222 protein-coding genes, 2 tRNA genes, 1 other RNA gene, 17 pseudogenes, 1 riboswitch and 1 other annotated feature (2 of these 244 only partly in view) are annotated in these 226,771 nt (G+C 55.1%); of the genes and pseudogenes, 125 read left to right on the top strand and 117 right to left on the bottom strand.

Annotated features, from left to right (window positions below; translation table 11 throughout):
- Nucleotides 1-531: the 3' portion of an amino acid ABC transporter substrate-binding protein gene (locus MMW58_RS03560; protein ID WP_133600984.1), read on the top strand. The gene continues 243 nt to the left of window position 1, outside the view; the window shows 531 of its 774 coding nt (coding positions 244-774); the start codon falls outside the window, past its left edge; it ends in the stop codon at nt 529-531.
- Nucleotides 532-546: 15 nt separating this feature from the next.
- On the opposite strand, the gene MMW58_RS03565 is transcribed toward MMW58_RS03560, so the two are convergent.
- From MMW58_RS03565 to MMW58_RS03590, 6 genes are read right to left on the bottom strand one after another with little or no spacing between them, the layout of a single operon-like run.
- Entirely contained in the window at nt 547-1,557 is a 1,011-nt protein-coding gene (locus MMW58_RS03565; protein WP_241722757.1) for a fimbrial protein, read from the bottom strand.
- Nucleotides 1,557-2,075 (bottom strand): fimbrial protein, encoded by a 519-nt coding sequence (locus tag MMW58_RS03570; RefSeq protein ID WP_159237111.1) that lies wholly within the window; start codon nt 2,073-2,075, stop codon nt 1,557-1,559. Before MMW58_RS03570 ends, MMW58_RS03565 begins: the two co-directional genes overlap by 1 nt.
- Nucleotides 2,066-4,594 carry a fimbria/pilus outer membrane usher protein gene (locus tag MMW58_RS03575; protein ID WP_241722758.1) on the bottom strand — a complete coding sequence of 843 codons (2,529 nt, stop codon included), beginning with the start codon at nt 4,592-4,594 and terminating at the stop codon, nt 2,066-2,068. The genes MMW58_RS03570 and MMW58_RS03575 overlap by 10 nt, the downstream gene beginning before the upstream one ends.
- Nucleotides 4,595-4,614: 20 nt before the next feature.
- On the bottom strand, nt 4,615-5,295 hold the full coding sequence (locus tag MMW58_RS03580) for a fimbrial biogenesis chaperone (RefSeq protein ID WP_241722759.1): 681 nt from the start codon (nt 5,293-5,295) through the stop codon (nt 4,615-4,617).
- A gap of 55 nt (nt 5,296-5,350) precedes the next feature.
- Nucleotides 5,351-5,935: a fimbrial protein gene (locus MMW58_RS03585; RefSeq protein WP_133600942.1), complete on the bottom strand. Its 585-nt coding sequence runs from the start codon at nt 5,933-5,935 to the stop codon at nt 5,351-5,353.
- 53 nt (nt 5,936-5,988) lie between these two features.
- Nucleotides 5,989-6,591, bottom strand: coding sequence for a helix-turn-helix transcriptional regulator (locus tag MMW58_RS03590; protein WP_159237114.1), 603 nt, complete (start codon nt 6,589-6,591; stop codon nt 5,989-5,991).
- Between the two features lie 877 nt (nt 6,592-7,468).
- Between MMW58_RS03590 and MMW58_RS03595 the strand changes: the two genes are divergently transcribed.
- The 6 genes from MMW58_RS03595 to msrA all read left to right on the top strand — a co-directional run bounded on the left by MMW58_RS03595 (nt 7,469) and on the right by msrA (nt 12,650).
- A complete protein-coding gene (locus MMW58_RS03595; protein ID WP_241722760.1) occupies nt 7,469-8,272 on the top strand; it encodes a winged helix-turn-helix domain-containing protein in 804 nt (267 codons plus the stop codon).
- Between the two features lies 1 nt (nt 8,273).
- On the top strand, nt 8,274-8,765 hold the full coding sequence (locus tag MMW58_RS03600) for a hypothetical protein (protein WP_133600945.1): 492 nt from the start codon (nt 8,274-8,276) through the stop codon (nt 8,763-8,765).
- A gap of 281 nt (nt 8,766-9,046) precedes the next feature.
- Nucleotides 9,047-9,346: a hypothetical protein gene (locus tag MMW58_RS03605; protein ID WP_241722761.1), complete on the top strand. Its 300-nt coding sequence runs from the start codon at nt 9,047-9,049 to the stop codon at nt 9,344-9,346.
- Nucleotides 9,347-9,613: 267 nt separating this feature from the next.
- Nucleotides 9,614-10,135 carry a peptide-methionine (R)-S-oxide reductase MsrB gene (gene msrB, locus MMW58_RS03610; RefSeq protein WP_241722762.1) on the top strand — a complete coding sequence of 174 codons (522 nt, stop codon included), beginning with the start codon at nt 9,614-9,616 and terminating at the stop codon, nt 10,133-10,135.
- 30 nt (nt 10,136-10,165) lie between these two features.
- Entirely contained in the window at nt 10,166-11,932 is a 1,767-nt protein-coding gene (locus MMW58_RS03615; RefSeq protein WP_241722763.1) for a cytochrome c biogenesis protein DipZ, read from the top strand.
- A gap of 13 nt (nt 11,933-11,945) precedes the next feature.
- Nucleotides 11,946-12,650, top strand: a complete 705-nt coding sequence (msrA, locus tag MMW58_RS03620) for a peptide-methionine (S)-S-oxide reductase MsrA (protein ID WP_133600986.1) — start codon at nt 11,946-11,948, stop codon at nt 12,648-12,650.
- A gap of 100 nt (nt 12,651-12,750) precedes the next feature.
- Here msrA and MMW58_RS03625 read toward each other — a convergent pair whose 3' ends face one another.
- Nucleotides 12,751-13,476, bottom strand: coding sequence for a response regulator transcription factor (locus tag MMW58_RS03625; protein WP_133600948.1), 726 nt, complete (start codon nt 13,474-13,476; stop codon nt 12,751-12,753).
- Between the two features lie 167 nt (nt 13,477-13,643).
- Between MMW58_RS03625 and MMW58_RS03630 the strand changes: the two genes are divergently transcribed.
- Both MMW58_RS03630 and MMW58_RS03635 read left to right on the top strand, forming a co-directional pair.
- Nucleotides 13,644-13,913 (top strand): hypothetical protein, encoded by a 270-nt coding sequence (locus MMW58_RS03630; RefSeq protein WP_241722764.1) that lies wholly within the window; start codon nt 13,644-13,646, stop codon nt 13,911-13,913.
- A 154-nt stretch (nt 13,914-14,067) separates the two neighbouring features.
- A complete protein-coding gene (locus MMW58_RS03635; RefSeq protein WP_241722765.1) occupies nt 14,068-14,841 on the top strand; it encodes a DUF3750 domain-containing protein in 774 nt (257 codons plus the stop codon).
- Nucleotides 14,842-15,418: 577 nt separating this feature from the next.
- Here the strand turns inward: MMW58_RS03635 and MMW58_RS03645 are convergent.
- From MMW58_RS03645 to MMW58_RS03780, 30 genes and pseudogenes are all read right to left on the bottom strand, one after another.
- Entirely contained in the window at nt 15,419-15,691 is a 273-nt protein-coding gene (locus tag MMW58_RS03645) for a colicin immunity domain-containing protein (protein WP_241722766.1), read from the bottom strand.
- On the bottom strand, nt 15,688-16,005 hold the full coding sequence (locus MMW58_RS03650; RefSeq protein WP_241722767.1) for a hypothetical protein: 318 nt from the start codon (nt 16,003-16,005) through the stop codon (nt 15,688-15,690). Before MMW58_RS03650 ends, MMW58_RS03645 begins: the two co-directional genes overlap by 4 nt.
- Nucleotides 16,006-16,137: 132 nt before the next feature.
- Nucleotides 16,138-16,200, bottom strand: a pseudogene (locus MMW58_RS30255) (hypothetical protein); the annotation flags it as partial.
- Between the two features lie 96 nt (nt 16,201-16,296).
- Nucleotides 16,297-16,563: a colicin immunity domain-containing protein gene (locus MMW58_RS03655; protein ID WP_133600951.1), complete on the bottom strand. Its 267-nt coding sequence runs from the start codon at nt 16,561-16,563 to the stop codon at nt 16,297-16,299.
- Nucleotides 16,560-16,628: pseudogene (locus MMW58_RS30260) on the bottom strand (pyocin); the annotation flags it as partial. The gene MMW58_RS03655 and the pseudogene MMW58_RS30260, both read right to left, overlap by 4 nt.
- On the bottom strand, nt 16,597-16,944 hold the full coding sequence (locus MMW58_RS03660; RefSeq protein ID WP_306463083.1) for a hypothetical protein: 348 nt from the start codon (nt 16,942-16,944) through the stop codon (nt 16,597-16,599). The pseudogene MMW58_RS30260 and the gene MMW58_RS03660, both read right to left, overlap by 32 nt.
- A 627-nt stretch (nt 16,945-17,571) precedes the next feature.
- On the bottom strand, nt 17,572-17,835 hold the full coding sequence (locus MMW58_RS03665; protein WP_075912842.1) for an immunity protein: 264 nt from the start codon (nt 17,833-17,835) through the stop codon (nt 17,572-17,574).
- A gap of 81 nt (nt 17,836-17,916) precedes the next feature.
- A pseudogene (locus MMW58_RS03670) lies at nt 17,917-18,060 on the bottom strand (tail fiber domain-containing protein); the annotation flags it as partial.
- A 599-nt stretch (nt 18,061-18,659) separates the two neighbouring features.
- Nucleotides 18,660-19,525: pseudogene (locus tag MMW58_RS03675) on the bottom strand (integrase arm-type DNA-binding domain-containing protein).
- A 294-nt stretch (nt 19,526-19,819) separates the two neighbouring features.
- A complete protein-coding gene (locus tag MMW58_RS03680; RefSeq protein ID WP_016154458.1) occupies nt 19,820-20,056 on the bottom strand; it encodes a hypothetical protein in 237 nt (78 codons plus the stop codon).
- Nucleotides 20,057-20,067: 11 nt separating this feature from the next.
- A pseudogene (locus tag MMW58_RS03685) lies at nt 20,068-20,913 on the bottom strand (DUF4942 domain-containing protein).
- An 80-nt stretch (nt 20,914-20,993) separates the two neighbouring features.
- Nucleotides 20,994-21,197: a DUF957 domain-containing protein gene (locus tag MMW58_RS03690; RefSeq protein ID WP_009652505.1), complete on the bottom strand. Its 204-nt coding sequence runs from the start codon at nt 21,195-21,197 to the stop codon at nt 20,994-20,996.
- Nucleotides 21,198-21,226: 29 nt separating this feature from the next.
- A complete protein-coding gene (locus MMW58_RS03695) occupies nt 21,227-21,718 on the bottom strand; it encodes a DUF5983 family protein (protein WP_009652438.1) in 492 nt (163 codons plus the stop codon).
- On the bottom strand, nt 21,715-22,092 hold the full coding sequence (locus MMW58_RS03700; protein ID WP_016154457.1) for a TA system toxin CbtA family protein: 378 nt from the start codon (nt 22,090-22,092) through the stop codon (nt 21,715-21,717). Before MMW58_RS03700 ends, MMW58_RS03695 begins: the two co-directional genes overlap by 4 nt.
- A gap of 49 nt (nt 22,093-22,141) precedes the next feature.
- Nucleotides 22,142-22,501, bottom strand: coding sequence for a type IV toxin-antitoxin system YeeU family antitoxin (locus MMW58_RS03705; protein WP_009652436.1), 360 nt, complete (start codon nt 22,499-22,501; stop codon nt 22,142-22,144).
- 23 nt (nt 22,502-22,524) lie between these two features.
- Nucleotides 22,525-22,746 (bottom strand): DUF987 domain-containing protein, encoded by a 222-nt coding sequence (locus tag MMW58_RS03710; RefSeq protein ID WP_009652392.1) that lies wholly within the window; start codon nt 22,744-22,746, stop codon nt 22,525-22,527.
- 13 nt (nt 22,747-22,759) lie between these two features.
- The gene (radC, locus tag MMW58_RS03715; protein ID WP_016154455.1) at nt 22,760-23,242 is read right to left on the bottom strand and encodes a RadC family protein; all 483 of its coding nucleotides are present in this window, start codon (nt 23,240-23,242) and stop codon (nt 22,760-22,762) included.
- Between the two features lie 11 nt (nt 23,243-23,253).
- On the bottom strand, nt 23,254-23,472 hold the full coding sequence (locus tag MMW58_RS03720) for a hypothetical protein (protein WP_009652503.1): 219 nt from the start codon (nt 23,470-23,472) through the stop codon (nt 23,254-23,256).
- A gap of 10 nt (nt 23,473-23,482) precedes the next feature.
- Entirely contained in the window at nt 23,483-23,956 is a 474-nt protein-coding gene (locus tag MMW58_RS03725) for an antirestriction protein (protein WP_009652453.1), read from the bottom strand.
- 16 nt (nt 23,957-23,972) lie between these two features.
- Entirely contained in the window at nt 23,973-24,227 is a 255-nt protein-coding gene (locus MMW58_RS03730; protein ID WP_009652519.1) for a hypothetical protein, read from the bottom strand.
- Nucleotides 24,227-25,045 carry a DUF932 domain-containing protein gene (locus MMW58_RS03735; RefSeq protein WP_009652424.1) on the bottom strand — a complete coding sequence of 273 codons (819 nt, stop codon included), beginning with the start codon at nt 25,043-25,045 and terminating at the stop codon, nt 24,227-24,229. The genes MMW58_RS03730 and MMW58_RS03735 overlap by 1 nt, the downstream gene beginning before the upstream one ends.
- A gap of 103 nt (nt 25,046-25,148) precedes the next feature.
- On the bottom strand, nt 25,149-25,382 hold the full coding sequence (locus MMW58_RS03740; protein WP_009652474.1) for a DUF905 domain-containing protein: 234 nt from the start codon (nt 25,380-25,382) through the stop codon (nt 25,149-25,151).
- 55 nt (nt 25,383-25,437) lie between these two features.
- A complete protein-coding gene (locus MMW58_RS03745) occupies nt 25,438-25,659 on the bottom strand; it encodes a hypothetical protein (protein WP_009652443.1) in 222 nt (73 codons plus the stop codon).
- Nucleotides 25,660-25,741: 82 nt separating this feature from the next.
- Nucleotides 25,742-26,254, bottom strand: coding sequence for a DUF4234 domain-containing protein (locus MMW58_RS03750; protein WP_009652395.1), 513 nt, complete (start codon nt 26,252-26,254; stop codon nt 25,742-25,744).
- 48 nt (nt 26,255-26,302) lie between these two features.
- Nucleotides 26,303-26,773 (bottom strand): hypothetical protein, encoded by a 471-nt coding sequence (locus MMW58_RS03755; RefSeq protein ID WP_009652431.1) that lies wholly within the window; start codon nt 26,771-26,773, stop codon nt 26,303-26,305.
- 46 nt (nt 26,774-26,819) lie between these two features.
- Complete coding sequence (locus tag MMW58_RS03760; protein ID WP_009652410.1) at nt 26,820-27,131, bottom strand: hypothetical protein; 312 nt, start codon at nt 27,129-27,131, stop codon at nt 26,820-26,822.
- 12 nt (nt 27,132-27,143) lie between these two features.
- Nucleotides 27,144-27,410, bottom strand: coding sequence for a hypothetical protein (locus MMW58_RS03765; RefSeq protein WP_009652486.1), 267 nt, complete (start codon nt 27,408-27,410; stop codon nt 27,144-27,146).
- Nucleotides 27,407-28,135, bottom strand: coding sequence for a helix-turn-helix transcriptional regulator (locus tag MMW58_RS03770; protein WP_009652433.1), 729 nt, complete (start codon nt 28,133-28,135; stop codon nt 27,407-27,409). Before MMW58_RS03770 ends, MMW58_RS03765 begins: the two co-directional genes overlap by 4 nt.
- 261 nt (nt 28,136-28,396) lie before the next feature.
- Nucleotides 28,397-28,693: a membrane protein gene (locus MMW58_RS03775; protein ID WP_009652512.1), complete on the bottom strand. Its 297-nt coding sequence runs from the start codon at nt 28,691-28,693 to the stop codon at nt 28,397-28,399.
- A gap of 349 nt (nt 28,694-29,042) precedes the next feature.
- The gene (locus MMW58_RS03780; RefSeq protein WP_016154453.1) at nt 29,043-30,011 is read right to left on the bottom strand and encodes a hypothetical protein; all 969 of its coding nucleotides are present in this window, start codon (nt 30,009-30,011) and stop codon (nt 29,043-29,045) included.
- A gap of 1,606 nt (nt 30,012-31,617) precedes the next feature.
- Between MMW58_RS03780 and MMW58_RS03785 the strand changes: the two genes are divergently transcribed.
- From MMW58_RS03785 to tssB, 8 genes and pseudogenes are all read left to right on the top strand, one after another.
- On the top strand, nt 31,618-31,986 hold the full coding sequence (locus MMW58_RS03785; protein ID WP_009652475.1) for a hypothetical protein: 369 nt from the start codon (nt 31,618-31,620) through the stop codon (nt 31,984-31,986).
- A gap of 171 nt (nt 31,987-32,157) precedes the next feature.
- Nucleotides 32,158-32,727, top strand: coding sequence for an inovirus Gp2 family protein (locus MMW58_RS03790; RefSeq protein WP_016154452.1), 570 nt, complete (start codon nt 32,158-32,160; stop codon nt 32,725-32,727).
- Between the two features lie 152 nt (nt 32,728-32,879).
- Nucleotides 32,880-33,119, top strand: a complete 240-nt coding sequence (locus tag MMW58_RS03795; RefSeq protein ID WP_009652493.1) for a helix-turn-helix transcriptional regulator — start codon at nt 32,880-32,882, stop codon at nt 33,117-33,119.
- 289 nt (nt 33,120-33,408) lie between these two features.
- Nucleotides 33,409-33,828, top strand: a complete 420-nt coding sequence (locus MMW58_RS03800) for a putative zinc ribbon protein (protein ID WP_016154451.1) — start codon at nt 33,409-33,411, stop codon at nt 33,826-33,828.
- Nucleotides 33,816-34,232, top strand: a complete 417-nt coding sequence (locus MMW58_RS03805) for a putative zinc ribbon protein (RefSeq protein WP_009652429.1) — start codon at nt 33,816-33,818, stop codon at nt 34,230-34,232. Before MMW58_RS03800 ends, MMW58_RS03805 begins: the two co-directional genes overlap by 13 nt.
- 75 nt (nt 34,233-34,307) lie before the next feature.
- Complete coding sequence (locus tag MMW58_RS03810; RefSeq protein WP_009652434.1) at nt 34,308-34,874, top strand: YagK/YfjJ domain-containing protein; 567 nt, start codon at nt 34,308-34,310, stop codon at nt 34,872-34,874.
- Nucleotides 34,875-34,950: 76 nt separating this feature from the next.
- Nucleotides 34,951-35,556 carry a DUF2913 family protein gene (locus tag MMW58_RS03815; RefSeq protein ID WP_009652485.1) on the top strand — a complete coding sequence of 202 codons (606 nt, stop codon included), beginning with the start codon at nt 34,951-34,953 and terminating at the stop codon, nt 35,554-35,556.
- A 736-nt stretch (nt 35,557-36,292) separates the two neighbouring features.
- Nucleotides 36,293-36,597: pseudogene (gene tssB / locus MMW58_RS03820) on the top strand (type VI secretion system contractile sheath small subunit); the annotation flags it as partial.
- Here tssB and MMW58_RS03825 read toward each other — a convergent pair.
- Nucleotides 36,595-36,981 (bottom strand): annotated as a pseudogene (locus tag MMW58_RS03825) (transposase); the annotation flags it as partial. The pseudogenes tssB and MMW58_RS03825 sit on opposite strands and share 3 nt — an antisense overlap.
- A gap of 272 nt (nt 36,982-37,253) precedes the next feature.
- On the opposite strand from MMW58_RS03825, the pseudogene MMW58_RS03830 reads away from it, so the two are divergent.
- The 5 genes and pseudogenes from MMW58_RS03830 to MMW58_RS03855 all read left to right on the top strand — a co-directional run.
- Nucleotides 37,254-37,379: pseudogene (locus MMW58_RS03830) on the top strand (hypothetical protein); the annotation flags it as partial.
- Between the two features lie 546 nt (nt 37,380-37,925).
- Nucleotides 37,926-39,140 carry an efflux RND transporter periplasmic adaptor subunit gene (locus tag MMW58_RS03840; protein WP_009652401.1) on the top strand — a complete coding sequence of 405 codons (1,215 nt, stop codon included), beginning with the start codon at nt 37,926-37,928 and terminating at the stop codon, nt 39,138-39,140.
- Nucleotides 39,140-42,313 carry an efflux RND transporter permease subunit gene (locus MMW58_RS03845; protein WP_009652455.1) on the top strand — a complete coding sequence of 1,058 codons (3,174 nt, stop codon included), beginning with the start codon at nt 39,140-39,142 and terminating at the stop codon, nt 42,311-42,313. Before MMW58_RS03840 ends, MMW58_RS03845 begins: the two co-directional genes overlap by 1 nt.
- A gap of 17 nt (nt 42,314-42,330) precedes the next feature.
- Entirely contained in the window at nt 42,331-43,800 is a 1,470-nt protein-coding gene (locus MMW58_RS03850) for an efflux transporter outer membrane subunit (protein WP_009652383.1), read from the top strand.
- A 345-nt stretch (nt 43,801-44,145) separates the two neighbouring features.
- The gene (locus MMW58_RS03855) at nt 44,146-44,337 is read left to right on the top strand and encodes a heavy-metal-associated domain-containing protein (RefSeq protein ID WP_016154448.1); all 192 of its coding nucleotides are present in this window, start codon (nt 44,146-44,148) and stop codon (nt 44,335-44,337) included.
- A 1,619-nt stretch (nt 44,338-45,956) separates the two neighbouring features.
- Here MMW58_RS03855 and MMW58_RS03860 read toward each other — a convergent pair.
- On the bottom strand, nt 45,957-46,742 hold the full coding sequence (locus MMW58_RS03860; protein ID WP_016154445.1) for a MipA/OmpV family protein: 786 nt from the start codon (nt 46,740-46,742) through the stop codon (nt 45,957-45,959).
- 127 nt (nt 46,743-46,869) lie between these two features.
- Between MMW58_RS03860 and MMW58_RS03865 the strand changes: the two genes are divergently transcribed.
- From MMW58_RS03865 to MMW58_RS03880, 4 genes are all read left to right on the top strand, one after another.
- Nucleotides 46,870-47,565 (top strand): response regulator, encoded by a 696-nt coding sequence (locus MMW58_RS03865; RefSeq protein WP_009652481.1) that lies wholly within the window; start codon nt 46,870-46,872, stop codon nt 47,563-47,565.
- Nucleotides 47,562-48,728 carry a sensor histidine kinase gene (locus tag MMW58_RS03870; protein ID WP_009652412.1) on the top strand — a complete coding sequence of 389 codons (1,167 nt, stop codon included), beginning with the start codon at nt 47,562-47,564 and terminating at the stop codon, nt 48,726-48,728. The genes MMW58_RS03865 and MMW58_RS03870 overlap by 4 nt, the downstream gene beginning before the upstream one ends.
- Nucleotides 48,729-48,970: 242 nt before the next feature.
- On the top strand, nt 48,971-49,945 hold the full coding sequence (locus tag MMW58_RS03875; protein WP_223822561.1) for an efflux RND transporter periplasmic adaptor subunit: 975 nt from the start codon (nt 48,971-48,973) through the stop codon (nt 49,943-49,945).
- Nucleotides 49,942-53,001 carry an efflux RND transporter permease subunit gene (locus MMW58_RS03880; protein ID WP_016154444.1) on the top strand — a complete coding sequence of 1,020 codons (3,060 nt, stop codon included), beginning with the start codon at nt 49,942-49,944 and terminating at the stop codon, nt 52,999-53,001. Before MMW58_RS03875 ends, MMW58_RS03880 begins: the two co-directional genes overlap by 4 nt.
- Nucleotides 53,002-53,169: 168 nt before the next feature.
- On the opposite strand, the gene MMW58_RS03885 is transcribed toward MMW58_RS03880, so the two are convergent.
- The 6 genes from MMW58_RS03885 to MMW58_RS03910 form a co-directional block, all read right to left on the bottom strand.
- Complete coding sequence (locus MMW58_RS03885) at nt 53,170-53,430, bottom strand: cation-transporting P-type ATPase (RefSeq protein WP_016154443.1); 261 nt, start codon at nt 53,428-53,430, stop codon at nt 53,170-53,172.
- Between the two features lie 109 nt (nt 53,431-53,539).
- On the bottom strand, nt 53,540-53,914 hold the full coding sequence (gene crcB / locus MMW58_RS03890) for a fluoride efflux transporter CrcB (protein WP_016154442.1): 375 nt from the start codon (nt 53,912-53,914) through the stop codon (nt 53,540-53,542).
- A 34-nt stretch (nt 53,915-53,948) separates the two neighbouring features.
- A complete protein-coding gene (locus MMW58_RS03895; RefSeq protein ID WP_223175621.1) occupies nt 53,949-54,584 on the bottom strand; it encodes a 2,3-bisphosphoglycerate-dependent phosphoglycerate mutase in 636 nt (211 codons plus the stop codon).
- Nucleotides 54,585-54,961: 377 nt separating this feature from the next.
- Nucleotides 54,962-56,248, bottom strand: coding sequence for a phosphopyruvate hydratase (gene eno / locus MMW58_RS03900; RefSeq protein ID WP_009652415.1), 1,287 nt, complete (start codon nt 56,246-56,248; stop codon nt 54,962-54,964).
- A gap of 15 nt (nt 56,249-56,263) precedes the next feature.
- Nucleotides 56,264-56,692, bottom strand: coding sequence for a universal stress protein (locus tag MMW58_RS03905; RefSeq protein WP_009652460.1), 429 nt, complete (start codon nt 56,690-56,692; stop codon nt 56,264-56,266).
- Nucleotides 56,693-56,695: 3 nt separating this feature from the next.
- Complete coding sequence (locus tag MMW58_RS03910; protein WP_009652407.1) at nt 56,696-57,658, bottom strand: DHHA2 domain-containing protein; 963 nt, start codon at nt 57,656-57,658, stop codon at nt 56,696-56,698.
- A 42-nt stretch (nt 57,659-57,700) separates the two neighbouring features.
- A riboswitch (Fluoride riboswitch) is annotated at nt 57,701-57,775 on the bottom strand.
- Nucleotides 57,776-57,891: 116 nt separating this feature from the next.
- Between MMW58_RS03910 and MMW58_RS30265 the strand changes: the two are divergent.
- Nucleotides 57,892-58,035 (top strand): annotated as a pseudogene (locus MMW58_RS30265) (Tn3 family transposase); the annotation flags it as partial.
- Between the two features lie 120 nt (nt 58,036-58,155).
- On the opposite strand, the gene MMW58_RS03915 reads toward MMW58_RS30265, so the two are convergent.
- Entirely contained in the window at nt 58,156-58,368 is a 213-nt protein-coding gene (locus tag MMW58_RS03915; RefSeq protein ID WP_009652456.1) for a YdgH/BhsA/McbA-like domain containing protein, read from the bottom strand.
- Nucleotides 58,369-58,658: 290 nt separating this feature from the next.
- Between MMW58_RS03915 and MMW58_RS03920 the strand changes: the two genes are divergently transcribed.
- Complete coding sequence (locus tag MMW58_RS03920) at nt 58,659-59,009, top strand: DUF3147 family protein (protein ID WP_016154441.1); 351 nt, start codon at nt 58,659-58,661, stop codon at nt 59,007-59,009.
- 284 nt (nt 59,010-59,293) lie between these two features.
- On the opposite strand, the pseudogene MMW58_RS03925 reads toward MMW58_RS03920, so the two are convergent.
- Nucleotides 59,294-59,932: pseudogene (locus MMW58_RS03925) on the bottom strand (transposase family protein); the annotation flags it as partial.
- Between the two features lie 58 nt (nt 59,933-59,990).
- Here MMW58_RS03925 and MMW58_RS03930 point away from each other — a divergent pair.
- Nucleotides 59,991-61,321 (top strand): annotated as a pseudogene (locus MMW58_RS03930) (IS3 family transposase).
- A gap of 437 nt (nt 61,322-61,758) precedes the next feature.
- Nucleotides 61,759-61,968 carry a YdgH/BhsA/McbA-like domain containing protein gene (locus tag MMW58_RS03935; RefSeq protein ID WP_032443218.1) on the top strand — a complete coding sequence of 70 codons (210 nt, stop codon included), beginning with the start codon at nt 61,759-61,761 and terminating at the stop codon, nt 61,966-61,968.
- A gap of 240 nt (nt 61,969-62,208) precedes the next feature.
- Here MMW58_RS03935 and MMW58_RS03940 read toward each other — a convergent pair.
- A pseudogene (locus MMW58_RS03940) lies at nt 62,209-63,405 on the bottom strand (IS3 family transposase).
- 489 nt (nt 63,406-63,894) lie between these two features.
- On the opposite strand from MMW58_RS03940, the gene MMW58_RS03945 reads away from it, so the two are divergent.
- Both MMW58_RS03945 and MMW58_RS03950 read left to right on the top strand, forming a co-directional pair.
- Nucleotides 63,895-64,224 (top strand): NIPSNAP family protein, encoded by a 330-nt coding sequence (locus tag MMW58_RS03945; protein WP_016154439.1) that lies wholly within the window; start codon nt 63,895-63,897, stop codon nt 64,222-64,224.
- Between the two features lie 317 nt (nt 64,225-64,541).
- Nucleotides 64,542-65,564, top strand: coding sequence for an IS110 family RNA-guided transposase (locus MMW58_RS03950; protein ID WP_000156887.1), 1,023 nt, complete (start codon nt 64,542-64,544; stop codon nt 65,562-65,564).
- A 464-nt stretch (nt 65,565-66,028) separates the two neighbouring features.
- Here MMW58_RS03950 and MMW58_RS03955 read toward each other — a convergent pair whose 3' ends face one another.
- Both MMW58_RS03955 and MMW58_RS03960 read right to left on the bottom strand, forming a co-directional pair.
- Nucleotides 66,029-67,165: a nucleotidyltransferase family protein gene (locus MMW58_RS03955; RefSeq protein ID WP_009654824.1), complete on the bottom strand. Its 1,137-nt coding sequence runs from the start codon at nt 67,163-67,165 to the stop codon at nt 66,029-66,031.
- Nucleotides 67,158-67,784 carry a Cap15 family cyclic dinucleotide receptor domain-containing protein gene (locus tag MMW58_RS03960; RefSeq protein ID WP_016154438.1) on the bottom strand — a complete coding sequence of 209 codons (627 nt, stop codon included), beginning with the start codon at nt 67,782-67,784 and terminating at the stop codon, nt 67,158-67,160. Before MMW58_RS03960 ends, MMW58_RS03955 begins: the two co-directional genes overlap by 8 nt.
- A gap of 408 nt (nt 67,785-68,192) precedes the next feature.
- Between MMW58_RS03960 and MMW58_RS03965 the strand changes: the two genes are divergently transcribed.
- The 3 genes from MMW58_RS03965 to MMW58_RS03975 all read left to right on the top strand — a co-directional run bounded on the left by MMW58_RS03965 (nt 68,193) and on the right by MMW58_RS03975 (nt 71,728).
- On the top strand, nt 68,193-68,777 hold the full coding sequence (locus MMW58_RS03965) for an MFS transporter (protein ID WP_009654820.1): 585 nt from the start codon (nt 68,193-68,195) through the stop codon (nt 68,775-68,777).
- Between the two features lie 283 nt (nt 68,778-69,060).
- Nucleotides 69,061-71,199: an AAA family ATPase gene (locus MMW58_RS03970; RefSeq protein ID WP_009654821.1), complete on the top strand. Its 2,139-nt coding sequence runs from the start codon at nt 69,061-69,063 to the stop codon at nt 71,197-71,199.
- A 280-nt stretch (nt 71,200-71,479) separates the two neighbouring features.
- Nucleotides 71,480-71,728, top strand: a complete 249-nt coding sequence (locus tag MMW58_RS03975; protein ID WP_016154436.1) for a hypothetical protein — start codon at nt 71,480-71,482, stop codon at nt 71,726-71,728.
- A gap of 384 nt (nt 71,729-72,112) precedes the next feature.
- Here the strand turns inward: MMW58_RS03975 and MMW58_RS03980 are convergent, their stop codons facing one another.
- Both MMW58_RS03980 and MMW58_RS03985 read right to left on the bottom strand, forming a co-directional pair.
- Nucleotides 72,113-72,475 (bottom strand): ArsR/SmtB family transcription factor, encoded by a 363-nt coding sequence (locus MMW58_RS03980; RefSeq protein ID WP_016154435.1) that lies wholly within the window; start codon nt 72,473-72,475, stop codon nt 72,113-72,115.
- 45 nt (nt 72,476-72,520) lie between these two features.
- A complete protein-coding gene (locus tag MMW58_RS03985) occupies nt 72,521-73,525 on the bottom strand; it encodes a cation diffusion facilitator family transporter (RefSeq protein ID WP_053390103.1) in 1,005 nt (334 codons plus the stop codon).
- 185 nt (nt 73,526-73,710) lie between these two features.
- Here MMW58_RS03985 and MMW58_RS03990 point away from each other — a divergent pair, with 185 nt between their 5' ends.
- Complete coding sequence (locus MMW58_RS03990) at nt 73,711-76,206, top strand: heavy metal translocating P-type ATPase (protein WP_009654818.1); 2,496 nt, start codon at nt 73,711-73,713, stop codon at nt 76,204-76,206.
- Nucleotides 76,207-76,219: 13 nt separating this feature from the next.
- Complete coding sequence (gene cueR, locus MMW58_RS03995; protein WP_016154433.1) at nt 76,220-76,684, top strand: Cu(I)-responsive transcriptional regulator; 465 nt, start codon at nt 76,220-76,222, stop codon at nt 76,682-76,684.
- 89 nt (nt 76,685-76,773) lie between these two features.
- On the opposite strand, the gene MMW58_RS04000 is transcribed toward cueR (MMW58_RS03995), so the two are convergent.
- Nucleotides 76,774-77,226 (bottom strand): Cd(II)/Pb(II)-responsive transcriptional regulator, encoded by a 453-nt coding sequence (locus MMW58_RS04000; RefSeq protein WP_009654812.1) that lies wholly within the window; start codon nt 77,224-77,226, stop codon nt 76,774-76,776.
- An 81-nt stretch (nt 77,227-77,307) separates the two neighbouring features.
- Here MMW58_RS04000 and MMW58_RS04005 point away from each other — a divergent pair, with 81 nt between their 5' ends.
- The 4 genes from MMW58_RS04005 to lpxC all read left to right on the top strand — a co-directional run bounded on the left by MMW58_RS04005 (nt 77,308) and on the right by lpxC (nt 81,813).
- Nucleotides 77,308-79,803, top strand: a complete 2,496-nt coding sequence (locus MMW58_RS04005) for a heavy metal translocating P-type ATPase (RefSeq protein WP_016154432.1) — start codon at nt 77,308-77,310, stop codon at nt 79,801-79,803.
- A gap of 92 nt (nt 79,804-79,895) precedes the next feature.
- A complete protein-coding gene (locus tag MMW58_RS04010) occupies nt 79,896-80,300 on the top strand; it encodes a helix-turn-helix domain-containing protein (RefSeq protein WP_071532327.1) in 405 nt (134 codons plus the stop codon).
- Entirely contained in the window at nt 80,284-80,553 is a 270-nt protein-coding gene (locus tag MMW58_RS04015) for a hypothetical protein (RefSeq protein WP_223175622.1), read from the top strand. Before MMW58_RS04010 ends, MMW58_RS04015 begins: the two co-directional genes overlap by 17 nt.
- 312 nt (nt 80,554-80,865) lie before the next feature.
- Nucleotides 80,866-81,813 (top strand): UDP-3-O-acyl-N-acetylglucosamine deacetylase, encoded by a 948-nt coding sequence (lpxC, locus tag MMW58_RS04020; protein WP_023302364.1) that lies wholly within the window; start codon nt 80,866-80,868, stop codon nt 81,811-81,813.
- 85 nt (nt 81,814-81,898) lie between these two features.
- Here the strand turns inward: lpxC and MMW58_RS30270 are convergent, their stop codons facing one another.
- Both MMW58_RS30270 and MMW58_RS04025 read right to left on the bottom strand, forming a co-directional pair.
- Nucleotides 81,899-82,084, bottom strand: coding sequence for a hypothetical protein (locus MMW58_RS30270; RefSeq protein ID WP_317550526.1), 186 nt, complete (start codon nt 82,082-82,084; stop codon nt 81,899-81,901).
- A complete protein-coding gene (locus tag MMW58_RS04025; RefSeq protein WP_000019450.1) occupies nt 82,066-83,046 on the bottom strand; it encodes an IS5-like element ISKpn26 family transposase in 981 nt (326 codons plus the stop codon). The genes MMW58_RS30270 and MMW58_RS04025 overlap by 19 nt, the downstream gene beginning before the upstream one ends.
- Before the next feature lie 186 nt (nt 83,047-83,232).
- Here MMW58_RS04025 and cueR (MMW58_RS04030) point away from each other — a divergent pair, with 186 nt between their 5' ends.
- The 3 genes and pseudogenes from cueR (MMW58_RS04030) (at nt 83,233) to MMW58_RS04040 (ending at nt 88,314) form a co-directional block, all read left to right on the top strand.
- The gene (cueR, locus tag MMW58_RS04030; protein ID WP_023336667.1) at nt 83,233-83,667 is read left to right on the top strand and encodes a Cu(I)-responsive transcriptional regulator; all 435 of its coding nucleotides are present in this window, start codon (nt 83,233-83,235) and stop codon (nt 83,665-83,667) included.
- Nucleotides 83,668-83,816: 149 nt separating this feature from the next.
- Nucleotides 83,817-87,257, top strand: a complete 3,441-nt coding sequence (locus MMW58_RS04035) for a molybdopterin-dependent oxidoreductase (protein ID WP_023302365.1) — start codon at nt 83,817-83,819, stop codon at nt 87,255-87,257.
- Between the two features lie 322 nt (nt 87,258-87,579).
- A pseudogene (locus MMW58_RS04040) lies at nt 87,580-88,314 on the top strand (IS5 family transposase).
- Here MMW58_RS04040 and def read toward each other — a convergent pair.
- Complete coding sequence (def, locus tag MMW58_RS04045) at nt 88,303-88,755, bottom strand: peptide deformylase (protein WP_016154430.1); 453 nt, start codon at nt 88,753-88,755, stop codon at nt 88,303-88,305. The pseudogene MMW58_RS04040 and the gene def overlap by 12 nt on opposite strands.
- A gap of 176 nt (nt 88,756-88,931) precedes the next feature.
- Nucleotides 88,932-90,299, bottom strand: a complete 1,368-nt coding sequence (locus MMW58_RS04050; protein ID WP_016154429.1) for an OprD family outer membrane porin — start codon at nt 90,297-90,299, stop codon at nt 88,932-88,934.
- A 382-nt stretch (nt 90,300-90,681) separates the two neighbouring features.
- Here MMW58_RS04050 and MMW58_RS04055 point away from each other — a divergent pair, with 382 nt between their 5' ends.
- Nucleotides 90,682-91,038 (top strand): IS4/Tn5 family transposase DNA-binding protein, encoded by a 357-nt coding sequence (locus tag MMW58_RS04055; RefSeq protein WP_016154428.1) that lies wholly within the window; start codon nt 90,682-90,684, stop codon nt 91,036-91,038.
- A 172-nt stretch (nt 91,039-91,210) separates the two neighbouring features.
- On the opposite strand, the gene MMW58_RS04060 is transcribed toward MMW58_RS04055, so the two are convergent.
- From MMW58_RS04060 to MMW58_RS04080, 5 genes and pseudogenes are all read right to left on the bottom strand, one after another.
- Nucleotides 91,211-91,384 (bottom strand): hypothetical protein, encoded by a 174-nt coding sequence (locus tag MMW58_RS04060; RefSeq protein ID WP_016154426.1) that lies wholly within the window; start codon nt 91,382-91,384, stop codon nt 91,211-91,213.
- A 325-nt stretch (nt 91,385-91,709) separates the two neighbouring features.
- Nucleotides 91,710-91,922 (bottom strand): YdgH/BhsA/McbA family protein, encoded by a 213-nt coding sequence (locus MMW58_RS04065; RefSeq protein WP_016154425.1) that lies wholly within the window; start codon nt 91,920-91,922, stop codon nt 91,710-91,712.
- A gap of 426 nt (nt 91,923-92,348) precedes the next feature.
- On the bottom strand, nt 92,349-93,089 hold the full coding sequence (gene istB / locus MMW58_RS04070; protein ID WP_269150626.1) for an IS21-like element helper ATPase IstB: 741 nt from the start codon (nt 93,087-93,089) through the stop codon (nt 92,349-92,351).
- A 13-nt stretch (nt 93,090-93,102) separates the two neighbouring features.
- Nucleotides 93,103-94,646: pseudogene (gene istA / locus MMW58_RS04075) on the bottom strand (IS21 family transposase).
- 267 nt (nt 94,647-94,913) lie between these two features.
- Nucleotides 94,914-95,369 (bottom strand): annotated as a pseudogene (locus MMW58_RS04080) (IS66 family transposase); the annotation flags it as partial.
- Nucleotides 95,370-95,419: 50 nt separating this feature from the next.
- Between MMW58_RS04080 and MMW58_RS04085 the strand changes: the two are divergent.
- Together MMW58_RS04085 and MMW58_RS04090 are read left to right on the top strand one after the other, a co-directional pair.
- Nucleotides 95,420-96,660 (top strand): IS3 family transposase gene (locus MMW58_RS04085; protein WP_162838707.1). Its coding sequence is split into 2 segments (ribosomal slippage): nt 95,420-95,735 and nt 95,735-96,660, totalling 1,242 coding nucleotides; the frame shifts between segments, so codons are not numbered across the junction.
- Nucleotides 95,728-95,844, top strand: a sequence feature (AL1L pseudoknot). It overlaps the preceding gene by 117 nt.
- A gap of 46 nt (nt 96,661-96,706) precedes the next feature.
- Nucleotides 96,707-96,934, top strand: a pseudogene (locus MMW58_RS04090) (transposase domain-containing protein); the annotation flags it as partial.
- Between the two features lie 177 nt (nt 96,935-97,111).
- Here MMW58_RS04090 and MMW58_RS04095 read toward each other — a convergent pair.
- The 4 genes from MMW58_RS04095 to MMW58_RS04110 form a co-directional block, all read right to left on the bottom strand.
- Complete coding sequence (locus MMW58_RS04095) at nt 97,112-99,073, bottom strand: DUF3732 domain-containing protein (RefSeq protein ID WP_016154418.1); 1,962 nt, start codon at nt 99,071-99,073, stop codon at nt 97,112-97,114.
- The gene (locus MMW58_RS04100; RefSeq protein ID WP_016154417.1) at nt 99,070-99,558 is read right to left on the bottom strand and encodes a three component ABC system middle component; all 489 of its coding nucleotides are present in this window, start codon (nt 99,556-99,558) and stop codon (nt 99,070-99,072) included. The genes MMW58_RS04095 and MMW58_RS04100 overlap by 4 nt, the downstream gene beginning before the upstream one ends.
- The gene (locus tag MMW58_RS04105) at nt 99,555-100,778 is read right to left on the bottom strand and encodes an ABC-three component system protein (RefSeq protein ID WP_016154416.1); all 1,224 of its coding nucleotides are present in this window, start codon (nt 100,776-100,778) and stop codon (nt 99,555-99,557) included. The genes MMW58_RS04100 and MMW58_RS04105 overlap by 4 nt, the downstream gene beginning before the upstream one ends.
- Before the next feature lie 567 nt (nt 100,779-101,345).
- Complete coding sequence (locus MMW58_RS04110) at nt 101,346-102,368, bottom strand: IS110 family RNA-guided transposase (RefSeq protein ID WP_016154415.1); 1,023 nt, start codon at nt 102,366-102,368, stop codon at nt 101,346-101,348.
- A gap of 175 nt (nt 102,369-102,543) precedes the next feature.
- On the opposite strand from MMW58_RS04110, the gene MMW58_RS04115 reads away from it, so the two are divergent.
- Nucleotides 102,544-102,726, top strand: a complete 183-nt coding sequence (locus MMW58_RS04115; RefSeq protein WP_223226790.1) for a helix-turn-helix domain-containing protein — start codon at nt 102,544-102,546, stop codon at nt 102,724-102,726.
- A 43-nt stretch (nt 102,727-102,769) separates the two neighbouring features.
- Here the strand turns inward: MMW58_RS04115 and MMW58_RS04120 are convergent, their stop codons facing one another.
- The 3 genes from MMW58_RS04120 to MMW58_RS04130 form a co-directional block, all read right to left on the bottom strand.
- The gene (locus MMW58_RS04120; protein ID WP_016154414.1) at nt 102,770-103,960 is read right to left on the bottom strand and encodes a tyrosine-type recombinase/integrase; all 1,191 of its coding nucleotides are present in this window, start codon (nt 103,958-103,960) and stop codon (nt 102,770-102,772) included.
- Nucleotides 103,961-104,135: 175 nt separating this feature from the next.
- Nucleotides 104,136-104,211, bottom strand: a tRNA-Phe gene (locus MMW58_RS04125).
- A 105-nt stretch (nt 104,212-104,316) separates the two neighbouring features.
- The gene (locus MMW58_RS04130; protein ID WP_241722768.1) at nt 104,317-105,030 is read right to left on the bottom strand and encodes a DUF554 domain-containing protein; all 714 of its coding nucleotides are present in this window, start codon (nt 105,028-105,030) and stop codon (nt 104,317-104,319) included.
- A 431-nt stretch (nt 105,031-105,461) separates the two neighbouring features.
- Between MMW58_RS04130 and MMW58_RS04135 the strand changes: the two genes are divergently transcribed.
- Complete coding sequence (locus MMW58_RS04135; RefSeq protein WP_045857039.1) at nt 105,462-107,600, top strand: ornithine decarboxylase; 2,139 nt, start codon at nt 105,462-105,464, stop codon at nt 107,598-107,600.
- Between the two features lie 71 nt (nt 107,601-107,671).
- Here MMW58_RS04135 and MMW58_RS04140 read toward each other — a convergent pair whose 3' ends face one another.
- The 4 genes from MMW58_RS04140 to mutY form a co-directional block, all read right to left on the bottom strand.
- Complete coding sequence (locus tag MMW58_RS04140; protein ID WP_241722769.1) at nt 107,672-108,925, bottom strand: nucleoside permease; 1,254 nt, start codon at nt 108,923-108,925, stop codon at nt 107,672-107,674.
- Between the two features lie 241 nt (nt 108,926-109,166).
- Nucleotides 109,167-110,249 carry a membrane-bound lytic murein transglycosylase MltC gene (mltC, locus tag MMW58_RS04145; RefSeq protein WP_133600955.1) on the bottom strand — a complete coding sequence of 361 codons (1,083 nt, stop codon included), beginning with the start codon at nt 110,247-110,249 and terminating at the stop codon, nt 109,167-109,169.
- Nucleotides 110,250-110,298: 49 nt separating this feature from the next.
- Nucleotides 110,299-110,574 carry an oxidative damage protection protein gene (locus MMW58_RS04150; RefSeq protein WP_041147215.1) on the bottom strand — a complete coding sequence of 92 codons (276 nt, stop codon included), beginning with the start codon at nt 110,572-110,574 and terminating at the stop codon, nt 110,299-110,301.
- A 28-nt stretch (nt 110,575-110,602) separates the two neighbouring features.
- Entirely contained in the window at nt 110,603-111,661 is a 1,059-nt protein-coding gene (mutY, locus tag MMW58_RS04155; protein WP_241722770.1) for an A/G-specific adenine glycosylase, read from the bottom strand.
- 136 nt (nt 111,662-111,797) lie between these two features.
- On the opposite strand from mutY, the gene trmB reads away from it, so the two are divergent.
- Genes trmB through MMW58_RS04170 form a run of 3 tightly spaced genes read left to right on the top strand, consistent with a single transcriptional unit; the run spans nt 111,798 to nt 113,613 of the window.
- Entirely contained in the window at nt 111,798-112,517 is a 720-nt protein-coding gene (gene trmB, locus MMW58_RS04160; protein WP_041147213.1) for a tRNA (guanosine(46)-N7)-methyltransferase TrmB, read from the top strand.
- Nucleotides 112,517-112,843: a YggL family protein gene (locus MMW58_RS04165; RefSeq protein ID WP_041147212.1), complete on the top strand. Its 327-nt coding sequence runs from the start codon at nt 112,517-112,519 to the stop codon at nt 112,841-112,843. Before trmB ends, MMW58_RS04165 begins: the two co-directional genes overlap by 1 nt.
- A gap of 50 nt (nt 112,844-112,893) precedes the next feature.
- Nucleotides 112,894-113,613, top strand: a complete 720-nt coding sequence (locus tag MMW58_RS04170) for a YggN family protein (RefSeq protein WP_159237122.1) — start codon at nt 112,894-112,896, stop codon at nt 113,611-113,613.
- A 60-nt stretch (nt 113,614-113,673) separates the two neighbouring features.
- On the opposite strand, the gene MMW58_RS04175 is transcribed toward MMW58_RS04170, so the two are convergent.
- From MMW58_RS04175 to MMW58_RS04210, 8 genes are all read right to left on the bottom strand, one after another.
- Complete coding sequence (locus MMW58_RS04175; RefSeq protein WP_041147210.1) at nt 113,674-114,921, bottom strand: sugar ABC transporter permease; 1,248 nt, start codon at nt 114,919-114,921, stop codon at nt 113,674-113,676.
- Between the two features lie 4 nt (nt 114,922-114,925).
- A complete protein-coding gene (locus MMW58_RS04180; RefSeq protein WP_159237123.1) occupies nt 114,926-115,738 on the bottom strand; it encodes an ATP-binding cassette domain-containing protein in 813 nt (270 codons plus the stop codon).
- Between the two features lie 61 nt (nt 115,739-115,799).
- Entirely contained in the window at nt 115,800-116,846 is a 1,047-nt protein-coding gene (locus MMW58_RS04185; protein ID WP_159237124.1) for an ABC transporter substrate-binding protein, read from the bottom strand.
- A 312-nt stretch (nt 116,847-117,158) separates the two neighbouring features.
- Nucleotides 117,159-118,298 carry a radical SAM family heme chaperone HemW gene (hemW, locus tag MMW58_RS04190; protein WP_133600960.1) on the bottom strand — a complete coding sequence of 380 codons (1,140 nt, stop codon included), beginning with the start codon at nt 118,296-118,298 and terminating at the stop codon, nt 117,159-117,161.
- Nucleotides 118,291-118,884: an XTP/dITP diphosphatase gene (locus MMW58_RS04195; RefSeq protein WP_045857059.1), complete on the bottom strand. Its 594-nt coding sequence runs from the start codon at nt 118,882-118,884 to the stop codon at nt 118,291-118,293. The genes hemW and MMW58_RS04195 overlap by 8 nt, the downstream gene beginning before the upstream one ends.
- A gap of 26 nt (nt 118,885-118,910) precedes the next feature.
- A complete protein-coding gene (gene yggU / locus MMW58_RS04200) occupies nt 118,911-119,201 on the bottom strand; it encodes a DUF167 family protein YggU (RefSeq protein ID WP_041147205.1) in 291 nt (96 codons plus the stop codon).
- Entirely contained in the window at nt 119,198-119,764 is a 567-nt protein-coding gene (locus tag MMW58_RS04205; protein WP_041147204.1) for a YggT family protein, read from the bottom strand. The genes yggU and MMW58_RS04205 overlap by 4 nt, the downstream gene beginning before the upstream one ends.
- Nucleotides 119,765-119,781: 17 nt before the next feature.
- Nucleotides 119,782-120,486, bottom strand: a complete 705-nt coding sequence (locus tag MMW58_RS04210) for a YggS family pyridoxal phosphate-dependent enzyme (RefSeq protein WP_133600961.1) — start codon at nt 120,484-120,486, stop codon at nt 119,782-119,784.
- Nucleotides 120,487-120,502: 16 nt separating this feature from the next.
- Between MMW58_RS04210 and MMW58_RS04215 the strand changes: the two genes are divergently transcribed.
- Together MMW58_RS04215 and MMW58_RS04220 are read left to right on the top strand one after the other, a co-directional pair.
- Entirely contained in the window at nt 120,503-121,483 is a 981-nt protein-coding gene (locus MMW58_RS04215) for a type IV pilus twitching motility protein PilT (protein WP_159237127.1), read from the top strand.
- A gap of 346 nt (nt 121,484-121,829) precedes the next feature.
- Nucleotides 121,830-122,483 carry a LuxR C-terminal-related transcriptional regulator gene (locus MMW58_RS04220; protein WP_133600963.1) on the top strand — a complete coding sequence of 218 codons (654 nt, stop codon included), beginning with the start codon at nt 121,830-121,832 and terminating at the stop codon, nt 122,481-122,483.
- 44 nt (nt 122,484-122,527) lie between these two features.
- Here the strand turns inward: MMW58_RS04220 and ruvX are convergent, their stop codons facing one another.
- The 8 genes from ruvX to metK form a co-directional block, all read right to left on the bottom strand.
- On the bottom strand, nt 122,528-122,944 hold the full coding sequence (gene ruvX / locus MMW58_RS04225; protein ID WP_041147200.1) for a Holliday junction resolvase RuvX: 417 nt from the start codon (nt 122,942-122,944) through the stop codon (nt 122,528-122,530).
- Nucleotides 122,944-123,507, bottom strand: coding sequence for a YqgE/AlgH family protein (locus MMW58_RS04230; protein WP_041147199.1), 564 nt, complete (start codon nt 123,505-123,507; stop codon nt 122,944-122,946). The genes ruvX and MMW58_RS04230 overlap by 1 nt, the downstream gene beginning before the upstream one ends.
- 446 nt (nt 123,508-123,953) lie before the next feature.
- Entirely contained in the window at nt 123,954-124,901 is a 948-nt protein-coding gene (gene gshB, locus MMW58_RS04235; RefSeq protein WP_076946673.1) for a glutathione synthase, read from the bottom strand.
- A gap of 20 nt (nt 124,902-124,921) precedes the next feature.
- Nucleotides 124,922-125,653, bottom strand: a complete 732-nt coding sequence (gene rsmE, locus MMW58_RS04240; RefSeq protein WP_133600964.1) for a 16S rRNA (uracil(1498)-N(3))-methyltransferase — start codon at nt 125,651-125,653, stop codon at nt 124,922-124,924.
- Between the two features lie 93 nt (nt 125,654-125,746).
- Entirely contained in the window at nt 125,747-126,454 is a 708-nt protein-coding gene (gene endA / locus MMW58_RS04245) for a deoxyribonuclease I (RefSeq protein WP_241722771.1), read from the bottom strand.
- Between the two features lie 94 nt (nt 126,455-126,548).
- Nucleotides 126,549-127,049 (bottom strand): SprT family zinc-dependent metalloprotease, encoded by a 501-nt coding sequence (locus MMW58_RS04250; protein WP_133600966.1) that lies wholly within the window; start codon nt 127,047-127,049, stop codon nt 126,549-126,551.
- Between the two features lie 78 nt (nt 127,050-127,127).
- Complete coding sequence (locus MMW58_RS04255) at nt 127,128-128,522, bottom strand: sugar porter family MFS transporter (RefSeq protein WP_123708801.1); 1,395 nt, start codon at nt 128,520-128,522, stop codon at nt 127,128-127,130.
- A gap of 392 nt (nt 128,523-128,914) precedes the next feature.
- Nucleotides 128,915-130,069 (bottom strand): methionine adenosyltransferase, encoded by a 1,155-nt coding sequence (gene metK, locus MMW58_RS04260; protein ID WP_045857082.1) that lies wholly within the window; start codon nt 130,067-130,069, stop codon nt 128,915-128,917.
- Nucleotides 130,070-130,586: 517 nt separating this feature from the next.
- On the opposite strand from metK, the pseudogene MMW58_RS30235 reads away from it, so the two are divergent.
- From MMW58_RS30235 to speB, 4 genes and pseudogenes are all read left to right on the top strand, one after another.
- Nucleotides 130,587-130,682 (top strand): annotated as a pseudogene (locus tag MMW58_RS30235) (hypothetical protein); the annotation flags it as partial.
- An 88-nt stretch (nt 130,683-130,770) separates the two neighbouring features.
- Nucleotides 130,771-130,902, top strand: a complete 132-nt coding sequence (yqgB, locus tag MMW58_RS04265; RefSeq protein WP_133600968.1) for an acid stress response protein YqgB — start codon at nt 130,771-130,773, stop codon at nt 130,900-130,902.
- A gap of 8 nt (nt 130,903-130,910) precedes the next feature.
- On the top strand, nt 130,911-132,887 hold the full coding sequence (gene speA / locus MMW58_RS04270) for a biosynthetic arginine decarboxylase (protein WP_133600969.1): 1,977 nt from the start codon (nt 130,911-130,913) through the stop codon (nt 132,885-132,887).
- A gap of 203 nt (nt 132,888-133,090) precedes the next feature.
- Nucleotides 133,091-134,011 carry an agmatinase gene (gene speB, locus MMW58_RS04275; protein ID WP_076946678.1) on the top strand — a complete coding sequence of 307 codons (921 nt, stop codon included), beginning with the start codon at nt 133,091-133,093 and terminating at the stop codon, nt 134,009-134,011.
- Between the two features lie 3 nt (nt 134,012-134,014).
- Here speB and MMW58_RS04280 read toward each other — a convergent pair whose 3' ends face one another.
- Nucleotides 134,015-135,226 (bottom strand): MFS transporter, encoded by a 1,212-nt coding sequence (locus tag MMW58_RS04280; protein WP_241722772.1) that lies wholly within the window; start codon nt 135,224-135,226, stop codon nt 134,015-134,017.
- 428 nt (nt 135,227-135,654) lie between these two features.
- On the opposite strand from MMW58_RS04280, the gene MMW58_RS04285 reads away from it, so the two are divergent.
- The 14 genes from MMW58_RS04285 to MMW58_RS04350 all read left to right on the top strand — a co-directional run bounded on the left by MMW58_RS04285 (nt 135,655) and on the right by MMW58_RS04350 (nt 148,372).
- Nucleotides 135,655-135,978, top strand: coding sequence for a Rieske (2Fe-2S) protein (locus MMW58_RS04285; protein WP_041147189.1), 324 nt, complete (start codon nt 135,655-135,657; stop codon nt 135,976-135,978).
- Nucleotides 135,975-136,283 (top strand): recombinase-like helix-turn-helix domain-containing protein, encoded by a 309-nt coding sequence (locus tag MMW58_RS04290; RefSeq protein WP_045857092.1) that lies wholly within the window; start codon nt 135,975-135,977, stop codon nt 136,281-136,283. The genes MMW58_RS04285 and MMW58_RS04290 overlap by 4 nt, the downstream gene beginning before the upstream one ends.
- Before the next feature lie 10 nt (nt 136,284-136,293).
- On the top strand, nt 136,294-137,316 hold the full coding sequence (locus MMW58_RS04295; RefSeq protein WP_045857094.1) for an aromatic ring-hydroxylating oxygenase subunit alpha: 1,023 nt from the start codon (nt 136,294-136,296) through the stop codon (nt 137,314-137,316).
- Nucleotides 137,316-138,065, top strand: a complete 750-nt coding sequence (locus MMW58_RS04300; protein ID WP_159237131.1) for an SDR family oxidoreductase — start codon at nt 137,316-137,318, stop codon at nt 138,063-138,065. The genes MMW58_RS04295 and MMW58_RS04300 overlap by 1 nt, the downstream gene beginning before the upstream one ends.
- A gap of 14 nt (nt 138,066-138,079) precedes the next feature.
- Nucleotides 138,080-138,868: an IclR family transcriptional regulator gene (locus MMW58_RS04305; RefSeq protein WP_045857098.1), complete on the top strand. Its 789-nt coding sequence runs from the start codon at nt 138,080-138,082 to the stop codon at nt 138,866-138,868.
- A gap of 88 nt (nt 138,869-138,956) precedes the next feature.
- On the top strand, nt 138,957-139,883 hold the full coding sequence (locus tag MMW58_RS04310) for a VOC family protein (protein ID WP_159237132.1): 927 nt from the start codon (nt 138,957-138,959) through the stop codon (nt 139,881-139,883).
- Nucleotides 139,880-141,076 carry an NAD(P)/FAD-dependent oxidoreductase gene (locus tag MMW58_RS04315; RefSeq protein WP_241722773.1) on the top strand — a complete coding sequence of 399 codons (1,197 nt, stop codon included), beginning with the start codon at nt 139,880-139,882 and terminating at the stop codon, nt 141,074-141,076. The genes MMW58_RS04310 and MMW58_RS04315 overlap by 4 nt, the downstream gene beginning before the upstream one ends.
- A 26-nt stretch (nt 141,077-141,102) precedes the next feature.
- Nucleotides 141,103-142,359, top strand: coding sequence for an MFS transporter (locus MMW58_RS04320; RefSeq protein ID WP_045857103.1), 1,257 nt, complete (start codon nt 141,103-141,105; stop codon nt 142,357-142,359).
- Between the two features lie 10 nt (nt 142,360-142,369).
- Nucleotides 142,370-142,900: a cupin domain-containing protein gene (locus MMW58_RS04325; RefSeq protein ID WP_095099295.1), complete on the top strand. Its 531-nt coding sequence runs from the start codon at nt 142,370-142,372 to the stop codon at nt 142,898-142,900.
- Between the two features lie 9 nt (nt 142,901-142,909).
- Nucleotides 142,910-143,680, top strand: a complete 771-nt coding sequence (locus MMW58_RS04330; protein WP_241722774.1) for an alpha/beta fold hydrolase — start codon at nt 142,910-142,912, stop codon at nt 143,678-143,680.
- Complete coding sequence (locus tag MMW58_RS04335) at nt 143,664-144,458, top strand: SDR family oxidoreductase (RefSeq protein ID WP_241722775.1); 795 nt, start codon at nt 143,664-143,666, stop codon at nt 144,456-144,458. Before MMW58_RS04330 ends, MMW58_RS04335 begins: the two co-directional genes overlap by 17 nt.
- A gap of 9 nt (nt 144,459-144,467) precedes the next feature.
- Nucleotides 144,468-145,232 (top strand): aspartate dehydrogenase, encoded by a 765-nt coding sequence (locus MMW58_RS04340; protein ID WP_159237135.1) that lies wholly within the window; start codon nt 144,468-144,470, stop codon nt 145,230-145,232.
- Nucleotides 145,233-145,247: 15 nt separating this feature from the next.
- Nucleotides 145,248-146,717, top strand: a complete 1,470-nt coding sequence (locus tag MMW58_RS04345) for an aldehyde dehydrogenase (protein ID WP_241722776.1) — start codon at nt 145,248-145,250, stop codon at nt 146,715-146,717.
- 14 nt (nt 146,718-146,731) lie between these two features.
- Entirely contained in the window at nt 146,732-148,372 is a 1,641-nt protein-coding gene (locus MMW58_RS04350; RefSeq protein ID WP_241722777.1) for a thiamine pyrophosphate-binding protein, read from the top strand.
- Nucleotides 148,373-148,414: 42 nt separating this feature from the next.
- Here MMW58_RS04350 and loiP read toward each other — a convergent pair whose 3' ends face one another.
- On the bottom strand, nt 148,415-149,173 hold the full coding sequence (loiP, locus tag MMW58_RS04355; protein ID WP_045857115.1) for a metalloprotease LoiP: 759 nt from the start codon (nt 149,171-149,173) through the stop codon (nt 148,415-148,417).
- Between the two features lie 278 nt (nt 149,174-149,451).
- On the opposite strand from loiP, the gene tkt reads away from it, so the two are divergent.
- The 7 genes from tkt (at nt 149,452) to MMW58_RS04390 (ending at nt 157,968) form a co-directional block, all read left to right on the top strand.
- Entirely contained in the window at nt 149,452-151,443 is a 1,992-nt protein-coding gene (tkt, locus tag MMW58_RS04360) for a transketolase (RefSeq protein ID WP_241722778.1), read from the top strand.
- Between the two features lie 326 nt (nt 151,444-151,769).
- Complete coding sequence (gene epd, locus MMW58_RS04365) at nt 151,770-152,789, top strand: erythrose-4-phosphate dehydrogenase (protein WP_041147173.1); 1,020 nt, start codon at nt 151,770-151,772, stop codon at nt 152,787-152,789.
- A gap of 48 nt (nt 152,790-152,837) precedes the next feature.
- Entirely contained in the window at nt 152,838-154,001 is a 1,164-nt protein-coding gene (gene pgk, locus MMW58_RS04370; RefSeq protein WP_041147172.1) for a phosphoglycerate kinase, read from the top strand.
- Nucleotides 154,002-154,203: 202 nt separating this feature from the next.
- Nucleotides 154,204-155,283, top strand: coding sequence for a class II fructose-bisphosphate aldolase (fbaA, locus tag MMW58_RS04375; protein ID WP_041147171.1), 1,080 nt, complete (start codon nt 154,204-154,206; stop codon nt 155,281-155,283).
- Between the two features lie 188 nt (nt 155,284-155,471).
- On the top strand, nt 155,472-156,329 hold the full coding sequence (gene mscS / locus MMW58_RS04380) for a small-conductance mechanosensitive channel MscS (RefSeq protein WP_095099267.1): 858 nt from the start codon (nt 155,472-155,474) through the stop codon (nt 156,327-156,329).
- 155 nt (nt 156,330-156,484) lie between these two features.
- A complete protein-coding gene (gene argO / locus MMW58_RS04385; RefSeq protein WP_045857126.1) occupies nt 156,485-157,126 on the top strand; it encodes an arginine exporter ArgO in 642 nt (213 codons plus the stop codon).
- A gap of 83 nt (nt 157,127-157,209) precedes the next feature.
- Nucleotides 157,210-157,968 carry an oxidative stress defense protein gene (locus tag MMW58_RS04390; RefSeq protein WP_241722779.1) on the top strand — a complete coding sequence of 253 codons (759 nt, stop codon included), beginning with the start codon at nt 157,210-157,212 and terminating at the stop codon, nt 157,966-157,968.
- Between the two features lie 54 nt (nt 157,969-158,022).
- Here MMW58_RS04390 and argP read toward each other — a convergent pair whose 3' ends face one another.
- Nucleotides 158,023-158,916, bottom strand: coding sequence for a DNA-binding transcriptional regulator ArgP (gene argP / locus MMW58_RS04395; RefSeq protein WP_041147167.1), 894 nt, complete (start codon nt 158,914-158,916; stop codon nt 158,023-158,025).
- 167 nt (nt 158,917-159,083) lie between these two features.
- Between argP and rpiA the strand changes: the two genes are divergently transcribed.
- The 3 genes from rpiA (at nt 159,084) to MMW58_RS04410 (ending at nt 161,894) form a co-directional block, all read left to right on the top strand.
- On the top strand, nt 159,084-159,743 hold the full coding sequence (gene rpiA, locus MMW58_RS04400; RefSeq protein WP_045857130.1) for a ribose-5-phosphate isomerase RpiA: 660 nt from the start codon (nt 159,084-159,086) through the stop codon (nt 159,741-159,743).
- A 269-nt stretch (nt 159,744-160,012) separates the two neighbouring features.
- Entirely contained in the window at nt 160,013-161,245 is a 1,233-nt protein-coding gene (serA, locus tag MMW58_RS04405) for a phosphoglycerate dehydrogenase (RefSeq protein WP_241722780.1), read from the top strand.
- Nucleotides 161,246-161,282: 37 nt separating this feature from the next.
- The gene (locus MMW58_RS04410; RefSeq protein ID WP_133600567.1) at nt 161,283-161,894 is read left to right on the top strand and encodes a DUF2238 domain-containing protein; all 612 of its coding nucleotides are present in this window, start codon (nt 161,283-161,285) and stop codon (nt 161,892-161,894) included.
- A gap of 1 nt (nt 161,895) precedes the next feature.
- On the opposite strand, the gene MMW58_RS04415 is transcribed toward MMW58_RS04410, so the two are convergent.
- The 3 genes from MMW58_RS04415 to zapA all read right to left on the bottom strand — a co-directional run bounded on the left by MMW58_RS04415 (nt 161,896) and on the right by zapA (nt 163,175).
- Nucleotides 161,896-162,495 (bottom strand): 5-formyltetrahydrofolate cyclo-ligase, encoded by a 600-nt coding sequence (locus MMW58_RS04415; RefSeq protein WP_241722781.1) that lies wholly within the window; start codon nt 162,493-162,495, stop codon nt 161,896-161,898.
- A gap of 125 nt (nt 162,496-162,620) precedes the next feature.
- Nucleotides 162,621-162,804: non-coding RNA, 6S RNA (gene ssrS / locus MMW58_RS04420), on the bottom strand.
- Nucleotides 162,805-162,845: 41 nt separating this feature from the next.
- Nucleotides 162,846-163,175: a cell division protein ZapA gene (zapA, locus tag MMW58_RS04425; RefSeq protein ID WP_041147162.1), complete on the bottom strand. Its 330-nt coding sequence runs from the start codon at nt 163,173-163,175 to the stop codon at nt 162,846-162,848.
- 166 nt (nt 163,176-163,341) lie between these two features.
- On the opposite strand from zapA, the gene MMW58_RS04430 reads away from it, so the two are divergent.
- The 8 genes from MMW58_RS04430 (at nt 163,342) to MMW58_RS04465 (ending at nt 173,426) form a co-directional block, all read left to right on the top strand.
- Nucleotides 163,342-163,920, top strand: coding sequence for a YecA/YgfB family protein (locus tag MMW58_RS04430; protein WP_123551966.1), 579 nt, complete (start codon nt 163,342-163,344; stop codon nt 163,918-163,920).
- 23 nt (nt 163,921-163,943) lie between these two features.
- Nucleotides 163,944-165,257 carry a Xaa-Pro aminopeptidase gene (gene pepP / locus MMW58_RS04435; protein WP_241722782.1) on the top strand — a complete coding sequence of 438 codons (1,314 nt, stop codon included), beginning with the start codon at nt 163,944-163,946 and terminating at the stop codon, nt 165,255-165,257.
- Nucleotides 165,254-166,432 (top strand): 2-octaprenyl-6-methoxyphenyl hydroxylase, encoded by a 1,179-nt coding sequence (gene ubiH / locus MMW58_RS04440; RefSeq protein ID WP_241722783.1) that lies wholly within the window; start codon nt 165,254-165,256, stop codon nt 166,430-166,432. The genes pepP and ubiH overlap by 4 nt, the downstream gene beginning before the upstream one ends.
- Nucleotides 166,433-166,442: 10 nt before the next feature.
- Nucleotides 166,443-167,645: an FAD-dependent 2-octaprenylphenol hydroxylase gene (ubiI, locus tag MMW58_RS04445; RefSeq protein ID WP_133600562.1), complete on the top strand. Its 1,203-nt coding sequence runs from the start codon at nt 166,443-166,445 to the stop codon at nt 167,643-167,645.
- A gap of 421 nt (nt 167,646-168,066) precedes the next feature.
- Nucleotides 168,067-169,161 (top strand): glycine cleavage system aminomethyltransferase GcvT, encoded by a 1,095-nt coding sequence (gene gcvT, locus MMW58_RS04450; protein ID WP_241722784.1) that lies wholly within the window; start codon nt 168,067-168,069, stop codon nt 169,159-169,161.
- A 23-nt stretch (nt 169,162-169,184) separates the two neighbouring features.
- A complete protein-coding gene (gcvH, locus tag MMW58_RS04455; RefSeq protein ID WP_159236291.1) occupies nt 169,185-169,574 on the top strand; it encodes a glycine cleavage system protein GcvH in 390 nt (129 codons plus the stop codon).
- A 174-nt stretch (nt 169,575-169,748) separates the two neighbouring features.
- Nucleotides 169,749-172,622, top strand: a complete 2,874-nt coding sequence (gcvP, locus tag MMW58_RS04460) for an aminomethyl-transferring glycine dehydrogenase (RefSeq protein ID WP_241722785.1) — start codon at nt 169,749-169,751, stop codon at nt 172,620-172,622.
- 60 nt (nt 172,623-172,682) lie between these two features.
- Nucleotides 172,683-173,426, top strand: coding sequence for an SDR family oxidoreductase (locus tag MMW58_RS04465; protein ID WP_241722786.1), 744 nt, complete (start codon nt 172,683-172,685; stop codon nt 173,424-173,426).
- Between the two features lie 50 nt (nt 173,427-173,476).
- Here MMW58_RS04465 and MMW58_RS04470 read toward each other — a convergent pair whose 3' ends face one another.
- The 6 genes from MMW58_RS04470 to MMW58_RS04495 form a co-directional block, all read right to left on the bottom strand.
- The gene (locus tag MMW58_RS04470; RefSeq protein ID WP_159236288.1) at nt 173,477-173,977 is read right to left on the bottom strand and encodes a protein disulfide oxidoreductase; all 501 of its coding nucleotides are present in this window, start codon (nt 173,975-173,977) and stop codon (nt 173,477-173,479) included.
- A complete protein-coding gene (locus MMW58_RS04475; RefSeq protein WP_241723686.1) occupies nt 173,967-174,578 on the bottom strand; it encodes a DsbA family protein in 612 nt (203 codons plus the stop codon). The genes MMW58_RS04470 and MMW58_RS04475 overlap by 11 nt, the downstream gene beginning before the upstream one ends.
- 2 nt (nt 174,579-174,580) lie before the next feature.
- Nucleotides 174,581-176,590 carry a cytochrome c biogenesis protein CcdA gene (locus tag MMW58_RS04480; protein WP_241722787.1) on the bottom strand — a complete coding sequence of 670 codons (2,010 nt, stop codon included), beginning with the start codon at nt 176,588-176,590 and terminating at the stop codon, nt 174,581-174,583.
- Nucleotides 176,591-176,638: 48 nt separating this feature from the next.
- Complete coding sequence (locus MMW58_RS04485; RefSeq protein WP_133600555.1) at nt 176,639-176,998, bottom strand: copper resistance protein; 360 nt, start codon at nt 176,996-176,998, stop codon at nt 176,639-176,641.
- A gap of 137 nt (nt 176,999-177,135) precedes the next feature.
- Nucleotides 177,136-178,569: a 6-phospho-beta-glucosidase gene (locus MMW58_RS04490; protein WP_241722788.1), complete on the bottom strand. Its 1,434-nt coding sequence runs from the start codon at nt 178,567-178,569 to the stop codon at nt 177,136-177,138.
- A 120-nt stretch (nt 178,570-178,689) separates the two neighbouring features.
- Nucleotides 178,690-179,418, bottom strand: a complete 729-nt coding sequence (locus MMW58_RS04495; RefSeq protein ID WP_045857150.1) for a MurR/RpiR family transcriptional regulator — start codon at nt 179,416-179,418, stop codon at nt 178,690-178,692.
- A gap of 49 nt (nt 179,419-179,467) precedes the next feature.
- Between MMW58_RS04495 and yqfB the strand changes: the two genes are divergently transcribed.
- Nucleotides 179,468-179,779, top strand: a complete 312-nt coding sequence (yqfB, locus tag MMW58_RS04500) for a N(4)-acetylcytidine aminohydrolase (RefSeq protein WP_133600553.1) — start codon at nt 179,468-179,470, stop codon at nt 179,777-179,779.
- Between the two features lie 160 nt (nt 179,780-179,939).
- Nucleotides 179,940-180,599 (top strand): PAQR family membrane homeostasis protein TrhA, encoded by a 660-nt coding sequence (gene trhA, locus MMW58_RS04505; protein WP_133600552.1) that lies wholly within the window; start codon nt 179,940-179,942, stop codon nt 180,597-180,599.
- 106 nt (nt 180,600-180,705) lie between these two features.
- Here the strand turns inward: trhA and ygfZ are convergent, their stop codons facing one another.
- Nucleotides 180,706-181,689 (bottom strand): tRNA-modifying protein YgfZ, encoded by a 984-nt coding sequence (gene ygfZ, locus MMW58_RS04510; protein WP_241722789.1) that lies wholly within the window; start codon nt 181,687-181,689, stop codon nt 180,706-180,708.
- 370 nt (nt 181,690-182,059) lie between these two features.
- Between ygfZ and sdhE the strand changes: the two genes are divergently transcribed.
- Complete coding sequence (sdhE, locus tag MMW58_RS04515; RefSeq protein ID WP_045857153.1) at nt 182,060-182,326, top strand: FAD assembly factor SdhE; 267 nt, start codon at nt 182,060-182,062, stop codon at nt 182,324-182,326.
- The gene (locus MMW58_RS04520) at nt 182,307-182,717 is read left to right on the top strand and encodes a protein YgfX (protein ID WP_133600550.1); all 411 of its coding nucleotides are present in this window, start codon (nt 182,307-182,309) and stop codon (nt 182,715-182,717) included. Before sdhE ends, MMW58_RS04520 begins: the two co-directional genes overlap by 20 nt.
- 30 nt (nt 182,718-182,747) lie before the next feature.
- Here MMW58_RS04520 and fldB read toward each other — a convergent pair whose 3' ends face one another.
- Nucleotides 182,748-183,269 carry a flavodoxin FldB gene (gene fldB / locus MMW58_RS04525; protein ID WP_045857157.1) on the bottom strand — a complete coding sequence of 174 codons (522 nt, stop codon included), beginning with the start codon at nt 183,267-183,269 and terminating at the stop codon, nt 182,748-182,750.
- A 158-nt stretch (nt 183,270-183,427) separates the two neighbouring features.
- Here fldB and xerD point away from each other — a divergent pair, with 158 nt between their 5' ends.
- From xerD to lysS, 5 genes are all read left to right on the top strand, one after another.
- The gene (gene xerD / locus MMW58_RS04530) at nt 183,428-184,324 is read left to right on the top strand and encodes a site-specific tyrosine recombinase XerD (protein ID WP_133600549.1); all 897 of its coding nucleotides are present in this window, start codon (nt 183,428-183,430) and stop codon (nt 184,322-184,324) included.
- Nucleotides 184,325-184,347: 23 nt separating this feature from the next.
- The gene (gene dsbC / locus MMW58_RS04535; RefSeq protein ID WP_045857161.1) at nt 184,348-185,061 is read left to right on the top strand and encodes a bifunctional protein-disulfide isomerase/oxidoreductase DsbC; all 714 of its coding nucleotides are present in this window, start codon (nt 184,348-184,350) and stop codon (nt 185,059-185,061) included.
- A 5-nt stretch (nt 185,062-185,066) separates the two neighbouring features.
- Nucleotides 185,067-186,800, top strand: a complete 1,734-nt coding sequence (gene recJ / locus MMW58_RS04540; RefSeq protein WP_241722790.1) for a single-stranded-DNA-specific exonuclease RecJ — start codon at nt 185,067-185,069, stop codon at nt 186,798-186,800.
- Between the two features lie 122 nt (nt 186,801-186,922).
- Nucleotides 186,923-188,021, top strand: a protein-coding gene (gene prfB, locus MMW58_RS04545; protein ID WP_115191916.1) for a peptide chain release factor 2 whose coding sequence is annotated in 2 segments (ribosomal slippage) — nt 186,923-186,997 and nt 186,999-188,021 — 1,098 coding nt in all. Because the reading frame shifts where the segments join, the coding sequence is not laid out codon by codon here.
- A 9-nt stretch (nt 188,022-188,030) separates the two neighbouring features.
- The gene (gene lysS / locus MMW58_RS04550) at nt 188,031-189,548 is read left to right on the top strand and encodes a lysine--tRNA ligase (RefSeq protein ID WP_041147139.1); all 1,518 of its coding nucleotides are present in this window, start codon (nt 188,031-188,033) and stop codon (nt 189,546-189,548) included.
- A 126-nt stretch (nt 189,549-189,674) separates the two neighbouring features.
- Here the strand turns inward: lysS and idi are convergent, their stop codons facing one another.
- Nucleotides 189,675-190,220: an isopentenyl-diphosphate Delta-isomerase gene (gene idi, locus MMW58_RS04555; RefSeq protein WP_241722791.1), complete on the bottom strand. Its 546-nt coding sequence runs from the start codon at nt 190,218-190,220 to the stop codon at nt 189,675-189,677.
- A 269-nt stretch (nt 190,221-190,489) separates the two neighbouring features.
- On the opposite strand from idi, the gene actS reads away from it, so the two are divergent.
- The 5 genes from actS to MMW58_RS04580 all read left to right on the top strand — a co-directional run bounded on the left by actS (nt 190,490) and on the right by MMW58_RS04580 (nt 193,237).
- Nucleotides 190,490-191,209, top strand: coding sequence for an amidase activator ActS (gene actS / locus MMW58_RS04560; protein WP_241722792.1), 720 nt, complete (start codon nt 190,490-190,492; stop codon nt 191,207-191,209).
- 80 nt (nt 191,210-191,289) lie between these two features.
- A tRNA-Gly gene (locus MMW58_RS04565) sits at nt 191,290-191,363 on the top strand.
- A gap of 588 nt (nt 191,364-191,951) precedes the next feature.
- Nucleotides 191,952-192,410: an STM2901 family protein gene (locus tag MMW58_RS04570; protein WP_041147136.1), complete on the top strand. Its 459-nt coding sequence runs from the start codon at nt 191,952-191,954 to the stop codon at nt 192,408-192,410.
- Nucleotides 192,404-192,733 carry a DUF1493 family protein gene (locus MMW58_RS04575; protein ID WP_133600545.1) on the top strand — a complete coding sequence of 110 codons (330 nt, stop codon included), beginning with the start codon at nt 192,404-192,406 and terminating at the stop codon, nt 192,731-192,733. The genes MMW58_RS04570 and MMW58_RS04575 overlap by 7 nt, the downstream gene beginning before the upstream one ends.
- A gap of 18 nt (nt 192,734-192,751) precedes the next feature.
- Complete coding sequence (locus tag MMW58_RS04580) at nt 192,752-193,237, top strand: Hcp family type VI secretion system effector (RefSeq protein WP_045857176.1); 486 nt, start codon at nt 192,752-192,754, stop codon at nt 193,235-193,237.
- Nucleotides 193,238-193,335: 98 nt separating this feature from the next.
- Here the strand turns inward: MMW58_RS04580 and MMW58_RS04585 are convergent, their stop codons facing one another.
- Nucleotides 193,336-193,668, bottom strand: coding sequence for an NIPSNAP family protein (locus MMW58_RS04585; RefSeq protein ID WP_241722793.1), 333 nt, complete (start codon nt 193,666-193,668; stop codon nt 193,336-193,338).
- A gap of 455 nt (nt 193,669-194,123) precedes the next feature.
- On the opposite strand from MMW58_RS04585, the gene MMW58_RS04590 reads away from it, so the two are divergent.
- A complete protein-coding gene (locus MMW58_RS04590) occupies nt 194,124-194,450 on the top strand; it encodes a DUF1493 family protein (RefSeq protein ID WP_241722794.1) in 327 nt (108 codons plus the stop codon).
- A 301-nt stretch (nt 194,451-194,751) separates the two neighbouring features.
- On the top strand, nt 194,752-195,627 hold the full coding sequence (locus MMW58_RS04595; RefSeq protein WP_241722795.1) for an AraC family transcriptional regulator: 876 nt from the start codon (nt 194,752-194,754) through the stop codon (nt 195,625-195,627).
- A 98-nt stretch (nt 195,628-195,725) separates the two neighbouring features.
- On the opposite strand, the gene MMW58_RS04600 is transcribed toward MMW58_RS04595, so the two are convergent.
- The gene (locus tag MMW58_RS04600) at nt 195,726-196,124 is read right to left on the bottom strand and encodes a VOC family protein (protein WP_241722796.1); all 399 of its coding nucleotides are present in this window, start codon (nt 196,122-196,124) and stop codon (nt 195,726-195,728) included.
- Nucleotides 196,125-196,138: 14 nt separating this feature from the next.
- Here MMW58_RS04600 and MMW58_RS04605 point away from each other — a divergent pair, with 14 nt between their 5' ends.
- The 8 genes from MMW58_RS04605 to MMW58_RS04640 all read left to right on the top strand — a co-directional run bounded on the left by MMW58_RS04605 (nt 196,139) and on the right by MMW58_RS04640 (nt 202,395).
- Entirely contained in the window at nt 196,139-196,918 is a 780-nt protein-coding gene (locus MMW58_RS04605; protein ID WP_241722797.1) for a helix-turn-helix transcriptional regulator, read from the top strand.
- A 360-nt stretch (nt 196,919-197,278) separates the two neighbouring features.
- Complete coding sequence (locus MMW58_RS04610; protein WP_159236279.1) at nt 197,279-198,031, top strand: FadR/GntR family transcriptional regulator; 753 nt, start codon at nt 197,279-197,281, stop codon at nt 198,029-198,031.
- 14 nt (nt 198,032-198,045) lie between these two features.
- Complete coding sequence (gene rpiB, locus MMW58_RS04615; RefSeq protein WP_045857187.1) at nt 198,046-198,492, top strand: ribose 5-phosphate isomerase B; 447 nt, start codon at nt 198,046-198,048, stop codon at nt 198,490-198,492.
- A 21-nt stretch (nt 198,493-198,513) separates the two neighbouring features.
- Nucleotides 198,514-199,422, top strand: coding sequence for an NAD(P)-dependent oxidoreductase (locus tag MMW58_RS04620; protein ID WP_133600541.1), 909 nt, complete (start codon nt 198,514-198,516; stop codon nt 199,420-199,422).
- 14 nt (nt 199,423-199,436) lie between these two features.
- Entirely contained in the window at nt 199,437-200,114 is a 678-nt protein-coding gene (locus tag MMW58_RS04625) for an amino acid ABC transporter permease (protein WP_123708752.1), read from the top strand.
- 12 nt (nt 200,115-200,126) lie between these two features.
- Nucleotides 200,127-200,819 carry an amino acid ABC transporter permease gene (locus MMW58_RS04630; RefSeq protein WP_241722798.1) on the top strand — a complete coding sequence of 231 codons (693 nt, stop codon included), beginning with the start codon at nt 200,127-200,129 and terminating at the stop codon, nt 200,817-200,819.
- Nucleotides 200,820-200,829: 10 nt separating this feature from the next.
- A complete protein-coding gene (locus MMW58_RS04635; protein ID WP_241722799.1) occupies nt 200,830-201,555 on the top strand; it encodes an amino acid ABC transporter ATP-binding protein in 726 nt (241 codons plus the stop codon).
- A gap of 42 nt (nt 201,556-201,597) precedes the next feature.
- A complete protein-coding gene (locus MMW58_RS04640) occupies nt 201,598-202,395 on the top strand; it encodes a transporter substrate-binding domain-containing protein (protein WP_133600539.1) in 798 nt (265 codons plus the stop codon).
- 26 nt (nt 202,396-202,421) lie between these two features.
- Here MMW58_RS04640 and MMW58_RS04645 read toward each other — a convergent pair whose 3' ends face one another.
- The 5 genes from MMW58_RS04645 to leuC form a co-directional block, all read right to left on the bottom strand.
- Nucleotides 202,422-203,402: a LysR substrate-binding domain-containing protein gene (locus tag MMW58_RS04645; RefSeq protein ID WP_159236275.1), complete on the bottom strand. Its 981-nt coding sequence runs from the start codon at nt 203,400-203,402 to the stop codon at nt 202,422-202,424.
- Nucleotides 203,403-203,467: 65 nt separating this feature from the next.
- On the bottom strand, nt 203,468-204,391 hold the full coding sequence (locus tag MMW58_RS04650) for an alpha/beta fold hydrolase (RefSeq protein WP_241722800.1): 924 nt from the start codon (nt 204,389-204,391) through the stop codon (nt 203,468-203,470).
- A gap of 23 nt (nt 204,392-204,414) precedes the next feature.
- On the bottom strand, nt 204,415-205,290 hold the full coding sequence (locus MMW58_RS04655) for a fumarylacetoacetate hydrolase family protein (protein ID WP_241722801.1): 876 nt from the start codon (nt 205,288-205,290) through the stop codon (nt 204,415-204,417).
- Nucleotides 205,291-205,326: 36 nt separating this feature from the next.
- Complete coding sequence (leuD, locus tag MMW58_RS04660; RefSeq protein ID WP_241722802.1) at nt 205,327-205,935, bottom strand: 3-isopropylmalate dehydratase small subunit; 609 nt, start codon at nt 205,933-205,935, stop codon at nt 205,327-205,329.
- A gap of 3 nt (nt 205,936-205,938) precedes the next feature.
- Nucleotides 205,939-207,360, bottom strand: a complete 1,422-nt coding sequence (gene leuC, locus MMW58_RS04665) for a 3-isopropylmalate dehydratase large subunit (RefSeq protein WP_241722803.1) — start codon at nt 207,358-207,360, stop codon at nt 205,939-205,941.
- Nucleotides 207,361-207,824: 464 nt separating this feature from the next.
- Here leuC and MMW58_RS04670 point away from each other — a divergent pair, with 464 nt between their 5' ends.
- Entirely contained in the window at nt 207,825-209,075 is a 1,251-nt protein-coding gene (locus MMW58_RS04670) for an MFS transporter (RefSeq protein WP_241722804.1), read from the top strand.
- Nucleotides 209,076-209,195: 120 nt separating this feature from the next.
- On the opposite strand, the gene MMW58_RS04675 is transcribed toward MMW58_RS04670, so the two are convergent.
- The gene (locus tag MMW58_RS04675) at nt 209,196-210,026 is read right to left on the bottom strand and encodes a LysR family transcriptional regulator (RefSeq protein ID WP_241722805.1); all 831 of its coding nucleotides are present in this window, start codon (nt 210,024-210,026) and stop codon (nt 209,196-209,198) included.
- 96 nt (nt 210,027-210,122) lie between these two features.
- Between MMW58_RS04675 and MMW58_RS04680 the strand changes: the two genes are divergently transcribed.
- The gene (locus MMW58_RS04680; protein ID WP_133600529.1) at nt 210,123-210,857 is read left to right on the top strand and encodes an SDR family oxidoreductase; all 735 of its coding nucleotides are present in this window, start codon (nt 210,123-210,125) and stop codon (nt 210,855-210,857) included.
- A gap of 37 nt (nt 210,858-210,894) precedes the next feature.
- Here the strand turns inward: MMW58_RS04680 and MMW58_RS04685 are convergent, their stop codons facing one another.
- Entirely contained in the window at nt 210,895-211,314 is a 420-nt protein-coding gene (locus MMW58_RS04685; RefSeq protein WP_133600528.1) for a GNAT family N-acetyltransferase, read from the bottom strand.
- Between the two features lie 164 nt (nt 211,315-211,478).
- Here MMW58_RS04685 and MMW58_RS04690 point away from each other — a divergent pair, with 164 nt between their 5' ends.
- A complete protein-coding gene (locus tag MMW58_RS04690; RefSeq protein ID WP_159236269.1) occupies nt 211,479-212,057 on the top strand; it encodes a YceI family protein in 579 nt (192 codons plus the stop codon).
- Between the two features lie 36 nt (nt 212,058-212,093).
- Here the strand turns inward: MMW58_RS04690 and MMW58_RS04695 are convergent, their stop codons facing one another.
- The gene (locus MMW58_RS04695) at nt 212,094-212,672 is read right to left on the bottom strand and encodes a cytochrome b (RefSeq protein WP_241722806.1); all 579 of its coding nucleotides are present in this window, start codon (nt 212,670-212,672) and stop codon (nt 212,094-212,096) included.
- 203 nt (nt 212,673-212,875) lie between these two features.
- Between MMW58_RS04695 and MMW58_RS04700 the strand changes: the two genes are divergently transcribed.
- The 7 genes from MMW58_RS04700 to MMW58_RS04730 all read left to right on the top strand — a co-directional run bounded on the left by MMW58_RS04700 (nt 212,876) and on the right by MMW58_RS04730 (nt 222,669).
- On the top strand, nt 212,876-213,508 hold the full coding sequence (locus MMW58_RS04700) for a response regulator transcription factor (protein ID WP_132512864.1): 633 nt from the start codon (nt 212,876-212,878) through the stop codon (nt 213,506-213,508).
- A complete protein-coding gene (locus MMW58_RS04705) occupies nt 213,505-215,046 on the top strand; it encodes an MASE1 domain-containing sensor histidine kinase (RefSeq protein WP_241722807.1) in 1,542 nt (513 codons plus the stop codon). Before MMW58_RS04700 ends, MMW58_RS04705 begins: the two co-directional genes overlap by 4 nt.
- A gap of 85 nt (nt 215,047-215,131) precedes the next feature.
- Nucleotides 215,132-216,433, top strand: a complete 1,302-nt coding sequence (uhpC, locus tag MMW58_RS04710; protein ID WP_241722808.1) for an MFS transporter family glucose-6-phosphate receptor UhpC — start codon at nt 215,132-215,134, stop codon at nt 216,431-216,433.
- Nucleotides 216,434-216,444: 11 nt separating this feature from the next.
- Nucleotides 216,445-217,476 (top strand): ABC transporter substrate-binding protein, encoded by a 1,032-nt coding sequence (locus MMW58_RS04715; protein WP_241722809.1) that lies wholly within the window; start codon nt 216,445-216,447, stop codon nt 217,474-217,476.
- Nucleotides 217,477-217,536: 60 nt separating this feature from the next.
- Nucleotides 217,537-219,615, top strand: a complete 2,079-nt coding sequence (locus tag MMW58_RS04720; RefSeq protein WP_133600522.1) for an ABC transporter permease — start codon at nt 217,537-217,539, stop codon at nt 219,613-219,615.
- A 4-nt stretch (nt 219,616-219,619) separates the two neighbouring features.
- A complete protein-coding gene (gene fbpC, locus MMW58_RS04725) occupies nt 219,620-220,666 on the top strand; it encodes a ferric ABC transporter ATP-binding protein (protein ID WP_241722810.1) in 1,047 nt (348 codons plus the stop codon).
- A gap of 449 nt (nt 220,667-221,115) precedes the next feature.
- The gene (locus tag MMW58_RS04730; protein ID WP_241722811.1) at nt 221,116-222,669 is read left to right on the top strand and encodes a peptide MFS transporter; all 1,554 of its coding nucleotides are present in this window, start codon (nt 221,116-221,118) and stop codon (nt 222,667-222,669) included.
- 63 nt (nt 222,670-222,732) lie between these two features.
- Here MMW58_RS04730 and MMW58_RS04735 read toward each other — a convergent pair whose 3' ends face one another.
- From MMW58_RS04735 to MMW58_RS04745, 3 genes are all read right to left on the bottom strand, one after another.
- Complete coding sequence (locus tag MMW58_RS04735) at nt 222,733-223,908, bottom strand: TCR/Tet family MFS transporter (protein ID WP_241722812.1); 1,176 nt, start codon at nt 223,906-223,908, stop codon at nt 222,733-222,735.
- A 20-nt stretch (nt 223,909-223,928) separates the two neighbouring features.
- Nucleotides 223,929-224,570 (bottom strand): TetR/AcrR family transcriptional regulator, encoded by a 642-nt coding sequence (locus MMW58_RS04740; RefSeq protein WP_241722813.1) that lies wholly within the window; start codon nt 224,568-224,570, stop codon nt 223,929-223,931.
- A 238-nt stretch (nt 224,571-224,808) separates the two neighbouring features.
- Complete coding sequence (locus tag MMW58_RS04745; protein WP_123708737.1) at nt 224,809-225,588, bottom strand: acetoin reductase; 780 nt, start codon at nt 225,586-225,588, stop codon at nt 224,809-224,811.
- A 275-nt stretch (nt 225,589-225,863) separates the two neighbouring features.
- On the opposite strand from MMW58_RS04745, the gene MMW58_RS04750 reads away from it, so the two are divergent.
- On the top strand, nt 225,864-226,771 hold the 5' end (the start) of the coding sequence (locus MMW58_RS04750; RefSeq protein WP_241722814.1) for a LuxR C-terminal-related transcriptional regulator. The gene runs 1,834 nt beyond the window's last position; only the first 908 of its 2,742 coding nucleotides appear in the window; its start codon is at nt 225,864-225,866; its stop codon lies beyond the right edge, outside the window.

Genomic DNA, 226,771 nt, shown 5'->3' on the forward strand with positions numbered 1-226,771 from the left:
TGGGATGGCCTGGTGGCCGGCCTGGACGCTAAGCGCTACGACGCGGTGATAAACCAGGTATCCATTACGCCCGAGAGAGAGGCGAAGTATGACTTCTCCGATCCCTACATTTCCCCGAAGGCCGTGCTGATCGTCAATGAGAAAAACGCCGATATTCATACCTTTGCCGATTTAAAAGGCAAGAAATCGGCGCATACTCTGACCAGTAACTACGCGCAGATTGCCCGAGAAAATGGCGCGGAGGTGGTGGGCACCGACGGCTTTGACCAGTCCATTGCGCTGGTGTCGCAGGGACGGGCGGATGCGACCATCAACAGCAACCTCTCATTCCTCGATTTCAAAAAGCATAAGCCCGACGCCCCGGTAAAAATTGTGGCCGAACGGGCCGATACCGAGCAGGAAGCGGTATTAATCCGTAAGGGGAATCCGGATCTGCGTCAGGCTATCAATACGGCGCTGGCGGGTATTAAATCCGACGGCACCTGGCAGCGGATCTCCAACGAGTATTTCGCCGCCGACGTGTCGAAATAAGAGGGCGCGGCGGCGTTACTGATAGGAAAAGGTAATGCTCGCGAGGGCGTTGGCGCTGCCCGGCACCAGCTCACCGGTGCGGACGTACTGCGCCTGGAACGGCAGCGACAGGATTTGGCTCGCCGTGGTGGTCTGGATAAAGAACTGGTTTGCGGTGCCCGCTGCGGAGCTGTCCGGCCCCATCATCAGCGGGCCGCTGCCGTTATAAAAGAACTGTACGCCGATGCCGGAGGCGGTGGAGTCGTTGGTCAGGGTTACCACGGAGGAGTCGTTGGTTGGCGTGGTCTGATCCGTCATTACCGCATACAGCGCTACCTGCTCGTCGCAGGTCAGGCTGACGCTAAACGAGCCCGACGGGGAGGTGCTGCCGACGCTGGGCAGCGTACGCATATCCGGCGCGCCGAGATCGATACTGGCGCTTTTGGTGCTCACCGTACAGCCGCTGGCCGTCACCGTTACGGTCGTCGGGTTGATGATCACCTGCGCCGTTTTGACCTCGTTATTATAGGCCGTCAGGATCGCGGCGCTGATGGCAGGGAGCTGGTACACGCCCGACTTCAGCGCGGTGTTGGTTTTAACGTACGTCAATTTTGCCGACCAGCCTAAATCAAAAGCCAGGCCGTTGGTGCCATCGGCGGGATAGCTTTGGGTCACGCCGGTTTGCAGCGGCACGTAGGTTGTGCCGCTAAAATCCTTCAGGCCGAGGATGTAGCCGATGCCGGGGATGCCGGTTTCAAAAACGCTATAGATTACGCCATCAACGTTGACGGATACTCCTGCCGACACGGCGCTGCTGCCGGGTTCGAGGGTCCCTTTGGTGCAGACGAACAGGTATCCACACCAGAACACCTGCTGCACGCTGGCCGTGGCGCTCCACGCTGAGCCGATAATATTTCCCGGCATAACGGAGTCCGCGGGGCCGGTGTAGGTCATCGACTGGGGCGAGAGCGTAATGTCGGATACCCAGTTGAGGGCCAAAACCTTCGCGCTGACGCACAGCCAGCAGGCAAGAAGTAAGAAACGCATTATTGATACTCCGTAGTCCAGGTGGCGATGGCGGAAACGTCTCCGGCGCTGACGGCGGCGCCGTTGGCCGCCAGCCGGGCATAAAATGTCATCTGCACGCGTTCATCTCCCGAGGTGCCGTAGGCCGTCGTTTGGGCCTCCAGCGGAATCAGCTCCCCGTCTTTATCGAGGATTTGCACCGCCACGCCGCTCGCTCCGCCGTCGTCCGTCTTAATCAGCTGCGGGTTGCGTTCATCCGGCGTGCCGCTAAAGCGGATTTTCACTCCGACAAAGGTCGGGCCGCACTCTTCCAGCGTTAGGGTGAAGGCCCGTTTGATATTGCTGACCGCCCCCGGCGCGCGAAACTGCTTTATGCCGATGGCGCCCAGCGGGACGGTTTGTTCTACTGAATCGGCGGAAACCACGCAGGTATTGCCGATCAGGTTTCCGGTAACGGAGACCAGCACGTCATAGCCGAGAGCCGGGGTGACGAGGGCCATAAGCAGGGCGATGCCTGATAGGCGGGCGGCTACTGACATCGTGCCTCCTGTGAATAAAGGCCCGTGCGGGCACTGTAATCCTGCGGGTTCAGGCGATATTTAACGACGCACCTTTTGTCGCTGCCCTGTCCCCAGACGGCGCTGAGCGTGCCTTCCGCCGGCAGGCCGGCGAGATAAAGGCTGCCACCGTCCCCCACGATGCCGCTGGCCTGCTCATCGGCGAGCGTGACGACGGTGCCAAACGGCAGCATCTCGTTGCGGTAGCCGATGGTGAACAGGGCCTTCGCGCCGCGGCGGGTGACGATGGTTGCGCGCACCAGCGCGCCATCGGTCGGCGTTTTGCTGACGATAGCGTTCTCCAGCTCAACGTCGTTTCCGGCGGTAGTGACGTCCAGCGCGACCTGGTTGACGCGATATGGCGTGGCGTAAGGAATGACGGCATAGCCGCGGCTATCGGTTTTGATGCCTTTGTGATTAAGCACCGCCACGCTACCGGCCCCCGGCGCCTTGACCAGGATGTTGGTATTCCCCAGCGGCTGGCTGAGGGTCAGGCCATCTTCATGCAGCACCGCGCCGCCGCTCATGCCGTAGCTGAGGTTACGGGAGTCGCTGGAGTAGCTGTAGCCGAGGCTGTAATCGCCCCGCTGGCCCTCATACTGCAGTGCGGCATCGCCGCCGTACCGCTGCTGCGCGCCGTAGCGCTGATTGACGTTATAGAACAGGCTCTCCTGTCCGGGGACGTAGCCGCTGACGCCCGCGCTACCGGTGGCCCCCGTTGAGTCCGCGCGGGTGGTGGTAAAACGCGCCCTGGTCGCCTGCTGCGGGTTGCCGAACGGCACGGATAGCGACATCGCCACGATGTTATCTTTATGGCTATCGTACAGGCTGGTGCTGCGCTGAACGCTCACGCCGACGGAGACGTTGCGAACCATCGCGTTCCACGCAAACTGGATGCTTTGCGTTCTGTTGGCGGTGCGCCAGTAGGTTTGCCGATCCCACGACAGCGAAAGCGAGCCAAAACTGCCCATTGGCTGCGACAGCAGCAGCTGATTTTTGGCCTTGCGCGACATATGCAGGTTATACAGGTTTTCATAGCTGGTGGTGACGGCGCCGTCTGCCCCGGTGACCTGCTTTGCCGTGCCGCCCGTCATTCCCTTGTAGGCGGTATCGCTGAGGGTATAGAACCCCTGCGTCGAGTAGCGCAGGGAGTAGAAGTTAAAGCGCGTGCCGATATCGTTCAGCAGCTTGCTGTAGCGCAGGCGCACGGAGTCCCCGGCGTAGGGTCGATCGTCGGCCAGCACGCTGCGCGCGTGGGTCACATCGACGGAATACGCGCCAAAGCGCCCGAGATTTTGTCCAATGCCCAGCGCGAGCCCGCTGTAGCGCTCTGCAAGCTGGGCGCCGCCGTAAAAGGTGAGGCCGTACTCCCAGCCGAAAAACAGCTCTCCCTGGGCAAACGTCGGGGTGTTCTGGCTGCCGACGGCGCGAAGCTTCCCGGCGCCGAGGGCGTATTTTATCTGCCCGCTGCGCACCAGGTTCGGCACGCTGGCAAACGGCACGGTATATTGCGTTTTGCTGCCGTCGCTCTCCTCAATCGTCACCTGCAAATCGCCGCCGGAGGAGGTGGGGTAGAGGTCTTTCAGCATGAACTCCCCGGCGGGGACGCTGGTTTGATAAATGGTGTTGCCGTTCTGCTGGACGGTAACGGTCGCGCTGCTGCGGGCGATGCCGCGAACCTCCGGCGCATAGCCGTTCAGGCTGGCAGGCAGCATATTATCATCGGTTTTCAGCGCGAGGCCGCGCAGGCCAACGGGGTCAAAAACCTGAGCGGAGGTGTAGGTTTCCCCTGCGTACGCCTGCGCTCCCAGGGCGGGGATATCCCGCTGCAGCCAGGTCTGGACGTGGCTAAGCGTATTCGCATCTTTGGTCCAGGTCGTGTAATCACGCAGCCGCCAGGCGCCCAGGTTTACGCCGCTGTTCAGGCTAACGAATAGCTGCCGGGCGCGGGTACGCCGATCGCCCCGGTACTCATTGTTGGCGCCGTTAACGACATAGTTCAGCCACGCGGCAGGGATCCCGGCCTCCCAGCTCTCAGGGCTGACGTAGCCACGCGGTAGATTCCGCATATAGCTCTGCGGCAGGCTGAGATTGAGCGTCAGCGTCTTCTGGTCGAAGTCAAAGCTGGCGCCGGGGAACGCGTGATGCAAAAAATAGCATTGCCGGGTCAGCGGCAGCAGCTCTTCCGCGGCCAGGCGGCTATCAATGCCCAGGGCGGCAATTTGCTGCGGCGTGACGCAGGGCTGGGCGTCCTCCTGGGCCGCATTTTTATCAACGCTGAATTTGACGTTTCCGGTGAAGGCGTAATTTTTATTGATATAAACGTTAATGTTGTATTCGCCCGGCGGTAAGGCGCTCCCGGCATTGACCCATGAGAGGTCGGCAATATTTCCACTTTCGCCGTTGAGGAACGCAGAGTTAAATTGCAAATCGTTCTCTGCGGCAGAGACATACCGAACGGCATGGCAGATCATCAGGGCACAGACGATTTTTGCTTTCACGCGATCGCACCTTTCTTATTTTATTTCCGGTTCAACGACAGGCTGACGGCAGGGGTCCATGCGCCGTAATCATTGATGGTCTGATAGCTAAAAGTACCTGCCTGACTGAACGATCCGCCCAGGGTGACGCTTGCTTTTGGCGGGACCATCGTCGGCTGCACCGGCTTGCCATCGACTTTTAGATTGACGGTGGTGAGGTAATAGGGCGTTGGGTTATTGAGCGTAATTTTGCCCGCACGGTAGTCGGCGGTTATTTTTTCCCAGCCCTCGCTGGCGCCGCTTTGCAGCCCCTCCGGACGGTAAAAAACTTTAATGCGGTTGGCCGAGGCAAACTGCAGTGAATTGCTGGCGGCGCTTTTGGACTGCTGCGGAATGGCTTTGACCGTAATCCAGTACAGCGTTTCCCGGTCCTGCGGCAGGGATTTACCGCTAAACATTATTTTCACTACGCTTTCGGTGGCCGGTTTTAAAACATACAGCGGCGGCGTAATGACGAAATCGTTGGAGCGCCGATTGTTCTCATCCTCGACCCATGACTGAATGAGGAATGAGGCGTCGGGATGCGTATTTCTGACCTGCAGCATCGACTGGTTGGTGCTGCCGAGGTAGACCATTCGCGTTGCGCCCAGCCCCACGCCGCCGGCGCAGGCTACGGATGACCACAGCGAGCCGAGCAGAAAAATCCATGTAAATGAGCGCATAGCGTCTCTCTCCTGAAGGTTGAGCCTGGCCCGGCAGCGCGGCCGGGCCAGAGGATTACGAATAGGTGACGGTGTAGGTGGCGACAGCGCTGGCATCGCCAGCCGTGGCGTTGCCCTGCGGGGAGTAGTATTTGGCGCTGAAGTTCAGGGTGTTCGAGCCGCTGCGCAGCTCGACGGGCGCGGCGGACTCGCCCAGCCTCACGACGTTGCCCTGTTCGTCATACAGGCGAATGGCGACGTTTTGCGCCGAAGCGCTGCTGCCGTTTGAGCCGACGGCCAGGCCATCGGCATCGGTGCTATCCGGGGTGCCGGTGAAGGTGACGGCAACCGTAGTCGCCGGGATCGGGTCTTCCTCGGTGCCGGCGGAGGTATCGGCGATTTCGCAATCTTCAAGGGTGATGGTGAAGGCTTTTGCCGTGTTGGCTTCACTGCCCGCCGCGGCCAGCGTGGCGGTACGAACTTCACCCAGGTCGACGTCAATATTGGCGCTGTTGGCGCTGATGGCGCAGGCCGAGGTCACGACGCTACCGCTGAAGTTTACGGTGCCGCCGCTGGCGGTGGCGGCCAGAGAGGAGCCCGCAGGCAGCAGCGCCGCAATGCCTAGCGCCAGCAGAGTTTTGTTATTTAAGTAAGCTTTCATTTTTCTGATTCCATAGTTTTATTATGACGAGATTGACCCTGAAGGCAGCAGCTCTAGCTGGTTAAAAACACCAGTAAATCTGTTTTATTCCTGAGTCCGAGTTTTCTTATTGCTGAGCTTTTTAACGCGCTGACGCGGCGGTATGAAAGCTTCTCTATTTCTGCGATATAACGTATATCCAGTCCATTTCTCAGTTTCTTCAATACCCTCCATTCCCCTGGTGTTAGCGAAAGTGCCATTGATTTCTTTTTGGGCTGAGCGTGGTTTTCCGCTATTTTTAATAAACAGGTTCGCCAGCGATAAAGTGGATCCTGTAGCGAAATATAGGCATCAATATCGCCGTGGACCCACAGTGATGAATTCACCGCTGCGGAATACATGTATATAAGCACCCGCGGATAGCTGGCTTTAATCGTTTTTATATACGCCAGGCAATCCATTCCGGTATGGTGTTTCTCTATCCCGGAGATAAAAATAACGTCAATTTGGGTCATTGCTAAAAGATCGTCAAGGTGCTGGTAATCATTTATCGATGTTGTTATTTGAATGTCAGCATACATTCCTTGCAATAAGGCGGTGATGCCACCGCGTGCGAAGCGATCTCCGCCGATTAACGCAACATTTAAATGCTGCTGTAGTTCAAGCTTATTCGCCATGTTATTCCCTCGATTTATAATAGTAAGGAGGTCAGCCTGTGTGCGTTTGACAGGTATCAACCTGTATTCCTGTATTTTCGAAGCAATTAAGCCTTTCACTTTGTAGAACTACTATACCTCGGGAGATGAGAAGGTAATCTCAATTAATCTTAAGTTATATTAATTGCAGAGCGCGCAGCCGTCCGGTGAGGGCGTTCGCCAATCGATATTGGCTTAACTGCGGACGAACTGTCCTCAATTCCCGGAGGCGGACGGTTTTTTTGTACTGCTTATTATTGCTTTTCCTCAATGCATCAGGCGCGCGTTGAGCCATGTGATGCCTTCTTCTTTTCTTTTCACATCAGCCTGTTGTTGGCGTTTTTTCTACTCCAGGTAAGGCGCCGTAGCGAACGGGCAGGGCGTGAGGAGAGGCCTGCGGGCAGGCATTTGTTCGCAGGTTGAGTGAAGATCAGAAGGACTTAGAGCCTATCCCATTAGGGCTATTTTACTTGCCATTTTGAACCTGGGCAGTGCTCGAAATCCTCACGTACTACGTGTACGCTCCGGTTTCTCCGCGCTGTCCGTGTTCAAACTGGCTTCGCCAATTATGCCTGGTGGGATAGGCTCTTAAGAAAAGATAAGATAAGGACGTTCGCACCCGTCGGGCGGCGGCTGAGAAAAGGATGAATAGCGGGGTTAGCGTTTATTGTACTTCAGTTAACCTGCAGAGCAATGACAGGAAAATAAGATATTTCGCCAGCGGTTGTGATATACAGCACCAAATTTATCGGCCATATTACCCCCTCAGAAAGGAGATGGATCCCTCTCTTCTCATCCATATGGTGATAAGACCCGGGCACTTCCGACATGCTTTCACCGGAGATTTTTCGCCGATTGTATGCACAAGCATTATATTATCAATGAAATGGTTGAGTTTCATCCCGTGGACGGCACGCTGCGCGATCTCAGCAATCCGGATCGCGTGGTGGTACTCAATTCACCGGCGGGGCGCTGCTTATTATTATTAATAGAGCGGGCCGGCACTATTGTGACTCAGCAGGAGTGCATGGATATCGTCTGGCAAAGGCGAGGGATGCTGGTTTCGCCTAATACCTATTATCAGAATATTTCGGTTCTACGCAAAGGGTTGAAAAAAATAGGATTCCAGAACGATCCGATCGTTACAATTCCACGTATTGGATTAACGCTGGCCAGCGAAACGACGATAACGATTAAAGAGGTTCCGCGGCCAGCGTCAGAGGAACATGAATATGAATATGAAACTGCGCGTGCGGATGAAGCGAGCGTTTCGCTGGCTGAACCTACAGCGCAGCCTACAATAGCGGTTTATTCACCGCGGCGTATGCGCTGGTGGGCGAAAGCATTATTGGTGGTTTTATTATTCAGCGGTGCAGGCGTGATTAATCACAGCTTTTCCCGGAGCAATTTTTTTATCGATGATTATTACTTTTTGAGCACGGTGGGAGCGTGCCGGGTTTATTTGGCAAATAGCATCCAGGCGCAGGATGAACGGGCGATGGCGCTGGCCTACGTTGGGCAATTTAAAGATGGCTGCGTCAACTATCCGTGGGTGTATATCGGCAGATACGCCCGGCTGCCTCGCGCCTCCGTCATTCGGTGCGATCGGTCGATGAAGGATCCAAACCGCTGCATTTCTGACTATTTTATTGAGGATCGCTAGCATGGCCCATCATCGTCAGGTGCTTTACCTGTCCTGCTTTTGCCTGCTGCTCGGCAGCGTGCTGGCGGGGTATTTTTTGTGGCGCCGCTATTATGTTGCGCCGTTTTCCTGTCGGGTGAGCTTTGTCCAGCATCATCAGGATACGACCCTCGTTCTGTGGATGAATTACATCGTGGACGGGAAGAGCGGTACGCTCAGCATCAACGGCCACGTGCAGGGGGAGCCGGGCAGAATCATTAACCGTAAAATATCGTTTTTGGTGACGCGCAGGGGCAGCGCCTACTACCTGATATCAGAGCACAATATTAAATTTCCGGACGATAGCGTGCCGGATAGCTGGCTGGAAAAATATGAGCCCCTGTTTTTCGTCTATCCGGCAAAAAACATCTATATGCGCATTCATGAACTGCAGAACGGTAGCTATCTCTTTATTTTGGGCTCGCTGCCGACCTATGTGTGCAGTAGCGCCGTGAGCCCGGCCGCGGAGCGGTAAGCAGCCAGCCGCGGGCCGGGCCTGAGCTTACCCCGCCAGCGCGTCCGTTCACGAACTCATCGTGGGACACGCGCTGTTATCCAAATTGCCGCATTATCGCCGGTCCGATACCGGCGCCGTTTGGAATTAATGTCTGAAAAAGAGATGCTTAATAGGGGGCGAACTGCCGGCAAGGCGAAATAATCCGTCCTCGGCGGCCGTTGAAAATAAAAGATGAGCTATATTGTTGGCACGCTCTTTACGCTACCGGTACTCGCTCCCCTTATATTGGAGATATCCGTATGAAATTATTACCCCTTATCGCCCTGGCTCCCCTGTTACTGCTTCCGGCAGGCGCATTTGCCTCCTCAGAGGCGGCGTGGAAAGAATTTGATAGGGCCATCCAGCGCGCCTGCCTGGCGCAGAGCGACCTGCCGCATAAGAAGGTCGTCGGGCCGCGCATCGATTTTAGTGATGACGTCGGCTACTCGGCGCTTATTATTTCCGGTAAAAGAGTCGATAAAGGCAAGGTGCAAACGGTGAAATCTCTCTGTCTGTATAACCGGCAAAAACAAACGGCCGCTCTTGCTGATATGCCATGAGTTGACGCTCCCCTGAAGGGCCGCCTCTCCTGCGGCGTTTGGGTCGACGCTCTGCCGGCTTCGGCCTGCGAGCGCCAGCCAAATTTAGGCGCAAATATAATTTTTTAATATTCTCTCATCGTATGTTTTTCAAGAAATACAAACAGTAGCGCTCCCGCCTCTCCCTGCCCGGCGAAAGTTATCACAAATTTGTGAACGTTTCGGGAGGATTTGATAAGAACTCCCCCTGTAAGTTGGCATCACTCCTTTTTCACAGAACGCGGGGCGATGATGTTAAACCGACGAAATTTCCTGCTGGGAGGCGGCGCAGTCGCGGCTGGCATCCTGGCGGCAGGGCGCTTCCCCTCTTTGTTTGCCGCGGATGGCACAGCGACCGCCGCCACGGCGGGGGCAAAGTTTGCCATAACCCATAGCCCGCAGGAGTGGCAGAAGCTCCTGACGCCCCGGCAGTATTACATCCTGCGGGAGGCGGGAACCGAGAGACCTTATTCCAGCCCGCTGAACGATGAACACCGGCGCGGCACTTTCGTCTGCGCCGGCTGCCGGCTGCCGCTTTTCTCCTCCGCCGCTAAATTTGACAGCCATACCGGCTGGCCCAGCTTCTGGCGACCGCTGGATGACGCGGTGGCAGAGAGCCGCGATAGCTCATTTGGCATGGTGCGCGACGAAATTCACTGCCGCCGCTGCGGGGGGCATCTGGGCCACCTGTTTAACGACGGCCCCGCGCCGACCGGACTGCGCTATTGCATGAATGGCGATGCGCTGCTGTTTAGACCGGAAAAAATATAGCCCCCACGGTCCACAATAAGGACGCTGATTATGCTGGTTATTTTTCTTGCTTATCTTGGGGGGCTGTTGACTATCGCCAGCCCCTGTATTTTACCCGTGCTGCCGTTTGTTTTCGCCCGTTCGGATCGGTCCTTTATGCGCACCGGTCTGCCGCTGCTGGCGGGAATGGCGATAACTTTTACCCTGTTCGCCACCCTGGCTGCCGTGGGCGGCGGCTGGGTGGTGGCGGCCAACCAGTACGGTCGTGACGCCGCACTGGTGCTGATGGCGCTATTTGGCATAACGCTGCTGTTTCCCCGGCTGGCGGATCGGATCATGCATCCGCTGGTTTCTGCCGGGAACACCCTGTCAAATCGGATTACCGCCGGTAAATCCTCCGGCGCCGGCAGCTCGTTTTTGCTGGGTATTGCCACCGGTTTGCTGTGGGCGCCGTGTGCCGGGCCGATCCTCGGTCTGGTGCTGACCGGCGCAGCGCTGCAGGGGGCGAACATCAACTCCACCCTGCTGCTGCTGGCTTATGCCGCCGGCGCGGCGACTTCGCTGGCGCTGGCGCTGCTGATTGGCGGTAAAGTCTTTGCCACCATGAAGCGCTCGCTGGGGGTTGGGGAGTGGATCCGCCGCGCGCTCGGCGTCGGGATGCTGATGGGCGTAGTGGCGATTGGCTTCGGGCTGGATACCGGCGTGCTGGCGCGGATTTCGACGGCATCAACCGGCGGTATTGAGCGGGCATTGATACAAAAGCTCTCTCCGGACAGCGGCAAAAATGCCGCGACGCCTGCGGCGACTCCCGCCAGCGCGGTAGCCAGTACGGCTGATAACGGTATTGCGTCTTTGCTGAGCGATGAGGGGCTGGCGCCGCCGCTGACCGGCGCCGTGCAGTGGCTGAACTCGCCGCCGCTGACCCCGGAAGCGCTGCGCGGCAAGGTCGTGCTGGTGGACTTCTGGACCTACTCTTGCATCAACTGCCTGCGTTCGCTGCCCTACGTTAAAGCCTGGGCGGAGAAGTACCGCGATCGGGGGCTGGTGGTGATTGGCGTGCACGCGCCGGAATTCGCCTTTGAAAGAGATACCAGCAACGTCGCGAAAGAAGCGAAAAAGCTGGGCGTCACGTATCCGATTGCGATCGATAACGACTACCGCATCTGGCGCGCCTTTAATAACCAGTACTGGCCGGCGCACTACTTTATCGATGCCAGCGGGCATATCCGCTATGAACACTTTGGTGAAGGCGATTATGACCGCTCCGAACGCGTGATTCAGGAGCTGCTGCGTCAGGCGGGGGCGAAAAATGTCGATACCAGCGTCAGTACGGTTTCAGCGACGGGCATCGAACAGGCCGCCAGCGGTCAGAGCAATATTTCTCCGGAAACCTACCTTGGCTATTCGCGCGGAGCCAACTTTGCCTCCGATAAGGTCAGCGAAGATCGGCCTGCTGATTACCATATTGCGGCTCTGCCCCTGGATTCATGGGGGCTGGAGGGGCGCTGGACGATTGGCGACGAGCACATCACGCTGAACGGCGGCACCGGCAGGATTGCCTATCAGTTCCACGCTCGCGACCTGCATCTGGTTCTGGGACCGGGCAAAGACGGCAAACCCGTCCGCTTCAAGGTGTTGGTTGACGGTCAGGCTCCCGGAAACATGCACGGTGTCGACGTGGCCGCCGACGGTAGCGGTACGGTGACGGAGCAGCGTTTGTATCAGCTAGTTCGTGGGTCCGATGGGGTGGCTGAACACACCTTCAGCATTGAGTTTAACGATCCGGACGTCAACGCCTACGCTTTCACATTTGGTTAATACAGGTGGCTATATGAAAAAAATGACCCGTTGTATCCGTGCCTTAGGCGCTTCGGCTCTGGTGGTTGGCGCGCTGGCGTTCCAGAACGTCGCCTGGTCCGAAGCTGAATCCGCGGTAGTTATTCCAGCGCCGCTGCAGGATGAGGCGCCTGCGTCGACGCGCCTGGAAACTGCCGTCCTTGCCGGCGGCTGTTTCTGGGGCGTACAGGGCGTTTTTCAGCACGTTAAGGGCGTCACTAACGTCACTTCCGGTTATGCCGGCGGCAAAGCCCGCACCGCCTATTACGATAGCGTGAGTACCGGTATGACCGGCCATGCCGAGTCGGTGCAGATTACGTTTGATCCGCAGCAGGTGACCTACGGCCAGCTGCTGCAGGTTTTCTTCTCGGTCGCGCATAACCCGACGGAGCTGAACCGCCAGGGGCCGGACTACGGTACGCAGTATCGCTCAGCGATATTCCCGATGAGCGATTCGCAGGAGAGGGTGGCGAAGGCCTATATTGCTCAGCTTAACGGCAGCCATCGTTTCAACGCGCCGCTGGTGACTCAGGTTGAAGAGCGCGCCAGCTTCTATCCGGCGGAGAAATATCATCAGAACTTCCTCAACGACAATCCGGACTATCCGTACATTGTTATCAACGACAAGCCCAAAGTTGAGCAGCTGAAAAAAAACTTCCCGGCGCTGTGGAATAGCGAACCGGTGCTGGTGAAGGGTTAATGACTCGCCGTCAGGGGGCGCGGTTTGCCCTACGGGGCGGCATTTTTTCCGGCCAGCAGCCGGCCGACATCAGGAGACGAGATATTTTACGACCGGCTGCTTATGTGGCGCTTTCGACCGCGGGGGAAAACTTATACCCCTTTCCCCAGACGGTTAGCAGGCGCTCCGGCTCCGCCGGGTTACGTTCAATCTTGATCCGCAGGCGGTTAATGTGCGTATTGACCGTATGCTCGTAGCCTTCATGCTGATAGCCCCAGACCTGGTTGAGCAGGCTCATGCGCGAGAAGACCTTGCCGGGGTTTTTAGCGAAAAAATAGAGCAGATCGAATTCGCGCGGCGTAAGTTCCACCGGTTTGCGGTCCAGATGCACTTCACGCGCGATCGGATCGATGACCAGGCCGGCAAAGCGCAGCACTCCGGCATCCATTCTCATGGCGGAGATCATCGCTTCCTGACGGCGAAACAGGGCCTTGATGCGGGCGACCAGCTCCAGCATCGAAAAGGGTTTTGCCAGATAGTCATCGGCCCCCAGCTCGAGGCCCAGCACGCGGTGTATTTCGCTGGAGCGGGCGCTGATAATAATGATGGGCGTATAGCGGGCCATATTACGCGCCCGACGGCAGATCTCCAGCCCATCGATGCCGGGGAGCATCAGGTCGAGGATCAGGGCATCCCAGCCGCCGTTTTCCAGCAGGGTGACGCCCTTATTACCGTCACCGGCGTGGGTAATGTCATAGCCTTCATCGCGCAGATGAAGGGCGAGAAGGTCGGCAATATCGGCGTCATCTTCGACGACCAGGATTTTTTTTGCGGTTACGCCTGTCATATTAAACCCCCCCGTTTTGCCGTCTATTCCTTCAGCTTACACAACTCCCTCTGCGGCGATCGAAATATCACATTTTATTTAAATTTACGTGAGGCTTTGGGGAACTGGTGTGGCGCATAGTCGGTGACGGTATCGCGGGTATATCGACAATCACTGAGGAAAACAGGATGAAAAAATTAGCTATTCTCGCACTGTCAGCCGTCTGTGCTATGGGTTTCGCGGCGGTGAGCTATGCGGCAGATTCGACGAGCGAAACGTCATCGACCACCATGATGAAAGCCGACCCTCATTCCGGCTCGATGATGAAGGCCGATAATCATTCCGCAACCATGATGATGAAGGCGGATAAACATCCAGGCACCATGATGAAGAAGGAGAAAAAGCACGGAGATGCGATGGCAATGAAAAAAAAGGATGAAGTAAAAAAATCTATGTAGCCAGCAGCGCTGGGGTGGCGTTTCGGTGAAAAGCACCCCGGCAGCGTTTTTTGCGGAAACGTCGCCCTTCCGCGCAGCCCAATTGCCTTGATGCGCAGCGCAATCAGTACAATAATCGCGCATACGGATGTTTCCTCCCTGAATACAGGCTGCCATGATCGTAAAAATCGTTTGTCTGAGTCTTCTTTGCATCATCCTGCTCTCGCTTGGTGCCAGCCTGGCCCAGGCGATGCACCAGCGGGAGCAGCGACCGCAGGAAGGCTGGTGGTCCGCCCGTCGTGACTCAGCGGGGCTGGCGCCCGATCCTCAGCAAAACGCCAGGCTGGCCATTGTGCAGGTCTACGCTGCGCCGACCTGGGGATGGAGAGGCGTGGTGGCGGTACACCCATGGATCATCTATAAACGCGCCGGCGAGACGGAATATAGCCGTTACGAAGTGATTAGCTGGGGAGGAGGGGAAAAGGTGCGTCGCAACCGCAACCCACCGGATGGCTACTGGTTCGGTGCGAAGCCCCGTTTGCTGGTGGAACACCGGGGGCAAGAGGCCGAAGCCATGATTCCGCAGATTGTCGCGGCCATTGCCTCTTATCCCTGGCCGAATACCTACCACGCCTGGCCGGGGCCCAACAGTAACACCTTTATTGCCCATATTGGGCGCGAGGTGCCTGCACTCAAGCTGGATATGCCCGCCAACGCGGTGGGGAAAGATTTTCGCTCGCTGCTGGATCCCATCGGCCTCCCGCCATCCGGACGCGGGGTACAGGTGTCGGTGCTGGGGATTGCCGGCGTTACGCTGGGAGCTGAAGAGGGATTTGAACTCAACCTGTTGGGGCTGAACGTGGGGCTGGATTTCACGCCGCTACGTGTACGTCTGCCGTTTATTGGCGGCCTTGGCGATGACAATTTTCGCAATGACCCTGCTAAATAACGCTAGTGTCCGCTATTGTTTATTTCACCTCTTGCCGGCAAGAAAGAGCAGTATTGGCATTTTTATTGTTATGTCATGACTTAAACATAATCGAACGCAGTTCGATGGAGAGTCCGGCTGCAGAAAAGCAAAAACCCGCCTTTTGGGCGGGTTCTCTGAATAGTGGTGCCCGGACTCGGGAACATTCAGTTATCTATTGAACTGTTTTTAATGGTATTTTTTTTCACAACCGCTTGTCAAGACCCGTTGTTTGACCCGTATTTTTGTTTGAATATCAAAATGCTGGGATAGCAGTGCGGTAAATTAGTCCAGTGAGTTCCTTAGGCTCGATTCTGTCGGATGCCTGTAAATCGTGGTGTGCCCATATGCTCCCCCTATGCTCAAACATCTGCATAAGCGTCAATACGGTCTGGATGTGACGCTTACCACCCTGCGAGCCGTACAGGGCTTTATCGATTCCATTTTTTCCCTGATGGGTGTGCCTCTTCGCTGCCCGGATTATGGCATAACGGCAGATATGAAAAGTGCCAGCCCATAAGGGCTGGCTATCCATTAAGTTACAGGGAAGTATTGAAAATCAGAGAAGATTAAATTTTTCCAGCGTGGTTTTGACCTCACGCCTGAGTGTTGGCTCATCCAGTTCGTAATTTTCACGATCTGAATCAGGATTAAAACAATCAGCAAGGCAGAATATTGTTGATGATGCTTCATCAATTTCTTTACCATCAATAGAAAGCGCTTTTGTATCTCTATCTTCTTTCCACATAAGCATATATGGTTCTGCAAAGTTTGTTGCGTCAATTTTTGATTCTACGAAATATTTAGCGAAATCAATTAGTATTTTACTCATCTTAATATTCCTTTTTCAATATAATTTCTATACTGCGGAGTGTCTTTGTCTAATTGGGCCTCTGTTGCTCCATGCTCTTTTAATGCCGGTTTTATCGCATCCAGATTACGATCAGTTGCCGCCCGCAGGTTGCGTGAATCAAGGTCAATTTGTGCCGGTGTATTACGCCCGCCGTAAGTTTCGCTGAGCTTCTGATGTACTTCTTTAGGGAGAACTATAGCAGCAAAATTTTCAGCCATTTCATCCACTAACTGTTTGCTGAGTCGCGGGTTATCACGCAATAACGCAGCGCGAACGGCCGCAGACGATGGCATATGGTCAGCCTTATATCTGCGCTGACGCGAACGGCCCCTGAAATTACTGTACAGGTCAACCTCCAGGAACTCCACCGGGGGTTTCGCCAGCATCACATAAATCGCTTCAACACCACTTCCGGTCGCATCGGGCTGCCAGTAGATGAAGTCCTGCAGCGGCGGAAGGTCCGCCGCCGGGAACGTGGTGGTGACGATACATCACCCTTTACTCGAAAGCGGGATGATTTATGTACTAAAAAAGAGAGGATTCAGAATTATGAACCCTCTCGACGTTGATTCAAATTTATTTAATTAGAGAAGCTTAAACTTTTCCAGTGTGGCTTTTACTTCTTTTCGTAAACCCTGCTCGTCGAGTTCATAATCTGCTTTATCAGCATCTGGATTAAATAATTCGGCAACCATAAATAGTTCTTCGCCGCAATTCAGAATGTTTTTTTCCTGTTCCTTCACACCATACAATTTTCGCCTTTCAATACATATATTTTCAGAAAATTGCAAAGCAGTAACTTCTGAAGTCAAAAAACTTTTTGCTAACTCAATCATTGCCATTTTGTTCATAAATCACCTGTTTCTAGATATATTCTGCCATTGTCAGCATCTGGGTTTATTTTCCATCCTGATATCGGAACCGCTGTTCCAGGTCCCGTTTGTATAGGCATTTCCCGTATGCAGAAATTCGTACCAGGCGTGCTGACCAGAATTATAAACATGCATTCCCATCAGGCTGTGTTTACCAAGGCGTTCATAATGGTAGAGCTCTGAATACAGGTTGCTGGCTGCCTGAATACCGGCGCTGGCCAGCCGGAATCCGTTCGCGGCTTTTGACACGATCTCGCCGTCGCTGACGAGGCGCTTGCGCAGTGTTGTGAGGGATTTGAGTTCGGTGATGTCGTCGTTTACACCGTTCAGTACCAGGGCGTTTGTCTTCTGTTCAGCCATTATGAGGTCCTTTTTTCGCTGGTCAGTGGGTTAATTTTTTATAAATACTGTATATATATACAGTATTTATTGCACTTTACTCCCGTACAGACATTCTGTCAACAGATGAGAGTCATTCGTATTTGTCATCCGGAGTATGGCGCTTTGCGGCACAGAAGTAGGAAAAGAGGGGGCGATCTCGCCCGATGGTTACCTGGAGATGAAAACTGGAGTTTTCACATGTATTTAAGAGCGTTCTCAGCGTCAATACTCACCCTGGTGCTACTTATAACAGCCTGTTCAAACCATACTCAAAAAACAAAAGTCAGGGTTATGCCCGGAAACGATAAATCAGCGGAAGTTGATGATCTTTTAGGTGACCTACGGTCTCCAACAGTTCCCCCGGAGCATTCAAAAATAGTCGTATATGCAGCACAAATACGGAATGCCATTGTTACCGAAATGTACGAACCCGATGCGTATAAAGGAAAAATCTGCTCTACCCCCTCACCAAAAGATGAGGGGACCTTCTTGACACAGTTTCGGGGCGTAGAATGTGACTTCTTAATGCGACAGAGCCCTTCAGACCCCACGGAGCCAAAAAGAGAGCCAGCAATAAATCTGCTGGCTCAATGTCAAACGGAGAAATTATTTAATGCCGTATTTTTTTTCAGTCACGAATTTTGGCTCTTTCCAGTTTGGACCTTTTTCTGGTAGAGGATTACCAGTTTTTTTCAACTTACCTTCTTTAAACAGTCGTTGGTGGGTTCTCAATAACTCACCATTAGAAATTACATCAAATTTATAATTTACATACATCCGATCGATAGTCGGGTAGGGTGTTCGCAAGGCGAAGTGCAAAAGAACGTCTTCTACGCTCTCGTTTTTATAAATACCTTCAAGGTCCAACATCATTTACCCTCCTCTGCTTTGCGATAAGCTTCATTTGCCTCTGGTGTATACAACGGCTGCTCTTTTTCATTTACCGGCGCCGGCCAGCCGGAATCCGTTGACTGATTTTGACACGATTTCGCCGTCGCTGACGAGGCGCTTGCGCAGTGTTGTGAGGGATTTGAGTTCGGTGATGTCGTCGTTTACGCCGTTCAGTACCAGGGCGTTTGTCTTCTGTTCAGCCATTGTGAGGTCCTTTTTCTGGTTGAGTGTAATAAATACTGTATATACATACAGTATTTATTTACCTTACTTCTCTCCAGCAGCCCTGTCAACAGATGAGACGCATTCGTATTTTTCAGTCGGGGAGTGCCGCTTTGCGGCACAGAAGGTGGGGTGAAAAAGTTAAAGAGGGCGCAGAAGTCAGTCCGCTGAAGCCCGGCGTAGCCGGCAGCTGTTTGATAGGTTCTGTCAATCCCCATCCCCGCCTTGATAAGCCACACCCGCGGATAACGCTTCGGGAGCTGCTGTGCGCGGTCGGAGTGTCAGTCGCAGTCGGGGCATATCTCCGCGTAAGCGGGCCGTAGGGCCGCTTACGAGCGTGTACCCAGAGCTCACCGCAGCACTGCCAGCTCCAGGCGTCTGATCACAGCGTCCGGCTGCCCGCAGATGATGAACGTCTAGTGGATCACAAGACCAGGATAGTCCGACGAGTTTTGATCATTCATCACCCCATGTTCACTGTTTAGTATTAATAGGGTTTAGGTGTGTCCTGAATTACTGATCCACAATAGCCGGGGGTTATTTGATATAACAGCCGGTCCTTGCTTATAAAAAATCTGTTCTCATGGCACCTGATATTGTCGTGCATAAATATAGGGCGCAACATATCCCTCCCGGCTGACTTCCAGATAATCAGACCACCACTGCATCATTTCGATTCTGGCTTCCAGATGTTCTGCCTTATGCACGTAAGCAGCCCGTACGCCGTTGCGCTCTTTGTGACTCATCTGCCCGCTCAATGGAGTCTTTTGACCAGCGCCCGGACTCGTTCAGGGCGCTACAGGCCATGATCCTGAAGCCGTGGCAGCATACTTCGGTTTTGGTGTCATAGCCCATCACGCGCAGCGCCTTGTTGATGGTATTTTCACTCAGCGGCTTGTCCAGTGTATGTGCGCCTGGAAAAACGAACACCGACTCACCGGAAATCACCTGAATCTGTTTCAGCAGGGCAACCGCCTGATGCGACAGAGGCACCAGATGTTCATCTTTCATTTTTGCACCGCGCTCTGAAAATCTCACGCCTTTTACGGCCTCACGCTTTGCAGGCACCGTCCAGATATGGGCCTTCAGGTTGAACTCATCCCAGCGGGCGAGGCGTAGCTCACTGGAACGCAGAAAGGCATGGAGATTGGGTCCTGGCGCCAGGCGGGTTGCTGAGCAGGGAAGAGCAGAGGCTGGACGCCAGCAGCTTACGCGCTGCATCGCGTTTTTCGAGGGCGTTAGCCAGCGTCACCTGCGGATAGGGACCAAAGGCCAGACGGTTTTCCTTACCGCCTAAGCGATAGCGGAAATACCATAACTTAGCGCCGTTGGCGGATATCGTCAGGTACAGGCCTTGTGAATCGGAAGGTTTGTAGGATTTTGCGAGATATTTGGCTGCGCGGATTTTACTGTCATTCAGGGCTATGTGAGGGTCTCCATCGTTCATCGAACTGAACGACCCGTAATCTGACCCAAAATTTTCCGGATACGAAGGGATAAATCAAAACGCATCGGGGAAGGCTTTTAATCTAACGTATTGAATTACATATACATAAAAATTCACAGGGAAGCATAAAAGAAGAATAATGGTGCCTGGACTCGGACTAACGCCGAAGGCGTTGAACGGCGAGCCTGTCGCGCCGGCCCCGCAGGGGTGAGCCGCTGGCGGCGAATAATCGAACGCAGTTCGATGGAGAGTCCGGCCGCAGAAAAGCAAAAACCCGCCTTTTGGGCGGGTTCTTTAAATAGTGGTGCCCGGACTCGGAATGGATTTTGTTTTGTAATTGCATTGATTAGAATGGTTTTTATCTTGTTCCATAAACGTTGAGGCCCCCATTAAGGCCCCCTTCTGCAAAGGGTCAAAATTTGATGGTTGAACAGGAACTTTTACATCCATCTGAATACTATTTGATGGCAAGGTATAGTGATCTACTACGGAATCGCAGTGAGCACCATCCATGTTTGAAAATGATACCATAATTTGGTTCCTTACTGTTTAGTGGGCAACGCCCCTGGATAGTGTTTCGCGATAATGTCGTTCAGCTTATCGACCAGCTCCGATCGCCTGAACGTGATATGGACAGTTCCCTTCTGAAAATACTTAATCACAGACATCTCATCCTCATAACGGGTGCTATGCCTGTTCTCATGGATATGGTCGCTTAACCGGCGCGTGACGTCGGCGCGATTGTCGGGGATGGCCTTCCCATCCAGCAGCATCAGCATGCGCTCAAGGTCCGTTAACCGGTCACGCTGCCAGCCCCAGTTCAGACCAAATCCCCACCGGTCATATTTGACAAGCCCCGTCACGATGATTTTCCCGCCAAACCTACAGGGGCTGTTTGTCTTAAAATTCCAGCTCAGACCTTTAAACACGTTAATCACACCTCGTTCAAACACCTCACCTTTATTCAGATGCAGTTGTTCGAATGTGTTGAGAATATTCTCTTCACTGATAGCCGGAATATCGTCTTTCTCCAGGCTGTTGTACCACTCGTCGCGGACCTGTGCGTCCATGAGCGCCAGCATTCCCGAGCGTTGCATCAGATCCCGCCATATACCACGATCGATATTGCGAGTAATGGCTTTCATGGCCGTATCAGTATCCTCCATCAGCCAGCAGTCGTAGCTGTATTGCCGCATTCCCTATTCATTCGCTTTACCACCGCCGATGCTGCGGGTCAGCGTCGAGATATCGTCAAGTTGTTGTATCAGCGTTTCAATCTGTGCAATCGCGAAATTACGTCCGGTGATGATGCGCTCAATACTGGTAGAACAAATCACATCGGTATGGCCGGTTAACACTTCAGGTTCGGTGAGGGTAAGATCTGACATTTTAATTTCCTTTATATAAAGCAAAGCGCCAGCCGGTAAGGGCTGGGGCTTATAGGTGTGTGGTGAGTATGGTTCGGTGGCTAACAGGTTCTGGTCTGTTGCAGAAGCTGAAGATGGCGGAGATTACGAACATCGTTTCGCGCCTGCTCAATCCAGGGCAACAGCACTGCTGAATCCGTCTTGTCTTCGTCGTTGTCGAAAATAATGCCGGTGTTGCAACTGATGTTGTCCTGCAGCCAGCCAATCAGAATGTTGAGAGCCACTTCGGTGGTTAATTCCGGCATGTAAAAACCTTGTGGTGATTGAGGTGGGGTTACCAGTCAAAGGTTGTAAAACTTGGTAGCACTTCGCCAAAGGCATCCAGATGAACAATGCCAGCGGCGTAGCGACGCATAAGCGTCACTAATAACCGACGGCAGGCTTTTGACAGACCGAGGCGTTTGAGGCGTAAGACCGGAAACGACCACGCGCCCAGGTGGAGCAGATAACCCGAGCCGGTATAACTAATCCATTCAGACTCGCCAAAGTCTTCATGCTGGTGTGAAAGGGTAAACAGCAGAGCATTGTCTTCCGCCGTGATATGTGCAGTGCTGCACTGAATGCCGTTCAGGCGGGCAACGGGCGGAATTGGATCTTCAACAATCAATTTCCCCGGTTCGTCAGCAACGAGAAGCGAATAACCGTTCTGGTTCACCACATTGATCAGGTCGGTCAGTTCAATACCGTCAATGTCTACGACGATCCGGCCCATGTTGAGGGCCAGTACGTTGATGGCATCGGCTTCCACCGTCAGGGACAGCTTCATGGTTGCACCTCACGGTATTTGCCGGTGGTGATGTCGGTAACGGCCCTGTAGCTATGACGGGTCATCAGCCCGGTGGCTTTGCGGGCGCGGAGAATATCGATACTGGTGAGAAGCGGCGACTGAGTTTCCGCGTTAAAACCGCGACGATCAGTGCGTACCAGGTCGTATTTCTCCACGATGAAATTCACCGCGTCGCACAGTGAGATACCGGCATCGATATGCTCTTGGATCACACCATCTTTGCCAAATGGCGTGTCGTTGAGCGTCAGACCGTAGTGACGGTCCAGCAGGTGACTCAGGAGGCGCTGCCAGATCGCCACGGGTGACGGGCGTGGCGAAACCTCCCGTTTCGGAGGAACAGGTTGTGTTTGCATAATGGAAACCTTTACTGGTGAGTTAAACGAAGGAAAACTGCCGGGAGGTTTATTCTGTTGTTGCAGGTGTCGGGTAAATTGCGAGATAGACGTACCCGTGCGAGCCGAGGCTGTCGGCCTCGCATATCAGCCCTTTTGCATACAGCGTGACGCAGTGCTGATGACGGGGATTCAGCTCACCGGAAAGCAGCATCAGCTCCAGTTGCTTCAGCAGTAGCGGGAATGCCTGGTCGAGATGGCGTAAATCCGCGTCGCTGAAGGTGCCGGTGATGCTGGCGCGGTCGTTCAGGTAATGCAGCCGGTTGCCCTCCTGCACCAGACGTGCGCCAAAACAGGGGGTGATATCGCGTTTAAGCCCCCACCAAGGGGCGGCGATATCGTGGTTTACAGGCGGTATTGTATTCGACAATTTTAGCCTTCCTTAAACGTGAATTAATTCAGCGTAACGCTGCGTAATACGACGTACGGGCCGTTGCGGTCCTGACGGTGTTCTGCGAAGACGGCGAGCACGCCGCTGATATCCTGCACTTCCCGACCTGCGTAGTGGCAGATGCTGCCGGACCATGTGTATTTGCCGGCACAGAAGCGAAACAACCGGGACTGCGGATGCTGGCGGTATATCGCCATCGCCTGGCGTTTGCTGATGATTTTCATCGTTATTCTCTCCTTAAAGCCACCCTCTCTCAGCAAACGAGACGATCTCCATGCCGCCCACCACCAGGTGATCAAGCAGTCGGATATCAACCAGCTCCAGCGCCTGCTGAATACGCGTAGTGACCTGACGATCTGCATTGCTGGGTTCGGCAAGGCCTGACGGGTGGCAATGCGCCACAATGACAGCGGCACAGTTATGCTTCAGACCGGCCTTAACCACCTCGCGGGGATGGACCTGCGTATGATTGATGGTGCCGGTGAAGAGCGTTTCGTGGGCTATCAGACGATGCTGGTTATCGAGGAAGAGTACAGTGAATACTTCACGCTCCAGTGAGGCGAGTTGCAGACGCAGCCAGTCACGAACGGCGGTGGTGGAGGTAAAGGAGGCGCCGGGCTCGCGTAACTGGCGTTCCAGCAGGGTCAGCGCACGTCGGATAGTGCGCTGTGCGGCGGGAGATATTCCCCCGCTGTCGGGGGGGCAAGGGGTTATATTCATTGGCTTTTCCTTTATGTTGACCCGTCCGGGATTGATGTGTTGTACAGTTTCACGGCAACGACGAACTCGTCGTGCTGGGATTCAAACCATGACCAGATAGGGAAGAGAGAGGTGCCCGTCAGAAAATGCAGGAAGAGTTCGTCGGTCACAACGTCTCCGTCCTCATCCCTGACCGTTATTTTCCCCAGCGCATCCCACAGGGTATTCAGGTGAGACAGTTCATACGACATGGCGGGATGCTCAGTCGATGATGTGCATGATGGCGCTGCATTCCGGGTGACTGAGCGCGTAATCCCGCAGGCGGTAGTAGTGCTCCGTCATGGCATCGCATTCGGTGCGCATGGCATGGTGGCTGTAAGTCATCAGACAGACGGCAATCCCCGCAGCGTCGGCACTGAGTTCACCGCCGTTGCCGTTCATAGTGTTGAACAGCGACCACGGTTCATTGTTCTCCGCTTCCGGGGCCATAAACGCACCACCGTTGCTGAGCGTATAAAAATTCCAGATACCGCCGTTGTAGTCGGCGCAGAAACGGTCCATCCACGCGAAGACCGTCGGCTCAAGGATTATCCACTGCGGTATGCTGCCGAAGTACTGCGGCCAAAAGCCGATGCGCTGCTCGTCCTGTACGAGGGTGGCGGTCAGCGCTGGCGCAGAACCGGCAGGTTGTGGCGGTAACGGAAGGGTATCGTGAAGGTTAATAATGTCGGTCATGTTAGTTTTTCCTTGTTTATTTATCGGGTTGGGGATGCTGGTTCAGCAGGAGTGACGGGCAGGACTGCGCATAGCCATCTTCATCGCACCGTGAGGGCCAGATGCTGTCAGATACAGACAGTCGGCACAGGCTGAGCTCGCCGGGACGGTAGCAAAGATGTCTGCACCAGGCGCAGAGGTCATCGTCGGAGATGGAACGGCAGCCGGACTGGTTTTGCAGGGAAACGGGCCAGACAGCCGTCAGACGGGTATTTGCAGGAATGTGCTGCATCAGCTCAGTGCCTGCTGCAGTTCTTCGGCCATCACCCAGAGCGCGCGGTTGAGTTTGATATCCCCGTCGATACCGTTAACCGCACGAGTGTGGGTACGTTTACCCTGTGCGGTGCGTCCGCTCAGCCCGCCTTTCAGCAACGATTCCTGAATGCGGTTATAAACGGTCCACAGGTCGTCCTGATGGTCCTCATACCGTCGCGGTGTCAGTATCTGCGCTGCGGTCACCGGCTGATATTCTTCACCAAAGCGGTATGTCAGTGCGGCGTTCGCCAGGGCATGTTGCGCGGGTGCTGGTAGTCGAAGTGACTGCATGGCCTCGCGCTTTTCTTCCACCCGATCAAAGACACCGAGCACTTCATAAGCCCCCTCAATCACTTTCCCGGCCACATCGCCACGATGCGGTACACGAATTTCACCGAACGACTGTCCGCAGACGAGCCCGTTGGTGCAGATGGCTCTGAACAGCCCCGGCAGCATCTGGTATGAGCTGCTACCATCGTGCGAGTTAAGCAAAATGATTTCGGGAACCTGCTGGCCGGTTATCTGACCGGTACGACGCAGGCGCAGCAGATGTTTGGTGTGCTCCCGGCGGTCAGGGTCGCGTACGCGTGACTGGCAGGCGAAGAAGGGTTCAAAGCCTTCGCGTTGAAGATTTTCGAGCAGAGTAATGGTGGGTATGTAAGCGTATTTTTCGCTCCTGGAACCGTGGCGATCTGCACTGAATACGCTGGGAACGACCTGCATCAGTTCTTCGCGGGTTAACGGACGATCGCGACGGATCTGGTTTGTCCGTCCAAAGCGGCTGGCTAGTCTCATGGTAAATTCCTTATTGTTGATTTAACGGCATAAACAAAACAGCCATGCTCCTGTGGGAGCATGGCTTTTTTGTGTGGTCGCTATTGGGTTAAGCTGTGGTGTGTCAGTGTTTGGGGATCCCGTGGCTGAGCAGATAGCGGTTAAGCCATTCCCCGGCACTGGCTTCAAAATTCCAGGCCCGCCAGATTAACGTCCCCTCGCTGTCGCGAATAACCAGCCGAAAGTGCGTACCCTGGTCATCTTCTATAGTGACGTTGTGGTAAAGCGTGACCACGGCTTCAGCCTGTCGGCGGGTGAATTGCCCTGGCGGTAACGACGTATCGTCAGTGACTTGCATATTCAGTTCCTGATGAATGGCATAAAACAAAATGCCCCGCTCAGTGAGCAGGGCATCAGTGGGTTAAGTGTGTGGCAATAAGCTGCAGTATCTGTTCCATGAGCGCTGTGATTAAGGCACCTGCGAGCAGGGTTGCCGCCTGTCTGGCGATGTAAATACTGTCTTCGTCATAGCCTTCTTCGCGGAAGTGGTCTTCCACAAACTGCTGCGCCCGGCTGCTGGCGCACCACGTCAGCACCTGACGCAGGGTGTTGAGCACGATTTTCAGTAATGTCATTGGGTCAAATCTCAGAGGGGGGATCCGGATGAATCTGGGGCACACAGGAATGCCCCGGCCGGATAATAAGAGGAGAGCTGCGTTACTGCGGTGACGGAGACTCCGGCGGCACAGGGGCCTGACCATGAATAATGCGGTGCTTCGCCAGTGCCTGCGGCATATCGTTGATGCAGTATGTAATGTAGAAGACGTTGAGCACCACGGTATAAAACGCATTCATCTTCAGGTCAAACCGGAAGGTGTTCAGCGCATAGTGTCGCAGTGCTGCTCTGGCCTTAAAGGCCCAGACGATGTACATCACGCCGCAGGTGAGCGACAGAATGCCGCTTAAGGCCAACAGTGTATCGCTGCCCGTGTAGTAGCCCGCCAGGTCCGGTGAGGCCATCACGCCGAACTGTCGTCCGAGCCCAAAACAGACGGCGAGCCAGATGATAAACAGATTGCCGCAAACCGGATATCCGGTGGTGTCGCTGATAATCTGCTGTTTTCGGTACAGCCACAGTAACGGCCAGATGCCGCAGGTGGCGACGGTGAGTAGAACAAAATGCAGGGTTGGCGTCGTCAGTCGCTGGCTGAGTGTCGAAATGTCGGTCATATCGTATTGTCCTTGATTGATTTTGCTGTAAACCGGGGATGCGCCGGGTTACCCGGCGGTCAGTGTCGTGCATTCGGGCATATCAGCCAGAACCTTGTGAACGTTTCCAGCCGAAGGGGTAAAGTGCCCCACCTGTTTGTCGTTGACGTAAATCTCAAACGACGTTGCTTTTCTGATGGCATCAATGAACGACAGCCAGGCGTTGTCGCCGTTACGCCAGCCCAGAGAGGACGGCAGGGGGAACGTCTGGTCATCCGTGACGACGGTGATGGCGGTTTTCTCATCCTGTGAATCGGCACCGCTGCCGTCAGGCAGGGTGAGCATGACGTGATGCTGCAGGATATTCTGGTCGTCAGGGTTGCCGGTGCAGTTCAGGTTCATCATCACGTTTTCCGGGCTGGTGATGATGTACTCGGTGACGCCCATACCGAAGCCACTGCTCCACATATTGGGGACCGCCTGTGCCGTGATGGCAAAGGTCAGTAATCCTGCTGACAGGATGGCGTGCATGAATCGCATGGTATTTTTCCTTCTCAGTCAAAAATGTTGTTGGGGGGCAGCCGTGTTACATGAGTTGTTTACCCACGACGATAAGTCCGGCCAGCCAGCCGATATACTGTGGGCCCACAAGCCAGAACAGACGGGCCTTGAGTAATCCGGTCATTCCTTCGCGGGTGTATACCGCATCCGGCATCAGCCATTGTCGAAGAGCAGCACCGACCGTCATACCGGCTCCGGGCCCAAGCGTCATCCAGAACAGATATTCCATTCCCTGACCAAAACTGCGTATCTCGCCGGTACTCCCGAACACGTTAAACAGCACGACCACAAGCGCGATGGCGAAGGCAATCGCGAAATATTTAATGACAAGCGCCATGTTCAGATTTCCTTATTTTCTGCACTGCTGAGCAGCGCTCAGCATGTTGTCCATGAAGCGCGGGGGGACATAACCGTATTGCTGGTTCATTTTCTCCAGCTCCCCGTGCGTATATTTCGTTTTGAGGTCATCCCGGATACATCCGCAGACGGCGGTAGTACCGCCGCCTGATTTGCATCCCCGGATAAACTCGCGTTCATTTTTGTCGCCACAGCCGCTCAGGGTTACGGCAGACAACATCAGGGTGAAGAGCAGCAGAGGGCCTTCGACAGGTTTCACGATTTGACTCCTTTGGGTCTGGATGGATGTTCAGGGTGTTGTTCCCTGAAGGTGTGAATGACATCACTGATAAAGCGAAAGTGGGGCAGTGCGCTGATAAATCCCTCTTCAGTAATGAGCGAACTGATTTCGCTCCGGCGACGGAAGGTTTGCTCTGAGAGTGAGGCCGAGATAATGTCTTCCAGCCGGAACACCCGAAGGCTCCCCCGGCAACAGACGACCAGATACCAGTGCTGATGCCGGTAAATCAGGCGGTAAGGCTCCTGCTCATCGTGACGGACACCGCCGACCAGCAGACTGACCACCCGGTGATGACAAATGGCTTCGGCCAGACGATGAAAACTGTCAGCCTGTGTCCATGCTGGCGGTAAGTCGTGCCAGATAAAGCAGGGTGAGGTGCCCGTTTCATTCATCAGCAGGTGCATCAGTTGCCGGTTCTGCGACGGGATAATGCGTGCGATACCGGTACTGCGGGCAAAGGAAACGGCCCCCGGAGAGTGATCACGCGTGGCGCTCTCACTGAGCCGATACGTGCCGTTCTCCCCGATAATGTCGAGGTGGACCAGCCGTTGATGTAAGTCACGACGCAGGGTGCGTATCGATACACCAAACTCACCGGACAGTGTCTGAAGGGTCAGCGTTTCTCCGGCCATTAACCGGCTGATAATGACCGACAATCTGACGGCCAGCCGGTCGTAGCGGGCCTCTTCATCGGGTCGTTGCATGGACGCTCCGTGTGCGATAAATAGGTTGATATTTCATGCGGTTATTATGCGGGCGGGGAGGGACACGTTATGTCCATCCCCCGTAATGGCGGAAAAGAAAAAGTAAAATTCATCTTTCAGTAAACAGGAGAATTAACAAAGGGTTAGTGCCAGGTAGCTGAAATGACGACAGCATGCTGACACGCCCTGTCATCAGTCGTGCCGTAGCGAGTACGGTCAGCGGCTCAGGCTTTGTGCAGGATGGGCTGACCCTTATTAACGTTACGGTGCACTGAAGATATGCTCGCACTGCGTGCAGCCGTATTCATCAAAGACGGTACCGTCCAGTTGTTCTCCGGCCAGAGAGCCTGCCACCGCACCAGCACAGGCGCCGGACAGAAAACCAATGAGGCCTCCGGCTATCGTACCGACAACCGGAATGACTGAACCTATCAGCGCACCGGTGGAGGCTCCTTCAAGCCCGGCAATGCCTCCGGCTGTTGCGCCAATGACCCCACCCGTCTTTTTACCCACATGGCGCAGTCGTATGTTTTGCGAACCGCAATTCGGACAATGCATTTCTTTCTCCCTTATTACTGGCAATAAATAGCCGCCTTCATGAGCTGGCGGACCGTGTATCAGAGAGACCTGGGTACCGGAACAGAAAGCATAGCTGTGACTTAGCGCGAGAAGCATACGCACGGGTATTTTGTGGGACAGTTGACCCGGGAGAAGGAATAACGACGGTAACAGGGTATCGGGACCCCGTTTGTTCTTACTGGACACATTAACCTCCGTGAGTGAAATAACAAAACGGCAGCACTTCTGCTGCCGTTCTCACACCGGTAATATAGGTCTGAAATTATTTTGAATGTCATTTCTGGTCTGTATTACTGCCTCCGCTCACCTTGTTTTTAGCGCAAAGCCCTCACTCACCACCACAGGTTTTTCGGTAATGGTCATTAATCAGCATTTCCAGCATATCACTGATGCGAACTCCGCTACGTTCTGCCATAAAGTCCAGTCGAGTTTTTGTTTCGTTCTTCAGGTACGTATTGAGTGCTTTTTTATCGGTACGGGACTGACGTAATTTTTGCTGGTTCCAGGCTTTATTCAGGTTCAGAAGGAATAAACGCTTTGTATCCGGTGCATCGTCCCATAAGTCGATCGCCGTGCGCAGGGCTAAATTGCGTTCAGAATGACTCAGGGGGGTAAACCAGGTACTCATTCCTGGCGTTGAAATATTTAATGAGAGCCCGATAGTGGGCGCATTTCTTTCTTCCTGAAGCGATTTGAGGCTGTTCCATGCCCACAGTACCGCGTCTTCTTCATTAGGTAACCATTTCAGCGGAGCTGGTTTGCTGTAAATATTTTTCCACTGGTCTTTCAGCCTGTCCATGACCTGGCGCTTGAGATGATTTACCGGTGGGGTCGGAATAATAATGTTGTCGAAAAAAGAGATGATAATATTAATTCTTTCCTGGTGGCTTGTCGGAGATACACTCAGATTCATTCGCTGATACCAGTTCTTTCCGAACTCTGCATTTGCTGGTTTGTCAATACCAAGTTCGTAGTCTCCGGCCTTGCAAATATACGCCCATAACCAGAATGTTGCCCGTTCATCCTGTTCTAGCCAGTCAAAACTTTCCAGCGGAAGGATGTTTTCATCACGGGCTGTTTCCATATCAGAAAAAAGTCTTGCCCGCTGTTCTGCATTCGGTATGAACTGATTAATCAGTTTGTTGAGTGCCTGTCGACAACTTTCTGCATCCTGGTGAGGAATGTCACGGGTGTTAATTATTTTATTAACACCCAGCCACCCGGCATAAAAAGCACAGACTCTCAGGTCACGGGTTTTTATAAGATGTTGTCTGCCATTGTCGTAATGTACAACCATTGTGGATACCTGTAATCGTAAACTACATAGTAGTGGTTATGGTGGTGATTGTTGTAGCTACACAGTATCACGATGATGGTTTTATCGTCACTTAAAAACACATCTGGTAGTCATCGTGAGGTTTTATTGTTGATTTATACTGGTTTTGACAAGGTTTTACCATGGTTTTAAAGTTGTCATTTTCTTTGTTTATCTCTCAGATGCTTCTCTGTTTACTGGATGAGTATCGTCTCAATAGGTTATCTTGTTCTCCTGCATGCTTTCGTTTTCATCCCCATCATGGTGCCTGGTTCGCTTCAGGGGGCATTTCTGGTATCAGGTCGGGCTGCCATGAGGTATTTCCATTTTGTTGCTCATAATCAGGATTGAGGGCTTCTGCGGGCAGTGATGATACGGGGTTAATTTGATTGAGGTTATTTGATATGACGTGGTGTCTATTTTCATGTTATTGAAAAAAGATAATTCCAGAGTAACTGATGCAGGCGTTTGTTGTAGGTAAGTGCTGTCTGGCGTGGTTATCTTCATAGCTATTGTTATGCCTGGCGTGTTGGATTGGTATTAATATATTAAAGAAGGGGTCTTATCATTTGTAACAGTAATCGATGATGTGTTATCAGTAAGTGGGTTATGCCTGGGAGGTATTATTATCTGAAGGTATTCACTAAGGGGATAGTACTATTGGATGGTATCCATTGAGCAATCATTGCCATCAGGTAAGAAATACACCATTCAATGTAGTCACAACCTGAATGTTTAGCACTCATTAAAAATCTATCATTAAGAAAACAGAATTGAATTGAGTCGATATTACCATTGACTAGTCCTCGTCAGGATAAAAGTGAAGATGATTAACATCAGTAATCTAATAATCATAACGACAGGGTGGTTACTGGTTAACAGTAACGTTTTGGGTGAATGGTCATGCCTGAAAATCAGCAGGTGAGTATCAATGGTTTATTACTGGTCTGCGTATTAGTGATGAGCGTTAAATGCTCAGTCAGTGAACTAACCTGTAGTAAGCCTGTCGGTATTGCTCTGTCTGCCTGATATTGACGCTTACAATACCTGTCAGTTACAGATACTACGGTGACCCGTTATCCCTGAAAGTTTTTTGATATGTGTAAACAAGGCCATTGGTAACGACTGTAAACGGGGCATTATCCGTGTTGGTGATAATAGTCATGATTGTATCGTAAACAGAATAACCCGATTGAGGTGACGTGGAATAGGGTGATTATCCTGGTAATCACCGCAAGCTATTTAATAAGTAATTGAGCGCTGTAGTGTCTTATACCGCCATAGCTTCCTGTGAGCCTGCATAAGCGCATTGAATAACACGATAGTGGAAATCTGTGGTTAGTATGAATATGGCGCTCCTGATGCGTTACAGGGCGTTTTAGCAGTAGTCCCGATAACGATTATTTATCGGGCTTATTGAACGGGGTAATAATATCATGACAGCAATGAGGGACTGGTACAGGGGCTCTTGCCCCGGGTATATACATCCCTCTGGGGTAATATTTGCTTTTCAGGGTAACCACAACCTATTTTGGGTCCAGGTCAATACAAGGGCATCGCAATCTTCAGCTGCTTCTGTAAGCCAGAATTGCAGCGACTTAACAGTTTCGATCTTCGCTACTGGCCTGACATTGCCGGGATCATTCGCTCACTGGGGATGGAAGAGGTGGAGGTAACATTCAGGGATGAAGCGACAGAGGCAATTATCAACGCCCGCAGACCTTCACAGACGGATTTCTTCAGAGCGTTATTCGATAACATCAGTAACCAAAAAACCGGGGATTACTACGCCTTGTCACGGAGTTTTAAACTCTCCGATACAGCACTGGCGACGATTTGTAATATCACCCGTGATTTGCCACCCGATGAACTCGTTGACGCCGCTTATGTCAAGCGTACCCGCCATCGTCTAACGGGAAGACTGTTTTTTCGCAGCCTTCGGGTCACCCGGCATTAGAACCGATTTCTGAGAGGCGATTACCCTTTACGCAATCATTCTGCCAGCCACGATATTTTACTGAAGCCAGCCGTCTCTGAGGGATCGACTGGCGGACTCGCTGAAGGCAATAAGTTTTTTTTAACAGCACCGGTAATGGTTATGAACGATAACCCACCGGAGTCCATTTTAATGAGTTACACATACGACCCTTACTGGCAGCAACGCATCGCTGATACCTTCAGTTGCGCTCTTAACGCTTACACCCGCTTACTGGCCCTGCGTGTTGACCTCCGTCTGCCGGATACGCCAGCGGCCACCGATGCTGCTGTTATCTCCCGCTTCACCGATTCCCTGAAAGCCCGGATTGATGCCCTTCAGACGCGTCAACGTCGCGAGGGCAAACGCGTCTGGCCGACCACGCTGCGTTTTATCTGGGCGCGGGAGTTTGGTGAAATCAAAGGGAAGAAGCATTACCACGCGGTGCTGTTGCTGAACCGCGATACGTGGTGCGGACCGGGAGATTACAAAGACCCGGATTCGCTTGCAGGTATGATTAAACAAGCGTGGTGCAGCGCCCTGAAGGTGGATGCACAGGCGCATGCCGTTCTGGCTCGTTTCCCGGCGAGTCCAGTCTCATGGTTGACACGTGGCGATGGTGCTCAACTGCAACAGGCCCTGTCGCAGGCGGCCTATTTAGCCAAGCTGGAGACCAAAATCACCGGTGACGGTGAGCGTAACTTCGGTTGCAGCCGTGGCTGAGCCAGACATATCTCGATTCATCAGGCCTGATTGTGCGGGCCGGGTAATTTTTTACAACGTTCCCCTATCCTCTGAGGAGAACCGGTAACCCCATGATTCAACCACCACCGGACGTCTCCCGATAGCCATATCCTCAGAGGGAGAAAAATACCATGACCACGTTGAATACGAATATTAATGCCAGCCCTGACACACTGCTTTCAGCTCAGGACCCGCTTATCGACATGACCTTTATCACCACGTTTACCGGGATGACCGACAAATGGTTTTACAAACTGATTGGCGACGGGTTGTTTCCGAAACCCATCAAGCTGGGGCGCAGCTCCCGCTGGCGCAGAAGCGAGGTGGAAGCCTGGATGCAGCAGCGTATTGCTGATTCCCGTGGCGTCTGAGCAGGGAGGATATCTGAATGGAAAAACGACGCCGCACTCAGCCACAGGCCATCCCGGTTCGCTGGACGTGTCCCCGTTGCCGGCGACAGTACTGTGGCGCCAGACCCTGTCCCGTTTGTTTCAGACCCACCGACGCACCTGCACAACCGTAACCTTTCTGTATTCCGGTGCCGACCACCAACCGTACCGACCCGCTAACGCATAACTGAACCGCCATTCACCCTGCCACGCTGCCCGTACCGGGACGGCTGACGCCTGCGTGTCGTCTGGCGGTAAGGAGAGTACCACTATGTATGCAAAATCGTTTATGGCTCTGGACGGCAACGGCCGTCTCACGGGAGCCATAACCGCGCAGACCGCGCCGTATGACCGCTACAGCTGCCATCTGTGTGCCAGTGCCCTGCAGTACCATCCTGAATACGACACCGAACGTCCGTGGTTTGAACATCATGCAGCAAAGCTTTCGGAGAACGGTCGACAGCACTGCCCGTATGTAAAGCCCGGGGTGAGGGAGACCCGCCATATCCGGCAACTGCAGTCTTATGTACCGGAAGCCCGTCCCCTGGTTTTCTACGCAGACTGGCACTGTCACGGCTGCGGCAGTGATTACCACGGTGAGCGCTACTGCCTCACCTGCCGGACGGGCGAGCACAGTGATGTGCGTGCTGATACCAACCGGATAGAGGAAGTGACGGCATGCGCATGCTGAAATGTTATCTGGCCAATGACCGCGAAGGCCACTTCGCGACAGCCGGGGAGGCCGTGAGTGCGCCGGGGCAGATATGGAGCTGCGCGTCCTGCGGCTGTCGACTGGTGCTCCATGCGGGGACATACGGGGAGCCGCCGTGGTTTGAACATGACCAGCAGAGCGTGGCCCGGCATGTGCTGATGGCCTGCGCCCACCTTGACCCGGAAGTGAAAACCGAAGCCCGGCACCGAAAGCTGCGCAGTCTCATCAACGGGCTGGAAGCGACGGTAATGGTGCTCTCCTGGTACTGCGTGTGGTGCGGCGACCATTACCAGGGCGTGAAGCACTGTCCCCGGTGTCTGACTGGTATCTACAGCATCGAAGAAGCGCACTGGCAGAGAAACTACTGCTGCAGTACCAGATAGTTCCCCGTCTTTATGAACCAGATACCGCCGTAGAGGCGGTGTCCTCCCTGATTTAACCTAAAGAGAGTCTGCATTATGAATCATTCTTACATACGGGCGTCTGATGCTGTCAGCGCGGATGCCGTCAGCACGCGTGCATTTCTGCAACAGGCCGTTGACCATTACCCGCGACTGGCGGCATTCAGCTTTACGCTGGCGCTACCGTATCGTGAAGCCATGAGCGAATACCGGTCATTGATTCTGCGTTTTCACTCTGAAGTCTGGCAGCGCACCGGCGAATATTCGCGCCAGCGTCAGCAGGCACGACATCGTTCACTCCCGACGCTGTTACGCTGGATATGGGAGACGGCCAGCGCACCGGAGTGCAAAATGGTGCTGCTGCTCAATCTCGATACGCTGGGTACAGGGCGAAACCTGCAACTGACCGACAGTGCGCCTCCGGGGCTTAACGCCATCATCGCCGACGCATGGCAAAAGGTGACCGGTACCGCCTGCACTGACGGTGTAACGAGTATGACGCAGATCATTATTAACCGCGTCGCTCAGGGAGTCTTCGCAACACCCTTTAACCAGCTTACCGTGCATGTTAAGGCCATGTCAGAGCCAATAGCAACGGCCAGAACGGGGATGATTTGTCCGTGAAAGTAATAGCTTCTCTAATTAATGGGGGAGTTATCCAGGTCTTCCCCGGTGTCTGCAGCGCCGATATAATCCCTGAATGAAAAAAGCTCACGATACCTTACCCCCGGAACAAACCGTCACAGCACTTGCGCATTTCGCCTGGTGCGCCCTTGTCGCCTTACGTACCGCTCAGCAGGATGGTCAGGCATTGTCGCCACTCAGCACGCATGCATTTATACTGCGCTGGTTAACGGTGGCGTATAAGCAAAAACGGTTTCCACGTGCAATCGCATCTGATATTGAGGGATTGCTGACGCTGGGGCGTAACAAAGGCCTTGCCGCCAGCTTATTCAGTCGTCTGGAATATCTGTGGTCTTCGTGCACCGGACCGGTGTCAGCGCAGTCGGATTTGTATCGGCTGACGTACGCAATTGAACAGCTTAAATCGCGGGGCTGGGTCAATGCAGCGGTGAGTGACAGGGACTGGGACAATGAAACGCTTCTGGCCCTGGAATACAGCGATGCGAATGCACTGCTGGTAAGGAAGTCGGCACTGACCTGCGGATTTTCGGATGGAGGGAAACTCGTTGCGCCGGTTGAGTTTCTTGTGAATGGCGACTTGTCAGCCTGTATGGCTGTTTTTGCGGCTCATACACTGTCGGCTGTCATGCTGGAGTCGAATCGGATCGTGTTACAACCTTGAGCAGTAAAACAACCGTTCTCAACCCGCAGCAAAGCTCATCACTGTCCACGTCTGTCTTTCTGTAAACCGAACGGGTGTTGTTCCTGGTCGCGCTAATGCACCGGCGGCTGAGATATTCATATCGCTGGTACAGGTATGAGATATGCGTAAAGTCCGGGCGTTGCAATTCCTTTAATCTGAAAAAAAATAAATAAGCCCGGTTTACGTGAATAATAAGAAATGATGGAAACCTGAAACTGTCGCCAGTTTTTCACATGCTCAGTCACGTCCAGCTTCTCAATTTCTGATAAAAGTACAAAATCAGATATTTCACGTGACTGGTGATATTTTGTACAAATATACACCCTAAGCCAAATTGATCATTTTCTGTACATCCTTATCCCGCGGGGCCTGAAGGGTTATGGTGTAAAATTTTTATAAATCAGAAAGATGATATTTTTTTTGTTAAAAGCCAGGAATGTAAATCTTTGTTACATTTTTTCATTTTCGATCTGGCAGGGAACGTTCCCAAACTCCAGCCATTGGGCCTTATCCGAAATTTTTCATTTCAGACAAATACCCAGAAAATACAGTGTCGACATGCTGGTGGATGGAATGCGCCCGCTTTTTTTGGTTCCGGGATTTTTATTTACGTCGGATGACGCGAACCGGAAAGTTGTTCTGGCTGGGTAATTTTTTCTTATTTATTTTTCACTGGCATTGACCGTTTCTATCACTCCATAGAACAGGGACAGCCATGTCTAATTCTTCCTTTCAGTCCGAAATCCCTAAAGCGCGTATTAATTTAAAACTTGATTTGCATACCGGTGGTGCGAGCAAGAAAACGGAGCTCCCCCTGAAATTGCTCGTGGCGGGCGACTTCAGTAATGGTCAGGAGTCTGCCCCTTGTCTGAGCGCAAAAAAGTTGATTTGAATAAAAATAATTGTGATTCTGTCATTTCTGAATATTCCCCAAAAGTCAATCTTACCGTTAAAAACACGCTTGCTGATGATGGCAGTGAAGACAACATCAGTCTGACCTTCCGGAGCATGAAGGACTACCAGCGTCGGTGAGACATCCGCGTCATACAACTCTTTGAACGCAGCCACTATCTCACGGGTGGTCATCCCTTTGGCGTACAGTGACAGGATTTGGTTATCCATCCCGGTGATCCGGGTCTGGTTTTTCTTCACCAGTTGGGGCTCGAAGGAGCCGTCACGATCGCACGGCGTACGCAGTTCCAGCGGGCCATCGCCGGTGGTAACGGTTTTTGTGAAATAGCCGTTGCGGGAGTTGGCACCCGGTTTAGACTGATGTTTACCGTAGCCGAGGTGATGGAGCATTTCGGCGTTGAGGCGGCGCTCAACGTTGATTTTTTTCAGCAGGCGATCGAACTGGTTGAGATCGTCAGGGGTTTTGAGATTTTTGGTCAGTTCGTTAGCCAGAGCCTACAACTGTTTTTCGTCCATAAAGTAACCTGCTTTTGATGTTGAATTGAACATATCAAAATCAGGCAATTACACAAACTTGTGTACAGGCTCCATACAGCTAACCCGGCCCGTCACATCGTAATGTCAACCCGTAATGCATAACATCATGCAGCGTTCCATTAATGAGTCGGGAATCATATTCAACCTTCTTGAATCGCCACGGGTAATCTAGACACTTCCGAGCCGTTGATGGACTGACCCCACCCCGGTAGACGATCCTGCCCTATAGTAACGAGCGCATGGCAGACATGTCCCCGTTCTGGATGCTAAATGTTCTGAACAGCGCCGAACTGGTACTGGGGCAGTATCAGCGCCTGCAGCACAGCCCGCCAAGTACTGTGGTTCCGACCTTAATGGGGGCCGCCAGCTGTCAGTAAAGGTCAGTGTCTGACCCCGGAGACACGCGGACAGCCAAGCACCTACCAATCATCTGCTGGTCCCGCGCTAGCAAATCAGCCAGTTGCGTAAAGAAATGCGGCATGTTGTGCCGCTGGTTCTGAATGGTCAGGTTGGCAGCGCGATGACGAATGACATGCTGCCGCAGGCGGCTATCCCGGGAGAAGGGGGAAGGTCTGGCGTGAGTCTTCAGCGGTGAGCTCAATTGCTGCATGGGTCACTACCTTCGCCATATCTTGAGCATACTACCGGAGTAGTCCAGCAACAAAGTGGCCGAACTACTTCCATGGAACGTGGTTCTTCCCGATAAATAATCGTCAATACGGCGCTCGTTTAACGCTTACACATTAAATATTAATTAAGCCTGATTGGATGTTTTTCATTTTTTTTAATTGGTGTGCTTGACCTTCCAGTAACATCAACCTTTAGCCTTGTAAGAAATTGCTACAGCGCCGTTTTCGGATGGGCCGGGGCTGCCTGTGGCGTATGAAAGGATCACTGTTATGAAAATGAAAATTGGGGTTCTGATTGTGTCGGCCGCAATCATCGCCACTGCCGGGATTGCGTTTGCCCGGGATAGTGGCGGCAACGATGAGCCGGCCGCAGCGGCCGCACCTATGGCTCCCCAGGTTCCCGTAGCCGAAGTGCTCTCGCGTCAGATAGTCCCTTCGGCAGAGTTTACCGGTTCATTGGCGGCCCCAAAAACCGTAGAGCTACGCCCACGCGTTGGCGGTACCATCGACGCTGTCAGCGTACCTGAAGGCAGCATGGTGCGTCAGGGGCAGCTGCTGTTCCAAATTGATCCTCGTCCATTCCAGGTGGCTCTTGACAGCGCGCAAGCACGACTCAAGCAGGCAGAAGCGCTGGCTATCCAGGCCAATCGCGATTTTGAACGAGTTGGTCGGCTGGTGAACAATGGCGCGGTATCCCGGAAAGATTACGATGACGCCGCTTCTACACGTCATGCTCGTCAGGCTGAGGTGCAGGCTGCAAAGGCCGAGGTTGCGGCGGCGAAACTGGACTTGTCTTATTCGCGCGTGGTGGCACCGATTACCGGCCGCGTGGATCGCATGCTGGTGACTGAGGGAAATCTGGTCAGCGGCGGTGGTACGGGATCTGCGACGCTATTGACAACGATTGTTTCCGTCAATCCGCTATACGCTTACTTTGATATTGACGAAGCGACGTTCCTTAATTCAGTCAGCAAGGCACGTCCTGACGCAGTTAACAAGGTGGAAGAGCGTTTACCCGTGCATGTTGGGCTGGCGACAGAAAAAGGTTTCCCGCATCAGGGAACGCTCGATTTTGTCGGGAATCAGATCGATCGTAGTACCGGTACTGTCAGGGTACGTGCCGTAATCCCTAACGACGATGGGAAACTGACGCCAGGTGCCTTTGCCCGCGTGCAGCTGGCCACCGGTGCGGCACATCAGGCGATTCTGATTGACGATCAGGCGATAGGGAGCGATCAGGGACGCAACTATGTCCTGGTGGTGGGTGCGGATAATAAGGCGCAGTATCGCCCGATTGAGCTGGGCGCGGTGGTTGATGGTTTGCGCGTGGTCAAGAGTGGCCTGAAAGCCGGTGAGAACATTATTATCAAGGGGCTGGTGCGTCCCGGTATGGCGGTGACGCCGCGTTTGACCCCGATGCAGGCTTCTGGCGCGTCGGTTAGCGAGGGGGAAAAAGCCGGCTCCGTTGAAGGGGGAGGCCAATAATGAAATTCCCACACTTCTTCATCCAGCGGCCTATTTTCGCGATTGTGTTATCGGTGTTTATGCTGATAGCTGGCGCTCTGGCTTTCTTTCAGCTTCCGCTGAGTGAATACCCATCGGTAACACCGCCTACCGTGCAGGTTTCGGCAAGCTACCCTGGTGCTAACCCTAAGGTGATTGCTGACACCGTTGCTGCTCCACTGGAACAGGCAATCAACGGGGTGGAAGGCATGTTGTACATGAGTTCCCAGATGTCTGCCGACGGTCGAATGGTCTTGACGATTTCATTCCGGCAGGGAACCGACCCCGATATTGCGCAGATTCAGGTGCAGAACCGGGTTTCTCGGGCCTTGCCGCGCTTGCCGACTGAGGTGCAGCAGATCGGTGTCGTGACGGAGAAAACGTCACCGGATATCCTCATGGTTGTGCATATATTTGCACAGGGCGATCGCTACGATCCGCTTTATGTTTCCAACTATGCCATGTTGAACGTGCGTGATGAGCTATCACGCTTGCCAGGTATTGCCAGCGTCACGCTTGGGGGCGAGGGTGAATACGCGATGCGCGTCTGGCTGGATCCGACCAAAGTCGCTTCCCGCGGTTTGACGGCCAGTGATGTGACCGCAGCAATTCGTGAGCAGAATGTCCAGGTCGCGGCCGGTTCTGTCGGTCAACAGCCGAACAGCTCCTCAGCCTTCGAAGTCAGTATCAATGCCCAGGGGCGTCTGACCACCGTTGAGCAGTTTGGCGATATCGTGATCAAAGCTGGCGCTGACGGGCAGGTTACCCGCCTGCGCGATGTTGCGCGTCTGGAATTGGGATCGGACAACTATTCCCTGCGCAGCCTGCTGGACGATAAAAATGCCGTGGGTATGCACATCGTTATGACGCCAGGCGCCAATGCGCTGGACGTCTCTGCCTCGGTTCGGGCGACGATGGCGAGGCTGCAGGCCAACTTCCCGGAAGGTATCGAATACCGTATCGCTTATGACCCGACAGTGTTTGTCAGCGCCTCGTTGAAATCAGTGGCAATGACGTTGCTGGAGGCGACGGTGTTGGTGGTACTGGTGGTGATGCTGTTCCTGCAAACCTGGCGGGCTTCGATCATCCCTCTGGTCGCGGTACCTATTTCGTTGGTCGGTACTTTCGCCCTCATGTATTTGTTCGGCTTTTCGCTCAACACGCTGTCGTTGTTTGGTCTGGTGTTATCGATTGGTATCGTTGTCGATGATGCCATTGTGGTGGTTGAAAACGTCGAACGGCATATTGCACAGGGCCGTTCTCCGAAAGAAGCGGCAAGAAGGGCCATGGACGAGGTGACTGGCCCTATTTTAGCCATTACTTCCGTTTTGGCTGCTGTGTTTATTCCTTCTGCGTTCCTGTCAGGATTGCAGGGGGAGTTCTATCGCCAGTTCGCGCTGACCATCGCCATTTCGACGATCTTGTCTGCGATCAACTCGTTGACGTTGTCGCCGGCGCTGGCATCGGTTCTGCTTAGACCCCATCAGGATATGGCGCAGGCCGACAGGTTGACGCGCATCATGGATCGCGTATTCGGTGGTTTCTTCCGTCGCTTTAACGCTTTCTTCGATAGATTGTCGAACAACTACGTTGGCGCAGTCCGCCGGGCCGTACGCGGCAGTATCATCGTGCTGGTGCTGTATGCCGGTTTCCTGGGCCTGACACTGTTGGGGTTCCAGCAGGTTCCTAACGGTTTTGTGCCCGCTCAGGACAAATACTATCTGGTTGGGATTGCTCAATTGCCTTCCGGCGCCTCGTTGGATCGCACGGAAGCCGTAGTGAAAGAGATGTCCCGAATTGCGCTGGCGGAACCTGGAGTGGAAAGCGTCGTGGCGTTTCCTGGGTTGTCGGTAAACGGCCCTAACATGCCTAACTCCGCATTGATGTTTACCATGCTGAAACCCTTCAGTGAACGTAAGGATCCTTCGCTGTCTGCCGAGGCTATTGCCGGTAGCCTGATGGGGAAATTTAGCCAGATACCTGACGGTTTTGTCGGGATCTTCCCGCCACCACCGGTACCGGGGCTGGGCAGCATGGGAGGATTTAAACTCCAGATCGAAGACCGGGCAGGGCTTGGCTTTGAAGAGCTGACCCGTGTTCAAGGGATGGTTATGGCGAAGGCCATGCAGGCTCCTGAACTGGCAGGGATGATGGCCAGTTTCCAGACCAACGCACCTCAGTTGCAGGTTGATATCGACCGCGTCAAAGCCAAGTCTCAGGGCGTCGCACTGACCGATATCTTTGATACGTTGCAGGTGAATCTGGGGTCGCTGTATGTAAATGACTTTAACCGCTTCGGTCGTACGTATCGGGTGATCACTCAGGCGGATGCGCAATTCCGTATGCAGCCTGAAGATATCGGGTTGCTTAAAGTGCGTAATGCCGCGGGTGACATGATCCCACTGGGAACGCTGGTGAACATTACCCGTACCTCTGGACCAGACCGTGTTATGCGTTACAACGGTTATCCGTCGGCGGATATTACCGGTGGCGCAGCGCCTGGCTACTCCTCCGGACAGGCAACGGCAGCTATTGAGAAGATCGTTAGTGAAACGCTGCCTGAGGGAATGACATACGAATGGACCGATCTGACTTACCAGGAGAAGCAGACTGGCAACTCGGCGCTGTATATCTTCCCGTTGGCGGTGTTCCTGGCGTTCCTGATCCTGGCCGCACAATACAACAGCTGGTCGCTGCCGTTTGCGGTGCTGTTAATTGCCCCAATGGCATTACTTTCCGCGATCGCCGGGGTTTGGCTATCGAATGGAGATAACAACATCTTCACGCAGATTGGTTTTGTGGTGCTGGTGGGACTGGCGGCGAAAAACGCAATCCTGATCGTCGAGTTCGCTCGCGCCAGAGAGAGTGAAGGCGTCGATCCTCTGGCTGCTGTGCTGGAGGCCGCTCGCCTGCGTCTGCGCCCGATACTGATGACCTCGTTGGCATTTATTGCGGGGGTTGTGCCTTTGGTGATCGCGAGCGGTGCCGGTGCGGAAATGCGTCATGCCATGGGGATTGCCGTGTTTGCCGGGATGCTGGGGGTGACGCTGTTCGGACTCTTGTTGACGCCAGTGTTCTATGTCGTGGTCCGTAAGCTGGTTATTCGCCGGGAAATCAAGCAGGCACAGCGGGCAATCAGTGATTCACGGCCATGACGGGCGGAGAGAGAATAATGAAAGCAGAGTATGAAATGAACCATCGTATTAATAAACTCTCGGTGCTGGCGATGGCGCTGGTATTGGCCGGTTGTACTATGGCGCCGGACTACGAACGGCCTTCTGCACCAACGAGCTCAAGCTATCCTTCGGGAGCGGCTTATGCTCAGGGAACAGTTTCAGCGGCTCAGACTGCCGTGGCTGATATCGGTTGGCGCGATTTCTATCGTGATCCGTTGTTGCAACAATTACTTGAGGTCGCGTTGGCAAACAACCGCGATCTGCGCAAGTCGGTGCTGGATGTTGAGGCCGCGCGGGCTCAGTACCGGATCCGTCGTGCCGATATGTTGCCAACACTGAATGTGGATGCGGGCGCTACCGTGCAGCGTCTGCCCGCAGATGTCAGCCCGAGTGGTACAACGCAGATAACGCGGAGTTATGACGTTAATGGTGCGGTGTCAGCCTGGGAGCTGGATTTGTGGGGACGGGTTCGTAGCCTCAGCGATCGGGCGCTGGCAACGTACCTGGCGTTGGATGAAACACGGATTGCGGCAAGGCTGAGCCTGCTCGCTGAGGTGACAAACGCTTATCTGACGTTGCGTGCGGATCAGGAGTTGCTGCAACTGGCTCACGATACGCTGAGCACGCAAAAGAGGACTTACGCATTGACCCAGGCGCTGTTTGATGCGGGTAATGCAACGCAAATTGATTTGCGGCGCGCAGAGATTGCGTTGCGTACTGCGGAAGTCAGTCAGGCTGCTTATACGAGGGTGGCGGCGCAGGATCGCAATGCACTGGTTTTGCTTTTAGGGCAGCCATTGACGGCCGAACTCTCGGCCAGCCTGGATAAGGCGAATACCTTGCCCGATGACATCATCCCTTCCGCGTTGCCGGCGGGCTTGCCGGCAGAATTGCTGGTGCGTCGTCCGGATGTCCGTGCGGCAGAGCAGCAACTGCGTGCGGCCAATGCCAATATCGGGGCCGCTCGCGCGGCATTTTTCCCGGCAATCAGTTTGACAGGATCGGCTGGTACGGCCAGTTCGAGTCTGGACGGGTTGTTCGAGCCGGGGTCAGCGGCCTGGAGTTTTGTTCCGCAAATCTCGTTGCCTATTTTCCGGGGAGGCGCTCTGCGCGCCAATCTGGACCTAGCCCAGGTACAAAAGCGCATCGAAATTGCGAATTACGAGAAGGCGATTCAGGTTGCCTTCCGCGAAGTGGCTGATGGCCTGGCGGGCAGACAAACCCTGGACGATCAATTCCGTTCAGAACAATTGTTGGTGCAGGCCAGCCAGGCTAACTATGAATTGGCCTCACAGCGCTTCCGGGCCGGTATTGACGATAATCTGGCGGAGCTTGACGCGCAACGAGCGCTGTTCAGTGCACAGCAAACTCTGGTTCAGACCCGACTGGCGCGAATGAGCAATTTGGTCAATTTGTATAAAGCGCTGGGGGGCGGATGGACAGAAAGCTCTCCGGCTAAGCCATAACTCTCCGGGCAGGTTAACGCCACTGTCTGGCGATAAGGTCGGCAATACGTGGGTGGAGGGATAAAACCGCCCGCGTATTGCATTGTCGTAGGGATAAGGGGTTACGGCGCGGCAACCACTTCTTTTACTGCGAGGACTGCTACGTCTTCGTCTTGTTGCCCGACAGCCGGCAGAAAGCACAACTGAACGGTTTACTTGAAATACTTTGGGGCAGTATATATCCCCACCTCAGGTGAAACGCTTAGTCAGAGAATATAAGCACGAAAATTTTTGGCGATAGGGCTTGACCTTACAACGGTGGCAAGTTCTATCATTGAAGTTACTACAACTAAATAGGATATATATATGCAATTACATCTAGAAAATATGACATGCGGCGGATGTGCCCGGACAGTGACTAAAGTGATTCAAAATATTGATCCTGAGGCAAGTATCATAACTGATCCACCGACTCGTAAGATCGAAGTGAAAACTTCTTTATCTACTGAACAAGTTGCTAATGCTTTACGTGAGGCAGGTTTTCCTCCGAGAGAGTAGTTAACTAAAAATGGTTACCTCCCCGCTGTGGTAACCATTTTTTATCATGTATCCTTACGGTTAGAAGTATTTCTGTTATTATTATGCACCATGGTGGGGTGTTTAGATGTCTTGAGTTGTAGTTTTGATTTAATATGTCTATTACTTAACTCACTAATTTTTTCTCTATGTTAAATGTATTGTGTTCAATATTTATGTGTGATTTACTAAATCATCGGTTTTTTCTTTTAAGGCCTCATTAATGTATCATGTGACGTCAAGTATTTGTGGAGGGAGTATTTGGTTTTTTTTAAATATATTAAGAACAGGGTGGTATGCCAAATTTATCATCATAAAAAGTAAGAAGAGCGAAGTATACGTAAACCAAACGCTGTAAGTTTAAGCATGCCATTTTTGTTCCATGCACTTCTTGATAGCTCCGGGTTTTCAGTCATCAGCCGATACCTCTTCCTGTATCAGGTTATTCAGAGATTCATGAGGCCGCTCGTTATTGTATTACCTCAGCCAGCATAATGTAATTCTCCCGTACCTCATTCTGAGTTCTAAATAGATTAAAATCCAGTATTTATGTCCGATAGCGGCGGTTAAACAGTTCTGCTTTGCATTAGTAACCCGCGTCCCCGGTAGGCGTTGATACGATATGCTTCCCGCAGAGAATGCACCGACTGGTATTTCTGTGCCGGCCTTAGAACTTTTGCTTCAGCATCTCCTGAAGCATCTCCTTGTCCACACTCAGGCCAGCCACCTGTTTCTTCAGTAGCTGATTTTCATCCTCCTGCTACCGCATGTGATTCAGTTCTGAATGAGAAATATCGCCTTATTCCTTACGGTATGTAATGGGATTGTCAGGGCATCGTACAATAGCGTGTTCGACAGCGTGATGAACTACTATCCAGAAGAGCTTGACCGTACGTTCGAGATAATTCTCGATAGCGTGGAGGCTCATATAAAGGTCTATGTGTCGGTCAAGAATCTTGATGCCAGTATGGCGGTAGAAGTACTCAATGAAGTAATATCAGCAAATATTATTGCTATCTAAAAATCAAAGAGACTGATATGTTAGTCTTAAAATAATAGTCAGTTAGAGACTCAACGGACGGAACAAACTAGCTGGCAGTTCGTACTATGCCCATACTATTATGGAATGACGATATTCAATTTATGTCAAATTTTTCAAGTATTCATTCGTCAATTCTGGTTAAGCTGGGATTCGGCCCATCTGACATGTGATGTCGTAGTTTTCCTGATATTTTCGTGGTCATTGTTTATGGGGGGGAGAAGAACCTCGGCGCAAAAGACTGTCGGTGCGGTCTTATTTAAGGTGCTAGGGTTTTCTTTCGCTATACATGATTTTATACTAGCGAGAATATAGATAAAGGATTTGGGAATGTAATGAATTTTAATGCTGTCCTCATATGCTATTATCCTGCGCTTATAATCCACTCCACTGAAAGTGTAATAGTACATGCTCCTGCTCGTAATCTTCCGGTGATATATCACTCAGGGCTTGAAGCCATTTCCAAGCCAGTAGATGACTCGCAAAACATCATCTGATATCAACATTCAAATATATGTTTCTGATAGTCCACTTTTCGGAGACTCTGCCAGTTCCTGGCGTGTCAGAATGTCCAGTTGATACCAGCAAAACCGCTGATATTGTCTCGCGCTGACACAACAGGACTGTCACTGGTTTTATCCGCAAGCCAGGCATATGAAGCGCCCAGTAGGGTGCCCCAGTGTTCATTAAACTGATGCTGCCAGCTCAGGGTAGTCTGCGTAGCATAAAATCCTGCGCTACGGTTGTATTCCCGGAAACCGGTTGTGCGGCTCTGGGCAGCATTAACGCCGTACCAGGTGTTAATGTACCGGGCGTCACCAAAAAGTGCCGCGCCCTGCAGGGCAACCGTATCTGTGTCGTTCTGCCAGGGCACGAGCGTCAGCGAGGCCTGGTACTGTACCCCCTGTGAATCCGTCAGCGGCAGAGTTGCACGGATTTCCGGGGTAAACCAGCTGTTCACCTGCCAGCCAACAGCAACCTGCGTGTTCAGTGCACCACGGATGTTTCCCATTCCTTTCAGTTTGTCAGAACCATCGCGCCACGATGAATTTTGATCGGCACGGCCAAAACTGTATCCGAACGCATTTTCAAAATAGAGGCCATTATCCGTCTGCAGGTCATAACCGATACCTTTTGTTGAGTCGAAGAAAAACGCGCCTTTACGGACCTGCAGGGAAGGCATCACTGTCCAGTGCTGCTTATCCGCGCCACTGTAGCGGGGGGCGTTTTCTCCCATTATCCCCACCGTCACTCCATCCTGATTGCCGCTGTCGGCAATAGCGGACCCGCAGGTCGCTGCCAGCAGGATCACTGTACACCCTGTTACAGACGAATACGTTGCCATCATATATCCCTCGTTTTATGTTTATGCATTACGGTAAGCTGTGACCCGCCCGGCCACCCGCAGTGGATTATGACGATGCTTTATCAAGACTCAGCGTGGAAACCATCAAGAAACCATCAAGGCAGAATGAATGAACACAAAACGTATTCTGATTATCGAGGACGACCGGGATGCGGCGAATGTGCTCGAAGCCTATCTTCGCCGTGAAAACTTCGGGGTCATACTGGCCCATGATGGAAAAGCAGGACTTGAAGCCGCCCTTACCCAGCATCCTGCACTTATTCTGCTTGATATCATGCTGCCGGGTATGACCGGAACAGAAATACTCAGCCGGCTGCGCCGCGAATCCGATGTTCCCGTGATAATGGTCACCGCAATGGGCGAGGCCCCGGACCGTATCGGGGCCTTACGCTTCGGTGCGGATGATTATGTCGTCAAACCTTATGATCCGGGTGAGGTCGTGGCCCGGGTGCAGGCGGTGTTACGGCGTGGGGCGGCAGCGCATGCTAGCGCTGAAAATTATCGCCGGGTGGGGGCCGTTGAACTCAACCGGGACACCATGTCAGTCGCTGTTATTCACGATGAAAACCGGGTGCACCTTGAGCTGACCCCCACCGAGTTTTCACTGCTGGACATGATGATGACCCGCCCCCGGAGCGTCTGTTCCCGTCAGACGCTGCTTGAACACTGCCTGCCGGAAAGTGATGCGCTGGAGAGGGTGGTTGATACACACATCTATAACCTACGCCGCAAACTGGAAAAAGCGGGGGTCAGCGGTGTGCTGACCAGCGTGAGAGGGATCGGTTACCGGTATCTGCAGCCATGAAAAAAAGAGAGTCCCGTTCATTATGGCGCTGGATTTGCGTCAGGGTGTTGTCGCTGGCGGCCGGCAGTGTCGTGCTTATCGCCCTGTGCATGTGGCTGCGTTTTGCCCTGCTGGATGCCTGGGTACAGCATCGGATGCCGGAGGCGGTACGACAGGAATTTCTGCATCTGCGGGAAAATCCCGATCTTAATCGCATCCGTTACCATGAAATTATTGATGACTGGTACGGACTGCAGTTCTCAGATCCGTCCATTGCGTCAACAGACTGGCTGACGCTGGGAGGGCTGGTCCTGTTTGTGACACCGCTGATAATTATGCTCGGTTTGCTGGCCGCCCGGCCTCTCGCCCGGCAGTTCGGTCTGCTGACGCGAGCCTCCGCAGCGATAGCGCAGGGGCGTTTTACCACTCGCTCAAAAATGGATGCAAGTGCGCCCTCTGAATTGATGTTGTTTACGCAGAACTTCAATACCATGGCCGAAAGACTTGAACGTTATGACCGGGAATTACGGGCATCTCATGTTGCAGCCGCGCATGAACTGCGCTCTCCACTGACGGCCGCGGTGGGCCGTCTACAGGGAATGATGGACGGCGTATTCCCGGCTGATAAAGCGCAGATGAATATGGTGATGAACCAGCTCCTGAGCCTCAGCCGTCTGATTGATGATTTGCACCTGCTCTCACTGGCTGATGCAGGGCAGCTTACGCTGAATAAACAACGCTTCTCACCCGCCGGATTACTGCAGGAAAAGATTGCCTGGCTACGGCCACAGGCTACCGCCGGGCATTTCGGTTACGACACGGATATCCCTCCGGGAGAATGTTGTGCGGACCCGCTGCGAATCGGACAGGTCTTTACCATTTTAATGGAGAACGCACTGCGTTACGCGACGGAAGGCGGGAAGCAAACGATACAGGGTTCCGTTCAGTCAGGCTACTGGACGTTCTCCTTCCGGGATTACGGCGCGGGCGTCGAACCGGATTTTCTGCCGGTGATGTTTGACCGGTTTACCCGTTCTGATGTTTCCCGTTCCCGTCATTCAGGAGGCAGTGGACTGGGTCTGTCGATTGCCAGAGCCATTTGTGAGTCTCACGGCGGAACGCTGACCGCCAGTATCCCGCAAGAGGGGAACGGACTCCTGTTTCGGGTGAAACTGCCCGTATGAGTTTTCTTTTTCACTTTTCTTGACCAAATCTTGATGGTTCGTCGAACGTATCTGGACACACCTGCGGTTTACTCATGGCAGCATTTTTTCCGGAGGCTGCCATGCCATCATATTCATTCATCCCCCTGATAGCGTCTTTGCTTTTCTGGCGACGGGGCTCAGCCCTGGTTTTCGCCCTCGCCCTGCAACTGACCGGCTGTGATAATGAGCCGGTATCCCGCCATGTCCCACCAAGACCGGTGATGACCACGGAGGTATCTGCCGGCAATCATGGCGGACAGACGCTGATGACCGGTGAAATATTGCCCCATGAAGAGACGATTATCGGCTTCCGTACCGATGGCCGGATGGTGAAACGACTCACGGATGTGGGGCAGTCAGTGGTTGCCGGGCAGGTACTGGCTGAACTGGATGATACCGATTTGCGTAATCAGTACCGCAGTGCTCAGGCGGCAGTACAGGAAGCCGAGGCAAGCGCCAGGCTTGCTGAGATAAACCTGCGACGCATGACGCTGCTTGCCCCGCAGGGTGCGGTTGCCCGGGTTCAGCTTGACGAGGCCCGCACAAACCGCGACACGGCAACAGCAAAACTGCAGAGCGCTCAGGCCGACCTGAGCAGTGCAGCGGACCGTCTGGGGTATGCGCGACTGCTCTCACCGGTTACCGGGGTGGTCACCACCGTCAGCGCCGGTCCGGGACAGGTAGTGACCACCGGACAGGAAATCCTGCGGGTGGCGCAGTCAGGGGCCCGTGATGCGGTCTTCAGCGTACCGGGGGCTCTGGCTGACACCCTGAAACAGCAGCAGACACTCACCCTGCGTATGGCGGATAACCCGTCGGTGTCGGTAACCGGAACGCTGCGTGACATCAGCCCGCAGGCCGACACACAGACCCGGACCTGGCGGGTACGCTATGACCTTGAGAATGCACCCGCGGTAATGGCTATGGGGGCGACGGTCACCGGGTCATTACCCCTGGGCGGCAGTGAAGTGTTTCAGGTACCGGCATCTGCCCTGACGAGGAAAGAACAGAAACCGGCAGTGTTCGTGGTGGACACCGGCAAAAATCGCCTGCGCCTGACACCCGTTGACATTGCGGCCTATATGACCGATTCGGTGCTCATCCGCAAAGGGCTGACAGCCGGTGAACAGGTGGTCACTGCCGGGGTCAGTCAGTTACGTGACGGGGAAAACGTGCTGACGGAGAACCAAAAATGAAAAATGTTATGCACGCTTCCGGCGGTTTTAATCTTTCTGCCTGGGCACTGGCCCACCGACAACTGGTGGCTTTTCTGATGCTGATGGTCACGGTGACAGGCGTCATGAGCTTTCTAAATCTGCCGCGCAGCGAAGATCCGGCGTTTACCATTAAGACCGCCGTGGTGTCGGCACAGTGGCCGGGCGCAACGGTAAAAGATACCGTCAGTTTCGTCACCGACACGCTGGAGAAGAAGCTCCAGGAAATCCCACATCTGGATTATATCGAGAGTTACACGCGTCCGGGCTCGTCGGTGATTTTTGTGAACCTGCGTGATGACACACCGCCGTCAGAGGTTGCGGGTATCTGGTATAGCGTGCGGAAAAAGATGGACGACATCCGGGCATCCCTGCCGGACGGCACCACCACCCCGGCCGTGGATGATGAATTCGATGATACATACGGCACAATTTATGGCTTCACGTCGGACGGCTTCACTCCCCGGCAGTTACGCGATACCGTCGATGATATCCGGACATCTCTGCTGGCTGTTCCGGGAACAGGGAAAGTTACGCTGCTGGGTGACAGCGAACAACAGGTGGTGATTGCTTTTGATCCACTGAAACTGTCGGGAATGGGACTCGATCTTCAGCAGGTGACGGCGGCTCTGCAGGCACAGAATGCCGTCACGCCCGCCGGACGTATCCGGACATCACAGGAAAATATGTCGGTGGAAGTCAGTGGCGCCTTCACATCCGTGGACAGCCTGCGGCAAATTGTGCTGCATACCGGAAACCGTTTTATCCCACTCACCGATTTGGCCACGGTCACACTGCAGCAGGCAGATCCGCCCTCACCGGAGTTTAGGGTTAACGGTAAACCAGCACTCGGGCTGGCGATTTCGATGGCTCGCGGTGGAAATATTGTTGATTTTGGTCGGGCGCTGAACGCGACGATGGACAGGATCCGCACGCATCTTCCTTACGGGATCAGTGTGGAGAAGGTGGCAGACCAGTCGGCCGTAGTCAGTGACGCGGTGGGAGGATTCGTCCAGGTGCTGGTTGAGGCCGTTATTATTGTGCTGGCCGTTTCTTTTGTTTCGCTGGGCAGCCGGGCAGGTCTGGTGGTCGCCGTGGCCATTCCGCTGGTGCTGGCCATGACATTTACCGGGATGGAACTGGCCGGAATAGGGCTACAGCGAATCTCCCTCGGTGCCCTGATCATTGCACTGGGACTGCTGGTTGATGATGCCATGATCACCGTAGAAGCCATGGTGTCGCGGCTTGAGGCTGGCGATGCCCTGAGTGTGGCCGCCACGCAGGTATTTCGTACCACCGCGTTCCCGATGCTGACGGGGACACTGGTGATGATTGCCGGATTTATACCGGTGGGATTTGCGGCATCGAGCGCAGGAGAATACTGCTACTCCCTGTTTGTGGTGGTACTGACAGCGCTGCTGAGCTCATGGCTGGTTGCGGTTCTTTTCTCGCCGCTTACCGGCGTCTGGTTACTGCCGGAACAGCATTCACATCAGTCACATAAGCACAGTTTCTTTCACCGTCATTATACCCGCCTGCTCGACCGGGTGATGCAGCACCGGCGCAAGACACTCGGTTGTGCCCTGGCGATACTGATATTGTCCGGGGGCGGAGCCCTGCTGATGCAGGGTGAGTTTTTCCCAGCGTCCGATCGCCCGGAGCTGCTGGTGAGCCTGACTCTGCCGCAGAATGTCAGCCAGGCACAGACGCACCGCGACGTCCTGAAGTTTGAAGCGAAGTTGCGCGATAATCCTGATATTGACCATTACTCAAGCTACATCGGTTCCGGCGCTGTGCGTTTTTATCTGCCGATGGATGTTCTGCTGCAGAAAGAGAACATTGCCCAGCTGGTCGTAGTGGCGAAAAATGAAGCGGCGAGAAACCGGCTGCAGAAACAGCTTGAGCAGATCCTGTCGAAAGATTTCAGTACGCTCACAACCCGGGTATCCACACTGGAGCTGGGCCCTCCGGTGGGCTGGCCGGTCAGATACCGGGTATCCGGGCCGGATAATACCCGTGTACGTGAACTGGCCACGCAACTGGCAGGGATGATTGCCCGCAATCCCGATACCCGGGGTGTCAATCTGACGTCCGGTGAACCGGAGCGGGTCATCCGTCTGCGGGTGGATCAGACGCAGGCGCGTGCCACCGGCATGACGTCTCAGTCACTGGCAGGAACGCTTGCCACGCTGTTTTCCGGAACCACCGTGACCACCCTGCGCGACCGTAACCGCCAGATTGATGTGGTGCTGCGGGGAAATGAAGCCTCACGACAAAACCCGGCGTTACTGAATGCTCTGATGCTGACATCATCGACCGGGAATAAAGTTCCCCTGGGACAGGTCGCCACGCCAGAATGGACGCTGGATGATCCGGTTATCTGGCGTCGGCAGCGGTTGCCGTTTATCACGGTTCAGTCGGATACCGCGCCCGGCGTTCGTGCAGAGACCGTGTCATCGGCACTCTCTCCGGTGGTTGCCGGTTTCCGGGAGAGTCTCCCGCCGGGTTACAGTGTGGAGGAAGGTGGAGTGGTTGTGGAATCGGAGAAAGGAAACAGCTCAGTGTATGCGGTATTGCCTGTCACGCTGATGGTGATGCTGTTACTGCTGATGATTCAGTTACAACGCTTTTCGTCGATGCTGCTGGCCCTGCTGATGGCACCGTTTGGTTTGCCTGGGATAGTTGTGGCTATGCTGCCTTTTGGCATACCGATGGGGTTTGTGGCGCTGCTGGGGATCATTGCACTGGCCGGGATGATCATCCGTAATGCCGTCATTCTTATTAGCGAAGTGGATGTGGGGATGAAAAATGGTTTCACTGCGGATGAGGCGATCAAAGTCGCCGCGCTGCACCGTTCACGCCCCATCATGCTGACCGCTTCGGCGGCCATTCTCGGGATGCTGCCGATTGCCCGGGATGTTTTCTGGGGACCGATGGCATTTGCCATTATTGGTGGGCTGCTTTCAGCCACACTGGCAACGCTGACACTACTGCCGGCAGCAATAAGTCTAATCTTTCACTGGAAACCGTATCCCTGACGAGTCCTGCCGTATCATCGCCTAGTGCTTCGACTAATGATTGCAACCCGCGGATATGGGGATGACCGTCGCTGCCGGTTGCGACTGCTAGGATCATGGCGCCGGACGCCGCCATGACCTGCTGGATCGTGGTGAACTCAGGAGGGGATTCGGCGTGTGAGACAGCGACTATCTGTGACCTCCGAATGAGGTGAATGGATGGTTCGTCGTTGTCTGAGCGCGCACTGGTTCAGTCGTCTTTCCCAGAACCACTTCAAGTACCAGCGCAATTTCGAGCATCCAGGGGATGGGACCCAGCAGACGTTTGAGGATAGCACGCACCTGGTCCGGAGGCTGTTCACGCACTTCGTTATAGCCACATTGACCCAGCCGGGTCTGCACCTCGGCTTCGGAAAGTCCCTTCACGATATTCTCAGGGAGCATCTCCATACACCCTTCTCCGGAAATACCTGACCCGGCAGGTCAGGTATGTTGTTATGGCGATAAAATGAAAATCTGCCGGAGACATGGCGCGGTTAAGTGTATGGCGCATATGCTTTTACAGCAGTGTCATCACAAAGAAACCAGTGGCAGTCATCAGAAGCGAGCCAGTTACGTGCGTCAGTACGGAAATGACAGCCCATGCATAATTGCCATTCTGAAGTAACACCACCACCTCAGCAGAAAAGGTGGAAAAGGTTGTCATACCGCCACATATGCCGGTGGTAATAAAAAACTTCCAGGCGGGATCAAGGTGAGGCTGCCGGACAAAAAAGGCCAGTGCCATACCGATGATAAATCCGCCAACCAGATTAACCACCAGGGTACCAGGTGGAAGATTGGGGAAAAGTGCATTGAGACGCATGGACAGTATCCAGCGGATCACACAGCCGATCGATCCGCCTATCACCACCGCGAATAATGATTTGTACATACCACCTCGCTGAAATCAGGGCACCATCAGACCGTCATTCAAGGGAATAACGTGCGGTGATGGCCCGTTTTTCATTCATTTCATACAGTACGGGGATTCCCGTCAGGACATGCAGATCGGGAACCTTATTTTCATCAATCTGCTCAATAAACATGGTCAGCGCACGCAGTGTATTAGCATGACTGACCAGCAACATGGTTTCGCCACTGGCGACGCGCAGGACAATGACGTGGTGCCAGTAAGGCAACAACCTTCGTTGCGTCATTTCCAGACTTTCTCCCCCCGGCAAATCCGTCAGGGACACATGACGATAACGTGCCTCACGATGAAGTGAAGCAGGTGCATCCGGCAACGGAGGGGAGATACCACGATAGCTCCTCCGCCAGTGATAAACGATTTTCTGGCCAATCTGTTGAGTGGCTTCATCTTTGTTCATTCCCTGAAGCGCACCGTAATGACGTTCATTTAACCGCCATGATTTGTCCACCGGTAACCACAATTGATTCAGCGCTTCCATTATCAGCCAGAGCGAATGAATTGCCCGGTTCAGAACGGATGTGCAGGCTCCATCTATGATTGTAGTGGCACACTGATTCCGGACCGTTTTATCAGGTTTGCTGCGCGCCGGGTTTCCTCCACTCCTTTCAGCATCAGCGGGACATTTTCCCATCCGGTAAAACGATTTTGCGATTCAACTAACTTTCGCCATGGCGGAGTAAAATAATTTTCCCCATAACAACTACCTGTCTGTCACCCACAACTGAACCGGAAGGACCTGAACCCGTTGAGTTGTTTGTACTGATTACCCGGATTTACCTGGACTCCGGTCAAGGAGGTGACGCATCAGAAGATGGGCACCGCTCCCGATGAACAGCGCGATTACAACGGCACTGGTATCATCCGGCAGTATATTAAAAAAGGCATCAGCGATCAGGAAAACCAGACAGTTTGCCTGGATCCCCGTTGCTGTTACAGTATGAGTATTTTTCCGTTCACAGAACCACCCTACCCCTTCCCGTATCTGAGCATACGGGAAGGGTGACGGAATCAGCGTTTTTTGAAGGCGGCTTTACCGGCGAAGATGGCGGCATCACCTAATTCATCTTCAATACGCATCAGTTGATTGTATTTCTCAATGCGCTCCCCACGGCTGGGTGCACCGGTTTTCAGGTGACCAGCCCGCAGGCCGACGGTCATATCTGCAATGAAGCTGTCCACGGTTTCCCCGCTCCGGTGCGAAATAAAGGTTCCCCAGTTGTTATCCTGACACAACTGGACGGCTTCGATGGTTTCACTCAGGGTGCCTATCTGGTTCAGTTTGATCAATGCGGCATTGGCCAGGTTTTCATCGATACCTCGCTGGATATATTTCACATTGGTCACAAAGATATCATCGCCAACCAGCTCAACTTTATCGCCGAGCGCGCGGTGCAGGAGCTGCCAGCCGGCCCAGTCGTCTTCCGCAAGGCCATCTTCAATCAGGACTATCGGGAAATCCTTCACCAGTTGCTCATAGTAGCGGGTCATTTCGTCGGCGCTGAGCCGGGTATTTTCGGTACGCAGGGTATATTTCCCATCGACGTAGAATTCACTGGAGGCCGGATCCATGCAAATAACGATATCTTCGCCTGGGCGGTATCCCGCCTTGCTAATTGCCTCCACGATAAGCTCCAGCGGCTGACGGTTTGAGGAAACGGCCGGTGCAAAACCGCCTTCATCGCCCACGCCGGCGGATAAACCTTTTTCCAGCAGGACCTGACGCAGGGCCTGGTAGACCTCACTGCCCCAGCGAATAGCTTCGCGTACGGAAGAGGCTCCCCATGGTGCAATCATAAACTCCTGAAAATCAGCGCCCTGCCAGCGGGCATGAACTCCGCCGTTAATGATATTCATACAGGGAACCGGCAGCAGATTCGCGCCGACGCCACCCAGATAGCGGTAGAGCGGGGTAGAGGATAGTTGTGCCGCCAGGCGGGATACTGCCAGCGATACGCCAAGGATCGCATTAGCACCCAGCCGGCCTTTGTTTTCTGTGCCATCAAGGGCAATCAGACAGTTGTCGATTTCTTTCTGGCGGCGTACATCGTAGCCCTGCAGGGCATCGTTAATTTCGGTATTGACGCACTGGACCGCATCCTGAACACCTTTACCGCCAAAACGTGTCTTGTCATCATCGCGATGCTCGATGGCTTCACGGGAGCCGGTGCTGGCACCGGAAGGAACGGAGGCACGGGCCATACTGCCCCCTACAGAAGTCACTTCAACCTCTACGGTCGGGTTACCGCGGGAATCCAGAATTTCTCTTGCGATGATACATTCAATTTCAAAGCTCATAAGTTTGACCTTCTTTTAAGGGGCTGGAATATGTTTAATCAGAACATCAACAGAAAGGTGATTGATGAATTCGAAAGAAAAGGAGGAAAAAACCCCGAACAGGCGGTTTTCATGCCCCAGCATGACCAGATCGATATCTTCATGCTGAACAACGGCCTCAACGTCCCGGAAACGATGGATGCTGACGATGGACCTGACGTTGATATCAATACTGCTGGACTCCACCAGACGGCTAAGCATTGCCTTTGCATCAATAACTTCGCGGGACTGACGGTCTTTGGTTAATGAGTCACTGGTATAATCCAGTTCCCTATAGTCAGCACTGAGATGCCCGACAGTAATACGGGTGCCCATCTCTTTTGCCAGACGTTCTGCCTGCTCAAGCAACAGCAGACCATCGGTTTCATTCTGTACAAGTAACAAGGCATGCCGGTAAATTTGCATAAATCACCTCTTATAAGAAGCGAAGCGGTTGGTCAGCCAGGGGAGGATTTCTTTTTTCCGGCTTGTCATGCCGGGCAGCGATACCTGGCGGGAGCCTGTCAGGCTGCTGTCTGAAAAAAGCAAAACGGAGTTCCGGCTGGTAATGTCTGTCACCATCAGGATCACCATGTCCAGCACGCTGTCCTTGCAGGTTTTATCCATTTCCTGCAGTAGCTCAGGCAACAGGGGAGTAATATCAGCCATGTCGCGGACCTCAATTTGTGACAACAACAGCGGCACATCATGGATCCGGTAATTTTTGGCGTCACGATTGAGTAAAACCGACGCGGATTGCCCGGTTATATCTGTTTTGGCTCGCAGCAGCCCTGTCACAAACTGGTCATAATCGATACCGGCGATTTCCCGCAAAACAGCCACGGATTCCTGATCCTGAGTGGTGGTGGTGGGACCCGTCAGCGCAACGGTATCACTGAGGATCGCCCCCATCAGCAACACAGCCTGAGCGGCAGTCAGCGGCATCGGAATGTCATGCATGAGAATTGAGAGAATTACTGTTCCGCAGCATCCTACCGCCCGCACCCAGACATCCGGTGGATTGCGGGTAACAAGGGTACCAATACGATGATGGTCAATGATGCCGATGACGTTGCTGTCCATCAGCGAAGACGGTCCCTGCTCTGCATCCGTAAAATCAACCAGCCATACGGTTTTATCTGTCAGATCGACGGTGAGTAAATCGGGTTGTGAAACACCCGCAGCGTTGAGGATATAACGGGTTTCCGGGGTGATATCCCCCAGGCGCCAGGGCGTTGCGGGACGACCGGTGTAATTAAGCCAGTCAGCCACAACCAGCGCGCTGCAAATAGCATCGCTGTCAGGATTTCGATGACCGAAGACATAAATCGGATTATCTCTTTGAAAAGAGAGAGATTCTGCGGTAAGCGGTAATGTGGTTTTATTTTGCATAGCTATACCTGACATACATGCCTATAAGAGGACAACTTCATCTGTATATCAGGCGCCATCATCCGGTGTTGAAAAACCGGCGGTTGGGAAAGGTGGAGCACCATCACCTTGTAAATCAATCTTATATGGGCCTTTGCATTAAATCAATATTTATTGTTGGCCCTCGGTTTCGTACACACAAGTACATCCTGTCCCGCCAAAAACGTTTACAATAGTGCGCCGAATGAAGCAATTTATACCTTCTTAATTATATTTATGATGAGTATTATCGCCGACGTATCCTGACTCAGCTTAACCGGAGAGAAGGTCGTAATGCAGTGGCTAGGGCAATCTGTTATGGCCAGCGTGGTGAGATCAGAAAACGTTACAGTGAGGGATTGCGTGTGAGGTCGCCAGCGGAACCAGATGCATCCCACTGGGGGACAGCCAGTCCGGCTATTTGCTCTGCGACCATCTCTTGCGTTAACTGGTCAGGTTCAGGGTAGTACAGTCCCGGGTTACTTATCTAGGACTGCAGTCATGCGGGCAAAGTTGTTCTGGTCAGCACTGGTGATGCGGTAGGACGAAGCACCGGATTCCTTGGCGATAGCGGCAATTTTCGCTTCCGCGTTGCTGAGTGTGTCAGCAGTAACACTGACTGACTGGGCGAAGCCAGAGAAAGAGACTACGGAGAGCATACTGGCAGCAACAAGCAGTTTGATATTTTTCATGGTCATATTCCTTGGGTTATCTGGTCATCTGGTGATACCGGCATCATCGCCGTCTCACCTGTTGATGTGCATTAAAAACCCTGTAGTAAATACAGGGTCAATAAGTTATTTTGTAAATTATTGTTGGCTGTGTTTTTTCGTTTTCATACAACCCAGCTCTTGAAAGAGCCTCACCGTGGCTGACGAGGCATGAGAAAATACGGCCGTAACAGACACCGCGAAACCGGGATTGCGCTGGGGAGATAGGTCGGTGCAGGGCCGTTAACTTACAGGATTAGTGAGGGTTTATGATGTTATGGCTACTGATTAAGTACGCGATCACCGCCGGAATGGTTGTTTTTATCTCTGAAGTTGCCAAGCGTAGTGATCGGCTTGGTGGTCTTGTCGCCGCGCTTCCCCTGGTTACTGTGCTTGTGCTCGTGTGGATGAAGCTGGAAGGACAGAGTCAGCAAAAAATAGCCAATCATGCGTGGTATACATTCTGGTATGTAGTGCCGACACTACCTATGTTTTTACTATTCCCTGTTTTCTGTCAGCGATTTGGCTTTTGGATCACGCTGGGTAGCTGCTGCGTCGTAACCGTCCTTATTTTCTTTTTGTGGGCCAGTGCGTTACGCCGTTTTGGCATAAATCTGATGTGATAATGTACGCTGTTGTGAAGCCAACTGCACTATTGCCGGAGGAAACACCGACTAACTCCGAACCATATCAGGCTTTTTAACAGGATAAGAGAGTTTTCAAGGGGGCCGGCTTCCTGCCGGAAGCGCGGTTCTTTCTGTCAAAGACAAATTCAGATGTTCTGGGGAGGTGCGGATATTACAACTATTATACTCGCTGTCTTTCCTTATTGATAATGTCACCCTGATTTCCCGGTTTTAAATGTCACTTTCTGCTGATTTCTGATGAAGAAAAAAGGGCAGTGAGCTCATTTTTTCAGGCTTGATTTGAAAAGAGAGGGTTCAGCCAGAACCGGATTGATGGCTCTGAGCTGAGCCTGAATCTGTGCCCGCCTTTTAGGCATACTCTGGCTGCGCCTTTCTTTTTCCTGCGGCTTCAAGCTCATCCTGTTTTTCCTTCGCCAGCTTCAGCACCGCGTCAAGCCTTTTGTTATCAACGATGCGCCCCTGACTGATGCAGTCCAGCTTATCGAACATCTGATATTTCAGTGTTCTGTTTCCATGGCGGAATTTGAGCGTACCGTCCGTATAATCAAAAGCGAGGATTTCTTCTCCGACTATGCGTGAGTTTTCGTCAGTGGGATCAACCAGATAAAGGATTTTTTCATACTGAAAAGTCAGTGCTTTTGAGAGCGTCCGAAGCGTCTGCCAGGCGAAAATGTCGTCCAGTTCCAGGTGGCTCTCTAGACCGTGCGGTGAAGGTTTTTCGGGTATTTTGCCAGTCTGGCAAAGCGGTGGTTGAAGTCGCTGATGAACGTTTCGATCCAGGCGTTGGCGGCATCAATGCAGGTGATATTCTCCAGGCACATCTCCTTAACCAGCCGCTCCTGCAGCGTCAGGTTGGCGCGCTTAACGCGGCCCTTGGCCTGAGAGCTGTTGGCACAGATACCCGCCAATAGTGGACACGCGACTAAGTGAGTAAACTCTCAACCAGAGGTAGCTCACATGACTAAATCAGTAACCGTCAGTAAAAAGCCGCGTAAACAGCACACTCCCGAATTCCGCCAGGAAGCTCTGAAGCTTGCTGAACGCATTGGCGTCGCTGCCGCTGCCCGCGAACTCAGTTTGTATGAATCGCAACTCTATGGCTGGCGAAAAAAACAACAGCAACAACTGACATCATCTGCACGCGAAAGCGAACTGGATGCTGAAAATGCCCGGCTTAAACGCCAGCTTGCGGAGCAGGCAGAGGAGCTGGCTATTCTCCAAAAGGCCGCGACATACTTCGCGAAGCTCCTGAAATGAAGTATGTTTTTATCGAAAAATATCAGGCTGAGTTCACCATCAAAGCCATGTGCCGGGTGCTGCGCGTGGCCCGTAGCGGCTGGTATGCCTGGTGCTCCCGGCGTCATCAGATAAACACGCGACAGCAGTTCCGTCTGGCCTGTGATGCCGCGGTTCTCAGAGCATTCACTGATGCAAAACAACGGTATGGTGCGCCACGGCTTGCGGATGAGCTCCCGGCCTACAACATCAAAACGATAGCTGGCAGCCTGCGTCGCCAGGGGCTTCGGGCAAAGGCAGCCCGCAAGTTCAGCCCGGTCAGTTATCGTGAGCATGGCTTGCCTGTGTCTGAGAACCTGCTGAAGCAGGACTTTTACGCCAGCGGCCCGAATCAGAAGTGGTCGGGAGACATCACCTACTTACGCACCGATGAAGGCTGGCTGTATCTGGCAGTGGTGATTGACCTGTGGTCGCGAGCTGTCATCGGCTGGTCAATGGCACCGCGAATGACGGCACAACTGACCTGCGATGCGTTGCAGATGGCGCTGTGGCGGCGTAAACGCCCGAAAAATGTCATTGTTCATACTGACCGTGGCAGCCAGTACTGTTCAGCGGACTATCAGGCGTTGCTGAAGCGGCATAATCTGCGCGGGAGCATGAGCGCGAAAGGCTGCTGTTACGACAATGCGTGTGTGGAAAGCTTCTTCCACTCGCTGAAAGTGGAATGCATCCACGGTGAACGCTTTATCAGCCGGGAAATGATGAGAACAACTGTATTTAATTATATTGAGTGCGATTACAATCGCTGGCGTCGCCACAGTGCCTGTGGTGGGCTCAGTCCTGAACAATTTGAAAACCAGAACCTTGCTTAGGGCCGTGTCCACATTACGTGGGTAGGATCAGTTCACACCAGGAAAACGATTAATGACTGGCGGCAGGATTATAACGAGTGCCGTCCACATTCATCGCTGGATTACCAGACTCCAGCTGAATTTCCAGCAGGCTGGCGAAACGGGAAATATGAAGAAAAACCAACCGACATTACTAATTGAAGGTTATATCTAATCCTGGGGTCAGTCCAGTTTATTTAGACAGTTTTGGCATTTCATGTCACGTGATTTAATGTCTGGGTATTTATTCTTTTGATCAGAGTAAAGCTAGAGTTGTTTGAAGGGAAGGGGATAGGAATGCGTGAGTTCCAGCCTCCAATTACCTGCAAAGACATATTTTGAAACCTATATAAATGGGGTAAGAAAAAATATCTTCAGTGTAAAACGATATAAAAATTGCCATATCTTATTGATTATGAGTGAATTTTATTGTTTAAGAAAAATTTCTCGATAAGTGGATGTTCAAGACAGTCAGCGCTATATAAAAAATACAATAAAAAGTATTGACCCTATAGTAGTTGCAGGGTTTTTAATGCTCATCAACAGGAAACGAGCAGTATGCTCTTATGATGAACATTAACTTTACTAGGGTTATCACTATGAAAAATATCAAACTTCTCGCAGCAGCTGGTTTTCTCTCTGTTGTCTCATTCTCTGGTATGGCGCAGACGGTCAGCGTAACTGCTTCCACTCTTGACAGTGCAGAAGCAAAAATTGCTGCTAAAGCAAAAGAAGCACAAACGTCATACAAAATTCTCTCTGCGTATACTGGTAATCGAGTGCATATGACCGCTAAATTAGGGGATTAATAGATAATCATTTTAGGGTATCTATAGGAATATATACCTTGATAAAATCTGCCACTATATACTAATTTTTAATGCTTGATATGCCACATGTTTTTTCCTTGAATAGACTTTAGCGGACTGCTGATAAAGAGTCCGTATTTTTTTAATGTAATACTAATAGTTAAGTATGGTTTTTTATCCGTGCAAATATTTTAGCTCCACGTCCTCTTTGTGGAGTTGCCCCCGCTAAAACGGACACGGTTAATTTATAGCTAGCAGCGAACTTCTGTATTCCCTTGGTGACTGCATTTTCAGCCCTTTATGGGGATGCCAGTTATTATAGTCTTCCATCCATTCCGTCAGTTTTCACATCACTGTCATGGCATCCGGCAGGTCATTAACATACACGTAGTCACGCTTGAACGTTTTAACGAACGATTCAGCCATCCCATTGCTCTCCGGACTGCGCACTGGCGTCGTACACACGATGAACCTGAGTGAGGTGGCGAACGTTCTTATTGAGTCCGCTATGTAGCAACAGCCATTATCGGTCAGCCACTCAACGGCATGTGGCAGGTAAAGCGTATTGCCAAAGCGCTTTTCCACACTCTCTGTCAGCAGATCCTGCACCATAACGCTGTTTATTCCACCTGTTGTCGCCGACCAGCAGATGGCTTCGCGATCACAGCAGTCAAGGCTGAACACTACCCGCACGACTTCCCGATTCAAGCAGCGGATTTCAACACCAGTGCGTATCCGGCTTGAGTGTCACGACGTTGCCGGTATGACTGTGCTCTGGCTTTCTATGGCCAGATTTTGCCAGCAACAGGTTATTCGCCTGCATGATCCGGTAAATGCGTTTGTGGTTAACCCGCCAGTTTTGTTCCTTCAGCGCACGATTGAGGTGTGCCGTCACGCGACGGTAGCCGTTTGTCGCCCGCTCGCTGCATATCTGGCGGATAAGCGGTAACAGTCGGGCGTCATCATCTTTGCTATAGCGGGCTGGCCGCTGCTGGCGCTTCTTTAGCAGCCGTTCATAAAGATTCGAACGCGATACGCAGAGCACTTCTGCTATTCGGATGAGGAGGTATCGTCCGGTGGCAGCAATGGCATGCGCGATATCAACTTTTTTGCCTAGGCTATCTCAAGCGCGTTCCTATGGATTTCGGCTTCCATCGTCTTGCGGCCCAGCATTTGTTCAAGCTGTTTGACTTTTTTCTCCAGCGCTTGGACCTCGGAGACACTGACGACCTCGTCGCCAGCGACGATCGCAGACTTTCCACCCTCGTTCATGAGCCGTTTCCACTTAAAAAGAAGACTGGGTGTGATGTCATATTGCCGGGCAACGAGTGAGACGGTGTAGCCGGGCTGCATGGCGAGCGCAACAAAACGGGCTTTCTCTTCAGGAGTATAACGACGGCGTTTTTGCTCGCCAGTGATCACTTCGATTCTTTGCACAGGACACTCCTTAAACATAGCTCTATGACTATGTCTTACTGGTGAGGTGTCCGGTTCAAACGGAGGCTATTACCCTTTGATATTTTCACTTTTTTGATTCATTCTCAATGCCGATGCTTGGTTAAATCAGAGAAGCGTTCATCATCAGCTATCAACCGGTGCTTTTACGATTTAAGGGGTTAAGACACCGCTCACTATTCTATTCCGTTAGCCTGACTCTGTGATTTCCCGAACATAGTTCAGTGTTCTGAACAGATAAAACCAGCATATTTCTGTCCGGAGCGTCAGACAAGATTGTCTGATAAAGGGGGAGCTGCTCCTTGCAGATTAGAGCATCTCTATGTTAGCAACGTCCGCTCCTGGCACGCATGAGACATTCAGAGCCATAACTGCTGGGGACAGCCTGGCAGTCCAGTTCTTCTGTTCGGTTTCACGACTACACGTCGCCATAATTCGCTATGATGAGAAAAACAGAATAGGATATCGAAGATGAAAACTGTCGAATTTTTGCTGTACACCCTCAAACCCGGTACTGGAAAAGACTTTCATAGAATAATGAAAGAAGTGAGTGTTCCACTTCACCGTTCAGTGGGAATGGATGTTATTTCTTATGGTATATCAGCACATGACGACGATGCTTACTATCTGATCAGGGCTTATAACAGCCTCTCTCACCTGAAAACTGCCCAGGACACCTTTTATGATAGCGAAGCATGGCGTCATGGTCCCCGGCAGGCCATTATCGATAGAATAAGCATCAGCGTTAAATCGGTACTGACTCTCACTGAGAGTGCCGTTGAGCATTTACGAACCCACTGACCCTATCGCTATACGTCATGGTAAAGCCGGGATAGACACACCAGCAAGACGTTACTGTTATTCAGTACATCAGAGATGAGGCTACCGCCTCACATGCTGAATGCGGGATGTTTGACCGGCATCTATGAGCGAAGAGCGGAAGTTCGCTTTCGGAAAACCTAATCCATGTGCCAGAGGGTCTCTGAAAGAGAATGGGGCGTTTAAGTGGGGTACTTACAAAAAATCAGCCTTAACGAATGGAAGGGACTTCCCCTGATTATGCGCCTGATTAACTCTTGTGCAATCATGGGGTACACATCGTCCCGGAGGAATTCGTTATGACTATCACGACTGTCGGTATCGATCTTGCTAAAAATGTGTTTGCTGTTCACGGTGTTGATCAAAATGGTAGAACTGTTCTGGTTAAGCCTAAAGTATCGCGTGCTGCACTTCCTGAGTTAATTGCAAGTTTGCCTCCCTGTGTTATCGGGATGGAAGCATGCTCCGGGGCTCACTACTGGGCAAGATTGTTTCGGCAGTATGGTCATGAGCCACGTCTGATGGCTGCTAAGTTTGTATCGCCTTATCGTATGGCCGGAAAATCAGGAAAAAATGATGCAGCTGATGCTCAGGCTATCTGTGAAGCTGTTCGTCGTCCGCATATGCGGTTCGTACCAGTGAAAGACGAAAGCCAGCAGGCCATGCAGTGTTTACATCGTACCCGTCAGGGTTTTATCGAAGAGAAAACAGCAACGTATAATCGTCTGCGAGGATTGATATCTGAATTCGGTGTCATCGCGCCACAAAGTGCTGATGCCCTGCGCCACATGGTTTCTGTGCAGAAGAGCTCTTTACCGCTTCAGGTTCAGCAATGTGTTGATGATTTGATGGAACACGTTGATCGCATTGAAGCTAACATCACTGAATATGACCGAATTTTGTCCCACATAGCCAAAACAGATCATCGCAGTCAGCGGCTGATGGAGCTAAAGGGCGTTGGTCCCACAACGGCCTGTGCACTGGTCGCCAGTATCGGTAATGCACATGATTTTAAAAATGGACGTCAACTGGCAGCCTGGCTGGGGCTGACGCCATCACAATACAGCAGCGGGGGAAAGTCGAAACTCGGCAGGATCACAAAAGCCGGTGATTCGTATCTGCGAACGCTTCTGGTTCAGGGGGCTCGTTCAGTGCTTATTGGCGCCGGGAAAAGGACTGACTCATTCAGCCGTTGGGTTTGTATGTTGGTTGAGCGCAGAGGGTACTGGCGGGCTGTTGTGGCCATCGCCGCCAAAAATGCGCGGCTGTGTTGGGCATCACTACATTACGGTGATGATTTCCGGCTGTACTCAGTCAACTAAAGCTCGAAGCTGTATAACCATCTGACCTGCAATTCGTTGATGATAAAGGGTTAGACCCCGTGAGGCCTATCTGGCTATTGTACAGGATATACGTATCCGCTTAACGAACAAGAACCTCACGCGCGTCTTTCATCAGGGCCCGAATCGATGACGATTCATCATGGCCGTTTATAGTACCGCAGTCTCTCCCCTTTATTTTTACTGAAGAGCAGACAGAAACCATAAATACCGGCTTTGACATGCCGGGGAAGTCCTTATAGTACAATAATTTTCGATATCCAAACTGACCCCATTAAGAGTTATCCAGCATGTATGTCTCTTCAATCAACGATTAGTACGGAGACTCATACTAAACTGGAAATAAATCTCATAATAGCGCTTAAGCCGGAATGACTAGCGCTGTCCGGCAAATAGTCGCGGATGATTCAAGATCCACTTAATAAGTGGATCTTGATAGCATCCTGTTAGTAAACCGCTTGTTTTATAAGTAAAATTCCTTTGGCGGGTGTGTAATATTCAGTAGGCTGGCCGGTTATTTCACGCAGCACCTCAGTGACAATACTATTGACCATTCCCGTCAGTTTAAGCAATTCGGCAAAAGTTTCATTCTTGTCAATTATCTTTCTGGTGCCATTTGGAACGTAGAGCAGCATTGCAGCATTAGGGTTCTGTGCAAGATAATTTAGCCATCTGTGAGTCTCTACAAGGACAGCCAGCTCGTAGTATTGGCTATGTCGGAGATTGTTACCATCTGCGTGGTACATCAGCGAGGCAATATCATAACTACTGAGTTCAATTTTAGTACCCTCAGCTTCACTATCCGCTTTTAGTGTCTTAAGAAAACGAATAGACTTACGCAATCCTCCATTACATTGATCGCATTTGTCTTTAATTCGTTTGATGTGGAGGAAAGGTAGGTTGTAGATACGTTGACGTGTGTTTTTATCTATAATAGTGACCCCACGTTGATCTACATCTTTAGTATGTTGGTACTCTTTGGTATCCCACCAGATGCTTGGCACCACATCCACTTCTCTCTGCAAAGACCCTCCCGTTATTCTCAAAGATTTGGCGTTGTTGTCATCAACATCTGCCGCAGGGAAAGTTGCTTTCAGGGCATCCCTAGCGGCATCCCTGAGTTCAAGGATGACATCCCCATCATTTTTGTTCGTAGGGGTGTAGCGGCCAATACCGTCGCTATCATAAATAAGCATCTGAGTGTCTATAATCAGCAGATCCACATCACTGAAACTTTTAATATGAATATCCAGTGGTACAGAGCCTTGGACACGAAACTCCAGATTAAGATCTAATTTCTTTACCAGTTGGTTCTCAATACGCTTGGCAGTTTCAAAAGAAATTTCGGTATAGCGGTTATCAACCGGTTGCATGGCACCTATAACATAGCGGGTTGCAGAATCTTGTTTTCCCCTGGTTTCCCAACTTTCATTTAAATCCAGGAAACCTTCTAGCAAAGCATAGTTTTCCAGTCCATCAATCCTCTGGTTACTGATTGACTCTCTGGCTACGTTTAATTGATCGAATGTCCCTTTACGACGAGACTTCATGCGTTCAATTCGCGCACTAAATGAATTAGACATTGTCGATCCTAGTGATTGTCATTGTTCCGTAAGTAGCCCGGCCTTGACCGTTAAAATAATGGCCTTCAGCAGATTTGAGTCCGTCGTCGAACCTGAACTCTGCGAATCCAACATGTGAAGTCAGGTGTTCTTCACCTGTCTTGGGTTGGTTGCGGTAGTTATAAAGCAGCTGGTAACCAATTCCCTCGTCATGAATGATGGAGGCTGTCACACTATCCGAATGCGATGATTGAGTTTTCAGATGAATTCTGACTTTGTCCCATGACTGGACAATTCTCAGCTCACCTTCCCAGGGTTTACCACCTTCAGATCGGGTATGGCCTTCAACATTCCAGCGGCCTGCAAGATTTGGCACACATAAAAATTTCCCGAGGTAGGTGTTATGCCAGAGATTTTTATCAAACCATGTATACAACCCCATGTAGATCCCACCGGCGCTAATAAGTGAAAAAACTGAGGCAGGTATGTGGCTGTTAATGTGAAAGTTTTTCAGCCATTCGATTAGTGTGAGTGCTAGTAAAATCAGAACGAACGATATAACTGAGGCAACAATGGCAATATATCGGCCGACTTTACTGCGGTTAAAACCGCAAATCACAATGTACTCGTGACTTTTCATGAAATGGCGTCCAAGTGAGATGAAAACTAAAAAAACTATATATAGGTAATTTTACTATATCAAACCCTAGATATGGATGGATTGACAGTTATTTCTCGGTATGGTTATCAGAACGAGTTTTAAGTAGATCTGGAAGAAGATACATCCAGATTTCAGTCAGATACCGCCATCGTCATGTCAGCAGGAACCGGATTGATTTCCTCGTTTCATAGCGGTCAGGCTTGCCTGAAAATGATACCTTCGCAGGGAATGTTGATTGAGCTGGGCGGTGTCATTTTTCTGTTTATAGGCGGATTACTTGCAACCCTTGGCTGGCAGTGGCCGTTTTTGCTTCATCTTTTTGCCTAGGTTCTTCTGGTTATGCAGCTGGCGTTTGTGCCGTAACAATTGTCCTCTGGGACAGAAAACATGAATGAAAACGCCGGAGAAAGCGAATCGGTGAGTGCGACTCGATTAGCGCCTGTGCTTTTTGCAGCCCTGCTGTCCATGATTTGCTTCTTCACCAGCATTATCATCATTCCGCAGGTGTTTAGCTGCATGGCTATTGGGGCAGCAGAAACCGGATACTTTCTGTCGTTTATCTCACTGGTCGCCGTCGGGGCTGCTGCGATGATGCCGCGCCTCATAGCGCGTTTACGTGAGTACGGAAATCTGTACACGGCGTTTAGCTGCTACGCTGCCGGACATTTCATATTTTCATTCGCTGATAATGTAGTGTTCTACATCGCTGGCGGGGTTTTAATGAGTTGTGGGTTTGGTCTGTCGGTGCCGCTTGTGAATCATATGACAGTCGAGCAGAGTCACGCTCGCGTCCGGGGACGTAACCTTGCCTGGCTTTCTATGGCTATATTCTCCGGCCAGTTTTTATCATCATTCATGGAAATCATCCTAGGAGATTCATCAGTCGTCTTCCGGGGGACCGCGACAATTGCGGTGGCGGTAATTGTCGCTCTCATGGTGATACACCGGAAACGTCGCTTTAAAACGGCATAACGTCTGTCAGTATCAGCAACGCCGACATTGCTGAGCCGGCTTAGTCTGGTGCGGGTACTGAGGGTGCAAATGTCCGCTCTTGGCACGAAGCGGACATACATCACAAGCGCCGTACATACGCTCTATAAAACAACTGCTCCGGCGCTGCGGTACCAAGGGCGAATCCCGGAGTGCTTTACTCAAAAATGAAACGGTGCTTATATGTTCTGGCTTCAGCTTAAATAATTAATCGGGCCTGCAATATACGGGGCCTGCTCAGTGTCTTTGCCGTAAAGGATTAGGTATGGAAATTGAAATTAATTGCTGTAATAACATCGATAAAGCAAATATAACTCTGGCAGAAAAAAAACTAAATATTAAATTTGCGCCTAACGGCACCGGAAAAAGCACCATTTCCCGCGCGATTCAGTGTACGGTAAACGGGGATGAACAGGGTCTCAGCGACCTGCTTCCGTTTAGATACCGTGGTTCTAATCCCGATGCAGTACAGCCTAGGGTAACTGGTGTCGATGGCCTGCAAAACGTCATGTGCTTTAATGAAAAATATGTCGATCAATTCACTTTTCAACCAGACGAGTTAGTAAGTAATAGTTTTGACATCTTCATCAAAAGTGAAGCGTATCACGAGACAGAACGCGAAATCGAAGCCATGGTCGTGGCCATACGGCAGCAGTTTGCTGATAACGTCGGGCTTGAAGAATTCATCACGCACCTGGGGGAACTCAGCGCCGCATTTAAGCTGAGTAGTACCGGGATTGCAAAAACGTCTACCGGTATGAAAGGCTTATCCGCTGGCAACAAGCTTCAGCACATTCCCGACGGTTTGGAATCTTATAAGCCGTACATCCAAAGTAAAAGCAGCGTAGAGTGGATCGAGTGGCAGACCCGGGGGTATGAGAAATTCTCCGCGCTATCCGACGGCTGCTGTCCGTTCTGTACTGGCGACTCCCGTGAAAAGGCCGAGCAGATTAGCCGCGTCAGCGCGGAGTATGATAAGGCTGTCATTAAAAACCTGATCGGCCTGATCGGCGTGCTAGATAAACTCGGCGAATATTTTTCAGAGCCTGCCCGTGCCCGCCTCGCTGATATTACAACCCTAAAAAGTGGGCTGGAAAAACAGCACGAAGAATATCTCGTGACAGTGAAGAAGCAGACAGACAGCCTGATAAATATGCTGAATACCCTTAAGACTCTTAACGGCTTTACGTTCAGCGCTTCAACCAACGTCAAGGCTGCACTGGAAGCCTGTCGCCTAGACGTGAAGTTTTTCCCGGAGCTGCAGTCGGATAAAACGGCCCGCACCGTAGCCAGTCTCAATACCTCTTTAGACGACCTGACGACGCAGGCCGGACGCCTGCAGGGTCAAATAAATAAGCAGCGTCAGGGCATGCAGAAGCTGATCCTCAAGCATAAAACCGATATCAATACCTTTCTGGCTTACGCAGGCTATCGTTATCAGGTGGATATCACTGGGGAAGGCGATAAATGTCGGCTGAAACTGCGCCACGAAGACTTTGAAGGCTACGTCAGCGGCGGCAGCCAGCATCTCAGCTACGGTGAACGCAACGCCTTTGCCATTGTTCTGTTTATGTATGAATGCTTAGCCAAGAAGCCAGGCCTGATCATTCTTGACGACCCGATTTCATCGTTTGATAAGAACAAGAAATTTGCCATCCTGGAGATGCTGTTTCGCCGCAATACCGGTGAGTGCCTGAAAAATGAAACGGTACTGATGCTGACTCACGATGTTGAGCCTATTATTGATACACTGAAGTCCGTCAGGAAGCTGTTCAGTAATCTGGTTACGGCCTCACACTTGCACTACAGCGCAGGCTGCATCACCGAGCAGCTCATCGGTGAAAGTGATATCCGCACTTTTGCTCAGATCTGCCAGTCTGTCACTGACTCTGATAGTGAAGACATCATCAAGTTGATCTATCTTCGCCGACATTATGAAATTATGGACGACCTCGGTGATGCCTATCAGGTGCTGTCAAACCTTTTTCATCACCGTGAAACGCCCATCGACACCCGTGAACCCGTTGTGCAGGGAGTGGGACATCCTGAAATGTCCGCAGAAAAAGTTGCCTTCGGCTGCCAGGCAATCGCCGATCGCATTCCCGGCTTTGACTACCAGGCCACTTTCGTTCAGCTCACCGACCCGGATCGTATACGTGCGCTTTATCTGCTCTGCCGTAATGGCTACGAGAAACTGCAGGTGTTCAGGTTGCTTCAGACCGGACTCGAGAACGCAGTAATACGTAAATTCATGAATGAGACCTACCACATTGAAAATGAATTTATCTGTCAGCTGGATCCTGCCCGGTTTGATCTCATTCCTGAATATGTCATCAGGGAGTGCGACGCGCTTATACTTCCTCCTCCACCGGCAAATGACGATGCGCTGGAAGAAATTGCCTGACCTGTCGGAGGCGCGAGTATATTAATGCGCTTCAGTTTTCAGTGCGGCTCCAGTCAGGGCCAATAACCACCAGCAGGCGATTACGGTCTGTTACCCGGACCGTTTTCCCCTACCGCAGCGACCTGATGAGCTTCCGGCCTCGCGGCTGGGCCTGACATTCAGAGTGCTGACTGTACCAAGGCAGCGCCACCTCAAGGGAGCAGGAAGGCGACAGGATACATGATCTTGCACGGTAATCGGATGCATTACGGTAAGCAATTCCATCACATGAAGATAAACAATGAACCATCCTGAAATTCACGTCAAAGACTGGATTGATGTGGGCAATCGTGAGTGTGTGGTGCAACGACTTCTTCCTCCAGTGTCTCCCGTCGGCGTCTGTATTGTTGTTCTGAATAAAACCAAACCGACCACCCGGATCGCTGGTTGGAAAGGTGAAAAGTGGTACTTCATGCCCAGCCATGACTTTGGTGGCTATGCAGATGAGTATGATCCCTGTGTACGTGAACTGAAACGGGGCCGTCGCTGACCCCACGAGGTAATGTAGTGCAACTGCGTTTAGGCCAGACTACACGTCACAACACAAGGGCTGCATTCTGATGTTGACCATAACGCATTGTGATGTAGCAATGTCCGCTTTTGGCACGAAGCAGACAAACTAGATTATCCGTGGCTATTCAATAAGCTTGCAAAGCAAGGTTTCTCCTTCATGAGGTGGCCTGCTCACTTCGCTTTATCTGGTGATAGTGAACCATCAGGTATTTATTACATACAAGGGAAGGGGGCAGGTTTCATTATTAAAAGGTTAATTATTAAGGTTTTAATAAATTAATGATGAAACAACTCACCAAAGTAATGAAAAACTAAGGTGAGTTGGAATTACACAAGCTCTACTTATCAAAATTCATTCGGGTTATTCTTCAGCTATGTGAAATACCATGTCCTGAAGAACATGACTTACATGGTGATCCATTATGCTATAAAATATGTACTTACCCTTTCTCTCTCCGCGAACAAGCCTTGCACTTCGTAACAACCTCAGATGATGACTGACCAGAGATTGTGATAACTGGAGCGACTCAGCAATGTCGCCTACAGAGACCGAACCACGCATACAGTAAAGCAGGATTCGTAGTCTTGACTGGTCCCCCAGTAGATGGAAAATCTCGGAAAGTTGCCCAATGTCGTTTTGCGAGAGCATTGATAGATCTGGCTCCGCGACATGATCTGTCGCGGAACAGTCTTGTATGTTGCCGCAATCTGATGTGCTGGACATTATGATTCTCCCTCCTAAATTGATAGTGCATCACCAGAGGCCTGATTAATGTTTGTGGCCTGGACTAGAATGGTTATGCTTTTTTCCGTGTTCGTGTTCGTGTTCGTGTTCGTGTTCGTTACGCAGTTTTGTCGGTGAAAGGCTGCATGTATTATCGTTTTGATCGTAATTCCAGTCGATTCCCACAGTTGCATGTTCTATTTTGAACTGCTCATAAAGTTCTTGTTTTACAAGCTTCACAACGTCTTTTACGTCCACATCTTCCTTGACTCTTACTTCCAGTGTTGCCATCGTCCGACCTGAGGTTATTTGCCAGACATGAATATGACTTACGGCTGCTAAGCCCTTAACAGAACTGATTAGTCTCTGTTCCACCTTGTCTGGGGAGGCATCTTCAGGCGCTCCTTCTAACAGGATGTGCAGCGATTTTGCTAATAATTTCCAGGCACTACGTAAAACCAGTGCTGCGACAAGAACGGAAAGTATTGGGTCAATCGGTGTCCAGCCCGTGTAGTAAATGACAATAGCGGCGACAATAGCGCCAACAGAACCCAATAGATCACCCATCACATGTAAAATAGCACCTTTGACATTAACATGATCGGTCTCACCACGGGTCATGATCCATAATACCAATATGTTGACCAACAATCCTGCAATGGCAACGATCAGCATTGGGCCTGCCAGTATAATTGGTGGAGCTTGTAACCTTTCCCATGCCTCATATGCAATCCACGCCACAATAGCGAAGAGTGTCAGGGCATTAAAGAATCCCGCGATGACTTCAAATCGCAAATATCCAAAGGTTCGTTTGCTATCAGCAGCTCGACGGCCAAAACGGAATGCCGCATAAGCCAGCGCCAAAGCTACTGCATCTGTAAGCATGTGGCCTGCATCTGCCAGCAATGCTAATGAGCCAGAAAGTATCCCTCCAACAGCTTCGACCACCATAAATGTGAATATCATGAGGAAGGAGATAAGGACTTTACGCTCGTTTGCACTGGTTACTGCTGGAGTATGGTCATGCTCGTGATCATGTGATTGTGACATAGGGCCTCAAGCGGTTGGTTATACATGATGCCTTCAATATAACATATGAATATGTGTTCATGTAAAGGGTTTTTATATCCATTCCTTCCACGGCATCGGCATGTTCAAAATAATGCGCTTGACCTTCCCACGATGGTAAGCCTTAAGGTTGTTCTTTATCTGACCATAACGATGAGAAATACATCATGAGCATTCAAAAAAAACAGCATTCTAATGATGGTGAAACTCAAGTCAGCTTGCCCATTGAGGGAATGACTTGTGCAAGCTGCGTTGGACGAGTTGAAGCCGCTCTGGCTAAGGTTGAAGGCGTACAAAACGTAAGCGTTAACCTTGCAACAGAGCGTGCAGATATCCGCCTAAATGCATTCGTTAATCGTATGGCGTTGGTTGAAGCAGTTGAAAAGGTTGGTTATGAGGTTCCTCAAGCTTCTGTAGAGTTATCAGTTCAGGGCATGACATGTGCATCATGCGTAGGGCGTGTCGAAAAATCGCTCCGAGCGGTTAAAGGTGTAAAAGAAGCCACTGTTAATTTAGCGACTGAAAGAGCTACTGTACGTGGAACCGCAGGAGTTGATGACCTCATAACTGCTATCGAAAAAATCGGTTATGAAGCCAGCCTGGTTGATAACCAAAGCCAGAATAATGATAGTGCCGCAGAAAAAAAAGATGCTGAAAAGGTTGCGTTGAAGAAAGATTTAGTTCTGGCGACCGTACTTGCGTTACCAGTATTTATTCTGGAAATGGGGTCGCATGTGATACCGGGAATGCATCAATGGATAATGGATACCATTGGGCTCCAGGAAAGCTGGTATCTCCAGTTTGTATTAACATTGCTGGTGTTGGCTATTCCGGGGCGGCGCTTTTACCTGAAAGGTATTCCCGCGTTATTAAGACTTGGCCCAGACATGAACTCTCTCGTCTCCGTCGGGACTCTCGCTGCATTCGGTTATTCAATGATTGCGACCTTTGCTCCAGGTCTTTTGCCTCAAGGTACCGTCAATGTGTATTACGAAGCTGCTGCGGTAATCGTCGCTCTTATTCTTTTAGGACGATTTATGGAGGCGCGAGCTAAAGGTCGAACGTCTGAGGCTATCAAGCGTTTGGTTGGATTGCAGGCCAAAGAGGCGCATGTGCTGCGTAACGGCATTGTCATCGATATTCCCATTAGTGATGTAGCCCTTGATGACATTATCGAAGTTCGACCAGGTGAGCGGATACCTGTTGATGGTGAGGTGAGTGAAGGAACAAGTTTTGTCGATGAATCGATGATAACGGGGGAGCCTATCCCCGTCGAGAAAGTTCCCGGAAGCTTAATGGTTGGCGGGACTGTTAACCAGAAAGGAGCATTGAGGTTGCGTGCAACAGCCGTTGGTGGCCAGACGATGTTGTCACAAATAATCAGAATGGTAGAGCAAGCCCAGGGCTCTAAACTACCTATACAAGCCGTGGTCGATAAGGTGACATTATGGTTTGTTCCTGTGGTGATGCTGGCAGCGTTGTTAACTTTCCTTGCCTGGTTAACATTTGGGCCATCACCGGCCCTGTCTTTCGCACTGGTTAATGCCGTGGCTGTATTGATCATTGCCTGCCCATGTGCAATGGGATTGGCTACCCCAACCTCTATCATGGTAGGTACTGGGCGTGGTGCAGAAATGGGGATCTTGTTCCGTAAGGGAGAAGCTCTGCAGTTGCTTAAAGATGCCAGGGTTGTCGCTGTAGACAAAACAGGTACTTTGACTGAAGGGCGCCCAGTAATGACAGACCTGGAGTTGGCCGAAGGGTTTGAGCTTGACTTAGTATTAGCAAAAGTTGCCGCTGTTGAATCACGTTCGGAACATCCTATTGCCCGCGCTATCGTTGAAGCTGCTCTAGGAAAAGAGATATCGCTGCCAGCGTTGACTGAGTTTGATTCAATTACTGGGATGGGCGTCAGGGCTACCGTAGACGGAGAGCGCGTAGAGGTCGGGGCCGATCGATTTATGCGTGAGTTAGGCTTGGATATCGAGTATTTTTCAAAGACTGCGATACGCCTTGGAAACGAAGGAAAATCGCCACTCTATGTTGCTATTGATGGACGTCTGGCTGCCATTATCGCAGTCGCTGACCCTATTAAATCAAGTACGCCGATTGCCATAAATGCATTGCACCAACTGGGGCTCAAAGTCGCAATGATTACCGGTGACAATGCCAATACAGCAAATGCGATTGCGAGACAGCTTGGTATTGATGAAGTGGTTGCCGAAGTGTTGCCAGAAGGGAAAGTTGAAGCAGTTCGTCGGTTGAAGGAGTCTTACGGTAAGGTCGCTTATGTTGGTGATGGCATTAATGATGCCCCAGCTTTAGCCGTGGCAGATATTGGGCTTGCAATTGGTACAGGTACCGATATAGCGGTGGAATCTGCTGATGTTGTCTTAATGTCCGGCAACCTACAGGGTGTGCCTAATGCTATTGGATTGTCTAAGGCAACCATAGGTAACATCAGGCAAAATCTTTTTTGGGCGTTTGGTTATAATGCCGCATTGATCCCTGTAGCAGCAGGCCTGCTGTACCCTGCCTATGGATTGCTGCTTTCACCAATCTTTGCTGCAGGCGCGATGGCGCTATCCAGTGTATTTGTCCTGGGCAACGCACTTCGTTTGCGTCGGTTCCAGCCTCCGCTGGCAGAAGACTCTGAGCACTAAGAAAAGGGGAGCTATGAACATTGGTAAAGCATCGAACGAATCAGGAATCTCCGCAAAGATGATTCGCTATTACGAGCAAATTGGTCTGATTCCTGCTACTGGCCGTACCGAAGCGGGCTACCGTGATTATGCACCCAATGATGTCCATCGTCTGATTTTTATCCGCAGTGCGCGCGATCTTGGTTTTTCTCTTGAAGAGATAGCCGATTTGCTCAAGTTATGGAATGACAAATCTCGCCAGAGCGCCGATGTTAAACGTCTGGCACAAGAGCATATGGATGATTTAGAGCGACGTATGGAAAATATGCGACGAATGGCAGATACACTCAGAGCTCTGATCAAAAGCTGTGCTGGGGATGAGCGAGTTGAATGCCCAATACTCCAGACATTAATGACCGCTGATGCTAAAAGCCATCCCGGTAAGAGAGAAGGGGCAGTGCAACGTCGTTCTCGTGGTAACGAAATGGAAAAAGCCTGACCCCTTATTTTAAGGGCATGATGGCGTAGCACAAAGCTGTATGGGCTTGTGTTACGCCATCAGTCTAATCAACTTATAAGCGCACACCACTAATGCACACCCCCCAAGTGGTCAGTTGGTACGGTTAAAGGAAGATCACCATTCTCTTCATCAGCAGTCAATTTCTGTACTATCCCGCATTCGTCCACGCTCCGGTCTGAGCTGCAATAGTTATTAAGTTCTTTGAGTTGTATTTCCAGGGCTATTAATTCTTTAATACGATGCTGAACATGAGTGAGATGGGCACTGATTATTGCATCAATGGGGCCACAGTCTTTACCGTGATTATTCATTGCCAGTAGCAATGCACGTATTTCCTCATGGGTCATATCAAGAGAGCGGCAGCGTCGGATAAATAATAACTTTTCCAGATGAGTATTGTTGTAACGGCGATAGTTATTTTCAATATCTCTTAATGGAGCCTGAAGTAATCCTTCTTTCTCATAGTACCGAATAGTTTCCACCGGACAATCCGCCTTACGGGCCAATTCACCAATTTTCATGCCTCCCCCCTTATGCGCTTGACCCTCTAGTTAGATTAGGGTCTTTAATCGTCAGTATAGTTAACAGATGAGGCAATGAAAATGAGTGGTGGTGTAAAAAATAGCAAAAACCCTGCAGGAGACGAAGCGGCTAGTTGCTGTGAAACGTTCAATTTAGGGACAGGACTCCGGGTTAAGAATACTGGTGAATCACATAAAGCAAATGATCATGCACATGATCAGCAGGCTCATAATCACAAGAAATGCAGTGATGATCATTCCCATGAAGGTCATAACCATGAAGGCCATAACCATGAAGGCCATAATCATGATGCCCATAGCCATGGCGGCGAAGGGCATTCGCATGATGAGCATAATCATAAGGGATGTAACCATGCTCATGCCGCGCAAGAGCATTCTCATGAAGGCCACGATCACGGCCATGAGGGGGATTGTTGCTCCGCTGCTCCAGAACAATTGAGTAGCCTAGGGGGCTCGCAGGTTGTGGCTGGTGGATTACGGACAGAAATTCGCATTATGCAGATGGATTGTCCTGTTGAAGAAAATCTTATCAAAAAGAAACTGGGTGGAATGAGCGCTGTTAAAGAGCTTGATTTCAACCTGATGCAGCGTGTTTTGACTGTAACCCATACACCGGATTCGCTTGAAGCTATCATGGCTGCAATTCGCTCGTTGGGATTCGCGCCAGAAGTCTCTGATAATACTAGCGGCAAGAAAAATACCCAGGAGAAAAAAAAGCCCTGGTGGCCATTAGCTCTTGCTGGCGTAGCTGCTCTTGCAGCCGAAGTGATGCACTGGGCTGATATGCCTGACTGGCTAGAAGCTGGGTTGGCTTTGATAGCAGTGCTTTCTTGTGGTCTGACAACCTACAAAAAAGGTTGGATTTCGATTCGCAATGGCAACTTGAATATCAATGCACTAATGAGTATTGCCGTTACTGGGGCTTTGGTCCTTGGGCAGTGGCCAGAAGCGGCGATGGTTATGGTGTTATTCACCATTGCCGAGCTGATAGAAGCCAAATCACTTGATAGAGCCAGAAATGCAATAGGTTCCCTGATGAACCTGACTCCTGAAACTGCAATGGTCCAACAAGCTGATGGAACATGGCAGGAAGTTGACGCCAGTAGCGTACAACCGGGCAGTATTGTCAGGGTAAAACCAGGTGAACGAATTGGTCTCGACGGAGAAATCGTCAAAGGCCAAACCACCATTAACCAAGCTCCAATTACAGGTGAAAGTATGCCTGTCGATAAAATTGCGGGCGATGCTGTATTTGCTGGAACAATAAATCAGTCAGGCTCTTTTGAATATAAAGTCACTGCAGCTGCAAATAATACAACCCTTGCTCGCATCATTCATGCCGTTGAGCAGGCGCAAGGCGCCAAAGCAGCTACACAACGTTTTGTTGACCGCTTTTCCCAGATTTATACCCCCGTCGTTATGGGTATTGCTGTTGCGGTTGCTGTATTGCCACCATTGTTTGGGGCAGGAACATGGCAGGAGTGGATCTATAAAGCTTTAGTTATGCTTGTCATTGCGTGTCCATGTGCCCTGGTTATTTCTACGCCAGTAACGATTGTTAGTGGACTTACTGCAGCTGCTCGCAAAGGGATTCTCATTAAAGGCGGTGTTTATCTTGAGCAGGGACGTAAGCTAAAAGCCCTTGCGCTGGATAAAACAGGAACTATTACCTATGGGAAACCAGTACAAACCGACGTAATGGTATTCAATGGGTGGAGCGAGCGTGAAGTTCGTACTACTGCAGCTAGTCTCGCTAGTTACTCTGATCACCCTGTTTCACTGGCAATTGTGAATGCTTCTGCTGATTTGAAAAAGCAGGATGTTGACAGCTTTGAAGCGATTGTTGGGCGAGGTGTGCATGGCGCGATTACAGGTAAGGATTTTTACCTTGGTAACCTGCGTTTGACTGAAGAACACTTTAATTGTCCATCAGAGATTAAAGCAACAGTACAAAGGCTGGAAAGCCAGGGTAAAACAGTTATTTTACTCAATGATGGTAAGCAAGTGCTTGGGTTGTTCGCTGTTGCTGATACTGTTAAAAACAGCAGCCGTGAAGCGATTGAACAACTTCATGAACTTGGCGTTAAAACTATTATGCTGACTGGTGATAACCCACATACAGCTAAAGCAATCGCATCTCAGGTTGGAATCGATGAGGCTCGAGGGAATCAATTGCCAGAAGATAAACATCGTGCAGTTGAAGAGCATTCACGGATTGGAATCACTGGGATGGTTGGTGATGGTATCAATGATGCACCGGCTCTGGCTGCAGCTGATATCGGTTTTGCTATGGGCGCAATGGGTACTGATACGGCGATTGAAACTGCAGATGTAGCCTTAATGGATGATGACCTGCGTAAAATCCCAGCCTTTGTAAAATTATCCCGACAAACGTACAGCTTACTCGTGCAAAATATCAGCCTCGCTCTAGGTATTAAAGCCGTATTCCTTGTACTCACGCTCATGGGAATGGGAACTATGTGGATGGCTGTATTTGCTGATGTTGGTGCCAGTCTTCTGGTTGTGGCAAATGGCCTGAGGTTATTACGAAAATAAAGAGTTGGGTCCCTGAGTTCTTCATGGATGACAGACTCAGAGACCGTATTCTGGTTTGAATATATTCATAGAATATGGTTTGGGGGGAGAGAATGGACACCAGGAAATATTCTGAAAGTGTTGTCAAAGATATTTTGCAGTGGGTTGAAAGTTCATTGAATACAACCTTGCCAGTAGAATTTATTGCTGAGAAGTCTGGGTATTCACGATGGCATTTTCAACGTTTGTTTAAACAGACGACCGGTGTTGCGCTGGGTGAATATGTTCGTGCTCGTCGATTATCATGTGCTGCGATTGATCTGAAATTGACTTCCAGAACAGTCCTAGACATTGCACTTCAGTATGGTTTTAATTCGCAACAAACTTTCACGAGAGCTTTTAAAAACAAGTTTCATCTTCCTCCCGGTCGGTACCGCAAGCAAGGGAATTGGAATTTATCAGCGCTGTGTCCATCTTTACTTTCAGATTATGAGGAGAGATATGCCAATGTTAGTTAATGACCCCGTATTAATTTCTATGATAGAAGATCTGACTGATAAGTATAATAAAATGCAGGATTTTTTAATCGATGATGAACCTTGTATTGATATCGTACGGTCGGTGTATGAGTTGGAGTGTACAGTTAGTGAATTCAAAAAAAGAATTATACTTCAACATATTTCCTATTGCCATTCAGATGAATGTGATGACCCTGACCTGCATGTCGCCTTAATTGACAATATAAAAAACATACTTGACTATCTTGAATAATTTTACAAGAAGGGCATTAGGCTTTCTTAAAACCATTTGTGTTTTGGATGAATAAATATTTTTAATTCACTGATTTCCGTATGGTCTCAACCATAAAGAATATGATGGTAACTAACCCGGGTCAGTCAGTGCGACTCATGCAAGATGCTTGATGTGTATATCGTATAAAATCTTGACCCTATATCAACTTCATGGTTTTTAATGGAACCAAGTCGAGAGTAGCGAGGACGATGAACAGAGCAATAGGGGGAATCATCAATGGAACCTTGTTGCGGACGTTCTGCCTAGTCGCTAGAGCAAACAGAGGTCTCCATGATCAAGCAAAAAACTATCAAGAATATTGTTGAATTAAACGGTATTGGCTTGCATAGCGGTAAAACCGTTAACATGAAAATCATGCCTGCTGGTGCCGATAGTGGCATACGGTTCCGTAGAACAGATGTAACTCCTGTTGTTGATATTCAGCTCCGTGCCGATCAGATTCATGACACTATGCTGGCAACAAGCATTATCAACCCTCAGGGAGTTCGAGTTTCAACAATCGAGCATTTCCTTTCTGCGGTGTCTAGCATGGGGCTTGATAACCTCTTGGTGGAGCTCGATGCTCCAGAACTTCCCATTCTCGATGGGAGTGCCAGAGGATTCATAGACTCAATAATGCACGCTGGTTTGATAGAGCAGTGTGCGCTAAAAAAATATCTTCTGATAAAAAAAACGGTTTCCGTAAAAGATGGCGACAAATGGGCTCTTTTGCATCCAGACTCAAAGTTCTCGATCGATTTTATGATTGATTTTAAGCATCCCTTGATTTCTGCTGAGACTAATAGATTAAATATTGAAGTGTCGAAAGAAAACTATATTAGCGAGATTGCTGATGCCAGAACTTTCGGATTTGTTCGTGATGTAGAACTTCTACAACAAAAAGGTCTTGGGTTAGGGGCAAGTTTGAACAATGCGATAGGGCTTGATGAATATAGCGTTCTGAATCCGGAAGGTCTGCGATTTAATAACGAACTTGTGCGACATAAAACACTGGATGCGATTGGAGACCTCTTTGTATCAGGCCATAATATTATTGGCGCCTACCATGCTTATAAGTCAGGGCATGCATTAAATAATAAGTTGATGCTTGCACTGTTGAATGATGTCGAATCATGGGAATTAGTGAGTGTTGGTGAATATAAAAATGATGCCACTAGAGAAACCATCCTTTCTAAACCCAAAGAAGAGTGTTTTGAGTCATTAAGTATGTGGTCATAAGGGATATGAGTATGTTCGTCACATCTGGTTTTTTACACAGCTTATCTTGATGATTTTTTTCTTGACCTTACCACCACGGGAAGGTCTAGGCTGGATATCGACTAAGGAAGGTGCGAATAAGCAGGTCATTTCTTCCCAAGCTGACTCGCTGATTAAAATTTCGCGGATCTGGGCCGATTTTTTTCCCGCAAACACATCGAATCAGCCTATTTAGGCTATTTTTTCCACCATTTCTGGCGTTATTTCCGGTTTTTACTGAGATCTCTCCCACTGACGTATCATTTGGTCCACCCGAAACAGGTTGGCCAGGGTGAATAACATCGCCAGTTGGTTATCGTTTTTCAGCAGCCCCTTGTATCTGGCTTTCACGAAGCCGAACTGCCGCTTGATGATGCGAAACGGGTGCTCCACCCTGGCACGGATGCTGGCTTTCATGTATTCGATGTTGATGGCCGTTTTGTTCTTGCGCGGATGCTGCTTCAAGGTTTTTACCCTGCCGGGACGCTCGGCGATCAGCCAGTCCACATCCACCTCGGCCAGCTCCTCGCGCTGTGGCGCTCCTTGGTAGCCGGCATCGGCTGAGACAAATTGCTCCTCTCCATGAAGCAGATTACCCAGCTGATTGAGGTCATGCTCGTTGGCCGCGGTGGTGACCAGGCTGTGGGTCAGGCCACTCTTGGCATCGACACCAATGTGGGCCTTCATGCCAAAGTGCCACTGATTGCCTTTCTTGGTCTGATGCATCTCCGGATCGCGTTGCTGCTCTTTGTTCTTGGTAGAGCTGGGTGCCTCAATGATGGTGGCATCCACCAAAGTGCCTTGGGTCATCATGACGCCTGCTTCGGCCAGCCAGCGATTGATGGTCTTGAACAATTGACGGGCCAGTTGATGCTGCTCGAGCAGGTGGCGGAAATTCATGATGGTGGTGCGATCCGGCAGGGCGCTATCCAGGGATAATCGGGCAAACAGGCGCATGGAGGCGATTTCGTACAGGGCATCTTCCATGGCACCGTCGCTCAGGTTGTACCAATGCTGCATGCAGTGAATACGCAGCATGGTCTCCAGCGGATAGGGCCGTCGGCCATTGCCCGCCTTGGGATAAAACGGCTCGATGACAGCGGTCATATTCTGCCATGGCAGAATCTGCTCCATGCGGGAGAGGAAAATCTCTTTTCGGGTCTGACGGCGCTTAGTGCTGAATTCACTATCGGCGAAGGTGAGTTGATGGCTCATGATGTCCCTCTGGGATGCGCTCCGGATGAATATGATGATCTCATATCAGGAACTTGTTCGCACCTTCCCTAAGTCTTGATGAGCCAAACGGTAACCGTATCACTACGTATGCAAGGTAAGAGTGTCAGAAACGACGTCATTTGAAACTGGATCTGATATTAACAGAATACATTTTGGGAGGTAAGGATGAACATTGGTGATGCTGCCCGGTTATCCGGAGTTTCCGCCAAAATGATCCGCTATTACGAAGAGGCGGGATTAATACCGGAAGTTGCAAGAACTGCAGCCGGGTATCGGATGTACAGCGATATTGATGTGTACAAATTGCATTTTATACGTCGATGTCGGGAGTTAGGTTTCTCTCTGGCGCAAACAGGAGAACTTCTCTGTCTTTGGGGTAACCATTCGCGCCAAAGCGCTGATGTGAAAAAATTAGTCGAGTCACACATCCGCGAGTTGACTGTAAAAATTCAAGAATTTCAGCGTATGGCATCAATACTTACAACGCTTTCTGATTGCTGTGCAGGGGATGATAAGCCTGAATGCCCTATTTTGCGTGCACTGTATCTTGCAGATGTTAACGGTTTGCAGGAATCAGATTCTGGCCCTGAAATTACTTAGCCGCTACCCATATATGACAGTAATTTCAACTGAAATTACGCCCACAAAACAAGATGATATTAACATTAATTGGGTTAGTAATTCTTGGGTGAAAAGAAAGCAATGTGGTTTTTAAAATATATTAACTGTTTTTAGTAGTGAGGTTTACAATGTCAGATATTATTCCCGGATATTGCACACTTTGCCGTTCGCGTTGCGGGACGTTGAATGAAGTAGCAAATGACCACCTGATCAAGGTACGGGCCAACCCTGAACATCCTAATGGTAAGGCCATGTGTATGAAGGGCAAAGCGGCACCTGAGCTGGTGGACAGCGCAAATAGAATTCTGTACCCGATGAAGAGAACCCATCCTAAAGGTGCCGAGAACCCGGGCTGGAAACGTATAAGTTGGGAAGAGGCTATGTCAACGATAGCCGGACAACTGGAAAAATTTAAACGAGAGAACGGAGCTGAATCTGTCGCTTTCGGTTTTACGAGCCCAAGCGGTACCCCCCTCAGCGATGCAATTGAATGGTTAGAGCGATTTGTTCGTATCTATGGCAGCCCAAACACCAGCTATGGAACTGAAATATGTAACTGGCATAAAGACGTTGCACATCGATGGACCTTTGGCTGCGGCATCCCTGTTGCTGACTATTCCCATGCCGATCTTATCCTTCTTTGGGGGCATAACCCCGCGAATACTTGGCTTGCCCAGGCTAGTGCGATTGGTACTGGTCGAAATAACGGTGCAAAACTGATCGTCGTGGATCCTCGCCCGACACCTTTAGCGAAAGAAGCAAATGCCTGGCTTGATGTCAATCCTGGAACTGACGGTGCATTAGCTTTGGGGTTAAGCCATCTCCTGGTAGAAAGAAACCTGTTTAATCATGAGTTTGTTCGAAACTGGACTAATGGTCCTTTGTTGGTTCGAAATGATAATGGTTATTTTCTTCGGGAAAAAGATATTAACCCACTTGCCATCAGTAATCGCTATACAGTTTGGGACGAACACAACCAGCAAGTCACATTTATCGATTCCGAGACTCGAACTGAAGAAACGCTGACGCCTACAGCTGCACTTGAGGGTAATGTTGAAGTTGCAATAGCTGATGGTGCAAAAATTTCCTGCCAAACGGCGTTTTCATCTTTTAAAGATATGTTGGCTAATTATGACCCAGAAAACGTAAGCCGTATCACCGGGGTATCTGTTGCATCAATTGAAGCCGCTGCGAGTTTGATTGCCGGGGCCAAGAAAATCGCCTACCACAGTTGGTCTGGAGTGGCACAACACACTAATGCCACCCAAACAGAACGTGCGATTGCGACACTGTATGCTTTAACCGGTTGTTTCGATCAGGAAGGATGTAATCGAATCTATGCCAGCCACCCGGTGAATGTGGTTAATTCACCGACACTGATGCCAAAATCACAATGGGATAAAGCATTAGGTCTTGAAGAAAGGCCTATCGGGCCGCCTTCACAAGGTTGGGTTCATTCTCAGGATATCTGGCATTCAGTATTAGAAGGTACACCCTATAAAATTCGCGGGTTAATTGGCTTTGGTGCCAACATATTACTTTCACAAAGTGATACTTCTCTCGGACAACAGGCGCTTGAGGCACTTGAGTTTTATGCCCATGTAGATTTGTTTGAAACGCCTACATCAAAGTATGCTGATATCCTTCTGCCAGTAAACACTGCCTGGGAGCGCGAAGGCCTAAGAACCGGGTTTGAAAGTAGTGCTGCTGCTCAGGACCACATTCAGTTGAGAAAAAAAATGGTCTCTCCGCGCGGTGAAAGCCGTTCCGACCTTGAGATTGTTTTCGATCTTGCATGCCGGTTAGGAATGAATGAAGCGTTCTTCGACGGCAATATTGAGGCAGCCTGGAATTATCAACTAGAACCATTAGGTTTGACTGTTGAGATGCTCAGAAATAAGCCAGAAGGTTACGATATCCCGCTTGAGCATAAAGTCAGAAAATATGCTTTCAGAGACCCAAATAGTGGATATCTGGCAGGTTTCAATACAGAAACAAAACGTGCAGAGTTTTACTCTGAGATCCTTCATCGCTATGGTTACAATCCTTTACCTGAGTATGTACAGCCGCAAGAATACCAGCGCAACGATCCTGATTATCCACTAATGCTGACATCCGTTAAAAGCGGATTCTTCTGTCATAGCCAACATCGAAGCCTGACTAGCCTACGAAAAAAAGCACCTTATCCAACGGTAGACATTTCGGCAGCTCTGGCTGACGAAGAAGGTATCAAGACGGGGGATTGGGTAGAAATTGAAACGAGAGCAGGTCTTGCTCGATTTAGAGCAAAAGTGGAAGCCAAACTCTCTCATGAAACTGTAATTGCTGAGTTTGGGTGGTGGCAGGCTTGTCCTGATTTTGGCAAACCTTCATACCCGGTTAAAGGTGAGTACAGTAGCAATTACAATAGCTTAATCAGCGGTGATAGCTATGATCCAGTCAGCGGTGCTTTACCTTTGCGTTCATTCCGCTGCCGCATTCGCCGCTTGAATGATTTTGAGCTGATAAGACGCCCCTGGGAAGGTCGTAAAACATTCAAAGTCATTGAACTGAAAAAAGAAGCAGATAATGTTACGACAGTTACCTTCCAATCGAATAGTGAAGGCTACTTACCTGATTATGAACCGGGCCAGCATATCACTGTTAGCTGTTGTCCGATGAGCGATTCTGAAGAGATCGTTACCCGGGCGTATTCGCTGACAGGCCCTGCGTTTGTTCATGACCGTAAAACCTATTCCATTTCTGTCCGTCATCAGAAAGCGACTGATGAGAAAGGTGAATATGTAGAAGGAATAATGTCATCCTACATAAACACGCATTTGCAGATAGGCAAGGATGTTGAACTTACGCCTCCTGGGGGGAATTTCATTGTCCCGCTCAATGCCGTCCAGCCTGTCGTAATATTTGCTGGCGGTATTGGAATTACTCCATTCATTTCCTATCTGGAGTCTATTAACCCCCAAGCGGAAGGTCCGGAAATCTGGCTTTTCTATGCTAATCAAAATAGTAGGCTACATGCGTTTAAGAAAAGAATTGCGGAGCTAAATGCGTCTATTGACAGGCTTAAAGTAATTAATATCTACAACCAGCCCCTCGACTGTGATATTCCAGGATTGGATTATGATAGAGCTGGTTATGTTGGTGCGGGAGATGTCGAGGCATATCTTATTGAGAATAATGCTCGTTATTACATGTGTGGTCCGCAGCCTATGATGGATGCGATATCCCGAGGGCTTCAGGAGAGAGGTGTACCTGCATTTGCTATTTTCTACGAGATATTTCGTTCTCCGACAAAAATAAATAATGATCCCTCATTACGTCATAAAGTAATTTTTGCAAAATCAGGAAGAGAAGAGATCTGGACCACGGATAAAGGTACTCTGCTGAATTTTGGAGAAAAACTTGGGATTAAAATGCCTAGTGGTTGTCGTGTTGGACAATGTGAAAGCTGTTCAACTAAGGTGATTGCCGGGAACGTGCAGCATCTGAATGGTGTGGAACCCTCTGATGAGGGTGCATGTTTGACATGCCAGTGCATTCCTGCCGGTGATATCACTATTGATGCCTGAGATAGGTATTAGCATCCTTTACATCAGGCCATTTTAGTGGTCTGATGTTATTCAATGGATAACGCTATGTTTTAAAGACATTTTTAATTATTTTGCGCCAATCCAACTCAATAACCGATTTAATGAATTATTTCAGTGCGATCTTCATGAATTTTTATCATCCTCCCCCTTACCTTCAAGTTACTGCAAGTCTTAGCCTGTAAGAAATTACTACAGTCACCAGTTTCGGATTGGCCGAGGAGTTTTAGTGAATGAAAGGCTTGCAATGATAAAATTGAAACTTCATTGTTTTTCTGCATCGAGCCTAAAAAAATGACCGGGTATCCCTGAGCACAAAACCAGCCATCCACTCGATACATACAGGAAACGCGTTGATAACCGCGCTGCCATGGATGCCATATTCTTCTTCCTCAGGACTGGTTGTCTGAACGCCACCGGGATATGTTCATCGAGTTCTGCACACCGGCGCTTTAAGGAGTGGCACGATTCAGGCATTTTTGAGCGCTTCTGGCAGAACGGTTTGCTTGCCTGCGAGCATCTGGACAGCATTGACTGGTCCTGGTTGTCGATGGACGGTTGTATGACCAAATCGCCGCTGTCAGGAACAAAAAACAGGTCGCAATCCTAAGGACAAAGGGAAACAAGGTGTAAAGCGCAGCCTGCTGACGGACGCCAGGGGGCTTCCTCTGTCGCTGGTCGTCGCAGCAGCGAACACGCACGACATCAAATTGGTTGCGGATACGCTCGATGCCCTTCAGGCGGGGCATCCGGGGGGAAACTCAGGCTCTGTCTGGACAAAGGTTACGAAGCTGGATGGCTGAAAACGTATCTGCAGAGTCGCCGTTACGAGCCACATATTCAGTCCCGTAAAGAGGAGTCTGACGCCAGTAAAAACAGGGACTTCAAAGCCCCTCTCTGGGGCGTTGAGAGGACTCATAGCTGGATGAATCGCTTTCGCCGGGTTCTGACCCGATGGAAAAAGAAGGCCGAAAATTACGAGGCTATGTTGCATTTTGCCTGTGGTCTTATCGTCTGGAATAAAGTCCTATTGAGATAGGCTCTTAGTTAATAGAATCCCGTTCATATGGTCTATCATATGCTGTATACAGATCGAGAGAGTACCACTTGCACTAAAATTTATTGTATTCCCAAAAGCATCAAGAGCGGTGACATTTATTTTCTCTGCACGGTATACAAAACGACTGGTTCCTGGTATAGAAAGACATTTTTCCTCAGTGATATTTTTTTCTTCCTTACTCTCAGCAATTACCGGATTAATTAATACTATTGGTTGCACCAGCGATTCAGGGACATCAATTACAGCAATCCTTTGGTGAACACCAACCTGGGTTGCTGTTAAACCTACACTGGATGTACCGTACATAGTGGTAATCATATCCTTAATAAATTGCCGGGTTATCGGTGAAATATGTTCGACGGGCATTGCAATGATCTTCAATTTGGGATCCGGATACTTTAAAACTGATAATAATGACATGCAAGGCTACTCTTTATTTAAATGGCAGTAAAAACGATATGTTTTAAGTCGGACCTGAGTGGAGAACCGGGACAGAAATAACTACCGGACTGACAGCCAGATATAAATCTTCTGCTGCCTGCGAACGTCATTCCGGTCTGTCCTGCTCAACAGCACAACAGACCGGAAACACTATATCAGAGAAGAGGAAGGGTATAACTGACTGTAACCCGGGTTTCATCCTGGTCACGCTGTCCAGCAGAGCCTTTTCTACTTGTGTCAGGCAGAGCGCTGCGCATTGTGGCATTTTTTACGGAGATGCCAAGTCCGTTAAGTATTCCCTCGGGGATAGTATAACTCAGGGCAATATCCCGTTCCCATTCCCCCTTTCGCCCATTCCCGGTATCAATATTATCGGCGTTCAGATAGAGGATACTTAGATTCAGCCCTTTGAGCCCTGCATCAGCAAAATTATAGGCGTACCGTGCCAGCCAGGTTCGCTCCCCCGCCCTGCTGAATTTTAGCAATTGTGCATCAGTAATTAACCAGGTGCTTGTTCCTTCTCCATCACCACGATTCAGATATGGAAAGTCACTTTTCCCCGTCAGCCACTGATAACCACTGCTCACACTGTGACCTCCAGAAGACCATGTCAACTGACCGCTATAAACATTGTTGTCCACTTCTCCCTTTGTGCGATTATTTCCGTAATAACCAGTACTTACATATCCGGCACTCCGTCCTGCAGCACTTCCGTTCTTTCCGTCTGCATCGCTGATGAATATACGAATATCTGATTTCAGGTTCCCGGAAACGATTTTCAGGTTATGTGCCAGTCCGATATAGTTTTGTCTGTAAAAATTATCCAGCTCACCGTAATAGTATGAGAGAGTCATGTCTTTCATAAGAGTATAGTCACCACCGGCGAAATAAAAACGATTACTGCTCCGTGAAGTGGGACCACTTCCATTGGCTCCGGCAATGGACATTCCGCGCATATCTGTGGAGTTACGTCCTTTTGTATGTGTGAGAACGCCGCCGGTCAGACTCAGATCGTCGATATCTGTTGATGATATTTGTCCTCCCTGATATGTCATGGGCAAAAGGCGGGCATCGTTGTATATAACGACGGGATTTTTGGGCTGAAGCGTTCCATAACGGAGTTCCGTATCAGATATTTTTGCCCTGCCGGTAACCCCCAGGCTACCGAACTGATGAACCGCTCTGCCATCATTGTCTAGCGGAAATACTGTACCGGGTTGCCGACCTGACGCCGGTGAGCCTGCTTTACCTCCTCCGTCAAGTCTGATGCCCAGTAGCCCCAGAGTGCTCAGTCCGAATCCCACTGGCCCTTCAGTATAACCTGAATCGTAATTGAGGATGAACCCCTGTCCCCATTCTTCCTGTTTACTGAACCCGTCCCCACTGCGATTATCTGTATTAATATAGAAATTGCGGAGTGTGAGATTGGCCTTACTGTCTTCAATAAAACCGGCTATCGCATTAGGGACTGTAACTCCTGGCATCAAAGCTACAGCAGATATTACGAGTGTAACTATTCTCATTCAGGTAATTCCTTTAGCTTGCCTGATATCAATATACGCGGTAACACGAAGGGAAAATGGCAGAAAATAATGAGGTATTTGTTTACCGCTGCACTAAGTACGAATCCAGTTCATATCAAAAACCATGAAGTGGCTACAGGGTCAAGACTTTTTTTTTCAGACTGACTGCTTATACCATGGATTGGCCCTATGCACCGTGTTTCTGCTGGTTGTAAGACAGGAGACTTCCGTTTAGACCGGCACTGTTTTCAGGGAGGGAATCAATCTGATGTATCAAGCGAATTGGGTTAATTGTAAGCGTCCAGCGAGACTTGCAACTACCCACAATTATATTAAGGTAATCATTATGATAATCAGCTAAATTACTTTCAGGGATGGTTGAATGATTAATCAGGAACAGACTTCGCTTTCATGGCTCGATGAGGAAATTAATTCTTCTGTCTTTAGCGATCGCCGCCGTGCCAGTCGTTTTAAAAGTCTCATGCAAAAACTCTGGCGGGGGATGGGCAACAGCCTCCCTTTTGCCTGCCAGGATAATGCAGCAACAAAAGCCGCTTACCGGTTCCTTTCCAGTGACAGGATTGATGAGCAGCACCTGCTGCAGGGACATTCCGAGGCTACCAGTCAAAGGATATATGCGCTGCAAGGTGAGAAGATTCTACTGCTTCAGGACACCACAACATTTGGCTACCACCGGGATAACCCTGATGCAGTAGGATTTGCAGGCAATCACACCTAATCAAGATGGGGAATGATGCAGGTGTCAATTGTGGGATCCTGATGCATTCGAGCCTGGCAGTGACGACATCAGGGCTCCCGCTGGGTCTGACCGCGGTGAAGTTCTGGACCCGAAAAAAATTCAAAGGCACTAACGCACTTAAAAGGAAAATTAATCCGACCGTTTTTTTACATCAGATCACTGGCTGACAGTCAAAGACGTGGCTCACGTCTTCATGGTTGACATAGTCTGTCCGGACAGAGATGTCCATATCCGAGCAAGTTTCCGGCAGGAACGAGGTTGCCATAGCTCCGGATGAGAGCATGCCAGTCAGAATCAGTACTGCAGTCACGCTAAATTTTTTCATCTGTATATTCCTCTTCATCAGATATCGCCGTTTCACCTGTTAATGTGTATTAAAAACCCTGTGGTTCATACAGGGTCAACACCCTTACGCTGTTTTTTCTGGTGGGATAAGGACAAAAAAAAAGGCTACCTGGGGGTAACCTGACTAAAACAGTCATCAAGGAAAACGGACAACAGGGATAGGGTTGTCCTGGAGGGTGTGTCCGCATGTGAGGTCGCCGGCGGAACCGGAGGTGACCCCCACTATAGTGGCAGTCAGTCCGGCAGTTCCCTCTGCGACCATCTCACGCGTTTACTGCTCAGGTTCAGGGTAATACCGTCCCGGATTACTTATCAAGTACTGCAGTCACGCGGGCAACGTTTTTCTGGTCTGCACTGGTGATGCGGTAGGACGAAGCACCGGATTCCTGGGCGATAGCGGCAATTTTCGCTTCCGCGTTGTTCAGGGTGTCAGCAGTAACGCTGACGGACTGGGCGAAGCCGGAGAAAGAAACTACGGAGAGCATACCGGCAGCAGCAAGCAGTTTGATGTTTTTCATGGTCATATTCCTTGGGTTATCTGGTCATCTGGTCATCTGGTGATACCGGCGTCATCGCCGTCTCACCTGTTGATGTGTATTAAAAACCCTGTAGTAAATACAGGGTCAACAAGTTATTTTGTAAATTATTGTCGGCTGTGTTTTTGTCGTTTTCATACAACCCAGCTCTTGAAAGAGCCTCACTGTGGCTGACGAGAAATGAGAAAATACGGCCGTAACAGACACCGCGAAACCGGGATTGCGCTGGGGAGATAGGTCGGTGCAGGGCAAGTTAACTTACAGGATTAGTGAGGGTTTATGATGTTACGGCTACTGATTAAGTACGCGTGCGTATTCTGGCGAAGTTGAACGGTTATTCCGGAGGAACGTGAACGCGTTATTCCCTAACGCGCCCTAACTTCTTTTTATTACACCGACCGTTCACTTTCAGTCAACCTGTGCCAGTCGTTTTCTCATCGACTCACCCTTCATTTCCAGCCGGTGGGAGTTATGCATCAGACGATCAAGGATCGCGTCTGCCAGCGTGTTATCGCCAACGCAGCCATACCACTCATCCGTTGGCAGCTGGCTTATCATCACCGTGGCGTTCTTTCCGTATCTGTCATCCATCAGTTCCAGCAGATCGTTACGCTGCGCTGGCAGCAACGGCTCAAGGCCCCAGTCATCCAGGATAAGCAGCTGCGTTTTTGACAGCTGAGCCAGCTGCTTTCGGTAACTACCGTCTGCGCGGCTGTGCGTCAGTTCAACCAGCAACCGGTTCAGTCTCCAGTACTGTACGCTGTAACCCTGCTGGCAGGCGTTGTTGCCAAGGGCGCAGCCCACATAGGTTTTGCCGCAACCGCAGGGGCCGGTTATCAGCAGGTTCTGCCCCCTGACCACCCATTCGTTCTGGCTTAGCTGAGCGATCCGAGAACGTTCCAGGTTTCTCGCTGGCTGGTAGTCGATGTCCTGGACCGAGGCTTCAAGCCTCAGGCGGGCTTTTTGTAGCAGACGTTTCTGTTTACGCTGATCCCTTTCGAGTGATTCGCGCGTGACCAGCAACGCCAGTCTTTCCCTGAAGGAGAGCTCTTCGTAAGTGCCGGGTTGCTCCATCTGTGAGGACAGCGCGGCCGCCATTCCCGTCAGTTTCATTTCTGTCAGCTGTTTCATCAGCGTATGTGGCATTATCGGATCCCTTGTTTCAGTGGAAGTGGCGTGGGCCACGGATGTTTTCATGTTCCTGAGGAAGCTCCCGGGACGGGTGCAGATCTTTGTCCGCCGGAACCAGGTCGCGGTTATTCTTCAGGATCGACTTTATCTGCTTCAGCCGGGTTAACCCCTCTGCATTGGCCAGCCGACAGCTGTTATTGACGCGCTCAGAAGGATATTCACGCGTCAGGCTCAGCAGCCCCAGACACAGGCGATAGGCCTGTTCCGGATGCGCTTTTTCAGCCAGACGCTCGCTGACCCACGTGAAGGTGTCGGAGCCCACACCGGCCGCCCAGCTTTTCAGCCGCTCTGGCGTCCACTGCTGATGATGACGATGGCGCTCCGGCATATGTTCTGCTGCCGTACTGTTGCCCGGATGAAGACGCCGCGGGTGACTGGCGATCATCTGCCCGTCAGACCAGACTTCAAGCAGGTTGTCGAAGGCATGAAGCTCCACCGTTTTACCGACGTGCTGATGGGGGACTGAGTAGTGATGCTGTTCATATTCCACGTGATAATCGATATTCACCTTCGCTTTTTTGATGTGCCGGTAGCGCCACTGCTGCACCGGTAATGGCCTGAGCACAGTTTTGTCCAGCCTTTCGAAGGCCTCACGGCGATTGCCCGGCAGTTTTTTGAAGGGACGTTCGTTGAGCCCGGTTACCAGCGTACGGATACAGTGGTTCAGCTCAGCAAGCGAGAAGAAGACCTGGTGACGGAGCCGGGCCAGGATCCAGCGTTCGACGATCTGAACGCCAACTTCCGCCTTCGGCTTGTCTCTGGGTTTTCTGGGGCGGGCAGGTATCACCGCAACCTGATAATGCTCAGCCAGCTGCTGATAGGAGGGATTCAGTTCGGGATCGTAACGACTGGCTTTGCTAACCCCGCTTTTCAGGTTATCCGGAACCAGGATTTCGGGGACTCCACCGAAGAACTCCAGCATCCTGACGTGGCTGAGAAGCCAGTCTGACAGCGACTGCGTATAGGTAGCCTCCGCGAAGGTGTAGTTTGATGCGCCCAGCACCGCCACGAAGATCTGGGCCTGCCGGCATTCACCCGTCTCAGGTGAGATAACCGACACTGTGGGTCCACAATAGTCGATAAAGCATTTTTCACCGGCAAGATGCTGCTGGCGCATGGAGCGTTTCTGTGACTGGCACCAGGTCTGGTAGCGGCAGCAGAACTGCGAGTAGCTGTACGCCCGAACCGGCATCCTCTGGCAGTATTCCTCCCACAGCAGGTGGCGGGTGACGCCTTTTTACGCAGCTCCATATGGATTTCAGCCCAGTCGGGATCCTCCAGCGCGCCAGGACGACTGTCAGACTCAGGATAAAGCAGACTGGCAAGTAGGGGCTCTGACATTCCTTCCGGAAGTGGCCAGGAGATCCCAGCGGCTTCAAGTCGTTTGAGCATTTTCTGGATGGCACCCGTGCTGACATCTGCGCACTGGCTTATCTGGCGGAAGGACAGGCCGACTTCAAAACGCAGCCTTAAAATTTCATGGATTTTATGCATTGCGATTCTCTTGTTTGGCATATATCACACCCTGGAATAAAAGGGATAGATATAGCATCAAAAATCAATGCGTTAAGAATGATTCTGGCAACGTGAACGGCAATTCCGGTCGGGTGAACACCGATTCTGGCAAAATGAACAGTGATTCTGGTCATGGTGCAAAATCGGGGTATTTTCCGCCGGAATACGCGTTCACGCAAAACCAGAAATAGCGTTCACGTTCCGCCAGAATACGCAACGCGATCACCGCCGGAATGTGTAAGCGTTAAACGAGCGCCGTATTGACGGTTATTTATCGGTAAGAACCACGTTCCATGGCAGCAGTTCCGCCACTTTGTTGCTGGGCCATTCCGGCAGTACGCTCAGGATATGGCGAAGGTAGGCCTCCGGATCGATACCATTGAGCCTGCATGTTCCGATAAGACCATACAGCAGGGCTCCGCGCTCACCGCCGTGGTCGCTGCCGAAGAAGATAAAATTCTTTTTCCCAAGACAGACGGCACGAAGGGCTCGTTCGGCTGTGTTGTTATCAGGCTCTGCCAGGCCATCATCACAGTAGTAGCACAGCGCATCCCACTGGTTCAGGGCATAAGCGAACGCTTCGCCCAGACGGGATTTTTTCGACAGAGTGGCGCTTTTCTCCACTAACCAGTCATGCAGGGATATCAGCAGCGGCTTACTTCGGGACTGCCTGGCTGCCAGCCGCTCAGTTGCAGGGAGGCCCCGTATTGCTTCTTCGATTGAACCGCCCCGGGAATCCTGGAGACTAAACTCTCAGTAAAAGGAGATCCCTGATGAAATCAAAATCAGCTAATCGTTACCCGCCGGAATTACGTGAGCGCGCTGTCAGAATGCTCATTGAGCATCTTGATGAATATGACTCTGAACCGGATGCTATCCGTGCCATATCGTCAAAAATTGGTTGTCATTACGATACCCTGAAAGGCTGGCTACGCCAGCACAGAAATGACTTACGCGGTGGTATCAGCCCCGTCAGGACTGGTGATGGCGAGCTGACCAGTAACGAACGTCAACGTTTAAAAGAGCTGGAGAGGGAAAACCGGGAGTTGCGTCGCAGCAATGATATTCTGCGTCAGGCATCAGCCTATTTTGCTCAGGCGGAGCTCGACCGCCACTGGAAAAAATAATGCCACTGCTCGAACGTCTGAGTGGTGCCCACGGGGTCGGGCCGGTATGCCGCGAGCTGGATATTGCCCCGTCGACATATTACTGGCATCAGCAACGTCAGCAATCGCCGGAAAAACACAGCCTGCGCTCGCAGCGTGATGCGCTTCTGAAGGTGCAGATACAGCGGGTGTACGACGATAACTATGGCGTCTATGGAGCCCGCAAGGTCTGGCGTCAGTTACAGCGGGAGGGCATCGGCGTGGCCAGATGTACAGTGGTACGGTTGATGAAACTGATGGGGCTCGCAGGCGTGCTCCAGGGCAAAAAAGTCCGCACCACAACCAGTCGCAGAGATACCGCAGCACAGGACAGGGTAAACCGCCAGTTCGTAGCGGAATGTCCCAACCAGCTTTGGTGTGCAGATTTTACCTACGTCATCACCTGGCAGGGCTTCGCCTATGTGGCGTTCATTATCGACGTGTTCGCTGGCGTCATCGTGGGCTGGCGGGTCTCATCATCGATGGAAACGTCGTTCGTCCTGGATGCGCTGGAACAGGCACTGTGGTCACGGCGACCTTCGGGCACCATCCATCACAGCGACAAAGGCTCTCAGTATGTCTCGCTGGCCTACACGCAGCGGTTGCAGGATGCAGAGCTGCTGGCTTCCACGGGGAGTACCGGTGACTCGTATGATAACGCGATGGCGGAGAGTATCAACGGTCTGTACAAAGCGGAGGTCATCCACCGTCAGGCCTGGAAGAAGCGCTCAGAAGTGGAACTGGCTACGCTGGCATGGGGGGACTGGTACAACAATCGTCGGTTGCTGGAACGACTTGGTCACATCCCTCCGATAGAGGCAGAAAAAGCGTATTACGCTTCCATCGGGAACAAGGTTCTGGCAGCCTGAACTTCCGAACTTAACTCTCTCCAGGAAAACCGGGGCGGTTCAGTATGAAAACGCCCTCCGGGTGGTTGCGCTGGGGCGCCGTAACTACATGTTCTTCGGCTCTGATGGTGGTGGTGACAGTGCGGCAGTGATGTACAGCCTGATCGGTAGCTGCAAACTTAACGGCATCGAGCCGGAAGCCTGGCTGCGCCATGTGATCAGCGTCATCAACACCTGGCCCGCCAACCGCGTGAAAGAACTGCTGCCCTGGAACGTCACCCTCTCTGTAAACTAATTTTTACCCCACGTCCTTCACGGTGCGCTTACGGTCAGGCGGAGTTAAGGTATTGTAGAAGTGTTGATTTCGGCGGGCTTAGAATGCAAAAACGGACCACCATGGAGGTCCGTTGATATGAATTTGGTGCAAGACTCGCAATCGAACCAAAGATGCGGGGATTTTCAAAACTCGTGCTTAATTTGGTAATTCTGACGGTAAAGGCCAGTCTTCTGGTACCAGGGCAGGGGGCTTGGTCCAGGGAAGCTCGGTTAAAGCATCCTGGAACCACTGGTCGCGAAGATTTGCGTGCTCTGTCACGATAAGCTGGAAGCCTGGGACTTCTTCTTGTGTAAACTTCAGCAGTAACGCAAACAGTCTACGTACTGCTGCTAAGTCAGCATCAGCTTCCGTTTTCTGAACAGTACCATCAGCTTCCTGGTAAATTTTTTCAGAAGGGAAATAAACTTGGGTAGGCTGATCAATTAAAAGAAACTGAGGAATGGGGCAATTGTTCTTTGAAGCAAAGAGATGAAGGGCTAACAAGGCAGACAGGTGATAAGCGAGATGATTTTCGCCACCGCCAGTTCGACTCATTGGTACCGGACGATCTGTACGATCAAAGATAATAGTCATTTGGCTTAGATCAAACCGTGCAGGGAGCCCCTGAAATTCTGCATCAAAAGCCTGGATGTAGCGTGTAATCTGTGACGAAATGTTATTCAGAATAGATATGAGTCTTTCATGGCTGCTATCAGCTCCAAATTTCCTTTGTAGGTCTTCGACTTTGAGCTTTAGACGACGATTTTCTGCTTCATATGTGGCCAGTTCTGAGTTAGGTACAAGGTCTTCAAGGAACAAACTTATACGACCAATTACTCTTGCCGCAGCATTATTGCGTGTGCCTAATTGCTCAATAACTTCGTTTGCCGCGATTGCCGCAGCAAGCTCCACTTCTTTGGCTCTTATCGAACTTACAATGGTCTGAACCTCATCTTCTAGTTCAGTAAGATAAACATCCATTTTAGGGCGTTGGCCAGCCACAATGCTCATTTCAGCGTCGAGAGTTGTTAGTTCGCTCAGGAGTGCTTTAGCAATTGGAGATTCCAGTGCTAAATTTGCTTCACAGAATGGCCATTGCCATTCACCAGTTTCCGGATTTTTCGGTAGAGCCTTGATAGAAGATAATCGGTCTTGCTGCTCTAAAACTTCGTTTTCAAAATTACCTGATTGCTTGGCATACATCCGAGCAGAATCAATTCGGGACTGGGTCTGACGTCTGTCTTGTCGTAAACCAGCAATTTCATTTTCAAGAATGGATATTCTATGTCCATCGTCTTCAGGTAGGGGGGACGGAATCCATTGCATTGCAGAACGCAAAACATCAATTACTTCGTCAGTTCCGATTCTCTCTTTGTCTTGTGTGATGATACCCACGGCTCTGGCTTCAGATAAAAGCCCAGAACCTTTTAGCAGTGATGTATCGATTGTATCGCGAGCTTGTTCAAGACGTTTGGCGTTGATTTTCAGATCTCGTTGTGCTGTTCGGAGTTTGGCCTCAAGTTCATAGCGATCATTTGATGAAATACCTAAAAGAATCGGTAATGTGTCGCGAATAGCTTGTGGCTGAAATGCCTCATTTTGTCGATAAAAAAGTTGATCTTTATTTGCTACAAGGCCCTGCTTTTGGAAAAGGTAATAAAAAGTATGCTTGATGTTTGCTTCAAAGCTTTCTCTGCTGTGCCCAATTGCCACGTCTGTACGGTTCTCGCGGATGCCAAGTAATCGTGACAACAGTGCGACTACAGAATCATCATCGGTGTTAACCGAGAGGTCTTTGAAATTTGGTGCGGTCAGTTCATTTCCTCGTCGCAGCATAACGGTGCCACAGCTTGTGGCTCCTGCATTTGGTGTTGGTTTCGCGATTAGTACTTGTTCCTGTGAAAATTGATAAATGACTGCGAACCATGACACTTTATCGCGAATAATACCTTCTGGTACGTTAAAAGTAGATCGACCCATACAGTATTCAATGATCTCAGAAAGAGCTGATTTACCGGTTGAGGAACGGCCAGTAATGACATTTAAACCATTAACCTTAAATTGCAGGTCCCGACGTTGGCCATCATGGCTGTAGACATGAATCGACTTAATTTTCATGGGCGTATTCCAAAGGTCGTGTACACCGTAACGCGATCTGCAATACGGGCAAATTCTTTTCCTATATAGCGCGCGACACGCTGGCATGAGATTGATTCTTCAGTCCCTATGACCGATTTGCGAACTTTATTAGGTATTGTTTTCAATCGGCCGTCTTGCGTTACGACAAAACATCCTCGTTCCATGAGCACTCCAAAAGCTTCAAGCGTAAATGGCAGCATATTATTGACGCGGTTAGCAAAATTAATGAGTAATTTGGGATTGTTTTCTATAGTTTTCAAAAGGTAGCGGCGAGGATTTTCAGCAAACACTTGGCGAGAATCTTTTTGCAGACATAATGGTAAAACTAAAAGAGCGAGAGAAAATGGCATGCCCTGTGAGTTTTCCTCTTCGTAGCTCTGCATTGCTCTGAATAGTACAACACCACAAAATGCAGGATTGAAAAGATTCCTTATCTCGAATGGACGCTGATCCCATTGCTTCATGCTTGGGCTCCCAACAATTGCCCAATTCTATTTAGGAAGTGGGGATGCCAGAAAATTTTGGGTAGTGGTCTACTGTTCGCAAGGATGTGAAATCCTCCTCGAACTACATAAGGCTCAGTCACTCGTTCTCGGATTCGCAATGAGTGAATATTACCACTTTCAAGATCGGCCCATTGATACAATGCTTTTCCCGCAGTAATAAGTACTTCGTCAGCTGAATTTTCATCTAATTCTTCAAAAACTACGTCTTTATAGCGACTCCATTCATCAACAAGGCGGTCTTCATAATCTTCCATCTCTCCTGTTACCAAAAGGTTTTCACGCGCCCATGAAGAACGCTGCTCAAATGCTCGGTAGTAGTCGAGAATAGCGTTTCGGATACGATTAGAGGAAACCCCTATTTCACGGAGTTGCACAACAAAGAGCCTGGGATCATTCATCGCATCGATTTCTCCAACGGGAATTTTTCCTCTGAACGTAATCGGCAGATTGTCCGATTTGTACTCTTCAGAAAATGCTGCAAGTTTGTCGGAAATCTCATAACCAAAAATCGCCTCTTTACGTTTCCCTGTTAGCAGATCGACTATCGTGTTATTCCACCACCCTTCAAGTCGTTCAAAAATAGCGTCTCGGTTATCGCGTCTAATGATACGCATGTGTTGATTTTTGATAATTGTTGGGAGGTCTTCAATGCGAGGCCCGCCATCAAATATGATTATCCGTGATAAGAAGTCATCTTTTTGCTCATCAGTCAGTTTATTGAACTCATCGGCTATTGCCGTGATCAGTTTTGACTTGCTTCTAGCCAGAGCTGTGTTGGTGAGTTGAGTTATTGATACTGAATTATCGTCTTTTGTTGGCGGTTCGACTAAGAAGTGTTGCAGGAACGAGGAGTTTGAGATAGATCCGGTCGTAAACAAAAAGAAACGAAGATTTGCTTCGGTTTTACCATCACGATTATAGCGGTCAAGCCAGATGCGGACTGACTTCCAAAAATCGGTAGACAGGTCGGTTAGAGTATCCCCATCCCCTTTGTGTTTGAGCGATGCCAGTGTTTTGACACCATCAAAACTAACGAAGTCTAGGTCATCATCTTTTTCGATCAAAACAGATGTATCTTCTGGCCACTGAAGAAGCTTAAGTAGCGCAAAACGAGGCTGATAGATATACCCTAAGCCCTGTTCACCAGCAGCGTATTGATCGCTAGATACTCCGGTCATTTTAAGTCCCTGCGTCGATTGCGCTTTCAGCTGTACGGAAAATGGCTCATGAAAGCAACAAGTTACCATCCAATGTTTGGTGGTACGTATCACATCATCGATATTAGCTTAAAACAATACCACTGTGTTTCCTGCGTGAATAGAAAAAGTAAGTACTTGAGAATGCTAAATGTGAAGTGAATAGCCTTCCGTGCCGAGGTTTATCGTGCTGATGAGGCACTTTGTAACCTGAATGGAAAACGGCGTTCGGTCATGTGAAGGTTTTTGTTGTAAAAACGCTTCTTAATAGGGGGACCTATATGGTCTTCCCCCGTATTGCAAGAACGCAGTGACAATGAAAGTAACAGGTTTGCTTTCGTATATTCGGCCTGTTGATGAAGCTACTGCTTCTGGCCTTGATGAAACATTCGCGCATATCGTCCTTAACGCTTACACGGCCTTGATTAATTCTGGCCAAGCCCCGATCCCAGGTTTTCGATATGCAGGTTTGACCTGTTTTTCATCGTTTCTGCTTTCTACGCAATGCTGGAGTTAACGGTATAAATTACCCTGTTTCAACTTCTTATTTCATGCTACCGAAACCCGGTAAACTTCATTACGAGTGATAATAACCCAGACAATACGAATTAACTTATTTGCCAGGGCGACGACTGCCCTGTTAAATCCTCGTTTCTCCCGGACCAGGTTAACCCATGAGCTAAGTTGATCCGTTTTGCCTGCGGATCTGAACAAAACAGCTCGGGCACCATGTATCAGCATTGATCTGACGTAGCTGTTTCCACATTTGGTGATCCCCAGAAGAACCTGTTGCCCCCCTGTGCTGAATTGTCGTGGAACCAACCCAAGAGCCGCTGAAGCATCCCGACCTCTTTTAAACTGTTTTCCATCACCCATCCAGCTTTTCACTGCCAGACTAACCAGTGGACCAAAACCCGGAATAGAAAGTAGGCGCTGGCATACTGAATCCCCGGCGGCATTTTTTCGCTGTCGGTTGTCATACCATATGAGTTCATCATCCAGAGCCGCCAGCCGCTGATATTGCCGTTGTAACAGTTCACGCATCTGGGGCGTAAATCCATTCTCTGCATCTTCAAGCAACTCGGGTAATTTACGTCGAAGCTCAGTTGCGCCTTTACGCAAAACAATACCATACTCTGCCATTAACCCTCTGATATGGTTGATTAACTGCGTTCTTTCTTCAGAAACAAGTCGTCGCATTTTTAAAAAGGTTTGTTCATCCTGCTGAGATAGCGTTTTTACCGGAACTGGGCGAATTGTTCCGTGCCAGCAGGCTTCGGCAATGGCCTGAGCATCGTTATAGTCGTTTTTCTGGCGACGCTGATAAGCCCTGACGTGCTGAGCGGGTAGCATCACAACATCATGCCCCGTCTTTTGAATTTCTCTGGCCCAGTGATGAGAAGCACCACATGCCTCCATGGCGACAATCATCCTGGACTGTGTCGTAAACCAGCCAATCAACTTTTCACGAGAGAGCTTAATCCTTCCACCAGGCTTCCCTTCCGGTGAAAGGCTGAAAAGATAAAAATTTGTTTTCGCAAGATCAATTCCAATAATGTTCAGCCTTGACATGGTTTCTCACCCTTTCAACGCTGATTGAATTACCACCATCATGACGGTATTGAGAGTCGCCGTGAAGGAGGGGGTAGACCATCTCATCGCTTACGTTGCTGATGAAGACATTACAAACATCGCGGTGTATTAATCAACGGGGATCAGGTCAACCCGCCTCAACAATGGCGAGTCACTGACCGTCAGGAGCCTTGCTGACGAATTTAGCATTTGCGAAAAAACAATACGGCGTGATCTGACCGAACGTCTTGCTTACCTGAACTTGCTCCGACAGGGAAAGCAGTACTGGATCGCTTCACGTTTAAGTCCATACAGCGCGGTAAATATGCCAGAAGGTTATAGAACAAACAAAAAATAAAAGAATTACGTTCCCCGCACCTTCAGGTGCGGGTGAACAACCACTAACTTTTTGTCGATGAACTGAGAAGATTGTCAATATAATCAGCGTACCACTGCATCATTTCTCGTCTTCCATCCAGATACTGTGCATGGTTATATGTGCCGCGAATGCTGTTTTTATCCACGTGAGCGAGCTGCATCTCGATCCAGACTGTATTAAACCCCTGCTCATGCAAAATGGTGCTCATAGTGTGGCGAAAGCCGTGTCCGGTAGCTTTACCATCGTAGCCGATACGTTTGATAACCATGTTGATACTGGCTTCACTCATCGGTTTGTTGATGTTGCAGCGCCCTGGAAACACGAGTTGATACTGACCGGTATAAGTGCGGAGTTCCAGCAGGATCGACAGAACCTGGTCTGACAAAGGCACCAGATGTTTGCGGCGCTTTTTCATCCGGCTTTCGGGGATTGTCCACAATGCATTCTCCAGATCAAACTCTTGCCATTCTGCAGCGCGAAGTTCAATCGTACGAACCCCCGTCAGTAGCAGCAGACTGGTTGCCATACGCGTAATGCAACTGCCATGGTAATTAGCCAGACTGGCAAGGAACGCGGGTAACTCGGATGCCTGTAGGTGAGGGAAGTGCTCGGTCTTTGGTGCGGTCAGAGTACCGGTCAGTTCCGCAGCTGGATTAATCGTCGCACGCCCTGTTGCTATGGCGTAACGGAAGATCTGATTGCAGTACTGCCGGACCTTACGTAATTTTTCCAGCGAACCGCGTTTTTCAATCAGCCGTAAAACTTCCAGCATCTCCAGAGGCAGGATCTCAGCGACAGGGCGTTTGCCCACATACGGGAAAATATCCTTCTCCAGCGCCTCCTGAACGCTTTCTGCGTAGCTTTCCGACCATGAGATACACTTATGCTTATGCCACTCCATGGCGAGTGCCCTGAAGGTATTTACGACGGATATTTTTTTGGCGAGTTTTTCGAGCTGCTTTTTCTCACTCGGATCGCCGCCATCAGCAATCACTTTTCTGGCTTCATCGCGTTTTACACGCGCGTCAGCCAGAGAGATTTCAGGATAAACACCGATAGATAACTTTTTCTCTTTACCGGCGATACGGTATTTCATACGCCAGTAGCGTTTTCCGGTGGTGGTTACCAGGAGAAAAAGGCCACGTTCGTCAGAGAGTTTATAGTCCTTCTCTTTAGGCTTGGCGGTCTCGACCTGCCGGGCTGTCAGTGCCATATGGGGGCCTCAATTTTCATTGAACACAAAGAGCCCCCTGAAAAGCCCCCGGATGCAACTTGATTTAGAGAGAATCGAGTTGAGGTCAGTGGAGTTCGTAATGTTGGAAAGTGGCGTATAGCAGTGATTATACTTGAGTTTTGTGATGTTTGGGAGACGTACATTGAAGTGAAAGTGGTGCCCGGACTCGGAATCGAACCAAGGACACGGGGATTTTCAATCCCCTGCTCTACCGACTGAGCTATCCGGGCAACGGGGCGCATTAAAACCGATTCGCCTCGCTGCGTCAACGAAATTTCATCAAATCAACGCAGGATGGACAATCTATCACCACATTGCATTAAAAGCACGCACCTTCAGGCGAAAAAGAGGCTCCAGGCAGCCGACAGCGGCATGGCCAGCACCAGCGCCGGCAGCATATTGACCACCGCAAACATCTTGATGCCGCAGATGCGCAGCCCGGTCGCCAGCAGCAGCATTCCGCCAACGGCGCTGAAATCAGCCATCATCATCGGGGTCGTCAAAGGCATAATTAATGCCGCGCAGGCCGCCAGGGTGAGCTGAATAGCCAGCATCGGGACGCTTATCGCCGCGACGGCAATGCCGAGAGAACAGGCAAAGATGGTGGCGGTGAAAAAGTCGAGGAACGCTTTGGCAATAAGAATGCTGGCGTCGCCGGTCATGCCTTCGCGCATCGCGCCGAAGACTCCGGTGCCGCTGGCGCAGAACAGCACGATAATCGCGACGTAGCTCTGTACAAAAGAGTCATGGGCGGCAACCCGCCGCTTGCCCTTGGGCGAAAATATCTGCTGGAGCTTGCCGACCAAAGCGTTGGTCCCTTTCTCCATATTGCACACTTCGCCAAGCAGGGCGCCCAGAAGGGTGGCGAGCACCATCACCGGCAGGTTGGCGCATTTAATCACTAATAAAATACCGATGCCCAAAGAGGCGAGGCCAAAAATAGAGGTCATCGCTGTGCGGATGCGCTCCGGCAATCTCTGGCTTAAAAGTGCGCCAATAATGCCGCCTAACAGCACCGCGCCGGCGTTAATAAAAGGTCCTGTAACCACAGTGTGCTCCCGTTAATTATCCCTAATAAGTGCATTATTATGAACCTGTCACGGCGTAAACGCTTGTGGATCCGTAGTGCGACTGCATATGCAATTGATCTTGCCTGGGTATGGCAAAGGTGACATTATTGCGCGAATTTTCTTCTCTTCAACTATGAGGCCGCCGGGATGATCGCATCACCAACGCATTGCCGCCGCGCGCGGATGCGCAAGCCGCCTCATCTTGCTACTCTTAGTCTCGATCCTCTTCCCCTCATGCGGTGAAGGCAGCGTATGCTCACTGCAGGACAACAGTAAAAGCGGACCCGGTCTGCTTTTACTGATGTCGGGCGGTCGGAGCTGGAATCCAGTCGGACCCTGACATTTCGTTGGACAAGGCGTGAACGCCTTGTCTGAGGCCTTTTACTCTCCGGAAACGGGTATTCGCGCTAATGAAATCAATGCACATTGCCGCCAGCTGCGAGCTGGTCCCCCATCTGTCCACCCACCGTCGCGTGGTCGCGCTGGACAGTACCGATTTTACCGATGTGGCGGCAGTCGTCATTACCGCAGCGGACAGCCGCAGCGGCATCCTCTCTCTGCTTAAGCGTAGCGGGTTTAACCTGCCGGTCTATCTGCTAAGCGACAGCGAAATGGCAAAGCCTGACGGCGTCGCGGCGGTGATGACCGGCAAAGAGCAGGAGTGGCTGGAGCTGGAAGCGGCCGCCTGCCGCTATGAAGACAACCTGCTGCCGCCGTTCTTTAATACCCTGACCCAGTACGTCGAGATGGACAACAGCACCTTTGCCTGTCCGGGACATCAGCACGGAGCGTTTTTTAAAAAACACCCCGCGGGCCGTCAGTTCTTTGACTTCTTTGGTGAGAACGTCTTCCGCGCCGATATGTGCAATGCCGACGTCAAGCTGGGTGACCTACTGATCCACGAAGGCTCCGCCAAGCACGCGCAGAAGTTCGCGGCGAAGGTGTTTAACGCCGACAAAACCTATTTCGTCCTTAACGGCACCTCGGCGGCGAACAAGGTGGTCAGCAACGCGCTGCTCACCCGCGGCGACCTGGTGCTGTTCGATCGTAATAACCACAAATCCAACCACCACGGCGCGCTGATTCAGGCCGGGGCCACGCCGGTCTATCTGGAGGCCTCGCGCAACCCGTTCGGCTTTATCGGCGGCATCGATGACCACTGCTTTGATGAAGGCTATCTGCGCAACCTGATCCGTGAAGTGGCGCCGGAAAAGGCCGATGCGCCGCGGCCGTTCCGCCTGGCGGTGATTCAGCTTGGCACCTACGACGGGACCGTCTACAACGCCCGTCAGGTGGTGGATAAAATTGGCAGCCTGTGCGACTACATCCTGTTTGATTCCGCGTGGGTCGGCTACGAGCAGTTTATTCCGATGATGGCCGACTGTTCGCCGCTGCTGCTCGATCTGACGCCGGAAGACCCGGGCATCTTTGTCACCCAGTCGGTGCACAAACAGCAGGCCGGTTTCTCGCAAACGTCACAGATCCACAAAAAGGATAACCACCTGCGCGGCCAGGCGCGATTCTGCCCGCACAAGCGGTTGAATAATGCCTTTATGCTGCACGCGTCAACCAGCCCGTTTTACCCGCTGTTTGCGGCGCTCGACGTGAATGCCAAAATTCATGAAGGCGAAAGCGGCCGCCGGCTGTGGGCAGAGTGCGTGGCGCTGGGTATCGAAGCGCGTAAGGCGATCCTCGCCAGCTGTAAGATGATTCAGCCCTTTGTTCCGCCGACGGTGGCCGGGCGTCCGTGGCAGGATCATCCGACCGAAGCCATCGCCCGCGAGCGGCGCTTCTTCAGCTTTGAGCCGGGCGCCAGCTGGCACGGCTTTGAGGGCTATGCGGGCGATCAGTACTTCGTTGATCCCTGCAAGCTGCTGCTGACCACGCCGGGCATCGACGCGCAAAGCGGCGAATATACCGACTTCGGGATCCCGGCGACGATTCTGGCGCACTACCTGCGCGAGAACGGCATTGTGCCCGAGAAGTGCGATCTGAACTCGATTCTGTTCCTGCTGACCCCGGCCGAGAGCGCTGAAAAAATGGCGCAGCTGGTGGCGATGCTGGCGCAGTTTGAACAGCATATCGAAGCCGATACCCCGCTGGCCGACGTGCTGCCGACCATCTTTAACAAGTATCCGGTGCGCTATCGTGATTACACTATCCGCGAGCTATGCCAGGAGATGCACGATCTGTACGTCAGTTTCGACGTTAAGGACCTGCAAAAAGAGATGTTCCGCAAGCGGAGCTTCCCGCGGGTAGTGATGAATCCGCAGGACGCGAACCGCGAGTTTATCCGCGGTAACGTTGACCTGGTGCGCCTGAGCGAGGCCGAAGGCCGCGTGGCGGCGGAGGGGGCGCTGCCTTATCCGCCGGGGGTGCTGTGCGTGGTGCCGGGCGAGGTGTGGGGCGGGGCGGTGCTGCGCTACTTCCTCGCGCTGGAGGAGGGCGTCAATATGCTGCCCGGCTTCTCGCCGGAGCTGCAGGGCGTCTACAGCGAAACGGATCCTGACGGCATCAAGAGGCTGTACGGCAACGTGCTGAAGGCATAAAAAAACGCCCCGGCGCGAGCGCGGGGCGTGGCGTTTTTTATCCCGGCAGGCGTCGCGCCGCCGGGCTGCTATCAGGCGCTCTGCTGGACGGCGGCAGGCTCTCTGACGTGCTTGTACTTAAACAGCGCGACGAAGGCGAAGGCCAGAACCAGCGAGTATCCGGCGAAGATCAACCATACCGGCTGCCAGTTGGTAATACCGTCGGTGGTATACATCTCCACCACTTTCCCGCTCACCACGCCGCCAAGAATACAGCCGAAGCCGTTGGTCATCATCAGGAACATCCCCTGGGCGCTGGCGCGAATTTCCGGCCTCACCTCTTTCTCGACAAACACCGAACCCGAGATGTTGAAGAAGTCGAAGGCGCAGCCGTAGACAATCATCGACAGAACCAGCAGCACGGTGCCGAACGGCGATGGGTCGCCGTAGGCGAACAGGCCGAAGCGCAGCATCCACGCCACGATACTGATCAGCATAACGTTCTTGATGCCGTAGCGGCTCAGGAAGAACGGGATGGTCAGAATAAACAGGGTTTCGGAGATCTGCGAAATCGACATCATGACCGACGCATGCTCGACGATAAAGCTGCCCGCGAACAGCGGGTTATTGTCGAAGCTGTGCAGGAAGGTATTACCGAACATGTTGGTGATCTGCAGCTCTGCGCCCAACAGCATGGAGAAGATAAAGAAGATCGCCATCCGTTTGTTTTTGAACAGGGCAAATGCGTCCAGGCCCAGCATGGTGCTCCAGCTCTGGTTTTTCTGCTGGTTAGAGACCGGGATATGCGGCAGCGTCAGGGTGAACAGCGCCAGCACGACGGAGAGCGTTGCGCCGATATAAAGCTGCATATGGCTCAGCTCGAAGCCGGCGAAGCTGACGGCCCACATCGCGATGATAAAACCGATGGTTCCCCAGATACGGATAGGCGGGAAATCGGCGACGATATCCATACCGGCGGATTTCAGACGATAGTAGGAAATGGTGTTAATCAGCCCCAGCGTTGGCATATAGGCCAGCGAGTTGAGGAGAATAACCAGGAACATCTCCCCCGGCGTGGTGACCTGAGCCGCCATAAACAGCGTCCCCGCCCCGACCAGATGACAAAGCGCATACACCCACTTGGCGCTGATCCACTTATCCGCCACGATGCCCAGCAGCGTGGGCATAAACACGGCGGCAATACCCAGAGAGCTGTATACGGCACCGATCGACGCTCCGTCAAACTTAAGCGTCACAAACATATAGGAGCCTAGCGTAGTCAGCCAACTACCCCACAGGCAGAACTGCAGAAACGACAATATTTTAAGCTGCAGCTTAAGGTTCATGTTATTTTCCTCACGAGTAAGCGGGGGAGCTGTTGTTATGGTTACATTCAGGACTACGATTTGATGAAATTCTATCAGCAAGCGCCATCATGTTTTGTTACCTTCCGCAAATAAATGCAATCCATATTAATTTGCAGATTAGATTGTGATGCAAATAACGTTTTCGTATGGCGGGCGGTGAAATGGCACGAGACGATCCCGGCTCTCGCGCGTGCCGAGAGCCGGGTAGAGGGCAAAGACCCTATTTGCGGCGGTAGGACTTCTGCGCCGTGTTGACTTTATACAGGTAGCGGCGGGATTCCCCTGAGGGGTGGCGGGTGGTGAGCGTCGTGTAGACGTCCCCCGGCGTCATGCTGTTAATGATATTGGCAGCCTGGACCTTATCGCTGGAGAAGACCCGCAGTACGCTCCCCGCGCCGCCGTTATAGGCGGTGATCACCGCGTAGCGCCGCGAGGTGGGGTTGTCGATACCGGCGAGATAGACGTTGTTCAACATCGCCAGATACGCGGTGCCGGTGTCGATATTATTGGCCGGATCGAACAGGAAGCTGCGGCTCGGCAGGCCCGATCTCCCCTGGGAGCGGAACACGTCTTTCCCGGCGCTGTGCTGGACGACCTGCATCAGGCCCAGCGCGTCGGCATGGCTGACGGCGTAAGGGTTGAAGGAGGATTCGGTCTGCATAATTGCCAGGATCAGCGACTCGTCAATGCCGTACTTCCGCGCCGACTGGCGCACCATACCGATATACTTATGCGCGCGCTTATCGAGGTGGTTCGGCACCAGGCTGATGGTGATGCTGTAAATCATCCGCAGGCCGTTGCTGCGGCTTTTCAGCCGGGTCTGCAGCAGATAGTCGGCGTAACGCGACGCGCGCCACTCCCAGCGAATCGGATCGCCGTGATTATCCACCACCTGGCCGTAGAGGAACGGCTCTTTCGAAATCTGGATATCGTCGGCGTCGGAGTAGAGGTCAATGGAGCCCGGATCGTCGCCCATCAGCAGCGTTTTGATGATGGTCTGACGAAGACGGCCGGTGGGATCGGTACCGGCGATAGTCTCGACGGTAATGGTACCCTCATCAAAGTTGATATGGCTACGGGTCTGATAACCGTCGGTATATTTAACGTAGTCTTTCGGCCCGGCGAGCAGGACTTCGTTATAACCCCAAATATTTTCGACGTTGTGGGCGAACTGGCCCATCAGGATATCGAAACCGTTGGTGTCCTTTACCCACGCTTCGTCATACCCGGCGCCCTTTTTATTCGAGCTGGAACACGAAACGAGCAAAGGCGCAATGAGCGCTAGCGCTAAATATTTTTTCATCATTCCGGGAGCGTGCGTTGTGTTGGTGGTGGTAAAAGCCGTCAGGCCCTTACCGTTTTTCCGGCGGCGTATAGCCTTCGATATGCACATCCTTCCCTTCAAACAGGAACTGAATCATCTCCTGCTCCAGCAGCTTGCGGTGCTCGACGTTCATCATGTTGAGCTTCTGCTCGTTGATCAGCATGGTCTGCTTGTGCTGCCACTGGGCCCAGGCTTCTTTGGAGATCTCGTTATAGATGCGTTTGCCGAGATCGCCCGGGTAGAGCTGGAAATCCTGGCCATCCGCTTCGCGCTGCAGGAAGGTACAAAAAATAGTTCTGCTCATGATTAATCCTCTTTAATTCGCCTGAACGCTATACCAGCGCCCCGGCCTTAAGCTGTTGCAACAGGCGTTCCACGGGAGCCGCCAGGCCGACCGACGGCGGCTGCGCTAAGTTATACCAGAGTGCGCCAGCTTCATCCATGCATGCGCCTGATGAGTGCACTGTAAGCCACATCGGCACAATATCCAGGTGGAAATGGCTGAAAGTGTGGCGAAACGCGGTCAGCTGCGTCAGATTATCGGCCTGAATCTGCCGCTGTGCCAGCCACTCGCGCAGTGCCTCTTCGTCTTCAAACTGCGGAAAACAGAATAATCCGCCCCACAGACCTACCGGCGGGCGTTGGGCGAGAAACACCTCTTCGCCGTGCTGCATCAGCAGAAAATAGCCGCTGCGTTGCGGAATGGTCTGCTTCGGTTTCCTGCCGGGATATTGAGTCCATGAATTATTGGCGTAGGCCTCGCAGCCGTTATTCAGCGGGCACAGCTCGCATTTAGGCTTCGAGCGGGTGCAGACGATCGCCCCGAGATCCATCATCGCCTGGTTAAAACGCTCGACCCCTTTGGCCGGCGTCACCTCTTCGCTAATCCCCCAAAGCTGCTTCTCTACCTCTTTTTTTCCCGGCCAGCCGCTTACCGCATAGCAGCGGGCCAGCACGCGCTTCACGTTGCCGTCGAGAATCGGAAAATGCTTACCCAGAGAGAGCGATAAAATGGCGCCCGCCGTCGAGCGTCCGACGCCGGGCAGGGCGGCCACTTCGTCAAAGGTCTGCGGGAACTCGCCGCCGTGCTGGCTGGCCACCTGCTGCGCCGCCTTATGTAAATTACGCGCCCGGGCGTAGTAGCCAAGGCCGGTCCACAGATGCAGGACTTCGTCCAGCGGGGCGTTGGCCAGATCGATAACCGTTGGGAAACGCGCCATAAAGCGTTCAAAATAAGGGATTACCGTTGCCACCTGCGTTTGTTGCAACATCACCTCGGAGAGCCATACTTTGTAGGGCGTTTTGCCGATTTGCCATGGCAGGGTTTTACGCCCGTATTTGTCGTACCACTCCAGCACCTGGGCTGAAAATTGCGCGGCGAGAAAAGTCAAAGCTGCAGCTCCGGAATTGCGATAACAGGGTGGCAGATTGCAGCACAAGGGCGAGAGGCTGTAAACCCTTGCATCCGTCGGGTAACTTTGGATAATGCCCGTTTTCCGCACACATTCACAAGCAGACCTAACCTTTATGAAAAACGACGTCATATCTCCGGAGTTCGATGAAAACGGCCGCCCTCTGCGCCGCATTCGTAGCTTCGTCCGCCGCCAGGGCCGCCTGACCAAAGGGCAACAGCACGCGTTGGATAATATCTGGCCGGTGATGGGCGTTGAGTTCACCGATGCGCCGCTTGATTTAGCTTCGCTGTTTGGCCGCGAGGCGCCGGTCACCTTAGAGATCGGTTTTGGCATGGGCTCCTCGCTGGTGGCGATGGCTAAGGCGAAACCGGAGCAGAATTTCCTCGGGATTGAAGTACACTCTCCGGGCGTCGGGGCGTGCCTTGCTTCCGCTGAGGAAGAGGGTGTACAAAACCTGCGCGTGATGTGTCACGATGCGGTCGAAGTGCTGCACACCATGATCGCGGATAACTCCCTTAATATGGTGCAGCTCTTTTTCCCGGACCCGTGGCACAAAGCGCGGCATAATAAGCGCCGCATCGTGCAGGCGCCGTTCGCTGAACTGGTTAAAAGCAAGCTCAAGCTCGGCGGCGTCTTCCATATGGCGACCGACTGGGAGCAGTATGCCGAGCATATGCTGGAAGTGATGTCGTCGCTCGACGGCTACCGCAACCGGTCGGAAAGCAACGACTATGTACCGCGCCCGGAATCGCGCCCGGTAACCAAATTTGAACAGCGTGGCCATCGTCTTGGCCACGGCGTATGGGACTTAATGTTCGAGAGGGTGAAATAATGGCAAAGAATCGTAGCCGTCGTCTGCGTAAGAAAATGCATATCGACGAGTTTCAGGAAGTGGGCTTCTCCGTCGCCTGGCGTTTCCCGGACGGGAGCAGCGAAGAGCATATCGACCAGACCGTGAACGACCTGATCAATGAAGTGATCGAGCCGAACAAGCTGGCGTTTGACGGCAGCGGCTACCTCTCCTGGGAAGGTCTGATCTGCCTGCAGGAAATCGGTAAATGCACTGAAGAGCACCAGGCCATTGTCCGCAAGTGGCTGGAAGAGCGTCAGCTTGCCGACGTGCGCACCAGCGAACTTTTTGACATCTGGTGGGACTAAGTTTGACGAGGGTCGGCAGTTGCCGACCCGTTTTGTCTGAAGGGAGCTTTATGATGCGCAAAACGCTGCTGGCGGTGGCGCTGTCCGTCACCGCTTTGACCGCGCATGCGGACTACCAGTGTAGCGTCACGCCGCGCGACGACGTGATCCTCAGCCCGCAGAAGGTGCAGGTGAAAGGGGAGAACGGCGATCTGGTGATTATGCCGGACGGCAGCCTTACCTGGAACGGAAAACAGTATTCCCTGAACGCGGCCCAGCGCGAGCAGGCTCAGGATTATCAGGCCGGCCTGCGCAGCAGCCTGCCGTGGATTGACGACGGCGCCCGCGCGCGGGTTGAAAAAGGCCGCAAGGCGCTGGATAAAATCATCACCGAACAGGTGGGAACCAGCAGCAGCATGCACGGTCGTCTGACCAAGCTGGACGCGCAGCTAAAAACGCAGATGAATCGTATTATTGAACGCCGCAGCGATGGGCTGACCTTCCACTATAAAGCGATCGATCAGGTCCGCGCCGACGGCCAGCAGCTGGTCAATCAGGCGATGGGCGGCATCCTGCAGGACAGCATTAACGAAATGGGCGCGAAGGCGGTTCTCAAGGGCGGCGGTAACCCGCTGCAGGGGATCCTCGGCAGCCTTGGCGGCCTGCAAACGGCGATTCAGGAAGAGTGGAAGAACCAGGAGGCGGATTTCCAGCAGTTTGGCAAAGACGTCTGCAGCCGGGTGGTTTCCCTTGAAGATAGCCGCAAGACGCTGGTGAGTTCACTGAAATAACCTATTCATTGCGCGGCCCGCAACGTCCGGACCGCGCAATACTCTCTTTAATCGTCCCGATTAGGCACGTCCGTGCGATACGCGCGAGCGGCGGGCCAGCGAGTCGATAATCACCGCAATCGCCAGCACGCAGCCGGTAATGATATAGCGCAGCGATGAGGGCAGATTCAGCAGCGTCAGACCGTTCGAAATCGACTGAATAACGATGATCCCCAGCAGCGCGGACCAGGCGCTGCCGCGCCCGCCAAACAGGCTGGTGCCGCCGATCACCGCCGCGGCGATGGCGTTGAGGTTAACGTCGCCGGTACCGGCCTGCTGGCTGGCTGAGGCCAGGCGTGAAGCCGCCAGAATCCCCCCGAACGTCGCCAGCGTCGCGCAGAGCACAAAGGCGCTGACGTAAATGGCCCTGACGTTAATCCCCGAACGACGCGCGGCCTCGCGGTTGCCGCCGACCGCAAACATCGAGCGTCCCCATTTTGTCCGCTTCAGCGCATAGTTGAGCACCATCGCCGCCGCGACAAACAGACCGAAAATCCACGGCACGCCGCGGCCCAGGTTGAGGTAGAAAACGGCGGCCTCAAAAATCACCGTCAGCAGCACCGCGCGCAGCAGCAGGGAGCTGACGGACTCGGCGGAGAGGTTAGCCTGCAGGCGGCGTACGCGAGTTTTCAGGCCAAACGTCAGCAGAGCCAGGCCGGGCAGAAGCGCCATGGTATGGGAGAACCAGCCCGGCATGACCATCAGCTGGCCGAAGCGAACCAGCGGCGAAGCGTAGGGCAGGTTGATGCTGCCGCTGGGGCCGAGAATGTACAGCTGCATCCCGAGCAGCGCCAGCAGGCCGGCGAGCGTCGCCACGAAGCTCGGCATCCCGACGCGGTTATAGAGCAGGGCGTATATCAGGCCGACGGCGATACCGCACAGCAGCGCGACGCCAATAGCCGCGGCGACCGGCCAGCCCGCGTTGACCCACAGGACGCCGACAATCGCCGAGGCCAGGCCGCTCATCGAGCCGACGGAAAGGTCGATTTCGCCCAGCATCAGCACGCAGACGATCCCCAGCGAGATAAAGCCTACGGTAGCGCAGTCAAAAAGCAGGTTAACCAGGTTATTCGGCGCAATAAACACCGGGTTGAGCCAGGTAAACACCAGGGAGATAACGATCAGCCCGGCAATCACCGGGGCGGTGCCGAGATCGCCGGTCTTGATACGGTTGATTTGCGCACGCACCACGCCGAACAGACCATCGTTGTGCTGGACGCGCTCATCGCTGCGATCCAGGGCCGGGCGGGATTCTGTCTTGCTGTTCATAAAATTAAATCACTCCCGAAGAACTTAACTGTGATTTACGTTCAACGCGGCGCGACACGGCGTTTTCCGTTGCGCCGGTAATGGCGGCGACCAGCTCCTGGTTGGTGGCGTCGGGGGTGAAGACCCCCTTATTGCGCCCGAGGCGCAGCACCACGATGCGATCGGCAACCGCCCGCACGTCTTCCATGTTATGGCTGATAATAATGACGCCGAGGCCGCGTTCGCGAACGCGCTCGATCAGGTTGAGCACTTCCGCCGTCTGGGCGACGCCGAGGGCGGCGGTCGGCTCATCCAGCATGATGATTTTTGGATTCATCAGCAGGGAGCGGGCAATGGCGACGGTTTGGCGCTGGCCGCCGGAGAGCGAGGCGATGGGTTCGCGCACCGACGGAATTCGGGCCGCCAGCTCCTGCAGCAGCGTCCACGCCCGCACCTCCATGGCGACCTCATCCAGCTGTAAAGGCGAGATCTCCTGGCCTAAAAACAGGTTGGCCACCACGTCCAGGTTTTCGCACAGGGCTAAATCCTGAAAAACCGTGGCGATGCCGTATTCCAGCGCTTTTCCCGGGCTATCAAGCGTGACGACCCTGCCGTCGAACTCAATGGTGCCGTCGGTGGGCTGATGCACGCCGGCGAGGATTTTGACCAGCGTAGATTTTCCCGCGCCGTTATCGCCCACCAGCGCCACTACTTCACCGGCGTGGACCTCCAGCTCGATATCCGCCAGGGCACACACGGCACCAAAGTGTTTAGAGACGTTGCTGAGCTTCAGGATCGGCTGCCCGGCCGGGGATATTTTCTCTTGTTCTTGCGACATGGAAGAGACCTCAACTATTGCGAAACTACGCCCGCCGTTGGATGACGGGCGCGTGGCAAAATTACTTTTCGATGCCTAACTTCTGGCAGGCTGCGGCGTATTCGCCGGTACAAACCTGAGCGTAGGTCTGGATCTTCTTATCGAAGATTTCCGCTTTAATATTTTTCGCGGTGATCACCGCCGGGGTGAAGAGCTGCGAAGGGGTGTTGTACAGGGTGGTGCTGGCCTGCGGCTTCTTACCCTGAATAAACTCAACGGCTACTTTTGCCGCCGCCGCCGCAACGATCTCAGACGGTTTGGAGATGGTGTTGTACTGGTCGCCGGCAATAATGAGCTGCAGTGCGGCGATGGTGGCATCATTGCCGGTGACCGGCGGTACCGGCTGTACGCCAGCGGCTTTGAAGGCGGCAATCGCCCCGCCGCCGGTGCCGTCGTTGGCGGCAACCACGCCTTTAATTTTGTCGCCAAAGCGGGTTATCTGCCCGGCAGCCCACTCCTGCGCTTTTGGCGGCGCCCATTCCGGCGTATCAAATTCTGCCAGGGTTTTGTAGCCCGACTCCTTCAGGCCGCGGTGGATACCGTCGCGGATCAGCCCCGCCGCCGCGTCGGTAGGGGAGCCGTTGATTTGCAGCACGCCGGCATCCTGCGGCACGCCGATCTCTTTCAGATGGCTGGTTAAGGATTTAGAGATGGCATAGCCAATCCCTTCGTTATCAAACGAGACGTAGAAATCTGCCGGTTTCGCCGGGATGGGGCGATCGTAGGCGATCACTTTGACATCCTGCGCCTGGGCGTTGGCGACCAGCGCAGCGGCGGCGGAAGAGTCCACCGGATCGAGAACGATGATTTTCGCGCCCTGGGCAATCACCGAGTTGAACTGCTGCTGCTGCAGGGTGGCGCTGGCGTTGGCGTTTTGATAAATGACCTTGCAGTCGGCGCACAGTTTGCTCATCTCCGCCTTGAAGCCGGGAAAATCATGCTGCTCGTAGCGCGTCGATGCCTGGTCGGGCATTAAAAAGGCGACCGTGGCGGATTCCGCTGCCTGTGCTGAAGCGGTAATGCCGGCGGATATTGTTGCAAGTGCGATAAAAACTTTACGGTAATTCATTGCCTTACCCTCTTTTTTATATGCTTGAGCCCGCCGGCATGGGCCGACGTCATAAAGACTTTTTTAATAAGAGTTACCAATAATTCACATGTAGGATACTTCGGTTTTACATTTGCTCAACCGATGAAGCAGGATTACCACCGTGCAAAAAAGGAGTCAAGAAATGGAAAAATATCGATGTGTATTTGTGATTGGCTGCAAAGATCTGAATAAAAAAGGAGCAGGCGCTTTGACCGAAGCGCGGAGGGAAAAACAACGGTGAGAAGAGGGGGCGTGCGGGAAAAAACGGGCGGCGAAGGGCCGCCCGGATGCTTAATCTTCGCTCAGGAACAGCTCCAGCAGCGAGTTTAAAAACAGCTTGCCGTGCTCGGTTATCTGCCAGCAGTGTGCGTCCTCAGCCAGGTAGCCCTGGGCGATGGCGGCGGCAATTTGCGGGCGAATCACGTTCTCATCAAGGCCGGTATAGCGGCTGAACTCGGCGCGCGGCGCGGCTTCCAGCAGGCGGAAACGGTTCATAAAGAACTCGAACGGCTTATCCGCCGCCTCGACGTCGTGCTGGCGCTCAAGGTAGCGGCCTTCCATGTAGCCGCGCGGATGGCGCGTTTTTGCCGTACGCAGAATGCGTCCGTCAGGGAACGTCACCTTACCGTGCGCCCCGCAGCCGATGCCGAGGTAGTCGCCAAAGCGCCAGTAGTTAAGATTGTGCTGGCACTGGTAGCCGGGTTTGGCGTAGGCGGAGGTTTCATACTGCTGATAGCCTGCTGCCGTCAGCAGCTGATGCCCCTGTTCAAAAATATCCCACAGCGCATCGTCATCCGGCAGCACCGGCGGACGGGAGCCGAACAGGGTATTTGGCTCAATCGTCAGCTGATACCACGACAGGTGCGGCGGGTTGAGCTCGATGGCCTGGCGCAGATCGTCCAGCGCTTCATCCAGCGACTGGTCCGGCAGGCCGTGCATCAGGTCAAGGTTGAAGCTGCGCAGGCCGAGGCCGGTGGCCAGGTGCGCCGCGCGTTTCGCCTCGTCAGGGCCGTGAATACGTCCCAGGCGCTGCAGCTTTGCCTCGCTAAAGCTTTGCACGCCGATGGAGATCCGGTTGACCCCCGCGCGCTGATACTCAACAAAGCGATCGGCTTCCACGGTGCCGGGATTGGCCTCCATGGTGATCTCGGCGTCGGCGGCCAGCGGCAGGCAGGCGCGAACGCCGTCGAGCAGCGTCTGCATCGCCGGCCCGGAGAGCAGGCTAGGCGTACCGCCACCGATAAAAATAGTCCTGACTTCACGGCCCTGGGCGTAGTGCGCGTCGGCCCGCAGATCGTTGAGCAGGTGCTGCACGTAGTCGTCGTGCGGCACCTCGCCCTTCAATGCGTGCGAGTTAAAATCGCAGTACGGGCACTTCTGCACGCACCACGGGATGTGAATATACAGGCTCAGAGGTGGCAAATTAGCCATTACGTAATGCTTCCAGTAACAGTTTCAGCGCGCGCCCGCGGTGGGATATCGCGCTTTTTTCTTCACGACTCAGCTCCGCCGCGGTTTTACCCTCAGACGGAACAAAGAAAATAGGATCGTAGCCAAAGCCGCCGCTGCCTGCCGCGCTGCGGGCAATCACGCCCGGCCAGCTACCGTGACAAACAATCGGCGTTGGGTCCGCGGCATGGCGCAGGTAGACCAGCACGCAGTGGAACTGCGCCTGGCGCTTATCGTCGGGAACGTCGCCCAGGGCGGCGAGCAGCTTTTCCAGGTTCTGCTGGTCGCTGGCGCCTTCGCCGGAGTAGCGCGCGGAGTAGATCCCCGGCGCGCCGCCGAGCGCATCGACCGCCAGGCCGGAGTCATCGGCAATCGCCGGCAGACCGGTAATCTCTGCGGCATGGCGCGCCTTCAGAATGGCGTTTTCGATAAAGGTCAGCCCGGTTTCTTCGGCGTTATCGACTCCCAGCTCGGTTTGAGCAACGATATTCAGACCAAAATCTTCCAGCAGCGAGGCCAGCTCGCGGACCTTTCCGGCATTGCCGGTGGCGAGAACAACTTTTTGCATGATTAATCCTGTATAGAGCCAGGCTCTTATTCTGTCAGCGCCGCGACCTGAGTCGGGATCTGTTGCGGGTTAATTATTTTTATCTGCTTGTGCCGGCCCAGTTCGCCTTTTTCAAGAAGCACCTGGCTTTTCGCGACGCGAAACTGTTTGGCGAGGAACTTAATCAGATGGGCGTTTGCCTGACCATCAACGGGCGGGGCGGTAATGGCGACTTTGAGCTCGTCGCCATGTAAACCAACGATGCTATCACGGCTGGCCTTGGGCTGAATATACAGCCGCAAAACCAGCCCGTCGGCGCAGGCTTCGACGGCACTCATAGCGCCATCCACAGCCCCGGAAGCAGCACGTTACCGGTTGCCTGAAGCAGTTCGGAAATGCCCATGTTAATCACGTACAGCAGCAGAACCAGCACCATCGGCGAGAAGTCGATCCCGCCCATTGACGGCAGCAGCTTGCGAATAGGGCGCAGCAGCGGGTCGGCGAGCTGCATCAGCACGTATTCAACCGGGCTGCGGCCCTGGCTTACCCAGCTCATAATCGCCATCAGCAGCAGCACCCAGAAAATCAGCAGGCCGATAGTCTTAATCAGGATCAGCAGCGCGGAAATCCAGATGATCGGCTGGAAGGTGACCACCATAAACAGCACGATGGCTTTGATGACGCAGAGAATAAAGGCCAGCAGCATCGAGGCGCTGTCGAGCGGCCCCAGGGCCGGGATAATACGGCGCAGCGGCCCAACGACAGGCTGGGTTGCCTTCACTACAAACTGCGAGAAGGGGTTGTAAAAGTCGCAGCGTGCCCACTGCATCCAGACGCGTAACAACATGATCATGGTGTAGAGTTCAATGACCGTTGAAAGCAGGAAAGTCAACGTCTTCATGGCGTTCCTCAGATTCCTTAATTTTTGCTGTAGTCGCGCGCACCGAAGATTGCGGTACCGATGCGCACCATAGTGCTTCCCGCCGCGATAGCGGCTTCCATATCATCCGACATTCCCAGAGACAGCGTATCGACCGCAGGGTAGTGCGCCTTCAGTCGCGCAAATGCTACCGCCATTTGTTGGGCGACGGCAAACTGCCTTACATACTCTGACTCAGGGGCCGGAATGGCCATTAATCCGCGCAGCTGCAGATGCGGCAGGGCATCGATCTCTGCCGCCAATGCATCCAGCTCCTCAGGTGGGATCCCTGATTTGCTTTGCTCGTCGCTGATATTAATTTGAATCAACACGTTAAGCGGCGGCAGATGCGCCGGACGCTGCTCGCTAAGGCGGGCGGCGATCTTCAGCCGGTCGACGGTGTGGCACCAGTCGAAATGCTCCGCCACCAGACGGCTTTTGTTGGACTGCAGCGGGCCAATAAAGTGCCACTGCAGATGGTGAGCCCCGGCATCCTGAAAATGGCGAATTTTTTCCACGCCTTCCTGAACGTAGTTTTCACCGAAAGCCACCTGACCAGCAGCCACCGCTTCTTCGATCGCGCTCGCAGGTTTGGTTTTACTGACTGCAAGCAACGTAACTTCTTCTGGCGAGCGGCCGCAGCGAGCGGCAGCGCCTGAGATTTTGTCCCGGACCTGTGCCAGGTTATGCGCAATATCGTTCATATTCCGAGGATGAGTTATGGAGCTGGAAGAAATAGTGGCCCTTAGTGTAAAGCATAACGTCTCCGATCTACACCTGTGCAATGCCTCGGCGCCGCGCTGGCGTCGTCAGGGGAGGCTGGAGCCCGCGCCCTTCACGTCGCCGGAGATCGGCAAAATACTCGCGCAGTGGCTCAATGACGATCAGCAGGCGCAGTGGCAGGCCAGCGGACAGGTTGATTTCGCGCTGGCGCTACCCGGCGGGCCGCGCCTTCGCGCCAGCGCATTCGCCCACACGCGCGGGCTGTCGCTGGCGCTGCGCCTGCTGCCGGAAGCCTGCCCGCGGCTTGATGAGCTCTGCGTTCCCGCCGCGATAGCCGAGCTGCTCAATGAAGAGAGCGGGCTGATCCTCGTGACCGGCGCCACCGGCAGCGGTAAATCGACCACCCTCGCGGCGATGGTCGGCTATCTCAATCAGCGCCTCGACGGCCATATCCTGACCCTTGAAGATCCGGTGGAGTTTGTCCATGGCAGCGAGCGCTGCCTGGTCCAGCAGCGTGAAATTGGCCGCCACGCGCCGTCGTTTGCGGCGGCGCTGCGGGTGGCGCTGCGCCAGGACCCGGACGTCATTCTGCTGGGCGAGCTGCGCGACAGCGAGACCATCCGCCTGGCGCTGACGGCGGCGGAGACCGGGCACCTGGTGATGGCCACGCTGCATACCCGCGGCGCGGCGCAGGCGGTTGAGCGCCTGGTTGACGTTTTTCCTGCCCAGGAAAAAGAGCAGGTTCGCGGCCAGCTGGCGGGAAGTTTATGCGCCGTACTGGCACAAAAATTATTACCGGATATATCTGGCGGTAGAGTTGCGCTATTCGAGCTTTTGGTAAATACCCCGGCGGTGGCTAATTTGATCCGTGAGGGTAAAACCCATCAGCTGCCCGGCGTTATGCAGACCGGACAGCAGAGCGGAATGCAGACTTTTACGCAAAGTTTTCAACAGCGTGTCTCCGCAGGTCGCCTGTAGCCGGAGGTTTTATATTCAGTCATCCTGCCAGTTTGTTGTTATCATAATGTTTTATTAATGTTCTTTGATATTGATTTTAAATATAGGCAAGCGTAAATAACTACGTCAAAATAATGAGTGTCTGGAATTGGCTTAGGCATTATCCTCGCAGAAATGGGAAAAAAATAAGATTATCTTTTGACACTTTTAATGAATTCACCTTATGCTGTTTGTGGGGATAGGATGATTCCCATGAAATATTTTTTTAATATGTAAATTTATTTCAGTTTATTAATGAATATGTGATTTTTTGTTTTTAATTCATTTAACCACTATGATGGTGGATGCTTGCTAAGGAGAGTTTTAAGTGATTAATTTATCAGGTAATTGTGCTCATTCTCGTCAGATTATCTTTATTACTCATCCCTCGATTCAGAGTCAGTCTTTTGTCAGCGGACTGGCGGAAACCCTATCGATCGCAGTAACTCTGCATAATATCAATAAGCCGCTGACGCAGCGCTTAGCGAAAGACTGTGTAATATTGTTTGATATTGCCGTGTCGAATAAAAAACTGAACGGCGTGTGGCGAGATATTATTCGATCGCACGCAGAGAGCCCGCGCCTGTTGATTATCAACAGCGCACAAAAGTATGAGCTCTATGAGATGGCGCAGTGGCCCGCGCTCTACGGCGTATTCCGCCATGACGATGACGTCTCGCGTTTAATTGAGGGCGTTAAGGCCGTGCTGAACGGCGAACAGACGGCTGAATTGAGCGTGATGCACCCGGCGATGTACGCTGCGAATCATGCATCGGAGCCGGCGGAAAGCTCGCCGCTGACGGAACGGGAATGTGAGATCTTAAACGAACTGCGCTGCGGTGCGACCAATATGGATATCGCCCGGGCGCTGTTCATTAGCGAGAATACGGTGCGCACTCATCTCTATAACGTCTTTCGCAAGCTGAGCGTGAAGAATCGTACCCAGGCGGTGAGCTGGGCTAACGAGCATCTCCGTCACTAGGTCGTCACGATGATGGCGCCGGCTCGGCGCCATCATGTCGGGGCTTAAAAACCCTGCTCGAAGTAGCTTTCCAGAATAACCACCGCCGAGGCGGAGTCGACGCTGCCTTTATTCAAGGCGCGAAACCCGCCGTGCTCGAAGAGCCCCGCGCGGGCCTCCACCGTGCTCAGACGCTCGTCATGCAGGGTTATCTTGACCCCAAAGCGGCCGTGAATTTTATTGGCGAAGTTGCGCGCGCGCGCGGTTAGCGGCTGCTCGGTGCCGTCCATATTCAGCGGCAGGCCGACGATAACGGCTTCAGGCTGCCACTCTTTCAGCAGCTTTTCGATAACGTTCCAGTCCGGCTTTCCGTCCTGTGCTTTGAGCGCAGGAAGCGGGCGGGCGGTGCCGGTAATGCGTTGCCCAATCGCAACGCCGATGCTTTTGGTGCCAAAATCAAAGCCCAGTAAGGTTCCACTCATTATGCGTGCCCCGCAACGCCGGGCATCGTCACAATATCGATCCCAATCAGTTTTGCCGCTTCACGCCAGCGATCGGCAATCGGCGTTTTAAACAAAATATTCTGATCCGCCGGGGCGGTGAGCCAGGCGTTATCGAGCAGCTCCTGCTCCAGCTGTCCCTTTTCCCAGGAGGCGTAGCCCAGCGCCACCAGAACGTTGCTCGGCTGCTTATCGGTACCGAGAGTTTCCAGTACGTCCCGCGACGTGGTGATCACGGTATTGTCGGAAATACGGATGCTGGAAGAGAAGTCAGAGGGCGGCGAGTGCAGAATAAAGCCGCGATCTTCCGCCAGCGGGCCGCCAAGCATGACCGGCTTATCGAGGCGAATATCGGGATTGCGCGGCTCAGCGACAATTTTCAGCTTCTCGAGGATCCCGTCAATCTGCAGATTTTCCAGCGGTTTGTTGACGATAATACCCATGGCACCGTCATCGTTGTACTCGCAGATATAAACCACGGAGCGGCGGAATATAGGGTCCTGAAGAGCAGGCATGGCAATCAAAAAGTGATGCTGTAAATTCATTGTCAGAGGTTCTGTTCCTGGTGGTTCAAAAAGCAGCACTCAGTATGCGGGCAAAGTGCCGCCCTGTCGATTCAACTTTATCTTTCACGCTACAGGTGCGTTGGCTTCCTCACTCGCCCCGGTCACATAGTAAACTATGCTCCCGGGCGCTCGCTGCGTCGCCGCCTTCCTGTAACCTGAAATCTTTCGTTGAATCAGTTTGGCTGATTATCGGTTCGAAAAGGGCGAAGAGTAAAAAGCGAAAGATAAAGGGTAAAAAGCGAAGAGCAAGGAGCAAAGTGCAAGAGAACAAAAGAACAAAAGAACAAAAGAACAAAAGAACAAAAGAGCAAAAGAGTAAAGGGGCGTTGGCCCCTTTACTCTTAAGCTTTCGTGGAAGCAAGCTGGCCGGTTGCGGATGCAACAAGGACGCTGCGTTTTCAACCGGCTCATCCATAAGCCGCGGATTACTTAGCGAGGCGCTTCTCGATGGCGTCCATCAGCATCCCGGTGATGGAGATCGGGAAGGCGGCCTCAATCTCGCGTACGCAGGTTGGGCTGGTGACGTTAATTTCCGTCAGGCGATCGCCGATGATATCCAGACCGACGAAAATCAGGCCCTTGGCCTTCAGCGTAGGGCCGACGCGGCGCGCAATCTCCCAATCGCTCTCGGTCAGCGGGCGGGCTTCGCCGCGACCGCCGGCGGCCAGGTTGCCGCGCGTCTCTCCGCCCTGCGGAATACGCGCCAGGCACCAGGGAACCGGCTCGCCGTCGACGACCAGCACGCGCTTATCACCGTCCTTGATGGCCGGCAGATAGTTCTGCGCCATGCAGTAGCGGCTGCCCAGATCGGTCAGCGTTTCCGCAATCACCGGCAGGTTAGGATCGCCCTCTTTCACGCGGAAAATAGAGGAACCGCCCATGCCGTCCAGCGGCTTGAGAATAATATCGCCGTGCTTTTCCCAGAAGGCTTTCAGCTGCGCCTTGTTGCGGGTGACCAGCGTTTCTGGCGTCAGGTCGGCAAACCAGGCGGTAAACAGCTTCTCGTTACAGTCGCGCAGGCTTTGCGGCTTGTTGACGATAAGCGTCCCCTTATCTTCCGCGCGCTCCAGAATATAGGTGGCATAAATGAACTCGGTATCGAACGGCGGATCCTTACGCATCAGAATCACGTCGAGATCCGCCAGCGGCAGATCCTGCTCACCGCTGAACTCGTACCACTTATCGTAATTCTGCTCTACGCTCAGCGTGCGCGTACGGGCGCGGGCTTCGCCGTTGATTAAGTACAGGTCGTTCATCTCCATATAATGGAGTTCGTAGCCACGACGCTGGGCTTCCAGCAGCATGGCGAAGCTGGTGTCTTTCTTGATGTTGATGGTTGCGATGGGGTCCATCACGATGCCGAGCTTGATCATTATTATTCTCCGTTAACGCTTCAACCTAAGTCGCCAAAACGCACCTGTAGCGCGGTAATGGCGGTTAGCGCAGTTGTCTCTGTACGCAGAACGCGCGGTCCCAACAGAATATCAGTAAACTGGTAACGAGCGGTCATCGCGATCTCTTCCGCTGACAGCCCCCCTTCAGGGCCAATCAGCAGACGAATGCGCTCGACCGGCAGCGGCAGCGTGTTGATGCTGGCGCTGGCGCGAGGATGCAGGTTCAGCTTCAGGCTATCATCCTGCTCCGCACACCAGGCCTCCAGCTGCATGGCCGGGCGAATCTCTGGCACCACGTTGCGGCCGCTCTGCTCGCAGGCGGCAATGGCGATTTTCTGCCACTGCTGGATCTTTTTCTGCAAGCGTTCGGCATCCAGTTTAACCCCGCAGCGCTCGGAAAACAGTGGCGTAATGAGGCTTACCCCAAGCTCGATCGATTTCTGGATGGTGAATTCCATCTTTTCGCCGCGCGACATGACCTGACCGAGGTGAATATGCAGCGGCGATTCGCGGTCGTCACGCTCGCTGCTGACGATCTCAACCGTCACGTTTTTCTTGCCCGCGTCGACGATTGTGGCTGCAAATACCTGATTACTACCGTCAAAAAGCTGAATGGCCTGGCCTTTACCCATTCGCAGTACGCGGCCAACGTGGTTCGCCGCGTCGTCGGAAAGGGCTATCTGGCTACCGACGATAATCGGCTCAGGGTGGTGGATGCGGGGAGTGCGCATGCTTGATATTCCGTTCTTCGCGCAGGCCCCCGGTTCCCCGCCGCGGCGGGAGAATAGCGGGACCTGCAAATTAACAATTGCCGCTAGTGTAGGTTAGCTCTTTTGCGCCTGGCAAGCCTGCTGGACGTAAGGATTGTGGTTGCCCTGAACTTTAGCGATACGCTCATCGCGTTCGCACTCCCAGCGGGTGACCGGGTAGGTCTTATTCCAGGCGGTAAACAGCTGGGTTTGCTGGCGGGAAAGGGTGAGCTGATAGCTATCGCGCATATAGAAGTAGGTCCGCGCAATCGCGCCGCGCGCGCGCGCCGGCGGCTCGGCGACCTTCTCTTTAAAATCGACCTTCATCGCGCACTGGCCGTACTGGCCCTCGCCGCCGTTCCACTGGCTGTACATATAGTTAGCGCGGTCGCCGTTGACTTCGCCAACCGCCGGCTGCAGGTTGTGCATATCGCTTTCCATCCTGCGGTATACCGGATCTTTGGCGCAGTTTTTACGCCCGCCGTCCTGCCAGCACTGGCGCTGGTGGCCAAACTGCCACGCCGGGACGACGTGCTCCCACTCGACGCGGCCGGCGCGGTTTTCGTTTTTACGCACCTTATAGCCGCAGGATTGTAGATTGATTACGCCTTTTTTACCCTGCCAGTCGATTTTGCAGCCGCAGTAGAAGTCGCCGGGGGCGTCGGCGTTAACCTTCACTCCGGCGGTTTTTGCCTGGGAAAAACTGTGGATCCCTTCGGCCATAGAGTGACCGCTAAAGGCCGCAGTCAAAAGCGCTGCGGCAAAAATATGAGTACGGGACATCGTGAACTCCGTGTCAAAACGAGCCCGCAACGTAGCGAATGCGATTGTCAGATGCAATCAGTCAGATCAGAAAATTTCCAGTTATAGCCGATATTTACGCTTCGGCGACCAGCAGATCGCCGCAGCGAACGCAGCGGTAGGTGGCTTCGCCGCGCGTCACGCGGTTGTGACGGCGAACGGTAAGCTGGTGCTGCTGGCACCGGCAGCGGTAGGGGAAGGTATTCTGCCGCACGGAGTCCAGTTCGAAGCGGTGGGTGCGGCGGGCCGGCACTTCCAGCACGTTTTCCATCATCCATTTCCACTCTTTGCCGTGCGGCGCCACGCGTCCAAAATGCTGCCACACCAGCAGGTGCGCCAGCTCGTGCGGCACGACCTCATCGATAAACGCCTGCTGGTTCTCCAGCAGCAGCACCGGGTTGAGGCGAATTTCATTCTTCTCCAGCCAGGCGGTGCCAGCGGAGGTTCCCCGCTGCTGATAGACCAGCGCGGGTTCCGGATAGCGGCGCTCAAGCTTGAGGTTCGCGAGGGCGAGTTTTTCCCGCAGGCTGCGCATTACGGCCTGCTGCGTAGCGATGGGAATTCGGGGCGTCTTCATAGCGCCAGAGGATAGTGCGGTGAGGAGAGGAGAGCAAGAAGAAGCTTCCTCCCGCGGGGGGAGGAAGCGCGGTGATGGCTAGTCGCGAGCGCCGATTTCACGCAGCGGACGGCCCTTCATCAGGTTACGTTCGATATGTTCCAGCGAAACGTTTTTGGTTTCCGGAATAAGCCACAGGGTCAGGAAGATGAACAGGATGTTCAGGCCGCCATAGACCCAGAAGGTGTTCGCGCTGCCCAGCGAGTTCAGCATGGTCAGGAAGGTCGCACCGACGATCATGTTGGCAATCCAGTTGGTAGCCGTGGAGCAGGTGATGCCGAAATCGCGGCCCTTCAGCGGCTGGATTTCTGAACACAGGACCCAGATCAGCGGGCCGGCGCTCATGGCGAAGCCGACGATAAACATCAGCAGCATCAGCACGGAGAAGTACTGCGCGGTCGTGGAGTGGATGCCGATATGCATCATGCTGCCCAGCACGCCCATGCCGACGGCCATGACGATAAAGCCGAGGATCAGCGTTGGCTTACGGCCCCAGCGGTCAACCAGGCCGATCGCGATAAAGGTCGCCAGCACGTTGGTCAGGCCGACGATGACCGTGCCCCACATCTGCTCGGTGGTGTTGGCGTAGCCCGCCAGCTCAAAAATCTTTGGCGCGTAGTACATGATGACGTTCATCCCGGTGAACTGCTGCATCACCTGCAGCAGAACCCCGAGGAACACCGCGCGGCGGAAGTTGCTGTTCTCTTTAAACAGCTCCCAGCCGGACTGTTTGACCTTCAGGCTTTCACGGATTTCATCGAGCTCACGTTTGGCTTCCGCGCTGGTATCACGCAGGCGCAGCAGCACGCGCTCAGCGTCGACAAAGCGGCGTTTTGCGGCAAACCAGCGCGGGCTGTCCGGCAGGAAGAAGACGCCAATCAGCAGCAGAACGGCCGGGATGATTATGACCCCGAGCATCCAGCGCCATGCGCCGCTGTAGCTAAACGCGGTATCCGACAGATAGGCGCCGAGAATACCGATGGTGATCATCAGCTGATACATCGAGATCATGCTGCCGCGAATTTTCTCCGGCGCAATTTCCGACAGGTACAGCGGGGCGGTGTAGGAAGCGACGCCTACCGCCAGGCCGAGCAGTACGCGGGAGATCAGCAGCACTTCAACGTTCGGCGCGGCGGCGGAGCACAGCGAGCCGGCAACGAACAGGATGGCGCCGATCATCAGGCTTTTCTTACGGCCCAGCTTGAAGGAGAGCCAGCCGCTGCCGACCGCACCGACCGCGGCGCCGAACATCATCGAGCTCACCACCCATTCCTGAGTGTGAGCGGTAATCTGAAACTCGTTGGCAATAAAGGGTAGGGCACCCGCAATGACGCCGATATCAAGGCCAAAAAGCAGGCCAGCCAGTGCGGCGAGGAAACAGACAAAGAACGTCATCGTTTTGTTCGAGCGCCCTTGTTTTTTGTTGTCAGGCATAACGCCCTCCAGTTGAGTTATTGATTCTGTCGCTGCTTAGAGTAGGGGAGTGCGTAGCAAAAAAATGTGATTGCAATCACGGCTGTGTAATCGCTTACACTAAGGTAAAGAAACGTAATCAATAAATATTTATATAAATCAATGTAGTATTTGAGTTTAGTCGACGCGACAAAAAGCACAAATCAGACTTACCTGAAACAGTATGTAACATTGTGACAGATTGCTTCATTAACGCTGAACCTGAGCTAACGAATGGCTGCCAATCTTATGTAATCGCTTTCATTATCTGGTGTTGCAGGAGCCGGTGGCGGCGGAGCACGGAGCGCAGTGGGGGGAAGAGGTAAAGAAAAAGGCCAGCACGAGGCTGGCCTTTGAAACGGTAAAGCGCGCGGTTATTTCAGGCCGGCAGCTTCGCGCAGCAGAGCGGCTTTGTCGGTTTTTTCCCATGGGAAATGTTCGCGACCAAAGTGACCGTATGCCGCGGTTTCTTTGTAGATTGGGTGCAGCAGATCCAGCATCTGGATCAGGCCGTACGGACGCAGGTCGAAGAATTCGCGCACCAGCAGCGTTAGCTGCTCGGTCGCAATTTTTTCGGTGCCGAAGGTTTCAACCATGATAGAGGTCGGTTCAGCCACGCCGATTGCGTAGGAAACCTGAATCTCACAGCGATCGGCCAGGCCTGCGGCAACGATATTTTTCGCCACATAGCGCGCTGCGTAAGCCGCGGAGCGGTCAACTTTAGACGGATCCTTACCGGAGAACGCGCCGCCGCCGTGGCGAGCCATGCCGCCGTAGGTATCAACGATGATTTTACGTCCGGTCAGGCCGCAGTCGCCCATCGGGCCGCCGATAACAAAGCGACCGGTCGGGTTGATAAAGAATTTGGTGGCGCTGCTCAGCCATTCGGTCGGCAGAACCGGCTTGATGATCTCTTCCATCACCGCTTCCTGCAGCGATTTCTGATCGATATCTTCCGCGTGCTGGGTCGACAGGACCACCGCGTCGATGCCGACGATTTTGCCGTCGTCATACTGGAAGGTCACCTGGCTCTTCGCATCCGGACGCAGCCACGGCAGCGTGCCGTTTTTACGCACTTCAGCCTGACGCTGCACCAGACGGTGAGCATAGGTGATCGGCGCCGGCATCAGCACGTCGGTCTCGTTAGTGGCATAGCCAAACATCAGGCCCTGGTCGCCCGCGCCCTGCTCGAGCGGATCGGCACGGTCAACGCCCTGGTTGATGTCCGGAGACTGCTTGCCGATTGCGCTCAGCACGGCGCAGGAGTTGGCATCAAAGCCCATATCGGAATGCACGTAGCCAATTTCACGAACCGTATTACGGGTGATCTCTTCGATATCAACCCATGCGCTGGTGGTGATTTCACCGCCAACCAAAACCATGCCGGTTTTGACGTAGGTCTCACACGCGACGCGGGCTTTCGGATCCTGTTCCAGGATCGCGTCAAGCACGGCATCGGAGATTTGGTCAGCAATTTTGTCTGGATGCCCTTCTGATACGGACTCGGACGTAAAGAGGTGTTTTGCCATGTTTTATTTTACCTGTGGAGTATTCGTATAGCTCATACTGTTGTGTGGATTAGCTTTGGTGGATGATTCTACCAAAGCCTGCAGGTAGTGACACGAGCAGTCTGAGTGTTAATCAGTATAGACGGATTAACTTCTGGACGGCTATTTTAGGTCAAATCTTAATCCCATTTCCAGACTTTTTTGATGCGCATCGCATTTATGCGCAATAGTCGGTGGAAATTTTTCCTGCCAGATGCGGCAACGCGCATATTTTTATTTTGCATTTTAGCCTGCTTCTCGGTATAAAACGCCGCGCACGGCTCATTATGACAGCGCACGAAGAGTACCTCGTGACGCCACTTCCAGCCGGGTTAAGCACTCTGTATTGACAGAATCCCGCAGCGGCCTTTGCGCCTGCTGCCAGATAGATAGCTTTGGCTTGTCGCTGGCCCGTTTCGGGGCAGTGTGGAGGTGATACCAGATAATGAACCCACGTTTTTCACCTGATTCGTCGCGTCGTTCCGTCGCGCGTCACTATCCCGCAATCTGCATCTCTTGCATGCACACCTGCCGATGTTCTACCCATCTCGGCGCTTCTCAGGATTCCAGGGCCGGAAGGTCGTCAGAAAACTGAACAAGGGCTCTCTTGCCGCTATTGCAAGGGTTTTCTCGTGGTTTCTCCGGACTGTCACACTACGTTCGGGTACGTGTTTTATTATCATATGAAGAAGAAACCGGTCGCGCAGCCGCAGCGCCAGCACTATCTGCTGGGGTTTAGGACTGTTCATGGGTTGTTATCGCGTCTTTGGACTGCGATAGTAGTTAACTGTCTTACACTTATGATTAAAAATTGAGGTTCGCTATGTCTGACGACATGTCTATGGTTTCGCCTTCGTCAGCAGGCGAACAGGGTGTACTACGTTCTATGCAGGAGGTGGCGATGAGCTCCCAGGAAGCTAGCAAAATGCTACGTACTTATAATATTGCCTGGTGGGGTAATAACTACTACGACGTCAACGAGCTGGGCCATATCAGCGTTTGCCCGGATCCTGACGTACCGCAAGCGCGCGTCGATCTTGCCGAATTAGTTAAAGCGCGTGAAGCGCAGGGGCAGCGCCTGCCTGCACTGTTTTGCTTCCCGCAGATCCTGCAGCATCGCCTGCGCTCGATTAACGCCGCCTTCAAGCGCGCGCGCGAGTCCTACGGCTATAACGGCGACTATTTCCTGGTCTACCCGATTAAGGTTAACCAGCATCGTCGCGTGATTGAGTCGCTGATCCACTCCGGCGAGCCGCTGGGCCTGGAAGCCGGTTCAAAGGCCGAACTGATGGCGGTGCTGGCGCACGCGGGCATGACCCGCAGCGTGATCGTCTGTAACGGCTATAAAGACCGTGAATATATCCGCCTGGCGCTGGTGGGCGAAAAGATGGGCCACAAGGTCTATCTGGTCATCGAAAAGATGTCGGAAATCGCCATCGTGCTGGAAGAGGCCGCACGCCTGAACGTGGTGCCGCGTCTTGGCGTCCGCGCGCGTTTAGCCTCGCAGGGCTCCGGTAAATGGCAGTCCTCCGGCGGCGAGAAATCCAAGTTCGGCCTCGCGGCGACGCAGGTTCTGCAGCTGGTTGAAATTCTGCGCGCGGCGGGGCATCTGGAAAGCCTGCAGCTGCTGCACTTCCACCTTGGCTCGCAGATGGCCAACATTCGCGATATCGCCACCGGCGTGCGCGAATCCTCGCGCTTTTACGTCGAGCTGCATAAGCTGGGCGTCAATATCCAGTGCTTTGACGTCGGCGGCGGCCTGGGCGTGGACTATGAGGGCACCCGCTCGCAGTCCGACTGCTCGGTGAACTACGGCCTCAACGAGTACGCGAACAACATCATCTGGGCGATCGGCGACGCCTGCGAAGAGAACGGCCTGCCGCACCCGACGGTGATTACCGAATCCGGGCGTGCGGTCACCGCGCACCATACCGTGCTGGTCTCCAACATCATCGGCGTTGAGCGTAACGAATACACCGAGGCGACCCCGCCTGCGGAAGATGCGGCGCGCCCGCTGCAGAGCATGTGGGAAACCTGGCTCGAGATGCACGAGACCGGCAACCGCCGCTCGCTGCGCGAATGGCTACACGATAGCCAGATGGACCTGCACGATATTCATATCGGCTACTCTTCCGGCACCTTCAACCTGCAGGAGCGCGCGTGGGCGGAGCAGCTGTATCTGAACATGTGTCACGAAGTGCAGAAACAGCTCGACCCGAGCAACCGCGCGCACCGGCCAATCATTGACGAGCTGCAGGAGCGGATGGCGGATAAAATTTACGTCAACTTCTCCCTGTTCCAGTCGATGCCGGACGCGTGGGGTATCGATCAGCTGTTCCCGGTGATGCCGCTGGAAGGGCTGAACATGGTGCCTGAGCGCCGCGCGGTGCTGCTGGATATCACCTGCGACTCCGACGGCGCTATCGATCACTACGTCGACGGAGATGGGATCGCCACCACCATGCCGATGCCGGAATACGATCCTGATAACCCGCCGATGCTGGGCTTCTTTATGGTTGGCGCCTACCAGGAGATCCTCGGCAACATGCACAACCTGTTCGGTGATACCGAAGCGGTTGACGTGTTCGTCTTCCCTGACGGCAGCGTTGAAGTTGAGCTCTCCGACGAAGGAGATACCGTGGCGGATATGCTGCAGTACGTGCAGCTGGATCCGAACACGCTGCTGACCCAGTTCCGCGATCAGGTGAAAAACTCCGGTCTCGACGAGGCGCTGCAGCAGCAGTTCCTCGAAGAGTTCGAAGCGGGCCTGTACGGCTACACTTATCTGGAAGACGAGTAACATGCTGCGCGCCCTCTCTTGTGAAGGAGGGGGCATCAGGTCGCACAAACGCGATACCGACTTGAACCCGCAGGCATTAACGGCGATAATTCGCCCAACAAGCAGTCACCCTATTCAAACCCTTCCTCGTCGGGCCTAACGACGCGGAGGGGTTTTTTTATGTGCATTTTTAACACTATCGCCTGTAAAAAGAGGTCACACCCATGAGCACTTTAGGTCATCAATACGATAATTCCCTGGTCTCTAACGCGTTTGGTTTTTTGCGTCTGCCGCTGAACTTCCAGCCGTACGACAGCGACGCCGACTGGGTGATCACCGGCGTTCCTTTTGATGCGGCAACCTCCGGCCGCGCGGGCGGGCGTCACGGTCCTGCCGCGATCCGTCAGGTTTCCACCAACCTTGCCTGGGAAGGCAACCGCTTCCCGTGGAACTTCGACATGCGCGAGCGTCTGAACGTTGTCGACTGCGGCGATCTGGTTTACGCCTTCGGCGACGCGCGCGACATGAGCGAACGTTTGCAGGCCCACGCTGAGAAGCTGCTGGCGGCCGGGAAACGTATGCTCTCCTTCGGCGGCGATCACTTCGTCACCCTGCCGCTGCTGCGCGCGCACGCTAAGCATTTCGGTAAAATGGCGCTGGTGCATTTCGATGCCCATACCGACACCTACGCCAACGGCTGCGAGTTCGATCACGGCACCATGTTCTACACCGCGCCGAACGAAGGCCTGATCGATCCGAACCATTCCGTACAGATCGGTATCCGCACCGAGTTCGACAAAGACAACGGCTTTACCGTGCTGGATGCGGGCCAGGTTAACGATCGCAGCGCTGACGACGTTATCGCTCAGATCAAACAGATCGTTGGCGATATGCCGGTCTATCTGACCTTCGACATTGACTGTCTGGATCCGGCGTTTGCGCCGGGCACCGGTACGCCGGTGATCGGTGGGCTGACCTCGGACCGCGCGATCAAGCTGGTGCGCGGCCTGAAGGATCTGAACATCGTTGGCATGGACGTGGTGGAAGTGGCTCCGGCCTACGATCAGTCCGAGATCACCGCCCTGGCGGCGGCGACCCTGGCGCTGGAAATGCTCTATATCCAGGCGGCGAAAAAGGGCGAATAAGCCCTAAGCGCTCACTGCTGCTGCGCGACGCATGCGCAGCAGCAGCACGCCTCCGGCAAGCAGGGTAACGACCTGTGACGCCACCAGTACCGAAAATCCTGAACTGACCGACCCGACCGACTTCATCACCAGCCCCATCAGCAGCGGGATAAACGCCGCGCAGATATTGCCGATACCGTTAATGATGCCGTAGGCGCTGCCAACCGCCTCCCTCGCCGCGTGATGCTGCACCACCGCCGGTATCGCCGCCCCCTGAAGCCCCCAAAAGATATTGGCCGACAGCATAAACAGCGCCAGCCACGCCGGCTGGTGGCTGAGCATCAGCGCCAGTATCGAGCAGGCCGTCAGAAGACCGCCGCTTATAAACAGCAGCGGAGCCTGCTCGGGGCGCATTTTATCGAGCAGCACGCCGCCAAGAAATTTTGAACCCAGGCTGAGCAGAAAGGGGATCGCCGCCAGAACGCCGGTGGCCTGTAGCGAGAAGTGATGCTCGTCGCGCAGCCACGCCGGCAGCCAGGCGCTGCTGCCCCACAGATAGCTGAGGGTGGCGATCTCGACCAGCAGGATCCAGCCGAGCAGCGGCGTACGCCAGGCCAGCTGAAACGTCTGCTTAAAGCCGGAGCGAGACCTTTGCGCCGCCGCGGCAGGAGCCGGCAGGAAGCGCCAGATCAGCCCGCCGCCGAGCAGCAGGTTCAGCGCGGCCAGGCTGTAGAAAGAGCCTTGCCACCCCTGATGCTCAATTAAAAAAGTGACCAGCGGGAAGCCCACCGCCAGCCCCAGCGAGACCCCGAGCGCGGTAACCGCGTTCGGTTTGCCGATCTCGCCGGCGGCGAAGCTGTCGCTGATAAAGCGCGTTTTAAGTGAAAATAGCGGCCCCTCCGCAATACCTAAAATAACGCGGGCGATCAGCATTCCGAACAGCGAGCCGAGCAGCGGAGAAACGGCGCACACCGCGGCCCAGATAGCGATGCTGATTAATAGCCCCTGCCGATAGTGCAGCCGGTTTTCAATGACCGGCGTTAAGAGTAGCGCCGACAGCCCATAGCCCACGAGAAAGCAGGTCATCAGCATTCCCTGTAACATTCTGTTTTCATTTAGCAGAAAGTGGGCCGCAAATTCGGGGTTAAGTATCATTACTGAGATATTTACCCGGTCAATATAAGAGATGATAATTAACAACAGTAGCGCGATTGTTCCCTGCCATCTTGCGGTCATGATTATTCTTTTCTCCCGGTCATTTATGAATCAAAGGCGCTATTTTTAAATAACGGTGATAGTCACGTATGTAAAATGATTCACAGGTGAAACTCATTGTTTTAAAAGATATTGATTGAAAAGTGTTTCACCAGTGAAACTCGATGTTTAGCCGGATTTATCATTTTTAATGATTGTATGGAAAAGAAGTCAATAGTCTTTTTCGAAAAGTTAAGCGCCTGCTTAATTTATTTTTATGCCCCCTTTTAAATATCACAATTTCATATTGCCGCAATTTTTCGTGATCGATTGCACACTTAGATAATTAAATCACGATCGGTTAACAAATCCTTCACATTGCCGCTTGACGAAAGATTGAACGCTTTTATATTGACCGTATTAAATAAGAAACAGAGTTTCATATATGAAACAAAGCCTGGAGGATCGTGATGAGCTGGATAGGCGTATGTGACGCAGAGCAGGTACAGGAAGATTTCCCTTATAGCGGCAATATCGACGGTAAAGAGATCGGCATTTATCTGATTGATGGCGAGTATTACGCGCTGGAGGACGTGTGTCCCCATGCCTACGCGCTGTTAAGCCAGGGCTTTGTGGAAGACGGCAAGGTTGAATGCCCGCTGCACGAAGCGGTATTCGATGTGAAAACCGGTCAGTGCCTGCACGGTCCGGGCGGTCGTAGCCTCAATCGTTACCCGGTGCGGGTATTCGACAATCAGATCCAGATTACTTTTATCGAGGAGAGCGTGGCATGAGCGAAACCCTGAACTTCAACCCGGCGCTGCCGGAAAGCCGCCAGTTTACGCCGCCCGCCGAGGGCGGAAACGGCAATATCCACCGGCCTGGCGACTACGCCAATCTTATCTGGCAGACCCGCAGCCGCGTTCCGGAGAGCTGGGAGCTGCAGCTTATCGCCACCCTTGAAGGGCTGTTTGAGCAGGGCGCAGAGAGCCTGACGCAGCTGGTGGACGGGCTGAACGACCTCCGGATGCACGACCAGCAGGGCGAACCGTGGAGCGAAGCCAGCTTTGAGGCTTTTTTGCAGGTAAACGGATACTGAGGACACAGCGATGACGACAACGGTACAAAACTATCTCGATAAAGGTTTACGCGGCCTGTGGTATCCGGTGCTGGCAAGCTGGGAGGTGCAGTCCGCGCCGGTGGGCATCACCCGCCTCGGCGAGCAGATCGTTATCTGGCGTAATAAAGACGGCCAGCTGCAGGCGCTGGAAGACCGCTGCCCGCACCGCGGCGCGCGCCTGTCGATGGGCTGGAACCTCGGCGACCGCATCGCCTGCTGGTATCACGGCGTGGAAGTGGCGGGAAACGGCGAAGTGAAAGATGTCCCGGCGGTCGACAAGTGTCCGCTGGTGGGCCAGCAGTGCGTGCGCAGCTATAGCGTTCAGGAAGCGCACGGGGCGATCTTCTTATGGTTTGGCGCCACGGCGAACCAGCAGCCGGAGGAGCTGAGCTTCCCGGAAGAGCTGGCTAACGGCGACAAATACAGCAACTTCCTCTGCACCGCCGCGTGGAAATGCAACTATCAGTACGCGCTGGAAAACGTCATGGACCCGATGCACGGTACCTATCTGCACTCCTCTTCGCACTCGATGGCGGAAGGGGAGCGTAAAGCGGACATGGTGCTGCAGCCGACCAAAACCGGCTTTATCTTTGAGAAGAAGGGGCAGAGCGGCGTCAACTTTGACTGGGTAGAGCTCGGCAATAGCGGCGCCTGCTGGATGCGCCTGTCGATCCCGTATCAGAAACGCTTTGGGCCAGGAGGCCACTTCTTTATCGTCGGCATGGTGGTGCCGGAAGATAACGACAACTGTCGGGTCTTTTTCTGGCGTATCCGCGGTGTGCAGGGCTGGCAGCGCGATATGTGGCGCTTCATGTACCGCAACCGCCTGGAAAAACTGCACTGGGAAGTGCTCGAGCAGGATCGCGTGGTGCTGGAGAGCCTGGCGCCGAACGCCCGCGACCACGAATATCTCTATCAGCACGACGTCGGGCTGTCGCGCCTGCGCCGCATGATGCAAAAAGCGGCCAAAGAGCAGCTGGCGGCGCGCGAAGAACAGCAGGGCGCCGCCTGATGAACGGGCTGCTGAACGGAAAACGTATCGTGGTGACCGGGGCCGCGCGCGGGCTGGGCTATCACTTCGCCAAAGCCTGCGCGGAGCAGGGGGCGAAGGTCGTGATGTGCGACATCCTCGAGGGCCAACTGGCCGAGAGCGCGCATGGGCTCAGTGAACAAGGTTTTGCCATCGAGTCTTACGCTATCGATCTGGCCGATCCGCGCTCAATCGCGCAGGCGTTTAGCGCGATTGGCGAACGAGGTCCTATTGACGGACTGGTGAATAACGCCGCGATGGCCACCGGCGTCGGCGGCAAAAATATGATCGATTACGATCCGGATCTGTGGGATCGGGTGATGTCGGTTAACGTCAAAGGCACCTGGCTGGTGACCCGGGCGGCGGTGCCGCTGCTGCGTGAAGGCAGCGGGATCGTTAACGTGGCGTCGGACACCGCGCTGTGGGGCGCGCCGCGTCTGATGGCCTACGTAGCCAGCAAAGGCGCGGTGATCGCCATGACCCGCTCAATGGCGCGGGAGCTCGGGGAGAAGCGCATTCGCATCAACGCTATCGCCCCGGGGCTGACCCGCGTTGAGGCCACCGAGTACGTTCCGGCTGAACGTCATCAGCTGTATGAGAACGGCCGGGCTCTGAGCGGCGCCCAGCAGCCGGAGGATGTTACCGGCAGCGTGGTGTGGCTGCTCAGCGAGCTGTCGCGGTTTATCACCGGACAGCTGATCCCGGTCAACGGCGGATTTGTTTTTAACTAAAGAGGCGAGGCGGTATGGCAAACGAGCGGGAAGTGAAGTACCTGGTGCCGGGCCTGGAGCGGGGGCTGGAGCTGCTGCTGGCGTTTGGCGAGCAGCATCGCGATCTGACCTTCGCCGAGCTGCATCGGCTGGTGGATATGCCGAAGGCGACCGCCTATCGCGTGGTGCAGACGCTGGAATATATGGGCTTTCTGGAGCGCAATCCGCGCACCAATACCTTTTCGCTCGGGATGAACGTCCTGCGTCTGGGCTTTGAATATATCGCCTCCCTGGATGTGGCGCAGGTCGGTCAGCCGGTGATTGAGCAGCTGCGCGATACCAGCCAGTGCAGCAGCCACCTGGCGATCCGCGACGGGCGGGACATCATCTACATCGCCCGCGTCAGCGCCGCCGGCTCGCGCATTAATCAGGTCAGCATCGGCACCCGGCTGCCGGTCCACTGCACTTCGCTTGGCCGCATGCTGCTGACCGATGTCTCCCGCCGCGAGTTCGAGCTGCTGTTCCCTGACGAGCGGCTGCCGGGCAATACGCCGGGGCAAATTCACGACCGTGAAGCGCTGTGGCAGATGGTGCAGCAGGATAAGGCGCGGGGCTTTGTGATCGGCGAGTCCTTCTACCGTCACGGGATCTCCTCCATCGTTTACCCGGTCTACGATCGCAGCGGACGGGTGGCGGCGGTGGTGAGTATCCTGGTGCCGTCGGATGAGATCCCGCAGGCCGATCGCGAGCGGCTGCAAAACGATGTCAGCATGGCGGCGGACAAAATTTCAGGCTTCCTCGGGCATTTAGCTCAGGCTATTTAAATCAATACGTTAACTGCAGGCGCTTGGCTGCGTCGGGCATGTTTTACGCCCAAATCCGGGCGACCGAACGGTAAAGAGGCAACGAACGATGAGTGTAACCGGAATTGAAAAGCTGGAATTTGGCGTCGACGACCTGACCCATAGCGCCAAATTTATGCGTGATTTTGGCCTGACGAGCGATGCCGGCGGCCGGGGTTTTACCACCCTGAGCGGCGCCCAGGTCATGCTCAACCCGATCAACAGCCCGGATCTGCCGCCCGCTTTTGAGGCGGGCAATACCCTGCGCCGGATGACCTGGGGCGTGGCGGACCGGGCGGCGCTGGAGGCGCTGCGGCCGAAGCTGGCGCAGCAGCCGGCCTTTCGCGAAGTGGACGGCGCCCTCGAGTGCCAGGATCCGAACGGCATGACGCTGCGGGTCCAGGTGAGCCAGCAGACGCCGGTTGAGCTGGACGTTGAGCCGATAAACCAGTGGGGCGACGTGCGGCGGATCGATACGCCGAGCCCGGTTTATGACCGCGCCCAGCCGATCAACATCGGCCACGTGGTGTTCTTCGTGGAGGAGCTGGCGGCGGTAGAGAGCTTTTACCGCGAAGTGCTCGGTTTCCAGGTGTCCGATCGCTATATCAACCGCGCGGTGTTCCTGCGCTGCGGCGTGCGCGGCGGGCATCACAATCTCTTCTTATTACAGCTGCCGACCCGCAGGCGCGGCCTTAACCACGTCGCCTTTACGGTGCGCGATATCCACGAAGTGATCGGCGGCGGGATCGCGATGAACAAAAGCCAGTGGAGCACCTTTATCGGCCCCGGCCGCCACCCGGTCTCTTCGGCCTATTTCTGGTACGTCAACAGCCCGACCGGCGGCGCGTTTGAGTACTACACCAACGACGACTATCTGACGGAAAACTGGCAGCCGCGCGAGCTGGAACACTCCCTGGTTTCCTTTACCGAGTGGGCGGTGGAGGGCGGTATCGACCACGACACCCGCCGCCAGCAGAAAAAGCCGGAGGCGGTATGACGGTGCGGATAGTGATTATCGGCGGCGGCCAGGCCGGCGGCTGGGCGGCAAAAACGCTGCGTGATGAAGGCTTCGACGGCGAGATCTGCATCATCGCCGAGGAGGAGTGGGATTTTTACGAGCGCCCACCGCTGTCGAAGGCGGCGCTGCTGGAGGCCGAACCGGCGCTGCCGCGTCTGTTTAGCGCAGAAGCTCAGCAGGCGCTGAACCTGAAGTGGTACCGCCCGCAGCGGGCGGAGGCCATCGATCGTGAGGCGAGAACCGTGCGCCTGAGCGGCGGCGAGCGGCTGACCTACGACCGCCTGCTGATCGCTACCGGCGGCCGCGCCCGCCTGCCCGGCGAGGCGTGGGCGCAGCATCCCCAGGTCTACACCCTGCGCCACTGGCAGGATGCCCGGCGCCTGAAGCAGCGCCTGGCGGCCAGCACCCGGCTGGCGATCGTCGGCGGCGGCTGGATTGGCCTCGAGATTGCCGCCTCGGCGCGCAAAAGCGGCGTCGAGGTCACGCTCTACGAACAGCAGCCGGCGCTGTGCATGCGCTCGGTAAGCGGCGAGGTGTCGCAGGAGCTGGAATGGCTGCACCGCGATCGGGGGGTCAACGTCCGCACGGGGTGCGGTGCGCTGGGCCTCGAAGATAGCGACGGCCTGCCGGTGATCCGCTGCGACGGCCGATGTCAGACCTTCGATGCGGTGGTGGTGGGGATCGGCGTCGATCTTAATCTGGAGCTGGCGCAGGAGGCGGGCCTGCCCGTCGATCGCGGGATCGTGGTCGATGCCCAGGGACGAACGGCCGATCCGGCTATTTTCGCCGCCGGCGACGTCGCCCGCCATCACCAGTACGGCCTGTGCATTCAGTCGTGGGCCTTTGCCCAGAATCAGGCGGTGGCGACCGCGAAGGCGATGCTCGATCCGCAGGCCGAGGGCTACGACGAAGCGCCGTGGCTGTGGTCGGATCAATACGCGCACAATATTCAGATCCTCGGTATTCCGCAGCCGGGAACCCGGACGGTGGTTCGCCGCGATCCCAAAGGGCCGCTGTTTTTCTCGATCGCTGGCGACGGCCGGCTCAGCCAGCTGGTGGCGTTTAACGATGCGCGCACCGTCAAGCTGGCGAAGCGCTGGATGGCGGCGGGGAGGGATCTTTCCGCCGTGCCGCTCGACGATCTGACCTTTTCGCTGATGTCATTGCGATAACACCCGCGCACCCTTAAGGGGGAGAGATGACCACATTAGAGACCAACACCGCGCCCTCCGTGGCGGGCGGTGAGGGCGTCCACGCGCCTGAAAAAGCGGTTCGCTGGGCCATTCCGCTGTCGTTACTGGCCTGCGTGCTGCTGGCATTCTTCGACAAAATCAGCATTGCGGCGCTGTTTTCCGATAGCCATTTTCAGCAGGCGATGGGCATCGATTTTGATACCACCCGCCTCGGCATCCTGATGAGCGCTTTTTTACTGAGCTACGGCTTCTCCTCGGTTCTGCTCAGCGGGCTGGGCGACCGCATCGCGCCGCTGCGTCTGCTCACCGGCATGATGGTGGTGTGGTGCGTATTAATGGTGATGATGGGATTCACCCACAGCTACAGCGCCATGATCGTGCTGCGCGTGCTGCTCGGCATCGCCGAGGGGCCGCTGTTTCCGCTGGCCTTTGCCATCGTGCGCCACACCTTCCCCCAGCGTCTGCAGGCGCGCGCCACCATGCTGTGGCTGCTCGGGACGCCGGTCGGCGCGGCCATCGGCTTCCCGCTCTCCATCTGGTTGCTCAGCACCTTCGGCTGGCAAAGCACCTTCTTTGCGATGGCGATGCTGACGGCGCCGGTGCTGATTTTTGTCCGTATCGGCCTGCGCGGCATCCAGCTGGAGGGCAAAACGTCCGCAGCCGCCAGCTCGCAGGAAGAGCGGCGTAGCGCCCGCCGGGAGCTGTTTGTCAGTCCGCACTTCTGGATGATCTGCGTCTTCAATATCGCTTTCCTGGCCTATCTGTGGGGCATCAACGGCTGGCTTCCCGGCTACCTGATTAAGGGCAAGGGTATCCACCTGGAGCACGCCGGCTGGCTGTCGTCGATGCCGTTTATCGCCATGCTGCTCGGCGAAATCATCGGGGCGTGGCTTTCAGACCGGGTGGATAAACGCGCGGCCGCCTGCTTTATCTCGCTGGCCGGAGCGGCGGTGGGTCTGGCGGCGGTGATGCACTTCACCACTCCGCTAACGGTTATCGCGGCGATGAGCTTTAGCACCTTCATGTGGGGAACCGGCGCCCCCAATATTTTTGCGCTGCTGGCGAAGGCGACCCATCCCCGGGTCAGCGCCACGGCGGGTGGGATTTTCAACGGGTTGGGAAACTTTGCCGGCGCCCTGTCGCCTGCGGTGATGGGCGCGCTTATCGCCTTCACCCACAGCATGGATTCCGGACTGATCTTTCTGGCGGTGATGGCGGTCGTAGGCTGTCTCCTGTTGCTGCCGCTGCTAAGACGTTACTGAGGAGAAGACGATGACAGATTCAAGCGTAACTGCAAAACAGGGCCTCAAGCCTGAGCACCTGACGATGGAAGAGTGGATTGAGTCGCGTATCGCGCGCTTTGAAGGACGCAAATATGACTGGAACGCGCTGAAGTTCCAGGCCGATTTCGACCCGAAATACCGCCGCGCCCAGATGCGCTACATCGGCACCGGCGCCACCGGCGTCGCCAACGACACCAATACCGTGGCGGCGGAGAACTTCACCTTCTCCACCATGGTGCTGCCGGCTAAGTGCGAAGGGCCGCTGCACCTGCACGATGACGTCGAAGAGGTGTTTTTCATGCTCAAGGGGCAGATAACCCTGATGGTTCAGGACGGCGACAGCTACACCGAAACCGTGCTGCGCGAGCGCGACCTGATCTCCGTCCCGGCGGGGATCTACCGCGGGCTGTTTAACCACGGCGAAGAGGAAGCGCTGATGTGCGTGATGCTCGGCACCCGCAAGCCGAATATCCCGACCTATCCGGAAGATCATCCTCTGTCAAAAGTGAAGCGCGGTTAAGGAGGCGGTATGACGGGTTTTCGTGAACAGGGGAGCGGCACGCCGCTGGTGCTGCTGCACGGTATCAGCTCCGGCGCGGCCTCCTGGCATAAGCAGATGGCGCTGCCCGGCTACCGCGTGCTGGCCTGGGATATGCCCGGTTATGGCGAAAGCCCTATGTTGTCGGCCGAGCGTGCGGATGCCGGCGACTATGCCGAGGCGCTGGCGCAGCTGCTCGACCTCGCCGGCGTTGAGCGGGCGGTGCTGGTGGGCCACTCGCTGGGCGCGCTGGTAGCCAGCGCCTTTGCGGCAAAGTACCCCGGGCGCGTTCTGCGCCTGGTGCTGGCCGATGCCGCGCAGGGCTACGGCCGGGCGGACGCCGCGCAGCGTGAAAAAATCTGGCTGGGCCGCCGGCAGCAGATGGCCGCCGGCGGCGAAGCGATGGCGCAGGGCCGGGCGGCGAAGCTGCTGCACCCCTGTAGCGATGAGGCCAACGTTGCCGTCGTTGCCGCCGGGATGCGCAGGCTGCGCGCCGAGGGCTACCTGGCCGCGGCGTGGATGCTGGCCCATGACGATATTCACCGCTGGCTTGGCGATTTTCGCGGCCGCTTTGAGGCGTGGTGCGGTGAGCAGGACGCCATTACCCAGCCGGAGCTGGTGCACGGCCTGGCGCTGCGCTACCGCATGCCGTACGTCGGCATCCCGCGAGCGGGGCACGCCAGCTATCTCGATAACGATACATTTTTCAATCAACAGCTTTTACGGGTAGGGGAAGAGGTGCGCGATGAATGCACAAATTGAGGGGCGCGTAGCGGTGGTCACCGGCGGGTCGTCAGGAATTGGCTTTGAAACGCTGCGCCTGCTGCTGGGGGAAGGGGCGAAGGTCGCCTTCTGCGGCCGCAATCCGGACCGGCTCGCCAGCGCCCATGCGGCGCTGCAAAACGAATATCCCGGCGCGGACGTCTTCTCTTACCGCTGCGACGTGCTGAAAGAAGACGAGGTGCAGGACTTTGCCGACGCGGTCGCGGCGCGCTTTGGCGGTGCCGACATGCTGATTAATAACGCCGGCCAGGGGTACGTGGCGCACTTCGCCGATACGCCGCGGGAGGCGTGGCTGCACGAGGCGGAGCTCAAGCTGTTCGGGGTGATTAACCCGGTGAAGGCCTTTCAGGCGCAGCTCGAGCGCTCGGATATCGCCTCGATCACCTGCGTGAACTCGCTGCTGGCGCTGCAGCCGGAGGAGCACATGATTGCCACCTCCGCGGCGCGCGCGGCGCTGCTCAACATGACCCTGACGCTGTCGAAGGACCTGGTTGCCAAAGGCATTCGGGTGAACTCCATTCTGCTCGGCATGGTGGAGTCTGGACAGTGGCAGCGGCGCTTTGAAAACCGCACGGACAGGAGCCAGAGCTGGCCCGAGTGGACGGCGGATATCGCCCGCAGGCGCGGTATCCCGATGGCGCGCCTCGGCAGGCCGAACGAGCCGGCGCAGGCGCTGCTGTTCCTCGCCTCGCCGCTGGCGTCGTTTACCACCGGTGCGGCGCTGGATGTCTCCGGCGGCTTTTGCCGTCATCTGTAAGGAGTTGAGATGAAAAAGATCATGCTCATCGGCTATGGCGCAATGGCGCAGGCGGTGATTGAACGGCTGCCGCCGCAGGTTGCCCTGGGCTGGGTGGTGGCGCGCGAGGCGCACCACGCGGCGATCCGCCAGCGCTTCGGCGATGCGGTAGCGGTGCTGGAGGACCCGCAGGCCTGTACGCAAACCCCGGATCTGGTGCTGGAGTGCGCCAGCCAGCAGGCGGTGGCGCAGTTTGGCGAAGCCATTCTCAGGCGCGGCTGGCATCTGGCGGTGATCTCCACCGGCGCGCTGGCGGATAGCGAGCTGGAAAAACGCCTCAACGGCGCCGGAGGCCGGCTAACCCTGCTTTCCGGCGCGGTGGCCGGTATTGACGGCCTGGCGGCAGCGAAAGAGGGCGGTCTTGAGCAGGTGACCTACCGGTCGCGCAAAAGCCCGGCCAGCTGGCGCGGCAGCTATGCGGAAATGCTCATCGACCTCAACGCGGTCAGTGAAGCAAAGATCTTTTTTGAAGGCAGCGCGCGCGAAGCGGCCCGCCTGTTTCCGGCGAACGCCAACGTTGCGGCAACCGTGGCGCTGGGCGGCATCGGGATGGACGATACCCGGGTACAGCTGATGGTCGATCCGATGACCCGGCGCAATACCCACACGCTGCACGTACAGGGCGCGTTTGGCGAGTTCCACCTGGAGCTCAGCGGACTGCCGCTCGCCAGCAACCCAAAAACCTCCACCCTGGCGGCACTGAGCGCGGTTCGCGCCTGCCGCGAACTGGCATAGCGCAAAGAGGCGACGATGGATGAGTTAAAGATTTTTATCGGCGGTCGCTGGCGCTACGGCGGCGGCAACCTGATGCACAGCCTGTTTCCGGCCGACGGCTCGGTCAACGCCACGCTGCATGCGGCAAGCCTTGACGATCTGCACGAGGCGATCGCGCTGGCCGAAAGCGCCTGGCGCCAGCCGGCGTGGCGCAGCATGCTGCCCCATCTACGGGCAAAGATCCTGCATAGGGCGGCGGATATTATCGAATCCCGCCTTGAGGAGCTGACGCGGATGCAGAGCCGCGACAACGGCAAGCCGCTGGCGGAGGCGCGAGGCCTGGTGATGAGCGCCGCGGGCAGCGCCCGCTACTTTGCCGCCGCCTGCGAGCTGCTGGAGGGCGAACTGCCGACCCCGCGGCAGGCGGATCTGCTGACGCTCAGCCGCTACGAGCCGCTGGGCGTGGTGGCGGCGATTACGCCGTGGAACTCGCCGATCGCCAGCGAGATGCAAAAAGTGGCCCCGGCGATCGCCGCCGGTAACGCGGTGATCCTCAAGCCGGCGGAGGCCACGCCGCTGATGGCGCTGGAGCTGGCGCGGATCTTCGAACAGGCCGGCCTGCCGGCGGGCCTGCTCAGCGTCCTGCCGGGGAAAGGATCGGTGATTGGCGACGCCCTGGCCCGCCACCCTCTGGTGCGCAAAATTTCGTTTACCGGCGGCACCAGCACCGGACGTCATCTGGCGCACGTGGCGGCGGAAAAGCTGATCCCGGCGTCGCTGGAGCTCGGCGGCAAATCTCCGACCATCGTGCTGGAAGATGCCGATATCGAGCAGGCGGCGCGCGGCATCTGCTACGGCATCTTTAGCTCCGGCGGCCAGGCCTGCATCGCCGGCTCGCGGCTGTTTGTGCATGAAAAAGTCTATCCGCAGCTGATGGCGCGCCTGCTGGAGCTGACCCGCGGGCTCAGAATCGGCCATCCGTTTAGCGCGGAGACCCACGTCGGACCGCTGATTAATGAAAAGCACCGCGACAGCGTGCTGGAGTACGTCGAGCTGGCGAAACGCGAAGGCGGCCGGGTGCTGTGCGGCGGCGAGATCCCGGCGGATCCGGCGCTGGCGACAGGCAGCTATTTTCAACCGACGATCGTTGAGGGGCTGACCAACGCGGCCCGCGCCTGCCGGGAGGAGATCTTCGGCCCGGTGCTGGTGGCGATGAGCTTCAGCGATGAAGATGCGCTGATCCAGCAGGCCAATGATTCGGTATACGGCCTGGCGGCGGGGATCTGGACGCGGGACAGCGGACGCGCCCTGCGCTTAAGCGATCGCCTGGAAGCCGGAACGGTGTGGATCAACACCTACAAGGTTTTCTCCATTTCGACCCCGTTTGGGGGCTTTAAAGAGAGCGGCCTGGGCCGCGAAAAAGGGATTCAGGGGCTAAAGGCCTGGATGCAACAAAAGAGCATTTATCTGGCGACGGGTAATAGCGTCAACCACTGGTGCGACTAAGAGAAGGGTGTGCAATGAGCGAAATGATAACCGTCGGCGAAGCCATCGCCAGAACGCTGGAGCAGTACAACGTTGAGGCTATTTACGGCGTCATCTCTATTCACAACCTGCCGATCGCCGATGCGGTAGGCCAGCGCGGAAAGATCCGCTTTGTTCCGGCGCGCGGTGAGGCCGGATCGGTCACTATGGCCGACGCCCACGGGCGCTTTTCCGGACTGGGCGTGGCGTTGACCAGCACCGGCGCGGGGGCCGGCAACGCGGTAGGGGCGCTGGTGGAGGCGATGAACGCCTGTACGCCGCTGCTGCACCTCACCGGTCAGGTGGAGAAAACCTGGCTCGATGCCGACACCGGCTTTATTCACGAAACCCGCGACCAGCTGACCTTCCTGAAGGCCAGCTCGAAGCGCGCGTACCGCATCAGCAACGCCAGCCAGGCGCTGGCTATCCTGCATAAGGCGATTCAGGAGGCGCAAACGCCGCCGTGCGGTCCGGTCTCGGTTGAAATCCCGATTGATATTCAGGGCGCGAAAATCCCGGCCTCGCTGGTGACCGCCGCGCTGAAAGCGGCCCCGGCGGCGAAGGCCGATAGCGCCACCGTCGATGCGCTGTGGGCGCAGCTCCGCCAGGCTAAACGACCGCTGCTGTGGCTGGGCGGCGGGGCTATCGGCAGCGCGGCGGCGGTGAAAAAGCTGGCCGATTCCGGGATGACGGTGATCTCCAGCACCCACGGCCGCGGCGTGCTGCCGGACGCGCACCGCGCCAGCCTGCGCGCCTTCCACAATTCGCCGTCCGTTGAAGCGCTGATGGCGCAGTGCGATTTTACCCTGGTGGCGGGCTCGCGCCTGCGCAGCAACGAAACCCGCTCCTGGACCCTCGAGCTGCCGTCGCCAAGGGTGCAGATTGATATCGACCCGGCGGCGGCCAGCCGTAACTATCTGATGGATAACACGCTGATTGCCGACTGTGCCAGCCTGCTGGCGGCGCTGGCGGAAAAAGCGCAGGGGCGTGAATGGGGTAATGTCCAGTGGGATGCGCAGGTCAAAGAGGCGGTCGCGCTGGCGGATAGCGGGCTGCGCGAGCAGTGCGGCGCCTACGCGCAGCTGAACGACGCCATCGCCCAGGCGCTGCCTGACGACGGGATCCTGGTGCGCGATATCACCGTTTCCGGCAGCCTGTGGGGGAGCCGCCTGTTCCGCGCCCACGGCCCGTTAATGAACATCCACTCGCTGGCCGGGGCCATTGGCATGGGCCTGCCGATGGCGATCGGCACGGCGATTGCTAACCCGCAGCGGAAGGTGGTCGGCCTCGTCGGCGACGGCGGGCTGAGCCTGAATCTGGGGGAGCTGGCGACGCTGGCGCAGGAAAAGGCTAACGTCACGCTGATTGTCATGAACGATGGCGGCTACGGCGTGATGCGCGGGATTCAGGATAAGTATTTCGGCGGGCGTCAGTATTACAACGAGCTGCATACTCCGGATTTCACGCTGCTGGCGCAGGCCATCGGCCTGCAGGCGTGGAGCGTTGAGCGGGCGGAGGATTTCCAGTCGGTGATGACCGAAGCGCTGGCGATGCCGGGGCCGTCGGTGGTGGAGGTCAAAATGGGGCAGATTGGCGCGCTGCGTTTTGCCGGGCCGCCGCAGAAAACGCTGTATTAAGCCGTTTTCCCCTCTCTGGCGCTGCAGAGAGGGGAACCGGGATTATTTAATTCCGTCGGCCTTCATGCGATCGCGGATGTGCTGAGCGCGCTCCTGGGATGCCGGGTGATCGTCAAACATTGAGCTCTGACGCCCGGCTTCCAGCTTGGCCAGCTTCTCGAAGCTGGTGGCCAGTCCTGACGGATTAATTCCGCGCTTACGCAGCAGATCGTAGGAGTAGTCGTCCGCTTCGGACTCCTGGCGCTGGGAGAACTGCGAGTTCACCAGCTTTTCGCCAAGATCGCCCAGCTGAGACTGGGACAGGCTGCCGACGATACCGCCCGCCGACGCGGCGGCGGCGCGAACGGCGTTGGTGCCGAGAGCCACCTGCATGCCTTTCTTCACGTGACCCAGCGCAACGTGGCCCATTTCGTGGCCGATAACCGCTTCCACTTCGTTATCGTTCATGATGTCCATCAGGCCGCTGTATACGCGGATGCAGCCGTTGGCCATCGCAAACGCGTTAACGTCTTTGGTTTCATACACTTTGTAGTTAACCGGCTGGCCGTTGATATTGTCTCCCAGCGCGGCGGCGATTTTATTCAGACGCTTGCTGTAGTCGCTGCCGGCGGGCGAAATAGTCGCCTTGCTATCCATCTCTTTACAGGCCTGGTCGCTGAGCGCTTTGACCTGCGCGTCGCTTAGAGAATAAGCCTGAAAAGCCTCGGCGCCGGAGCTGAGGAGGGCGTTGGAGTCCATGTTCTGACATCCGGTAAGCGTTGCTGCGATCCCAAGGGCAAGAATAGTTGAGCGAATTTTCATTTTTTATCTTCCACAATCTTACGATTTTTTGTCTGAAAAAGGCGACGGTAAGCATGTCGCATCCTGCACAAATTATAAAGAGTATTGCGAGTTACGGGCGAGAGGATTCCGGGGCAGCACAACCTGTTCCGGAGATTTCTTAAACCACAAAAGGATGCTCCATGTACATGTTTTGTCGCTTGGGTTACATTGTTGTCACTTTTTTCCGGCGTAGCCCAAAACGCGCTCTCGTCAAGTCGTTAAGGGTATGGCCTTCAACAGTCCGAACTGGAGTCAAAATGTCCTCACGTAAAGAGCTTGCTAACGCTATTCGTGCGCTGAGCATGGACGCGGTACAGAAAGCCAAATCCGGCCACCCGGGTGCCCCGATGGGTATGGCTGACATTGCCGAAGTCCTGTGGCGTGATTTCCTGAATCATAACCCGAACAACCCGGCCTGGGCCGATCGCGACCGTTTCGTGCTCTCCAACGGCCACGGCTCAATGCTGATTTACAGCCTGCTGCATCTCACCGGTTATGATCTGCCGATTGAAGAACTGAAAAACTTCCGTCAGCTGCACTCCAGAACCCCGGGCCACCCGGAAGTCGGCTACACCGCCGGCGTTGAAACCACCACCGGCCCGCTGGGCCAGGGGATTGCCAACGCGGTCGGCATGGCGATTGCTGAAAAAACCCTGGCGGCGCAGTTCAACCGTCCGGGCCACGATATCGTTGACCACTTCACCTACGCCTTCATGGGCGACGGCTGCATGATGGAAGGCATTTCTCACGAAGTGTGCTCCCTGGCCGGTACTCTGAAGCTGGGCAAGCTGGTGGCGTTCTATGACGACAACGGCATCTCCATCGACGGTCACGTTGAAGGCTGGTTCACCGACGATACCGCTAAACGTTTCGAAGCCTACGGCTGGCACGTGGTGCGCGGCGTTGACGGCCACGACGCCGACGCCATCAAGCGCGCGGTGGAAGAAGCGCGCGCGGTGACCGACAAGCCGTCCCTGCTGATGTGCAAAACCATCATCGGCTTCGGTTCGCCGAACAAAGCCGGTACCCACGACTCCCACGGCGCGCCGCTGGGCGACGCGGAAATCGCGCTGACCCGCGAGGCCCTGGGCTGGAAACACCCGGCGTTTGAAATCCCGTCTGACATCTACGCGCAGTGGGATGCCAAAGAAGCCGGTCAGGCGAAAGAAGCGGCGTGGAACGAGAAGTTTGCCGCCTACGCCAGCGCCTTCCCGCAGGAAGCCGCCGAGTATACCCGCCGTATGAAAGGCGAGATGCCGGCCGACTTCGGCGCGAAAGCGAACGAGTTCATTGCGAAGCTGCAGGCTAACCCGGCGAAAATCGCCAGCCGTAAAGCGTCGCAGAATGCGATTGAAGCCTTTGGCCCGCTGCTGCCTGAATTCCTCGGCGGCTCGGCTGATCTGGCGCCGTCGAACCTGACTATCTGGTCCGGTTCGAAAGCCATCAACGAAGACAGCGCCGGGAACTACATCCACTACGGCGTGCGTGAGTTCGGGATGACCGCGATTGCCAACGGTATCTCCCTGCACGGCGGTTTCCTGCCGTACACCTCCACCTTCCTGATGTTCGTGGAATATGCCCGTAACGCGGTGCGTATGGCGGCGCTGATGAAACAGCGTCAGGTGATGGTCTACACCCACGACTCCATCGGTCTGGGCGAAGACGGCCCGACGCACCAGCCGGTCGAGCAGGTGGCTTCCCTGCGCGTGACGCCGAACATGAGCACATGGCGTCCGTGCGACCAGGTGGAATCGGCGATTGCGTGGAAATACGGCGTGGAGCGTCACGACGGCCCGACGGCGCTGATCCTGTCGCGTCAGAACCTGGCGCAGCAGGAGCGTACGGAAGAGCAGCTGGCGAACGTTGCCCGCGGCGGCTACGTGCTGAAAGATTGCGCCGGCCAGCCGGAGCTGATCTTCATCGCCACGGGTTCAGAAGTTGAGCTGGCGGTTGCCGCGTGGGACCAGCTGTCTGCGGAAGGGGTGAAGGCGCGGGTGGTATCCATGCCGTCCACCGACGCGTTCGACAAGCAGGATGCGGCGTACCGTGAATCGGTGCTGCCGAAAGCGGTTTCGGCTCGCGTGGCGGTGGAAGCGGGTATCGCCGACTACTGGTTCAAATACGTGGGGCTGAACGGCGCCATCGTCGGCATGACCAGCTTCGGCGAGTCCGCGCCGGCTGAGCTGCTGTTCGAAGAGTTCGGCTTCACCGTTGAGAACGTGGTCGCTAAGGCGAAAGCGCTGCTGTAGTTCTGAGCAACGCGCTCCGCGACGGCATCAGAAGAATGAGCCGGGCTAACGCCCGGCTTTTTTGTTGCTGTTATTCCCGATGGCCGTCACGAGGCTGCATATTATTCCAGTGAAAATGTGATGTATGTCAGATTACGCGCTTCTCATACTGGACAAGCATTCCTTTTATTCCGCGTTTGGCTTATTCTAGCTGAAGCGTTTCAGTCGTCTAAATGTTCGACAATTAATCAATCAGTCGCAGTTTGCGACGGGTAAGGTTTCCCTCCGGGCGTTGCTGGATTACTCTGTCAGCCACCTCACATCAGGGATAACCTTGCAGGAGACCTATGACCATACGCATTGCGATTAATGGCTTCGGTCGCATAGGACGCAACGTGGTTCGTGCTTTATATGAATCCGGGCGTCGTGCGGAAATTACCGTGGTGGCAATCAACGAGCTGGCGGATGCTGCGGGCATTGCGCACTTATTGAAATATGACACCAGCCATGGGCGCTTTGCCTGGGACGTTCGCCAGGAGCGGGAGCAGCTTTACGTTGGCGATGACGTCATTCGCCTGCTGCACGAAGCTTCAATAGAGGCGCTACCCTGGCAAGAGCTGGCGGTGGATATCGTACTTGATTGTACCGGGGTTTACGGCAGCCGTGAGCATGGCGAAGCCCATCTTCAGGCTGGCGCGAAGAAGGTTATCTTTTCGCATCCCGGCGGTAACGATCTCGATGCCACCGTCGTGTTCGGCGTTAACCATGATGAGCTACGTGCAGAGCACCGTATTGTCTCCAACGCCTCCTGCACCACCAACTGCATTATTCCGGTCATTAAGCTGTTAGATGATGCCTACGGCATTGAGTCAGGGACGGTAACAACGATCCACTCCGCCATGCACGATCAGCAGGTTATAGACGCCTATCATCCGGATTTACGCCGTACGCGTGCGGCCAGTCAGTCAATTATTCCGGTTGATACTAAACTTGCGGCGGGGATCGCACGTATTTTCCCTCAGTTTAACGACCGTTTTGAAGCGATTGCGGTTCGCGTACCGACGATAAATGTGACGGCGATCGACCTGAGCGTGACGGTGAAAAAACCGGTAAAGGCTAGTGAAGTCAACCAGTTGCTGCAAAAAGCAGCGCAGGGAACATTTCATGGTATAGTTGACTATACGGAATTACCGTTAGTCTCGACAGATTTTAACCACGATCCGCACAGCGCCATCGTTGATGGCACCCAGACGCGGGTGAGTGGGGCGCATTTGATCAAAACGTTGGTCTGGTGCGATAACGAATGGGGCTTTGCTAACCGGATGCTCGACACGACGTTAGCGATGGCCGCTCAAGGTTTCAGGTAAAGTGCGTGAGCGCTTGCAAAACTTTATGAATCAACGAGAGGATTCACCATGTCTGTAATTAAGATGACCGATCTGGATCTGGCTGGTAAACGCGTTTTTATCCGTGCCGATCTGAACGTACCAGTTAAAGACGGTAAAGTAACCAGCGACGCGCGTATTCGTGCTTCTCTGCCGACCATTGAGCTGGCTCTGAAGCAGGGCGCTAAAGTGATGGTCACTTCTCACCTGGGTCGTCCGACCGAAGGCGAGTACAACGAAGAATTCTCTCTGCTGCCGGTTGTTAATTACCTGAAAGACAAGCTGTCCAACCCGGTTCGCCTGGTTAAAGATTACCTGGACGGCGTTGAAGTTGCCGCCGGTGAACTGGTTGTTCTGGAAAACGTTCGCTTCAACAAAGGCGAAAAGAAAGACGACGAAGCGCTGTCTAAAAAATACGCCGCGCTGTGCGACGTATTCGTTATGGATGCCTTCGGTACCGCCCACCGTGCCCAGGCTTCTACCCACGGTATCGGTAAATTTGCCGACGTAGCCTGCGCCGGTCCTCTGCTGGCTGAAGAGCTGGACGCGCTGGGTAAAGCGCTGAAAGAGCCGGCTCGCCCGATGGTTGCCATCGTCGGTGGTTCTAAAGTTTCCACTAAGCTGACCGTTCTGGACTCGCTGTCTAAAATCGCTGACCAGCTGATTGTCGGCGGCGGTATCGCCAACACCTTCGTCGCCGCTCAGGGTCACAACGTCGGCAAATCCCTGTACGAAGCTGACCTGGTTGACGAAGCCAAGCGCCTGCTGACGACCTGCGACATCCCGGTTCCGACCGACGTTCGCGTGGCGACTGAATTCTCCGAAACGGCGACCGCAACCCTGAAATCTGTTAACGACATCAAAGATGAAGAGCAGATTCTGGACCTCGGCGACGTTTCCGCGCAGAAGCTGGCTGATATCCTGAAAAACGCCAAAACCATTCTGTGGAACGGCCCGGTCGGCGTGTTTGAGTTCCCGAACTTCCGTAAAGGCACTGAAATCGTGGCTAACGCCATCGCCGACAGCGAAGCGTTCTCCATTGCAGGCGGCGGCGATACCCTGGCTGCAATTGACCTGTTTGGCATCTCGGACAAAATTTCCTACATCTCTACTGGCGGCGGCGCGTTCCTCGAATTCGTGGAAGGCAAAGTACTGCCAGCAGTAGCAATGCTCGAAGAGCGCGCTAAGAAGTAAGTTTGTACAGGCGGGTAACACCGCCTGTTTTTCAAATTCTATTCAATTGTCGCTCTAAATAATTCGCGCTGCCGGAAGGCAGCGACGCGGCGAACCCCGGCGGCTTACGCAAGTGAGCGGCGGCGGTAAGCGAGGAAAGCCAACGCACCGGCAGCACGAATTGTGACGAGCAGAAACGGCCGAAGATACAGGACTACGTAACATGTCTAAAATTTTTGATTTTGTAAAACCTGGCGTGATCACTGGTGATGACGTTCAGAAAGTGTTCCAGGTAGCTAAAGAGAATAACTTCGCACTGCCAGCGGTTAACTGTGTGGGTACTGACTCCATCAACGCCGTTCTGGAAGCAGCTGCAAAAGCTAAATCTCCGGTTATCGTTCAGTTCTCTAACGGCGGCGCGGCGTTCATCGCTGGCAAAGCGGTTAAAACCGACGTTCCTCAGGGTGCGGCAATTCTCGGTGCTATCTCCGGTGCACATCACGTTCACCAGATGGCTGAACACTACGGCGTGCCGGTTATTCTGCATACCGACCACTGCGCGAAGAAACTGCTGCCGTGGATCGACGGCCTGCTGGACGCCGGTGAAAAACACTTCGCCGCTCACGGCAAACCGCTGTTCTCTTCCCACATGATTGACCTGTCCGAAGAGTCCCTGCACGAAAACATCGAGATCTGCTCTAAGTATCTGGCGCGCATGGCCAAAATGGACATGACTCTGGAAATCGAACTGGGCTGCACCGGTGGCGAAGAAGACGGCGTGGACAACAGCCACATGGACGCTTCTGCGCTGTACACCCAGCCGGAAGACGTTGATTACGCGTACACTGAACTGAGCAAGATCAGCCCGCGTTTCACCATCGCTGCTTCCTTCGGTAACGTACACGGCGTGTACAAGCCGGGCAACGTGGTTCTGACCCCGACTATCCTGCGCGACTCTCAGGAATATGTTTCTAAGAAACATAACCTGCCGCACAACAGCCTGAACTTCGTCTTCCACGGCGGTTCCGGTTCTTCTGCTCAGGAAATCAAAGACTCCGTAAGCTACGGCGTGATCAAAATGAACATCGATACCGACACCCAATGGGCAACCTGGGACGGTATCCTGCAGTACTACAAAACTAACGAAGCTTACCTGCAGGGCCAGCTGGGCAACCCGAAAGGCGAAGACCAGCCGAACAAGAAATACTACGATCCGCGCGTATGGCTGCGCGCTGCTCAGACGTCCATGGTGACTCGTCTGGAGCAGGCATTTAAAGAGCTGAACGCGATCGACGTTCTGTAAGAAAATTCTGTTTCTTGCCCTGAAGCCCGCTTAACTGCGGGCTTTTTCGTTTCCAGGCGAAAGGATATACCGGGGGAAACTGTGATCGACTTGGCAAAACAGGCGCTTATTGTTTACCCTTAACCTACCTGCCGTTTTGCAGGCCTGGTTTTTTTATTTCCCGCCCGGGTATTTATAAGGAATGTTAAATGGAAGATTTGAACGTTGCCGATAGCATACACAACGCCAGCTCGTGGCTGGTGCGTAATCAGGAGCTGCTCCTGAGCTATGCCGTCAATATCGTCGCGGCGATCGCGATTATTATCGTCGGGATGATCGTGGCGCGCATGGTGTCGAACACGGTTAATCGTCTGATGCTGGCGCGTAAGATTGATGCCACCGTTGCCGATTTTCTTTCCGCGCTGGTGCGCTACGCCGTTATCGCCTTTACCCTGATTGCCGCCCTGGGCCGCGTCGGCGTGCAGACGGCGTCGGTGATTGCCGTACTCGGTGCCGCCGGTTTAGCCGTTGGTCTGGCGCTGCAGGGCTCGCTGTCTAACCTCGCCGCCGGCGTGCTGCTGGTGATGTTCCGCCCGTTCCGCGCGGGTGAATACGTCGATCTCGGCGGCGTGGCCGGTACCGTGCTGAACGTGCAGATTTTCTCCACCACCATGCGTACGGCCGATGGCAAAATCGTGGTGATCCCGAACGGTAAAATCATCGCCGGTAACATCATTAACTTTTCGCGTGAACCGGTTCGCCGCAACGAATTTATTATTGGCGTTGCCTACGATGCCGATATCGATAAGGTGAAGCAGCTGCTGACCAATATTATCGAATCAGACGATCGTATCCTGAAAGATCGTGAAAGGACCGTACGCCTGAATGAGCTGGGCGCGTCGTCGGTTAACTACGTGATCCGCGTCTGGAGCCAGAGCAGCGATCTGCAAAGCGTTTACTGGGATGTTCTGGAACGCATCAAGCGCGACTTTGATGCCAACGGTATCAGCTTCCCGTACCCGCAGATGGACGTGCACGTGATCCGTCCGCAGGAGCAGGCAGAGTAGTTCAGCGCCCGTAGTCGATAAAGGCCAGCGCCCGCTGGCCTTTAGCAGAACATCGTTATTAGCATCGCTTATTAATGATTAATATTATCAATTTCCTCTAATGATTTGTTCGCGCTATATTCACCTGCATTAACGACCTCATCGGAAAAACCACTATGTTATCGTATTACTTTCAGGGGCTTGCCCTGGGAGCGGCTATGATTTTGCCGCTTGGCCCGCAGAATGCGTTTGTGATGAATCAGGGGATTCGCCGCCAGTATCATCTGATGATCGCGCTGCTATGCGCGATTAGCGATCTGCTGCTGATCTGCGCCGGTATTTTTGGCGGCAGCGCGCTGCTGATGCAGTCGCCGTGGCTGCTGGCGCTGGTCACCTGGGGCGGCGTGGCCTTCCTGCTGTGGTACGGTTTCGGCGCGCTGAAAACGGCTTTTAGCGACAATCTGGAACTGGCGAGCGCGGAGGTGATGAAGCAGGGGCGGTGGAAAATTATTGTCACCATGCTGGCGGTCACCTGGCTGAATCCGCACGTTTACCTCGATACCTTCGTGGTGCTCGGCAGCCTGGGCGGGCAGCTGGCGGTTGAGCCGAAGCGCTGGTTTGCGCTCGGCACCATCAGCGCCTCGTTCCTGTGGTTCTTCGGCCTGGCCCTGCTGGCGGCCTGGCTGGCGCCGCGTTTGCGCACTGCCCGGGCGCAGCGGATCATTAACGTGCTGGTTGGCCTGGTGATGTGGCTGATCGCCGTCCAGCTGGCGAAAGACGGCTTTTTACACGTACAGGCGCTGCTCAACCAGGCTTAGTCCGATGGACTTTTCGCTTATACGCGTTAAGCTTGCTGGCATGCGTCCGTATATGGGCGACCAATGTAGATGGAGAAACGACAGTGAAGTTAAAGCTCATGGCCCTGGCGGCAGCAATCGGATTCAGCTCAATGGCAGCTCAGGCAAATGAATTGCCAAATGGCCCCCACATTGTGACCTCGGGTACCGCCAGCGTTGCTGCGGCGCCCGATATTGCGACCCTGGCAATTGAAGTCAACGTGGCCGCGAAAGACGCCGCATCGGCGAAAAAGCAGGCCGACGATCGCGTTGCGCAATACCTCTCTTTCCTGGAAAAGAACGGCATTGCCAAGAAGGATATCAACTCCGCGAACCTGCGCACCCAGCCTGACTATGATTACCAGAATGGCAAAAGCATCCTGAAAGGCTACCGTGCCGTGCGCACCGTCGAAGTGACGTTGCGCCAGCTGGACAAGCTTAACGGCCTGCTGGACGGCGCGCTGAAGGCCGGCCTGAACGAAGTTCGCTCGGTATCGCTGGGCGTTGCGCAACCGGATGCCTATAAAGATAAGGCGCGTAAGGCGGCGATCGATGACGCCGTGCACCAGGCGCAGGAGCTGGCTGCCGGCTTCCATAGCAAGCTGGGCCCGGTTTATAGCGTTCGCTACCACGTCTCGAACTATCAGCCGAGCCCGATGGTGCGCATGATGAAAGCCGCCGATGCCGCGCCGGTTTCCGCCCAGGAAACCTACGAGCAGGCGACAATTCAGTTTGACGATCAGGTGGATGTGGTCTTTGAGCTGCAGCCAACCCAGCCGGCTCAGCCGGCGGCGCCGGAGAAACCGGCCGCCGCGGCGCAGTAAGCCAGATGCAAAAAAAGCCCCTTCAGCTGAAGGGGCTTTTTTTATGTCCGAGGTTTAGTCCTGGCGCAGCACCTTGTGCCCGTAAGCAATCAGCGCATCGGTGACCCGGCGCATCATCCGGCTTTCCGGCGCGAAGCGATGCCAGTAGAGCATCCGGCGCTGGAACAGGCCCGGCGTCAAATCGATAAGCTCGCCGCTGTTCAGCTCTTTTTCGATCTGCAGATGCGGGATCATACAGCAGGTGGTGCCCTGACGGGCGAGCTGCACAAAGGCTTCCGATGAGTTAACGATATGGCAAGGCACGCTGCCCGGCGGCAGATCGAAGTTCTGCTGCAAGAACGCCTGATGCATGTCGTCGAGATGATCGAAGGCGACTACCGGCGCTTTGAGCAGCGCCGAGCGGGTTACGCCGTTGGGAAAATAGCGTTGCGCAAACTCTTTTGAAGCGACAAACAGGTAGTCCAGCGCCCCGAGCTGATCGACCAGGCAGCTTGGCAGCGCCTGCGGCTGGATACTGACCGCCCCGACCACCTCGCCGCGGCGCAGGCGCTCCTGGGTGCGGGTTTCGTCTTCCACCTGCAGATTCAGGCGAATAGGGGAGTCGGAAAGCACGCTGGAGAGCGCCGGCAGCAGCCAGGTCGCCAGGCTGTCGGCGTTCACCGCCAGCGACAGCAGCAGCGGCGTCGAGCCGGTTTGCTCATCGCCCAGCCACTCCTCTTCCAGCAGCTCAACCTGGCGCAGCAGGGCCAGCAGCTTCTGCCCCTGCTCGGTAGGACGCGGCGGTACGGTACGCACCAGCAGCGGCTGGCCGAACATGTTTTCCAGCTGTTTAATACGCTGAGAGACGGCGGACTGTGTAATGCATAGCTTCTGCGCGGCGCGCTCAAACCCACGTTCTCTTATCACCGCGTCCAGCGCTTGTAGTGTTCTGTAGTCCGGTCGTTTCATTGTTCTGGCGTACCCCCATAACTTTTCATTAACTTGCACTATGACATAAATTTCTTTTTGATGAAGACGAAAATAGTCTGCTCAGATGTGTGATCCCCGTCGCAGGGACAATAACACCCCCGATGTTCTATAATGCGCCTCAGGTATTCACATCTCGGACCATAATCATGACGCAAGATGAACTGAAAAAAGCAGTAGGCTGGGCGGCATTGCAGTATGTTCAGCCGGGCACCATCGTGGGTGTCGGCACCGGCTCCACGGCCGCGCATTTTATTGATGCGCTGGGCACAATGAAAGGGCAGATTGAGGGGGCCGTTTCCAGCTCCGATGCCTCCACCGAAAAGCTGAAGAGCCTGGGTATTCCGGTTTTCGATCTCAATAGCGTCGACCGTTTAGGTATTTACGTGGACGGTGCGGATGAGATCAACGGCCATATGCAGATGATTAAAGGCGGCGGCGCGGCGCTCACCCGCGAGAAGATTATCGCTTCGGTTGCGGACAAGTTTATCTGCATCGCCGACGCCTCCAAGCAGGTCGATATCCTCGGTAAATTCCCGCTGCCGGTAGAAGTTATTCCTATGGCCCGTAGCGCCGTGGCGCGTGAGCTGGTGAAGCTCGGCGGCCGTCCGGAGTACCGTCAGGGCGTGATTACCGATAACGGTAACGTTATCCTCGACGTTTTCGGCCTCGAGATCCTCGACGCGATCGCGCTGGAAAATGCCATTAACGGTATTCCTGGCGTCGTGACGGTGGGGCTGTTCGCCAACCGTGGCGCCGATGTCGCGCTGATCGGCACCGCCGATGGCGTTAAAACCATCGTAAAATAATCCGTTCGGAGGGAGCGAATCGCTCCCTCGCAAATATTTTTTCTCCAGGCTGAATTTGGTGACTTCTGTCACATTTATGCAACTAGCCTGAGTAACAATCTACCTTTCTTTCCCTTTCTGGTTTTTTGTCCTGCTATTTCCCTCTGTGTGATATTTCTTCAGGACGTCGACGCAAACGTTCATATTGCTGCGATAGTTTTTTTTGATATGTTGCTGGGATGAAGTGTCGTTCCACACGACATCAGATAAGACAAAAACAGGACGGGGAAATGGCTAAGGTATCACTGGAAAAAGACAAGATTAAGTTTCTGCTGGTTGAAGGTGTGCATCAAAAGGCGGTGGATAACCTCCGCGCTGCAGGCTATACCAACATTGAATTTCACAAAGGCGCGCTCGATAGCGAAGTGCTGAAAGCATCAATCCGTGATGCCCATTTCATTGGCCTGCGCTCCCGTACTCACCTGACGGAAGAAATTTTCGCTGCCGCAGAAAAGCTGGTCGCCGTTGGCTGCTTCTGCATCGGTACTAACCAGGTCGATCTGGACGCGGCGGCAAAACGCGGTATCCCGGTCTTTAACGCCCCGTTTTCTAACACCCGCTCCGTTGCCGAACTGGTCATTGGCGAGCTGCTGCTGATGCTGCGCGGCGTCCCTGAAGCGAACGCCAAAGCGCACCGCGGCGTGTGGAACAAACTGGCGGTCGGCAGCTTTGAAGCGCGCGGCAAAAAGCTCGGTATTATCGGCTACGGCCATATCGGCACGCAGCTGGGCATTCTGGCCGAATCGCTGGGGATGCACGTCTATTTCTATGATATTGAAAGTAAACTTACGCTTGGTAACGCCACCCAGGTGCAGCATCTCTCCGACCTGCTGAACATGAGCGACGTGGTGAGCCTGCACGTGCCGGAAAATGCCTCCACCAAAAATATGATGGGCGCGGAAGAGCTGGCGCTGATGAAGCCTGGCGCGCTGCTGATCAACGCCTCTCGCGGTACCGTGGTCGATATCCCGGCGCTCTGCGATGCGCTGGCGAGCAAGCACCTGGCGGGCGCGGCCATTGACGTCTTCCCGACCGAACCGGCCACCAACAGCGATCCGTTCACCTCGCCGCTGTGCGAGTTTGACAACGTGATCCTGACGCCGCATATCGGCGGCTCTACCCAGGAAGCGCAGGAAAATATCGGTCTGGAAGTGGCGGGCAAGCTGGCGAAGTACTCCGACAACGGCTCAACCCTTTCCGCGGTTAACTTCCCGGAAGTGTCGCTGCCGCTGCACGGCGGCCGCCGCCTGCTGCATATCCACGAAAACCGTCCCGGCGTGCTGACCGCCATCAACCAGATCTTTGCCGCTCAGAGCATCAACATCGCGGCGCAGTATCTACAAACCACCCCGCAGATGGGCTACGTGGTTATCGATATTGAAGCCGAAGAGGATGTAGCGCAGCAGGCGCTGCAGGCGATGAAGGCGATTCCGGGCACCATCCGCGCGCGTCTGTTGTTCTGATTCACATCGAGGATCCCTGCGGGGATCCCTTTAACCTATGCATAAATCGCTACTGAATACCGGCGTTCTCCTCCTGCTGCTGATCCTTGCATGGACGGGATGGGGGACTCACGATCGCCTGACGTGGCTGATGGAAGTGACTCCGGTCATTATTATCGTTCCGCTGCTGCTGGCGACGCGTTCGCGCTATCCGCTCACCCCGCTTCTGTACACGCTTATCTTCTTTCACGCCATCATTCTGATGGTCGGTGGGATGTATACCTACGCCAAAGTACCGATTGGTTTTGACGTGCAGGCGTGGCTGAACCTAAGCCGCAATCCGTACGATAAGCTCGGCCACTTTTTTCAGGGGCTGGTGCCGGCGCTGGCGGCGCGGGAAATTCTTATTCGCGGCGGCTACGTCCGCGGGCGCAAGATGCTGTCATTTCTGGTCTGCTGCATCGCGCTGGCCATCAGCGCGACCTACGAGCTGATTGAATGGTGGGCGGCGCTGGCGATGGGGCAGGGGGCGGACGATTTCCTCGGCACCCAGGGCGACCCGTGGGACACCCAGTCGGATATGTTCTGCGCGCTGCTGGGGGCCTTGGCGACTCTCTTCCTGCTAGGCGGCCGGCATAACCGGCAGCTGAAGACGCTCGGCTACCAATAACCTACGCCCACTGCCACAGCTTCGAGGGCGTGATCACCGCGGGCAGCGGGATATCCCACTGCTCCGTCGGCAGTAGGTCAACCTGCTGGCAATCGTGGGCGTAGCCGACGGGCTGCAGAGGATACTGGCGCCAGTTTTGCAGCGTCCTGTCGTAAAATCCCCCGCCCATTCCCAGACGCTGGCCGAGCGCATCGAAGGCCACCAGCGGCGTAATCAGCACGTCCAGCTGGGACAGCGGCAGCACGTCGCGCACGTCGAGCTTTGGCTGGTGAATTTTCAGGCGGTTTATCACCAGTTCGCTTTGCGGATGGTAGTGTAAAAACAGCAGGTTTCCCGGGCTGAAAGGGTGGAGCACGGGGAGATAGACGCGTTTTCCCGCCCGCCACAGCTGCTCAATCAGCGGTCCGGTATCCAGCTCGCCGTCGAAGGAAAGAAACAGCGCCACGGTTCGCGCGAGGGTCACCGGCGGATAGGCCATCATGCGGTTCGCACCCAGCGCGGCAAAACTGGCCTGCTGTTCAGGCGTCAGCGCGCGTCGAAGCTGGCGGATGTGCTGGCGAATCTGCTGTCGGATTGAGCGGGTATCAGAAATTTGGGTCATGAAAGATCGCCTGATCTGGCATTATCACGTCACGACGTGAGCCGGTTATGCATGTAGGCGTAGTGTAATACAGAGTAGGTGTAATGCTGAATCTGAAGTGGTGCGAAATGAAGCGCTAAAAGAAGGGAATCTCCGAGATGCCGCCGCAGGCTGTAACCCTTGAACCCTTGGTTCAAGGTGAATGCGTCGTCACAGTTTTAAGGCTTCTCGGACGAACCGAGCATGCTCACCAACCGTGGAGCGCCACATTCTTGTGGTATGAAATATCGGCTCAGGGGACTGGCCCGCTTGCAAACATCTCAGAGAAATTTTGTTCTTGCGATTACTCTAACACAGTTAATTGCAAAGTGTTATTCAAACTTTGGCCCGGTTCTTTCGCTTATGCGACCTTGCTCAAGCAACGCTTGTTCGATGGTCTGCTGAAGCATCCGAATACGCTGTTCCATACTGGAGGCGTAGTCGCGGGTTTTCGCTTTTTCCTGAGTTAACTCATAGCTGATGTTCAACGCGGCGATGAAGACCAGCTGCTCAGTATTTGTGACTCTAGTGCGTTCTTTTAAATCTTGCAACCGCTGATTCAGGTCGTCAGCTGCCTGACTCAAGGCATCCCTTTGTTCAGGCGGGCAATTCACGCGAAGTGAACGGCCAAAAATTTGGAGATCGACGGGTTGTGCAGACATGCCACCTTCCTGCTGATTGACTGCGCGGCCTTCACGCCCATACCCGGGGCTACGAAGGGGCGACACTATAGCTACCCTGATGCGAAGGTACAAGCCCTATTCTGGTTCACCAGGGTCCAAAGTGGTAGCATATCATGAATATTCCTCCCAACGATGACGAATGCGCATGTCTATACAGAACGAAATGCCTGGTTACAACGCCGTAGACCAGTTACTGAACCAACAGGGCGTGGGCTTAACCCCGGCCGAAATGCACGGTTTGATCAGCGGGATCCTGTGCGGCGGTAATAAAGACAGCAGCTGGCAGCCGCTGGTGCACGACCTGACGAACGAAGGTCTCGCATTCGGCCACGAGCTGGCGCAGTCTCTGCGCAACATGCATTCCGCAACCAGCGACTCGCTGGAAGACGATGGCTTTCTGTTCCAGCTCTATCTGCCGGAAGGGGAGAACGTGACCGTGTTTGAACGCGCCGATGCGCTGGCCGGTTGGGTTAACCACTTCCTGCTAGGCCTTGGTGTGACTCAGCCGAAGCTCGATAAGGTCAAAGATGAAACCGGCGAAGCCATCGACGATCTGCGCAACATTGCGCAGCTGGGCTACGACGAAGACGAAGACCAGGAAGAGCTGGAGATGTCGTTAGAAGAGATTATCGAGTACGTACGCGTTGCCGCGCTGCTGTGCCACGAAAACTTCTCGCGCCAGCAGCCAACCGCACCAGAAGTACGCAAGCCGACACTACACTAATTACGATTTGTTGAGGGGGCGTCATGACACAGCAGGAATTTCTTTCTCGTCGCCAGGCGCTGTTAGCGCAGATGCTGCCGGGCAGCGCGGCGCTTATTTTCGCCGCACCGGAAGCGGTACGCAGCGCAGATTCAGAATATCCCTACCGGCAGAACAGCGATTTTTGGTACTTCACCGGCTTCAATGAGCCTGAAGCCTTGCTGGTGCTGATTAAAAGCGACGAAACCCATAACCACAGCGTGCTGTTTAACCGCGTCCGCGATCTGACGGCAGAGATCTGGTTCGGCCGTCGCCTCGGGCAGGACGCCGCGCCCGCGAAGCTCGGCGTCGACCGCGCCCTGGCGTTCAGCGAAATTAACCAGCAGCTGTTCCAGCTGCTGAACGGCCTTGACGCCATCTATTTTGCGCAGGGCGAATATGCCTACGCCGATAAAATCGTCTTCACTGCGCTGGAGAAGCTGCGTAAGGGCTCGCGCCAGAACCTGCAGGCGCCAAATTCCGTCATCGACTGGCGGCCGATAGTGCATGAGATGCGCCTGTTCAAATCGCCAGAAGAGCTTGAGGTGCTGCGCCGCGCCGGAGAGATCTCCGCCCTGGCCCACACCCGGGCGATGGAAAAGTGCCAGCCGGGGATGTTCGAATACCAGCTGGAAGGCGAAATCCTCCACGAATTCAACCGCCACGGCGCCCGCTTCCCTTCCTATAACACCATCGTTGGCGGCGGTGACAACGGCTGCATTCTGCATTACACCGAAAACGAGTGCGAGCTGCGCGATGGCGATCTGGTGCTGATCGATGCCGGCTGCGAATACCGCGGCTATGCGGGCGATATCACGCGCACCTTCCCGGTGAACGGCAAATTTAGCCCGGCCCAGCGCGAGATTTATGACATTGTCCTCGAATCGCTGGAAACCGCGCTGACGCTCTACCGCCCTGGTACCTCTATTCAGGAGGTTAATCACGAAGTTGTGCGGATAATGATCGTTGGCCTGGTGCGCCTCGGCATCCTTAAAGGGGACGTTGAAGAGCTGCTCGCCAGTAATGCGCACCGCCCGTTCTTTATGCACGGCCTGAGCCACTGGCTGGGGCTGGACGTGCATGATGTCGGCCGCTACGACGCCGAGCGTTCGCGGGTTCTCGAGCCGGGCATGGTGCTGACCGTTGAGCCCGGCCTGTACATCGCCACCGATGCCGACGTGCCGTCGCAGTATCGCGGTATTGGTATCCGCATCGAAGACGATATTGTGATAACCGCTGACGGCAATGAAAATCTCACCGCCGGGGTGGTGAAACGCGCGGACGACATCGAAGCGCTGATGGCGGCGCAACGCTCATGAGCGTGCTGATCGTTGGCGGCGGAATGACCGGCGCGACCCTGGCCCTGGCTATCTCCCGGCTGACCGACGGCGCGCTGCCGGTCCATCTGGTGGAAGCGGCGGCGCCGGAATCATCGAAGCATCCAGGATTTGACGCCAGGGCGATTGCGCTGGCGGCAGGCACCTGCCAGCAGCTGGCGCGCGTCGGTATCTGGCAGGAGATCGCCGACTGCGCGACGCCGATCCAGCGCGTACACGTCAGCGACCGCGGCCACGCGGGGTTCGTCACGCTGGACGCTCAGGACTATGGCCTGGCGGCGCTGGGCCAGGTCGTCGAGCTGCACGACATCGGCCAGCGCCTGTTTGCGCAACTGCGCGAGGCGCCGGGTATTAGCCTGCACTGTCCGGCAAAAGTAGAGAACGTCAGCCGCTGGGAGGAGGGCGTCAGCATCACCCTGGACAGCGGCGAAACGATCGACGGCAGGCTGCTGGTGGCAGCGGACGGATCGCGCTCGACCATCGGCGCCCGCTGCGGTATCAGCTGGCAGCAGCAGCCCTACCAACAGCTGGCGATTATTGCCAACGTCAGCACCGCTTTGCCCCACGAGGGTCGCGCCTTTGAGCGGTTTACCGAGCACGGTCCCCTGGCGATGCTGCCGATGTCGCAGGGCCGCTGTTCGCTGGTGTGGTGCCACCCTCACTCCCGCTATGACGACGTCCTGAGCTGGTCGGACGAACGTTTTTGCCAAGAGCTGCAGCAGGCGTTTGGCTGGCGGCTGGGGCGGATTACCCACGCCGGGGCGCGCAGCGTTTATCCGCTGGCGTTAACCACCGCCAGCCGCGCCGTTTCCCATCGCCTGGCGCTGGTCGGCAACGCGGCGCAGACGCTGCATCCCATTGCCGGGCAGGGGTTTAACCTCGGCCTGCGCGATGTGATGAGCCTGGCTGAAATTGTGGCCGAGGCCGGTACCAGCGGGCGCGATCCCGGCGATTACGCCTTGCTTGAGCAGTATCAGGCGCGGAGAGCGGATGATAAGTCCGCGACTATCGGCGTGACCGATGGCCTGGTTCATCTGTTTGCCAACCGTTGGGCGCCGCTGGTTGCGGGGCGCAACCTCGGCCTGATGGCGATGGAATTATTTACTCCGGCGCGCGATGCGCTGGCGCAGCGTACCCTCGGTTGGGTCCCCCGTTAAGGAGTTGAACGTGCAAAGTGTTGATGTTGCCATTGTGGGCGGTGGCATGGTGGGGCTGGCGGTGGCCTGCGGATTGCAGGGCAGCGGGCTGCGCGTCGCCGTTCTTGAGCAGGCTGAGCCACAGCCGCTGAGCGCCGATGCGCGGCCAGCGCTGCGGGTCTCGGCGATTAACGCCGCCAGCGAGAAGCTCCTGAGCAAGCTTGACGTCTGGCCAGCCATTATCGCCCGCCGCGCCAGCTGCTATCACGGAATGGAAGTGTGGGATAAAGACAGCTTTGGCCACATCAGCTTCGATGACCAAAGCCTGGGCTTCAGCCACCTCGGACACATTATTGAAAACGCGGTCGTTCATCACGCGCTGTGGCAAAAGGCGCAGCGCTGCTCTGACGTCACGCTGCTGGCCCCGGCGCAGCTGCAGCAGGTCGCATGGGGGGAGAACGAGGCGTTTCTCAGCCTGCAGGACGGCAGCATGCTCACCGCCCGGCTGGTGGTCGGCGCCGACGGCGCCAACTCGTGGTTGCGCAACAAGGCCGATATTCCGCTGACCTTCTGGGACTATCGCCATCACGCGCTGGTGGCCACCATCCGCACCGCGGAGCCGCATCGGGCCATTGCGCGCCAGGCCTTCCACGGCGACGGTATCCTCGCCTTCCTGCCGCTCAGCGACCCGCACCTGTGCTCGATCGTCTGGTCGCTATCGCCGCAGGAAGCGGAGCAGATGCAGCAGGCGGACGAGGCGACGTTTAATCAGGCGCTGAATATCGCCTTCGATAACCGCCTTGGCCTGTGCCAGATTGAGAGCGAGCGAGAAGTTTTCCCACTGACCGGCCGCTACGCGCGGCAGTTTGCCGCCCATCGTCTGGCGCTGGTTGGCGATGCCGCCCACACCATCCACCCGCTGGCCGGGCAGGGGGTGAACCTGGGCTTTATGGATGCCGCAGAGCTTATCGATGAGCTCAGGCGCCTGCACGCTCAGGGCAAGGATATCGGCCAGCATCTGTACCTCCGCCGCTATGAGCGCAGCCGCAAGCACAGCGCCGCGCTGATGCTGGCGGGAATGCAGGGCTTTCGCGAAATGTTTGCCGGCAGCCATCCGGCGAAGAAGCTGTTGCGCGATATCGGCCTCAAGCTTGCCGATACGCTGCCGGGCGTCAAGCCGCAGCTGATTCGTCAGGCGATGGGGCTAAACGACCTTCCTGGCTGGTTACGTTAAGCTCGTCACACTTCTCTCACCCGGCCTCGCACCGGGTTTTCCCCTCTCATTTGAAATAATCTAATCTCACCCATTTTTTCGCATTAGTTTTATTAATGCCTCTCTTTTTTTGTTAAAGAAAATAGGCCCATTTTTTCGCATAAAATACCATCATGACCTGCTTTGTTCGGCGGTTATGTTAATTTTATGTGGCATTAATCGCTTTTTTCCAGTCAATAATTCTGTAGGGTTTTCGGCGAGTTTTGGTCATAAGCTAATGTGATGTCCTGATTTACCTTATGGTTTAGTGCCGGTTTCGGTGGTAAGTTCAGGCAAAAGATAACGTTTGCGTCGGCGCCAGCGAAGGGCCTCGACGCCGGATTTCGCGGGGCGAAATCGCCGCAAAAAAGTAGCTGGTTCCGTTTTATTCGACGAGGAAAAGATGGCTCAACAGACTCCGTTGTATGAACAACACACGCTGTGCGGTGCTCGCATGGTGGACTTCCATGGCTGGATGATGCCGCTGCATTACGGTTCCCAGATTGATGAACACCACGCGGTGCGCAGCGATGCCGGCATGTTCGACGTCTCGCACATGACCATCGTCGACTTCCACGGGAGCCGGGTGCGCGAGTTCCTGCGCTATCTGCTGGCTAACGATGTGGCGAAGCTCACCGTCCCGGGCAAAGCGCTATACAGCGGAATGCTGACCGCTTCGGCGGGCGTTATCGATGACCTGATTGTCTATTTCCTGACGGAAGACTATTTCCGCCTTGTTGTTAACTCCGCGACGCGCGAAAAAGACCTCGCCTGGATCGGCCAGCAGGCTGAACCCTATGGCCTGGAGATAACCGTGCGCGACGATCTGGCGCTGATCGCCGTCCAGGGCCCGCAGGCGAAAGAGAAGGCCGCCACCCTGTTTAGCGAGCAGCAGCGCCAGGCCGTTACCGGCATGAAGCCGTTCTTTGGCGTGCAGGCGGGGGATTTATTTATCGCCACCACCGGCTATACCGGCGAAGCGGGCTACGAGATTGCGCTGCCGAAAGAGCAGGCCGCCGATTTCTGGCGCAGCCTGCTGGACTCGGGCGTGAAGCCCTGCGGTCTCGGCGCTCGCGATACGCTGCGCCTGGAAGCCGGGATGAATCTGTACGGCCAGGAGATGGACGAAGGCGTCTCCCCGCTGGCGGCGAATATGGGCTGGACCATCGCCTGGGAACCTGCCGATCGCCGCTTTATCGGTCGCGAAGCGCTGGAGCTGCAGCGCGAAAAAGGCACCGAGCAGCTGGTTGGTCTGGTGATGACCGAGAAGGGCGTACTGCGCGGCGGTTTGCCGGTGCGCTTTACCGATGCTGACGGTAATCAGCAAGAGGGCATTATCACCAGCGGGACGTTCTCCCCGACGCTGGGCTACAGTATTGCACTGGCACGCGTGCCGGCGGGCATCGGTGAAACGGCTGTCGTACAAATCCGTAACCGCGAAATGCCGGTAAAAGTGACTAAACCCGTTTTTGTGCGTAACGGCAAAGCCGTTGCGTGATTCCCCCTTTTGGAGATGAATTGATGAGCAACGTACCAGCAGAACTGAAATACAGTAAAGAACATGAGTGGCTGCGCAAAGAGGCTGACGGCACCTATACCGTTGGCATCACCGAACACGCGCAGGAGCTGCTTGGCGATATGGTTTTCGTCGATCTGCCGGAAGTCGGCGCGGCGGTTGAAGCCGGCGATGACTGCGCCGTTGCGGAGTCGGTAAAAGCGGCCTCGGATATTTATGCCCCGATTAGCGGCGAGATCGTGGCGGTGAACGAAGAGCTGAACGACTCCCCGGAGCTGATTAACAGCGAACCGTACGCCGCTGGCTGGATTTTCAAAATCAAAGCCAGCGATGAAGCTCAGGTCGCGGCGCTGCTGGACGCGACGGCCTACGCCGCGCTGTTAGAAGACGAGTAGCTACGTCCATCCTTCACGCGACGGGCGCGTTAGCTTCCCGGCTAACCCGTCCGCTGGCGTCGCTGCCAGCCGCGTGAACGGTTTTGCGTAGAAAGGCCCGGTGAGCATGCGCGCTCAATCGGGCAAACCAGTCAGACAATTACGATTCACTGCACGTTTCAGGAACCATCGCTCATGACTCAGACTTTAGGTCAGCTTGAAAACCGCGGCGCCTTTATTGAACGTCACATCGGTCCGGATGCTCAGCAACAGCAGGAGATGCTGAATACCGTTGGCGCCGATTCGCTTAACGCCCTGATTGGCCAGATTGTGCCGCAGGATATTCAGCTGGCGACGCCGCCGCAGGTCGGCGATGCGACGACGGAGTTCGCCGCCCTCGCGGAGCTGAAGGCAATTGCCGGGCGTAACAAGCGCTTTAAGTCTTACATCGGCATGGGCTACACCGCCGTGCAGCTGCCGCCGGTTATTCAGCGCAATATGCTGGAAAACCCGGGCTGGTATACCGCGTATACCCCTTATCAGCCGGAAGTATCGCAGGGTCGCCTCGAATCGCTGCTCAACTTCCAGCAGGTTACGCTCGATCTGACCGGACTGGATATCGCCTCTGCCTCGCTGCTGGATGAAGCCACCGCCGGCGCGGAAGCGATGGCGATGGCGAAGCGCGTCAGCAAGCTCAAGAACGCGAACCGCTTCTTTGTGGCCGCCGACGTGCACCCGCAAACCCTGGACGTGGTCCGCACCCGCGCGGAAACCTTCGGCTTTGACGTCATCGTCGATGATGCGGACAAAGCGCTCGATCATCAGGACGTTTTCGGCGTGCTGCTGCAGCAGGTCGGTACGACCGGCGAAGTGCACGATTACTCAGGCCTGATTGCCGAGCTTAAAGCGCGCAAGGTCGTGGTGAGCGTGGCGGCCGACTTTATGACCCTGGTGCTGCTGACCGCGCCGGGCAAGCAGGGCGCCGATATCGTCTTCGGTTCCGCCCAGCGTTTCGGCGTGCCGATGGGCTACGGCGGCCCGCACGCGGCCTTCTTCGCGGCAAAAGATGAATTCAAACGCTCCATGCCCGGCCGTATTATCGGCGTATCGAAAGATGCCGCCGGCAACACCGCGCTGCGCATGGCGATGCAGACCCGCGAGCAGCATATCCGCCGCGAGAAAGCGAACTCCAATATTTGTACTTCCCAGGTGCTGCTGGCCAATATCGCCAGCCTGTACGCGGTCTTCCACGGACCCGCTGGCCTGAAGCGCATCGCCAGCCGCATCCATCGCCTGACGGATATTCTCGCCGACGGTCTGCAGAAGAAAGGGCTCAAGCTGCGCCACGCGCACTACTTTGACACCCTGTGCGTCGACGTTGCCGATAAAGCGGCGGTGCTGGCGCGCGCCGAGGCGCTGGAAATTAACCTGCGCAGCGACATTCACAACGCGGTCGGTATCACCCTCGATGAAGCGACCACCCGCGAAGACGTGCTGAACCTGTTCCGCGCGATCCTGGGCGAGGCGCACGGGCTGGATATCGATACCCTGGACAAAGACGTGGCGCTCGATAGCCGTTCGATCCCGGCCAGCATGCTGCGCGACGATGCGATCCTGACCCACCCGGTATTCAATCGCTACCACAGCGAAACCGAGATGATGCGCTACATGCACTCGCTGGAGCGTAAAGATCTGGCGCTGAATCAGGCGATGATCCCGCTGGGATCCTGCACCATGAAGCTCAACGCCGCGGCGGAAATGATCCCGATCACCTGGCCTGAGTTTGCCGAGCTGCACCCGTTCTGCCCGGCAGAGCAGGCGGAAGGTTATCATCAGATGATCGCCCAGCTCTCCGACTGGCTGGTGAAGCTGACCGGCTACGACGCCGTGTGCATGCAGCCGAACTCCGGCGCCCAGGGGGAATATGCGGGCCTGCTGGCTATCCGTCATTACCACGAGAGCCGCAATGAAGGCCATCGCGATATCTGCCTGATCCCAAGCTCGGCACACGGCACCAACCCGGCATCCGCGCAGATGGCAGGGATGCAGGTGGTGGTCGTGGCCTGCGATAAAAACGGCAACATCGATCTCGCCGATCTGCGCCTTAAGGCAGAGCAGGCGGGGGAAAACCTCTCCTGCATCATGGTGACCTACCCGTCGACGCACGGCGTGTATGAAGAGACCATCCGCGAAGTGTGCGAGATTGTGCATCAGTTCGGCGGCCAGGTTTACCTCGACGGCGCGAACATGAATGCGCAGGTGGGGATCACCTCTCCGGGCTTTATCGGCGCGGACGTGTCGCACCTTAACCTGCATAAAACCTTCTGCATTCCGCACGGCGGCGGCGGCCCTGGCATGGGCCCAATCGGCGTGAAGGCGCACCTGGCCCCGTTCGTTCCGGGCCACAGCGTGGTGCAAATTGAAGGCATGCTGACCCGTCAGGGCGCAGTTTCCGCGGCACCGTTCGGCAGCGCCTCTATTTTACCTATCAGCTGGATGTATATCCGCATGATGGGCGCGGAAGGGCTGAAGCAGGCCAGCCAGGTGGCTATCCTCAACGCTAACTACATCGCGACGCGCCTGAAAGAGGCTTTCCCGGTGCTCTATACCGGCCGCGACGGCCGCGTGGCGCACGAATGCATTCTGGATATTCGTCCGCTGAAGGAAGAGACCGGCATCAGCGAGCTGGACATCGCCAAGCGTCTGATCGACTTTGGTTTCCACGCGCCGACGATGTCCTTCCCGGTTGCCGGTACGCTGATGGTTGAGCCGACCGAATCGGAAAGCAAGGTTGAGCTGGACCGCTTTATCGAGGCGATGCTGGCGATCCGCGGCGAAATCGAGCGCGTGAAAGCGGGCGAGTGGCCGCTGGCGGATAACCCGCTGGTGAACGCGCCGCACACCCAGGGCGAGCTGGTTGCTGAGTGGAGCCATCCGTACACCCGCGAGCTGGCGGTGTTCCCGGCAGGCCTGGCGAATAAATACTGGCCGACGGTGAAGCGTCTGGACGATGTTTACGGCGACCGTAACCTGTTCTGCTCCTGCGTACCGATGAGCGAATATCAGTAATTAGCTGATTAGACTATCTTTTAAAGGCGCTGCGGCGCCTTTATTTTTTGGGAGAATGCGATGGCGGTGGCATTGATTAGCGGCGCGAGCCGCGGAATTGGCAGGGCGACGGCGCTGCTGCTGGCGCAGGAAGGCTATACCGTGGCGGTGAATTACCATCACAACGTGAGCGCGGCGACGGAAGTGGTGAATGAAATTATTGCCCGGGGCGGCAAGGCTATCGCGCTGCGCGCGGATATCAGCGACGAAGCGCAGGTGATGGCGATGTTTGCCGGCATCGACCGCCTTGGCGAACCCCTGAGCGCGCTGGTCAATAATGCCGGCATTTTGTTTACGCAGAGTTCTGTTGAAGACCTGACCGCCGAGCGGATTAATCGGGTGCTGAGCACCAACGTCACCGGCTACTTCCTCTGCTGTCGCGAGGCGGTAAAGAGAATGTCTCACAAGCACGGCGGGAAAGGCGGTGCGATTGTGAACGTCTCTTCCGCTGCATCGCGCCTGGGTGCGCCGTTCGAGTATGTCGATTATGCCGCTTCCAAAGGAGCGGTTGATACGCTGACGACGGGGCTGGCGCTTGAGGTGGCGGCGCAAGGGATTCGCGTCAACGGCGTGCGTCCGGGCCTGATTTATACCGAAATGCATGCGTCTGGCGGAGAGCCAGGACGAGTCGATCGCGTGAAGTCGATGCTGCCGATGCAGCGCGGCGGACAGCCGGAAGAGGTCGCCCAGGCGATCGCCTGGCTGTTGAGCGACAAAGCCTCCTACGTCACCGGCAGCTTCCTCGAGCTGGCCGGAGGAAAATAGCCTCCGGCCGGTGCGAAACCCCGGGCGGCGTCCTGCCCGGGTTCACGGAGCTATGACGCCAGCCACAGCCGCAGGCGCATCCCCCAGCCGCTGGTCCAGCCGGTGGTCACGGATTTCACCTCGCCGCGGGAAATCACCACCAGGGTGGGCGTCACCTGCACGTCCCACTGGCCTGAAAGCCGCCCGTCGGGATCGTTAACCGTCGGCAGCGCTATTTTTTTGCGCGCCAGCCACTTCTCCAGCGCCGGGTCATCGCCGGAGCGCAGCGCTACCGTCATCACGTTGCCGCCATCGGCAGCCAGCGCGGCGACGGACGGCGTGGTGTAGCGACAGATGCCGCACCACGTGGCCCAGACGTAGAGCAGCAGCGGGCGCTCCTCGCTCATAGCGCGCAGATCGACCGTCCGGCCGTCAACCGTCTGCAGCGGCGTGCTGGTAAAACTCTGCGGCAGCGCGGGTCGGCGCAGATAATCCATCCCGCCGATAGTCGCCGCCGCGAGCAGCAGCAGAATCATCAGTTCGCGCAGCCAGCGGCGCAGTTTACTGCTCATGGGATTGCGCCAGCTGCTCTTTCACCAGCCCCTCCAGGTCGGCATACGAAATGGCCCCCGCCACCATCTGGTCGCCAACGATGGTGGCCGGGGTCCCCTGAACGTTCAGCACCTGGGACAAAATCAGGTTCATCTTCAACGACTCCATCGTCTTATCATCCATCTGTACGCCATCGGTAGCGGTCTTCTGCCGGGCGGCGAGAATGCTGGCATCATCGTGATACCCCTTTTTCGCCATCAGCCGCTGGTGCAGCGCCCAGAATTTGTCCGGCTGTTGACGCCAGGTTGAAAGCGCGGCTTTGGCGGCGTTGACCGAGCTTTGTCCCTTAAACGGCAGCAGCTTGACGATCAGCAGGACGTCGGGATTATCGTGGACGATTTTTTCCAGCAGCGGATCGAACTGCTTGCAGTAGGGGCAGTTGTAGTCGGTAAACGACACGATGGTCAAACGCGGCTCTTTGGCCCCGATGCGCGGGCTATTGGGATCGTTAAACAGCAGGTTTGCCAGCTGAGCGTCGGAGGATGATTCAGCCTGCGGCGCCGGAGCGGCGGAGGCGAAAGCTGAAATACACAGCAACAGGAGGGCGGTAATCGTTCTCATCATTATTGTCCTTTGGCGGCGGAGAGCGCGGCGAGCAGTGCTTCACGATTTAACAGCGCGGGGAGTATCTGGCCCTGGGCTAAATCCGGTCCGTAAATTTGGTTGAAGGGGACTGCGGCGCTGCCGCGAGCGTTCAGAAAGCGGCTGATGGTTTCCGACGGCCGGCTCCAGTCGCCGCGCAGCGCCACCACGTCGGGCGCGGAGAGCGCGTCCTGCACATCATCCCGCAGCAGCACGTTGTATTTATTCGCTTTGCAGGTCACGCACCAGTCGGCGGTTACGTCGATAAAGACCCGCTTATGGTCAGCAAGGGCGGCGGTAATGGCCTGCTCGCAGAGCGGCTGCCACTTCACCCGATCACGCCGGGGCCCTTGACCGTCCTGCGGAAAAACGAAGGCGACCGCCGCCGCGACGGCCACGGCCAGCACGCCGGCACGCAGCGCCGTACGCCAGCGGTAGCGCCAGGCCGTCGCCATCAGCAGTACGACCGCTAAAATCACCGTCAGCGCGAGCACCGGCGTGCGGCCTGTGTGCACCGTCAGCAGGCTCATCAGCCACAGCGACGAGCCGAGCATCATCAGCCCGAGCGCGACCCGCACGGCGTTCATCCAGCGGCCGGGACGCGGCAGGCGCAGGGCCAGCCCGGGCCAGGCGGCAACCAGCAGCCACGGCAGGCTCATGCCTAATCCCATGGTGAAGAAGATGCCCCACAGCAGAGGCAGCGGCGCGACCAGCGCCACCGAAACCGCGGTGCCGAGAAAAGGCGCGGTGCACGGGGTTGCCAGCAGCGTGGCCAGCGCGCCCTGGGAGAAATGCCCCATCAGGCCGTTGCCGCCGCGGGTGGCGAGGAAGGTGCTGGCGCGAGAGGAGAGGCGGATCTCAAGCAGCCCCAGCAGGCTGGCGCTGAACAGGACCATCACCAGCGCCATGACGCCGATAAACCACGGATTCTGGAACTGGATCCCCCAGCCTAAGGCCTGATTACCGAGGCGCAGCAGCGTCATCATCAGCGCCAGGGCGAGGAAAGAGGTGACGATGCCGCTAACCGACGCGAGGAACTGCCGCCGTACCGCGCCGCGCTGGTGAACGTCGGTTTGCACCAGCGAGCCGAGCTTCATCGCCAGCACCGGCAGAACGCAGGGCATGACGTTGAGGATCAGCCCGCCGGCCAGCGCCATCAGCAGCGCCCACCACCACGACGTAGCGGGAGCCGGGGAGGCTGCGCCGATGACGAGCGCGCTCTCCTGCGCCTGGCCGCCGTCGGCCAGCACCAGAGAGAGGCGCTTATTGCGCAGGTCCGGCGCCGCCTCGCCCCAGCCGTCGGTCACCGGCAGCGTGGCGGTGAGGGTGTCGCCCTTGATGGTAAAGGTGGGCTTAGCGAAATCGACGTCATCCATGCTATCGATAAACAGGGAGGGCTGCTGCCAGCCGGCTTCACGAACGGCGGTCACCGTGAGCCTACCGCTGCTGTAGCCGGCGGAGAGGTGCGTCGTCAGCCCGTCGGGCAGCGGCAGCGTGCCCATCGCGCGGGCGTAATCGTAGCCAAAGTCGCTCCCCGCAGGGGCGGCCATATCCAGCGAAAAGGGATAGTCGGTCAGAATGCAGACGTTGCTGCAGGTGGAGAGCGTCAGCACGCCGCTCAGCGTCGCGGGGATCTGGCCGCGGATCGCCATCGGGAAGCTGACGCTGCCGTGATAGCCCTGGGTCGAAATACCGGCGACCTCAAAACGCTGCGGCACCGGCCAGCGCCAGCTCACCTCCAGCGGCTGATGCCAGGCGATGGCGGGCGCGATCCCGCCTTCACCCGGCGAGCGCCAGTAGGTTTTCCAGCCCTTTTCCAGAGCCACGTCCAGCAGCAGGCGGGTGGCGCCGCTGCCCTCGTTTTGCGCGCGCAGCCTGACGCTGGCGTGCTGATTATCGGCGGCGCGCAGCCAGCCGCTGTCGGCGGCCTGGCTTGCGGGCAGCCATAGCCAAAGCAGGCAGACCAGCAGTCGCCTGAATACCATAAGCATAAATTTTCTCCGTAAATGATTGATTAACCTGAACTGTCAGGGAAATTCTCATTCACGGAAGACGCATAGCCGCAGATGCACCCGTAGCCGGGGAGGGGAGATAACGCGGGGAGGCCACAGCCGCTCGATGCGCGGCGGCACCGCCGCCAGCACCGTCAGCAGGAGGGCGAAAGCGAACAGAGCCCCTTCAAACAGCACCGGCGGTGAGGCCAGCAGCGACTTTGCGCTCAGCTCGCAGGGGGTGACCGGCGCTTCGGCGCTGTCCGAACCCTGCTGGGCGGACTGCGTGACGGCGGCGGCGTTCATGACCAGCGCGTGCAGCCCCGCCATACGCTGCGCGGTGCATACCAGCACCACCAGACAGGCAAGGACTACAAGAAGAATGGCTTTTCGCTGTCGCTTAATCATGATCGCCTCAAATATTCACGTGGCCTATCTTAGCGGGCGAACGCGTTTTGGCAATGTGAAAGCTGTAAAGAAGTGTCCGGGCGGGGGATTCTTCCTCTCCCCGCCGAGGGGAGAGGAGAGGGCAGCAGGGTGAGAAATCAGAGGTTTTCGCCGTTGCTGGCAATCACTTCTTTATACCAGTCGAAGCTCTTTTTACGCGAACGGGACATATCGCCGGTGCCGTCATCGTGCTTATTGACGTAGATAAAGCCGTAGCGCTTGCTGTATTGGCCGGTGGTGAAGGAGACGCAATCGATGCAGCCCCACGGGGTGTAGCCCATCAGCTCGACGCCATCGTAAGTGACCGCTTTGATCATCTCTTCAACGTGGGCGCGCAGGTAGTCGATGCGGTAGTCGTCATTGATGCTGCCGTCTTCTTCGACTTTGTCATAGGCGCCAAAGCCGTTTTCTACGATGAACAGCGGTTTCTGATAGCGTTCGTACAGCTCGCACAGCGCGTAGCGCAGGCCCACCGGGTCAATCTGCCAGCCCCAGTCGGAAGCCTTAACGTGCGGGTTCGGTACGCTGCCTTCAAAGCCGGAAATGGCATCGCCGCTGCCGCCTTCGGCCTTTACGGCGTTGGTCATGTAGTAGCTGAAGCCGAGGTAGTCGCAGGTGCCTTCACGCAGGATCTGCTCGTCACCCTCTTCCATCCTGATGCTAAAGCCGCGTCGCTCCCACTCGTTCAGCACGTAGGTCGGGTAGTAGCCGCGCAGCTGCACGTCGGTGAAAACGTAGCGTTCACGCATCGACTCCTGAGCGAACATCACGTCTTCAGGTTTGCAGGAGAACGGGTAGAGGGCGACCATCGCCAGCATGCAGCCAACCTGCATCTCGGGGTTGATGCGTCGCGCCGCCTTCACCGCCAGCGCGCTGGCCACGAACTGGTGGTGCAGCACCTGGTACATGGTCTCTTCCGGGTTTTCATGCTCGGTATAGACCACGCCTGAGCAGCAGTAGCCGAACAGCGGCGCACGCCAGTTACGCTGGTTGTTGATCTCGTTAAAGGTCATCCAGTACTTCACTTTGTGCTTATAGCGCTCGAAGACCACTTCGGCAAAGCGCACGAAGAAATCGACGACTTTACGGTTCGTCCAGCCGCCGTACTGCTGCACGAGGTGCAGAGGCATTTCAAAGTGGGAGAGGGTGATAACCGGTTCGATGTTGTATTTCAGCAGCTCATCAAACATGTCGTCGTAGAATTTCAGCCCCTCTTCGTTCGGCTGAGCTTCGTCGCCGAGCGGGAAGATGCGGGTCCAGGCGATGGAGGTGCGGAAACATTTGAAGCCCATCTCGGCGAACAGCTTGATGTCTTCTTTGTAGCGGCCGTGGAAATCAATGGCTTCGTGGTTCGGGTAATATTTACCCGGCTCTACCTGGTGGGTAATCTCGCGCGGTACGCCGTGGGCACCGCCGGTCAGCACGTCGCAAATGCTCGGGCCTTTGCCGCCTTTATTCCAGCCGCCTTCCACCTGGTGCGCCGCGACCGCGCCGCCCCATAAAAAATCTTTCGCTAAAGGTATTTTTTTCATTGTTGCTAATCTCGTCTGATGTTTCGTTGTTTTCGAGTCTAGCAAAGGGCATATAAATGTCACGATATAACAATTTCCCGCTGCTGGAATATGTTACATCGAAAAAACAGGGTGTTATTTTCAGGCTATTTTACGGGCTAATTTACGCCCGAGGCTTTCAAGAATATAAATTACCGGGATTTGCGTCGTAATATCGTAGACGCCGCCGATGCGCGTTTGCGGTATGTGCCAGGAGAGGTTGAAATCAGCCAGCTTCGCCAGCCGCGAGTGTTCGTGGCTGGTTATCGACATCACCTTGCAGCGATGGAGGCTGAACTGGCCGGCAAAGCGCAGGATCTCTTCGGTTTCACCGGAAACGGAGAGGACGATCGCCAGCGCGTTGCGGGCCATATCGTTCGTCACCGGGAAATAGGGATCGTCGATATGATTACTGAATTTCCCGACGTTGGAGAAGAACCGTGCGCCATATTTCGCCAGCGCGCCGGAGGTTCCGGCACCGACGAAAATAATACGCTCCGAGGCGAGGATAATATCCACCGCGCGCTCGAGTAAGTCATCAAATTCATCGTTATTGACGCTTTTAAAAAAGCTCATTATTTCGCTGGCGCCGATATTTGCCTGTTGAGGCTGGTTCTGCTCGAGATATAATTTAAAGCGTACGCGAAACTCTGAGTATCCCTCACACTGCAGCTTGCGGCAGAAGCGCAGCACGGTGGTGGTGGAAACGCCGGCGGCTTCCGACAGCTCGCGGATGGTCATATACATCACTTTGTCACGATTCTTAATGACGTAGTGGTAGACCATCATCTCAAGATTATTGAGACTGGCAATAGCGGCGTGGGAGAACATACTCACGGTAATAACTCACAATTCAGAATGACCAGGACGGAATGATATCATGCAGCCGAATGACATAACCTTTTTTCAGCGCTTCCAGGACGATATCCTCAGCGGCCGCAAAACGATCACCATCCGCAACGCCGCGGAGTCGCATTTTAAGGCCGGCGACGTGCTGCGCGTCGGGCGCTATGAAGATGACGGCTATTTTTGCACGATTAGCGTGGTCGCGACCTCGACGGTAACCCTCGCCACGCTGAGCGAACGGCACGCGCAGCAGGAAAATATGACCCTTGCGCAGCTGCGGCAGGTCATCACGGAGATCTACCCGGACGAAGAGCAGTTTTATGTCATTGAATTCAAACTGCTTTGAAAAATAGTGAACGACTGTTAGGTGAAATTTAAATGTAACATTATGATTTTAAAATGCTTACAAATATTCATCGTTTTATTTTAGCTAACAGGTGTTCACTGGAATCATTCTCAGTTACCCTAGGTGGGCGTTGAAAGATTTCACGTTTTTGGAGTCAAATATGGTTCGCAAACCATTAATCACCCAGGGATATTCTCTGGCAGAGGAAATTGCCAACAGCATCAGTCACGGGATCGGGCTGGTGTTCGGTATCGTCGGCCTGGTGCTGCTGCTGGTGCAGGCGGTGAACGCTAACGCCGATGCCATGGCGATTACCAGCTACAGCCTCTACGGCGGCAGCATGATCCTGCTGTTCCTCGCCTCTACGCTCTATCACGCCGTTCCGCATCAGCGGGCTAAGCTATGGCTGAAAAAATTCGACCACTGCGCCATCTATCTGCTGATTGCGGGTACCTATACCCCTTTTCTGCTGGTGGGGCTCAACTCGCCGCTCGCGCGCGGCCTGATGATCGTTATCTGGAGCCTGGCGCTGCTGGGGATCCTATTTAAGCTGACCATCGCGCACCGCTTTAAAGTTCTGTCGCTGGTGACCTATCTGACGATGGGCTGGCTGTCGCTCATCGTGGTCTATCAGCTGGCGATTAAGCTGGCGGCTGGCGGGGTAACGCTGCTGGCGATCGGGGGGATTGTCTATTCGCTGGGGGTTATCTTCTACGTCTGCAAGCGGATACCGTACAACCACGCTATCTGGCACGGCTTCGTGCTCGGCGGCAGCGTTTGTCACTTCCTGGCGATCTATCTATACGTTGGGCAGGTTTAAATAACCGGCGCGCGACGATGGCCTGTCGCGCGGGTTAGCTGGCGTGGATAGCAGCGTCAGCGCCGCCTAAGGGCAGAGCGCTGCGCCATTATCCGCACGCGGAGAGCTACTCTTCTTCCAGCGAGTACGGCAGCGGGGCGATGCTTAACGTGCCGGCATCATCGCGAACGCGGAACACGCTGTCCGCCTCCATGTCGTTATTCATCACCACCTGTACCAGCAGGTGACCATCATCTAGCTGTACGGCGGCCAGCACGGTGCCGGTACGGCGCCAGTTCTCACCCATCTGCAGCTCAAGATCTTCCCCGGCCTGCGGAACGCGGCTGGCTTTCCCGGTCAGAGACCACAGCGCCCGCTTGTTGGCTCCGCGGAATTTTGCCCGTGCGACCATCTCCTGCCCGGTATAGCAGCCTTTTTTAAAGCTGATGCCGCCCAGCGCCTGCAGGTTGGTGGCCTGCGGCAGAAACTGCGCGCTGTTGGCGCTATCGATGACCGGTAAGCCGGCTTCAATATTCAGCGCCAGCCACTGCTGGCTGTTATTCAGCTGGGCATCGCTGCGCAGGGCTTCGGTCACCCGGGCGGCTGTTTCAGCGTCGGTCACCAGCAGGAAGCGCTCTGCCGGATGTTCAAACCACAGCAGGCTGGTCGCGCCGTCGGTTACTACCTGCTTGTCGGCATTTGGCAGCTCGCTGAACAGCGGTGCCAGCGCGGCGCGGGCCTGGAAGCCGGCGACGCCCAGCAGGACGAGTTCATCGTTCGCGGCGATGGTCACCTTAGAGAACACCGCGTATTTTTTCAGTTCGGTCAGCTGCGCGTCGCGCAGGCTGCGGCGCTCAATCCACGCGAAGCCGCCGTCGCGGCGAAACACGCGCAGGTTGCTCCACATTTTGCCCTTGGCGTCACAGTGCGCGGCCAGCAGGTGGCGATCGTCAGCCAGCGCGCTGACGTCAGCGGTGATCTGTCCCTGCAGATATTTCTCCGCATCCTGACCGGCGATTGTCGCCAGCGCCCAGTCGTCGAGGGTCATCAGCGTTAACGGCAGCCGCGCGGAAGAGGAGGGCTGACGTGGAGGAAAAGGTGTAAAAGCCATAGTCATGTCCTGAATAGCTTAACGCAGAGTGAATGACTAATGGTAAAAGAGCTATGGTGCAATGCAAGCGCTTTCGGCAGGCCATTTGTGCCCTAAGGGCGCAGACCGGCGAACGCAGGAAATGGATAAAACCATAATAAATTTATGGTTTTTTGTGGAATGCTGCTCGCGCTTCTCGATAATGCTGTAAAGTAAGTGCCAAAAACGGGTTAAACTAACCTATAGCCTAAATAATTCGAGTTGCAGGAAGGCGGCAAGTGAGCGAGTCCCCAGGAGCTTACTCGGGTAAGTGACTGGGGGGAACGAACGCGGCTAACGCACATGCAACTTGAAGTATGACGGGTATATCCCTTTACGCTGGAAGGATAACATGGACATTACTAACAAAGCCCGCATCCACTGGGCATGCCGCCGGGGTATGCGTGAACTCGACATCTCCATCATGCCGTTTTTCGAGTATGAGTACGATACGCTCAGCGATGAAGACAAGCAGCTGTTCATCCGGTTGTTAGAAAACGACGACCCGGATCTGTTCAACTGGTTGATGAACCACGGCGAACCCTCCGACGCGCAGCTGCAGCGGATGGTAAAATTAATCCAGACTCGGAATCGGGAACGTGGTCCTGTGGCAATCTGATTTACGCATTTCCTGGCGTTCGCAGTGGTTCTCGCTGTTGCTCCACGGCGTCGTGGCGGCCATCGTCCTGCTGATGCCCTGGCCGCTCAGCTACACCCCGTTATGGCTACTGCTGCTCTCTCTGGTGGTGTTTGACTGCGTACGCAGCCAGCGGCGGATCCACGCCTGCCAGGGAGAAATAAAGCTGCTGACCGATTCCCGACTGCGCTGGCAAAAAGCGGAGTGGGAGATCGTCGGCATGCCGTGGGTCATTAACAGCGGGATGCTGCTGCGTCTGCGCCATACGCAAACGCGTCGCAGCCAGCACCTGTGGGTGGCGGCTGATAGCATGGATGCGAAGGAGTGGCGCGATTTGCGTCGGCTGGTGCTGAACAAACCGGCGCAGGACTAAGAGCCTGGAGCGTCAGGCTCTAGCCCAAGCTCAGGCGAACTGTTCGGCCATCTCCCCAAGGATTTGCTCGCACCAGCTCTGGATACGATCGTCGCTTAGGTCATACTGGTTTGTTTCATCGAGCGCGAGGCCAACGAACAGTTGGCCATCGGCGACGATCGGCTTCCGGCTGGTGAACTCATAGCCTTCGGTCGGCCAGTAGCCGATAAACTTCACGCCCCGGGTTGCCAGCCTGTCGTGCAGCATGCCCAGCGCGTCGAGGAACCACTCGCCGTAGCCCAGCTGATCGCCCATGCCGTACAGCGCCACTATCTTATCCTGCAGATCCAGCGTCTCGAGCTGCGGCCAGATAGCCTCCCAGTCTTCCTGAATCTCGCCGAAATCCCAGGTCGGGATGCCGAGGATCAGCACGTCGTAGCCGGTCATCAGCTCAGGGGAGTCATCTTTCAGATTGTGCAAGGTCACTAATTCAGGACCGATAATATCGCGGATTTTCTCCGCAGCCATTTCGGTGTAGCAGGTACTGGAACCGTAAAAAAGGCCTATGTTCATGGCGTAAACATCTCAATTCATGCTGTGACTTTGCGGCTAGTCTACCAGAAAGGTGATGATACCCGTCATACTTCAGGCAGCCCGTTGCCGCCGTTTTTGTCCAGTCGTGCGGCTTATTTGGGTATACTGGGGACGATTTAACGAGCAAAGAGGCCGATGTGGAACAGGATCTGGCACAAATCGAGCAGTTTCTTGATGCCCTGTGGCTGGAGCGCAACCTGGCGGAAAATACGCTGAGCGCCTACCGCAGGGACCTGACGATGGTCGTGGAGTGGCTGCACCACCGCGGGCTGGCGCTTGGCAGCGTCAGCGGGGAGGATCTCCAGTCCCTGCTGGCCGAAAGGCAAACCGGCGGCTACAAGGCCACCAGCACCGCGCGGCTGCTGAGCGCGGTGCGCCGCTTTTTCCAGCATCTGTATCGGGAAAAAATCCGCACCGACGATCCCAGCGCGCTGCTGGCGTCGCCAAAGCTGCCGCAGCGCCTGCCGAAAGATCTCAGCGAAGCGCAGGTGGACCGCCTGCTGCAGGCGCCGCTGGTGGAGCAGCCTCTGGAGCTGCGCGACAAGGCGATGCTGGAGGTGCTGTATGCCACCGGCCTGCGCGTATCGGAGCTAGTGGGGCTGACGATGAGCGATATCAGCCTGCGTCAGGGCGTGCTGCGCGTGGTGGGTAAAGGCAACAAAGAGCGGCTGGTGCCGCTTGGCGAAGAGGCGGTGCTGTGGGTTGAGAACTATCTTGAGTACGGCCGCCCCTGGCTGCTGAACGGTGTCGCCTCCGATGTGCTCTTTCCCAGCCAGCGTGCGCAGCAAATGACCCGGCAGACGTTCTGGCATCGCATTAAGCACTACGCGGTGCTGGCGGGGATCGATAGCGCGAAGCTCTCCCCGCACGTTTTACGCCACGCGTTTGCGACGCATCTACTAAATCATGGCGCCGATCTGCGCGTGGTGCAGATGCTGTTAGGACACAGCGATCTCTCGACGACGCAGATTTACACCCACGTGGCGACCGAGCGTCTGAGACAACTTCATCAACAGCACCACCCGCGGGCGTGAGTGCTGAATAAAAAGGATTGAGTATGAAAAAAGGTTTACTGATGTTCACCCTGCTGGCGGCAACGCTCTCCGGCGCGGCGCACGCCGACAGCGCGACGATTAAGCAGTCGCTGGCCAAGCTGGGCGTGCAGAGCACCGACATTCAGCCTTCGCCGGTTAGCGGTATGAGCACCGTACTGACCGACGGCGGCGTGCTGTACGTGACCGACGACGGTAAGCACGTTATTCAGGGGCCGATGTACGACGTCAGCGGCGCCCAGCCGGTTAACGTCACTAACTCGCTGCTGGTGGGTAAGCTCAACGCGCTGGAAAAAGAGATGATCGTCTACAAGGCGCCGCAGGAAAAGCACGTCATTACCGTCTTTACCGACATCACCTGCGGCTACTGCCACAAGCTGCATGAAGAGATGAGCGACTACAACGCGCTGGGCATCACCGTGCGCTATCTGGCCTTCCCGCGCCAGGGGCTGCAGAGCCAGACCGAGCAGGATATGCAGGCCATCTGGTGCGCCAAAGATCGCAACAAAGCCCTGGATGATGCGATGGGCGGCAAAGGCGTACAGCCGGCCAGCTGCAACGTTGATATCAGCAAGCACTACACGCTCGGCGTGCAGTTCGGCGTCAACGGCACGCCGGCAATGGTATTGAGCAACGGCTACGTGCTGCCGGGCTATCAGGGACCGAAAGAGCTGAAAGCCTTCCTCGATGAGCATCAAAAACAAACCAGCGGTAAATAATTCGCGTGAAACAACAGACACAACTGCGCCGCCGTGAGGCGGTTGATGGTGCGGAGCTTCCCGCCGACCTTTCGCCGCTGCTGCAGCGGCTCTACGCGAGCCGCGGCGTACGCAGCGCGCAGGAACTGGAGCGCGGCGTTAAGGGCATGCTGCCGTGGGCGCAGCTCAACGGCATCGATAGAGCCGTGGAGATGCTCTACGACGCCTTCCAGCAGGATTTGCATATTGTAATCGTCGGCGATTTTGACGCCGATGGCGCTACCAGCACCGCCCTGAGCGTGCTGGCGCTGCGCGCGCTGGGCTACGGCAACGTCTCCTATCTGGTACCGAACCGTTTTGAAGATGGCTATGGTCTGAGCCCGGAAGTGGTCGATCAGGCCCACGCCCGCGGCGCGCAGATGATCATGACCGTCGACAACGGCATCTCTTCGCATAGCGGCGTCGATCGCGCGCACGATCTGGGGATCCCGGTGGTCGTCACCGATCACCACCTGCCGGGCGATACGCTGCCGGCGGCGGAGGCTATCGTCAACCCGAACCTGCGCGACTGCGGCTTCCCGTCAAAATCGCTGGCCGGAGTCGGGGTGGCGTTTTACCTGATGCTGGCGCTGCGCACCTTCCTGCGCGATAAAAACTGGTTCGAAACGCGGGGAATTGCCGCGCCTAACCTCGCGGAGCTGCTGGACCTGGTGGCGCTAGGAACGGTGGCCGACGTGGTGCCGCTGGATGCCAATAACCGCATCCTCACCTGGCAGGGGCTGAGCCGCATTCGGGCGGGCAAGTGCCGCCCGGGAATTAAGGCGTTGCTGGAGATTGCCAACCGCGACCCGCAGAAGCTGGCGGCCAGCGATCTCGGCTTTGCCCTTGGCCCGCGGCTGAACGCGGCGGGAAGGCTGGACGATATGTCGGTCGGCGTGGCGCTGCTGCTGTGCGATAACGCCGGCGAGGCACGGGTGCTGGCCAACGAGCTGAATGCCCTGAACCAGACGCGCAAAGAGATAGAGCAGGGGATGCAGGCGGAAGCGCTCACCCTGTGCCAGCAGCTTGAACGCAGCAGCGAAGCGCTGCCGGGCGGGCTGGCGATGTATCACCCGCAGTGGCATCAGGGCGTGGTCGGCATTCTGGCCTCACGCATTAAAGAGCGTTTTCACCGTCCGGTTATCGCCTTCGCGCCGACGGGAGACGGGCTGTTAAAAGGTTCCGGCCGCTCTATTCAGGGGCTGCACATGCGCGATGCGCTGGAGCGTCTCGACACGCTCAACCCGGGGCTGATCCTCAAGTTTGGCGGCCACGCAATGGCGGCAGGACTGTCGCTGGAAGAGGCTCGCTTCGAGGAGTTCCAGCAGCGCTTCGGCGAGTTGGTGACCGAGTGGCTGGATCCCGCGCTGCTGCAGGGGGAAGTGGTTTCCGATGGTCCGCTGGACGCTGGGGAGATGAGCATGGAGGTGGCGCAGATGCTGCGCGACGCCGGGCCGTGGGGGCAGATGTTCCCTGAGCCGCTGTTCGACGGCCGCTTCCGCCTGCTGCAGCAGCGTCTGGTGGGCGAGCGGCACCTCAAGGTGATGGTCGAGCCGGTTGGCGGCGGCCCGCTGCTGGACGGGATCGCCTTTAACGTCGATACCTCGATGTGGCCGGACAACGGCGTGCGCGAAGTGACCCTCGCCTATAAGCTCGATATCAACGAGTTTCGCGGCAACCGCAGCCTGCAGCTTATCATTGACCATCTTTGGCCGGTGTGACGAAAAAACCGGCAACAAAGAGGCCGCCTGAGGGCTGAAGTGGCTATAAAAGAGAGCGGGGATCCGGTACAATTCCGCTCTTATCACCGCATTTTGACCAATCCATTAAAAGAAAATCGATCATGTTTGAAATAAATCCGGTAAAAAACCGTATTCAGGACCTCACGGAGCGCTCCGACGTTCTCAGGGGGTATCTTTGACTATGATGCCAAGAAAGAGCGTCTGGAAGAAGTAAACGCCGAGCTGGAACAGCCGGACGTGTGGAACGAGCCCGAGCGCGCACAGGCGCTGGGCAAAGAGCGTTCTTCACTGGAAGCCATCGTTGACACCCTCGATCAGATGTCCCAGGGTCTGGAAGACGTTTCCGGCCTGCTGGAGCTGGCCGTTGAAGCCGAAGACGAAGAGACCTTCAACGAAGCCGTCGCCGAGCTGGATGTGCTCGACGAGAAGCTGGCTCAGCTTGAATTCCGCCGCATGTTCTCCGGCGAGTACGACAGCGCCGATTGCTACCTCGATATTCAGGCCGGCTCCGGCGGCACCGAAGCGCAGGACTGGGCCAGCATGCTGACGCGCATGTATCTGCGCTGGGCCGAAGCGCGTGGCTTTAAGACCGAAATTATCGAAGAGTCTGAAGGTGAAGTGGCGGGCATCAAGTCCGTGACCATCAAGATTATCGGCGATTACGCCTACGGCTGGCTGCGTACCGAAACCGGCGTCCACCGCCTGGTGCGTAAGAGCCCGTTCGACTCCGGCGGCCGTCGTCATACCTCCTTCAGCTCCGCGTTCGTTTACCCGGAAGTCGATGACGATATCGACATCGAGATCAACCCGGCGGACCTGCGTATTGACGTTTACCGTGCCTCCGGCGCGGGCGGTCAGCACGTTAACCGTACCGAATCCGCGGTGCGTATTACCCACATTCCAAGCGGGTTAGTGACGCAGTGCCAGAACGACCGTTCGCAGCACAAAAACAAAGACCAGGCCATGAAGCAGATGAAAGCCAAGCTTTATGAACTGGAGATGCAGAAGAAAAATGCCGAGAAACAGGCGATGGAAGATACCAAATCAGACATCGGCTGGGGCAGCCAGATCCGTTCTTACGTGCTGGATGATTCCCGCATTAAAGATCTGCGCACCGGGGTGGAAACCCGCAACACTCAGGCGGTGCTTGATGGCAGCCTGGATCAATTTATCGAAGCAAGTCTGAAAGCAGGGTTATGAGGAACCAACATGTCTGAACAACAAGCACAGGGCGCTGACGCGGCAATTGACCTTAATAATGAACTGAAAAGCCGTCGTGAAAAGCTGGCTGCACTGCGCGAGCAGGGTATCCCGTTCCCGAACGATTTCCGTCGTGACCATACCTCTGACCAACTGCACGCTGACTTCGATGCAAAAGAAAACGAAGAGCTGGAAGCGCTGAACGTTGAAGTCTCCGTGGCTGGCCGCATGATGACCCGTCGTATCATGGGTAAAGCCTCATTCGTCACCCTGCAGGACGTCGGCGGCCGCATTCAGCTGTACGTTGCGCGTGACGATCTGCCGGAAGGCGTCTACAACGAGCAGTTCAAGAAGTGGGACCTCGGCGATATCCTCGCGGCGCGCGGCAAGCTGTTCAAAACCAAAACCGGCGAGCTCTCTATTCACTGCACCGAGCTGCGTCTGCTGACCAAAGCCCTGCGCCCGCTGCCGGACAAGTTCCACGGCCTGCAGGATCAGGAAGCGCGCTATCGCCAGCGCTACCTGGATCTGATCTCCAACGACGAATCCCGCAACACCTTTAAAGTGCGCTCGCAGATCCTGGCCGGCATTCGCCAGTTCATGGTCGGTCGCGGCTTTATGGAAGTTGAAACCCCGATGATGCAGGTGATCCCAGGCGGCGCCTCCGCCCGTCCGTTCATCACCCATCACAACGCGCTGGATCTGGACATGTACCTGCGTATCGCGCCGGAGCTGTACCTCAAGCGTCTGGTTGTCGGTGGCTTCGAGCGCGTGTTCGAGATCAACCGTAACTTCCGTAACGAAGGCATCTCCGTCCGCCACAACCCAGAGTTCACCATGATGGAACTCTATATGGCGTATGCGGACTATAAGGACCTGATCGAGCTGACCGAATCCCTGTTCCGCACCCTGGCGCAGGATATTCTCGGCAACACCGCGGTGCCTTATGGCGATCAGACCTTTGACTTCGGCAAGCCGTTTGAAAAGCTGACCATGCGTGAGGCTATCAAGAAATACCGTCCGGAAACCGAGATGGCGGATCTCGATAACTTCGACTCTGCGAAAGCGATTGCTGCCGCCGTTGGCGTCAAGGTTGAGAAGAGCTGGGGTCTGGGCCGCGTTGTGACCGAGATCTTTGAAGAAGTGGCGGAAGCGCACCTGATTCAGCCGACCTTCATCACCGAGTACCCGGCTGAGGTTTCTCCGCTGGCGCGTCGTAACGACGACAACCCGGAAATCACCGACCGCTTTGAGTTCTTCATCGGCGGACGTGAAATCGGTAACGGCTTCAGCGAGCTGAACGATGCTGAAGATCAGGCGCAGCGCTTCCTCGACCAGGTGAACGCTAAGGCCGCCGGTGACGATGAAGCGATGTTCTACGACGAAGACTACGTGACCGCGCTGGAGCACGGCCTGCCGCCGACCGCTGGCCTGGGCATTGGTATCGACCGTATGGTGATGCTGTTTACCAACAGCCACACCATCCGCGACGTGATCCTGTTCCCGGCGATGCGCCCGGTTAAATAAGACCGACCGCGACCACCGCGAACGATAAAGCCCCGGCCTGCGTGCCGGGGTTTTTTTATGGCTGCCGCCGCGATCCTCTGCGATGGCCGCATGAGGAGGCGCTGGCGTACGGCAGGGCGGCCGTCATCAGCGCAGTGACGCGGCGTATTTCTGCAGCGCCGCGCCCGCATCCGTGGCCTCCAGCACCATCCACGGGCTGAAGGCCCACGGCGTTATTGCCAGCGCGTTGAGCAGGTCCCCCAGCTGGCACCATTGATAGTCCATGACCTCATCGCTATTCGGCCGCAGCGGGCCGGTGACGCGCGCGGCGTATACCGGGCAGACTTCGTTCTCGACGATGCCGTTGGGGGCCACGGCCCGGTAGCGGAACCGCGGGGCGATCGGCGCGATAGCGGTGATTTCAGCGCCGAGCTCAAAGCGGCTGCGCCGCGTGACGGCCTGCTCGAAGGTTTCGCCCTCCTGAGGGTGTCCGCAGACCGAATTAGTCCATACTCCCGGCCAGGCTTTCTTCTCCAGCGAACGCCGGGTGACCAGCAGCTGGCCCCGTTCGTCAAACAGCCAGCAGGAAAACGCGAGGTGCAGTGGGGTATCGAAGGTGTGGGCGGCATACTTTTCCAGCATGCCGGCAGGTTTATCCTGCTCGTCCAGCAAAATGACGTGTTCCCCGGTCATAACGACTCCTGAAAATAATAAATGACCCGGTACAAACCCGCCGGGCCATGTACTCAGGCCGTTAGGGTAGACTATTCGCGGACGAAAGGCATTACCAAAACAAGCCCAGGAGCCAGGAAGGCAGCGGCAGGGCGCGATATTGGCGGCTTTCAGCGGGGCGTTTAATCCTTAAGGATAAGAGGCGTATCGATTGGGGATCCGGCTATGGGCTGGTATGATATTCGTCCATTCTGACGAGGTGAGAGTTTGTGTTGAGTGCAGGACGCCTGATGAGAAAACGCTTTTATATCACGATGATGTTGGTTAGCAGCCTGGTGATTGCCGGATGCTCCAGTTCATCTGATTCTGGTTCCGCCTATACCGTTAAGCGCGGTGATACGCTGTACCGTATTTCCCGCACCACCGGCACCAGCGTTAAAGATTTGGCCCGGCTGAATAATCTTTCGCCGCCCTATACCATCGAAGTGGGACAGCGCCTGAAGCTGAGCAGCGCCTCGGGGACGAGCGGCGGCAAGAGCGCGAAGAAAAGCAGCGCGACCCGCACCGCCGCGGCTAAGCCGCCGGCCGCCCTGCCGCCGGTGTCGTGGCCGCCGGTGGGGCAGCGCTGCTGGCGCTGGCCGACCAGCGGTAAGGTCATCCTGCCTTACTCCTCAAACGATGGCGGCAATAAGGGGATTGATATCGCCGGTACGCGGGGCCAGCCGGTGTATGCGGCCGGAGCGGGGAAGGTGGTGTACGTCGGCAACCAGCTGCGCGGCTACGGTAATCTGATCATGATTAAGCACAGCGATGACTACATCAGCGCCTACGCGCATAACGATAAAATGATGGTCAACAACGGCCAGAACGTGAAGATAGGCCAGCAGATCGCCACGATGGGCAGCACCGATGCCGACTCCGTGCGCCTGCACTTCCAGATACGCTACCGGGCAACGGCCATCGATCCGCAGCGCTATTTGCCGCCGCAGGGCGGTAAGCCTAAGTGCTAACGGGTTATTTTATCAGCAGTTAGCATGGTTCAGTCTTGTCAGACGGTGCGTAAGGTCTATAATGACCCTCGCACCTCTTTGCGGGCGTAGTTCAATGGTAGAACGAGAGCTTCCCAAGCTCTATACGAGGGTTCGATTCCCTTCGCCCGCTCCAGTACTCTCCTCTTGTGACAAAACCTAGATAAAACTCATTTTTCTTTCAACAAGTTACATTAAATAAGTTGTCGCGATCGTTCTACCAATGAACGACGAAGTACCAACGGGGATTATACTGTTAGTTGTCACGGATAGTTACTATGGAAATGAGAATATAACTATCCGGCGGCGGCAGTTCCAACCTCACACCGCGATAGCAGGACGTGAAGGCAAAGCCTGATCCGGGAATTGATTCTCATCACCTTACAGTGAAGCGCATTTTTTGCCGATGTTCCCACATGCCACACGTCAAGATGATGTTACAGGGAATAAACAGGTTTATGGTGGCTTTGGTACTTGCACACCACATGCAAGCTCTCCCAGCAGTTCGGCCCCGCTCCTTCGGGTAGATGATCATCCTGATAAATTTCACTGTCTGACATACCCTGATGTAGTCGCCTAACGGCTCCGCGCGTTGTCTTACCACCAACGGACATTAGGTTTGCTATGCCTAAAAATCAGAAATTTCCCGGAAGAAATCTTTCTCCTCTCTGATTGCGTAGGAGTACGATAAGTAAGCAAACCAATAGGAACTATAAGGTTACTGATGGATACAGTAGAAGAGCTAAACGGAACGTACTTCTATGCGGGAAAATCGAATCTTACCGCCTCTGAACTGTTTTTTATGGTGTTTATTTTCAACACTGCTGATCAGTTCGGGATCAAAGATATTGCCGCCGCTTACGGCCTCTATGCCGGTATAAATGACCAGGCAACACGCACAAAACCGGGTACGGCTATCAAAGGTACATCCAAATTATCCAAAGCGATCCGTAAGACTTTCGCAAAGAGGTTCTTCCCGTGGGGGATAAAACTTCCTACGTGGATAGGTGGTTACACGCCTTGGACTGTAGAGCTTAGGATGGTGAGAAGTATAACAACGTGGGTAGGGCGAACTATTCCCTTAGTTGGCGAGGTTGTATTGTTGGCTGACGTGTCACAGATAGCTTACAACTCAGTTAAGGAATACAACACCATAGCGAGAGGCAACGATAAGTTATGGTAGATAACATTGAACAGCGTGTAATTGCTTTAATCACCAGACACAGCAGTTATTACCCGTTTAGGAAACAGAAGTATGACACATTCACGGCAGAATCAAGCATTCACTTTGATGTGCGATTAGATCAGGACGAAGTAGAAGAATTGAATGAAGATTTTGCAAAAGAGTTTGGCGTAGACATGTCTAATTTCCATCTTGAAGCCTACTACCCCGAAGTTAAGCATTCCTGGAATCCATTCAAGAAGCCTGATCCTGTAGATGTTCCTGATTTCACGATAGACATGTTTATTCAATCGGCTAAAGCCGGGAAATGGTTGTACGACTAATTGCAAGGAGCTTAATAAATGGCTGTACCTGTTCACCTAATTTTAAAAGATGATGGCGGATCGCAGATTATGGGATCTTGTGATGTTCACGGAAGGGATGGAAGTATAGAGCTACGCAGCTTGCAACATGGCGTGGTTATTCCTACAGATCCCCTTACTGGTAAAGTTACTGGTTCCCGTCAACACTGCTCTTTTAATTTCACCAAAGAGATCGATAGTTCATCACCTTACCTGTTTAAAGCCGTTGCAACAGGCCAAACACTTAAAAGTGCTGAATTTCAGTTCTACAGAATAAACTACAATGGACAGGAGGAAATTTACTACACGATCGCTTTGGAAAATGTGAAAGTGGTTAGCCATAGCCCACTGATGCACGACACCCGCAACGTAACTGGTACAGGACACATGGAAGATGTTTCCCTGAGTTATGAGAAAATCACTCATCTCTATAAAGATGGTAATATTCTTCACTCTGACGCGTGGAACGAGAAGAAACAAGCCTAACCACGAGTGTATTTAATCGACAATGGCGAGTAAACGAGCGGATGTCCGCCGCGGCTCAAAATTTGGCGACGCTCAAAATGTCTGGCGAAGACGATGACCTACGATTGTACCCGCAGCCCGCCTACGCTTTCCGGCGGCAGGTTTATCACTGTTTTCAAGCTGGTTTTAATGCTGTGAATGATCTCTTCGCGTGGGCCGTTGCGCCAGTCAGCGCTGGCGTAAAAAGAATCGAGAACCGTAGCCATGCTTTCAGGATTATCAAAGGCGCGCATCAGGTAGTAGCAATCCGGGTCATGTAGCGAGTTGCCAAATGACACGACATCGATCCCGTGTTGTTGGTGTAGGGGAACGCTGATGTCCTGCATGATGGCGTGAAAAGTGGCTCCGGTGCCTTTGCGTAGAATGTACTGCAGTATCTCGACGGTTTTCAAAGTGTTATCTCCGTGTCGCCTCTGAACTTCTCCTGGTTGATAGCAATAAAGTAAACCGGACTGGGCCACGAAGCTACTACTAATCAGACAGTTCAGTCATCCGTAAGCAGAAGCAGCAAGACCCCTCAGACGCACCGGGAAGCTCTCTGGCGAGCTTTCACTTTATCACGCAGTTAAAACTTTGGAGGCTGTTTACCTCTATAAGGAGAAGCCTGCCACCGCTGAAGTTTTTGAACGCAATGCCTGAAAGGGGGGATGGCAAACCCAGGACATTCACTTTCGGCGCGACAATTTTTCCAGTAGTTTTTGTCGTGTAGATTGGGGATTCTGGTGGTGCTAAGTTGCAACCTCAAGACAACAAGAACTTGGTTCCTGAGTTGTCTTCTTTTCTTAACTTATTGTTTTATATGTTTTATAAATCTCTTTAACACCATGGACAGAAAAGAAGATCGCGTATGGTGACAGATAGTGAAGTATTAGCGTTTTTCAGAGGAGAGTTATCTCTTGCAGTAACCTTTACTTTTAAGTCAATCCCAATTGAGTTTGATACGCCGTTACAAGGCTACGCCGAATGGGATGAATTACCTTATGCAATCGAGGATTTCGGGGAAAAATTTAACGTCGATGTATCGGCGATTAATTTTGATGCCTACTACCCGTGGGAAAGAGAATCTGTATACCGCAAATGGTTTAACAAAGAGCCGAACGGGCAAGTATCAAAGCCGCTAGCTGTACGAATGTTCGCAGAGTCAGCTAAAGCCGGACGCTGGTTATACGATTGATTACAAAAAGTTTTAAGAATGGCTGTACCTGTTCACCTAATTTTAAAAGATGATCGCTCAGGCGGTCACCGAACTCAATAATAAAACGGCTCATTGCCAACCGCCTGTTCTGGATCGACATACTCCATTTTTTGACGCATCCCGGCGCCATCATTGATGACGCCGCTCAGTAAGGGCCTGTGTCTGCGGCAGCTAAGGCCGCACCTTGAGACGGGTTTCTTTTGCGGTTTTGTTATTTTGCGCAAGATCGGTCAGGCAAATCAAATCGCCTTTGCGCATATTAAGAGGCACGGAGGAAGCCATGTGCGATAACAAAACCGATAGTTACGCCAGACGTTTTAAACGGGTCTTTGATTATATTGACCGCCATCTCGACGACGCGCTGTTACTGGAAAAACTCAGCGAAGTGGCTCACTTCTCGCCATTTCATTTCCATCGTCAGTTTTGCAGCTATTGTGGGATGCCCCCTGGTCGTTACATCCAGATGATGCGCTTAAAACGCGCCTCTTATCGGCTGGCTTTTAATCCGTTAGAGAAAATCACCGATATCGCGTTCGACGCCGGTTTTCAGCACTCTGAATCATTTAGTCGCGCTTTCAGACAAATGTTCGGTCTATCACCGACGCAATTTCGCCAGCAGCCTCCTTGGGTCGATTGGCATAAGCGCATATCCGAACCCTATAAAGCCAGGAGACAAACGATGCAAGGCCAGGTCAAGATCGTCAATTTTCCCGCGACATCAGTCGCCATGCTGACTCATTATGGGCAGCCGGAGCTCATAAACGAAACTGCCGCCCGCTTTATTGAATGGCGAAAAACCACGGGCTATTCGCCCGTTGCCAGCAGCCAGACGTACGGTCTTGCTCCGGACGATCCGGCTACAACGCCGTCGGATGAATTTGCGTTCCATATTTGCGGAACGGTAACCTCACCGATTGCCGAAGACAATCGCTTCGGGGTGGTTAATAGCGACATCCCCGCGGGTCGATGCGCGGTGCTGCGCCATCAGGGATCGCACGAGGCGTTAACCGGGCTGGCGCAGGCCCTGTATCGCGACTGGCTGCCCGGCAGCGGAGAAGAGCTGCGCGATTTCCCGCTCTTCTTTCACTACCACAACTTTGTGCATGAGGTGGCGGAACATGAATTGCTCACGGATATCTATTTGCCGCTGAAATAAGCCGATCCTGCTTACCGTCGCTGCAGGAGTGAGACTTTCCCGAGCAGCTCTCCCATCTTTCTTTTGACCGGGAGAGCTTCTTATCGGTTACCTTCCTCTTATCCCCGATTAAAGCGCGTTTTCGCCGCTTCCGTTACCGGAGTATAAAGTGAGATCAACGTGCCTTCAGGATCGCAAAACTGCGCCGTCCTGTTTCCCCAGGGTAAATCTTTCGGGGGATGAACCACTTCGACGTGCTCTTTTAAGCGATTAAATTCGGCATCGACATCTTCTACCCTGAACTCCAAAATTACCGAGCGATTAAGTGCGGGCTGGGCGCTGCCCTCTTTAAACAGCGCCACCGTCTCAACGCTACCTATGGCGATAACGGCTACCGGCGTGACGATTTCGGCAAAAACCGGGGCTAACCAGTCGGCCTTGCTGCGGGTCACTAATTCATAAAACTGCACAACGTCTTTGATGTTTTGCGCAATCAGGCGGACAGAGACAAATTTCATAGCGATGCTCCATTATGGCGGCGAATAGCGCGGCCTCTGAAAAATATCTTCACTCAGGTATGCTGACAGCGTGGTGGCAACAGGATGAAAAAATGCGGCGTGCAGACAGGTTGTTCCAGATTCTCCAGATACTCAGGCGTTCGACGCTTCCGGTCACCGCGGCGAAACTGGCCGAAGAGCTTGAAGTCTCAAAGCGAACCATTTATCGGGATATGGCGGATCTCGCCGGGCAAAGGGTGCCGGTAGAAGGGGAGGCGGGGGCTGGCTATATTTTAAGTTCAGACTACAACATGCCTCTTTTGATGTTTACGGCCGAGGAGCTGGAAGCCATCTTTCTTGGCGCGGAACTGGTGCGGAGCTTACCGGATGCGACGCTGGCGAATAACGCCAGCGACGTGCTGGCAAAAATCGCCTCGGTAGTTCCCGCGCGGCTGCTCGGTTGTTTATCTTATTCGGCAGTAGGGATAAAGCCGGATGAGTCTGACAGGTTCAAACCCGATACGCGGAATATACGCATCGCCATTCGGGAAGGAAAAAAGCTGTTGCTGGATTACTGCTCCAGCTCCGGTGACATCACTCAAAGAACCGTTTGGCCGGTGGTGTTGGGCTATGACCAGAACTGCTGTCTCCTTATTAGCTGGTGCGAGCTACGCGGCGGCTTTCGTCACTTCCGGGCTGAGCGCATACGCCAGGTGACGATATTGAATGAAGATATTGGCACCAGCAGGAGTGAGCTCAGGAACCGTTGGGAACGCTGGCGGGATAATGAGATGAGACAGCTCAATGCAGAGTAATGTACAGGCACCCTCGGCTATTCGAGGGTAGGAGGCTTACTCGCTGTCTGAAAAAATCAGGCCGACCTCCGTTTGCAAATATCTCTCATCCTTCCCGATAGGCCCGGGCGAAGGCTCTGCGGAGCCCTTTTCCCGGCTCATCTAAGTCCCGACGCACGCTATCTGCAGCCTCTCCGCTAGCTGTCCGCTTCTCCTCTGCCTGCCGCAATAGGGCCAACGTTCCCTGGCCCGTTCGCCTTTCTCCGCTCATTGCCGGTTACATCACAAAAACAATCGATCAATAAACGATCAATATCACGTTAATATTTCATCAACACATCTACCATTGGTATTACCACTACAGACCACTGGTGAGATCACATGGAAATCAGGCGTGAAAAGACAGAAACCGGCAGCGGCTACGACCGAGTTGTAAAATTTTTGCGGGATCAGCTACTCAACGGCGAACTGAAAGCCGGGGACAGCCTTCTGCCGGAGCGCGAGCTTTCGGCAAGGTTAGGCGTCAGTCGGCCGGTACTGCGCGAGGCGCTGCGGGCGCTCGCCATGGTCGGGGCGGTGGAGATCCGCCACGGCGTTGGTACCGTGATAACCAAACCTGATGTCTCCATTCTCGGTGAATTCTTTACTTTTGTACTTGCCCACCAGCCCAACGTGGTAGATGACGTCATGCAGGCACGAATCGCGATTGAGCGTCAGGCCGTTCGCTTAGCCTGTCGCCGCGCAACGCAAAGTGACTACGATCGCCTGGCCGCCTGTCTTGGTGAAATCATTGAGACCATCCGCACCCCGGAGCTCGGCGCCTTAGCGGATTTCAGGTTTCACGAAAGCATCGTCACCGCATCCGGTTCGCCCACGCTTATCAATATTTACCAGTCCATCAGCATGCTGATGCGCCGTTCACACCTTGACCGCCGCGAGCAGATCATTCAGGTCGAGGGTATTGAAGAGTTTCTCATTAACCATCACCGCGCCATTTTTTCCGCCATCGTCGAACGTGATGAAAATAAAGCCGATGAGTTACTTGGCCGCCACTTCGAGATTGGCTCAGATTTTCGCCGCCGCGCCACCATCCTCAAGGCCAGCAGCGGTTCATCGACCTTCACTACTCCGTAAAAGGAAAACAGCAGATGCAGATTGTGATTGGCAGTGACCACGCAGGATTTCACCTCAAGCAGGAGCTTAAGCAGTGGCTGCATCAGGCCGGATATCAGATTGACGATGTTGGCAGCCACGACCCCGAACCGGTTGATTTTCCGGATATCGCCCTGGCGTTATGCAGCAAGGTGCGCGGCAGCGCGGATCGGCGCGGCATTCTGGTCTGCGGCACCGGCGTCGGGGCGGTTATTGCCGCTAATAAAGTCAAAGGGATCCGCGCGGCGGTCTGCCACGACGTGCACTCCGCGCACCAGTCGGTGGAGCATGACGACGTCAACGTCATGTGCGTGGGGGCGCAAATTGTCGGGCCGTGGCTCGCTCGCGATCTGATTCTTGCCTTCCTCGAAGCGAAGTTTGTGCATGACGACGACTTTGTTCGTCGCGTCGCGAAGCTCGCTCAGCTGGAACAACTTAACTAACCATCAACCTGGAGCATAACGATGAGTAACAGCACTTCCGGCATTGTCGGGTTTATTGGACTTGGCGTCATGGGCCGCGAGATGGCGCGCAATCTGGCACAGGCGGGCTTTACCGTTCGCGCGTTTGATGTTGTCGCAGCGGCAGGCGATGCGCTACGCCCGTACGGCGTGGACGTCGTCAGCGATCTTTCCAGCGCTATCATTGATGCCGATATCGTCATCTCCATGCTGCCAGACACCCCGCAGGTTGAAGAGATAGTGCGCGGCGCCGGCGGACTGCTGAGCAACCCGCCGCGCGGGAAACTGTTTGTTGATATGAGCACTATCGCACCCGCCGCGACGCGCCAGCTAAGCGAATCGCTGGCAACCATTGGCGTCACGATGCTGGATGCGCCGGTTTCCGGTGGCCCGGTCGGCGCAAAAAACGGCAATCTGACGATCATGGTGGGCGGCAGCGCCGAGGGTTTTGCCCAGGCAACGCCTTATTTGCGCGCCATGGGCACCACGCTCAATCACGTTGGCGCATCCGGCGCGGGGCAGACGGTAAAGCTATGTAACCAGCTGATTTGTGGCATCAACATCCAGGCAATTTGCGAAGCGTTAGCGCTGGCGCGCGCCTGGGATATCAATCTTCCGCAGATGCGCGAGGTGCTGATGGGCGGGTCGGCGGCATCCTGGATGCTCGACAAACTGGGTGGCGCAATGATTGAGGGTGACGTCTCCGCAGGATTTCGCATCGACCTGATGATGAAGGATCTGCGTCTTGTGCTGGAGGCCGCGCAGAAGCATCCGGTCCCGCTCCCCGCCACCGCGCTGGTCGCCTCACAGTATCAAAACGCGCAGGCCTATGGCGAAGGTGCCAACGGCAATCAGGCGCTCTTTAAAGTTTATGACCGCCTGACCGGCCAGCAAAACAGCGTAACAAAATAACCGGGGTTGACCTTATGATGCTCGATTTCACAGCAATTCTCGCGCAGTGGCAGCTTCTGTGGAGCGGCGCGCTACTCACCGCCAAACTGGCTTTGGTGACGACGTTAACCGGTTTTCTGATAGGCACGCTGTGCGCAGCGGCGCGTCGTTCGGAGTCGGTTTGGTTGGCGCGCCTGACGGGCGTTTATGTCGAGTCGATTCGCAATACGCCTTTTCTGGTGCAGATCTTCCTGGTCTATTTTGGTCTCTCCAGTCTGGGCTTCTCATTCAGCGCTTTCACGGTTTCAGTCATTGCGCTCACCATCAACGTCGGGGCGTATACGGCGGAGATTATGCGCGCCGGCTTCGAGTCGATTCACAAAGGCCAGTGGGAAGCCGCCGAAACGCTGGGGCTGAACCGCTGGCAGCAATACTGGCACGTGGCGCTGCGCCCGGCGATTGAGCGCGTTTACCCCTCGCTCACCAGCCAGTTTATTTTGCTGATGCTGGCATCGTCGGTGACATCGCAAATTTCCGCGGAAGAGCTCACGGCAACGGCCAATTTTATCCAGTCAGAAACCTATCGCCCCTTTGAAACGTTCTTCATCGTGGCCTGTATTTACATCGCGCTATCGCTGCTGATGCGGGTGATATTCTGGCTATTTGGTCAGGTAATTTTCCCGCGCCGTCGCCGTCTCGGCACGTCGATTTAAGGAGAGCCGTTGATGAATATTTCGCTTAACTTTGCTCATCTGCAGTTTCTGCTTGATGGCGCGCTGTGGACGGTGATTTTGTCGCTCATGGCCTTCGGCGGCGGCGGTCTGGTGGGGTTTCTCATTGCGCTGGGACGCATTGCGCCAGTGAAGCCGCTGCGTCTTCTGGTTAGCGCGTGGGTGCAGCTGATTCAGGGCACGCCGCTGCTGATCATCATGTTTATGGTCTACTTCGGCCTGCCGCAACTCGGCTATTCGATTGCGCCTCTGCTGGCCGCCGGCATCTCTCTCACCATTTATGCCAGCGCCTATCTCGGTGAGATCTGGCGCGGCTGCATACAAGCGGTTCCGCGCGCCCAGTGGGAGGCGGCCGAATGCCTGGCGCTGTCGCGCACTCAGCGCATGTTCAAAGTGATTATGCCGCAGGCAATCAAGCTGGCAACGCCGCCTACCGTGGGATTCTCGGTGCAGATAATCAAAAACACCTCGCTGGCGTCGGTGGTGGGTTTTGTCGAGCTGGCGCGCGCTGGCCAGCTCATCAACAACTCGATTTTTCAGCCCTTCGTTATCTATCTGATCGTTGCCGGCATTTACTTCTGCCTGTGTTTTCCGGTTTCAGCGCTAAGCCGCCGGCTGGAGCGCGGAGCACCGCAGAAGCAGGCAAAGCGCCTGCAGGCCATGGCGGCACGCGTTAACCGAGGATAAGGATAAAGTTATGTCAATCATTACCTTAAGCAACGTACAGAAGAGTTTTGGTCAAAATTCAGTGCTGAAAGACGTCTCGTTTTCCGTGAATCAGGGCCAGGTCGTGGCGCTGATTGGCGCCAGCGGCTCGGGCAAAAGCACGGCGCTGCGCTGTATCGATCGGTTAGAAACCATCAACGGCGGCAGCATCGAAGTGTGCGGCTATAAAGTGGAGGATCCCAAAGTCGACCTGCGTAAGCTACGTCAGGACGTTGGCATTGTCTTTCAGAGCTACAACCTGTTTCCCCATCTCACCATTGAGCAGAACATTACGCTTGGTCCGGTGGCGGTGAAAAAAATGCCGAAGGCGGAAGCCAGAAGGCTGGCGCTCTCCGTTCTGGAGCAGGTCGGGCTCGCGGATAAAGTGGACAGCTACCCTGAGCAGCTCTCCGGCGGGCAGCAGCAGCGAGCTGCTATCGCCCGCTCTCTGGCGATGAAACCAAAAGTGATGCTTTTTGATGAAGTCACGTCGGCGCTGGATCCTAAATTAACCGGCGAAGTGCTGCGCGTGATTGAGCGGCTGGCGGGCAGCGGCATGACGATGATCATGGTGACGCACGAAATGAATTTCGCCCGCAAAATCGCCGATAAAGTGATCTTTATGCATCAGGGAAAAGTGCATGAAAGCGGTAGCGCCGCCATTTTGAAAGCGCCGGAAACCGAGGCCTTAAAGGAGTTTATTGCCAACGATCTGTAATTCACCCGATACCCTGTACCCATCCTCATCAGGAGAATAATAATGAAATACGCAAAATCGATTGCTCTACTCGCCGGCATGGTAACCGCGCTCATCGTCCAGCCGGCCTCGGCAAATGCGCTGGAAGATATCCAACAGCGCGGCGAGCTGCGCGTTGCCACCGATATGTCACTGCCGCCTTCAGGCATGCTCGATGCGGCGATGAAACCGGTCGGCTCCGATGTCGAAACCGCTGAACTGCTGGCGAAGGATTGGGGCTTAAAGCTGAAGTTTATTGAAACGACCGGACCGACGCGTATTCCGAACCTGCAAACCGGTAAGGCAGATATCGTCATTTCAACCCTATCCGTCACGCCGCAGCGTGCGCAGGTGATTGATTTTACCCGCGCCTATGCCGGGCTGCGCTCCGTTATTGCCGCGCCTGCCGCCACCAAAGTCAGCGACTGGGCCGATTTAAAAGGGCACGCCATCACCGTTACGCGCGGCACCACTCAGGACTCAATGCTGAGTCAGGATGCGATGAAAAAGGGCTATAGCATCCAGCGCTATGATGATGACGCAACCTTAGTCACCGCCGCCGTTAGCGGTCAGGCATATGCGGTCGCCACTTCCGCCACGCTGGTTAACCAGATTAAAAAACAGAATCCTAAATTAAGCTTTGAGCCCAAATTAACCCTAACCGTATTTGATTTAGCTATCGGGGTTAAAAAAGGTGAGCCCGAGTTGAAAGAAAAATTAAATGAATGGATTGTCACCAATCTTAAAAATGGAAAACTAAATGCCATTTACGAAAAATACCACGGTGAAGCTATCCCGGCGGAAATAATAAACCGTAAATAGCTTATCGCGTCCCTGCCGGCCCTTCGTTAAACAAGCCGGCTCTCCCCATCCTCAGAGGTTATTTTTTCCCACAGCGCGTCGCCGACGGGAGGATTTTGCTGAAAATAGTCCATCAGGAAATCGATGCATACCTTCAGCTTTGCCGAACCCGAAGTGCGGTTGGAGTAAACCGCCCAGATGTTGGCGCTCTGATGCCACGGCGGGAGGATTTGCACCAGCTCGCCGCTCGCCAGATAGCGCTGAACCTCCCACAGGGAGCGAAGAATAATCCCGTGGCCGTTAAGCGCCCAGCTTAGCACCACGCTGCCGCTGTTGGAGGAGAGCTGGCTGCCGATATGCAGCTGCGTGCTGTCGCGTCCGTTGGTGAGCGGCCAGACGCCGAACTGCGCGCTACGCTCCTGGATAACCAGACACTTGTGCTGCTTGAGATCGCTTATCTGAGCCGGCGTGCCGTGCCCGGCAAGATACTGCGGTGCGGCGCACAGCACCCGTCGATTGAGCGAGAGCCTGCGGGTAATGTAGAGATCTTTAATATCGTCGCCGACGTGGATCTCGAGATCCACCCCCTCTTCAATCAGGTCAACCACCCGGTCGGTCAGCGTGAGCTTAACGTTGAGCGCCGGGTAGCGCTCCGCCAGCGCGGAGAGCGCGTCCGCCATGTGCGTTGAACCGAACCCAAACGAGCAGCTAATGTGGATATTTCCCTCGATGGCGTCGCGCCACGCGGCAAGCCCCGCAACGAACTCGCCCATGCTGTCCAGGACGGAGATCGCGCCGCTCAGCGCCTTGTGCCCGTCGGCGGTGAGCCGGATAGCGCGGGCGCTGCGATGGAACAGGCGCATGCCGAGGCTTTTTTCAAGCAGGCCGATACGCTTGCTAACGTAGGAGGGCGATAGCCCAAGCTCGGCCGCCGCGTTGGCAAAGCTCTCCTTGCGCACCACGGTCAGAAAAACGTTCAGATCTTCAATAAGCGGCCACTGCGCCCGCTGCTTGTCATGAGTGCTCATGTGCGTGCCATCCGGAGAATAAAAAAGGAGGCCCGCTATCGAGCCTCGTGGGTGGCGCGGAGCCTTCAGGAAAGGAAGGGCATGATGACCCGGAGCATCTCTTCCGGGCACTCCTCCTGAGGGCTGTGTCCGCAAGGCATCGGCACGCCGCTCACGTTCAACGCCTTTTCCTGCCACGTTGATGTTACATCATAAAGCTGGCCTACGGTGCCTTTTGCGCCCCACAGGGCCAAAAGCGGGCTGCTGATACGCAGGTGCTTATCGGCCTCATCGTCCGCCAGGTCTATCGTGGCCGCCGCCCGGTAATCTTCGCAAACCGCGCGCAGCGTTTCCGGGTTCTGATAGCAGCGCAGATACTCGGCAAACACCTCCGGCTCCGTGGCGCCTGGCGTTTTCAACTGGCCGTTGATGTGCTTTTGCAGGAAGAAGGCCGGATCGGAGGCCACCAGTTTCTCCGGCAGCGGCGCGGGCTGGATCAGGAAGAACCACCAGAAATAGCGCGTGGCAAACGCCTTATCCGTACGCTCATACATGGTGGCCGTTGGCGCAATATCAATAAAGACGCTGCGCTTAACCTGCTGCGGATAGTCCAGCGCCAGGCGATGCCCGACGCGAGCGCCGCGATCGTGGCCAACGAAGGCGAATCCGTCGTTAAAGCCCAGGCGCGCCATCAGCAAAACGATGTCCTTTGCCATCTCGCGCTTGGAGTAGGCGCGGTGCTCGGGGTCGCTCGGCGGCTTGCTGCTGTCACCGTATCCCCGAATATCGGGCATGATGACGGTAAAGTGCCGGGCAAGCGTGGGGGCAATCTTGCGCCAGGTGACGTGGTTTTGCGGGTGTCCGTGCAGCATCAGCAGCGGCTCACCCTGGCCGCCAACCGCGGCGCGCAGGCGGATGCCGTTGCCCAGCTCAACGTCCAGCAGGCGAAAGCCGGGAATAAAGGCGGACTCGCCTTTATCCTTAATGCCTTCAGCGGTATCTATCATCATCAAGCTCCTTATGTTTTCTCCGCTCATGCCGGTCTCTCAACCGCCTGACGCGCCTCGCTTACCGTATTGCTCAGACGGCCAAGCCCCTCAATCTCCACCTCAATGCGGTCCCCCTGGCGTAAGAATAGCGGGGGAACGCGCTTTTTACCCACGCCGCCAGGCGATCCGGTAATGATCACATCTCCGGGCATCAGGCGGGTAAAAGCGCTGATGTAGCAAATAAGCTGGGCGATCTTATGTACCATATTGCGGGTGTTATCGTTCTGCACCATCTGCCCGTTCAGCCAGGTGTGGATGGCCAGCGCCTGCGGATCGACAATCTCATCCTGGGTGGTTAAGTAGGGGCCAAAAGAGCCGGTCTGCGGCCAGTTTTTACCGGCGGTATACCAGGTATGCTGCCAGTCGCGCACGGAGCCATCCATGTAGCAGCTGTAGCCTCCCACGTACTCCAGCGCCCGTTCGGCGCTCGCGTGAAAGCAGCTTTTACCGATAATCACCGCAAGCTCGCCCTCATAGTCAAACTCGGCGCTGGCCCCCGGTTTGAGCAGCGTGCCGTTGTGCCCGGTCTGCGAATCGGCAAAGCGAATAAACAGCGTGGGTTCGTTGTTCTTTTCGTCAAACTCAAGGCGCTTGTCGGCGTAGTTCATGCCCACGCAGATGATTTTGTTCGGATCTTCGATAACCGGAAGGTAGCTAATCTCCTCCAGCGCGTAGTCCGGCGGCTGCTGTTCGTAGGCGGCGGCCTCGGCCAGCGCTTCGCCGGCCAGCAGGGATTTGATGGTCGGATAACGTGCGCCTATCCGCATCCCCAGGTCGATAACGCCGTTTTCGCTCCAGATGCCGTAGCTTTTATCGCGGCCATTCTTGCCGCCATGATGCATAAAACTGATCAGTTTCATAATGTTCTGCTCACTCCTCAGAGTCGTTCTTTCGTTCTACGCCACAAGCCACGGGTGGGTGGTGAAGTAGCGCTCCTCAAAGTCACGTATCTCCTGCTGATACTGCAACGTGTAGCTAATCGCATCGTGGCCTTGCAGCAGCATCTGTTTTTTCAGTTCATCCACGGCAAAGGAGAAGCCCGTTTCCCCGGCCTGAATGCGCTGCTGCTGCAAATCAACGGTGATGTGATTACCTGCCGGATCGCCTGCCGCCCGGGCCAGCAGGTCGATATCCGCTGCTGAAAGCGTCAGGGTCAGCACGCCGTTGCGCTGGCAGTTGTCGTTAAAAATACCGGCGAAGCTGGTGCCGATAAGCGCCCGAATACCGAGCTGGCGTAGCCCCCAAACCGCGTGTTCGCGGCTGGAGCCGCAGCCAAAGTTAGGGCCAACGATCAGAAACGTCGCGCCGCGCCACTCGGGGCGGTTGAGAATAAAATCGGGGTTGGGCTCGCCGCTGGCTAACCATCGCTGGTCGTAAAAGGCGCCCTTATCCAGCCCGCTGCGATCGATGCCCTTAAGGAACTGCTTGGGCATGATGACGTCGGTATCAATGTTGGCCGCCATCATCGGTGCGGCGATGCCGGTAACGCTGTTGAAAGGTTCCATAGTCTATTGTTCCTGCTGCAAAAACTGGCGCACGTCGACCAGGTGACCGGCTACCGCGGCGGCGGCCACCATTGCCGGACTCATCAGATGGGTTCTTGCCCCCGCGCCCTGGCGACCGGCAAAGTTGCGGTTGGTGCTCGACGCGCAGCGATCGCCCGGCATCAGCACGTCCTCGTTCATCGCAAGGCACATTGAGCATCCGGACTGGCGCCACTCAAAGCCGGCGGCAATAAAGATTTTTGCCAGCCCTTCACGCTCGGCGCGGGCGCGTACCTGGGTTGAGCCCGGGACAATGATTCCCCTGACCCCCGGCGCAATTTTTCTATCGCGCAGCACCTGCGCGACGGCGCGTAGATCTTCTATACGTCCGTTGGTGCAGGAGCCGATAAAGGCGTGGGAGATAGGAATTCCGCTTATCGGCGTGCCGGGCTCAAGCCCCATGTAGGCCAGCGCCTGTTGCATGTCACGCCGCCTGGACGGGTCCTGCTCATCGGCAGGATTGGGAACGCGATCGGTAATGCAGCCGCCCTGGTCGGGGCTGGTCCCCCAGGTGACGCGCGGCGTCAGGTTTGCGCAATCAAGCGCCACTTCTTTATCAAAGACCGCGCCTTCGTCGCTGCGCAGCGTGCGCCAGTGGGCCAGCGCCTGCTGCCACATTTTGCCCTGCGGCACGCGCGGCGCGGGCCTGATGTAGGCAAATACCTTCTCGTCCGGCGCCATAAACGCGCCGCGCGCCCCCGCTTCAACCGCCATATTGCAGACGGTCATGCGCCCTTCGACGCTCAGCGCATCAATCGCTTCGCCGCAAAACTCGATTGCGTAGCCCGTCGCGCCATCGGCGCCGATTTGGGCGATAAGCAGCATGACGATATCTTTTGCCGTCGCGGCAAACGGCAGCTCGCCGTCCACCCGGACGCGCAGCGTTTTCAGCTTTTTATAGGCCAGCGTTTGCGTCGCCAGCATATGCTCAATTTCAGAGGTGCCAATGCCGAAGCCGAATGCGCCAAAAGCGCCGTAGGTCGTGGTGTGGCTGTCACCGGCGGCGATCACCATGCCCGGCAGCACCATTCCCTGTTCATGGGCGACAACGTGTTCGATACCCTGGCGCTCATCCATCACGCCAAAAAGCTCGAGGCCAAAATCCCGGCTGTTCGATTCAAAATAGCGAACCTGGAGCTCACCGCCCGGATCGGTCATCTCGGTGGTGCGTTCGGGGCGCGTCGGGTTAACGTGATCGACGTTAAGTAAAATACTTTTGGGCTGCCAGACCTGGCGCTTCGCTTCGCGTAACCCGCTGAACGCCTGCGGGCTGGTATACTCGTTCAAAATAGAGCGATCGATATAAAGCAGCACATTACCCTGTTGGTCTAATTGTCGAATAATATGTGCGTCGATTATTTTATCGTACAGCGTTTTAGGTTTCATGGTTGGATCACCTTGCTTATATACAGCAATAATAAAAGGCGTTGCTCACGTCAGCAGAATATTAGCAACCACAGAGAAAAAGCTTAAGTAAAAGCATGAAGTACAACCATGAGGCTAAAGGACACGAAACGTGTTTTATGTAATTTAATGATATTAATAACCTTTTTATCTCTGCGTGGTTGGCTTATGGGCTATTTGCAAAAGTGTGATCGCGATAGCTTGAAAAGTGACAAAAAATAATAATGCAAGAGTTAATTTTCAGTCCGCTGCGCACAAGATCATTGGAAATAAATAAGATGCACGATTCATAATTCAATCTATTACGCCTGGTGAGTATCGCGAGATAATAATTAATGTATAAATTCCATGGTTATTTGAATGGACTACCTGATGGTGCGCTAACGCTTTTTGGCAGAACGCGCGCAGCGCAGAAATTATCTAAAGAAATAATGTGAGGAATAAAAATGAAGCCAGCACCGAATAACATCGGACTTAGACATTATTTACCCATACTGCTCACGCTGCCGCTGGCCGGGCTGGCGGAGCTTGCCTCTCTGTACTCTATCCAGGCGCTGCTGCCCAAGCTGGCGGAGGTTTACCATATTCCGCTTAATCAGGTTGGCCTGATCCTTTCTGCTGAGGTCGGCTGTCTGGCCCTGGCGATGCTGTTTACCGGCAGCCTTTCCGATCGCTTTGGACGCAAGCAAACTATCGTCGTTTCACTGCTGTTAGGCGGCGTTTTGACGCTGATGTGCACTACCGTCAGCGCCTGGCCGGAGCTGGTGCTCTATCGCGCTCTGCTTGGCCTTGCCGTCAGCGGCATCACGGCGGCGGTCACCGTTTATATTTGCGAAGAGGTCTCTCCCGCTCTGGCGGGCGTCGTCACCGGCTATTTTATTTTTGGTAACTCGCTGGGCAGCATGTCCGGCAGGGTTTTCGCCACGCTGATGATGGAACAGGTTTCGCTGAACGTTATTTTCATGCTGTTTGGCGGCCTGCTGATCTTTATGGCGCTTTACGTCCTCTATTTCCTTCCGGCGTCGAAAAACTTTACCCCGAGCACCGCGCTAAACCTGACGCAGATGTTAAAAGGCGGCATTGAACATTTTAAAAACCGAAATATCTCCCTGGCCTACGTTATCGGTTTTATTCTCTTCGGCTCCTTTACCTCTATTTTTAACTTCGTCGCCTTCTATCTGCACCGCGAACCGTTCAATCTGTCATTTACCCATATCGGGCTGATCCCCGTAAGCTTCGCGCTAACCTTCTTCTCCGCGCCGACGACCGCCAGGCTGGCCGTGCGGTTCGGCGCCATGAATATGCTCAGCATGCTGCTGCTGGTGATGATTACCGGCGCGGCCATCAGCATTTTTGCCACTACCGCGGCGGTCTTTATTTTCGGGGTGGTTGTCCTCTCGGTGGCCTTCTTTACCTCGCACTCAACCATTCTCTCCTGGGTGAGCGGGCACGCCTCCCACGCTAAAGGACAGGCAACGGCATTTTATCTCTTCTGCTATTACGCGGGCGGCGCGGTGCTGGGCTACCTCAACGGCTTCGTCTTTGCCAAAGCGGGATGGAACGGGCTGGCGCTCGCCGTGATTTCCCTGCTGGCGATTGGGCTGCTGCTGAGCCGGATTCTGCATCGGCTGCCGAATAAGCAAAGAGCAGTGGAGGCGCGGGAGATGTTTAATATCGGGATCGACGCCGATCGTTAAGCACACCATCTGACCCGCCTCCGCGTTAAGTTCGGCGGCGGGCCGGATGTTTTATTGCGGCCCGTGCGTCGTAGAGCGCGCGACTCCCGGTCATTTCAGGCTTCTCTTCCAGATATTCAATCAAACGGCAGCCTGTCGGTTTAACATATTCAGCAGCTGCTCCACGGCGGTTATCTCTGCCGCCTGCATGGCGTAGCAGATGCCGACCCGGCGCAGCAGCGGATAGCCGGGCAGCTGGCGCGAGCTCAGCTCGCAGCGCGATTCAACCAGCGACCGGGGGGCGATCGCCAGCCCGAACCCCGCCTCTACCAGATCCAGCGCCAGGCTAAAGCTTCCGGCGTTGGCGCTGGGGGCGCCGGCCGAGGCGCCGTAAAACGGCAGGAATCGCTGATGGGAGTCGTGAGCCGGATACATCACCCACGGCTGGCTGCAGAGCTGTTCCGACGTCAGCTCCGCCAGCTGGCCCAGCGGGTGAGCGGCGGGGTAGGCCAGCACGTAGCGCTCTTCGAACAGCGGCATAAAAAGCTCATCCTCACAGCGCAGGCTTTCGCAGCCGAGGCGAATATCGCCCGTGCAGCCCGGATCGAGCGTGACCAGCGTGTCCGGCATCTCAAGGCGGATCTTCTGCAGCAGCGACTCGAGGCAGGGAGACGCGATATCCTGCTCAACGCCAATACTCAGCGGCAGCTTGTGCTGGCGCTTGCGAAAGCGGGTGCTTAGCGCGGCCATATCCTGGATCATCCGGCAGGCGTGAGGGTAGAGCGCCCTCGCGTCCTCGGTCACCTCCACCCCTCGCGGCTTGCGCACGAAAAGCCGCGTTCCCAGCTCCTCTTCCAGGGCCTTGATGGTGGCGGATAGCGCCGGCTGTGTCAGACTTAGCTGTTCGGCCGCGCGGGTAATATTTCGCTCTTCAAACACGCAGATGAAGGCGCCGAGCTGTCGTTTATCCATAGTTATTTTTTATGGCTGTGAGAAAAATAAACCATTTTTCACCATATCTATGCGGATTTAAAGTGGCGCCATCAATTTTATTTATGAGGTGACTCCATGAACGCTGCAGCAAAACCTTTAGTTGTGATTACCGGCGCAAGCTCCGGCATTGGCCTGGCGACCGCTAAACTGCTCTCAGAGCGCGGGCATGCGCTGTTACTGCTGGCCCGTCGCGTCGAGCGTATGACGGCGCTGAATCTGCCGAATGCCCTGTGCCGCGCGGTGGACGTCACCGACCGCCGGGCGGTCGCCGCGGCGATTGCCGAAGCGGAGCAGCAGTTTGGGCCGGTAGATGCGATGGTGAACAACGCCGGCGTGATGCTGCTGGGTAACATTGATCAGCAGGATCCCGATGAATGGGAGCAGATGCTGGACGTGAACGTCAAGGGCCTGCTGAACGGCGTTCACGCGGTCACCAAAGGGATGATTGAGCGCAAGGCCGGCACCATCATTAACATCAGCTCCATCGCCGGGCGTAAGACCTTCCCCAACCACGTGGTGTACGTCGGCACCAAGTTTGCCGTCCACGGCCTGTCGGAAAACCTGCGTGAAGAGCTGTCGCCGCACAACGTGCGGGTGGTGGTGATTGCGCCCGGCGCGGTCGAGACCGAGCTGCTGAGCCACACCTCCAGCGACGACATCAAGGCCGGTTACCAGGCGTGGAAGCAGGATATGGGCGGCAAAGTCCTCAGTCCGGAAGACGTCGCCCACGCTATCGCGTACGCCTACTCCCAGCCGCAGTACGTCTGCATTCGCGAAATTGTCCTCGCGGCAACCCGCCAGGGCGCGTAGCGGTTCCTGCTAAAAGAAGGGGGGATGACTCCTCCCTTCACCGCTCTTGCGATCCCCACACCAGCGCCATGCCTTCGCTCTCCGGGCGCACCAGCTTAAAGCCAAATTTTTTATACAGCTCGGGGACGTCGGCGACCAGGCTTACGTAGGCGCCCGCCGGCGCATGCAGCTCAAGCCAGGCCATCAGGTGCTCCATGATTTTTCGTCCCAACCCCTTTCCCTGATGCGCCGGATCGACGGCAATATCGACGATCTCGAAGTTAAGCGCGCCGTCGCCAACGATGCGCCCCATGCCGACAATCAGCCCGGAACGCTCCACGTATACGCCGTGGCAGCTGCGGGGCAGCGCGCGTTTAGCCGCCTCAAGAGGGCGGGGCGTTAAGCCGGAGATAACGCGCAGGCGACAAAAATCCTCTGCCGGAGGAACGGTTTCCACAATAGCGTAGGCTGCTGACATGTACCGATCTCGATAGTGGGCGTTCCCCTGTTTACCATCAACCACGCGTTCGCTCAACCGCTGCGCGCATCGCCGGCAAACGCCCGATCCGCCGGCAAAAATAGCGATGAATAAAAACGGGGCCAGGCGCGTTTACCGGTTATCGACACTGAGGATAACCCACTATGACGCGCACTGTTTCCGCTATCGCCTTCGGGCTCTTGATCGGCCCGGCGCCGCTGTACGCGATGCCGGTTAGCTACGGCATCAGCACGCCCGACACCGCAATTGGGCTCTCATGGCAGGCTTTCGGCGGCACCTCGCAGGCGCACCTTGCCGGCGTAACGGGGGAGCTGACGCTGGATACGGCTAATGACATGGACGATCGCCTGAGCGTCAACATCCCGGTCGCCACCCTCGCGGCGTCCAATAGCCTGCTGACCTGGCAAATGAAGGGCCGTCTCTTTTTCGATGCCGATCGCTATCCGGCGATCCGCTTTACCAGCAGCCGCGTGGTGGCGCTGGGGGGCGGACGCTTTCGGGTTTTCGGCTATCTCGGCGTCAAAAATATCCTGCGTCCGGTCATTCTCGAGGCGGCTCTCGAAGATCCGACGAACGGCCCCGTCGGCCGGGAGGTGCTGTCGCTGCATGCCACGACCGCCATCTCACGTGCGGCTTTTAATATGGACAGCCTGGCGGCGCTGGTGGGGGATACCGTCACCATTGATATCGCCATCGAGGCTAAAGTCCGGCATCGGGCCTAAACTCCCCCGCGCGCTATTCGCGCGGGAGGGCAGGGATTAACGGCCGGCGCGACCGGGCAGCATCCGGGACAGCACGCCATCGCGAAGCAGGTAGTGGTGGGCAAGCGCCGCCAGGGCGTGGGCGCAGGCGAGAATAATCAGCGCCCACGCCACGTTGTTGTGCCACTCCCCGAGGCTATGCCTGAGCGCGGGATCGATGCTTACCCAGCCGGAGAGATCGGGCCCGCCAAAAAAGCGGAACGGCTCCTGCTGCGCCCAGCGAAACAGAAAGCCCAGCGCGGCCTGGGAAAACAGCAACAGGTACAGCGTCCCGTGGACGGCGTGTGCGGCAAGCTTCGTCGGGCGCGAAAGGGGGGCGGGAGGCAGGGCGTAGCGCGGGGAGCGCTGGCTGATAATGCGCCACAGCAGGCGCACGACGATCGTCAGCGCCAGCACGATGCCGCACGAGATATGCAGGGCCTGCAGCTCTTTTCGCAACGGCGTACCGCGTTCCAGCCACGCCCAGATGTGGGCGCTGGAAAAGAGAAAGATGACGCAGGCGGCAGTGAGCCAGTGCAGCGTCAGCGTCAAGCCGTCATAGCGCTGGCGCCGGGCGGTGGGGGATAGTTGTGTCATAACAAGGGACTCCATCAGCGGTGTTGGTGATGGGTAAACGCGTCAGGGGGAGCATCTATTCGGAAAATTTTTTATCGGCCGATCGCCCGCAGCGGCCGGTTTATTGCAATTTTGTTACATTCGTTACATAACGGCGGCTGCGGCATTGCCTGCGCCGCGGTAACAGGCATCATAAAACGACCTTCCGCCAAGAGTATTGCATCATGATCAGAGTCGCCCTGGTGGATGACCATGTGGTCGTTCGCTCCGGTTTTGCCCAGCTATTAAATCTGGAAGACGATCTTATCGTGGCGGGGCAGTACAGCAGCGCCGCCGAGGCCTGGCCCGCGCTGATGCGCAGCGACATTGACGTTGCGGTGCTCGACGTCGCCATGCCCGACGAGAACGGCCTGAGCCTGCTCAAACGTCTGCGCCAGCGGCAGCCGGGGTTTCGCGCCATCATTCTCAGCATCTACGACACGCCGGCTTTTGTGCAGAGCGCCATCGACGCCGGCGCGAGTGGCTATCTGACCAAGCGCTGCGGCCCGGAGGAGCTGGTGCAGGCGGTACGTTCGGTGGGGATGGGCGGCCACTATCTGTGCGTTGATGCCCTCAAAGCGCTGCGCGGCGGCGAATCCTCGCCGAAAGCGCTCGACGTCCTGACCCCGCGCGAGCGGGAGATATTCGAGCTGCTGGTGAAAGGGGAGAGCGTGAAGGCGATCGCCTTCAGCCTGGCGCTGAGCCATAAAACCGTCCACGTGCACCGGGCTAACGTACTGGGCAAGCTGCAGTGCGGCAGCACCATTGAGCTGGTGCATTTCGCCCTCGATAATCAGCTGCTGACGGGCCATGGATGAAACGCGCCTCCCGTCATCTGGTCCTGATGCTGTTTATCACCCTGGCCTGGGGAAGCGGCTGGCTGATGCTGTGGACGCTCAGCTTTTATTTGACCCACAACGGCCAGCAGGCGGTGCTGTTTCTGCCGCAGGGCGTCTATCTGGCGCTGCTGATCCTGCTGCCGCGCCGCTTTTGGCTGGCGGTGGTCCTGCCGCCGCTGGCGGCGATCGCCTGGCTGCGCAGCGAACAGCTGCTGACCGGCTACGCGATCGCGATCGTTCCGCTGGTGGGCATGCTGTCGGCGTATATGGCGCAGCGTTTCTGGTATCGTTTCCCGCTCTACTGGCAGCGGCTGTCGCTGCTGATCGCCGCGGTCAGCGCCAACGCGCTGCTCCAGACCCTGGCCCTGATCGCCTTTTTGCAGAGCCCTGCGACGCTGCTCGGGCTGGCCTCGTTTACCGGCGGCGTGCTGCTGGCGCCGTTTGTCTATCTGATGTTCGAGTTTTTGCGCCAGCAGCATCGCTACCAGCTGCTGGGGCTGGATACCAGCAACCCGCCGCTGCGCGCCTCGCTGATTATCTGGTGCAGCCTGTTTTTTATCATCGGCATCGGCACCCAGATGGTGCTCTCCCCGGCGCTGGAGCGGCTGCTGCTGATCGTGGTGTTTTTGCCTAACGTGGTGATGGCGTGGAAGTTTGGCTGGCAGGGCGGGGTGCTGTCCGGCCTGCTCGGCAGCATGATGATCGCCATCGCGCGCCAGGTGGGCGGCGGCTTTACGGACCTGCTGGAGCTTGAGATTTTCCTCGCCACCCAGTCGCTGCTCGGGATCGGCCTGGGTATCGCCATCAGCCGCCAGCAGCACCTGGCGCTCAATCTCGATCGCTATCGCCGCCGGCTCGAGCAGGAGCTGCAGACCCGGCGCGAGCTGACGGAAAAGCTGATCCACACGGAGGAGGATACCCGCAAGCATCTCGCCCGCGAGCTGCATGATGAAATCGGGCAGAACATCACCGCCATTCAGATCCAGTCGCAGCTGGTCAAGCGGGCCGGCGGCACCGCCCTGGCGATTGAGGCTGCCGGGCAAATCAACGCCCTGGCTCAGCGCATTCACCACTCCACCCGCCAGATGCTGCGCCAGCTGCGCCCCCCGGCGCTGGACGAGCTGTCGCTCAGGGAGGCGCTGCACCATCTGGTGAAAGAGTTCGCCTTTGCCGAGCGCGGGATTAACTGCCGCTTTGACTACCGGCTGGCGGCCCCGCCGGCCAACGAAATCCTGGTCTTTACCCTCTACCGCCTGCTGCAGGAGCTGCTCAATAACGTCAGCAAGCACGCCGGCGCCAGCGAGGTGGCGATCCTGCTTTGCCAGCAGGGAGACGGCCTGTACCTCGAGGTGCGGGACAACGGCAGCGGCCTCGGCCCGCAGAACACGCCGGGCTTTGGCATGCAGGGCATCCGCGAGCGTGTCCACGCCCTCGGCGGGGAGCTGACCCTGGAATCACGCGGCGGCACGCGCGTAATTGTTAACCTGCCCACATTTTCGTCACAAACACTTCGCTAACCAGGAAAAAGTCTTAGCCGCACCGGACTTTCTCTCATTCATTTTGCCCCGCGCTTTTATATCGTCAGCCTAAACGGAGAACGCCATGCCCGCACTGTCTGCTGCACTGATCGCTCAACGCTACCGGACCCAGCGCCTGAGGCTGCTGCTGTGCATGGTCATTGGCTACGCCGCGTTCTACCTGACGCGCAAAAGCATCAACTACGTGCTGCCGGTTTTGCAGCTGGATATGGGGCTGAGCAAAAGCGACATCGGGCTGATCGGCTCGCTGTTCTATCTGAGCTACGGCCTGTCGAAATTTGCCGCCGGATTGTGGCATGACGGCCACGGACAGCGGGCGTTTATGGGGATTGGCCTGCTGGCGACCGGCGTGCTGAACGTACTGTTCGTGTTTAGCCACTCCCTGCCGGTGCTGCTGTTTATCTGGACGCTAAACGGCTTTTTCCAGGGATGGGGATGGCCGCCCTGCGCCCGGCTGCTCACCCACTGGTACTCGCGCAACGAACGCGGCTTTTGGTGGGGATGCTGGAACACCTCCATCAATATCGGCGGGGCGATAGTGCCGCTGATTTGCGCCTTCGCCGCCCACTTTTGGGGCTGGCGGGCGGCGATGCTGGCACCGGGGATCGTCAGCATCGTGCTCGGCATCTGGCTGACCACCCAGCTGCGGGGCACGCCGCAGGAGGAGGGGCTGCCGACGGTGGGCGAGTGGCGCAACGATCCGCTGGAGCTGCGCCAGGAGCTGCAGAGCCCGCCGATGGGGCTGTGGCAGATGCTGCGCACCACCATGCTGCAGAACCCGATGATCTGGCTGCTGGGCGCCTCGTACGTGCTGGTGTATCTGATCCGCATCGCGCTTAACGACTGGGGCAACATCTGGCTGGCGGAGAGCCACGGCGTCAACCTGCTGAGCGCCAACGCCACGGTCATGCTGTTTGAGGCCGGCGGCCTGCTCGGGGCGCTGTTCGCCGGCTGGGGATCGGACCTGCTGTTCAGCGGCCAGCGCGCGCCGATGCTCCTGCTGTTCACGCTGGGGCTCATGGTCTCGGTCGCCGCGCTGTGGCTGGCGCCGGTGCATCACTACGCGCTGCTGGCGATGTGCTTTTTCAGCGTCGGTTTTTTTGTCTTTGGTCCGCAGATGCTCATTGGCCTTGCCGCCGTCGAGTGCGGGCACAAGCAGGCGGCGGGGTCGATCAGCGGCTTTCTCGGCGTGTTTGCCTATCTGGGGGCCGCGCTCGCCGGCTGGCCGCTGTCGCAGGTCATTGAACGCTACGGCTGGTCGGGGATGTTCAGCTTGCTCTCGCTGGCCGCCGTACTGATGGGTTTATTACTGATGCCCCTGCTGATGTCGGGCGTCACCGTTTCACGCAATCACACAACATCCTGAAGGGCTGAATAATGAAAACAACGCTTCTCTCTACCCTCATTGCTTCCGGGCTCGCGCTCGCTGCCCTCACCGGTGCGGCGCAGGCAAAAGGCCGTCTGGTGGTCTACTGCAGCGCCACCAACGAAATGTGCGAAGCCGAAACCAAAGCGTTCGGCGACAAGTACGACGTTAAAACCTCGTTTATCCGCAACGGCTCCGGCAGTACCCTGGCGAAGGTGGACGCGGAGAAGAAAAACCCGCAGGCCGACGTCTGGTACGGCGGCACCCTCGATCCGCAGTCGCAGGCCGGTGAAATGGGGCTGCTGCAGCCGTATAAATCTCCGAACCTCGATCAGATCATGGAGAAATTCCGCGATCCGGCGAAGGTGAAAGGTAACCTCTCCTCGGCGGTTTACGTCGGGATCCTCGGCTTCGGCGTCAACACGCAGCGGCTGAAAGAGAAAAATCTGCCGGTGCCGAAATGCTGGAAGGATCTGACCAAAGCGGAATACAAGGGCGAGATCCAGATTGCCGATCCGCAGAGCTCGGGCACCGCCTACACCGCGCTGGCGACCTTCGTCCAGCTGTGGGGGGAAGATCAGGCGTTTGATTATCTGAAGCAGCTCAACGCCAACGTTTCCCAGTACACCAAATCCGGCATCGCCCCAGCGCGTAACGCCGCCCGCGGCGAAACGGCGATCGGCATCGGCTTCCTCCACGACTACTCGCTGGAAAAAGAGCAGGGCGCGCCGCTGGAGCTGATCTCCCCGTGCGAGGGCACCGGCTATGAGATTGGCGGCGTCAGCATTCTGAAAGGCGCGCGCAACGCGGATAACGCGAAGCTGTTCGTTGACTGGGTGCTGTCGAAGGATGCCCAGGAGCTGGCGTGGAAGAAGGGCAAATCCTATCAAATCCTCACTAATACCACGGCGGAGACCTCGCCAAACTCGCTGAAGCTCGATGACCTCAAGCTTATCAGCTATGACATGGATAAGTACGGCTCAACGGAAGTCCGCAAAGCGCTCATTAACAAATGGGTTGCCGACGTGAAGATGGGTAAATAAGCCCGCGACAAGTGGTTATCGCCCGGCGTTCCCGCCGGGCCAACAGCACCCGGAAAACTTATGTCACACACATTAGCTCTTCATCCCGCGAAAAAACGGGATGCGGTATTCCTGTGGGTTTTACTCGGCTGGCTGGCGTTTGCCCTGCTGCCGGGCTGGAGCCTGGATTATGGCCTGCTGGAGTCGACGCGCGACGAGATCCTCGCCGCCTACGGCTGGTCGCAGATCAACGTTAGCTGGCTGTGGTACCTGCTGCCGAGCCTGCTGCTGGTTCGCCCGCTGAGCGAAGCGCGCCGCGAACAGCGGGCCCGCCACTATTTTGACGCCGGCTGGGCGCTGCTGTGCATGGCCTTTATCGTCATCAGCGCCAGCGTAGAGGGCCGGGGTTTAGGCTATGCCGCCATCGTGCTGTTCGTGGCGCTGGGTGCCATCATGACCCTGGCGCTGACGCGCCTCGAGTGGCTGGGCGGCGATCGCTTTGTCATCGGCTCGCTGATTACCATCATCGCGCTGATCGGCATTTTTATCGTCTGGCCGAGCATCGCCATTTTTATCCCGATGTTCACCAACGCCGCCGGGGAGTTCGCGCCGCTGGCCTTCCTCAGCGTCCTCTCCCAGGCGCATATCGTGCAGGTCATTATCAACTCGATCCTGCTGTCGATTGCCGTCGGGATCGGCTGCACCTTCTTCGGCCTGGTGCTGGCGATTTACACCACCCGCATCGCGAAGCGCAGCGCTATCATCGGGCGCATCTTCTCGATTCTGCCGATCGTCACGCCGCCGTTCGTGGTGGGGCTTGGCGTGACGCTGATGATGGGGCGCTCCGGCTACGTGACCGAATTTATGGTGACCTGGTTCGGGCTGACCAACACCAACTGGCTGTACGGTTTTACCGGCATCTGGCTGGCGCAGGTGCTGGCCTTTACCCCGATGGCGTTTATGATCCTCGACGGCGCCATCAAGACCATTCACCCCTCGCTGGAGGAGGCGTCGTATACCCTGCGCGCCAGCCGCTGGCAAACCTTTAACGGCGTATTCGTCCCGCTGCTCAAGCCGGCGCTGGCGAACGCCTTCCTGATCGTTATCGTGCAGTCGCTGGCCGACTTCAGCAACCCGCTGGTGCTGGGCGGCAACTTCGACGTGCTGGCGACGCAGATCTACTTCTACATTACCGGCTCGCAGCTGGATTATCAGGCCGCCAGCACCCTTGGCGCATTCCTGCTGCTGTTCTCGCTGCTGGTGTTCTGCGTGCAGTATATGTGGATTGGCAAGCGCTCCTACGTGACCGTTTCCGGCAAGTCCTACCGCGGCGACGTGCAGCCGCTGCCGGCGATGCTGGTGCGGGGCGTGGTGGCCCTGCTGGCGATCTGGATTGCCTTCAACGCCCTGCTCTACGGCAGCATTTTCTACGGCAGCTTCACCGTCAACTGGGGCGTGGACTATACCCTGACGCTGGATAACTTTATTAAGCTGTTTGGCCAGGGAATGAGCGACGGCGCGTGGCCTTCGCTGCTCGATACCCTGCTGTATGCCGGGATTGCGGCGCCGATCACCGCCGGTTTTGGCCTGCTGATCGCCTGGGTCGTCGTGCGCCAGCAGTTCAGGGGCAAAAAGACCATCGAATTTACCACCATGCTGTGCTTCGCGGTTCCCGGCACCGTGGCGGGGGTGTCGTACATCCTGGCCTTCAACAGCGCGCCGGTTTACCTCACCGGCACGGCGGCGATTGTGATTATGTCGATGGTGATGCGCAACGTGCCGGTCGGCATTCGCGCGGGCATTGCCGGTCTCGGCCAGATCGATAAATCGCTGGATGAGGCCTCGTTGAGCCTGCGCGCCGGGAGCCTACGCACCATTACCCATATCCTGCTGCCGCTGCTGCGCCCGGCTATTTTGTCGGCGCTGATCTACAGCTTCGTGCGCGCCATTACCACCGTCAGCGCGATTGTTTTCCTCGTCACGCCGGATACCCGGGTGGCAACGGCCTACATTCTCAACCGGGTAGAAGACGGCGAATACGGCGTGGCGATCGCCTACGGCTCCATTCTGATAGTCGTGATGCTGGCGATTATTTTCCTCTTTGACTGGCTGATCGGCGAGGCGCGAATCTCCCGCTCAAAAGCCAAAAATCAGGCGTAATTCTATGACTCAAAAACATTTCGTTGAGCTGCGCAACGTCGGCAAGCGCTTTGGCGATAACACCGTTATCGAAACCATTAACCTTGCTATTCCGCAGGGGCAGATGGTGACGCTGCTCGGCCCGTCCGGCTGCGGGAAAACCACGGTGCTACGGCTGGTGGCCGGGCTGGAAAAGCCCACCAGCGGGCAGATTTTTATCGATGGCGAAGACGTTACCCACCGCTCCATCCAGCAGCGCGATATCTGCATGGTGTTCCAGTCCTACGCGCTGTTTCCCCATATGTCACTGGGGGAGAACGTCGGCTACGGCCTGAAGATGCTCGGCGTATCGCGCAGCGAGACAAAAGCGCGGGTGAAGGCGGCGCTGGCGATGGTCGACCTGGAGGGCTACGAGGATCGCTTTGTCGATCAGATCTCCGGCGGGCAGCAGCAGCGCGTGGCGCTGGCCAGGGCGCTGATCCTCAAGCCGAAGGTGCTGCTGTTCGACGAGCCGCTGAGCAACCTTGACGCCAACCTGCGCCGCAGCATGCGGGATAAGATCCGCGAGCTGCAAAAGCAGTTCAATATTACCTCGCTGTACGTCACCCACGATCAGAGCGAGGCCTTTGCGGTCTCCGATACGGTGCTGGTGATGAACAAAGGCAGCATCATGCAGATTGGCTCGCCGCAGGATCTGTATCGTCAGCCGGCTTCACGCTTTATGGCCAGCTTTATGGGCGACGCGAACCTGTTCCCGGCCAGCTTCAGCGCCGAGAGCGTGGAGATCCACGGCTATCGTCTGCCGCGTCCGCCGCACTTTACCGCCAGCGGAAGCGGCACCGTCGGCGTCCGCCCGGAGGCGATTACCCTCAGCCAGCAGGGGCTTGAGAGCCAGCGCTGCGTCATCCGCCACGTGGCCTATATGGGGCCGCAGTATGAGGCGATCGTTGAGTGGCACGGCCAGCAGATTTTGCTGCAAATCAACGCCACCCGCCTGCAGCCCGACGTCGGGGAGAGCTACTACCTGCAGATTCATCCCTACGGGATGTTTATGTTACAGGATGCCGCATAGGAGTCCGCCCCCTGCTTAGCCGCAGGGGGCCGCTGCCGTTTGACGACCGCGCAAAATCAAGAGCCCTGTTTATCCTCATTTCCCGCCGTAGACCCTGCCAACCCTACATTTATCCCGGTTTTAATCACGCTATCCCGCCGCCGCTGGCTATCCATTTATACTGAATGGATATTCATTAACGTTATGTTTATAAACAATAAAATTGTAGAAATTCCCGGCATGGCAATGTCAACAGTATTCACGGCCCAACCAACTTAAAATCTATAAAAGTAGACGTTTGTCGACTTTTCATCTAAAAAGTCTGGGTAAGGGGCTAGACAAAACCACCATCCGGTTATCAAATGGTTAAATAATATTAAATTTTAAGTAAATGATTGGCCAAATGAAAAAATGGTCAACGCGCTTTCCGCGATTTACAAGCGCTTCGGCGCACCTTATTGGGAGAAGTTATGCATTCCTCTGTTAATAAAAACGAAACTCGGACCTTCTTTGGTCACCCCTATCCGCTAGGGTCGCTGTTTTTTACCGAAATGTGGGAGCGATTCTCTTTTTACGGCATTCGCCCGCTTTTAATCCTGTTTATGGCCGCCACCGTCTATGACGGCGGCATGGGGCTGGCGCGCGAAAACGCGTCGGCGATCGTCGGCATCTTCGCCGGCAGCATGTACCTCGCGGCGCTGCCGGGCGGCTGGCTGGCGGACAACTGGCTGGGTCAGCAAAAGGCCGTCTGGTACGGCTCGATTCTGATTGCGCTCGGCCATCTGTCGATTGCCCTCTCTGCGTGGATGGGCGACACCCTGTTCTTTATCGGGCTGATGTTTATCGTGCTCGGTTCCGGCCTGTTTAAGACCTGTATCTCGGTGATGGTCGGCACGCTGTATAAGAAGGGCGACGCGCGCCGCGACGGCGGGTTCTCGCTGTTCTATATGGGCATCAACATGGGCTCGTTTATTGCCCCGCTGATCTCCGGGTGGCTTATCAAATCCCACGGCTGGCACTGGGGCTTTGGCATCGGCGGTATCGGGATGCTGGTAGCGCTGGTTATCTTCCGCCTGTTCGCCGTTCCGGCCATGAAGCGCTACGACAGCGAAGTGGGCCTCGACTCCACCTGGAACAGCCCGGTGGCGAAGAAAAACGGCGTCGGCGCCTGGCTGCTGGCGCTGGCGGTCGGGGTTGCGGCGGTGATTGTCCTGATTGCTCAGGGCGTTATCGTGATTAACCCCGTGGCGGTCGCCAGCACCCTGGTGTACGTCATTGCGGCGTCGGTGGCGCTGTACTTTATCTATCTGTTCGCCTTTGCCGGCCTGACCCGCAAAGAGCGCGCTCGCCTGCTGGTGTGCTTTATTCTGCTGGTCTCCGCCGCCTTCTTCTGGTCGGCCTTCGAGCAGAAGCCGACGTCGTTTAACCTGTTTGCCAACGACTACACCAACCGCACCATCGGCAGCTTCGAAATTCCGGCGGTATGGTTCCAGTCGATTAACGCCCTGTTTATCATTCTGCTGGCGCCGGTATTCAGCTGGGCATGGCCGGCGATGGCGCGTAAAAACGTCCGCCTGAGCAGCATCACCAAGTTCGTTATCGGCATTCTCTGCGCCGCCGGCGGCTTCGGTCTGATGATGCTGGCCGCTGAGAACGTGCTGAGCAGCGGCGGAGCGGGGGTATCGCCGCTGTGGCTGGTGGGCAGTATTCTGATGCTGACGCTGGGCGAGCTGTGCCTGAGCCCGATTGGCCTGGCGACCATGACCCTGCTGGCGCCGGAAAGAATGCGCGGTCAGATGATGGGGCTGTGGTTCTGCGCCAGCGCGCTGGGTAACCTGGCCGCCGGCCTGATTGGCGGTCACGTCAAGGCTGACCAACTGGATATGCTGCCGGATCTCTTCGCCCGCTGCTCGATTGCGCTGCTGATCTGCGCCGCCGTACTCTGCGTGCTGATCGTTCCTGTGCGCCGGATGCTGGAGAATACCCGCAGCAAAACCGCCGGGGAGCCGGCGGCTAACGCCTGAAGGTAAAAGAGCCCATATCCTGCAAACCGGCGCCTGATGCGCCGGTTTTTTTTCGTCTGTGAGCTACGCCTCCCGGCGCGTGCAGCGGTAAATGAGCGGTACGGCAAAGGCGTACAGCACCACCACCGACAGCCAGATGGCCCCGGGCCACCACGTCCTGAGGGCGAAATAGAGCGACGAAAAGGCCAGCGGCGCGACGATCGATGCCAGGCTGACGGTGGAGGCCAGTACTCCCTGCAGCTGCCCCTGCCGGTCGTCGTTGACCTGGCGGGTGGCCAGCGCCTGCAGGGCGGGCGTGCCGATCCCGCCGAGGGCGATCAGCGGCATCACCGCAAAGACGATCCAGCCCTGCTGGGCCAGCGACAGGATAATCAGCGCCGCGCTGGTGCTGGCGATGCCGCAGAGAATGGCCCCGCGCTCGCCGAGCCTGCGGGTTGCCGGGCCGGGCAGAAAGGCCTGCGCCAGCATCTGGCACACGCCGAACGCGCCCAGCGACAGGCCGACCCACAGCCCGTTCCAGTGAAACATATCCTGTCCCCACAGCGTCCAGCAGGTGCCGTAGACCTCCCCGGTGGCGCTTAAGAAGAAGAACACCAGCGCGATGGTGAGCAGCCCTTTGACTGAGAATAGCCAGCGCATGGGCCGGAGGGGATTGAGCTCGGCGAGCGCCATTTTGCGCTTCGCCGGCCGGCGCGACTCCTTCAGGGCCAGCAGCGCCAGCAGGAAATTCGCGCCGTTCAGCACCGCGGCGACGATGAACGGCAGGCGCAGGGCGTAATCGCCGAGCACGCCGCCGAGCACCGGGCCGATGATAAATCCCGCGCCGAAGGTGGCGTTGAACAGCCCGAAGCGGCCGGCACGCTTTTCCGCCGGCGTCACGTCCGTCAGCCACGCCATCGCCACCGAAAGGTTGGCGCTGGTGAGGCCGGCGATGGCTCGCCCGAGCAGCAGCGGCCACAGATGGCTGGAAAAGGCCATCAGCAGGTAGTTGATCGCCGCCCCGGCCAGCGAAATCAGCAGTATCGGGCGGCGGCCGAAGTTATCGCTGAGCGCGCCGAGCAGGGGCGCGAAAATAAACTGCATCAGGGCGTACAGCGCCGCCAGAATGCCGATGTAGGGGGCGATATCGCCGGTATGGACCACCTCTTTAAGCAGCTGCGGCAGCAGCGGAAAGATCAGCCCGATGCCGACGGCATCGAGCCAGATGGTGATAAAAATGACGCTTAGGGTTCTGTTCATGGTCGGCTCAACGCGGGGCGCTACGCATAGGGGGTATCCTGCGCGGCGGCGCGGGCGGCGTGAAAGCTGCGCTCGAGGAGCGCGAGAAAGCGCTCGCGTACGACGTCGGCGGGCTGCTCCTGCTGCAGGCGCAGCGCGTCGCCGTAGGCAATGCGCCAGCCGTTGAGCACGATGCTGGCGATCAGCTGCGCCAGCGGATCGTACGCCGGCCGCTGAAGGCGCGACGCGAGCATGGCGCCCAGCGCCCGGGTCAGAAGGGCAAACTGCTCAAGGGCGTAGGCCTGCAGCGACGGGCTGGCCTCAACGCCCTGCCAGAACGCCGCCACCCGACGATCCATTCTCACCAGCGGATGCTGCTGGCTCATCAGCTCCTCGGCCAGCGCTTCCAGCACCGCGACCGGCGCCCGCTGGGGATGCCGATCGAAGGCCTGCCGCAGCAGCTGGTGGACTTCGTCGATGCGATCGAAGTAGAGCTCCTCTTTACGCGGGAAATAGTTAAACACGGTCATTTTCGACACGCCGGCCGCGGCGGCAATATCGGCAATGGTGACGTTATCAAAACCGTGCTGAATAAACAGTTCGGTGGCGGTGTTGGAGAGCTGCTGGCGCGTAAGGCGCTTTTTCTGCTCGCGCAGCCCCTCGGCATGCTGATGGGTATTCACGTATTCGCTCCGTGGTGCTGATGTCGATAATTTTATGTCGGGTAAAATATTATGATCAATATAAAATTAAGTCCAGCGCTATGATGCATCACCGGAGGGCGTGCGGGTGAAGTGAAGCGAATGAAGTAAAAGGTTAAGCAGAAATTCAGCGGGAAATTAAGACGGCAAAAGGCGTGCGGACTGAAGGAAAGGGCGAGTCGAACCGAACCGCGCGCTGAACGCGGCCCGGCGTCAGGATTTAGCGGTAGACGATGCCGCCGTCGATCAGGATCGCCTGACCGGTAACGTAGTCAGAATCCGGGCCGGCGAGATAGGAGACCAGGCTTGCCACGTCGTCCGGCGTTTCGGCACGGCCCAGCGCGATGCCCTCCACGTATTTCTTGTAGGTTTCACCCACCGGCGCGCCGGTGATCTCGGAGAAACGCTTGTCGATCTCGGTCCACATGCCGGTACCGACAATCCCCGGACAGTAGGCGTTTACCGTGATGCCGCGGCTGGCGTACTCTTTGGCCGCCGCCTGGGTCAGCGCGCGGACGGCAAATTTGGTGGCGGAGTAGATCCCCAGCAGGGCGAACCCATCGTGCCCGGCAATGGAGCAGGCGTTGATGATTTTACCTTTTTGCTGACGGTCGATGAATTTTTTCGCCGCGGCCTGAATGCCCCACAGGGTGCCCTGGACGTTGATGCGCATGATGCGATCGACCTCTTCCGGGGTCACGTCGGCCAGCGCCTGCACCTGAGCAATCCCGGCGTTGTTCACGATAATATCGAAGCCGCCCAGCTGCTTCTCCGCTTCGTCAATCGCGGCGTAAACCTGCTCGCGGTCGGCGATATTGGCGACGAAGGTGGCCGCCTTGCGGCCCAGAGCCTCAACCTCAGCGGCGACGGCGGCAATCCCTTCCGGGTTGACGTCGACGAGCATCAGCGATGCGCCATCTTTCGCCAGACGTAAAGCAATCCCGCGGCCAATGCCCTGACCCGCGCCGGTGACCAACGCCACTTTATTTTCGATAGCCATTCTGTACTCACCTTGAGCTGATTAATAAACCACGGCTGCCCGATGCGCTGTGGGCCCGGTGCGGGAAGGGCGCAGCGGGCCAGGGGTGCATCAGCGGCAGAGAATGGCATTACTCTATAGCGGCGGATAGGCGTGGCCTACCCCCCAGCTGGGGGGGAAATGGGGCGCAGTGATGAAAAGCTGGAGCGCGCTCGGATATCGCAGCGATGCCTTGGTTCAACCGCCTCTCCTTGGGTACACTCGGGGAATGGACTGGCTGAAAAGGTAACGGCACGATGGAATTTTTGCCCGCAACGGATGACCCACTGAGTGAATGTGTTTCCGAAGAGCCTCTGGGCTTTACGCGCCAGCTGCCGCTTATCGCCACCCGCTTTACGCCGCCTCGCTCACCCGGTTCGCTGCAGCTGCGCGACCGCCTGCTGCGGCGCCTGGACGCCGCCACCGGCAGCGCGCTGACGCTGGTGTGCGCCCCGGCCGGGTTTGGCAAAACGACCCTGCTGGCCCAGTGGTACCACCATCGCCAGCAGCAGGGGGATGCCCTGGCCTGGCTGAGCATGGATGAAGACGACGGCCCCCCGGCGCTGTTTATGCGCTATCTTCAGGCGGCGCTGGCGCCCCTGTGGCAAGGGTGGAGCCCGGCCTTTCTCCGCCAGGCGGATGACGGCCCGGCGGCCGATCTCACGCTGTTTCTGGCGGAGCTGGTAAACCAGCTGCACCGCTGCCCGCACCCGCTGTATCTCATCATTGACGACTACCAGAATATCTCCCACCCGGCGATCCACGCCGGGCTCAGCTGGCTGCTTAACCACGCCCCGGCCGCTCTGCACCTGATTATCGGCAGCCGCTGCCAGCCGACTCTTTCGCTTGGCCGGCTGCAGATGCAGGATCAGCTGGTGGAGGTGGACGATAGCGAGCTGCGCTTTAACGTCGGCGAAGCCCGCGCCTATTTTTCCGCTGCGCCGGCGCCGGGGTTCAGCCAGCAGGAGATCCCCCGGCTGCTGGCCCTGACGGAGGGCTGGGTCGCGGGGATGAAAATGGCTACCTTATCCAGCGGCCCCGCGCACTCCCACCCGGCGGCGGGCGGGCTGAACGCCGGCTCGCGCTCAATTTCCCGCTATCTTGACGAAGTCATTTTTGCCCCCTTGCCCGCCGAGGTGCTCGACTTTCTCCTGCAAACGTCGGT

Source organism: Klebsiella sp. HC6 (assembly GCF_022605325.1).
Lineage (GTDB): Bacteria > Pseudomonadota > Gammaproteobacteria > Enterobacterales > Enterobacteriaceae > Klebsiella > Klebsiella terrigena.

Coding starts and splice junctions, on each gene's coding strand:
- trhA (WP_133600552.1), top strand. CDS start 179,940: ATGGTTCGCAAACCATTAATCACCCAGGGATATTCTCTGGCAGAGGAA.
- MMW58_RS04195 (WP_045857059.1), bottom strand. CDS start 118,884: ATGCAAAAAGTTGTTCTCGCCACCGGCAATGCCGGAAAGGTCCGCGAG.
- MMW58_RS03815 (WP_009652485.1), top strand. CDS start 34,951: ATGAAAAAAGCTCACGATACCTTACCCCCGGAACAAACCGTCACAGCA.
- MMW58_RS03795 (WP_009652493.1), top strand. CDS start 32,880: ATGACCACGTTGAATACGAATATTAATGCCAGCCCTGACACACTGCTT.
- MMW58_RS04685 (WP_133600528.1), bottom strand. CDS start 211,314: ATGTCAGCAGCCTACGCTATTGTGGAAACCGTTCCTCCGGCAGAGGAT.
- MMW58_RS03700 (WP_016154457.1), bottom strand. CDS start 22,092: ATGCAAACACAACCTGTTCCTCCGAAACGGGAGGTTTCGCCACGCCCG.
- MMW58_RS04625 (WP_123708752.1), top strand. CDS start 199,437: ATGATGCTCGATTTCACAGCAATTCTCGCGCAGTGGCAGCTTCTGTGG.
- MMW58_RS04100 (WP_016154417.1), bottom strand. CDS start 99,558: ATGAAGCAATGGGATCAGCGTCCATTCGAGATAAGGAATCTTTTCAAT.
- yqfB (WP_133600553.1), top strand. CDS start 179,468: ATGCAGCCGAATGACATAACCTTTTTTCAGCGCTTCCAGGACGATATC.
- MMW58_RS03680 (WP_016154458.1), bottom strand. CDS start 20,056: ATGGTATCATTTTCAAACATGGATGGTGCTCACTGCGATTCCGTAGTA.
- fldB (WP_045857157.1), bottom strand. CDS start 183,269: ATGAACATAGGCCTTTTTTACGGTTCCAGTACCTGCTACACCGAAATG.
- MMW58_RS03845 (WP_009652455.1), top strand. CDS start 39,140: ATGAAATTCCCACACTTCTTCATCCAGCGGCCTATTTTCGCGATTGTG.
- MMW58_RS03885 (WP_016154443.1), bottom strand. CDS start 53,430: ATGGAGATGCTCCCTGAGAATATCGTGAAGGGACTTTCCGAAGCCGAG.
- MMW58_RS04280 (WP_241722772.1), bottom strand. CDS start 135,226: ATGACCGCAAGATGGCAGGGAACAATCGCGCTACTGTTGTTAATTATC.
- MMW58_RS04185 (WP_159237124.1), bottom strand. CDS start 116,846: ATGAATTACCGTAAAGTTTTTATCGCACTTGCAACAATATCCGCCGGC.
- MMW58_RS03920 (WP_016154441.1), top strand. CDS start 58,659: ATGTTATGGCTACTGATTAAGTACGCGATCACCGCCGGAATGGTTGTT.
- MMW58_RS04690 (WP_159236269.1), top strand. CDS start 211,479: ATGACGCGCACTGTTTCCGCTATCGCCTTCGGGCTCTTGATCGGCCCG.
- gshB (WP_076946673.1), bottom strand. CDS start 124,901: ATGATCAAGCTCGGCATCGTGATGGACCCCATCGCAACCATCAACATC.
- MMW58_RS03790 (WP_016154452.1), top strand. CDS start 32,158: ATGAGTTACACATACGACCCTTACTGGCAGCAACGCATCGCTGATACC.
- MMW58_RS04105 (WP_016154416.1), bottom strand. CDS start 100,778: ATGACCGGAGTATCTAGCGATCAATACGCTGCTGGTGAACAGGGCTTA.
- ruvX (WP_041147200.1), bottom strand. CDS start 122,944: ATGAGTGGAACCTTACTGGGCTTTGATTTTGGCACCAAAAGCATCGGC.
- MMW58_RS04700 (WP_132512864.1), top strand. CDS start 212,876: ATGATCAGAGTCGCCCTGGTGGATGACCATGTGGTCGTTCGCTCCGGT.
- serA (WP_241722780.1), top strand. CDS start 160,013: ATGGCTAAGGTATCACTGGAAAAAGACAAGATTAAGTTTCTGCTGGTT.
- MMW58_RS04675 (WP_241722805.1), bottom strand. CDS start 210,026: ATGGATAAACGACAGCTCGGCGCCTTCATCTGCGTGTTTGAAGAGCGA.
- MMW58_RS04005 (WP_016154432.1), top strand. CDS start 77,308: ATGAGTGGTGGTGTAAAAAATAGCAAAAACCCTGCAGGAGACGAAGCG.
- MMW58_RS04170 (WP_159237122.1), top strand. CDS start 112,894: ATGATGCGCAAAACGCTGCTGGCGGTGGCGCTGTCCGTCACCGCTTTG.
- gcvH (WP_159236291.1), top strand. CDS start 169,185: ATGAGCAACGTACCAGCAGAACTGAAATACAGTAAAGAACATGAGTGG.
- MMW58_RS04575 (WP_133600545.1), top strand. CDS start 192,404: ATGGTAGATAACATTGAACAGCGTGTAATTGCTTTAATCACCAGACAC.
- MMW58_RS03585 (WP_133600942.1), bottom strand. CDS start 5,935: ATGAAAGCTTACTTAAATAACAAAACTCTGCTGGCGCTAGGCATTGCG.
- lysS (WP_041147139.1), top strand. CDS start 188,031: ATGTCTGAACAACAAGCACAGGGCGCTGACGCGGCAATTGACCTTAAT.
- MMW58_RS04015 (WP_223175622.1), top strand. CDS start 80,284: ATGCCAATGTTAGTTAATGACCCCGTATTAATTTCTATGATAGAAGAT.
- MMW58_RS03625 (WP_133600948.1), bottom strand. CDS start 13,476: ATGACAGGCGTAACCGCAAAAAAAATCCTGGTCGTCGAAGATGACGCC.
- epd (WP_041147173.1), top strand. CDS start 151,770: ATGACCATACGCATTGCGATTAATGGCTTCGGTCGCATAGGACGCAAC.
- MMW58_RS03735 (WP_009652424.1), bottom strand. CDS start 25,045: ATGAGACTAGCCAGCCGCTTTGGACGGACAAACCAGATCCGTCGCGAT.
- MMW58_RS04140 (WP_241722769.1), bottom strand. CDS start 108,925: ATGAACCTTAAGCTGCAGCTTAAAATATTGTCGTTTCTGCAGTTCTGC.
- MMW58_RS03985 (WP_053390103.1), bottom strand. CDS start 73,525: ATGTCACAATCACATGATCACGAGCATGACCATACTCCAGCAGTAACC.
- loiP (WP_045857115.1), bottom strand. CDS start 149,173: ATGAAAATTCGCTCAACTATTCTTGCCCTTGGGATCGCAGCAACGCTT.
- MMW58_RS03635 (WP_241722765.1), top strand. CDS start 14,068: ATGATCGTAAAAATCGTTTGTCTGAGTCTTCTTTGCATCATCCTGCTC.
- MMW58_RS04680 (WP_133600529.1), top strand. CDS start 210,123: ATGAACGCTGCAGCAAAACCTTTAGTTGTGATTACCGGCGCAAGCTCC.
- MMW58_RS04110 (WP_016154415.1), bottom strand. CDS start 102,368: ATGTCAAGGCTGAACATTATTGGAATTGATCTTGCGAAAACAAATTTT.
- MMW58_RS04325 (WP_095099295.1), top strand. CDS start 142,370: ATGACAGATTCAAGCGTAACTGCAAAACAGGGCCTCAAGCCTGAGCAC.
- MMW58_RS04150 (WP_041147215.1), bottom strand. CDS start 110,574: ATGAGCAGAACTATTTTTTGTACCTTCCTGCAGCGCGAAGCGGATGGC.
- yqgB (WP_133600968.1), top strand. CDS start 130,771: ATGAAGAAGAAACCGGTCGCGCAGCCGCAGCGCCAGCACTATCTGCTG.
- ubiH (WP_241722783.1), top strand. CDS start 165,254: ATGAGCGTGCTGATCGTTGGCGGCGGAATGACCGGCGCGACCCTGGCC.
- MMW58_RS03740 (WP_009652474.1), bottom strand. CDS start 25,382: ATGCAAGTCACTGACGATACGTCGTTACCGCCAGGGCAATTCACCCGC.
- MMW58_RS04025 (WP_000019450.1), bottom strand. CDS start 83,046: ATGAGCCATCAACTCACCTTCGCCGATAGTGAATTCAGCACTAAGCGC.
- gcvP (WP_241722785.1), top strand. CDS start 169,749: ATGACTCAGACTTTAGGTCAGCTTGAAAACCGCGGCGCCTTTATTGAA.
- MMW58_RS03710 (WP_009652392.1), bottom strand. CDS start 22,746: ATGAAAATCATCAGCAAACGCCAGGCGATGGCGATATACCGCCAGCAT.
- MMW58_RS03595 (WP_241722760.1), top strand. CDS start 7,469: ATGCACAAGCATTATATTATCAATGAAATGGTTGAGTTTCATCCCGTG.
- MMW58_RS03565 (WP_241722757.1), bottom strand. CDS start 1,557: ATGCGTTTCTTACTTCTTGCCTGCTGGCTGTGCGTCAGCGCGAAGGTT.
- ygfZ (WP_241722789.1), bottom strand. CDS start 181,689: ATGGCTTTTACACCTTTTCCTCCACGTCAGCCCTCCTCTTCCGCGCGG.
- pepP (WP_241722782.1), top strand. CDS start 163,944: ATGACACAGCAGGAATTTCTTTCTCGTCGCCAGGCGCTGTTAGCGCAG.
- speB (WP_076946678.1), top strand. CDS start 133,091: ATGAGCACTTTAGGTCATCAATACGATAATTCCCTGGTCTCTAACGCG.
- MMW58_RS04320 (WP_045857103.1), top strand. CDS start 141,103: ATGACCACATTAGAGACCAACACCGCGCCCTCCGTGGCGGGCGGTGAG.
- argO (WP_045857126.1), top strand. CDS start 156,485: ATGTTATCGTATTACTTTCAGGGGCTTGCCCTGGGAGCGGCTATGATT.
- mscS (WP_095099267.1), top strand. CDS start 155,472: ATGGAAGATTTGAACGTTGCCGATAGCATACACAACGCCAGCTCGTGG.
- metK (WP_045857082.1), bottom strand. CDS start 130,069: ATGGCAAAACACCTCTTTACGTCCGAGTCCGTATCAGAAGGGCATCCA.
- MMW58_RS04430 (WP_123551966.1), top strand. CDS start 163,342: ATGTCTATACAGAACGAAATGCCTGGTTACAACGCCGTAGACCAGTTA.
- MMW58_RS03870 (WP_009652412.1), top strand. CDS start 47,562: ATGAAAAAAAGAGAGTCCCGTTCATTATGGCGCTGGATTTGCGTCAGG.
- MMW58_RS04735 (WP_241722812.1), bottom strand. CDS start 223,908: ATGAACAGAACCCTAAGCGTCATTTTTATCACCATCTGGCTCGATGCC.
- MMW58_RS03650 (WP_241722767.1), bottom strand. CDS start 16,005: ATGCCATCGTCTGCGGCCGTTCGCGCTGCGTTATTGCGTGATAACCCG.
- mltC (WP_133600955.1), bottom strand. CDS start 110,249: ATGAAAAAATATTTAGCGCTAGCGCTCATTGCGCCTTTGCTCGTTTCG.
- MMW58_RS04335 (WP_241722775.1), top strand. CDS start 143,664: ATGAATGCACAAATTGAGGGGCGCGTAGCGGTGGTCACCGGCGGGTCG.
- MMW58_RS04065 (WP_016154425.1), bottom strand. CDS start 91,922: ATGAAAAACATCAAACTGCTTGCTGCTGCCGGTATGCTCTCCGTAGTT.
- MMW58_RS04095 (WP_016154418.1), bottom strand. CDS start 99,073: ATGAAAATTAAGTCGATTCATGTCTACAGCCATGATGGCCAACGTCGG.
- MMW58_RS04000 (WP_009654812.1), bottom strand. CDS start 77,226: ATGAAAATTGGTGAATTGGCCCGTAAGGCGGATTGTCCGGTGGAAACT.
- MMW58_RS03780 (WP_016154453.1), bottom strand. CDS start 30,011: ATGGTTGTACATTACGACAATGGCAGACAACATCTTATAAAAACCCGT.
- MMW58_RS03760 (WP_009652410.1), bottom strand. CDS start 27,131: ATGGCGCTTGTCATTAAATATTTCGCGATTGCCTTCGCCATCGCGCTT.
- MMW58_RS04290 (WP_045857092.1), top strand. CDS start 135,975: ATGAGCGAAACCCTGAACTTCAACCCGGCGCTGCCGGAAAGCCGCCAG.
- yggU (WP_041147205.1), bottom strand. CDS start 119,201: ATGAGTGCCGTCGAAGCCTGCGCCGACGGGCTGGTTTTGCGGCTGTAT.
- MMW58_RS03975 (WP_016154436.1), top strand. CDS start 71,480: ATGAACCATCCTGAAATTCACGTCAAAGACTGGATTGATGTGGGCAAT.
- rpiB (WP_045857187.1), top strand. CDS start 198,046: ATGCAGATTGTGATTGGCAGTGACCACGCAGGATTTCACCTCAAGCAG.
- tkt (WP_241722778.1), top strand. CDS start 149,452: ATGTCCTCACGTAAAGAGCTTGCTAACGCTATTCGTGCGCTGAGCATG.
- MMW58_RS03990 (WP_009654818.1), top strand. CDS start 73,711: ATGAGCATTCAAAAAAAACAGCATTCTAATGATGGTGAAACTCAAGTC.
- MMW58_RS04705 (WP_241722807.1), top strand. CDS start 213,505: ATGAAACGCGCCTCCCGTCATCTGGTCCTGATGCTGTTTATCACCCTG.
- MMW58_RS04205 (WP_041147204.1), bottom strand. CDS start 119,764: ATGAAGACGTTGACTTTCCTGCTTTCAACGGTCATTGAACTCTACACC.
- MMW58_RS04570 (WP_041147136.1), top strand. CDS start 191,952: ATGGATACAGTAGAAGAGCTAAACGGAACGTACTTCTATGCGGGAAAA.
- MMW58_RS04480 (WP_241722787.1), bottom strand. CDS start 176,590: ATGCTTATGGTATTCAGGCGACTGCTGGTCTGCCTGCTTTGGCTATGG.
- MMW58_RS03965 (WP_009654820.1), top strand. CDS start 68,193: ATGAATGAAAACGCCGGAGAAAGCGAATCGGTGAGTGCGACTCGATTA.
- MMW58_RS03730 (WP_009652519.1), bottom strand. CDS start 24,227: ATGCAGCACATTCCTGCAAATACCCGTCTGACGGCTGTCTGGCCCGTT.
- MMW58_RS04580 (WP_045857176.1), top strand. CDS start 192,752: ATGGCTGTACCTGTTCACCTAATTTTAAAAGATGATGGCGGATCGCAG.
- MMW58_RS04670 (WP_241722804.1), top strand. CDS start 207,825: ATGAAGCCAGCACCGAATAACATCGGACTTAGACATTATTTACCCATA.
- MMW58_RS03850 (WP_009652383.1), top strand. CDS start 42,331: ATGAAAGCAGAGTATGAAATGAACCATCGTATTAATAAACTCTCGGTG.
- MMW58_RS04730 (WP_241722811.1), top strand. CDS start 221,116: ATGCATTCCTCTGTTAATAAAAACGAAACTCGGACCTTCTTTGGTCAC.
- MMW58_RS04465 (WP_241722786.1), top strand. CDS start 172,683: ATGGCGGTGGCATTGATTAGCGGCGCGAGCCGCGGAATTGGCAGGGCG.
- MMW58_RS03970 (WP_009654821.1), top strand. CDS start 69,061: ATGGAAATTGAAATTAATTGCTGTAATAACATCGATAAAGCAAATATA.
- MMW58_RS04650 (WP_241722800.1), bottom strand. CDS start 204,391: ATGATGATAGATACCGCTGAAGGCATTAAGGATAAAGGCGAGTCCGCC.
- MMW58_RS04610 (WP_159236279.1), top strand. CDS start 197,279: ATGGAAATCAGGCGTGAAAAGACAGAAACCGGCAGCGGCTACGACCGA.
- MMW58_RS04310 (WP_159237132.1), top strand. CDS start 138,957: ATGAGTGTAACCGGAATTGAAAAGCTGGAATTTGGCGTCGACGACCTG.
- MMW58_RS04250 (WP_133600966.1), bottom strand. CDS start 127,049: ATGAAGACGCCCCGAATTCCCATCGCTACGCAGCAGGCCGTAATGCGC.
- MMW58_RS03935 (WP_032443218.1), top strand. CDS start 61,759: ATGAAAAATATCAAACTTCTCGCAGCAGCTGGTTTTCTCTCTGTTGTC.
- uhpC (WP_241722808.1), top strand. CDS start 215,132: ATGCCCGCACTGTCTGCTGCACTGATCGCTCAACGCTACCGGACCCAG.
- MMW58_RS04315 (WP_241722773.1), top strand. CDS start 139,880: ATGACGGTGCGGATAGTGATTATCGGCGGCGGCCAGGCCGGCGGCTGG.
- MMW58_RS03905 (WP_009652460.1), bottom strand. CDS start 56,692: ATGCAAATTTACCGGCATGCCTTGTTACTTGTACAGAATGAAACCGAT.
- MMW58_RS04215 (WP_159237127.1), top strand. CDS start 120,503: ATGGAGCTGGAAGAAATAGTGGCCCTTAGTGTAAAGCATAACGTCTCC.
- MMW58_RS03655 (WP_133600951.1), bottom strand. CDS start 16,563: ATGAACAAAATGGCAATGATTGAGTTAGCAAAAAGTTTTTTGACTTCA.
- speA (WP_133600969.1), top strand. CDS start 130,911: ATGTCTGACGACATGTCTATGGTTTCGCCTTCGTCAGCAGGCGAACAG.
- MMW58_RS04285 (WP_041147189.1), top strand. CDS start 135,655: ATGAGCTGGATAGGCGTATGTGACGCAGAGCAGGTACAGGAAGATTTC.
- MMW58_RS04655 (WP_241722801.1), bottom strand. CDS start 205,290: ATGAAACTGATCAGTTTTATGCATCATGGCGGCAAGAATGGCCGCGAT.
- MMW58_RS03645 (WP_241722766.1), bottom strand. CDS start 15,691: ATGAGTAAAATACTAATTGATTTCGCTAAATATTTCGTAGAATCAAAA.
- fbaA (WP_041147171.1), top strand. CDS start 154,204: ATGTCTAAAATTTTTGATTTTGTAAAACCTGGCGTGATCACTGGTGAT.
- fbpC (WP_241722810.1), top strand. CDS start 219,620: ATGACTCAAAAACATTTCGTTGAGCTGCGCAACGTCGGCAAGCGCTTT.
- MMW58_RS03840 (WP_009652401.1), top strand. CDS start 37,926: ATGAAAATGAAAATTGGGGTTCTGATTGTGTCGGCCGCAATCATCGCC.
- MMW58_RS04595 (WP_241722795.1), top strand. CDS start 194,752: ATGTGCGATAACAAAACCGATAGTTACGCCAGACGTTTTAAACGGGTC.
- MMW58_RS04035 (WP_023302365.1), top strand. CDS start 83,817: ATGTCAGATATTATTCCCGGATATTGCACACTTTGCCGTTCGCGTTGC.
- MMW58_RS04255 (WP_123708801.1), bottom strand. CDS start 128,522: ATGCCTGACAACAAAAAACAAGGGCGCTCGAACAAAACGATGACGTTC.
- MMW58_RS04175 (WP_041147210.1), bottom strand. CDS start 114,921: ATGAACAGCAAGACAGAATCCCGCCCGGCCCTGGATCGCAGCGATGAG.
- MMW58_RS03720 (WP_009652503.1), bottom strand. CDS start 23,472: ATGTCGTATGAACTGTCTCACCTGAATACCCTGTGGGATGCGCTGGGG.
- MMW58_RS03590 (WP_159237114.1), bottom strand. CDS start 6,591: ATGGCGAATAAGCTTGAACTACAGCAGCATTTAAATGTTGCGTTAATC.
- MMW58_RS04135 (WP_045857039.1), top strand. CDS start 105,462: ATGAAATCAATGCACATTGCCGCCAGCTGCGAGCTGGTCCCCCATCTG.
- MMW58_RS04720 (WP_133600522.1), top strand. CDS start 217,537: ATGTCACACACATTAGCTCTTCATCCCGCGAAAAAACGGGATGCGGTA.
- MMW58_RS03600 (WP_133600945.1), top strand. CDS start 8,274: ATGGCCCATCATCGTCAGGTGCTTTACCTGTCCTGCTTTTGCCTGCTG.
- MMW58_RS04230 (WP_041147199.1), bottom strand. CDS start 123,507: ATGAATTTACAGCATCACTTTTTGATTGCCATGCCTGCTCTTCAGGAC.
- trmB (WP_041147213.1), top strand. CDS start 111,798: ATGAAAAACGACGTCATATCTCCGGAGTTCGATGAAAACGGCCGCCCT.
- MMW58_RS03745 (WP_009652443.1), bottom strand. CDS start 25,659: ATGACATTACTGAAAATCGTGCTCAACACCCTGCGTCAGGTGCTGACG.
- crcB (WP_016154442.1), bottom strand. CDS start 53,914: ATGTACAAATCATTATTCGCGGTGGTGATAGGCGGATCGATCGGCTGT.
- MMW58_RS03960 (WP_016154438.1), bottom strand. CDS start 67,784: ATGAAAAGTCACGAGTACATTGTGATTTGCGGTTTTAACCGCAGTAAA.
- msrA (WP_133600986.1), top strand. CDS start 11,946: ATGAAAAAAATGACCCGTTGTATCCGTGCCTTAGGCGCTTCGGCTCTG.
- MMW58_RS04600 (WP_241722796.1), bottom strand. CDS start 196,124: ATGAAATTTGTCTCTGTCCGCCTGATTGCGCAAAACATCAAAGACGTT.
- MMW58_RS03860 (WP_016154445.1), bottom strand. CDS start 46,742: ATGATGGCAACGTATTCGTCTGTAACAGGGTGTACAGTGATCCTGCTG.
- MMW58_RS04715 (WP_241722809.1), top strand. CDS start 216,445: ATGAAAACAACGCTTCTCTCTACCCTCATTGCTTCCGGGCTCGCGCTC.
- MMW58_RS04350 (WP_241722777.1), top strand. CDS start 146,732: ATGAGCGAAATGATAACCGTCGGCGAAGCCATCGCCAGAACGCTGGAG.
- MMW58_RS03805 (WP_009652429.1), top strand. CDS start 33,816: ATGCGCATGCTGAAATGTTATCTGGCCAATGACCGCGAAGGCCACTTC.
- argP (WP_041147167.1), bottom strand. CDS start 158,916: ATGAAACGACCGGACTACAGAACACTACAAGCGCTGGACGCGGTGATA.
- MMW58_RS04590 (WP_241722794.1), top strand. CDS start 194,124: ATGGTGACAGATAGTGAAGTATTAGCGTTTTTCAGAGGAGAGTTATCT.
- MMW58_RS04475 (WP_241723686.1), bottom strand. CDS start 174,578: ATGAGAACGATTACCGCCCTCCTGTTGCTGTGTATTTCAGCTTTCGCC.
- MMW58_RS03880 (WP_016154444.1), top strand. CDS start 49,942: ATGAAAAATGTTATGCACGCTTCCGGCGGTTTTAATCTTTCTGCCTGG.
- dsbC (WP_045857161.1), top strand. CDS start 184,348: ATGAAAAAAGGTTTACTGATGTTCACCCTGCTGGCGGCAACGCTCTCC.
- MMW58_RS03750 (WP_009652395.1), bottom strand. CDS start 26,254: ATGACCGACATTTCGACACTCAGCCAGCGACTGACGACGCCAACCCTG.
- lpxC (WP_023302364.1), top strand. CDS start 80,866: ATGATCAAGCAAAAAACTATCAAGAATATTGTTGAATTAAACGGTATT.
- MMW58_RS03910 (WP_009652407.1), bottom strand. CDS start 57,658: ATGCAAAATAAAACCACATTACCGCTTACCGCAGAATCTCTCTCTTTT.
- MMW58_RS04060 (WP_016154426.1), bottom strand. CDS start 91,384: ATGAAAAAATTTAGCGTGACTGCAGTACTGATTCTGACTGGCATGCTC.
- MMW58_RS03950 (WP_000156887.1), top strand. CDS start 64,542: ATGACTATCACGACTGTCGGTATCGATCTTGCTAAAAATGTGTTTGCT.
- MMW58_RS04055 (WP_016154428.1), top strand. CDS start 90,682: ATGATTAATCAGGAACAGACTTCGCTTTCATGGCTCGATGAGGAAATT.
- MMW58_RS03630 (WP_241722764.1), top strand. CDS start 13,644: ATGAAAAAATTAGCTATTCTCGCACTGTCAGCCGTCTGTGCTATGGGT.
- MMW58_RS04295 (WP_045857094.1), top strand. CDS start 136,294: ATGACGACAACGGTACAAAACTATCTCGATAAAGGTTTACGCGGCCTG.
- MMW58_RS04410 (WP_133600567.1), top strand. CDS start 161,283: ATGCATAAATCGCTACTGAATACCGGCGTTCTCCTCCTGCTGCTGATC.
- MMW58_RS03980 (WP_016154435.1), bottom strand. CDS start 72,475: ATGTCCAGCACATCAGATTGCGGCAACATACAAGACTGTTCCGCGACA.
- zapA (WP_041147162.1), bottom strand. CDS start 163,175: ATGTCTGCACAACCCGTCGATCTCCAAATTTTTGGCCGTTCACTTCGC.
- MMW58_RS03725 (WP_009652453.1), bottom strand. CDS start 23,956: ATGACCGACATTATTAACCTTCACGATACCCTTCCGTTACCGCCACAA.
- MMW58_RS04620 (WP_133600541.1), top strand. CDS start 198,514: ATGAGTAACAGCACTTCCGGCATTGTCGGGTTTATTGGACTTGGCGTC.
- cueR (WP_016154433.1), top strand. CDS start 76,220: ATGAACATTGGTAAAGCATCGAACGAATCAGGAATCTCCGCAAAGATG.
- MMW58_RS04330 (WP_241722774.1), top strand. CDS start 142,910: ATGACGGGTTTTCGTGAACAGGGGAGCGGCACGCCGCTGGTGCTGCTG.
- actS (WP_241722792.1), top strand. CDS start 190,490: ATGAGAAAACGCTTTTATATCACGATGATGTTGGTTAGCAGCCTGGTG.
- MMW58_RS04180 (WP_159237123.1), bottom strand. CDS start 115,738: ATGTCGCAAGAACAAGAGAAAATATCCCCGGCCGGGCAGCCGATCCTG.
- idi (WP_241722791.1), bottom strand. CDS start 190,220: ATGACCGGGGAACACGTCATTTTGCTGGACGAGCAGGATAAACCTGCC.
- MMW58_RS04305 (WP_045857098.1), top strand. CDS start 138,080: ATGGCAAACGAGCGGGAAGTGAAGTACCTGGTGCCGGGCCTGGAGCGG.
- radC (WP_016154455.1), bottom strand. CDS start 23,242: ATGAATATAACCCCTTGCCCCCCCGACAGCGGGGGAATATCTCCCGCC.
- MMW58_RS03755 (WP_009652431.1), bottom strand. CDS start 26,773: ATGCGATTCATGCACGCCATCCTGTCAGCAGGATTACTGACCTTTGCC.
- MMW58_RS04485 (WP_133600555.1), bottom strand. CDS start 176,998: ATGATTAAGCGACAGCGAAAAGCCATTCTTCTTGTAGTCCTTGCCTGT.
- MMW58_RS03955 (WP_009654824.1), bottom strand. CDS start 67,165: ATGTCTAATTCATTTAGTGCGCGAATTGAACGCATGAAGTCTCGTCGT.
- MMW58_RS04415 (WP_241722781.1), bottom strand. CDS start 162,495: ATGACCCAAATTTCTGATACCCGCTCAATCCGACAGCAGATTCGCCAG.
- MMW58_RS03945 (WP_016154439.1), top strand. CDS start 63,895: ATGAAAACTGTCGAATTTTTGCTGTACACCCTCAAACCCGGTACTGGA.
- MMW58_RS04340 (WP_159237135.1), top strand. CDS start 144,468: ATGAAAAAGATCATGCTCATCGGCTATGGCGCAATGGCGCAGGCGGTG.
- cueR (WP_023336667.1), top strand. CDS start 83,233: ATGAACATTGGTGATGCTGCCCGGTTATCCGGAGTTTCCGCCAAAATG.
- MMW58_RS04165 (WP_041147212.1), top strand. CDS start 112,517: ATGGCAAAGAATCGTAGCCGTCGTCTGCGTAAGAAAATGCATATCGAC.
- MMW58_RS04345 (WP_241722776.1), top strand. CDS start 145,248: ATGGATGAGTTAAAGATTTTTATCGGCGGTCGCTGGCGCTACGGCGGC.
- MMW58_RS03865 (WP_009652481.1), top strand. CDS start 46,870: ATGAACACAAAACGTATTCTGATTATCGAGGACGACCGGGATGCGGCG.
- MMW58_RS03800 (WP_016154451.1), top strand. CDS start 33,409: ATGTATGCAAAATCGTTTATGGCTCTGGACGGCAACGGCCGTCTCACG.
- MMW58_RS03605 (WP_241722761.1), top strand. CDS start 9,047: ATGAAATTATTACCCCTTATCGCCCTGGCTCCCCTGTTACTGCTTCCG.
- MMW58_RS03775 (WP_009652512.1), bottom strand. CDS start 28,693: ATGCATTGTCCGAATTGCGGTTCGCAAAACATACGACTGCGCCATGTG.
- msrB (WP_241722762.1), top strand. CDS start 9,614: ATGATGTTAAACCGACGAAATTTCCTGCTGGGAGGCGGCGCAGTCGCG.
- MMW58_RS04640 (WP_133600539.1), top strand. CDS start 201,598: ATGAAATACGCAAAATCGATTGCTCTACTCGCCGGCATGGTAACCGCG.
- eno (WP_009652415.1), bottom strand. CDS start 56,248: ATGAGCTTTGAAATTGAATGTATCATCGCAAGAGAAATTCTGGATTCC.
- pgk (WP_041147172.1), top strand. CDS start 152,838: ATGTCTGTAATTAAGATGACCGATCTGGATCTGGCTGGTAAACGCGTT.
- def (WP_016154430.1), bottom strand. CDS start 88,755: ATGTCATTATTATCAGTTTTAAAGTATCCGGATCCCAAATTGAAGATC.
- MMW58_RS04605 (WP_241722797.1), top strand. CDS start 196,139: ATGGCGGCGAATAGCGCGGCCTCTGAAAAATATCTTCACTCAGGTATG.
- MMW58_RS03770 (WP_009652433.1), bottom strand. CDS start 28,135: ATGCAACGACCCGATGAAGAGGCCCGCTACGACCGGCTGGCCGTCAGA.
- MMW58_RS03810 (WP_009652434.1), top strand. CDS start 34,308: ATGAATCATTCTTACATACGGGCGTCTGATGCTGTCAGCGCGGATGCC.
- MMW58_RS03660 (WP_306463083.1), bottom strand. CDS start 16,944: ATGGCTGAACAGAAGACAAACGCCCTGGTACTGAACGGTGTAAACGAC.
- MMW58_RS04470 (WP_159236288.1), bottom strand. CDS start 173,977: ATGAGCAGTAAACTGCGCCGCTGGCTGCGCGAACTGATGATTCTGCTG.
- MMW58_RS04490 (WP_241722788.1), bottom strand. CDS start 178,569: ATGAAAAAAATACCTTTAGCGAAAGATTTTTTATGGGGCGGCGCGGTC.
- sdhE (WP_045857153.1), top strand. CDS start 182,060: ATGGACATTACTAACAAAGCCCGCATCCACTGGGCATGCCGCCGGGGT.
- endA (WP_241722771.1), bottom strand. CDS start 126,454: ATGTCCCGTACTCATATTTTTGCCGCAGCGCTTTTGACTGCGGCCTTT.
- MMW58_RS03875 (WP_223822561.1), top strand. CDS start 48,971: ATGACCACGGAGGTATCTGCCGGCAATCATGGCGGACAGACGCTGATG.
- MMW58_RS04120 (WP_016154414.1), bottom strand. CDS start 103,960: ATGGCACTGACAGCCCGGCAGGTCGAGACCGCCAAGCCTAAAGAGAAG.
- MMW58_RS04495 (WP_045857150.1), bottom strand. CDS start 179,418: ATGTTCTCCCACGCCGCTATTGCCAGTCTCAATAATCTTGAGATGATG.
- MMW58_RS03855 (WP_016154448.1), top strand. CDS start 44,146: ATGCAATTACATCTAGAAAATATGACATGCGGCGGATGTGCCCGGACA.
- rpiA (WP_045857130.1), top strand. CDS start 159,084: ATGACGCAAGATGAACTGAAAAAAGCAGTAGGCTGGGCGGCATTGCAG.
- rsmE (WP_133600964.1), bottom strand. CDS start 125,653: ATGCGCACTCCCCGCATCCACCACCCTGAGCCGATTATCGTCGGTAGC.
- leuC (WP_241722803.1), bottom strand. CDS start 207,360: ATGAAACCTAAAACGCTGTACGATAAAATAATCGACGCACATATTATT.
- MMW58_RS03690 (WP_009652505.1), bottom strand. CDS start 21,197: ATGCCGGAATTAACCACCGAAGTGGCTCTCAACATTCTGATTGGCTGG.
- MMW58_RS03580 (WP_241722759.1), bottom strand. CDS start 5,295: ATGCGCTCATTTACATGGATTTTTCTGCTCGGCTCGCTGTGGTCATCC.
- MMW58_RS04050 (WP_016154429.1), bottom strand. CDS start 90,299: ATGAGAATAGTTACACTCGTAATATCTGCTGTAGCTTTGATGCCAGGA.
- MMW58_RS03615 (WP_241722763.1), top strand. CDS start 10,166: ATGCTGGTTATTTTTCTTGCTTATCTTGGGGGGCTGTTGACTATCGCC.
- MMW58_RS03665 (WP_075912842.1), bottom strand. CDS start 17,835: ATGTTGGACCTTGAAGGTATTTATAAAAACGAGAGCGTAGAAGACGTT.
- MMW58_RS03895 (WP_223175621.1), bottom strand. CDS start 54,584: ATGGGAAAATGTCCCGCTGATGCTGAAAGGAGTGGAGGAAACCCGGCG.
- MMW58_RS04745 (WP_123708737.1), bottom strand. CDS start 225,588: ATGGCTATCGAAAATAAAGTGGCGTTGGTCACCGGCGCGGGTCAGGGC.
- hemW (WP_133600960.1), bottom strand. CDS start 118,298: ATGGCTAATTTGCCACCTCTGAGCCTGTATATTCACATCCCGTGGTGC.
- MMW58_RS03695 (WP_009652438.1), bottom strand. CDS start 21,718: ATGAAGCTGTCCCTGACGGTGGAAGCCGATGCCATCAACGTACTGGCC.
- MMW58_RS04695 (WP_241722806.1), bottom strand. CDS start 212,672: ATGACACAACTATCCCCCACCGCCCGGCGCCAGCGCTATGACGGCTTG.
- MMW58_RS04635 (WP_241722799.1), top strand. CDS start 200,830: ATGTCAATCATTACCTTAAGCAACGTACAGAAGAGTTTTGGTCAAAAT.
- MMW58_RS04300 (WP_159237131.1), top strand. CDS start 137,316: ATGAACGGGCTGCTGAACGGAAAACGTATCGTGGTGACCGGGGCCGCG.
- MMW58_RS03915 (WP_009652456.1), bottom strand. CDS start 58,368: ATGAAAAATATCAAACTGCTTGTTGCTGCCAGTATGCTCTCCGTAGTC.
- MMW58_RS04630 (WP_241722798.1), top strand. CDS start 200,127: ATGAATATTTCGCTTAACTTTGCTCATCTGCAGTTTCTGCTTGATGGC.
- gcvT (WP_241722784.1), top strand. CDS start 168,067: ATGGCTCAACAGACTCCGTTGTATGAACAACACACGCTGTGCGGTGCT.
- MMW58_RS04210 (WP_133600961.1), bottom strand. CDS start 120,486: ATGAACGATATTGCGCATAACCTGGCACAGGTCCGGGACAAAATCTCA.
- leuD (WP_241722802.1), bottom strand. CDS start 205,935: ATGGAACCTTTCAACAGCGTTACCGGCATCGCCGCACCGATGATGGCG.
- MMW58_RS04010 (WP_071532327.1), top strand. CDS start 79,896: ATGGACACCAGGAAATATTCTGAAAGTGTTGTCAAAGATATTTTGCAG.
- MMW58_RS03570 (WP_159237111.1), bottom strand. CDS start 2,075: ATGTCAGTAGCCGCCCGCCTATCAGGCATCGCCCTGCTTATGGCCCTC.
- MMW58_RS04645 (WP_159236275.1), bottom strand. CDS start 203,402: ATGAGCACTCATGACAAGCAGCGGGCGCAGTGGCCGCTTATTGAAGAT.